The organism is Azoarcus sp. CIB (assembly GCF_001190925.1).
GTDB lineage: Bacteria > Pseudomonadota > Gammaproteobacteria > Burkholderiales > Rhodocyclaceae > Aromatoleum.
The window spans coordinates 3,303,146-3,530,378 of the sequence record NZ_CP011072.1; the positions used below are offsets into that span (position 1 = coordinate 3,303,146).

A 227,233-nucleotide genomic window follows, 5' to 3' on the forward strand; every position below is an offset into this window, starting at 1 on the left:
TGCCGCGGCCCGCGCCACCCTTGCCGCCGCTGTCGCCATCCTCGCGCACCAGCCGCCATGCAAACCACATTCCGAGCAGCGCGTTCGCGAGGGCGAGGCCAGCGACCACGGCAAGGCCGAGGGTGTTGAGGGGATAAGTGCGCAGGATCCACGCGAACACCGACGACAGGACGTTGAACGCGATCATCACCCAGAAGGCCGGATTGCGCGGCAGGAACAGGCGGGAGAGCTTCACGGCCGCCCCTTTAGACGACACGGTCGGGGGGCGTGCAGCCGGCAAAGAAGGCCTCGACATTCTCGAGCACGCGCATCCCCATGCCGACGCGCGTCTCGCGCGTGGCGCTGCCGAGGTGCGGCAAAAGGATGACGTTTTCGAGTGTGAGCAGGCCCTCGCTGACCTTGGGCTCGGCTTCGAACACGTCCAGCCCGGCGCCGGCGATCATGCCGTTGCGCAGCGCATCGACCAGAGCGGCCTCATCGACCACTTCGCCGCGCGCGGTGTTGATCAGGAAGGCGTCGTGGCCCATCAGCGCGAGGCGTTCGCGGTTGATCAGGTGGCGCGTCGCCGCGCCGCCCGGGCAATGCAGGGAGACGAAATCCGCCTCGACCAGGACTTCCTCGACCGAGTCGCACTGCCGCGCGTCGAGCCCCGCGAGCGTTTCCGCCGCCACGCGGCTGCGGTTGAAGAACACGATCTTCATGCCGAAGCCGTGCTGCGCGCGCATCGCGACCGCACGGGCGATGCGGCCCATGCCGATGAGGCCGAGCGTCTTGCCGCTCACCTTCGCGCCGATCATGTGCGTCGGGCGCCAGCCGGTCCAGTTGCCGCTGCGCACTTCGCGTTCGCCCTCCCCCGCACGCCGGGCGACCATCAGCATCAGCGTGATCGCGAGGTCGGCGGTGCAGTCGGTGAGGACGTCGGGGGTGTTCGTCACCGCGATCCCGCGGGCCCTGGCGGTGTCGATGTCGATGTGGCTGTAGCCGACGCCGTAGTTGGCGATCAGCCTGGCGCTCGGGGCCGTGCCGAGCGCGTCGGCGTCGATGCGGTCGGACACGGTGGCGAGCAGCGCGTCGCACGAGGCCAGCGCCGTGCGCATCTCTTCGCGCGTGAAAGGGTGATCGTCGGCATTGAGGCGCACGTCGAAGCGCTCGGCGAGCGCGCGCTCGACCTCGGCGGGCCAGCGGCGGGTAACGATGAGTCGGGGTCGGGTCATGTTGTTCATCCTGCGCGTTGTTCGCTGTGATCTCGGAACGATACCCGCAGGTCGCGTCCAAGGGGATCGGGCTCAACCCCAACGACACGGTCTTTCGTCCCCATGCGAGCACTCGCGGGAAACCTCCGACCCGCACGAGCACTCCAAAGGATGCGATCCACTGCGGATCGCCGCAGCGCACGGGAGTCCGCCACTTGAGCATCCTGCCCCCGATCTCGCCGCTCGGCCTCTCCGGCACGAGCGCCCTTCGTCCCGTTTCGACGAATTTCGCCGCGACGGCGGCCAGTTTGTCGCTGTTCTCGGGCTCTTCGACGATCGTCGATCTCTCGAGTTTCGGCCAGCTCCTGTCTGCCGTCGCGAACTTCGAAAACCGCCTCTCCGTGCTGCGCCCCGGATCGTCGAACAGCGGTATCGGGCAAAATTTCGGCACCGACTTCGGTAGTCTGGCGGCGGAAACGCAGTATTTCGTGGACAGCTTCAACAACCTGCAGGGCAGCCTCGGCGAACTGAACTTCCCGTTCGGCACCGTCCCGGCTTCCTCACCCGCGGCGCAACTGTCCGGGGATCTGCAGGCACGTGTAGACGAGGCTTTCGACAACGGCGAATCGGCATTCACGCAGTTGTCCGACCTCGGGATCGAATTGCGGCCATCGCTGCTTCCCGGCGTCGGGGGCGGCCTGAGCATCGACATGGAGGCGCTGCGCTCTGCCTTCGAGGCCGATCCCGAAGGCAGCTTCTCCCTGCTCGCGCGGGCGGCCGACGCATTCGCCACACTGGCGACGGAGTTTACGGCGTCGAGCGACGGCACGACCTCGCTGCTCGCGGCACAGCTCCAGTTCTCGTCCCTGCAGTTGACGCTCGGCCTGTTCGACGGCAGCAACGATGCCTCGCAAAGCGGCTTCCAGAACCTCAACGACCTCCTCACCCTCGCCTCGCTCGGCAACGGCGGACCGGAATCCCAGGCGCGCGTCGTAGCCGCGCTCAATGAATTCTCGCTCGTCTCATCGCTGCTGCGCTGATCGGCGACATGGCAGCGCAACATACCCAGAGCATCGCACTTCCAGCGCAACGCAATGATTATTATTGTCTATTTAACGCAGTGATCAGGATATAAAAATATTTTGGAGTGGAACATGTTGCATCGCACAAGCTCTTCCAATAGAGTCTGAACCGTCTCCTCCACCCTCCTCCTTTGGTGTGGATTTAGCCCGAGCCCGCAAACGCGCTCGGGCTTTTTTCTTTTCCGGCGTCCCTCGGCGATTTCGCGCCCCGGATGCGTTGCGCCGGCACTGCATAGGGAATTCTGATCGCCCGATAAAAACATTTGTACGGCAAACTTATTGCGTCGCAACATACGGTACCGTATGCTTTGAACCGTCTCCTCCACCCTCCTCCTTTGGTGTGGATTTAAGCCCGAGCCTCAACCGCTCGGGCTTTTTCTTTTTCTGCGCCCGCAGTGGCCTCAGGTCGCCTCAGGCCGTTCGCTGCGGCGCATTCAGCAGGGCCCAGATCTTGTCCACCATGGGGTTGCTGTTGTCCGCAGCACGATGCAGGCGGACCTCCAGCGAGCAGCTCCACTGCGCGGGACCGGCCTCCACCAGGCGCCCTTCCGTGAGTTCGCGGCCCACGCAACTCTCGGGCAGCCAGCCGAGCCCGTGCCCTTCGAGCACCATCGCCTTCAGCGCCTCCGACATGTGGGTGTCGAACGAGCGGTCGAAATGGCAGCGCTCGTTCGCGCCGAGCAGGATCATCTCGACAACGTGCCCGAGGTAGGTGCCTGACGAGTACGCGAGAAAGGGCACGACCGCCTCGGCCCGCCCGGGCAGCTTGTAGCGCGGCCGGCCGTCCGCGCGCGGCGCCGACAGGGGCAGCATGCGGTCGGTGGCGAGCGCGATGTAGGGAAAACGCACCGGGTCGAGCAGCATCGGCAGCTGCGGATGGTGATAGGCGATGAGGAGATCGGTGGCGCCTTCGATCAGCGCGCTCGCTCCTTCCGGCACATTCACCGCACCGACGCGCGCGACGACGTTGCCCAGCGCTTCCTTGAGCTGCCCAAGCCAGCGCGGGAAGAAGGTGAGCGACAGCGTGTGCGCGACCGAGAAACGCACGGTATCGACGTTTCCGGGCGACTGCCCGCGCAGCACGGTGCGCATGTCGTAGGTACGCCGCAGGATGTCCGCCGCAAAGCCGCGGAAGATCCGGCCTGCGGCCGTGAGGTGCACGCCCTGCGCGCGGCGATCGATCAGTTCGACGCCGAGCCAGTCTTCCAGCGCCTGGATGTGGCGGCTGAAGGTCGGCTGGGAGACGTTGCGGCGTTCGGCGGCGCGCGAGAACGCGCGTGCGTCGGTGAGCGTCAGGAAGTCCTCGATCCACTTTATCTGCATGTTCCACGCTCCTGCGGTGTTCGTCCGGCGGCATCCGCGAGTCGCCACCGCGCGCCCCCTATTCGGGTTCCTTGGGAATGTTATGCGTTTTTTGCATGGCGCGACACGCAATCCTTTGTGCGTCCGTAGCATCCATGCGTCGCACCACACATCGGAGGAAACATGTCGCAGACAACAGAACGCATCGAACACGATCTCCTGGGAGATCGCTCCCTGCCCGCCGACGCCTACTACGGGGTCCATACGCTGCGCGCGGTCGAGAATTTCCCGATCACCGGCACGCCGATTTCGATCTATCCCGACCTCGTGCGCGCGCTCGCCGCGATCAAGCAGGCCGCCGCACTGACCAACCGCGAACTCCGCCTGCTGGATGCCGAGCGCACCGACGCGATCGTCCGCGCCTGCGAGGAGATCCGTGCCGGGGCGCTGCACGAGCACTTCGTCGTGGACGTGATCCAGGGCGGCGCCGGGACCTCGACCAACATGAACGCGAACGAGGTGATCGCGAACCGTGCGCTGGAACTGCTGGGACACGCGAAGGGCGACTACGCCCGTCTGCACCCGAACGAGCACGTGAACATGAGCCAGAGCACCAACGACGTCTATCCGACGGCGCTGAAGCTCGCCGGCTACGAAGGCATCCTGAGCCTGATCGAGGCGATGGAGGTGCTGCGCGACGCGTTCCACGAGAAGGCGGTCGAATTCGCCGACGTGCTGAAGATGGGGCGCACCCAGCTGCAGGACGCGGTGCCGATGACGGTCGGCCAGGAGTTCTCGACCTACGTCGTGATGCTCGGCGAGGACATCGAGCGGCTGAAGGAGGCGGTGCTGCTGATCTGCGAGATCAACCTCGGCGCCACCGCGATCGGCACCGGCATCAACGCCCACCCCGACTACGCTGCTCTGGTGCGCGGCCACCTCGCGGAGATCACCGGCATCCCGGTGCTGACCGCGCCGAACCTGGTCGAGGCGACGCAGGACTGCGGCAGCTTCGTGCAGCTGTCGGGCGTGCTCAAGCGCGTGGCGGTGAAGCTCTCCAAGGTGTGCAACGATCTGCGCCTGCTGTCTTCGGGGCCGCGCGCGGGTTTCGGCGAGATCAACCTGCCGGCACGCCAGGCCGGCTCGTCGATCATGCCGGGCAAGGTGAATCCGGTGATTCCGGAAGTCGTGAACCAGATCGCCTACGAGGTGATCGGCAACGACCTGACGATCTCCTTCGCCGCGGAAGCCGGCCAGCTGCAGCTGAACGCCTTCGAGCCGATCATCGCCCACAGCCTGTTCAAGAGCGTCACCCATCTGCGCGCGGGCTGCCTGACGCTGGCCGAGCGCTGCGTCAGGGGCATCACCGTGAATCGCGAGTTCCTCCGCAGGAGCGTCGAGAATTCGATCGGCCTCGTGACCGCGCTGAACCCCTACATCGGCTACGCCAACGCGACCGGCATCGCGCAGGAGGCGCTGGTCGGCGGGTACAGCGTGTATGAACTGGTGCTCGACAAGGGGCTGCTCACGCGGGCTCAGCTCGACGAGATCCTGAGGCCCGAAGTGCTCACGCAGCCGCGCGCGCTGGTCGGGCTGGCCTGAGCCGACGACACACCCGCAAGACGATTGATACCGCACTGCACAATACAAGTCTTGTATAAGACACGACGTAAAATCCCAGCCACTGCGCAGCCATACGAAGATCTGATCGTCGAATAGAAAAATTTATTGCGCATTATTATTGCGTCGCACAAGCCGGTTCGCTAGTATTTGAACCGTCTCCTCCACCCTCCTCCTTTGGTGTGGATTTAGCCCGAGCCCGCAACCGAGCTCGGGCTTTTTCTTTTCCGGCCCCGGATTTTCGGCAAGCACGGCTGGAACACGATCGCCAAACACCGTCCCCGGAACATCGCGCGCCAAGTTCGGCGGCCCCACGTGCGTTCGGTCCGCTGACTGCCCGGGAGCGTGGCCGTCGCTACTGAGCATTCGCGTGCCTGATCGTGCGATAAAAAAATTTGTCGTACAAATTTATTGCGACGCACAAGCCGGTTCGTTAATATTTGAACCGTCTCCTCCACCCTCCTCCTTTGGTGTGGATTTAAGCCCGGACCGTCAAACGTCCGGGCTTTTTCTTTTTCGCCGGTCGATCGGCGTCGACAGGCCTGATCAACGACTTGCGGGGTCGGTCATTTGTCCCGTAAATCACCGCATGAGAACATCTCACAGGCTTATTATTGAACTACACACCTATTTTGTTTAGTATTTCAACTGTCTCCTCCACCCTTTCCTCCTTTGGTGTGGATTCAAGCCCGAGCCCCTCCAGAGCTCGGGCTTTTTTTCGGACCGGCCGACCGCTTCAGGCGGCCGTCAGGGCCTTTCCTTCGGCATCACTGGTTGCCTGCGGGCACCTCACCTCGGGGTAGTAGCACATGTAGCCGCTGGCGCAGTGGCTCGGCGCGTCGCGCAGGCCGACGGCGAAGTCGCGCACCTCGTGCTCCGGCTCGCCCGCCTCGATCCGCTCCAGCACGCGGGCGACAAGCTCGACGCTCTTGATCTTGCGTTCGCTCGCCCCCTCGCGGCCAGCGATCTTCACCGAGTGCACACCCGCCGCATGCATCGCCGGCATCGCGCAGATGCCGCAGGGTCCCCACGGATAGCCATTGGGTGCAACCGAGAAGCCGTTGCCGAAGCGGTACCAGAGCCAGCGCTTGTAATCGAGGTCGTTCTGTTCGAGGCGTCGCAGCGCGCGCTCCTGCGGCTGTCCGCCACCGGTGGCCTGATACTCGAACTGGTAGTTGTCGATGCAGATGGGGCCGCCCTTGTTCATCGGCAGATGGACGGTGTGGCAGGCGCCTTCCTCGAACACGCAGCCGTCGTTGAGGACGAAGGCTTCGACGTCAAGTTCGGGCAGCGCCTGTGTGATCGCGGCGATCTCTGCGACCGTGACGTCGCGCGGCAGGATGATGCGCTTGGCGCCGAGCGCGGCGAAGAAGCGTGCGGATTCGACGTTGCGACAGGTGGCGACGGAACTGACGTGGATGTCGAGGTCCGGCACGTTGGCGGCGAGCGAGGCGATCAGCGAGATGTCGGCGACGATGGCGGCCTTGCCGCCGATGCTGCGGAAACGGGCGGCGATCTCGGTGAGCGCGTCGAGGTGCTGTTCGCCGTACTGCTGCGCGTTGAGGACGAGGAAGACTTCGGCGTCGAGCGACATGGCCTTGTCGACGACACGTTCGAGGTCCGCGTAGCCGTTGAGGTTGCCGAAGACGCGGCGATTGACGCCGGAGGTGTTGAAGCGCTGGATCCAGTCGGGCGGTACGACGCCGCAGTAGAGCTCGCGGGCGCCGGCGCGCACGAGCGGTTCGACTTCGGCGGGGGTGCTGATGGGGGCGGTGATTTTCATGTCAGGCTCCCGAGAGGACGATGCGGCTGACCCAGCCGTTGTTCACGGCCTCGGCGACCGCGGTGGCCATGCCTTTCGCGTGACGGTAGTACATGGTGTTACCGCGCTGCGAGGTGTGGAGTTCGTGGGTGCCGGGTCGTGCGCCAACTTCGTTAAATCCGAGGCATTCGCGGCGGCACTTGTGACCGGGCGAGAACTTCTCCGGTGTGTCGAGCGACAGCGAGCCGAGCTTGCAGATGCGGCCCTTGGCGATGTAGCCGTACGGCGCGCGCACGCCGACCGGGAAATCGATGCCGGCGTACATGTCGGCGGCGCCGAAGGGTGGGAAGTCGAGTTCCAGGCGTCCGATGCCGAGGCCGTCGAGGATGTCTCGGAAGGGGCCGGCGCGCAGGCCGTTCGGATACATGCGCGCCCAGGTCGCCGAGGGCAGGCGCGGATCCTTCAGCATCTTGCCGAGGAGGCGTCCGGCGACCGGGCGCAGCGCCGGGAACTCGCGCTGCACGAGGCGCGCGACGCCCCAGTCGTTGATGGTGACTTCGGAGCCCGCTGGCAGGCGCGCGAGCGCGGCGCGCAGCGGGTCGAACAGGCCGTCGCAGGCGATCGGCGTGACAAGGCCGAAGGCGAGGCCCCAGCGCTCGCACAGCGCCACGGCGCGGTCGATGGATTCGACGCTCGGGAGCAGGTGTTCGCAGAACTCGCTGCCGAGGAAGAAGTGCGTGGGTTCGGCGTCGTCGGGCAGCGTGACGCAGTCGCGCGCTTCGCCGAGTTGGTCGAGGTAGTCGTCGCGCGTGAGGCGATCGTGCCGCGCGAAGGCGGCCAGTTCGCGTTCGTCGACCAGCGCAAAGCCGAGTTCGATCGGACGCGCGCCGCTGTCGGGCGCGGGAGTGTGCGGTGTGCTTGTCATGAATCGATCTCCGCGATTCTCTTGTGTTCCCGCCCCTGCCAGCTTGCGCGGGCGGCGAGGTGATCCGCGAGCCCTTGCGGGTCCGCGGCGGGGTATTGCATGAGATGACGGGCGAGGATTCCGGTGAAGCGCGCCGTCGCCATGCTCGCGCCGCCGGCCGTTTTCCCCGGTCCGGCAGGGGAACAGCCCCAGTCCGCAGCGCCTGACGTCTCGCCCTTGAGCAGCGACCACTGTCCGGGCGCGCAGCGCGCATCGCCGCTGACGGCGAGCACGCCGGGATACGCCGCGGGGAAGACTGGCGTGCCGCGCGCGGGGGCAGCCGCGACGAGCACGACGCTGCGGGCGATGGCGCGCTCGCAAGCGTCGCTCAGCACGGCACGATCTTCGAGCAGGCCGAGGCTGAGGTTGATGATCCGCGCGCCCTCGTCCGCACACCACTCGATCGCCGCGGCGACCATGGCCGGCGTCGGTGCGTGCCGGTGCGACGCGATGCGCGCGTCGATGAGGCGGGCCGCGGGTGCGGCCTCGAGCACGAGCGCGGCCACCGCTTCGCCGTGCGGCAGCGGGCGACCGCCTGCGGACTCGCAACCGACGCTTCCGTCGGCGGCGGGAATGAAGCTCGCCGCCCGATGCAGTGCGTGCGAGGGTACGCCGATGAAGCCGCCGTCGATGATGCCGACCGTCACGCTCATACGACCCTCAACAGCGGTGCGGCGGACCGGGCCGGCTCGGGCTCGACGAGCCGGCCGTCACGCAGCTCGACGACGCGATCGACCGCGCCGACGGACACAAGGTTGTGGGTGATGACGATGCGGGTGCGGCCGGCGAAGACGCGATCGACCGCGGCGATGATCGCCTGTGCGACCGGGAGATCCAGTCCGGAGGTCGTCTCGTCGAGGATCAGCACCGCCGGGTCCTGCAGGATCGCGCGGGCGAGCGCGATGCGCAGGCGCTCGCCGCGCGACAGCGCGGACGCCGACGCGCCGACCGGTTTGTCGAGGCCGCCCGCGTGGGCGAAGTTCGCGAGGCCGGCGAGGTCCAGCGCGCGCAGCAGCGCCGCCTCGTCGGCCTCCGGGGCGACGAAGCGCAGGTTGTCGCGTACCGTGCCGGGCATCAGGACCGGATCCTGATCGACGACGACGACCTCGCGGCGCAGCTCGACGAGGTCGAGCAGGTCGAGGCGCACGCCGTCGAGGAGGAGCCGCCCGGCCTGCGGGTCATAATGGCGTTGCAGCAGGTCGATCAGCGTCGACTTGCCCGCACCGGACGCGCCGACGAGGGCGAGCTTGGTGCCGGCCGGCACGTCAAGCGTCGCGCCCTCGAGCACTGCCTCGGCGCCATAGCCGAAGCGCACGGCGTCGAGCCGCAGTTCGCCGCGCACCGGGCGGACGAGCGCGACCGGTTGCGCCGGGGAGGCCACCGTCGGCTGCTCGGCGGCGAGCTCCTGGATGCGCTGCAGGCTGACCTTCGCGCGCTGCCAGCCCATGAACACGCCCGCCAGCGTCTGCAACGGCCCCGCGGCGCGCGTCGTGTAGGCGATGAAGGCGACGACGACGCCGACCGAGAGCTCCCCGCCCGCCGCCAGCGAGCCGCCGACGGCGAACACCAGCAGCACGCCGAGGCCCGACAGCACGCGCTGCAGGCCCCCCGCGCCGAGCGAGGCGAGTTGCGAGCGGCGCAGCGCGGCGAAGTAGTCGCCGTGGTGCGCGCGAAGGCCCGCTTCCTGGCGCCGCGCGGCATTGGAGGCCTGGATGAACTTCATTGCGCGCAGCGATTCGACGAAGAAACTCGACATCGCCGCGCTTTCCTTGCGCAAGGCCTGCGTGCTCTTTTCCAACCAGGGGCGCGAGAACATTAGCGCCGCGACCTGCAGCGGCACGAGCGCGAACACGAGCGAGGTGAGAAGCGGGCTCAGCGACAGCATCAGCACCAGCGCGACCGCCAGCGAGAATGCGCCGTTCAGCAGCGCCATCGGGGCGTCGAGGGCGAAGCGCTGCACCTCGGCGACGTCTCCGTCCAGCCGCGACAGGATCTCGCCGCCGCGGGTGCGCGCGTACCAGGTCGGCGCGAGCGTTTGCAGGTGCCGCCACACCTGCTCGCGCAGCCCGAAAAGGACGTGCGCGGAGAGCTTCAGGTAGGTGAGGCGGGACAGCGTCTCGACGAGCACGCCGCCGAGCATCAGGACGAGGAAGGCCGCGCAGAGCTGCAGCACGAGATCGACCTTGCCGCCGACGATGCCTTCGTCGACGAGGCGTTGCATGAGGTAGGGCGGCAGCAGCGCCGCGGCCGAGCCGATGCAGGAAAGGACGACGACGCCCGTGACCGACCCGGCACGTTCGCGCACCAGCGGCAGCGCCCAGCCGAGGGCCTGCAGGGGCAGGGAACGATCCGCGCGCAGCCCGATCACCGCCCTGCCCTCAGCGCTTCACCACGCGCATCCAGCCGATCGACTGGTCGGCGCCGCCGGGCATCGTGATCTCGCCCTTCTTCTCGAAGCTGTCCGCGTCGTAGATCGCGATCTTGTCGAGCGCGCCGCCGACGTAGAGCTCCTTGCCGTCGCCCGAGATGTTGATCGCATAGTAGGTCTGATCCAGATCCTTGCGCTTCAGGAGCTTGCCGGTGTCGGTGTCGACCTTGGTGAGCTGGTTCATCACGAGGAAGGCCTCGTTGCGCGCGACCGGGCTCACGACCGACGAGAACATCGCCGTCGTCGCGTTCTCGAACTCCTTCACCTTAAGCGTCTCGGCGTCGAGGTCGAATACCGCGATGCCGGCCTTGAAGGCTTCGGGCGAGTCGGGCGGGACGTCGGTCTTCGCGACGAAGTATGGCGTCGACAGCGCACGCGCCTGCTCGAAAGTGCCCCACATTGCGAGCACGTCCGGCTCGCCGATGCCGGGGCGGTTCCAGTGGCGCACCGGGAAGGTCTGCTCGAGCTTGCCGGTCCTGGTGTTGAAGAGGTACATGTCCCAGCCGAGCGCGATGAGGTGGTCGGGCTTGCCGGTCGCGGCCATCAGGCTGATGCGGCGCGGCGCCGGGAAGCTGCGGCGCGGCTTGGCGGTCATGCCGTCGGCGGTGTCGAAGACCGCGATGTAGGTGTCTTCGACCGTGTACTCGGAGCGCCCGAGCTGCACCGGCGCCTGATGCACGTACAGCTCCTTGCCGTCCTCGCTCACCGCGACCGCGAAGAAGGCCTTCACGCGGCGCTGCGGCGTGGAGAAATCGGCGCGGAACACCGGCTTGCCGGTGTCGAGATCGACGCCGACCACGCTTTCCATGCGGTTCGTCAGCACGTAGGCGATCTTGCCGTCCTTCGGCACCGCGATCGCGCCGGGAATGCCGTCGCCGGGCAGGTTGATCGTGCGGACGATCGCGCGCTTGGCCGGATCGACGATGTGCAGGTTGTTGGGCCGCGTGACGGTCAGCAGGTATTCGGCCGCGAGCACGGGCAGCGAGGCGGCAACGCAGCACAGGGCAACGAGCGCCTTCTTGATGGGTAGCGTCCTCATCGCTCAGTCTCCAGGGAACAGCGTCTGCAGTTCGCGCCAGTCGCGCAGGGCCGAGTTCTTGCCGTCGGTCCAGTCGCGCGCGGTGTTCAGGCTGTCGGCGAGCTGTGCCGGCCACCAGCAGGGGTCGGTGCAGCCATAGAGATCGGCTTCCATCGGCTGGCACAGGCTCGCCAATCCGCCGAAGGCATCGACTTCCCAGCCGGGGTCGAAGGTCGTGGTGCAACCGACGACACTGCTCATCAGCTGGACTTCCTCGCGGTGGCCGTCGCTGGCCGCCTGCTCGATCAGGTGCGCCTTGTGGTTCAGGGCTCGCAGTCGTTTCATTGCAGGGCACTCCTTTGTTCGATGGCGCCATTGAAGAACGCCGGATTGGCGAGCGCGATGTCGCCGAAGGCTTCGAGGCCGAACGCGGTCCATTCGCGGATCTGGTCGCAGTACTCGAAGGTCGGCTGGAAGGGGTCGCCGCTACGCGAATAGGATTCGTGGTAGCAGCCGCCGGCGCACAGGCTGCGCGCGGGGCACACTTGGCAGGCGCCGTGCGGGGCCTGCGCGCGGGTCATGAAATGCGACAATGACTCGCGCGCGATGCCGTTCTCGACGTCGCCGAAGGTCTCGAGCTCCGAGCCGGTGAAGCGGTGGCACAGTGATATCTTGCCGCTGGTGCCGACCGCCAGCAGGCCGACGCCGGCGCCGCAGGGCAGGACTTTGCGCGTGCCCATCCACAGGTCGGTCATCAGCTGCTGCATGTTGCCGAAGCCGTGGCGCTTGCCGCGCTTGGCCTCGGACACATACTCGCGGCCGAGCGCCTTGAACGCTTCGAACACGGTGTCGAGCTCCTCGCGCGACAGACCGACCGGCGAATCGGGGCCGGCGGTCGCGGGCGCGAAACCCACCTCGAAGAAGCCCAATTCGTCGTGCAGATGCTTGTAGATGCCTGCGACGTCGAGGTTGCCGGATGCGAGCGTGACGCGCGCACCGACCGGCTTCGACTTGTAGCGCTCGAGCAGCCGCTTCACGCGCATCGCGACCGTCTTGTAGGTGCCGCCGCCGGCGATCGTGCGGCGGTGGCGGTCGTGCTGCGCCTGGTCGCCGTCGATGCTGATGGTGATGCCGAAGCGGTGCGTATCGAGGAAGTCGATGATCTCGTCGGTGAGCAGCGTCGCGTTGGTCGTCAGCGAGAACTCGACGTCCTTGCCAGCGGCCACGGCCTTCTCCTCGGCGTAATCGACGAGATCGCGAATGACCGCGATGCGGGTCAGCGGCTCACCGCCGAAGAACACGATGCCGACGCGCTCGTTCTCGCTTGCCTCCTCCATCAGCAGGTCGATCGAGCGCGAGCCGGTCTGGTAGTCCATCACCGCGGAGTTCTTCGGCGAAGTCAGGTCTTCGCGGTAGCAGTAGCTGCAGCCGAGGTTGCAGCCGGTGGTGAGCGTCAGCACCAGCGTCTTCAGCGGCGAACGCTCGACGACGCGCGCCGGGATCTCGTAGTGCTTGGGCTGCGGCGCGACGATGCCGAGGTCGATGAAGTCGGAGAGGCTGTCGCACAGCTCCGCCGGCGTGTAGCGACCGTCGAAGCGCGACTGGATGTCGTCCGCACTGACCGCCGGCGCCGACTCGAACAACCCGAGCAGGTCGGATGCGGCCGGGTCGAGCTCGAAGATCGAGGTCGTCGGCACGTGCAGCAGCACCTGCCGGTCGCCCTTGCGAATCGCACGGTAGTTGTGGGGTTGTACCTGCAATGTTGTAGTCATTGTCTCTTCTCCTTTGCCCTCAGCGCAGCGGCGTCGGGTTCCAGCGCTGCACGGTGACGACCAGCTGGCCTTTCGCGTTGAGCGAGCGCCCGCCGTCCGCGACGGTCGCGACGACCGACAGGTTGCCGACGTTGTTGAGGCCGCGACGTGCCGGATTGGGACCGCCGAAGGACGGCAGGAACTGTCCGTGCGGCTCCATGTGGCCGGCGAATTTCAGGTCCTCGTCATGCTTCGCGCGCTCGTCGAAGGGCTCGGTGGACCACGTCGCCGGCACGCTGCCCAGACGCACGTCGTCGTCGGTGCCGGGTTTGCCGTCCGCGCCGTCGAGGAAGGCGACGGCGTCGAACTGCGCGGTCACCGGCGGATTCGTGCCGCCGCCGACGCGTGCGATGCCGAAGGCCGGCTCGACGCGCACCGAGTCGATCTGGCGATACACGGCAACGCTCTTGTCGGACTCGCGTCCGCCGACGGCGAGCTTGCGCAGGCCGGGCGCCGCGTCGGCTGCGACCTTCACGCGCAGCTTCAGCTGCTCCGCGGACTTGCCCAGCCACTCGACGACCTCGACGTCCGGCCCGAGATCGAGCTTCGCATCGAGGCCGGCGCCCGCGACCGTCACGGTCGCCGTCTCGCCCGCCCGCAGCATCTGCGGACTCACGGACACCAGCGCGTTCTTCGCCGCCTTGTCGGCGCGCACCGCCTCGAACGTGGCCCCGATCTCGTCGGCCTTACGCAGGAACCAGCGCCCGCTCATCCGGCCGCCGTCCTCGCTCAGCGCGAAGATCGACTGCGTCTGCTCGTTGCCGAGTTGCGCCGTGCCGCGCCATTCGTAGCCGGTATAGACGAGCGACTCGCCCTTGCCGCGCACGGTGTTGCCCGGCCCGAAGTGCAGCTCGTAGCCGACCTCGTAGCGGTCACTGCCCTTCGCGGTGACGGTCATCGTACCGGTATAAGCGCCCCAGCCCGGCCGCTCGCCGGCGACGATCCAGCGCCCGGTGGCCGGCCGGTGCTTCGCGCGGCTCCAGTCGCGCCACGCGTCGGTGTTCTTCGGATACATCTCCGCGAGTCGCCCCGGCATCTTGTCGCGCGCGATCTCCCACCAGTTGCGGTCGCGCCCGAGCGCCGAGTATTCCGCGCTGGGGAACTGGCCGAGATGGGTGTGCATCAGCTTCCTCCACTCGTTCTCGTCGCGCCGCTGCAGCGCGACGCGGCCGTAGCTGTGGCAGCGGCCGCACATCTGCGCCAGTTCCTCGTCGGGCGGCGCGTCCTGCATGTTCGGCCGGCGCTCGGTCAGGAAGCGGAACGCTGCGGCCTCGGACGGCGCAAGCCCCTGCCGGTCGGCGAGGTACTTCACCACCGCGCGGCGCTCGTCGGGCGTCAGCTCGACCTTGTGCCAGATGCCCATGCGCACGATGGTCATGTCCCAGCCCTCGGGGGTCTTGCGGACCTCGGGGATGCGCGTGAGCTTGCCGCCCTCGAGGTGACAGCTCGCGCACTTCTTGTCGATCACCTCGCGGCCGGGGTCCTGCGCCGCGACGGCGGGCGTCGTGCCCGCCATCCCCAGCACCAGCGCCACCGCGCCGGCGATGCGCAGACGTCTGCGCGTGTGTTTTTTGGTCTCAGCCTTCACTTGTGTCTCCACTCTCCGGTGAGGAAATGCGCCGCCCTGTCGACTGCGACGAGGCGGCGCGCCGCACTCACAAAGCCATGATCACGGACTTGGATTCGGTGTACAGATCGAGCACCGCGCGCCCCATCTCGCGCCCGATGCCGGACTGCTTGAAGCCACCGAAGGGCATCGCGTTGTCGAGGATGTTGTGGCAGTTCACCCACACCGTGCCGGCCTGGATCTTCGGGATCAGGCGATGAACGCGCGACAGGTCGTTCGACCAGATGCTCGCGGCGAGCCCGTAGGGGGTGTCATTCGCACGGCGTGCCACCTCGTCCAGATCGTCGTAGGGCATCGCGACAACGACCGGTCCGAAGATCTCCTCGCGCACCACCTTCATGTCGTCGCTCGTGTCGACCAGCACCGTCGGCTTCACGAAGTAGCCTGCGCCCTCGCCCGCCGCACCGCCGGTCGCGGCCCGCGCGCCCTCGGCAAAGCCGCTCTCGATGTAGCCGAGCACGCGCTTCTGCTGCGTGGCCGACACGAGCGGGCCGATCTGCGTCGTCGGGTCGATGCCTGCGCCGAGCTTCATGCCGGCAGCGATGCCGGAAAGCCCCTCGACCACCTCGTCGAAGCGGCTCTTGTGCACGAAGAGGCGCGAGCCGGCCGTGCACACCTGCCCCTGGTTGAAGAAGATCGCCTGCGCGGCGCCCGCCGCAGCCTGACTCACGTCGGCATCATCGAGCACGATCACCGGGCTCTTGCCGCCGAGCTCCAGCGACACGCGCGTCATGTTGTCGAGCGCGGCCTTGCCGACCAGCTTGCCGATCTCGGTCGAGCCGGTGAAGGCGACCTTCTCGACGCCCTTGTGCGACGCGAGCGCGGCGCCCGCCGTGTGGCCGAGGCCGGTCACAACGTTGAGCACCCCGGCCGGGTAACCCGCCTCCAGCGCCAGTTCCGCGAAACGCAGCGCCGAGAGCGGCGTCTCCTCGGCCGGCTTCAGCACCATCGTGCAGCCCGTCGCCAGTGCCGGCGCCACCTTCCATGCCGCCATCAGCAGCGGGAAATTCCACGGGATGATCGCGCCGACCACCCCCACCGGTTCGCGTCGGGTGAAACCGAAGAACTCGCGGTCGCGGATGATGGGCACCGACACGTCCATCGTCGAGCCTTCGATCTTGGTCGCCCAGCCCGCCATGTAGCGCAGGAAGTCGACCACCAGCGCGACGTCGACGTGGCGTGCCATCGTCACCGGCTTGCCGTTGTCGAGCGACTCGATCTCGGCCAGCTCCTGGGCGTTCGCTTCCACGAGATCGGCGAACTTCAGCAGCAGGCGCTCGCGATCGACCGGGCGCATCTTCGGCCAATCACCCGATTCGAAGGCGCGGCGCGCCGCTGCGACGGCGCGGTCGATGTCCGCTGCCCCGCCGGCCGGCACGCTGGCGAATTTCTCGCCGTTGGCCGGATCGATGACCGCCAGCGTCTCGCCGCTCGCCGCCTCGACCCACTCCGCACCGATCAGCATGCGCCGCGGGCGCTCCAGAAAGCGCCGAGTGCCGTCGCTCAGCAGTTGTCCGTGGTAACGCTCCATGTGTCTGTCTCCTCTGTTTCCGTTAGTTATTTATTGAATCTGTCAGTAACGAGTCACGTATCGCGTAGGGCGGATGAGCCGAAGGCGTTATCCGCCGCATGCTTGCGCCGAATGCCATACGGCGGAAGGCGCTCCGCTTTTCCGCCCTACTTCGATTGGGGGGCGGATCAGGCGTCCGGCCCATCGTCGATCAGCCCGGCACGCGCCACGGCAGTGGCCCGCGCCGCATCGACTGCGTCGGGATCCAGGTCGAGCTGCTGTGCGAGCCGCGACACCAGCCGTTCCTCGAGCCGCTCGAGGTCGCCGTCTGCATAGGCGACCTCCCACAGCATCGTCAGCACTTCGCGCCGCTCCGCGGCGTTGAAGCCCGAACGCACCGCTTCCGCGAACTCCCAGTCGTCGAGCACCTCGGCGAAGCGCTCGTCGGCGACCGCGACGAGCTGCTGCGCGGCCTCCTCGGGCAGCGCGAAGTGCTCGCGCAGCAGCCGCGTAATCGCAGTGTGCTCACGCTCGCTGGTACGGTGATCGATGTACATCGCTTCCAGCAGCAGCACCGCAACGGCGATGTGGCGGCGTTCGAACGGCCCGGTCTCCAGCCCTTCGGCCTGCAGTTCGCCGGACAGCAGGGCCATCAATTTGGTCAGCATGCGGGGGTCTCCGGTGTTGTTGTTTCTTATCGGGCAGGCGCAAGGCGCTCGACGCCGAGCTGTCCGGCAACGACCACCGCTCCGGTCGGGGCCGCCATCACCGCCGCAAGGTTCTGCCGGTCGGGGCGGATCTCGAGCTGCAGTGGTCCGCCACCGCTGCTGCGCAGCACCACGCCGCCGGCGCCGACGACGATCAGCCCGCCGTTCGCGAGCGCCAGCCCCGAGGTCAGCGACTGCTCGGTGCCGGTCTCGCGCACCTGCCAGCTGTTGCCGCCGTCGCGGCTCGCGATCACCTTGCCGCTCATCCCCAACAGCACGACCTCGCCGTCGCCGCGTTCGAGCCCGCTCCACAGCGATCCCGACACCCCGGTCGCGAGCTTCGTCCAGGTCGCCCCACGGTCGGTCGAACGGAACGCGAGTCCGGTTTCGGCGGCGAGGAAGAGCTTGCCGTCGCGCGTCGAGAAGATGTGGTTGAGGTGCAAGTCCGCGTCATGCCCGCTACCGACCGCCATCGGCGCCCAGTCGCGCCCGCCGTCGCTCGTCACGAAGGCTGCGCCGTAGGCCCCGACCGCGTAGCCGCGCTGCGCATCGGTGAAATGCACCGACAGCAGCACCGGCTTGTCGTCGAGCGTCGCCTGCAGCTGCCAGTTCGCGCCGCCGTCCGTCGTCACGAGGATCACGCCACCGTGCCCCACGGCCCAGCCGCGGCTGTCATCGACGAAATGCACCGCCGTCAGCAACAGGCTGACCGGCACCTCCGCCTGCTGCCAGGTCTTGCCTTCGTCGGTCGAGCGCACGATCGTGCCGTAGTCGCCCACCGCAACCAGCGCATTGCCCGCGCGCACCAGTCCCGTCACCGGCACCTTCGCCGCCAGCCGCGCCTTCATTGCCGGGGCGGGCACCTTGGCGGCATCCGCCGGGCCGGCCGCGAACACCGCCGCGCTCGTCGCCAGACACAGGCAGACCAGGGTCCGCCCGATTCGATTGCTTGTTTTCATCGGGTTCCCCTCAATGGGCCATCAGCGGCGCGCGCACCGGGCCACGCCGCGGGATCAGCACGTCGAGCGTCACGGCCAGCGCCGGCAGCAGCGTGATCGCCATAATCATGTTCATCATGAACATGAAGGTCAGCAGCATCCCCATGTCGGCCTGGAACTTCAGCGCCGAGAAGGACCAGGTGGCCACGCCGATCGACAGCGTCACCGCGGTGAACACGGTCGCCACACCGATCTCGCGCAGGGCCTGCTTGAACGCCGTGACGATGTCCTCGCCGTGCGCCAGATGCATCTGCAGCCGGTTGTAGATGTAGAACGCGTAATCGACGCCGATCCCCACCGCCAGGACCATCACCGGCAGCGTCGCCACCGTCAGGCCGATGTCCAGTTCCTTCATGAACCAGTAGCCGAGGAAGGTCGCGAGCGTCAGCGGCACGCAGCACGCCACCATCGCGCGCCAGTCGCGATACACCGCGAACACCAGCACGAGGATAGTGGCATACACATACAGCATCATCGGCAACTCGGAGTGCTCGACCACCTCGTTGGTCGCCGCCTGCACGCCGGCGTTGCCGCTGGCGAGCCGCACGGTCACGCCCGGGAACGGCTGGGTCTCGCGGAAATGCTTCACCGCAGCGACCACCTCCTTGATCGTCGACGCCTTGTGGTCGGCGAGGTACAGATTCACCGGCAGCAGCGTGCAATCCGCATTGAAGAGCCGCATGCCTTCCGGCACCTGACGCACCGCCTCACCCAGCGTCAGCTCCTCCTGCGGCAGCGCCGCCCACTTCGGGTTGCCCTCGTTCACCCCGGACGCCGCGAGCTTGGTCATGCCCGGCAGCGACTGCGCCGACAGCACGCCCGGCACGTTCGCCAGATACCAGCTCAGGCGGTCGAGATGGCTCATCACGTCGTGGCGATAGCAGCCGTCCGCGGGCGTCTCGACGACCACCGTCAGCATGTCCAGCCCCAGCGCGTAGCGGGCGACGACGGCCTCGACGTCCTGGTTGTAGCGCGAATCGTCGTGCAGCTCCGGCGCGCCCGGCAGCACATGGCCGACGTGCCGCCCCTGGCTCTGCCACACTGCAATGGCCATCAACGCGAGGCACACCAGCGTGCCGATCGCCGCATTGCGCGGATTCGCGATATGCACGCCGATGGACGCCATCATGCGATTGCGCAACCCTTCGACCTTGCTCGCCCGCAGCACGAAGGCGTCGTCGAAGCGGAAGTAGCTCGCCACCACCGGCAGCATGATCAGGTTCGTGACGATCTTGTACGCCACACCGACCGACGCGGTGATCGCCAGCTCGCGGATCATCGGAATCGGCACCAGCACCAGGGTCGCGAAACCGACGAAGGCCGTGATCAGCGCCAGCGTCCCCGGCACCAGCAGCCCGGTGAAGCTGCGGCTCGCCGCGGTGTAGCCGTCAGCGCCGTTGATGACTTCCTTCGCGATGTAGTTCACCTGCTGGATGCCGTGCGACACGCCGATCGCGAACACCAGGAAGGGCACCAGGATGGCCAGCGGATCCAGCCCGAAGCCCAGCAGCGTGATCGTGCCGAACTGCCACACCACCGATACCAGGGAGCAAACCAGCGGCAAGACGGTCAGCATCCACGAACGGGTGTACCAATAGACGGCCGCCGCAGTCAGCAGGAAGGCCAGCGCGAAGAACTCGATCACGCTGGTCGCCCCTTCCGAGATGTCGCCCATCTGCTTCGCGAAGCCGATGATGCGGATACGCACGTCGTCGTCGCTGAACGTATCGCGCACCTCGCGCTCCAGCCGCTGGCTGAACTCCGAGTAATCCAGCCGCGCGCCGGTCTGCGGATCGGGATCCGCCAGCTCGGCGACCACCATCGCCGACGACGAATCGTTTGCCACGAGGCTGCCGATGAAGCCGCCGACGATCGTGCGCTCGCGGATCGCGGTGATGTTCTCCGGCGTCAGCGCCTTCACCGTCACGTCGCCGCCGATCACGTCCTCGGCCTTCATCCCCTCCTCGGTGATCTGCACCGCGCGGGTATTCGGGGTCCACAGGGACGTCACCGTGCGCCGGTCGACGCCCTTCATGAAGAACAGCGCCTGCGTCACGTCGTACAGCTTGGTCAGTGCCTTCTCGTTCCAGATGTCGCCGTTCTTCGCCTCGACCGTCACGATGATGCGGTTCGCGCCGAACAGCACCTCGCGATACTGGTTGAAGGTCTGGATGTATTCGTGGTTTTGCGGCAACTGCTTGTCAAAGCCTGCGCTCATCTCGAGGCGCGACGCGAACAACGCCATCACCGCGGTAAAGCCGAGCAGCGCGAGCAGGATCGGCAGGCGGTGCCTGAAGCACACGCGCTGCATCGCCAGCACCAGTTTCTCGATCATGTTGGGGTATCCGTTATGCCGGCACCGCGGAAGTCGCGCCCCCGCGGCGCCGGCGCGTGCATCAGAACGAGTACGAAACGCTTGCCGAGAGGAAGTCCCGGTCACGCATCAGGTTGTTGGCGCCGCCGCCGTAGAAGGTCACCCACTGGATCGCCCCCTTCCACGCGTCGCGGTAGTTCGCGAACAGCGACAGCGTCAGCGCCTTGCGGCCCTCGACGAAGGGCAGCCCATTCGGCGTCGTGCCATCGACGTCGTGGTACCAGTCGATCTGCGGCGTCAGCGTCACGCCCGTGCCGGCGACGTTCGGGTAGTTCAGCGCCGCCTCCACCACGTAACCCCACGACGTCTTGTCCGGCAGCGCATAGTTCGGCAGGAAGTACGGCGTCACCCCACTCGTGTCGAGCCCCGGGTAATGCGCGACCGCCGCTTCGGCGAGGATGAAGCCGTCCGTCGCCCCCAACGCCTTCGCGAAGCCGCCCAGCGGGTCGTTATGCGAGAAGGTATAGAAGCCCGTGAGGTGGAACTGGTACTTCTCCTCCTCGACGAAGCCGGGATTGCTGCCGTGCTCGTAGATGCTGTACTTGCTCGACGGGCCGCCAAAAACGTTGCCGAAAGGCACCGTCGGATCGATGCCGACGCTGTCGTTGGGCCGGTACGACAGCTCCGCCCCGACCGCGATGTTCGCGAGCTTGGTGTTCGCCGAAATCGCGTACAGATCCTTGTCCTCGCCATAGGCGATGAAGTAGCCGGTGACCGCGCCTGCGCTGTTGCCCTTGAAGCCGAGGAAGGGCAGCTTGTCGTGGTAGCGCTGGTACGTGAAGGCGAACTCGGTGTCGATCTCCTCCGCGTTGTAGCGGAAGTTCACCCCGTACTGGCCCGTCTTCTTCGGCTTGTTGGTCCCCAGATAGGGCACCGCGATTCCCGCCGCGACCGCATCCGCATCCGGAATCCCGGGGTTGTCGCCGCATTGCCCCGTCGGCAGCCCTGCGCACGCGCCCGGCCCGGCGAAGTCCTCGATGATGCTCGTCGGCACGTACGCCACGCGCCGCCCCTTGCCCAGCACGTCGGCGGTCGAGAAGAAGGTCCCCACCGGGTCGAACTTGAAGCCGTTCCACCCGAATTGGTAATACGCCTCCGCCCCCAGGTTCTCGGTCAGGCCCATCGATGCCGACAACATCGGCGCCGGAATGAAGATCTCCTTCAACTGCGTGCCCGGCACATGGAACTTCTGCAGATCGATCGCATTGATCTGGTTCACGCCGCCGATGATGAAGATGTCCTCGCCCCAGGAGATCACCTGGTTGCCGAACTTCACCTTGCCGCGCCGCTCGCCGACGGTGAACTCCTTGGCGATCCACGCGTCGAGCAAGGTCATCTCGCCCGAAGCCTCGTCCGCGACCGACGTACGCCGCGTGTCGTCCGACTTCGTATCGACGAACCAGTTGAAGCGCGCCAGCGCGCTCCAGCCGCCCGGGTACTTCAGCGACAGGTCGTGGGTGCCCTTCAGCACCGCCGAGACGATGTCCCCCTTCTTGTAGTTCAGGTTGCCATCGTCGAAGTTCGTGTAGTTGAAATCGGCATTCGCATAGCCGGTGCCGTTGGCCAGGTTGTACACCTGCGACAGCTCGTTGTTCGTGCCGTTGTTGCAGCCGCCGCTGTCGTTACTCACCGTCTTGCAACCTGCCGACTGCAGGCGGCTCATCACGCCGTACGAGACGGTGCTGTCGAAGCTGCCCGAAATTCCCTCTTCCGAACCGAAGCGGAACGCATGGCTCGCCGGCGACCAGCATGCCGCCGCAACCGCAACTGCCAGAATCGAAGGCGCGAGCGTGCCCCGACGATCCGAAATCGTCCTTTTCTTCATGGAGATTCTCCCTGGGTGGAGGTGCGGGTCAGCGCTCGCCGCGGCGGCGCATTTCGTCCTGGGTGAAGTTCGCTGCCGTCACGCGGCCGTCCTTCGCCGCCGTCAGGTCCAGCACTTCACCTTCGGCGGTCCAGTTGTCGACCACGTAGCGGCGCGCCACCAGGTCGTACATCTGGGTCTCGTAGGCCATGCACGCGCCCACCTCCGGTGCCGCCCACAGGCTGCCTTCCTGCACGCGCCAGAGATTGCCCTTGGCGTCGTACATATCCACCTGCAGCAACGCCCAGGAATCCTCGTCGAAGTGGAACACCCGCTTCGCAAAGGAATGGCGCTTGTCCGCCTTCACCGTCGCCTCGACCACCCACACGCGGTGCGGCTCGTAGCGCATCAGGTCGCGATTGACATACTCGGGCCCGAGCATGTCCTTGAACTTCTGCTTCTTGTTGATCAGCTTGTAGGAGTTGTACGGCACGTACATCTCCTTCTTGCCCACCAGCTTGTAGTCGTAACGGTCCAGTGCGCCCGTGAACATGTTGATCTGGTCGACGAAGTACAGGTTGTCGAAGCCCGCGATCGGGTTGTCATAGGCAAAGGTCGGCGAGCGACGCACGCGGCGCTGACCGGGGAAGTAGATCCACGCATCCTGCGGCTTGTCGATGTAGGCGTGGATCAGGTAACCCTCGCCCGCGCGCGACGGCGGCGTCAGCACGTCGTACAGCAGCTTCGACTCGACCCCGCCCACGTCCGCCGGCCCGGTCACCTTCGGGTCGTTGAACGGGTACATCTCGTACGCCCACTGCTTGTTCTCGACGTAGCTGCCGTCCTTCTCCGGCATCAGCGCCGAGATCTGCGCACGGCGGCCGAGGCCCGTATAGCGCAGCTTGTAGTTCCACATCGCCTCCGCACCCGACTTCGGCACCGGGAAGGGCACCCCCGCCCCGAACACCTGCTCGAGCTGCCAGCCATCCGCTCCCAGCTTCGCCGCCGTCGCATTCTTCTTCGTCTGCGTCGCCACGAAATCCGGCACCGGACAGCTGCGCCGGCTCGGATAGACGTCCATGCGGTAACCCTTGTACGCCTTGATCAGCGCCAACTGGCCCGCCGACAGCTTGTCCGCGTACTTGTCGACGTTGGCCGCATCGATCGAGAACAGCGGCTTGTCGTCCTTGAACGGATCCAGGTGCCCCGGCTTCCAGCCGGCCGGCACCTGCGTCATCCCGCCGCTCCACGCCGGAATCGAGCCATCCTTGCTCGCAGCCACCTCCGCGCCGATCGGCGTCAGGCTCTTGCCCAGCGTTGCCGCTTCCGCCTCGCTCGCCGCCGCCCGCACTGCCCCGCTGCCCAGCCCCGCGGCAAGCGCGATGCAGATGAGCGCAAGGCGAGGGGATCTCCTCGTCCTGGTAGTCATGTTGTCGTCTCCTCACTTGATGTGATGTGCCGTTCGGTTCGGCATTTTTTTCCGGCTGTCCCCGGCCGCGTCCTCGCACGGCGGTACAACCGATGGAGGCGATTGTAGGAAGCGGTTTCCCGAAGCCGTTATCCGAAATTGGCAATCCGCGACGAGACGGCGGGGACGACTTCACGGCGGGACGTGCGACGCGGTTCCTTAGAAAAATTTCACTGTTCCGCGTGCGACTTTTGTATTAGCTTTAAAAAAATAATCAAAGCCATAACTACAAACGGCCCTTTCCGGTCAGGAGACAATCGGAAAATGGATGCTCACACTCTCGCCGGGCGCAACAGCATCGCGCGCACCGCGGGCGACGACGCGTATTCCGTCGTGCATCTCGACACACGCGACGCAGACGACCACGCAGCCTGCCTGCAACACTGGAGTCAGCGCTACGACCAGCTTTCGGCCGGCACCTTCACGGGGCGGTTCGACGAATTCTGGTTCGACAACGTGCAGGTCTTCCGCGAGCGAACGAATCAGGTCGTGCACGAAATCGGCACGTCCTGGGAAGGCTCGCGCACGATCGGCGTGCCGGTCGAGCTCGACGGCACCGGCTGGTACTGCGGCGAACCGTGCGAGCTCGACTCCATCATCACGCTCAAGGGCGGGGAAGACCTCGACTACCGCACCCCGCGCCTGCACGACATCGTCGCCGTGACGACGGACAGCGCAGCCTTCACCGATTACGCCCTGCGCGTCGAGCATCGCGACATAGAAGCCGAAATCGGCAAGCGTCGCATCATCGCGGCGACCGCCGACCAGGCTGCGACACTGCGCGCCTTCCTCCTGACGGTGCTCGCCAGCCTCGAAGCCACCCCGGACCTGCTCCGCCATCCGCAGATGCGCAAGGGTCTGGAACAGGCGATCTACGGCAGCATCGTCGCCGCCATCACGCCGCGCGAAGATACCCCGCGCCCGGCCACACCCTGTCGCACGCGACAGCTCATCGTCGACCGCGCGCGCGAATACATGCGCGCGCACATCGACGCACCGATCACCGTCCCCGACCTGTGCACCGAGCTGCGCGTCTCCCGCCGCACGCTGCAGTACAGCTTCCAGGACATCCTCAACCTGAACCCCGTCAGCTTCCTGCGTGCCTTGCGCCTCAATGGCGTGCGCCGCGAACTGAAGTCCGCCGACCCGGCCAGCCACCAGATCGCCGACATCGCCGCGCGCTGGGGCTTCTGGCACCTGTCGCACTTCGCGTCGGACTACCGCGCGATGTTCGGCGAACTGCCTTCGGACACCCTGCGCCAGGCCACGCCCCCCACCCACGCATGAACCGGTGAAACGCCCTCAGGCCACCTTGAAACGGCTTACGTCGGCAAGCAGGCTGCCCGCCAGGCTCTCCAACCGATCCGCCGTGCGGTGGCTTTCGACCGCAATCGCGCTGTTCTCCTCCGCCATGCGCGCGATCGTCTCCACGTTGCGCGCAATCTCCGTCGAGGCGACGCTCTGCTCGCGCAAAGCATCGGAAATCTCGGCCACCGTGTCCACCACGCGACCGGCCTCGTCGCGAATGCTCGACATCGCCGTCCCCGCCTGCTGGGCGCGCGTAACGCCCGCATTCACCTGCGTCACGCCCCCCTGCATACTCTCCACGGCATCGCGCGCATCGCGCTGAATCGCCCCGACCATCTGGGCGATCTCCTGCGTCGAATGCGTCGTGCGCTCGGCCAGCTTGCGCACCTCGTCCGCCACCACCGCAAAGCCCCGCCCCTGCTCGCCCGCGCGAGCGGCCTCGATCGCCGCGTTCAGCGCCAGGAGGTTGGTCTGGTCGGCGATCTCCTTGATCACATTCACAATCGCCGAAATCCGCTCCGAGCTGCGGTCGAGTTCGGTAATCGTATCGGCTGACCCGGACACCGCCCGCGCGATCTCCCCGATATCGGCAACCACCGACTCGACGATCTCGCCCCCTTCGCCCGACAGTTTGCCCGAGCGCTGTGCGAGCTCGTTGGCATTGCTCGCGTTGCTGGCGATATGGTCGATGCCCACCGTCATCTCTTCCACCGCCGCCGCCATGCTCGACGCCGCCTCGCTCTGCCGCTGCGACGCCGTGTCGATCTGGCGCGCCGACTCCACCATGCCGCGCGCAGTCTCCGCCACCTGGCCCGAATTGCTCTGGATGTTCGTGATCAGGCGACACATCGTCGATGCCATATCGTTGAAGCTGTCGGCGATCACGTGCAGCTCGTCGCGCGCCTGAAGCCTGATCGCCGTCGTCAGATCGCCAGCCGCCAGCCGATGGCTTCCCTCGGCGAGCCGCTTCACGCTGCCCATGATCGACAGATACACCCCGATGGACAGGTAGGCGATCGCGACCGCGACGACCACCAGCACGACGATGTTGAAATGCAGCACGCGCTGCGCCTCGACGATGCGCTGCCGCAACAGTTCGTCCAGCGTCGGCAGCAGGATCTCGTTCATCTGCCGGTAGCCCACCGTGATCGCCTCGGTCGTCATCCCGAAGTAGGCCGACGACGACGTGCTCTGCAGGTCGCCCGCCAGGATCTGGCGCACCACCCCGCTCACCGTCGCCAGCTTGCCGTTCATTTCCGCGAGCGACGACTCCAGCCGCTGTCCGAGATCCGGCCGCTGTGCGACGATCTTGCGGATATTGGTCTCGAGATCGCTCACCGCCTCGGTCACGTCACCCGCGAGCACGCTCACGCCGAGCTTGCCCGCATCGTCGATCGTGCCGCGCGCGAGCGCCGCCGCCCCCCTGGCGCGCAATTGGCCCGTGCGCTCCAGCAGGTAGGGCATGCGGATCACCGCCGTCGACATCAGGTAGTAGCTGTCCTGCTGCGGATCGAAGGTCAGGCCGTACTCGTCGGCGACCGCGATCTGAAAATCCAGCAGATTGTCGATCAGCCGCGTATGCGTCTGGAAATTCTCGGGCTGGCTCAGCTTCAGCCCCTCCTGCTTCAACGCACTCCAGCGCGAACGGATGTCGCTCCACCCGCTGTTGCGCACGGATTGCGGAAGCGCCGCCTCCAGCGTCTCGAGCGCACGATCGACCTCGACGGCCTTGTCGGCGCGCGTCGCCTTCGCACTCTCAAGCCCCCCGAGCATCGCCGACGACAGCCCGCGGTGCTGCTGCATCAGTTCGACCGCCCTGGAGATCGGTCGCGACAGCTCCGACGCCACGAGCTCGCGCTCCGTCCGCTCGATCGTCGCATTCAACTGGCGCGCCAAGGTCAGCATCAGGCTGGCAAAGGCCACCAGGATGATCAGGCCCAGCAGGCCGAACTTCACCGGGTAACTGCAGCGATTCATCAGCCCCACGGCAGGTGCAAAAAGTACTTTCACGATCCGCTCCACAAACAGGATCCGCACGCCTTCGGGCCGTCGCCGGAGATCCAATGCACAGGAGTCCGGCGCGGGGCATGCAGGCGATATAAGCGTATGGAGATTTACCGGAAAAGTACGTGATCCGCATCAAGAACACATCGGCATCCCATGCATTCGTCACAGAGCCGGAAATTCGCGTACCCCTCCCCGCCTCCGTCCGTCGCGCGCTCGGCACGTGGGGGGCAAAATCACCTATTGCTCCCCTCGCGGCAAGCGCCCAAAATAGCCGCCGGTATCATGCCGGCTGCACAGCAGCCTCCGGCTCTGCTGTCAGGACAAGCACATCATGCTATTCAATTCGGTCAATCAGCACTGCCTGGAGCGCATCGTCGAACTCGCGGAAACGCGGACGGTGGAAGCTGCGGAAGACATCTACGACGAACGCGGGATCAAGCTCTGGGCGAAGGGCAAGCCCGTTTCCGCCGACCTGCAGGAAAAGCTGCTGCGCCGCAAACTCGCGAAGCCGCTCGAAACGACCCTCGCCGTCGAGGGCGCCGTCGCATTCGGCGACGTCGCCAGCGCATGCATGGCACACATCGAACAGAATCCGCTGCTCGCCCGCATCGTCAACCGCGACGCGATCGGGCTCATCAACGGCATGCGCAACGTGCCGCTCCCGCAACCGCTGCGCCTTCTCCTCACCACCGCGCATGCCAAGGGCAGCGCCAGCTTCAAGCATGCACAGACCACCGTGATCATCTGCGCCGGAATCGCCGCGCGTCTGAATGCGACCGATCACGACGCCCAGCTCCTGCTGATGGCGGCCCTGGTGCACGACCTCGGCGAGATGTACATCAACCCCGACTACCTGAACAACAGTTACCGGCTCAAACCGGGAGAATGGAAGCACGTGGCCAGTCACCCGCGCGTCGGCCAACTCCTCATCGCCGAACTCACGACGCTGCCGGCCGCAGTCGGCCAGTGCGTCGCGCACCATCACGAACGCCTCGACGGCAGCGGCTACCCGAACCAGGTGGACCGCAGCGGGCACAGCCGGCTCGGTGCGTGGCTCGCGGTCGCCGATTCCGTCGGCGCCATCCTGTCCCGCGGCGACGACGGCGCCGCCCTGCGCGCCTCGTTGGCGCTGCGCATCGTTCCCGAAGAATTCGACCACGATTCAGTCGCGGTCATCACGCAAGCCTTGCGTAATGGCGACGACGTGTTCGGGACAACGCCGGAGGGGGGCTTCAACGCACGCGTCCAGGAAAGCTGCCGACGCATCAACGCCGCCATGGCGGAGGCCGAATCGCTGATTGCACAGGCCCCGACGCCCTTCGTGCGACATACGTCCACCAATGCGCTCGCCCTGCTCCACAACCTGCTCAAGTCGCTGCGCTCCACCGGGGTCATGGAGGCCGATTCGCTCGGCGTCGGCAACCTCGACGGCGAACTCATCGCCGAAATCAATCTCGTGATCCGCGAAATCGAATGGCGCATGCGCAACCTCGCGCGCAACCTGCACCTTCGCGCCGAAGCGCAGATGGAAGGGAGTCCCCTCGAACGAATCGCCCCGCTGATCCGCGCGCTCGACGGCAGCAGCATTCCCGCGACAACCTGACCGCAGTCCGGGTGTCGTCGCAACGAACTCCCGACCGAAGTCCAGGCAGGGTAAACTTTCACGAACAACATGCATCCGGGGGCGCGATGAAGGATTTCGAATCTCAGGCACGAGCATTCGGCGAGCAGATCGAAGCCGAAATTGCGGAAGGCCATCTCAGCTTCCCGACCTCCCTCGACGTCTCGTTACGCATCAAGCGGCTCGCCGACAGCCCCGCGTCCTCGCTCGAAGAGATCGCCGCGGCAGTCAAGACCGAGCCCGTTCTCAGCGCCAAGACGGTGCGCATGGCCAACGCCGTCGCACTCAACCCCCAGGCCACCCCCATCACCAACGTTGCCGATGCCGTGCGTCGCATCGGCCTCTCGTCGCTGCGCTGCCTTGCCTTTTCGGTCGCGGCCGAACAACTCGCACAGGATCACCGCTCGCCCAAAATGCGCACCATCGCCTCCGGGCTGTGGATGCACGCGGTCGATGTCGCGGCCTGGTCCTACGCCCTCGCCCGCGATCTGCGTGTCGTGAATCCCGACACCGCGATGTTCGCAGGCATGCTGGCCGACATCGGGCAGTTCCTGCTACTGGCCCGCGCTGCCGAGTATCCCGCCCTGGAAGACGATCTGCCGCGTTTTGCAGGCTTCGTGACCACCTGGAGCGAACCCGTCAGCGAGGCCGTGCTCGATGTGTTCGAACTGCCCGAATCGATCCTGGACGCGTTCGAGTGCAGCAATCCTTACGGCGGCTCCTGGCCCCCCGCGAACCTCGCGGACATCCTTTTCGTCGCGGAGCTTGCGGCCGAAACGCCCAATCCGTTCGACAAGCTCCTCGGGCTGGATCACCGCACCAGCCTTCTTGACGCAGCCACGCACGGCATCGACCAACAGGACCTGGACCATCTGCTCGAATCGGCCCGCGAAAACCGCCAGCTGATCCTGGCTGCGCTCTGCAGCTGACGCCCCCCATGCGCGTCACCCTCGTCCATCCCGCCGGTTTCAACTTCGTTCCCGGACAGCCCGATTTCTCGGTGCTGGCCAACCGCATGGCGCCGATCGGCGTCCTGTCGCTCGCCGCCTGGCTGGACAAACACGGTCACCAAACCGCCGTCCACGACTGCCTCGGCCCATTCGCACCGGCCGGCATCGACGCCAACGTCGACGTCATTCTCGCCACCAACCCCGAACTCGTCGGCTTCTCGGCGACGACCTCAGCATTCATGGACGCCGTCGACATGGCGGCGAGTATCCGGCGGCGGCGCCCGCACATCCGCATCGTGCTCGGCAACGTCCACGCCTCCTCGATCGGCGCGCCGCTGCTCGAACACTTCCCCGAGATCGACTACCTGTGCATCGGCGAGGGCGAAGGCCCCCTGCTCGACCTCGCCGACGGCAAGCCCCCCGCTGCGATCGACAATCTCGTGTGGCGCGACGGCCCGCGCATCGTCGCCAACCCGCGCCGGCCGCGCATCCTCGACCTCGACGAACTGCCCTTCCCCGCCTACGAAAAGCTCGCCGGCTTCCCCGCCGGCTACCACCTGCCGCTCTTCTCGTACGCGCAACGCCACGGCGCCACGATGATCACCTCGCGCGGCTGCCCCTACACCTGCTCGTTCTGCGACCGCACCGTGTTCGAGCGCCTCTACAAGGTCAACTCGGCCGCGTACATCTACGCGCACATGAAGCACCTGCGCGACAAGTTCGGCGTCCACCACATCAATTTCTACGACGACCTGTTCACCGCCAGCCGCAAGCGCGTCGACGAACTCTGCCGCCTGCTCATCGAAAAGCCGCTGGGCATGCAGTTCAACTGCGCCATCCGCACCGGCCACACCTCGGCAGAGATGCTTCACCAGCTCAAACGCGCCGGCGCGCTGATGGTCTCCCTCGGTATCGAATCGGCCGATCCGGCGATGATGGAACGCCACAAGGCCGGCGTCACCCTCGACGCAGTACGCGACACCGTCCGCAAGATCCACGCCGCGGGCCTGCGCGCCAAGGGCCTCTTCATCTTCGGCCTGCCCGGGGAGACCCCGCAGACGCTGCACGCGACCAGCGACTTCATCCTCTCGCTGGACCTCGACGAGATGAACATGACCAAGTTCAGCCCCATGTACGGCGCGCCGATCTGGGACGAATGCGCCGACGGCAGCAGCGGCGACTTCCGCGAAGACTGGCGCCTGATGAACTGCCTCAACTTCGTCTACCGCCCCGAAGGTTTCGCCTCGCGCGAAGAGATGGACGCCCTCTACAACTGGCACGTCCGCCGCTTCTACGACAGCAAGGGCTACCGCCGCCGCTTCGCCCGCCGCCTGTGGGAACACCGCTGGAGTCTTTGGCACCTGATCAGGAACCTCCCGCACGTGATCCAGGCAGCCCGCTACTTCAGCGCCAACCGCGCCCAGCTCGAAGCCGCCCGGCGCGACTTCCCCACGCACCCGCGCCAACCGGCGGGACTGAAGGCCCTGCTCGGCGCGGACCTGCAGGCCGACAAGGCGCGTTCCGCCGCCCCGATTGCCGTCGTGCGCAAGGAACCATCACCAACCGCCTGAGGCACGGCACGCGGTGCCGTCCAAGGATCGCACGGCCATGCTGCGCAGCAAGTTGTCATTGCCCCGCGCGGCGCATAAGATTGCCGGTCTGAACATCCCTCCAACGGCGTGCACACGCCCAGCCCGAGCAGGTCCCCGATGACCGAGGAAGCATTCGACCACGTCACCAGCCTGCAGATCCGGCTCACGGAACTCCGCAACGAGCACCGCGACCTCGATGACGCCATTTCGCGTCTGCAGGACTCCCCGCAGGAAGACGAACTGCTGCTGCGCCGCCTGAAGAAGCGCAAGCTCGCCCTCAAGGACCGCATTTCCGTCATCCAGCGCATGCTCGACCCCAACGAACTGGCGTAAGCCCCGCTCGCCCCGAGGACAGGAAACCGCACCGCCGATGACCCAACCCAAGACATTCGGACCTGAAACCCTCGCACTCCACGCGGGCCAGTCTCCCGACCCCGCCTTCGGCGCCCGCGCCGCCCCCATCTACTTCACCACCAGCTACGTCTTCCCCGACACCGACCACGCTGCGGCGCTGTTCAACCTTGAACGCCCCGGCCACGTCTATACGCGCATCTCCAACCCGACCAACGCGATGCTCGAAGAACGCATCGCCGCCCTCGAAGGCGGGGTTGGCGCGATCGCCGTCGCGAGCGGACAGGCCGCCCTGCACCTTGCGATCACCACGCTGATGGGCGCCGGTGGCCACATCGTAGCCTCGCACGCGCTGTACGGCGGCTCGCACAACCTGCTCGCTTACACGCTGCCGCGCTTCGGCATCACCACCACCTTCGTCGATCCGCACGATCCGGACGCCTGGCGCGCCGCCGTCCGTCCCGAGACGCGCCTCTTCTTCGGCGAATCGCTCGGCAATCCCGGCCTCGACGTGCTCGACATCCCCGCGGTCGCCGACATCGCGCACGCCCATCGCATCCCCCTGCTGGTCGACGCGACCCTCGTCACCCCCTGCCTGCAGCGCCCGCTCGCACTCGGCGCCGACCTCGTGCTGCACTCGGCGACCAAGTTCCTCGGCGGCCACGGCGTCGCGGTCGGCGGCCTGCTCGTCGACGGCGGGCGCTTCGACTGGGAAGCCTCCGGCCTCTTCCCGACGCTCACCGAACCCTACGACGGCTTCCACGGCATGGATTTCGCCGAGGAATCGCCCATCGCCGCTTTCCTGCTGCGCGCGCGGCGCGAGGGCCTGCGCGACTTCGGCGCCTGCCTGTCGCCGATGAACGCCTTCCAGATCCTGCAAGGCATGGAAACCCTGCCGCTGCGCATGCGCGCCCACGTCGCCAACGCGCGCAAGGTCGCGGAACACCTCGCGGCCCATCCGCTCGTCGCCCACGTCGCCTGGCCCGGCCTCGCCAGCCACCGTGACCACGCGCTCGCCGCCCGCCTGCTGCCCGACGGCGCCGGCTCGGTGTTGTCCTTCGAACTGAAAGGCGGCCGCGCCGCCGGCCGCGCCTTCATCGAAGGCCTGCGGGTGTTCTCCCATCTGGCCAACGTCGGCGACGCCAAGTCCCTCGTGATCCACCCGGCCAGCACCACCCATTTCCGCATGTCGGCGCAGGACCTCGCCGCCGCGGGCATCGGCGAGGGCACCGTGCGCCTGTCGGTCGGACTCGAAAGCGTCGATGACCTCATCGAAGACCTCAACCGCGGCCTCTACGCCGCCAGCCGTGTCGAGCAGGGTTAAGCCATGGAACTGAGCGTCAACGACACGCCCGCCTACCTCTACACCGGCGGCCGCCCCTTCGACCGACAGCAGCCTGTCGTCGTCCTGATCCACGGTGCCGGCCACGACCACAGCGTGTGGAACTACCAGGCCCGTCAGCTCGCACACCACGGCTTCGCCGTGCTCACCCCTGATCTCCCCGGCCACGGACGCTCGCAGGGCAGCGCGCTGCCCACCATCGAGGCCCTCGCGGACTGGGTCGAGGCCCTGCTCGACGCCGCGGGCGTCGTCCACGCCGCCCTCGCCGGCCACAGCATGGGTTCGCTCGTCGCCCTCCAGACGGCCGCGCAGGCGCCGGCGCGCATCTCGAAACTCATCCTGATCGGCAGCGTCGCACCGATGCCCGTCGCGCCACCGCTCCTCGAAGCCGCCGCAAACGCGCGCGCTGCCGCGCACGGGATGATCAACCAGTGGTCCTACACCCCCGCCTCGCAGCTCGGCGCGAGCCCCGTCCCCGGCGTTTCCCTCATCGGCCTCAACCAGCGCCTGATGGAACGCCAGCGCGAAGGCGTGCTCGCAAACGACCTCGCAGCATGCAATGCCTACCAGGGCGGCCTCGACGCCGCAGCGCGCATCGCCGTCCCGTGCGCGATGCTGTGCGGTGAACGCGACCAGATGACGCCCCGCAAGGCCGTCAAGCCCCTGCAGGAAGCGCTCGCCAAGGTTCCCGGCGGCGCGCGTATGATAGTGATCAAAGGCGCCGGTCATGCGATGATGGCCGAAGCGCCCGATGCGGTCGGCGATGCCATGCGAGGCTTCCTCACCAGCGCATAACACAACAACAGGGAAGCCCCGTTCGCTGCCGCACGACAAGACCCCCCAACAGGAGAGAGCCATGTCGCAGCAGAACGATACGGGTACGGCAGCGGAGGAACCAGTCTTTCCAACTGTCCGCGAAGTCGATGCGGGCGCCCCCCTGCGCTGGATCGGGCGCGGGATCGGCGACTTCCGTGCCTGTCCGATTCCCAGCCTGTTCTACGGCTTCTGCTTCGCGGCGATGGGCCTGCTCGTCACAATGGTGTTCGAGCACGCCTACGAATACACCGCCGCGATGACGTCAGGATTCCTGCTGCTCGGCCCCTTCCTCGCGATGGGCCTGTACGAGATCAGCCGCAGGCACGAAGAAGGACAGGCCTGCGCCCTGCTGCCGACGCTCACCGTGTGGCGGCGCAACGCCGGCAACATCGGCATCTTCGCGGTCGTCCTCGGCGTGGTCTTCCTCGTCTGGGCACGCGCTTCGCTGGTCATCTTCGCCCTCTTCTACACCAACGAACTCCCCAACCTCAGCGGCTTTCTCAACCAGCTCGTGACGCTCGAGAATCTCGAGTTCCTGCTCGTCTATTTCAGCGTCGGCCTGCTGTTCGCCTGCATCGTCTTCGCCGCGAGCGTGATCTCCGTCCCCCTCATGCTCGACCGCAACCAGGACGCCATATCCTCGATGCTCGCCAGCATCGGCGCACTCGCCCGCAACCCCGGCGCGATGATCGTGTGGGCCTCGCTCATAGTCATACTGACTATAATCGGATTCCTCAGCTTCCATCTCGGACTGGTGGTACTGATGCCCGTCGTCGGTCATGCCAGCTGGCACGCGTACCGCGACCTCGTCGCCCCCGTCGGCGACGCGCCGCCACCGACCGGCACCCCTTGAACAAGCCCCCTCGGACCACCGTCATGCACTCCGCTCAGGAACTTGTCGCCAACGTCATAACGCTCGCATCGCTGCCGACCGTATATCTGCGCATTCGCGATGAACTCGACGCGCCGACGGGGTCGGCCAGCAGCGTCGCCCATGCCATCAGCGCCGATCCCGCAATCGCCTCCAGCCTGCTGCGCCTTGCCAACAGCGCCTTCTACGGCTACGGCGGGAAGATCGACACCATCTCGCGCGCCGTGACGGTTCTCGGCATCCAGCAGGTGCACGACCTCGTGCTTGCCATATCGGTGAGCGGCGCCTTTTCCCTGTTCGCGCCCCGCCACCTCGACATGCCGCGCTTCTGGCGCGGAAGTGTCATGCGCGGCCTCGCTGCACGCGAAATCGGCCGAAACCAGGGCATGATCGGAGTCGAACGGCTGTTCGTCATCGGCATGCTGTCCGACATTGGCCATCTGGTGATGCACCAGACGGTGCCGGAACTCGCGCACGAAGCACGCACCATCGCGGCCGGCACCCGCGAACCGCTGCACGAAGCAGAACGCCGCATCGTCGGCTGCGACCACGCCGAAGTCGGCGCCGCGCTGATGGCACAGTGGCGCCTGCCGACGAGCTTCGTGGACATCATCGGTGCACAGACCGTGCCGCGCCTCGGCGGCGACTACGTCTACGAGGCAGCGATGGTGCACGTGGCCGCGCGCATTGCCGAAGCCGACCAGGAAAACGAATCGAGCACCGCCGCGGCAGAGCGCATGGACCCCACGATCTGGACCCTGCTCGAAATGGAACCGGTCAGCCTGCGCCGCATCCGTGAAAGCGCCGAACTCGACCTGGCGGGCTATACCGCGCTCTTCTTCCCGAACCTCGGCAACGAACGCGCACGCGCCTGAGCCGCCGCACGCCAGCGGTCCGGCTGCGGCACCTCGAACAACGCCCGGACAAATGGAAGGGCCGCCTCCACCGCTTCCTCCGCGAGCGCCGACAAACCCTCGCCCAGCTCGAAGCGGACAGCGCGCAGCCCCAGAATGAAGGCCGGGGGCGGTTCCGCCCCCTCGATGCGGCGGAACACGTCCAGCACCGCCGCAGGCGACAGCGCATGGGAAAAACTCGACACCGGCCCTTTCCCGTCGGCTTCGGCGAACTCGAAAGGCGCCTCCAGGCCGCAGGCGGCATCGATGAACAGCGCCACGTCGGCGCCGCGCAGCTCCAGCGCATGCTCGACCTGGAGCTGAAACTCGCACACCACCCGCGCACCCGCCGGCAGGTCGCCCTCGAGACCGTGCAATAACAACGGTCCCGCCGCATCGTCCCCGCGCGATTCGTTGCCGGTGACGAAAACGACCAGCCGGCCGGAATCAGTCACGCACCACCCGATCCACGACCTCCCCGCCGGCATCCGCCAGTTCCAGCACCAGCGGCATCTTGCCCAGCGCGTGGGTCGCACAGGACAGGCACGGATCGTAAGCCCGGATCGCCACCTCGATGTGGTTGAGCAAACCCTCCGTCAGCTTCCGCCCGTCCAGGTAGCGACGCGCGACCTCCCGCACCGCCGTGTTCATCGCCTGGTTGTTATGCGTCGTCGACACGATCAGGTTGCACATCGTGACGAGGTCGTCGTCACCGACCTGATAATGGTGGATCAGCGTTCCGCGCGGCGCCTCGATGATGCCGACCCCCTCGTTCCCGCGCTCGCCGTCCGCCAGCAGCGCGCCCTCCAGCAGGTCGCCGTCCCCCAGCAGATCGCGAATCACCTCCGCTGCATGCAGCATCTCGATCATCCGCGCCCAGTGATAGGCCAGCGTCGCCCTGACTGGTTCGCCCCTGCCGTGATCGATGAACTCGCGGCGCTCCGCCTCGGCCAGCGGAGTCGGAATGAAATCGCAGTTCTGCACCCGCGCGAGCGGCCCCACCTGGTACCACCCCTCGTCCGGCCCCAGCTGCTGCAGGTAAGGGAACTTCATGTAGCTCCAGGGCTTGACCTGCTCCCGGATGAGACTGCGGTAAGACTGGTCCGGCACCTTATCGACCAGGATCTTTCCGTCTGCATCGCGGAAGCGCAGCGCCCCGTGATACAGATCCATCGCCCCGTCGGCCCGCACCAGGCTCATCACGTTGGCGCGGAAGCGCCCGAACTCGTCGTACAGGGCGGGATCGGCCCGATGCAGCCGCTTCACCAGTTCGACCGCCGCGCGGCTCCACTCCACCATGTGGTCGATCTCCGCGCGCAGCGCGTCCCGGTCCTCCACCGCGAGATGCCGGTTCATCCCGCCGGGAACCGAGCCCGTACCGTGGATGCGCTTGCCGGCCGTCGCGCGGATCACCTCCTGCCCGAACTTGCGCAGCAGCACCCCCTGCCGCGCCACCTCCGGGTAAGCCGCGGCGACACCGACGATGTTGCGCTTGCCGACTTCGGACTCGAAGCCAAACAGCAGGTCCGGCGACGACAGGTGAAAGAAGTGCAGCGCATGCGATTGCAGGATCTGCCCGTAATGCATCAGGCGCCGCAGCTTCTCGGCCGAACGCGTGACCGGAATGCCCAACACGCGGTCCATCGCCTTCGACGCCGCAAGGTGATGGCTGACGGGACAGATGCCGCACAGGCGCTGCACCATCACCGGCACCTCCCAGTACGGGCGCCCCTGGATGAACACCTCGAAGCCGCGGAATTCCACGATATGGAGACGCGCCTCGCGAACATGGTCGTCGTCGTCGAGCAGCAGCGTCACCTTGCCGTGCCCTTCGACACGCGACACCGGGTCGATCACGACCCGGTGCAAATGCTCCCTGTCGGCAGCGGTTTCAAGCGACGAATCCATGCGAGACCTCAATCGAAACGCAACAAGGGATGCGCCAGGCGCGGCGTCCGACCGCCGATCAGGTCGGTCAGGAACTTCCAGATCGCTTCGCCCGACGGCGGACATCCCGGTATGAAGTAATCGACCCGCACCACCTCGTGAATCGGGTGAACCCGGTCGAGCAGCAGCGGCAGTTCGGGATCGTCCGGAACGCCCCCCTCCTCGATGCCGTCGCGCCCCACGTACACCTGCTGCAGGCAGTCGCCGAGATCGAGATGATTGCGCTGCGCCGGCAGACCGCCATTGATCGCGCACGCGCCGATCGCGACCAGCGTCTTGCAGTTGCGGCGGAACTCGCGCAGCACATGCACATTCTCGGCATTGCACACGCCCCCCTCGATCAGGCCGATGTCGCAGGGTCCGCAATGCTTGATGTCGGTCAGCGGCGAGCGGTCGAACTCCACGATCTTCGCCAACTCGAGCAGGCGCTCGTCCATGTCGAGGAAGGACATGTGGCAGCCGAAACATCCCGCCAGCGAGGTCGTCGCAACACGCACGCGGGGCATACCGATGCTGTCGCTCATTCGCCCTTCTCCATCGCAACGATGCTGATCGAGGCTTCGTCGTACTTGCGCTCGCCGATCGGCACCGCGAAGCCCACCCGCTTGTGCAAGATCACGCCGACCGGGCAGATGTTCGCAGCCCGGTCGCTCACGGCGAAGTCTGTATCGGCAAGCCGCCCCGACTCCGCATTCACGACCAGATGCTTACCAATGCCGCGACCGGTCAGCGCGAACACGCCCTTGTGATCCACATCCCGCGACGCCCGCACGCACAACTCACAGAAGATGCAGCGATTGAAATCCAGCAGCACGTCCGGATGCGACGCGTCCACCGGGCGGTCCGGGTAGAAATGCGCGAAGCGCGCGCTGCTCATGTCCAGCTCGTAGGCCAGTGCCTGCAACTGGCAGTTGCCGCTCTTCTCGCACGAAGGACAGAAATGGTTGCCCTCCACGAACAGCATCTGCAACAACGCGCGCCGTTCGCCGTTGATCTCCGGCGTGTTGCTTTCCACCTCCATTCCGTCCCGCGCCGGCAACGCGCAGGACGAAACGTGGCGCCCGCCGACCTTCACGATGCACAGCTTGCACGAGCCGTGCGGCGGAAAATCCGGGTGCCAGCACAGGTGAGGAATATAGTGCCCGGCCGCGCGTGCGGCCTGGAGTATCGTCTGGCCTTCCTCGAACGGCACCGGCCGCCCGTCGAACAGGAACTTCCCGCCCATCGCTAAACCTCCTCCCGCCAATCCAGGTGCGCAGCCGGATCGTCACGACCGGTCATGCGGCGCGCCGTTTCGAGCGCCGCATCGAGGTCGAACGCCGGCTTGAAGTCGAGCGACACGAGCCGCCGCTCGTAGGCCGGCCGGAACTTGATCAGCGTGTCGATCACCGGATTCGGTGCGCTCGACCCAAGCCCGCAATGGCTCGCATTCTTCAGCAGCCGGTCCAGCCATTCAATGTCGGCCAGATCCATCTTCGCCCCCTTCCCGCTCGCGAGCTTGTCCATGTAGCCCTTGAGCAAGGCCGTCCCGACGCGGCACGGCGTGCAGAATCCGCAACTCTCGTGCGCGAAGAAATGCACGAAATTGCGTGCCATCTCGAACGGGTCGCGGCGGCCATCGAAGACCATGAAGGCTCCAGCCGTCGGTACGTCCTCGAACGCGATACGCCGATGGAACTCGTGCCCCGCGATCGTCACGCCCGACGCGCCGCCCACCTGCACGACCTGCGGATCGTGCGCGCCGCAGTCCTCGAGCACGTGCTCGATCGTCACGCCGAAGGGATACTCATACACCCCGGGATACGCACAGTCTCCCGAGATCGAAAGAAGTTTCGTGCCCGTCGACTGCGGCGTGCCCGTTGCCGCGAACGCCGAACCGCCCTGCAGTGCGATCAGCGTGGTTTTCGCCAGCGTCTCGACGTTGTTCACCACCGTCGGACGTCCGAGATAGCCGTGCGTGACCGGGAACGGCGGCCTGATCCGCGGCGTGCCGCGCTTGCCTTCGAGCGATTCGAGCAAGGCCGTTTCCTCGCCGCACACGTAGGCCCCGGCGCCCAGATGGATGTCGATATCGAAGTCGAATCCCCCTTCGCCGAGGATCCGCGCTCCCAGAAGCCCCGCCGCGCGACGCAGCGCCAGTACCGCCCGCAGATGCTTCAGCAGATAGCGATACTCGCCCCGCAGGTACAGCAAGCCCTGCCGCGCGCCCGTCGCCCACGCCGCGAGGGTCATCCCCTCGAAGATGCGCTCCGCCTGGCTCGCGAGCAGCACGCGATCCTTGAACGTGCCCGGTTCGCCTTCGTCCGCGTTGCACACCACCACCTTGTCGGCACCCGGTGCATCGCGACAGGCCATCCATTTCACCGCTGTCGTGAAGCCCGCCCCGCCACGCCCGCGCAACCCGGAAATGCGCATTTCCTCGAGCCAGCCCTGCCGCCCGCGCGCCATTGCCGCCTGCAGCGCAGCACCGGGAACGAAGTCCTCCCCGAGCAACGCCCCCCGCCGGCGGATGTTGTCCTCGACGCAAAAATACTCTGCGGGCCACTCGGCCAAAGGCGTGCCGGCGCGCACCAGCGATGCGATGCGCTCGACTCGCGCCTCGTCGAGTCGCGTCACGGCAAGCCCATTGACCAGGATCGCCGGCCCCTGATCGCCCATACCCGTACATGACGTGGTGTCGACGCTCGCCGCCCCGCCTGCCGACACATCTCCCGGCGCCACCTCCAGCTGGCGGCAGAGGCTCTCCATCAGCCCGCGGCTGCCCAGCATCCGGTCGATGATGTTGTCGGAAAAAAGGATGCGGTAACGCCCGACAGGCTCCGCGTACAGGAAACTGTAGAACCCGGCCACACCTTCCACGCGTGAACGCGGCAAGTCGAGCAGGTCCGCAATCCGCGTCAGCGACGCCGCCGGCAAATGGCCGATTCCGTCCTGCGTTTCAATAAGAATCTGCAGCAGTTGCGAAGGTTCTCGCCGGTGGCGCTCGACCGCCTGTGCTGCTATCCGCTCGGCATCTTGCATGGGCAAACTCCGGAGCATGCTCTATGCAAGAAGTTTAGCAGCAAGTGATGCTGCAGTGCGTCGCAGGGAAGGACACAAATATTTCTGCCCCCGCCTGCGGGACGGCCATCGCCCGACGCATCCGGACACTGCGCCGAAACCCTTTGCGGGCGCGACTTTCAGCGCCGAGAGCCATCCAAATGAGCTACTAGATATAGTAATCACCCCGCACTTGACATACCGCAATAACTCTTAACGCCTTGTTTTTACGTGCTTTTATTTTTTTGCAAAATCGAACATGGCGAGCTATTCTTCACGCCGAAACACACACCATCGAACGGACTCACACACGGACTCAAAAAGACCATGAGCACGACGATCAATTCGCAGGCCAAAGGCAAGGCCGACGCCTCGACGCTCGCCCCGCAGGAAATCTCGGGCGAAGTTCTCATCGAAAAATATGCCAAGGACGACGAGCAGAGCGTCACCGAAGTCCGCGCGCGAGTAGCGCGGGCCCTCGCTGCCGTCGAGGCCGAAGAAAAGCGCGCCCACTGGGAAGCGAAGTTCCTCGAAGCCCAGGAAAAAGGCTTCGTCCCCGCAGGCCGCATCAACAGCGCCGCCGGCACCAAGCTGCAGGCAACCCTGATCAACTGCTTTGTCCAGCCGGTCGGCGATTCCGTCTCGGAAGCCGTCGACGGCCGCCCCGGCATCTACACCGCGCTTGCCCAAGCCGCCGAGACGATGCGCCGCGGCGGCGGCGTCGGCTACGACTTCTCCAGCATCCGTCCGAAGGGCGCCCTCGTGAAGGGCACCCTGTCCAACGCGTCCGGCCCCGTATCCTACATGCGCGTCTTCGACCGCTCGTGCGAAACGGTCGAGTCCGCCGGCGCGCGCCGCGGAGCCCAGATGGGCGTGCTGCGCTGCGATCACCCCGACATCGAGGAGTTCATCCACGCCAAGGACCACGGTGACCTGACGAACTTCAACATCTCCGTCGGCGTCACCGATGCCTTCATGGAGGCCGTTGACACCGACACCGATGTCGAGCTCGCGCACAAGGCAGAACCGATCGACGACCTCAAGGCCGCCGGCGCCTACCAGCGCGATGACGGCCTGTGGGTGTACCGCAAGCTGCGCGCGCGCGAGTTGTGGGACCAGATCATGCGATCGACCTACGACCATGCAGAGCCGGGCATCCTGTTCCTCGACCGCATGAACCAGGACAACAACCTGTACTACTGCGAAACCATCGAGGCAACCAACCCCTGCGCCGAGCAACCCCTCCCTCCCTACGGCTGCTGCGACCTCGGCTCGATCAACCTCACGCCCTTCGTGAAGAACGCCTTCACCGACAAAGCGGACTTCGACTACGCGGCTTTCGGCAAGGTCGTCGACGTCGCCATCCGCATGCTCGACAACGTGCTCGACGTCACGCACTGGCCGCTCGAGCAGCAGGAGAACGAGGCACAGTCCAAGCGCCGCGTCGGCCTCGGCTTCACCGGCCTCGGCGACGCCCTGATCATGCTCGGCAAGCGTTACGACAGCCCCGAGGCCCGCACCGTCGCCGCGAAGATCTCCGAATACATGCGTGATCGCGCCTACCTCGCTTCGGTCGAGCTGGCCAAAGAACGTGGCGCCTTCCCGCTGTTCAACGCCGATCTCTACCTGTCCGGCGGCAACTTCGCTTCGCGCCTGCCGTCCGAGGTCAAGGACAAGATCCGCAAGCACGGCCTGCGCAACTCGCACCTGCTGTCGATCGCCCCGACCGGCACGATCTCGCTCGCCTTCGCGGACAACGCGTCGAACGGCATCGAACCGCCCTTCTCCTACACCTACACCCGGCGCAAGCGCATGGCCGACGGCACCTACAAGGAATACGCCGTCGAAGACTACGCATGGCGCCTGTACAAGCACCTCGGCGGCAACGTCGCGAGCCTTCCGTCCTACTTCGTCACCGCGCTCGAAATCTCCGCGCAGGCCCACAAGGACATGGTCGCCGCGGTCGCACCGTTCGTCGACACCTCGATCTCCAAGACCGTAAACGTCCCCGAGGACTACCCCTACACCGAGTTCGAGGACCTCTACCTCTCCGCCTGGAAGGCCGGCCTCAAGGGACTTGCGACCTATCGTCCCAACTCCGTCTTGGGCTCCGTGCTCTCCGTGACCCCATCGTCCGAGCAGAAGCAGCCGCAAGACGTCGAGCTTTCCGGCCCGAACAAGCGTCTGTCGATCAACAGCCTGCCCGCCCCCGTCCTCTCCAGCCTGCGCTGGCCCGGCCGCCCCGAGCTGCCGGACGGCAACATGGCCTGGACCTACATGCTCGGCACTCCGACCGGCGACTTTGCCCTCTTCGTCGGCCAGGTCGGCAATAACGGCGGCTCCTTCCCGTTCGAAGTGTGGGTCAACGGCGCAGACCAGCCGCGCGGCCTCGGCGCCGTCGCCAAGACCTTGTCGATGGACATGCGCGCAAACGACCGCGGCTGGCTGAAGCTCAAGCTCGAAACCCTGGCCCGCACGATCGGCGAAAAATCCTTCGAGATGCCCTTCCCGCCGCACGGCGAGAAAACCATGTTCCCCGGCGTGGTCTCCGCTTTCGCCCAGGTGGTGCGCTACCGCTGCGAGAAGCTCGGTGCCCTCGAGGTGAATGACACCCCGACCCCGGTGCTCGACACCCTCTTCAGCCTGCAGGAACCCAAGACCGGCACCGACGGCACGCTGTCCTGGACCGTCGATATCGCCAACCCCGCCACTGCAGAAGACTTCGTCCTCGGTCTGAAGGAAATCACCCTGCCCGACGGCGTCACGCGCCCGTACTCGGTATGGCTGTCCGGCAACTATCCGCGCGCACTCGACGGCCTTACCCGCATCCTGTCGCTCGACATGCGCGTCATGGATCCGGCCTGGATCGGCATGAAGCTGCGCAAGCTGCTCAACTACCCCGAGCCGCTGGGCGACTTCATGGCCTTCGTCCCGGGCACCCGCCGCCAGCAGAACTACCCGAGCACCGTGGCCTACATGGCACAACTCATCATCCACCGCTATGCGATGCTCGGCGTGCTCGATGAGCAAGGCTATCCGGTACGCGAGATGGGCATTCTCGAAGCCCCGCGCGAGAACAGCGATCCGAAGGTCATGCAGGGCGGGCTCTGCTCCGAATGCGGCAACCACTCCGTGATCCGCAAGGACGGCTGCGACTTCTGCACCGCATGCGGCGCGGTCGGCACCTGCGGCTGACCGGCACCCAAGCGTCCTCGCGGAGGCTCAAAAAAAACGCGAACCACAAGGTTCGCGTTTTTTTGCCGCCGACCTATCCAACCCTGCCGGCACGTTCCCGCTCATGTCGCGATTTTGGCCACCGAGCCAGACCTCGACCCAGCCTGGTGCGGCTACGGCGCTGAAGCTGAAATTACGACTCCAAGTGCGGGCAAGGCCCGGAACAAGGCCGTGATCGTCTTCGCATCGGTAATCACGCCCTCCATCACCGCACGAATCGCCTCATCGACCGAGTACGTCAGGACTTCGAGGAATTCGCCATCATCGAGCGCGTCGCCTACGTGGGTCAGATCACGGGCCAGGAATATCTCGATGCGCTCATCCGAGTAACCGATACACGGGTGCATGACGCCGAGGTACAGCCAAGCACCGGCGTCGTAGCCCGTCTCCTCGCGCAACTCACGTCGGGCACAAGCAAGCAGGTCCTCACCCGCATCGATCTTGCCCGCGGGCAATTCGAGGAAAGCACGACGCAGGGGATAACGGAACTGCCGTTCAAACAGAAGGCGACCGTCAGGCAGAACTGCGACGACAACGACGGCCCCCGGGTGGGTGATGTATTCCCGGACCGATTCGCTGCCATCCGGAAGCGCAACCCGGTCCCGACGGACCTTCAACAGGACGCCGTCGTAGACCGGGAGGGATTCGAGTGGACTCTCTTCGAGCGGATCCGTCTCAGAGGGAGGCAAGGAGCGCATAGGCGCAGAGCGACATCAAGCCCTGTGGCAGCAGGCCGAGGACGGCGATCGCGAGACCATTCGCGGACAACAGGAAACGTACCTCGCCCTGAGCACGGATCGGCGTACTGTCGACCGGTTCGTCGAAGTACATGATCTTCACGACGCGCAGGTAGTAGAACGCGCCAATCACCGACATCATGACAGCCAGGACCGCCAGCCAGACATGGCCCGCGGCGACCACGGCCTGCAGCACCGAAAGCTTGGCGAAGAAACCGATGAAGAAGGGGATACCCGCCATCGAGAACATCACGATCATCATCAGCGCCGCAAACCACGAATTGCGCTTGTTCAAGCCCTTGAAGTCGTCGATGTTCTCGGCCTCGAAGCCTGCACGTGACAGCAGGATCACCATGCCGAACGATGCGAGGCTCATGATCACGTAGGACACCGCATAGAACATCGCCGAGCTGTAAGCGTTGAGCGCGAAGTTGCGATCACCGTCGACCACCCCCGCGAGCAGGCCGAGCAGCACGAAACCCATGTGCGAGATACCCGAGTAGGCAAGCATGCGCTTGATGTTCGTCTGGGCGATCGCTGCCAGATTGCCGAGCACGATCGAAAGCACCGAGAGGAACATCAGCATCGTCTGCCACTGGTCCGCCAGTTCGAACAGACCGTAGACCAGCAGGCGCATCGTGATCGCGAAGGCGGCGAGCTTGGGCGCAGCCGAAATCATCAGCGTCACGGCCGTCGGTGCGCCCTGATAGACGTCGGGCACCCACATGTGAAACGGGACCACGCCCAGCTTGAATGCGAGTCCGGCGACGATGAACACCAGACCGAACACCAGCACCGTCTTGTTGGCGGCCTGATGGTAGATCGACTGCGCAATGCCCGACAGCTCAAGGCTGCCCGTCGCGCCGTAGATCATCGACATGCCGTAGAGCAGGAGACCGGAGGCCAGCGCACCGAGCACGAAGTACTTCATCGCTGCCTCGGTCGCACGCGGCGAGTCGCGATCGAAGGCAACCATCCCGTACAGGGACAGAGACATCATCTCGAGGCCCATGTACAGCGACAGCATGTGATTCGCGCTGATCATCACCATCATGCCGAGGCTCATCAGGAGCGACAGCAGGTAATACTCGGGGCGATCCATCTTGCGGTCGGCAAGGTAACCGCGACCGTACAGCAGCGCGATCGCAACCGCCAGCAGCGAAAACACCTTGAGCAGACCGCCGAGCATGTCGCCGATGAACATGCCGCTGAAAGTCGCAACCACCTCGTTCGCCGCGTAGCCCTCGGCAAGGCTCATCAGTACCTCGGCGAGTCGAACACCAAACAGGGGTACCTCGGAGACCACCGCCGCAACGGCCGCGAGGAGGTTGGGACTCACGAGCACGCTGACCAGTGCAGCAAACACCAGCGTAAGTTGAGTGAGCCCGTAAGCGAGATCGCTGGCCACGCGCCGCGCAAAGGTGGAAGCCAACATGATCACCAGCGCCATCACGGCGACGAGAATCTCTGCCGCGGCGGGGTAAAAGTCGGGAATGACGAAATTCATCTTCTGACCAATCCGAAAAAGTGTCTCGCCCGCTCGCTCAGAGCTTGCTCACGGCAACATGCCGCAGGAGTTCATTAACCGACGCATGCATCACTTCCGTGAACGGGAAGGGATACAAGCCCATCGCCAGCACACACAGCGCAAGTATCCCGAGGAAGGCGAACTCGCGCGCACCGATGTCCTCGAGTTCGGCGACGTGGCTATTGCCGACGACGCCGAAGACGACGCGCTTGTACATCCAGAGCGTATAGGCGGCACCAAGGATCAGGGTCGTCGCGGCAGCGAAGGCAACCCAGAAGTTGAACTGGACCGCACCCAGCACAACCATGAACTCGCCGATGAAGCCGCTGGTACCAGGAAGACCGGCGTTCGCCATAGCAAACAGCATGAAGAAGGCGGCGAACTTCGGCATCGTCTTAACCACGCCGCCATAGTCGGCGATGTTGCGCGTATGCATCCGGTCGTAAAGCACGCCGATGCAAAGGAACATGGCACCCGAAACGAATCCGTGCGAAATCATCTGCACCAGCGCGCCTTCGAGACCCACGGCGTTGAACATGAAGAAACCGAGGGTCACGAAACCCATGTGCGAAATCGACGAGTACGCCACGAGCTTCTTCATGTCGGTCTGGACCAACGCGACGAAGCCGATATAGATCACGGCAATCAACGACAAAGTAATCATCATCGGCGCCATGGCCTGCGATGCGTCAGGCACGATCGGCAGGGAGAACCGCAGGAAACCGTAGGCACCCAGCTTCAGAGCAATCGCGGCCAGCACCACAGAGCCTCCCGTGGGCGCCTCGACGTGCGCATCCGGTAGCCAGGTATGCACCGGCCACATCGGCACCTTGACCGCAAAGGCGATCAGGAAGGCCCAGAAGATCAACTGCTGCGCATCCATCGCGAGCGGCAGCTTGTGCCAGTCGAGGATGCTGAAACTGCCGCCCGCCTGCATGAACAGGTACAACAGGGCGATCAGCATCAGCAGCGAACCGAACAGCGTATAGAGAAAGAACTTGAACGCGGCATAGACCCGGTTCGCACCACCCCAGATACCGATGACCAGGTAGAGCGGAATCAGCGACGCCTCGAAGAACACATAGAACAGGATGCCATCGAGCGCGGAGAAGATCCCGTTCATCAGCCCCGACATGATCAAGAACGCCGCCATGTACTGGGCGACCTTTTCCTGGATCACCTGCCAGCCCGCCATCACGACGATGATCGTGATGAACGCGTTGAGCAGCACGAACAGCACTGAAATACCGTCCACACCGAGGTGGTAGTTGATGTTGAAGCGCGGAATCCACGGAAGGAACTCGGCGAACTGCATCGAACTGCTGCTTGCGTCGAACTGAGTGAACAGTGGGATCGTCACCGCGAACCCGACAAGCGCAACCAGCATGGAAAGGGACCGCGCCAGCGGCGCGTTGCGGTCCGAACCGGTTGCTAGCACGAGCAACCCACCCAGGATCGGTATCCAGATCGCGAGGCTGAGGAATGGCATACCCGTCATCGTTACTTTCCGTTCAGTGCGCCGAAAACTGACGCGTGTTTATCGTTATTCACAGACCGACCTTTCGGTTCAAACCAGGTTGAACCAGAAGGTGAGGAGAATGAAGACCCCGATGATCATTGCGAAAGCGTACTGGTACAGGTGGCCCGTCTGGAACAGACGGCTGATCTGCGCGACCCAGCCCACCAGCCTAGCCGTTCCGTTGATTGCCACGCCGTCGATGATGGCCTGATCGCCGGCCTTCCAGAGCCCCTTGCCGATCAGCCGCGAACCGCCCGCAAACACGATCTCGTTGAAGCGATCGAAGAAGTACTTGTTTTCGAGCAGCGCATGCACCGGGCGGAACGTACGCTGGATCGCCGCCGGGATGTCGGGACGAACCAGATAGAAGAACCACGCCAGCACCACTCCACCCATCGCCAGCCAGAACGGCGCGGTCTGCAGCCCATGAAGAGCCATCGCGACCGGACCGTGGAATTGGGCTGCCAGTTCCGACAGACCGACGTGGTTGCTGCCGACGTGGATCACGCCCTTGAACCAGTCACCGAAGAGCATCGGCTCGATAGTGAAGAAACCGATAACCACGGACGGCACCGCGAGCAGCACCAGCGGTAGCGTCACCACCCACGGCGACTCGTGCGGCTTCTGTCCGGGGGCGAGACCGTGATGGTGATCAGCCGACACCTCTTCGTCGTCGTGGTCACCCTCGTGATCATGATGACCGTGGTTGTTCCCGAACCGTTCTTTCCCGTGGAACACGAGGAAGTACATACGGAACGAGTAGAACGCCGTCACGAATACACCCGCCAGCACGCAGAACAATGCATAGCCAGCGCCCGGGATCGTCGACGCGTGCACCGCTTCGATGATCGAATCCTTCGAGTAGAAACCCGCGAAGAATGGGAAGCCGATCAGCGCCAGCGAACCGAGCAGCGAGGTGATCCACGTGATCGGCATGTACTTCCACAGGCCACCCATGTTGCGCATGTCCTGATCGTGATGCATGCCGATGATCACCGAACCGGCACCGAGGAACAGCAGCGCCTTGAAAAACGCATGCGTCATCAGGTGGAACACGGCCGCCGAGTATGCCGACACGCCCAATGCGACGGTCATGTAGCCGAGCTGCGACAGGGTCGAATACGCGACAACGCGCTTGACGTCGTTCTGCACGATGCCGAGAAAGCCCATGAAGAGGGCCGTCGTTGCGCCGATGACGAGAACGAAGGACAAGGCCACGTCGGACAGTTCGAACAGCGGCGACATGCGCGCCACCATGAAAATGCCGGCCGTCACCATCGTCGCGGCGTGAATCAGCGCCGAGATCGGCGTCGGACCTTCCATCGAGTCAGGCAGCCACACATGCAGCGGAACCTGCGCCGACTTGCCCATCGCACCGATGAACAGACAGATGCAGATCGCAGTGATCAGCGGCCAGCCGGTACCGGCCATGTCCTGCGCGGCGAGCTCGCTCCCCTTCGCAAACACCTCCGCGTAGTCGAGGCTGCCAGCGTACGCTGCGATCAGGCCGATCCCCAGAAGGAAGCCGAAGTCGCCGACACGGTTGACGAGGAAGGCCTTGAGGTTCGCGTAGATCGCGGTCGGCCGCTCGTACCAGAAGCCGATCAGCAGATACGACACCAGGCCCACAGCTTCCCAACCGAAGAACAGCTGGAGGAAGTTGTTCGACATCACCAGCATCAGCATCGAGAAGGTGAACAGCGAGATGTAGCTGAAGAAGCGCTGGTAGCCGGGATCGTCATGCATGTAGCCGATGGTGTAGATATGCACCATCAGCGACACGAACGTGACCACGAGCATCATCATGACCGTGAGCGGATCGATCAAAAATCCGACTTCAAAGGTGAGGTTTCCGCTCTTCATCCACGTGTACAACGTGCCGTTGAACGTGTTGCCTGCCTGAACATCCTGGAAGATCACCACCGAGGCGGCCAACGCAACCGCAACGCCGAGGATCGTCACGATATGCGCGCCGGCACGACCGATGGCCTTGCCGAACAGACCCGCCAGAATCGCCCCAGCGAGAGGCGCAAGCGGTACCAGGAGATAGAGCTTTTGCATGTCCGTCATCGAGCCGCTTCCTTAACCCTTGAGGCTGTCCAGATCATCAACGTGAATCGTCCGCAGGTTGCGGAACAGCACGACCAAAATCGCGAGACCGATCGCAGACTCCGCCGCGGCCACGGTGAGGATGAAGAAAACAAAAATCTGTCCGGCCAGGTCGCCCAGATAGTGCGAGAAGGCGACGAAGTTCAGATTGACCGCGAGCAGCATCAGCTCGATCGCCATCAGCAGCACGATCAGGTTCTTCCGGTTCAGGAAGATCCCGACCACGCTGATCGCGAACAGGATCGCGCCCAGAATCAGATAGTGGGAAAGCGAAAGCATCTATAACCCCTTGATTGCACCAGTTCCCGCGAAACTGCCGCAGTTCTTATTCTTTCTCGGCGGGCATCGAAACGAGTTCGACGCGATCACCACGCTTGACGGCCACCTGATCCGACGGATGCACCTGACGCAGCCCCTTGCGCTTGCGCAGGGTCAGCGACACGGCAACGACCATCGCCACCAGCAACAGCAGCGAGGCAAGTTCGAACGGATAGACGTAATCGGTATACAGGAGACGCCCCAGTTCGCGCGTATTGCTGTAACCGGCCTGCGTTGCAGGCGGCTCTGGCATCGCCTCGAGACCGAAGTACCGGCCCCCAAGCACCAACGCCATTTCGATGGCCAGCAGGATTCCGATCAGCGCGCCAACCGGCAGGTAGCTCCAGAAGCCCTCGCGCAGCCGATCGAGGTTGATGTCAAGCATCATCACGACGAACAGGAAGAGCACCATGACCGCCCCGACGTACACCATGACAAGCACGATCGCGAGGAACTCCGCGGCCAGAAGCAGCCAGATGCCGCCGGCGGTTACGAAGGAAAGCACGAGGAACAGTGCGGCATGCACCGGGTTCCGTGACGTAATCACCCGAAGCGCGGCGAACACCATGATCGCCGACAGGATGTAGAAAACGAGGGTCTTGAAATCCATGTCCTTTGCGGCGCCCGCAGGCGCCCTCCCTTAGCGGTACTTCGAGTCTGCTTCGCGGTCGGCAGCGATCTGGGCTTCATGCCGGTCGCCGACGGCGAGCAGCATCTGCTTCGTGTAATACAGATCGCCCCGCTGCTCACCGTGGTACTCGAGCACGCGCGTCTCGACGATCGCATCCACCGGACAAGCCTCTTCGCAGAACCCACAGAAGATGCACTTCGTCAGATCGATGTCGTACCGGGTCGTACGACGCGAACCGTCGTCGCGCTGATCGGACTCGATGGTGATCGCCATTGCTGGGCAGATCGCCTCGCACAGCTTGCAGGCGATGCAGCGCTCCTCACCGTTGGGATAGCGTCGCAGAGCATGCAGACCACGAAAACGCGGGCTTTGCGGAGTCTTCTCCTCCGGAAACTGTATCGTGATCTTGCGCGCGAACAGGTGACGCCCCGTAAGCGCCAAGCCCTTGATCAGTTCCGTTAGGAACAGGCTACCGATGTAATCCTTGGCACCCATCTTTAGCCTCTCACTTCCAGATAGACAGCGGCGACATCATCCACACCGCCACCACAATCACCCAGACCAGGGTGATCGGAATAAACACCTTCCAACCCAACCGCATGATGTGGTCGTAGCGGAAGCGCGGGAATGTCGCACGTACCCACAGGAACACGAACAGGAAGAACGCGGTCTTCAGTGCCAGCCAGTGGAAACCGTCTGGAATCGCGCCGATCGGCGAAAGCCAGCCGCCCATGAAGAGCACCGCCGTCATCACCGACACGAGGAACATGTTCGCGTATTCGGCCAGGAAGAACAGCGCGAAGGCCATCCCGGAGTACTCGACCATATGCCCGGCAACCACTTCCGACTCACCCTCGACCACGTCGAACGGCGCACGGTTGGTTTCCGCAATTCCCGAAATCAGGAAAACAATGAACATCGGCAGAAGCGGGAGCCAGTTCCAGGACAGGAAAGACAACCCCATGTCATGGAATCTTCCTTGGCCCTGCGAATGCACGATGTCACTCAGGTTTAGGCTCGACGAGATCAGCAGCACACAGATCAGAGCGAAACCCATCGCCACTTCGTACGACACCATCTGGGCCGCCGCCCGCATGGAACCGAGGAACGGGTATTTCGAGTTCGATGCCCAGCCGGCGATGATGACGCCATACACTTCCATCGACGTGATCGCCAGCAGCAGCAACAGGCCGGCGTTCACGTTTGCGAGCACCATCCCCTCACTGAAGGGCACCACCGACCAGGCTGCCAGAGACGGGGCGATCGCGAGAATCGGCCCGAGGATGAAAAGCCCCTTGCTCGCACCCGACGGAATGATGATCTCCTTGAAGAGGAGTTTCATACCATCGGCAATCGGCTGCAGCAGCCCCTTCGGCCCGACACGGTTCGGGCCGATGCGGACCTGCATGTAGCCGATGACCTTGCGTTCCGCGAGCGTCAGATAGGCCACGCCGATCATGAGCGGCGCGATGATCGCTACGATCTTCGCGAGCGTCCAGACGGCAGGCCACGCGGGCCCGAAGAACTGCGACACGGGTTCCAGCAACGCTTCCATCAGACACGCTCCACGCTGATCTCGCCGCACATTGCGCCGAGGGCGGCGGTTGCCGCATTGGCCGCAGCAACACGCACGCAGTTCGCCGCGATCGAATCGTCCGCGACGATCAGGACCTCGGCCGCCCCCTGCCCCTGCTTCAGGCGCACGCCCGCGCCCGATTCAACGCCGATCGCGGCAAGGGTCGCCGCACTTGCGCGCGCCACTGGAGCCCTCGCGTCGCGCGTCTTCTGCAGCGACGTGGCGCGTCGCACCAGCGGATCGGCAGCGTAGATCGGCACATCGCTGACCCGTTCGAATCCGGCGCTAGCCTGTCCGGCGAACGTGAACTCGAGGCCATACAGACGATTACCGAGATCTGGACGGTTGCCATCTGCGAGCGCCTCCGCAGCGACAGCCTCCGAATCGTTCTGATCGAAGCCTTCGAACTCGAGGAGATTTCCTAGAACCCGCAGAACCTTCCAGCCGGGACGGGTATCGCCGAGGGGACGAGCGACTGCATTGAAGTTCTGCGCACGCCCTTCGCAGTTCACGAAGGTGCCCGAGGTCTCTGTGAACGGAGCGATCGGCAGCAGCACATCCGCTGCAGCAAGCAGGGACGGCGACTTGAAGGCCGATAGTGCGATCACCAACGGCGCAGTTTCCAGTACGGACTGCGCCAAAGCCGGGTTCGCAAAATCCATGTCCGGTTCGGCATTCAGCAGGAGATAGGCCTTGCGGGGTTGCTCCAGCATCTGCCGCGCATTGAGGCCACCAACCAGGGGCACTGCCTTGGCAAGATAACCGCCGACACTGTTGGCTGCCTCGCCGATCACCCCGAAAACACCTTCGGTCAGGCGCGCAATTTCCTCAGCGAGTTGCTGAATCTCGCAAGCATATTCGCTCTGCACCGCAAGGTTGCCGAGCCAGACAGCGACCTTGCGGCCGGATGCGAGACTCTGGGCGATCGCACGCGCCTCATCGGACACGGCGGAGGGCATGACCGCGGAAAGATGCTCGGCGACCTTTGCACCCTTCTCGGCCGCGAGAGCGGCAACCACCTGCAGGAGCACAGGGACGATAGCGGACGGGGCGGCCAGCACGCGGTTTTTCACCGGCAACAGCCACTCCTCGGCGCTCGCATTGATTGCACTGACATGCAGACCGCGCTTGGCCGCCTGCCGCACGCGCTGGGCGAGCAGCGGCGTATCCTTGCGCAGGAAGCTGCCGATCACTAGCAGGCGGTTGAGGCCGCCCACATCGTTGATGGGCATGCCCAGCCACGGTGCACCTTCGCGGAACCCGTCAGCGCGGAAATCGCTCTGACGCAGGCGGAAATCGACGCTGTCGGAACCGATGGCACGAGTGAGCTTCTGCAGAAGATACAGCTCTTCGACCGTTGCATGCGGCGAAGCCAGCGCGCCGATGGAATCCGGACCGTTCTGCTTGGCCGTCTTGCGCAGCCCGTTCGCCGCGAATTCAAGGGCCGTCTGCCAGTCCGCTTCCTTCCACACACCGTCCTGCTTGAGCATCGGGACGGTGAGACGATCTTCGCCGTTGAGACCTTCATACGAGAAACGGTCCTTGTCGGACAACCAGCACTCGTTGATGTCCTCGTTTTCGAACGGCAGCACGCGCTTGACCACATCGTGCTTCACCTGAACGATCAGGTTGGAGCCGAGCGAATCGTGCGGGCTCACCGAACGGCGACGCGCCAGCTCCCAGGTACGGGCCGAGAAGCGGAACGGCTTCGAGGTCAGCGCACCGACGGGGCAGAGATCGATGATGTTGCCGGACAACTCCGAGTCCACCGTCTTTTCGACGAACGGCATGATTTCGGCATGTTCGCCGCGGAATGCCTGGCCCAGTTCCATCTGCCCTGCGATTTCCGTCGTGAATCGCACGCAGCGCGTGCAGTTGATGCAGCGCGTCATATCGGTCGAAACGAGCGGACCGAGGTTCTTGTTCAGAACGACGCGCTTCTCTTCCTCGTAACGCGACTGGCTGCCGCCGTAGCCGACAGCCAGATCCTGCAACTGGCACTCGCCACCCTGGTCGCAGATCGGGCAATCCAGCGGGTGGTTGATGAGCAGAAACTCCATGACGCCCTTCTGGGCCTTCACCGCCTGCTCCGAACGTGTCCATACCTTCATCCCGTTCGTCACCGGAGTGGCGCACGCGGGAAGCGGCTTGGGTGCCTTCTCGACCTGCACGAGGCACATGCGGCAGCTCGCCGCGATCGAGAGCTTCTTGTGGTAACAGAAGTGCGGAACGAAAGCACCGGCCTTGGTGGCAGCATCCATGATGGTGCTGCCATCCTCGACCGTCACCTGCTTGCCGTCGATTTCAATCTCTAGCATCACGGTCTCACGTAGATTTGGCTGCCTTCATACTGGACTTCAGGCGGCACTAGACATTTCTTGTTTTCAATGTGGTACTCGAATTCGGAACCGAAGTGCTTGATGAAGCTCTGCACCGGCATCGACGCGGCATCACCGAGGGCGCAGATCGTGCGGCCCATGATGTTGCCGGTTACCGAATTGAGAAGGTCGAGGTCGTCCTTCCGCCCGAGTCCGTTTTCGATGCGATGGACGACGCGGTAAAGCCAGCCCGTACCTTCCCGGCACGGGGTGCACTGGCCGCAGGACTCCTCGAAGTAGAAGTACGACAGACGCTCGAGCGCCTTGACCATGCACGTCGTTTCATCCATCACGATGACGGCGCCAGAACCGAGCATCGACCCCGCTTTCGAGATCGAGTCATAGTCCATCGTGCAGTCCATCATCACGTTGCCCGGAAGGACAGGCGCCGACGAACCGCCGGGGATCACCGCCTTGAGCTTGCGCCCGCCGCGCATCCCACCCGCCATCTCGAGCAGCTCGGCGAACGGCGTACCCATGGCAATTTCGTAATTGCCGGGACGGCTCACATGACCGGATACCGAGAACAGCTTCGTGCCGCCGTTGTTCGGTTTGCCCAGGTTGAGGAAGGCTTCTCCGCCCATGTTGATGATGAACGGAACGGACGCGAAAGTTTCCGTGTTGTTGATCGTCGTCGGCTTTCCGTACAGGCCGTAGCTGGCAGGGAAAGGCGGCTTGAAGCGCGGCTGGCCCTTCTTGCCTTCGATCGACTCGAGCAGTGCGGTTTCCTCACCGCAGATATACGCGCCGTAGCCGTGATGGGCGAACAGCTCGAATGAGAAATCGGAACCGAGAATGTTCTGCCCGAGCAGGCCCGCCGCACGTGCCTCGGCAAGCGCTGCTTCGAAGCGCTCGTAGACCTCGAAGATCTCGCCGTGAATGTAGTTGTAGCCACGCTCGCAACCCATCGCATACGCAGCGATGGTCATCCCTTCGATGACCGTGTGCGGGTTGTAGCGCAGGATGTCACGATCCTTGAAGGTACCCGGCTCGCCTTCGTCCGAGTTGCACGCCAGATACTTTGCCCCAGGGAAGGAACGGGGCATGAAGCTCCACTTCAACCCGGTCGGGAAACCTGCGCCACCACGACCACGCAGGGAGGAGGCCTTCAGTTCCGCGATGATCGTCTCAGGCGGGATTTTTTCGCTGATGATCTTGCGCAGCGCGGAATAACCACCGCGTGCAACATAGTCCTGCAGCCCCCAGGTACGATCGCCGTCGACGCCGGCGAGAATCAGTCCGCTTGCGCTCATTTGTCTTCCAGCTCCGCGAGGATCTGATCGATCTTTTCCTTCGTCATCCAGCTGCACATGTGATGATTATTGACCAGCAGCACGGGGGCATCGCCGCAAGCACCCATGCACTCACCTTCCTTCAGCGTGAACTTCCCGTCGGGGGTCGTTTCGTTGAAGTCGATGCCGAGCTTTTCCTTAAGATAGTCGGCCGCATGGACACCACCGGATAGCGCACAGGGGAGATTCGTGCACACGGTGATCTTGTGACGCCCCACCGGCTCGAGGTCATACATGTTGTAGAAGCTCGCCACCTCATAGGCCGCAATAGCGGGCATGCCGAGATAGCTGGCAACGAACTCGATGACTTCCTTCGGCAGCCAGCCCTTTTCGACCTGCGCGATGCGCAGCGCCGACATCGCGGCCGACTGCTTCTGCTCGGGTGGATATTTCGCGATCTCGCGATCGATCTGTTGTAGCGATTCTTGACTCAGCATTTCGTACTCGTCTTCCCGGGTTGCCTGCCGACGTTTCAAGACCAAGCGTTCAGCGGTCGATTTCGCCGAACACGACATCCATGGTGCCAATGATCGCGACGACGTCGGCAATCATGTGCCCACGCGCCATTTCGTCCATCGCAGCAAGGTGCGCAAAGCCAGGCGCGCGCATCTTCAGACGGTAGGGCTTATTTGCGCCGTCGGATACTGCATACACGCCGAACTCGCCCTTAGGATGCTCGACCGCGGCATAAACCTCACCCGCCGGAACGTGCATACCTTCGGTGAAGAGCTTGAAGTGATGGATAAGCTCTTCCATGTTCGCCTTCATGCGCTCACGCGGCGGCGGTGCAACTTTGTGGTTATCGGCAATCACGGGGCCGGGGTTCTTGCGCAACCAGTCGATGCACTGCTTGATGATGCGATTGGACTGCCGCATCTCCTCCATCCGGACGAGGTAGCGGTCATAGCAGTCGCCGGTCTTTCCGACCGGCACATCGAATTCGACCTGGTCGTAGACCTCGTAAGGCTGCTTCTTGCGCAAATCCCAAGGCACGCCAGAACCGCGCAACATCACACCGGTGAAACCCCAAGCCTTCGCCTGCTCGGGCGTCACCACACCAATGCCGACGGTCCGCTGCTTCCAGATCCGGTTATCCGTCAGCAGCGTCTCGTAATCGTCGCAGTAGCCGGTGAAGCGGTTGGTAAAGTCTTCGAGGAAGTCCAGCATCGAGCCCTGACGGCTCTCGTTCAACTGGCGAACCGTGTTGGCGTTCTTGAACTTGCTGACCTCATACTGGGGCATGCGGTCAGGCAGATCACGATAGACGCCACCCGGGCGGTAATACGCCGCATGCATCCGCGCACCGGACACCGCTTCGTATACGTCCATGAGGTCTTCACGCTCGCGGAATGTGTACAGCACCATCGTCATGGCGCCGATGTCGAGTGCGTGCGTACCGATGCCCAGAAGGTGGTTCAGGATCCGCGTAACCTCGTCGAACATCACGCGAATGTACTGCGCGCGAATCGGCACCTCGATCCCGAGCAGACGCTCGATCGCCATGCAGTACGCATGCTCGTTGCACATCATGGACACGTAGTCGAGACGGTCCATGTAAGGCACTGACTGGATCCACGTGCGCGTTTCGGCAAGCTTTTCCGTCCCCCGGTGGAGCAACCCGATATGGGGATCGGCGCGCTCGACGACCTCGCCGTCCAGTTCGAGAACCAGACGCAGCACGCCGTGCGCAGACGGATGCTGAGGACCAAAGTTGATCGTGTAATTGCGAATCTCAGCCATGGCCGACATCCCCGTAATTCTCATCGCGCACAATGCGCGGAGTATTTTCGCGCGGCTCGATCGTAACCGGCTGATAGACAACCCGACCCTGGTCCGCGTCGTAGCGCATCTCGACGTACCCGGTGACCGGAAAATCCTTGCGGAATGGATGACCGACAAAACCGTAGTCGGTCAGAATCCGCCGCAGATCGGGGTGCCCCGAGAACATGATTCCGTACAGATCGAAGGTCTCGCGCTCATACCAGTTGGCGCTCGGCCAGATACCCACGACGGATTCGAGCACCGGAAAATCGTCGTCAGCCGCGAAGACTTTCACGCGCAGACGCCAGTTTTTCGCAACCGAAAGGAGATGGACGGCAACCGCAAAGCGCTTTCCACCCCAGGCACCATTCCCGTAAGTCGAATAATCGAGGCCGGACACATCGAGCAACTCTTCGAAGCACAGATCCGCGTAATCACGCAGAGTCTGAGCCACGCCGAGATAATCTTCCGGCGCAACGTCGATGGTCACCTCACCACGATCGACCACGATCGACCGTAACTTGTCACCCAGGACCTCTTGCAGGGCCTGGCTCAGACGCTCAAGCTTGGGACTCATAGATGAACCATCCGTCAGCGCGCGATGGTATTCGTGCGCTTGATCTTGTTTTGGAGCTGAATGATGCCGTAGAGCAGCGCTTCAGCCGTAGGTGGACAACCGGGGACGTACACATCGACCGGCACAATGCGGTCACAACCGCGCACGACCGAGTAGGAATAGTGGTAGTAGCCACCACCATTGGCGCACGACCCCATCGAGATGACCCAGCGAGGCTCGGCCATCTGCTCGTACACCTTGCGTAGCGCTGGCGCCATCTTGTTGCAGAGAGTCCCAGCCACAATCATCAGATCCGACTGCCGCGGACTGGGCCGAAACACGACACCAAAGCGGTCAAGGTCGTAGCGAGAACAACCCGCATGAATCATCTCGACCGCACAGCAAGCAAGACCGAAGGTCATCGGCCAGAGAGACCCCGTGCGAGTCCAGTTGATTACCGCATCGAGCGAAGTGGTTACAAACCCTTCGCGAAAGACGCCCTCAATACTCATGCATCACTCCCAGTCGAGCGCACCGTTTTTCCACTCAACGACATAACCGATGACCAGCACGGCAATGAAGACCATAACCGAGCCGAATACGAACCACGCGACTTGACCGGCCGCAATGAATTCCTGGAACACCGTCGCCCACGGAAAAAGAAAGGCGATTTCGAGATCGAAAAGAATGAAAAGGATCGCGATGAGGTAATAGCGCACATCGAACTTCATGCGCGCATCTTCGAATGCCTCGAAGCCACACTCATACGGGGACAGCTTCTCGCTGCCGGGACGATAGGGCGCAACGAGTCGCCCCAAGATGACGGGAACAAGGCCAAAACCAAGCCCCACGAGGATGAACATCAGAACAGGAAAGTAGTTTTCCAGCATTGCGTGACACCCCGTCTTAAATACAGATTGTTTTAGTTTTTTTTATTAACCCATTGCATGAAAACGCCCGCTTTCGCGGGCGATTCAGTGTTCTGGTGCCGACGGTGAGACTCGAACTCACACGGCTTTCGCCACCACCCCCTCAAGATGGCGTGTCTACCAATTTCACCACGTCGGCACGTTCGTTACAGCACAAAATTATACGGCCTTTCCCGTATCCCGCAAAGCCCCAAGGGGAACTTATTTCGGGATCGATTGCGCCTTCGAGTCGTCCGCCGCACCCGCGGGGACAGCCTCCCCGGCGGACGCCGGAGCGGTCACGGCAGCATCCTGCATGACACTGGAAGGCTTAACTGCCTTGCCGTTGCCAAGGTAGCTGAGCCCAAGACTCGTGAGAAAGAATACCGCTGCGAGTATTCCCGTAGTGCGACTAAGAAAATTCGCCGAACCGGAGGAACCGAACACGCTGCCCGACGCCCCGCTACCGAATGCAGCGCCCGCATCGGCCCCCTTGCCATGCTGCATCAGAACCAGCGCAATGATGCCAAGCCCGACCAGCACATGAATGGTCAGGACAATAGAAAATAAGTAATTACTCATAATATGACCTTGTTTTGAATCTCAACTGCCCTGCGCGGCCGTTGCCGCTCGACAGATTTCAAGAAAGGACTGCGCATCGAGCGAAGCCCCACCGATCAAGCCGCCATCTGCATCCGGCAAGCCGAACAGCCCGCTCGCCATCTCGGGCTTCACACTGCCGCCATAAAGGATGCGAATCCGCTCGGGCGCGGAAAGATGGCACGCCAGCCAACGCCTGACGAATCCCAGCACAGCCTGAACCTGCGCGACGGTCGCAGCGCGGCCGGTGCCGATCGCCCAGACCGGCTCGTAAGCCAGCACGATACGCTGCAGCGCTTCGGGCGACAGACTAGCTGCAAGCGCATCCAGTTGCCGCTCGAGCACCTGCTCCGTGACCCCGGACTGACGCTCGGTCAGAGTCTCGCCGATGCAGACAATAGGTACGATCCCACCTTCCAGCGCTACCGCAGCCTTGCGGGCAACCACCACATCGGACTCGCCATGCAGCGCCCTTCGCTCGGAATGGCCGACAATAACAAAGCGGACGCCCCAGTCGGCGAGCATCGTCACGCTTACATCGCCCGTGTAGGCGCCATCGGAGAATTCGCTCACATCCTGTGCCCCGAGCGCGACGTCGCTGCCCGCAAGGATTTCCCCGACCTGAGGAAGATATGGAAACGGCGCGCAGACTGCGCAGTCGACGCCCGCCGGCATGGCACCCAGAAGCTGGTCCAGAAGAGCACTGTTGCGCGCACGGTCGCCGTTCATCTTCCAGTTTCCGACGACTAGCTTTCGTTTCATGCACCGCGCCCCAGCGAAATTTTTCGATTGTAACTTCAGGCCTTGTCGAGGTAAAGGAAGGCTGGGGCGACACTGACCAACGGAGGCCACTGTAAGGCCTCCTCTTTACGCGGCATGCGCCCGGCCATTTCAATGCCTCAGGAAGGTCGTTCGCCAGATTCGGCGAGTGCAGGACGAGGTCCTGCCCGCACACCTAGCCGAAACGGCCGGTGATGTAGTCTTCGGTTTCCTTGCGCTTCGGATTGACGAAGATCTGGTTGGTTTCGCCGAACTCCATCAACTCGCCGAGATACATGTATGCCGTGTAGTCGGACACGCGGGCAGCCTGCTGCATGTTGTGAGTGACGATAAGGATCGTGACCTTGTCTCGCAGTTCGTGGATCAGCTCTTCGATACTGGCCGTCGCGATCGGATCGAGCGCCGAAGTTGGCTCGTCGAAGAGTAGCACTTCGGGCTGCGTAGCGAGGCAACGCGCAATGCACAGTCGCTGCTGCTGGCCACCCGATAGTGCTGTGGCCGGATCGTGCAGCCGATGCTCGACCTCCGACCACAAGGCTGCCCCGCGCAGCGCCTCGCGGACGCGGTCGTCGATCGCCGAACGATTGCGCTCACCCCGGATGCGCAGACCGTAGGCAACGTTCTCGTAGATCGATTTCGGGAACGGGTTGGGTTTCTGGAAGACCATGCCGATGCGCATGCGCACTTCGATGGGATCCACGGCCGGATCCAGCAGATTGGTGTTGTCCGGATGCAGCCGGATCGTCCCTTCGTAGCGATTGCCCGGATAGAGGTCGTGCATGCGGTTGAAACTCCGCAAGAGAGTTGACTTGCCACATCCGGACGGACCGATCAGGGCAGTCACGCGTTTCTCATGCACGGGCATGGAGATCGACTTGAGCGCCTTGTAATCGCCGTAATAGAAACTGAAATTCTCCACGGAAGCCTTCACGGGCACTCCGTTACCGGTCCGTGCAGTTGCCTCGGAGGGGTTAGGGTTCCGCGCCTCACCCGAGGCAACACCTGCCTGCACCGAAGTGTCCGCGGCGGCTTGTTCGCTCATTCGCATCGTAGCAACGCTTACCATTTGATGTCCTTGCGCACATGGTAACGAATCCAGATAGATACGGCATTCATTGCCAAAGTCATCAGGACGAGGATAAAACCGGCTGCCGCAGCGTTTTGCTGGAAAGCCTCTTCCGGACGCGAAGTCCAGTTGAACATCTGGATTGGCATCACGGTAAAACCCGACGTCAGCCACTCGAAGTTCACCCAGGGGAACTCCGGACCGACAGGCGACTCCGGGAGGAACGCGATGAAGGTCAGCGCTCCGATGGTGATGATGGGCGCCGTCTCACCTATCGCCCGAGACATGCCGATGATGACTCCGGTCATGATACCCGGCAGTGAATAGGGCACGATGTGGTCGCGGGTCACCTGCCAACGCGTGGCACCCAATCCGTAGGCCGCCTCGCGGATGTGTAAGGGAATCGAACGGATCGATTCGCGCGTCGATACGATGACCACGGGGAGAATGAGGAGCCCGAGCGTGAGGCCCGCAGAAAGGATGCTCTGCCCGAATCCGAAGGTGTACACGAACACGCCGAGCGCTAGCAGGCCATACACGATCGACGGCACACCTGCGAGGTTGGTCACATTGATCTCGATGATGTCGGTGAGCAGGTTCTTCGGCGCGTACTCTTCGAGGTAGATACCCGCGGCGACACCCAGCGGGACGGCCGAGACTGCCGTTACAAGCATTACGAGCAGCGACCCGACCCAGGCCGACAAGATTCCCGCCTGCCCGGCACGGCGCGACGGGAAGTTGGTGAAGAATTCGGGAGAAATGCGCTCCCAACCGGCCCAGGCCATCTGCGCAAACAGCGCAACGAAGGTCAGCACACCGATAAGCAGCGCAACGAAGCCGGCAACCGCGAACAGCAGTTCGCGGCGCTTGTTGCGCCGGATGATCTTTCTGATCAGGGGAATGTCTTCTGCTTTCATGCCATTCTTCTTAATAAGCTTCGCGGTATCGACGCCGCACGACGTGTCCGACAAGATTCAGGGCAAGCGTCATGAGCATCAGGCTCAGACCGGCCGCGAAGATCGACTGGTAGCCGATGGAACCGTGCGGCAGATCGCCCAGTGCAACCTGCACGATGTAGGCGGAGATCGTCTGTGCCGGCTCGAGCGGATTCAACGTAAAGTTGGGTTGCATGCCTGCCGCCACCGCCACGATCATGGTTTCTCCCACGGCACGCGAAATGCCCAGGATGTACGCGGACAGGATGCCCGACAAGGCCGCCGGGAAGACAACACGAAGCGCCGTCTGCAGCCGGGTTGCGCCCATGGCATACGAACCTTCGCGCATGCTCATCGGGACCGCGCGCATGGCGTCTTCGGCAAGGGAGCTCACGTACGGAATGATAGCGATACCCATGACGATGCCGGCCCCGAGCATGTTGAATCCCGACAGCTCCGGCATGAGCAGTTGAAGTATCGGAATGACTACCATCAGGGCAAAGTACCCGTACACGATGGTGGGAATGCCGCCGAGGAGTTCGAGAAAGGGCTTTACCAACTCACGAACCGCCGGGCGGGCGAATTCGGAAAGATAGATCGCGATCGTGGTTCCCAGCGGGATCGCCACGACCAAGGCTACGGCAGAGGTGGTCAGCGTACCCGCCAACAACGGCAGGATCCCGTAGCGCGGCTCGGCGAACAGCGGCGTCCACATCGTGTCCGTGAGAAAGTCCCAGATCGATACGGTGCCGAAGAAATTGACCGATTCGCTTACCAGCACCCAGATGATGCCGACCGTCGTGAGGACCGAGACGAACGCAGCCCCCAGAAGCAGGAGCTCGATTACGCGCTCCTTGAAGTTGCGCAGCGTCTTCTTCGCCAGGCGGTCGCTGACGGAGAGCGGACCGTAGGGCACGAGTGCGGCGGCACCGCCGGAATTGTTTTCTTGCATTGGACGCCTACAAACAACAAAAGGGTGCCCGGGCGGAACGCCCGGGCACCACAACCTTCAGATACGATCAGAGCTTGGCTTCGCGAGCCAGCAGCGAATCGATCGTTACACCGACTTCAGCTTCGCCACCGAAGACGGTGCCGAGCTTCTTCTTGTTGACGTGGTCCAAGGCGATCTCATATGCCTTGGCCGGGAGCGGAACGTATTTCACTTCGGTCGCGAGCTTGCTTGCATTTTTCAGATAGTAGGTCACGAAGTCGCGGACTTCAGCCTTTTCAAGGGATTTTTCCGCAACGTAGATGAAGATCGGACGCGAGAGCGGATTATACGAACCGTCAAGCACCGCCGCCGCACCGGGCAGAACTGGCTTGCCTTCCTTATTCACGATCGACACAGCCTTGAGCTTGCCCTGGTTTTCCGCGTAATAGGCATAACCGAAGTAGCCGATGGCGTTGATGTCGCGGGAGACACCCTGTACCAGCACGTTGTCGTCCTCGGAGGCCGTGTAGTCGCCGCGAGAGGCCTTCGCTTTGCCGACGACCGCTTCCGTGAAGTAATCGAAGGTACCCGAATCCGACCCGGCACCAAACAGCTTGAGCGGCGCATCAGGGAAGGACGGATCGATCTGTTTCCAGCTGGTGACGGCGCCCTGCGCGCCCGGCTCCCACATCTTCTTGAGCTGCTCGACCGACAACTGCTTGATGAAGGCATTCTTGGGGTTCGCGACGACGGTCAGGGCATCGAAAGCGACCGGCAGCTCGATGTACTTGATGCCGGCTTGCGAGCAGGCTTCCATTTCCTTCTTCAGAATGGGACGCGAGGCGTCAGCAATGTCGATTTCGCCGCGGCAGAACTTCTTGAAACCGCCTCCGGTTCCGGAGATGCCGACCGTCACCTTCACTTCACCTTTCTTGGAGGACTGGAAGTCCTCTGCGACTGCCTCGGTGACCGGGAACACCGTGCTCGAACCGTCGATCTTGACCAGGGACTGAGCATGCGCGGCCTGCGCTCCCAGCACGAGGACGGCGGCTGCGAGAGCAGTCTGCTTGAAACCCGACATAGTGAATCTCCAGTGAATGAACTCTATCATTGTCCGAACCGGATGCAGCGCGCGGAGCCGACAGGCCCGACAAATCGCATCTGCCACGCGGATGCATCCCGAAGTGCGCACACTTTAGTTGCAGCACATTTCAAGAATGTGACAGTTCATATACGGGGCTTAACAGTGGCCGTTCGTTGCTTTTTCGATGCAATCTGCGATCTCACGCGCAAGGCCTTCGACCTCGGCGCAGTCCTGCCCTTCCACCATGACCCGCAGCAGCGGTTCGGTACCCGACGGACGAAGCAGCACACGACCACGGCTTCCCAAGCGTGACTCGGCGTCCTTGGCGGCAGAGGCGATGCCCTGATGTGCCTGCCAGTCGAATCCGGCCGGAAGCTTCACGTTGATCAACTTCTGGGGATAGAAGACGAGATCCGCGCACGCTTCGGCAAGGCTCTTTCCCGTCTGCAGTAGGGCGGCTAGAACTTGCAGGGCGGAAATGATGCCATCTCCGGTGGTGTGCCGGTCGAGACAGATGATGTGGCCCGAGTTCTCTCCGCCCAGCTTCCAGCCCTTCTCCTGAAGCATCTCGAGCACGTAGCGGTCGCCGACCCTCGCCCGGGCGAAGGGGACGCCCAGCCTCCCGACCGCATGCTCGAAACCAAGATTGCTCATGAGGGTGCCCACGACGCCATCGAGACGTCCCCGCGCCCGTTGCGCAGATGCGATCACGTAGAGCAGCTTGTCGCCATCGTAGAGTTCGCCACGCGCGTCCACCATCATCACGCGATCGCCGTCGCCGTCGAGCGCGATACCGAGATCCGCCTTGTTGGCCAGTACCGCCGCACGCAGGTGCTCCGGCGAAGTAGCCCCGCAGCGCTCGTTGATGTTGAGCCCGTTGGGCTCTACGCCGACCGAAACCACTTCGGCCCCGAGTTCGTGAAATACGCTCGGTGCGATGTGGTACGCCGCTCCATTGGCACAATCGAGGACGATCCTGAGCTCTCGCAGATCCAGTTCGTTCGGGAAGGTGCTCTTGCAGAATTCCACGTAACGGCCTGCGGCATCGTCGATGCGCCTCGCCTTGCCGAGCCTGGCCGACTCCGCGCAGCCCATCGGCTGGTCCACGCGCGCCTCGATCTCCATCTCGACTGCGTCGGGCAGCTTACTTCCGTCGGCCGAAAAGAACTTGATGCCGTTATCGTAATAGGGGTTGTGCGAAGCGGAGATCACGACGCCAGCCTGCAAACGCAGGGCGCGCGTGAGGTAAGCCACGGCGGGCGTCGGAACCGGTCCAGCGAGCAACACATCGACTCCGGCGGCGGCAAAACCCGCCTCCAGGGCGGCCTCGAGCATATAGCCGGAAATACGGGTGTCCTTTCCGATCAGCACCGCCGGCCGATCACCGCGCGGCAATTGCTCCCGCCCGACGATCGTCACACCCGCTGCGTAGCCGAGCCGCATCACGAAATCAGGCGTGATCGCGGAGTCTCCGACCTTGCCGCGGACTCCGTCAGTACCGAAATATTTACGCGCCATGACTGCTTCCGATTACAAAACCCGGATTATCGCATTCTCAGCGTTCGCGACGACAGCTGTCGATCAGGACACGCCGAACCGTACCGCCTCCCAAACGGCAACTGCATCGCGCGTCTGCGCCACATCATGCACGCGGACAATACGTGCGCCGCGTTCGATGGCAATCAGGGCGGCAGCGACGCTTGCGACGGTCCGGTCTGCAACGGCACGCCCGGTAATGGCGCCCAACATCGACTTGCGCGACACACCGATGAGCAGCGGATAACCTGTCTCAAGGAAGCAGTCGAGCGCACGCATTAGGGAGAGATTGTGTTCCAGCGTCTTCCCGAAACCAAAGCCGGGATCAAGCAGGATGCGCCCTCTGGCAACCCCCTGAGCCTCCAGCGCGCGCACTTGTCGATCGAGAAAATCAATCACCTCGCCCACCACGTCGTTGTAGTGAGGGGCCTCCTGCATGCTGCGCGGTTCGCCCTGCATGTGCATCACGCACAAGGCGGCATCGGAATCGCTCACCGCCTCGATCGCCCCGGGCGCGCGGAATCCGTTGATGTCGTTGATCAGACTCGCACCCGCAGCCAGGGACGCACGCATGACCGCAGGCTTCACCGTGTCGATGGACACAGGAACCGGCCAGTCGGCAAGGCGCTCGACAACGGGAACGACGCGGTCGAGCTCCTCCTGCTCGGAGACGGAGTCGGACCCTGGGCGAGTCGATTCGCCACCGATGTCAAGGATATGCGCGCCGGCCGCGACTGCACTTTCGCAGCGCCGCAAGGCGGCATCGATGTCGTGGCCGAGCCCATCTCCGCTGAATGAGTCCGGCGTAGTGTTGATGATGGCCATGATGCGCGGGCGCTCGAGATCGATGTCGAACCGGCCGCACTTGAGAACCGCCATGAGCTCTTTCTCCTGAAAAAGAATCGGGCCGACTCTCGTCGGCCCAATTCGAGGTGCGTCAAGGCTTGATCGGATCAGGCGACGGGCGCAGCCGCCGTCGGTGCTGCACCAGGCGCATCGTCGTCGCGCGAGCTCCGGACCGCCTGCGACGTCGGCTTCGGCGCGCGCGGGGGCTGACCCATCATGATGTCTTGGATTTGATCCGCATCCAGGGTCTCCCACTCGAGGAGCGCCTTCGTCATCGTCTCGATCTTGTCGCTGTTTTCCTCGATCAGACGGCGCGCCAGAGCGTACTGCTGGTCGATGATGCGACGAATCTCCGCGTCCACCTTCTGCATCGTGGCTTCCGATACGTTACGGTGAGTGGTGACCTGCCTTCCGAGGAAGATCTCGCCTTCTTCCTCGCCATACACCATCGGGCCGAGGTTGTCCGACATACCCCACTGGGTCACCATCCGGCGCGCAAGATCGGTCGCGCGCTGGAAGTCGTTCGATGCCCCGGTCGTCATCTGCTTCATGAAGATCTCTTCGCAGATCCGGCCGCCGAACAACACGGCGATCATCTGCAACAAACGCTCGCGATCTTGGCTGTAGCGATCGGTCTCCGGCAGTTGCATCGTCACGCCCAAGGCGCGGCCACGCGGGATGATGGTGACCTTATGCACCGGGTCGGTCTTGTCGAGCAGCTTGGCGACCACTGCATGACCCGACTCGTGGTAGGCGGTGTTGCGGCGCTCTTCTTCGGGCATGACCATGGAGCGACGCTCCGAGCCCATCATGATCTTGTCCTTGGCGCGCTCGAAGTCGTCCATATCTACCAGACGCTTGCTCCCGCGTGCCGCGAAAAGTGCCGCCTCGTTGACGAGGTTTGCAAGGTCGGCGCCGGAGAAACCGGGTGTGCCGCGCGCTAGAACGACCGGCTCGACGTCCGGCGCGATCGGCACCTTGCGCATGTGCACCTTGAGGATCTGCTCGCGGCCGCGGATGTCCGGCAGCGGCACGACGACCTGGCGGTCGAAGCGCCCGGGACGAAGCAGCGCCGGGTCAAGCACGTCGGGACGGTTGGTGGCGGCGATCACGATCACGCCGGTCTGCCCTTCGAAACCGTCCATCTCGACCAGCAACTGGTTAAGCGTCTGTTCGCGCTCGTCGTTGCCGCCGCCCATGCCGGCGCCACGCTGGCGACCGACGGCATCGATCTCGTCGATGAAAATGATGCACGGAGCGTGTTTCTTGGCCTGCTCGAACATGTCGCGCACACGTGCTGCACCAACGCCGACAAACATTTCGACGAAGTCAGAACCGGAGATCGAGAAGAAGGGAACCTTAGCCTCGCCGGCGATGGCCTTCGCGAGCAGCGTCTTGCCCGTTCCGGGGGAACCGACCATCAGGACACCCTTCGGGATGTGTCCGCCGAGCTTCTGGAATTTGGACGGATCACGGAGGAAATCGACGAGTTCCGCCACCTCTTCCTTCGCCTCGTCACAGCCGGCGACGTCCGCGAAGCTCAGCGAATTCGCCGACTCGTCGAGCATGCGGGCCTTCGACTTGCCGAACGAGAACGCACCGCCGCGCCCGCCCCCCTGCATCTGGCGCATGAAGAACACCCATACGCCGATGAGCAGGAGCATCGGGAACCACGACACGAAGATGCTCATCAGGAAGGACTGCTCTTCCTCGGGCTTGCTTGCATTGACGGCAACACCGGCGCGGATCAGGTCCGACACCATCCAGATGTCCTGCACCCCGGGTGTATAGACCGTGATCTGACGGCCTTCCTGCGTAGTTGCACGCACGAGCCGACCGTCAACCGTCGCCTTCGCGATGCGCCCAGCCTTCGCCTCCTCGAGGAATTGGGAATATTCCATCGTGTTGGTCGAGACCTGTCGCGAATTGAACTGGTTGAACACCGTCATCAGGACGACGCCGATGACCATCCAGATCGCGAGATTCTTGAAGAGATTATTCAACTTCTTTCCTTATGAGCCCATGGGGGCAGCGAAACATTGACCCATTCTAGTGGCGAACGTTCCACTGCGTAAACCAATGGTCACGATCGAAACAGCCAATCGATGCGGCAGGTTCGGCTCAGTCGGGCTTGCGCCTCAGACCCAGGAGATAGACCTCGGCGCTGCGGTCTCGCGAGGCCTTCGGCTTGCGCACCTGAAGCGAGGCGAAATGGCGCTGGATCTCGCTACGGAACTCCATGAAGCCGGCGCCCTGAAACACCTTGATAAGAAAATTTCCGCCAGGTTTCAGATGCCGTGCCGCGAAATCGAGAGCCAGTTCGCCGAGATGGATGGAACGCGCCTGGTCCACCGTGTCGATACCCGACATATTGGGGGCCATGTCGGAAAGTACAAGGTCGACCGGCTCACCCGCGAGTCGGTTTTCGAGTTCGGCCAACACCGCATCTTCCTGAAAATCGCCCTGAATGAACTCCATGCCGAACAATGGCTCGACCGGAAGCAGGTCGAGCGCAAACACACGCCCGCCCCTGCCGACACGTTGCAGTGCGACCTGCGTCCAGGAGCCCGGAGCGGCTCCGAGGTCGACAACGACCATGCCGGGTCGCAGCAGATGGTCCTTGTCATCGATCTCCATCAGCTTGTACGCGGCACGCGAACGGTAGCCTTCGCTCTTCGCACGCTGCACGTAGGAGTCGTTCACGTGCTCGTGCATCCATGCCTTGCTGGTCTTGGTCCTAGTCATGGGAGTAGAATCCATGCCCCTGAAAGATTTGAGAAAACGATGATCGAACTATCCCCTGCCCGTCGCCGCGAATTGCGGGCCGCGGCCCACCATCTGAACCCGGTTGTCAGCGTCGCGGGCAACGGGCTCACGCCGACCGTGCTGGGCGAGATCGACCGTTCCCTGCAGGCACATGAGCTTATCAAGATCAAGGTTCATGGTACCGAGCGCAGCGACCGCGATGCGCTGATGCAGGCAATCTGTGAGGAACTCGGCGCTGCCCCGGTGCAGCACATTGGGACGATCCTGGTCGTGTGGCGCGAACGTCGCGAAGAGGAAGCGACCGCGTCGCCGAAGACCGCCTCTGCGGTAAACACGCCGCGAGCCGCCAAGGCCAAGTCGGCCCGCGCATTCGCTGCCACGGCGCGACGCACCGCGCTCATCAAGGCCGCCGCGGACAAGAAACGGCTGGCAGAAAAGCGCACCAGAAGCCCCGTTCGCAAGTCCGGGCCGCTCGGCAACAAGTGATCTCGGATTGCAGCAGGGGGCACATGCCACCCTTTACGGAATCGCATATCGGGCCGGGCATTGCTCCCGGCCCGTTTGCTTTCAGATGTAGAGTACTTCGATAATCTCGTATTCACGCACGCCGCCTGGAGCCTGCACCTCGGCGATGTCGCCGGCGTACTTGCCGATCAGCGCGCGGGCGATTGGAGAACTGATGGAAATCTTGTTCTCCTTGATGTCGGCCTCGTCGTCACCGACGATCTGGTAGGTGACCGCCTTCCCTGACTCCATGTCCTCAAGGTTCACGGTCGCGCCGAATACACAGCGCCCATCGGCATCGAGAAGGCGCGGATCGATAATCTGCGCGTTCGCGATCTTTCCCTCGACTTCCTTGATCCGGCCCTCGACGAAGCCCTGACGCTCCTTCGCCGCGTCGTATTCAGCGTTTTCGGAGAGATCGCCGTGCGAGCGCGCTTCGGCGATCGCCGCGATCACGCTCGGACGATCGACGGTCTTGAGGCGATGCAGTTCGATGCGGAGTTTTTCCGCACCATTCACGGTAAGGGGAGTCTTGTTCATGATTGCTTGTTCAGTTCCGCGTGCAGGGACTGGAGGCCGTAAACCTCGAGTCCTTCAAGGTGGCGCATGCCCATGCAGGCGGCGCGGGCACCCTCGATGGTCGTGAACACCGTGAGCTTCGCTGCCAGCGCGCTCGTACGGATGGACCGCGAGTCGACGATCGCCTGGCGCTTCTCCTCGACGGTGTTAATGACCATGCTCACTTCATTGTTCTTGATCATGTCCACGATGTGCGGACGTCCTTCGGTGACCTTGTTGACGACGTTCACGGGAATTCCCGCTGTTTCGATCGCCGAAGCCGTGCCCCGCGTAGCGACGATACGGAAACCGAGTTCATTCAGCTCACGCGCGACTTCGACGGCGCCACCGCGGTCGGTCGGCTTCACGCTGATGAATGCCGTACCCGATTGCGGCAGCCGCACGCCAGCGGCGAGCTGCGACTTCACGAACGCTTCCGCGAAACTGCGGCCGACCCCCATGACTTCGCCCGTGGATTTCATCTCTGGCCCGAGGATGGTATCCACGCCCGGGAACTTGACGAACGGGAACACCGCTTCCTTGACCGAGAAGTACGGCGGAACGATTTCGCCGGTGACACCCTGGCTGGCAAGGCTCTGCCCCGCCATGCAGCGGGCGGCGACCTTCGCGAGCTGCAGGCCGCAGGCTTTGGAGACGAAGGGCACGGTGCGTGACGCACGCGGGTTCACTTCGAGCACGTAGACGGTCGCGTCGTCGCCTTCCCCCTGGATGGCGAACTGGACGTTCATGAGGCCGCAGACGTTGAGCGCTCGCGCCATCGCCTCGGTCTGCCGACGCAGTTCGTCCTGCAGTCTGGCCGACAGCGTGTACGGTGGCAGTGAGCACGCCGAGTCGCCGGAGTGAACGCCAGCCTGTTCGATGTGCTCCATGATGCCGCCGATGATGATCTGCTCGCCGTCGGACAGCGCATCGACGTCCACCTCGGTGGCGTCGTTGAGGAAGCGATCGAGCAGCACCGGCGACTCGTTGGAGACCTTCACGGCCTCGCGCATGTAGCGCTCGAGATCCTTCTGCTCATGCACGATTTCCATCGCACGGCCGCCGAGCACGTAGCTGGGACGCACGACGAGCGGATAACCGATCTCCGCCGCGAGCCGCACGGCCGCCTCGGGGGTACGGGCGGTACGGTTCGGCGGTTGCTTGAGGCCGAGATCGTTGAGCAACTTCTGGAAGCGCTCGCGGTCCTCGGCCGCATCGATCATGTCCGGGCTCGTGCCGATGATGGGCACGCCGTTCTCTTCCAGGGCCTGCGCACGCTTGAGCGGCGTCTGGCCGCCGAACTGGACGATGACGCCGACGGGCTTCTCGATATGTACGATCTCGAGAATGTCCTCGAGCGTGATCGGTTCGAAGTACAGGCGATCGGAAGTATCGTAGTCGGTCGAGACGGTCTCGGGGTTGCAGTTGACCATGATGGTCTCGTAACCATCTTCGCGCAGGGCGAGCGCGGCGTGGACGCAGCAGTAGTCGAACTCGATGCCTTGGCCGATGCGGTTGGGGCCGCCGCCGAGGACCATGATCTTCTTCTTGTCGGTCGGACGCGCTTCGCACTCTTCCTCATAGGAGGAGTACATGTAGGCGGTCGAGGTCGCGAATTCGGCGGCGCAGGTGTCGACGCGCTTGAACACGGGTCGCACTCCGTTGGCGTGACGGTGCAGGCGCACGGCCGTTTCATCCACGCCGAGCAGTTTCGCAATGCGGCGATCGGAGAAGCCCTTGCGTTTGAGTCCACGCAGTTCGGGCGCCTGGATCGCCTTCAGCGAGCGACCGGTGATGGCCTTCTCCGTCAGGACGATATCCTCGATCTGCGCGAGGAACCAGGGATCGATCTTGGTCAGGTTGAACACCTGCTCCTGCGTATAGCCTTCACGGAAAGCCTGGCCAACGTACCAGATGCGCTGGGGACCGGGATTCGCGAGTTCGTGCTCGAGGTCGGCACGGTCGGCCTCGACCTCGTCGAGACCGTAGACCCCCACTTCCAGCCCGCGCAGGGCCTTCTGGAAGGACTCCTGGAAGGTACGGCCCATCGCCATGACTTCGCCGACCGACTTCATCTGCGTGGTGAGTCGGTCGTTCGCCTGCGGGAACTTCTCGAAGGCGAAACGCGGGATTTTGGTGACGACATAATCGATCGAGGGCTCGAACGAGGCCGGCGTCGCACCGCCGGTGATGTCATTCTTGAGCTCGTCGAGCGTGTAGCCGACGGCGAGCTTGGCCGCGACCTTGGCGATCGGAAAACCTGTGGCCTTCGATGCGAGCGCGGACGAGCGCGACACGCGCGGGTTCATCTCGATGACGATCATGCGACCGTCCTTGGGATTGATCGCGAACTGGACGTTCGAACCGCCCGTGTCGACGCCGATTTCGCGCAACACCGCGATCGAGGCGTTACGCAGGATCTGGTATTCCTTGTCGGTGAGCGTCTGCGACGGCGCGACAGTGATCGAGTCGCCGGTGTGCACGCCCATCGGGTCGAGGTTCTCGATGGAGCAGACGATGATGCAGTTGTCCGCGCGGTCGCGGACGACTTCCATCTCGTACTCTTTCCAGCCGAGCAGCGACTCTTCGATCAGCAGCTCGTTGGTCGGGCTCGCCTCAAGACCGCGCTTGCAGATCTCCTGGAACTCTTCCATGTTGTAGGCGATGCCACCGCCGGTGCCGCCGAGCGTGAAGCTCGGACGGATGATCGCCGGGAAGCCGATGCCGCCTTGAACCTGCAGCGCCTCTTCCATGCTGTGGGCGATGCCCGAGCGCGCCGAGCCGAGACCGATCTTGGTCATCGCGTCCTTGAACTTCAGGCGATCTTCGGCCTTGTCGATCGCCTCGCGCGAGGCGCCGATGAGCTCCACGCCGTACTTCTCCAGCACGCCATGCTTAGCGAGATCGAGCGCGCAGTTTAGCGCGGTCTGTCCGCCCATCGTCGGCAGCAGCGCACCCGGGCGCTCCTTTTCGATGATGCGCTCGACCACCTGCCAGGTGATCGGCTCGATGTAGGTGACGTCGGCCGTACCCGGGTCGGTCATGATCGTCGCCGGGTTCGAGTTCACCAGGATGACCTTGTAGCCCTCCTCGCGCAGCGCCTTGCAGGCTTGGGCGCCGGAATAGTCGAATTCGCACGCCTGCCCGATGATGATCGGGCCGGCGCCGATGATGAGAATGCTTTGGATGTCTGTGCGCTTAGGCATTGCCTAACCTCGGTCTTGCGTTGGGGAGCGGCAGCGCGAGCTGCCGCTTGCGAATCATTTGCGCGCTTCGAGCAGCTTGATGAAGCGGTCGAACAGGTAGGCGACGTCGTGCGGACCGGGGCTTGCCTCGGGGTGCCCCTGAAAGCAGAACGCTGGCACGTCCGTGCGCTCCATGCCCTGCAGACTGCCGTCGAACAGCGAGACGTGGGTCGGACGCAGGTTCGCCGGCAGCGTGTCGGCGTCGACCGCAAAGCCGTGGTTCTGGCTGGTGATGAGCACCTGTCCGGTATCGAGGTCCTTGACCGGGTGGTTCGCGCCGTGATGACCGAACTTCATCTTCACGGTCTTCGCGCCGGACGCGAGCGCCATGAGCTGATGGCCGAGGCAGATGCCGAAGGTCGGGATGCCGCGGGCGAGGAATTCACGGATGGCGGCGATCGCGTAGTCGCAGGGCTCGGGGTCGCCAGGGCCGTTCGACAGGAAGATGCCGTCCGGATTGAGGGCGAGAACTTCCGCTGCGGGTGTCTGCGCGGGCACGACGGTGAGCCTGCAGCCGCGGCTCGCCAGCATGCGCAGGATGTTGCGCTTGACGCCAAAGTCATAGGCGACGACGTGGAATCGGGTCTTCCGTTCGGCCTGATAACCCTCGCCGAGCGTCCATTCGCCTTCGGCCCACTCGACGGTGCGCTCTGCACTCACGACCTTTGCCAGATCCATGCCGGCAAGGCCGGGGAAGGCGCGCGCCTGGGCGATCGCAGCTTCCGCGTTGAGCGATGCGCCTTCGGCAGCGGTGACGATGCAACCAGCCTGGGCGCCCTTCTCGCGCAGCACGCGCGTCAGCTTGCGGGTATCCAAGCCGGCAATGGCGACCACGTTCTCGGCCTTGAGATAGGCGTCGAGGGTCTGGTCCATGCGGAAGTTGGACGGAAGGATGGGCAGGTCGCGAATGACGAGACCGGCGGCGTGTACCCGCCCGGACTCGACGTCCTCGCGGTTCACGCCGGTATTCCCGATGTGCGGATAAGTCAGCGTTACGATCTGGCGGCAGTAGCTCGGGTCGGTAAGGATTTCCTGATAACCGGACATCGAGGTGTTGAACACCACCTCACCAACCGTGCTGCCGGCCGCACCGATTCCCTTGCCGAAAAATACCGTCCCATCGGCGAGTGCTAGTAGGGCGGGCGGGGAAGCAGTCACGACAAACTCCTGAGTTCAGCCGAAAAGGCAGGGACAGGCGCAACGGGCCTGCCCGAACGTGAAAAAAACGGGACGAGCCGCTGATCGGCCAATCCCGCTTATCTAAACCGCTGAATTGTATCGTTTGGCGCCGCCCGAGGCAACGACGGCGAAGGACGACCGCGGCGACTCAACGCAGGGCGAGAACGTCCTGCATGTCGAACAAGCCGTTTTTTTGCCCGGCCAGGAAACGCGCCGCACGGACGGAGCCGAGCGCGTAGGGCATGCGGCTGCCGGATTTGTGCGTGATTTCGATGCGCTCGCCGATGCCGGCGAAGAGAACGGTATGGTCGCCCACGACATCGCCACCGCGGATCGTGGAAAACCCGATCGTCTCGGGCTTGCGCTCGCCCGTGACGCCTTCGCGCCCATAGATCGCGCACTCGTCGAGATTCCGCCCGAGTTCGCGGGCGACGACCTCGCCCATGCGCAGCGCCGTGCCGGATGGGGCGTCGACCTTGAAGCGATGATGCGCCTCGATGACTTCCACGTCGTAGCCTTCGTCAAGGATACGGGCGGCCACCTCAAGGAGCTTGAACACGGCATTGACGCCGACGGCCATATTCGGGGCGAACACCACGGGGACATCCTTGGCCACCGCGACGATGGTCTCCTTTTCCGCCGCAGAGAAGCCGGTCGTGCCGATCACCATCGCCTTGCCGAGTTCGCGCGCGATGTCGAGATGGACGAGCGTCCCTTCCGGACGTGTGAAATCGATCACGCAGTCGGCCGCGGCGATTGCGGCACGGACGTCGTCCGTCACCACGACGCCGCAGGCGCTGCCGACCAACTCACCGGCATCGCGGCCGACAAAGGGCGTACCCGCCCGGTCGAACGCTGCGGCGAGTACAACCTCGCCGTCATTCAGCACGGCCTCGATCAGCATCCGCCCCATGCGACCGGACGCGCCTGCAATTGCAATACGTAAGGGATTCATTCAGTCAGATCCTGTGAGCGCAGCAAGAGAACGTCTTACTACTGCTTGGCTGCGGGCGAGATCTCGATCACGCGGGAACGCTCGGTCTGCGCAGCCGCCGCCGCGGCCGGCGCGTCACCGGACTGCACGTCACCGGAAACCCGGTCGAGCTTGTCGCCATCAAAGAAGACGCTGAGCACGCGGTGCTGAGGTTCGCCGCGCCCGGGGCGGAAGGTATAGACGTAATCCCAGCGATCGGCATGGAAGACGTCGGTCACGAGGGGCGTACCGAGAGCGAAGCGAACCTGCTCACGCGTCATGCCTTTTTTGAGGCGCGCGACCATTTCCTGATCGACGTAGTTACCCTGGCGTACGTCGACGCGATGGGGATTCAACCCAGCGGTCAGGGAGGTAAGGGAACAACCGGCCACGAGGCCCGCGACGGCGACGACCGCCGGAAGAATCAATACGCGCATGAATGGGGATCTTGGTCGTTGGCGCCGAACGGCGTATCTTTTTCAGACAAAGGCGAAAAAATATATCATACGTAGCCAGCAGCCACGCTGCCGCGCGAACTGCAAGCCAACAGAGCGACTATGTCAGAGAATTCGCAGAACCTAAAAAATATAGGCCTCAAGGCCACCTACCCGCGCCTGAAGATCCTCGATCTCTTCCAGACTTCGGATCTGCGGCACCTCACTGCCGAGGATGTGTATCGACTGCTAATGGCGGAAGGCATGGATATCGGACTTGCCACCGTCTACCGCGTCCTGACGCAGTTCGAGCAGGCGGGTCTGCTGGAACGGCATTATTTCGAATCCGGCAAGGCCGTCTTCGAACTGAAGGAAAGCGGCCATCACGACCATCTGGTCTGCGTGCAATGCGGCAAGGTGGAAGAATTCTTTGACGCGGAAATCGAGCGGCGGCAGAACCAGATCGCGCAGGAGCGTGGTTTTGCGGTCCGCGAACACGCGCTGTACCTCTACGTCGATTGCCTCAGGAAGGATTGCCCGAATCGCAAGCTGGGAGGCTGACTCCCCTCGGACGAAACTCGCGGCGACTAGGGTGCTGCACTCACGCCGAGCATTTCCGCCGCATGGCGGCGGGTGGTGTCCGTGATGTTGACACCCCCGAGCATGCGGGCGATTTCTTCGACCCGGCCTTCGGTTTCGAGCGGCGTGACGGCACTGACGACCTCGTTACCGCGATTCGACTTGGCAATGTTCCATTGCCAGTCGGCACATGCAGCGACCTGAGGAAGATGGGTGACGCACAGCACCTGCCTTTCCCGACCCAGCCGATGCAGGAGCTTGCCGACAATTTCCGCCACGCCGCCACCGATGCCGACATCGACTTCGTCGAAGATCAGCGTCGGCGTCGCGGAATCGCGACTCGTCATGACCTGGATCGCCAGACCGATGCGCGACAGTTCGCCGCCCGAGGCGACCTTCGACAAGGGGCGCAAGGGCTGACTCGGATTGGCTGCCACGCGGAACTCGACGGTTTCGGCACCACGCACTGACGGCGAACAAGGCTCGAGCACTACTGCAAACTGGCCACCCGCCATCGCGAGCGTCTGCATCGCCTCGCTGACCTCATGCGACAGGCGCTCGGCAGCCGGCCGACGCGCCGCCGAGAGGCGTGAAGCCGCCTGCTCGTAGGCCGCCCTGACCTGCGCTTCCTGCTCGGCAAGATGGACGGGATCCGCCCGCGCGACCAGCTCGTCGAACTTCCGCACCCAGTCGTCGAGCAAGTCCGGCAAGCCCTCGGGATCGACGCGATATTTGCGCGCGAGATCGGTCACGGCGCCGATTCGGCGTTCGATCTCGGCCAGGCGCTGCGGATCGAGATCCAGCCGGTCGCGATAGCGGCGCAACGCGTGCAGCGCCTCGTCCGCCTGGATCGCTGCCCCGGAGAGCAGGTCCCGCACGTCGCCCAGCCCCGGATCAATGTCGGCCATCGCGTCGACGCGCACGCTGATGTGGCGTAGCAGGGACGCAACTGCCGCCTCCCCCTCGCCCAGCGCTGCCAACGCCTCGTCCGCCCCTTCCATGAGGCCCGCTGCATGCGCCAGCCGGGCGTGCTCCTGGTTGATCTCGGACCACTCGTCAGCATCGAAAGCCAGGTTGCGCAACTCGTCGATCTGCCACACGAGCAGTTCGCGTTCGCGCTCGGAGGCGGCCGAATCCTGCTCGGCCGTCCGTCGCAGCTCGACCACCCGCTGCCACCCGCGAAAGAGCTCTGCGACCTCGTTCGCAAGCGCGCCAGCACCGGCATGGGCATCGATCAACGCACGCTGGGCATCGCTCCTGAGCAGGGCGTGGTGCGCATGCTGGCCGTGGATGTCGGCCAGCCAGTCCCCCGCCTCGCGCAACTGCGCCTGCGTCACCGGCACGCCGTTGATCCACGCACGCGATCGCCCCCCAGTCTCGACGACGCGCCGCAGGATCACCATGCCCTCATCAGCCGGCAGATCCTGCGCGGCGAGCCAGTCCGACAGGCTGCCGTCTGCCGGAAGGTCGAATTCGGCGGCAATGTCGGCCTTGTCGCGACCGACACGCACCGCAGCGGCATCGGCACGACCGCCCAGTGCGAGGCCCAGTGCGTCCAGCAGGATGGACTTGCCCGCGCCCGTCTCCCCCGTAAGCGCCCCGAAGCCCGTCTGGAATTCGAGTTCGAGGCGATCGACGATCACGAAATCACGGATGGTCAGACGGCGGAGCATAGGCGTCGCAAGTGAAGACTCAATGGAGGGCGGCCCATCAGGGCAGTCGCGGCGTGGCGCTCCAGTGGAGCTTTCCGCGCAGCATGGCGAAGTAACTGTAGCCTTCGGGGTGCAGGAAGCGCACCACTTTGGGCGAACGCGTGATCCGGACGACGTCACCGGCACGCGCATCGAACCGTGTCTGGCCGTCGAAATGGATGCGCGCGTCGTGCGGAGAAAGCAGCTCGATCTCGATCCGGCAGCTGTCGGGCAGCGTAATCGGGCGGGCGGTAAGGGCGTGCGGACACAGAGGCACGAGGGCGATGCCGCCGACCGTGGGGTGCAGGATCGGCCCGTTGGCGGACAGGGCGTATGCGGTGGATCCGGTCGGAGTCGTGATGATCATGCCGTCCGAACGCTGCGTGTACACGTATTCGCCGTCGATCGACAGATCGAACTCGATCATGCGACCGAGATCGCCCTTGTTCACGACGACATCGTTGAACGCGAGCGTGTGAAACACCCGCTGCCCGCCGCGGACGACTTCGGCGTCGAGCATCGTGCGCGCCTCTTCGACATAGCGGCCATCGAGGATTTCGGCGAGTTTGCTCAAAGCCTCCTTGCGCGGGATGTCGGTCAGAAAGCCCAGCCTGCCCTGGTTGATGCCAACGAGCGGGACGGCATGCTCGGACAACCGGCGAGCGGTGTTCAGCATCGTTCCGTCGCCCCCGAGCACCACCGCGAGATCGGCCTGTGCACCGATCTCGTCATAGGTCACCGTGGCGAATTCGCCGACGAGCCCGATGGAACTTGCCGTACCCTGCTCGATCCATACGGCGAGCCCCCTTTCACGCAGGAAACTGGCGATCGAAAGGACCGCGCCAGCAACGTCCGGGCTCTGGTACTTGCCGATCAGGGCAATGGTATTAAAGCTGTGGCTCATGCCGCGGATTAAACCACAATCGCCGAGAACCTTGGCAGAGACACCGGTACTTCCATAGAATCGGGGAAATAACTTCTTACCGTCATGAAACCGCTCGACCCGCGCTCCCAGATCCTGCTCAAGACACTTATCGAACGCTACATCGTGGAAGGGCAGCCCGTGGGCTCTCGCGCGCTGTCGCGCTACTCGGGGCTCGAGCTGTCGCCCGCGACGGTACGCAACGTGATGAGCGACCTCGAGGAGATGGGCTTCATCGCGAGCCCCCACACTTCGGCCGGGCGCATTCCGACGGCACTTGGCTACCGCTTCTTCGTCGACTCGCTGCTGACCGTTCAGCCGCTGGAACAGGCGCAATTGCGCGAACTCAAGGGGCATCTTCAGCCCGACCAGCCCCAGCGCCTGATCAGCTCTGCGTCGCACCTGCTGTCCGAGCTGACACAGTTTGCAGGAGTCGTCGTTTCGCCGCATCGCGACCTGATCAAGATCCGCCAGATCGAATTCATCAGCGTGTCGGAAAACCGCATCCTGCTGATCATAGTCACCACGGCAGGCGACGTGCAGAACCGCATCATCCATACGCGGCGCTCGTACTCACCCTCCGAACTGGTCGAAGCGGCGAACTATCTGACCGAACACTGTGCCGGGCTGGGGTTCGATGACATTCGTACGCGCATCCGGGCCGAGCTGAAACAGTTGCGCAGCGACATGAGCGAACTGATGAATGCGGCGGTCGAAACCGGCAGCGCTGCGGCCGAGGACGACACCTCCCGCTACGTACTGTCGGGCGAGACGAACCTGCTCGACGTCGAGGACCTTTCGTCGAACATGGCGCGGTTGCGCGAGTTGTTCAAGCTGTTCGAGCAGAAGACCGGACTCATCCAGCTCCTCGACCTGTCCAACCGCGCCCAGGGGGTGCAGATCTTCATCGGTGACGAATCGGGACTGGCGCAACTCGACGGCTGCAGCGTCGTGACTGCGGGTTACGAGGTCAACGGCCGCATCGTCGGCTCGGTCGGCGTGATCGGACCGACACGCATGGCTTATGATCGTGTGATTCCCATCGTCGACATCACGGCTCGCCTACTCTCGAACGCGCTGTCGAACGCGAACTGAGCGACGCGCCGCAATCACACAAGGATCAGCATGGCCCGTTACTGGCCCGAACCCGCCTGGACGCATGGCACACCTGCACGCACGGGCGTGTTGCTCGTCAACCTGGGCTCCCCCGCTGCCCCCACCGCCGCAGCCGTCCGCCCATACCTCAAGCAGTTCCTGTCCGACCCGCGGGTTGTCGAGATCCCCGCCCCGGTCTGGTGGCCCATCCTCAACGGCATCATCCTGAACACCCGCCCGCGGAAGTCCGCCGCCAAATACGCGACGATCTGGATGGACGAAGGGTCACCGCTGAAGGTGCATACCGAGCGTCAGACGAAGCTGCTTGCAGGCTACCTTGGCCATCGCGATATCGTGGGCCTACAGGTCGAATGGGCGATGCGCTACGGTTCGCCCTCGGTGCCGGACGTGCTGAACCGCATGAAGGCTGACGGCTGCAACCGCATCCTGATCGTTCCGATGTATCCGCAATTTGCCGCCAGCACGACCGCAAGCGTGCTGGACGAAGTCGCGAACTGCTTCGTGCACTGGCGCAACCAGCCCGAAATCCGCTACGTGCGCAGTTTCCACGACCACCCGGGCTATATCGCGGCGCTCGCCCAGAGCGTGCGCGACCACTGGATGAAGAATGGCGAGGGCGACAAGCTGGTCATGAGCTTTCACGGCATCCCGCGGCGATCGCTCGACCTCGGCGACCCCTATCACTGCGAATGCCACGTGACGGCACGCCTGCTCGCCAGGGAACTCGGACTGACGGACGACCGTTGGCAACTGACCTTCCAGTCGCGCTTCGGCAAGGCCGAATGGCTCAAACCCTACACCCAGCCAACGCTCGAAGCGATGGCGCGCCAAGGCACGGAACGCGTCGACGTGATGTGTCCGGGCTTTCCGGCGGACTGTCTGGAGACGCTCGAGGAGATCGCAATGGAATGCCGCCATGCGTTCCTGTCGTGCGGCGGGAAGGAATTCCACTACATCCCGTGCCTGAACGAGCGTGACGACTGGATCACGGCGCTGACCGACATCGTGCGCGACAACCTCGGCAACTGGTTGACCCGCCCGCCCGCGGGGCCACAGGACCTCGCCGCCAGCGCCCAGCGCGCGCGCGTTGCCGGCGCGACGTGCTGACAATGGATCCGCGACACGAACTCGCGCTCGCCGACTCGGAGGACACCCGCATCCGGGCGCGGTTCCGGCATCACCGCGACTGACCGCGGCCCGCAGCGGGCCAGCGCGAGGGGCATGTACGGAAAGTGCCGCGACCGGCCTGAAGTTTTTCCGAAATCTGCCGTTAAAACCTGCGCTTGAGTGGGTCGCAGGGAACCGTCATGAAAATTGCATCGGCAGACATTCAGCTTCAGGCTTCGCACCTATCCTTCAGTCGCCGCGAGACCTCGGAGCGGCTCGAGATGTGGGTCGGCGAACGTCCCGCCAGCGCGGGGCGGAACAACGGCATCGGCGTCGCCGCAAGCGCGGGCGTGCGGCCCGAGGTGCAAATTTCCAGGGATGCCCTCGAGGCCCAGGAGGCCGAGGCTGCGGAGAACGATTCCGGGGAAGACGGCCTCGACCCGCGATTCCGCTTCCTCAAGCACCTGATCGAGGCACTGACGGGGCGCGCGATCCACACCCTGCAGTCAAGCGATTTCCACGCTGATCAGGCTGCAGCGGCAGTCATCGAGCAGCCGCCCGCCGAAGGCCGCCGCGCGGACGCCCCGCGACGCGCGGGATTCGGCATCGAGTACGACTTTCGCTCGGTGTCTCAGGAATACGAATACACGAGCTTCGAAGCCGCGGGCGTTGTCAGGACCACTGACGGCCAGGAAATCCGCTTCAATCTGGAACTGGAGATGGAACGCGCGTATGCCGAAACCTCGAACGTCCAGGTGCGTCTTGGCGATGCGCGCGTGAAGGACCCGCTGGTGCTCGATTTTGCCGGCACGTCCGCCCAGCTTTCAGACGTGCGTTTCGCCTTTGACCTCGATGCCGACGGCAAGACCGAAGACGTGCCGATGCTTGGCGGTGGTCGCGGCTACCTCGCCATTGACCGCAATCTGAACGGCCGCATCGACGACGGCGCCGAACTTTTCGGGCCGACAACCGGCGACGGCTTCGCCGAACTGGCAGCGCTCGATACCGACGGCAGCGGCTGGATCGACGAAGCCGACGCGAAATTTGCCGATCTCCGCATCTGGACCCCGACTGCCGACGGCGCCGGCAGCGTCGTGACGGCGTCGGAAGCCGCCGTCGGCGCACTCTACCTGGGGAGGGTCGCCACGCCGTTCGAGTTGCGCGGAGCAGCGAACGACACGCTTGGCGTGATGCGCTCCACCAGCATCTATCTGCGGGAGGACGGCACCACCGGTACCGTCAGCCAGGTCGACCTGAGCATATAGGCCTGCAGGAGCCGGGGCTTCAGTCCTCGACCAGCTGCAGGTCGAGCCCCGAGGCGGTGAACTTGCCAGCCATTGCCGGCTCGCCGTTTGCCGAGAGTTCGCGCAGCGCTTCACCGAGGCGCCGAACGGCGACCGTAGCCAGCATCGTGCGGAACAGCTCGCGCAACTCGTCGGTTGCGAGCGCCAACGCGGAAGGGTTGACCTCGAGATAGATCGTCGAATTCACCGAGGTGACCGTCGTCATGTGACGATGCTGGACGCTGTCGAGCCACGCGATCTCGCCGAACACCTCGCCCACGCCGCGGCGACTCACACGCCGGCCATCGACCGACACCTCCACCTCGCCATCGACGACAACGCCGAAGCGCTGGTCCGCATCGCCCTCGCGAATCAGCGTCGTTCCGCCATCGACGACGCGCCACGACGAAATGCGCAACACCTCCCACAGCTCGATGTCATCGAACTCGGTGAAGAAAGCCAGCTTGCGCAGCAGCGAGAAGCGGCTAGTGTCGGGCGGCACAAAGGTATCGTCGACCAGCTGATAGCGCACCGCCGAGAGCTCCTTGGCAAACTCTGCACCGTTCTTGTAGCGCGAATACAGGTCCTTTTCGAGCGCCTTGCGGATCACGCCATCGATCTGGTCGGGCAACTCGGGATTGAGCTGCGAGACCCGCGGCGGATCGACATTGATGATCTTGTAGATCAGCTGCGCCGGATTGCTCGCCCGGAAAGGCAGTCGTCCGGTGAGGAGATTGAACAGCACGACCCCGAGCGAATAAAGATCGGTCTTCTGATTGAGTTGATAGCCCTTGATCTGCTCCGGACTCATGTAGGCCGGCGAACCGACTCCCATGATGAAGGTCGAGTCCGACTCCACCTTCTTGCTGATGTTCAGCGCGAGACCGAAGTCCGTGATCTTCACGTTGTCCTGATCATCGACGAGGATGTTCGCCGGCTTGATGTCGCGATGGACGATGCCCTGCCGATAGGCGTAGTCGAGCGCCATGCAGCACTTGAACACGATCCCGATCGCCCGGTGCACCGGCAGCATGCGCTCGAAGCTGCAATAGCGCTCGAGCGATTCTCCCGGGAAATACTCCATGACGACGTAGGACTGCTCGGCTTCGATCACGACGTCGTGCACGTGGATGATGTGCGGATGATCGAGGCGCGTCGAAACCGCCCTTTCCGCCTTGAGCAACTTCAGCAGGCGCCGGTTCCACTTCGACTCGTCCTTCGACTTGTCGTTGAAACGGATCAGCTTGACGGCGACCGGCACCGGCCAATCGGCGGACTCCGCCATATAGACGACCGCCGTCGCACCGCGGCCCACCTCCTTCACGATGCGGTACTTCCCGATTGTCAGCGGCATCTCGCTCATGTGTGATCCGGACCCAGCCTCTCGCGCGACTTTCAAGTCGCTGTGCGGACTTTAATCCTGACATATGCAGGCGCACACCGGCAACCCGACAAATTTTTGTAACCATCCCCTTGAAACGGGAACACCCGACCCAATCTCACGCCCGTCGAACGAACACAGGGAGTTCCACCCCATGCAGGAAAACAAGCCCTCCGCCGAGGCCCCCGAAGAGCTGCTGCAGGCCACCGCAGAACAATCCGGCAACGCCCCCCAGAACGAAACGACCGCCGAGCCCATGGGCGACACGATGCCCAGCCTCGAGGAGTCGCTGCGCGTGGCCGAGCTGAAGGCCGCCGAGCATCACGATGCCTGGCTGCGAGCCAAAGCCGATAGCGAAAATATCCGGCGGCGTGCGCAGGAAGACATCGCCAAGGCGTCGAAGTTCGCGGCGGAAAAGTTCGCAAATGCCATGCTGCCGGTCAAGGACAGCCTTGAAGCCGCCCTGGCGACGGAAAACCAGACGATCGAAAGTCTTCGCGAAGGTGTCGAGTTGACCCTGAAACAGCTCACCGCCGCCTTCCAGAACGCCGGCGTGACCGACGAGAACCCCGTCGGAAGTAAGTTCGACCCCAACCGCCACCAGGCCATCGCAATGGTCGAGGGCGACGGCGAACCGAACACCGTGGTGAGCGTGCTGCAGAAGGGCTACCTGCTGCACGAGCGCGTGCTGCGTCCGGCAATGGTAACCGTCTCCAAGAGCAAGAGTGCCTGAGTTCGGGACACCACTTGAAATCGACGACGACACCCCTAACTAACTGACAGCGCAATCCGGCAAGCCGAGGCCCCGAGCGGAGCAAACCGCCCGCCTCCCCGGCTTCCCCCTCACCCGAAAGGAACTGACATGGGCAAGATCATCGGCATCGACCTGGGCACCACCAACAGCTGCGTTTCCGTAATGGAAGGCGGCAAGCCCAAGGTCATCGAAAACTCCGAAGGCGCGCGCACGACGCCATCGATCGTCGCGTATGCGGAGGACGGCGAAATCCTGACCGGCGCACCGGCCAAACGTCAGGCGGTCACGAACGCCAGGAACACCCTGTTCGCGGTGAAGCGCCTGATCGGCCGCCGCTTCGAGGAAAAGGAAGTGCAGAAGGACATCGACCTGATGCCCTTCACGATCGCCAAAGCCGACAACGGCGACGCTTGGGTCGAAGTGCGCGGCAAGAAGATCGCCCCGCCGCAGGTCTCCGCCGAAGTGCTGCGCAAGATGAAGAAGACCGCCGAAGACTACCTCGGCGAGGAAGTCACCGAAGCCGTCATCACCGTACCGGCCTACTTCAATGACAGCCAGCGCCAGGCGACCAAGGACGCCGGCCGCATCGCCGGCCTCGAAGTCAAGCGCATCATCAACGAGCCGACCGCCGCAGCGCTCGCGTTCGGCATGGACAAGAAGCCGGGCGACTCGAAGATTGCCGTGTATGACCTCGGCGGCGGCACCTTCGACATCTCGATCATCGAGATCGCCGACATCGACGGCGAACACCAGTTCGAAGTGCTCGCGACCAACGGCGACACCTTCCTCGGCGGCGAGGACTTCGACCAGCGCCTGATCGACTACATCGTCACCGAGTTCAAGAAGGAACAGGGCGTCGACCTCAAGAACGACGTGCTCGCGCTGCAGCGCCTGAAGGAGGCGGCCGAAAAGGCCAAGATCGAGCTTTCGTCGTCGCAGCAGACCGAGGTGAACCTGCCCTACGTCACTGCCGACGCGACCGGTCCGAAGCACCTTGCGATCAAGATCACTCGCGCGAAGTTCGAGTCGCTGGTGGACGACCTCGTCGAGCGTACCATCGAACCGTGCCGCATCGCACTCAAGGACGCGGGCATGAAGGTCTCCGACATCGACGACGTGATCCTCGTCGGCGGCATGACGCGCATGCCCAAGGTGCAGGAGAAGGTCAAGGAATTCTTCGGCAAGGATCCGCGCAAGGACGTGAACCCGGACGAGGCCGTCGCGGTCGGCGCCTCAATCCAGGGCGGCGTGCTGCAGGGCGAAGTCAAGGACGTGCTGCTGCTCGACGTCACCCCGCTGTCGCTCGGCATCGAAACCCTGGGCGGTGTCATGACCAAGCTGATCCAGAAGAACACGACGATCCCCACCAAGGCCTCGCAGGTGTTCTCGACCGCGGACGATAACCAGAACGCCGTGACGATCCACGTCCTGCAGGGCGAGCGCGAAATGGCCGCCGGCAACAAGAGCCTCGGCCAGTTCAACCTGTCCGACATCCCGCCGGCGCCGCGCGGCATGCCGCAGATCGAGGTCACGTTCGACATCGACGCAAACGGCATCCTGCACGTATCGGCCAAGGACAAGGCCACCGGCAAGGAGAACAAGATCAAGATCCAGGCCAATTCGGGCCTCTCGGACGACGAGATCCAGCGCATGGTGCAAGACGCCGCTGCGCACGCCGAAGAGGACAAGAAGGCCCACGAACTGGTCGACACGCGCAACCAATGCGACGCGCTGGTGCATTCGGTGAAGAAGTCGCTCACCGAGTACGGCGACAAGATCGATGCCGACGAGAAGGGAAAGATCGAAGCCGCGATCAAGGAGGCCGAGGAGTCGCTGAAGAGCAACGACAAGGCCACGATCGAAGCCAAGACCCAAGCCCTCGCGATGGCCAGTCAGAAGCTCGGCGAACAGATGTACGCGCAGACCCAGGGCGCCGAAGCCGGCGCAGCGGGTGCCGCAGGCGGCGCGTCGGGCGGATCGAAGGCGGCCGACGCCGACGTCGTGGACGCCGAGTTCACCGAAGTCAAAGACAAGAAGTGATCGCTCGCCGGGCGGCGAGATGATGGCCGAGCCGACGCCGGAGCAGCATTTCCGGCAGGCTCGGCCTTTGCATGACAGGGAGGCCCGTGCGGCCACCCCAGCCTGAGCGACAGGAAATGGCAACGAAACGGGATTACTACGACGTACTGGGTGTCAATCGCGACGCCTCGGACGACGAAATCAAGAAGGCCTACCGCAAGCTGGCCATGAAGCACCATCCGGACCGCAATCCGGAAAGCAAGGACGCCGAGGACAAGTTCAAGGAGGCCAAGGAAGCCTACGAGATCCTCTCCGACGCACAGAAGCGCGGCGCCTACGACCGCTACGGCCACGCCGGCGTCGATCCATCGGCCGGCGCGGGACCCGGCGGCCAGGGCTTCGACGGTTTTTCCGACGCGTTTTCGGACATCTTCGGGGACATCTTCGGCGGAAGCGGCGGACGCGGCCGCTCGAATGTCTATCGTGGCGCAGACCTGCGCTATAACCTCGAGATCTCGCTGGAAGAAGCCGCACGCGGCGCGGAAAAGACAATCCGCATTCCGACCGTGGAAGAGTGCGACACCTGCCACGGCAGCGGCGCAAAGCCCGGCACCCAGCCCAAGCCCTGCCCCACCTGCGGCGGCGCGGGCCAGGTGCGCATCCAGCAGGGTTTCTTCTCGATCCAGCAGACCTGCCCGAAGTGCCACGGCACCGGTCGCATCATCCCCGACCCCTGCCGCGACTGCGGCGGCGCCGGTCGCGTGAAGCGCCAGAAGACGCTTGAAGTGAAGATTCCCGCGGGCATCGACGAAGGCATGCGCCTGCGCCATGCGGGCCACGGCGAGCCCGGCGTCAATGGCGGCCCCCCGGGCGACCTCTACGTCGAGATCCACATCCGGCAGCACTCGGTGTTCCAGCGCGACCACGACGACCTGCACTGCGAGATGCCGATCAGCTTCACGACCGCCGCGCTGGGCGGAGAGATCGAAATTCCGACGCTCGAGGGCATGGCACGCCTCAAGATCCCCGCCGAGACGCAGAGCGGGCGAGTCTTCCGCCTGCGCGGTAAAGGCATCCGCAACGTGCGCTCGCAGGCGCACGGCGACCTGATGTGCCACGTCGTCGTCGAGACCCCGGTAAACCTTACCGAGCGTCAGAAGGAACTGCTGCGGGAATTCGAGGAAGTGTCACGCGGCGATGCCGATCGCCACAACCCCAAGGCCAAGTCCTGGATGGACAAGGTGAAGGAGTTCTTCGGCGGCTGACGCCGCCCACGGATCGCTCGCGCGGCGGGAAACCGCGGCGCAAGCGATCCGAACCCGCTTGCCGCCATCCGTTTGCACCCCGCATAGCGGGGCGCAAAACCATCAAGCGCCTACGCGCGCCGCCACAGAGTCCCCTGCGGCGTATCCTCGAGCGCGATGCCACGTGCCAGCAAGTCAGCACGAATGCGGTCCGCCTCGGCAAAATTTCTCGCCTTCTTGGCCTGGATGCGCTGCTCGATCAGTGCCTCGATCTCAACCGCCTCGTCACCCCCCGTTTCCGAAGTGCTGCTCTGGAGGAAGGCAAGAGGATCGCGTCCGAGCAGGCCGAGCACCCCACCCAAGCCCTTCAGCTGTGCCGCCATGGCCGCGGAGCCGCTGCGGTTCGCTTCGTTCGCGAGATCGAACAGCACGGCGACCGCCTCGGCGGTATTGAAGTCGTCGTCCATCGCTTCGCGAAAACGCCGCGCGTGCGCCTCCTCCCAGTCGACCGGTGCATCCGCTGGCACGACGTTGCGCAGCGCCGTGTACAAGCGCGTGAGGGCCTGACGGGCATCCTCGAGATGCGCGTCCGAATAATTGAGCGGACTGCGATAGTGGGCGCGCAAAATGAAGAAGCGCACCACCTCGGCGTCGTACTTCTTCAGCACATCGCGAATCGTGAAGAAATTGCCGAGCGACTTCGACATCTTCTCGTCATCGACGCGGACAAAGCCGTTGTGCATCCAGTAGTTCACGAAGGTGTGCCCGTGGGCACCCTCCGACTGCGCGATTTCGTTTTCGTGGTGCGGAAACTGCAGGTCCTGCCCGCCGCCGTGGATGTCGAAATGCTCGCCGAGCAGGTCCGAACTCATCGCGGAGCATTCGATGTGCCAGCCGGGGCGCCCCTCGCCCCACGGAGACGCCCACTTCACCTCCGTCGGCTCTTCGGTGCGTGCATGCTTCCACAGCACGAAATCGAGCGGATCGTGCTTCTCGCCCGCAATCTCCACACGCTCGCCGGCGCGCAGCTCGTCCACCGACTTGCCCGACAGCTTGCCGTAACCGTCGAACTTGCGCACCGAGTAGCATACGTCGCGATTCTCGGCGACGTATGCGAGTCCCTTATGGTGCAGCCGCTCGATCAGGGATTGCATCTGCCCCACATACTCCGTCGCACGCGGCTCATGGTCGGGCCGCATCACGCCGAGCGCGTCGGCATCCTCGTGCATCGCGGCGATGAACCGGTCGGTCAGCGAACGGATCGATTCGCCGTTCTCACCAGCACGACGAATGATTTTGTCATCAATATCCGTGATGTTCCTGACATACACGAGATCGAGCCCGCTCGCCCGCAGCCAGCGCGCGACCAAATCGAACACGACCATCACACGAGCATGACCGAGGTGGCAAAAATCATACACAGTCATGCCACAAACATACATCCGAACCTTTCCAGGCTCGATCGGAACGAAGATTTCTTTCTTTCGCGTCAGTGTGTTGTGGATCTGAAGCATGGCATTTTCCGCAAGGCGGCACAGAAAGACAGCATTCGACGGGACGGTATTCCGCGCAAGAGCGAAGCGCAATGCGGAAAGCGTCGGGGAGGGCCGCCACGTTCGCGCCGGCACTGCTACCCCGCCGTGATGCGACTCCCGTTATTTGATAGAATGTCGCGTTAAGTCCGCGTGGATCAACGGAAACCGAGCGATTCTAACACAATGAACATGCGTCCCAATTCAGCCCTGGCCGTGATGGCCCTCATCGTCGGCCTCGGCGTGGCTCCGCTGCTGCATGCGGCCGACAACGTCGCCCAGATTCAAACGCTCGTGAATCAGGGCCAGCATGCGCAGGCGCTGGCAATGGCCGACCGGGTGCTCGCAGGCAATGCCAAGGAACCGCAGGCGCGTTTCCTCAAGGGAATCGCCCTTACTGAGCTCAACCGCCAGGACGAAGCCGTCGCGGTATTCCAGAAGCTCACCGAGGATTTCCCAGAACTGCCCGAGCCCTACAACAACCTCGCCGTCCTGTACGCTCAACAGCGCCAGTACGACAAGGCGCGCTCAGCCCTCGAAATGGCGATCCGCACCCACCCGAGCTATGCGACCGCACACGAGAACCTCGGCGACGTCTACGCACGCCTCGCGAGTCAGGCCTACGACAAGGCCCTGCAACTGGACTCGGCGAACACGGGTGCACAGTCCAAGCTCGCGTTGATCCGCGAAATGATGTCCTCCGGTTCGCGAACGCGAGTTGCGGGGCAGACCGCACCGCCACGCACTGCCGCCGTGGCGCCGACTGCGGCACCCGCCCCGGCACCGGCCGCAGCCGCCGTCGCTGCATCTCCGGCAGCCTCCGCCACGCCAGTGCCATCCACTGCTGCGGCTGCCCCCACGGCCAAGCCGGCAGCAGCTGTTGCAGCACCGGCCGCCGCGGCTGCACCGACAGTCCCAGCCGCATCGCCCGCACCTGCAGCCGCCGCAGCGCAAACTGCCCGAGCGGCAACACCGGAACCCGCGGCAGCCGACGCCAGTGCCGAACGCGAAGCGCTGCAGACCGTCGAAGCGTGGGCCAAGGCGTGGTCGCGCAAGGACGTGAAGGCTTACCTTGGCTTCTACGACAAGGAGTTCCGTACCCCGGGCGGCGTGCCCCGCAAGGTGTGGGAAGACGAGCGCGAGCAGCGCGTCGGCAAACCGGGCCGCATTGCCGTCGAGATCGCGAAACCTGACACGAAGGTCGATGGCGAAGTGGCAACGGTACGTTTCCGTCAGAACTACGAGTCAGCCGGCTTCAGCTCCAGCTCGACCAAGACGCTCGAACTCGTCAAACGTAACGGTTCGTGGCGCATCCGCCAGGAGCGCGTCGGAGGATGACGGGCGTAACAATCGGACGAATAGGATTCGTCCGAATGCTATTAACACTGGCCGCGGCAACCCTGCCGCTGGCCGCCGCCGCCGCCCCCGTTCCACGCGGCATCTCGGATTCCGGGCCGGATGCATCGCTCGACTACGTCTTCACCGAGATCGAAGCGAACCGACTAGACGCGGCACTCGAACGCACCGAGGAAGTACTGCGCGCCTACCCCAATTTCCGGCTTGCCCACTTGATCAAGGGCGACCTGTTGCTGGCCCGCTCCAAACCGATCTCGACGTTCGGCAACGCGCCCGCGCCCGCCGAACGGGTCACTGAACTGCGTGACGAGGCCATCGCGCGTCTGCGCGCCTATCGCGAGCGGCCCGCCGCGGCGAGCTACATCCCGCGCTACCTCCTGCAGATGGGACCGGACCAGCGCTTCGCGGTCGTCGTCGATACCAAGCGCGCACGCCTGTACGTATACGCCAACGAGGGCGGAAAGCCGCGCTTCGTCGCAGACTACTACATCAGTCACGGCAAGGCCGGCACGGACAAGCGCGTCGAGGGCGACAACAAGACTCCGCTCGGCGTGTATGAAGTGACCTCCTTCATCGAGCAGGCCAAGCTGCCGGATCTATACGGCAGCGGCGCCTTCCCGATCAATTACCCCAACGAGTGGGATCGACGGCTCGGCCGCACCGGACACGGAATCTGGCTGCACGGAACGCCGAGCAACACCTACGCCCGCCCGCCGCTTTCTTCCGAGGGCTGTGTCACGCTCGCGAATCAGGACTTTCTCAAGCTTTCGAACTTCGTCGAGCCCGGGCTTACGCCGGTGATCATCAGCAACGAGATCGAATGGCTGTCGCTGGACGACTGGCAGGCCGAACGCCGCAACCTGCAGCTTGCGATCGAAGACTGGCGCCGGGACTGGGAAAAAACCGGCGAAGTGGGCCGTTACCTCTCGCACTATTCGAAGGAATTCCGCAGCGACACCCAGAATCTCGCGGAATGGTCGGAGCAGAAGCGCAAGGTCGCGGCGAGCCGCCAATGGATTAAGGTGCGCCTCGACAAATTGAGCATGTTCCGGAATCCGGGGCGAGACGACATCGTGGTCGTGACCTTCGAGCAGGACTATCGCAGCGACGACCTGTCCGACCGAGTCCGCAAGCGCCAGTACTGGCTCAAGGAAGGCGGTCGCTGGAAGATCGTCTATGAAGGCAAGGCCTGACGGCCATCACACAATTTCACTCCCGAACGGAAGGTCGACATGAAGCGCTTTTTCGCAAGCCTGTTCCTTTTCATCTGGTGCGCCGTCGCACAGGCCGCCAATCCCGTTGTCGAAATGCGCACCAACCAGGGGACGATCCTCCTCGAACTGTTTGCGGACAAGGCGCCCAAATCGGTAGAGAACTTCCTTGAGTACGCGAAGAGCGGGCACTACAACGGCACGATCTTCCACCGCGTCATCGACGGTTTCATGATCCAGGGCGGTGGCTTCGACGGATCGCTGAGCCAGAAGCCCACGCGCGCACCGATCGAGAATGAAGCCAAGAACGGGCTGCGCAACGAAACGGGGACGCTTGCCATGGCACGGACCTCCGACCCCCATTCCGCGACCGCGCAGTTCTTCGTCAACCTCGCTGACAACAGCTTCCTCGATTACCCGTCGCGCGACGGCTGGGGCTATGCCGTGTTCGGCAAGGTCACGAGCGGCATGGACGTCGTGCAGAAGATCGGCAAGATGCGCACCGGGCTCGTTCGCGGCATGCGCGATGTCCCTGCGGAACCGATGATCATCGAGTCGGTCCGCCTCGTCGAGGCCGCCAAGACCGGCCAAACCAAGTAACGATCCCCAAGGAGCCCCACATGGCAGTCAAGCTTCATACGAATCACGGCACGATTACCCTCGAACTCGACGCCGACAAGGCACCGGAAACGGTCAAGAACTTCCTCGACTACGTCAGCGCCGGCCATTACGACAACACGATCTTCCATCGCGTGATCAAGAACTTCATGATCCAGGGCGGCGGTTTCGAGCCCGGCATGAAGCAGAAGCCTACCGGCGAGCAGATCAAGAACGAGGCCGACAACGGCCTGAAGAACCTGACGGGCACGATCGCGATGGCCCGCACCCAGGCGCCCCACTCCGCCACGGCCCAGTTCTTCATCAACGTCGTCGATAACGATTTCCTCAATTTCCGCTCGCAGGATATGCAAGGCTGGGGCTACTGCGTATTCGGCCGGGTCACCGAAGGCATGGACGTCGTGAACAGCATCCGCTCAGTCCCTACGGGTTCGAGCGGCTTCCACCAGGACGTGCCGGTCGAGGACGTCCTCATCGAACGCGCCGAAATCGTCTGATTTCGCCGGGCCGATCCGTCTCAGAATTCCGAACGCGCATGTCGGCCCTATTCATCGCGGATCTGCACCTCGCGGACCAGTGCCCGGACAACACCCGCGCGTTCCTCGCCCTGCTTGCAGGGCAGGCGCGCGAGGTGGGCGCGCTGTACATCCTCGGGGATCTGTTCGAGTACTGGGCCGGTGACGATGATCGCGATTCTCCGCTGACTCGCGAGATCGGGGAGGCCCTTGCGACACTTGCGTCACGGGGTACGCAGATCGGCTTTGTTGCCGGAAATCGCGACTTCCTCGTCGGAGAGCACTTTGCCCGCGATGCCGGGCTGATCATCCTCGCGGATCCGACGGTAGTCGATCTCGATGGCCGGCGGGTGCTGCTCACCCACGGCGACAGCCTGTGCACCGACGACCATGCCTACCAGGCTTTCCGGCAACAGGTCCGCGACCCGCAGTGGCAAAGAGCATTTCTTGCCCGCCCCCTCGAAGAACGCAAGCGGGTAATCGAGGGCCTACGCCGGCACAGCGAAACGGCCAAGCAGGAAAAGGCCGTGGACATCATGGATGTTAACGCGGCAGCCGTGGATGCCCTGCTGCGAGCCCACGATTACCCGACACTCATTCACGGCCACACGCACCGGCCAGCACGCCATCTACATCAGGTGGATGGCCGGGCCTGCGAGCGCTGGGTCCTCTCCGACTGGCGCGGAACGGCGAGTTGGCTGCTTTGGGACGGAACGGACTTCCGCCCCGGCCCTTGAGGAAATTCCGCGGGCCACAAGGCGAGTGCCAAGCACCCGCCGCCGCGACGGCTGTCAGCCCGCCAAGCCGCGCGCGAGATCCGCGCGCAAGTCCTCGACCGCCTCCAGGCCGACAGCGATCCGCAGCAATCCCTCGGTAATGCCTGCCGCAGCACGCGCTTCGGCACTGATGCGCCCATGCGTCGTGGACGCCGGATGGGTGATGGTGGTCTTCGCATCGCCAAGGTTCGCGGTGATCGAGATCATGCGGGTCGAATCCACGACCCGCCATGCGCCCTCACGCCCTCCGGCGACCTCGAAACTGACAATCGCGCCGCCGGACTTCTGCTGCCGCATCGCGAGTTCGTGCTGCGGATGGGAGGCCAAGCCGGGGTAATACACCCTCTCGACTCCTGCTTGCTGCTCGAGCCAGTGCGCTAGTTCGAGCGCGGCCGCCGACTGTGCATCCATGCGAATGCGCAGGGTTTCCAGCCCCTTCAGAATCACCCACGCATTGAAGGGCGAAATCGACGGTCCTGCCGTGCGCAGGAATTTCAGCACTTCGTCGACGATGACTTTCTTGCCGGCGACTGCACCGCCCAGCACCCTGCCCTGGCCATCGAGGTATTTCGTCGCGGAATGCACGACGACGTCGGCCCCCAGTTCGAGCGGGCGCTGCAGCGCAGGCGTGCAGAAACAATTGTCGACAGCGAAAATCGCACCGCAGGAATGCGCGATGTCTGCCACCGCGGCGATGTCGATGACCTCGGTAAGGGGGTTCGACGGCGTCTCGATGAAAAAGAGCCGCGTGCGCGCCTTGATCGCAGCGCGATAGGCATCCGAGTCGGTCGCGGGCACGAAGGTCGTCTCGATGCCGAACTTCGCGAGAATCGTCCCGAAGAGCTGTTGCGTCGCCCCGAAGAGACCCATCGACGCAACCACGTGGTCACCGGCCTGCAGGGTCGCCATCGCAAGCGACAGGATCGCGGACATGCCCGAGGCGGTAGCGACGCAGGCTTCGGCACCTTCGAGGGCGGCAAGACGCTGCTGCATCGCCGTCACGGTCGGATTCGTGAAGCGCGCGTAGACGTTGCCTTCATCCGCGCCCGAGAACCGGGCTGCGGCCTGCGCGGCGCTCTCGAAGACGAAGCTCGACGTCAGATAGAGGGCTTCGCTGTGTTCATTGAACTGGCTGCGCGCTATGCCCGCGCGCACCGCCAGGGTGTCGAACTCGTAGTCGCTCATTTCTGCTCAACTGTCCTGGTTGGCAACCAGGTTCAGGTCGAGTTGTCCGCCTTCGCCGTCGTCGCCCGATTTGTTCTCGGCACGCTGGTTCTCGACGCCGTTCAGGTATTCGGGCGTGATGTCGCCGGTTATGTAGGAGCCGTCGAAACAGGACGTCTCGAAGAACTTGATCGCGGGATTGACCGCCCGTACGGCAGCCTTGAGATCGCTGATATCCTGATAAATCAGTCCGTCCGCTCCAATGACGCGACAGATCTCTTCCTCGCTGCGATCGGCCGCGATAAGCTCGGCTCGGGTCGGCATGTCGATGCCGTATACGTTCGCATAGCGAACCGGCGGCGCCGCAGAAGCGAGGTACACCTTCACCGCGCCGGCGTCGCGGGCCATGGTGACGATCTCGCGGCTCGTGGTACCGCGGACGATCGAGTCGTCGACCAGCAGCACCTTCTTTCCCCTGAATTCCTGCGGGATGGTGTTGAGCTTCTGGCGCACCGACTTACGCCGGGTCGCCTGGCCGGGCATGATGAAGGTGCGCCCGATGTAGCGGTTCTTCACGAAGCCTTCGCGGTACGGGAGGTTCAACCGGTGCGCCATCTCCATCGCAGCAGGACGGCTGGAATCGGGGATGGGGATCACGACATCGATCTCCGCGTGGGGCACGACGCGCTTGAGCTTGTCGGCGAGGAATTCGCCCATCTTCACGCGTGACTCGTATACCGACACTCCGTCGATCACCGAGTCCGGGCGCGCGAGGTACACGAACTCGAACATGCACGGCGCTTCGACGGTCTTTTCCGCACACTGGCGGCTGCGGAAATTTCCCTGTGTGTCAATGAGGATCGCCTCGCCCGGCGCCACGTCGCGCAGCGTCTTGAAGCCAAGCACGTCCATCGCAACCGACTCGGACGCCACGACCCACTCATGGCCGCCGTCGACATCATTGCGCCCGACAACCAGCGGACGAATACCGAACGGATCGCGGAACGCGAGCAGGCCGAAGCCAGCAATCATCACGACGACGGCGTAAGCACCACGGCAGCGGCGATGCACACCCGCCACGGCGCGGAACACGGCATCCTCGTCGAGCTTGAAGCCCTTGGCAGCGGCCTGCAGTTCGTGCGCGAGCACGTTCAGCAGCACCTCCGAATCGGAATTGGTGTTGATGTGGCGGAGGTCCGAGAGGAACATCTCGCGCTTCAGTTCCTCGGAATTCGTCAGGTTGCCGTTATGGGCGAGCAGCAGGCCGAAGGGCGAATTGACGTAGAAAGGCTGCGCTTCGGCAGGATTGCACGCCGACCCCGCAGTCGGATAGCGGACATGGCCGATACCCCAATTGCCCACCAGATTGCGCATGTTGCGCGTGCGGAACACGTCGCGCACGAGCCCCGGCCCCTTGTGCATCAGGAAGCGCCCCCCCTCCGACGTCGCGATGCCTGCCGCATCCTGTCCGCGGTGCTGCAGCACCTGCAGGCCGTCATAGAGCAACTGATTGACCGGGGATTTTGCAACGACCCCAATGATTCCGCACATGGAATAGCACCTATCTGAATCGAATCTTTGTAGCCACCACATCGGGCAGCCACGGTTTGGCAGCGATGACCGCCGTCTCCAGCGGAGGAGCAAACATTGCGTTGGACCACCACGGCTCACGCGCAATCCCGATCAAGCCGCCCAACAGCACCACCGCGAGGGCGATCGCAATGCCGCGGGCAACACCGAATAATGCGCCGAACACCCGGTCGGCCGTGCCCAGCCCAACCACCTTGAGCAGTTCGCGAAGCAGGAAGCGCAACAGGGCAGCCAGCATCAGGACCACGACGAAGATCAGCGCGAACCCGGCGATCTGGCGCCAGGCGGGTTCGACGATCATGCCGCCGAACAGCACCGCTGCATCGCCTGCGTAGCGCCAGGCCGCAAAGAGCGCGACCGCCCACGCGAGCAGCGCTATCACCTCGCTGACCAATCCGCGCCACATGCCGACAGCCGCCGACAAAGCGAGAACGCCGAGGAATACGTAATCGAATACCGTCATCGCAGTGATCTGCGCATGCTCATCTCGGCACGACCGAGCCGCTCATTCCGCTCGCCCGGATCCGCTGGGCGGACTTTTCGGCGTCGTCGCGCCCGCCGAACGGCCCGACCCGCACGCGCGTCATCGCGCCGATTTTTTCAGTGTAGACCGCGAAGCCCCGCCTTTTCAGGTCTGCCGCAATCGACGCAGCCTTCCCACCATCGCCGAAGGCACCGATCTGGACGACAAAGCCGCTTCCAGCCACCGGGGGAGAAAGCACCGCCTGCTTGCCTTCGAGAATTGCCTGGGCGCGAGCACTATCGGTTAGAGCATCCTTCGCCGCCGGCGGCGCCGGCTTCACGGGTTCGACCGCGGCACTTGCCGAACCGGGGACCCGTGGCACATCGGGTGTCGCGGGCGCCGGAGCCGGACGCTGCGGAGGCGGCACATTTGCGCCGGCTTCCTGCCTCGGCGCCTCGGATGAGCCTGGAGTGGGCGGCTGCTCCTCGGGCGGAGGCGCGAGTTGCGGATCGGGATCGCGCACCGGGCGACTGGCAATGCGGCGCGAGAGGGTGTTGTCCGCCTCGCGGTCGGGGATCGTGATCTGGATATCCTGCGCCGGGGCGCTCGGCTCCTGATCCATCACCATGGGGAGGATGATCGCGGCGAGCAGCGCCAGCGCGGCCGCCCCAACCAAACGACGCCTGGCGCGCTTCTTGAGTTCGACGTTGTCGCTATCGGTCACGCGGAGCCTCAATGACGAGCGGCGCGGACGGTGGCCAGCACATCCGCGACCGTCAGGAACGAGCCAAAGGCTACGATTCTATCACCCTCGCCTGCAGATTTCCGGGCAGCCGCATAACCCTCCGCGGGGCTCTCGAAACGCTGGATATCGCCTCGCACGCCCACACTGCGGAGGCGCTGTTCGAGACGCTCTGCGCTGAGCCCGCGGGCTCCGGGAAGACTGACGAGCATCCAGTGATCGACGCGATCCTGGATCAGCTTCACGACACCTTCTACGTCCTTGTCCGCGAGCATGCCCAGGACTGCCCACGTTTCAGGGAAGAACCCCATGTTGGACAGGTTCTCGGACAGCACCCCTGCCGCCTGCGGGTTATGCGCGACGTCGAGCACCACCGAGGGTCGTCCCGGCAGAACCTGAAAGCGCCCGGGCAGCTCGACGAGCATCAGCCCCTGGCGGACCGCCTGCATTGACACGGGAATCCGCTGTCGCAGGGTTTCCAGCGTCATCAGCACCGCCGACGCGTTCAGGAGCTGGTTGGCCCCGCGCAACGCGGGGTAGGCAAGCCCCCCACGACGCGCACCGCCCTTGCTCCACCATGTCCATTGAGTGCGGTCGCCGCTGAATCCGAAATCCTCGCCAACCAGCTTCAGGTCGGCGCCGATCGCGCGTGCATGGCCGACCAGCGTGGCGGGGACCATAGGATCGGAACAGATTGCTGGACGCCCCGCACGGAAAATGCCGGCCTTCTCGAAGCCAATCTTCTCCCGCGTGTCGCCCAGCCAGTCCATATGGTCCATCGCGATGCCGGTCACGATGGCGCAGTCGGGGTCAATCGCATTTACCGCGTCGAGGCGCCCGCCGAGGCCGACTTCGAGGATCACGACGTCGAGCGGCGCACCGCAAAATGCCCACCAGGCGGCGAGCGTTCCGTGCTCGAAGTAGGTCAGCAGGGTTTCGCCGCGCGCCTCCTCGACGGCACGAAAGGCGCCTACCAAGGTCTGGTCATCAACCTCGCGTCCGTCGATGCGCACGCGCTCGTTGTAGCGCAGCAGATGCGGGGACGTGTAGCAGCCGACGCGATACCCGGCGGCGAGCAGAATCGCCTCGAGCATGGCGCAGGTCGAGCCCTTACCGTTGGTACCCCCAACGGTGATCACCACAGCATCGCTGCGCACGTCGAGCGCATCGCGCACGCGGGAGACGCGATCCAGGCCAAGCTGGATCTGGACCGTATGGCGGCTTTCGAGCAGCTCGAGCCAGCCGCTCAGGGATTCAGGAAAATGCATGAAGTGGAACGGAAATCAGACGCCGATGGCGGGCTGGCGCGTCAGCAGGGTGAGGAGTTCGGCGACCTTCGAGCGCATCTCGCGCCGATCGACGATCATGTCGATCGCGCCCTTCTCGAGCAGGAACTCGGAGCGCTGGAAACCCTCCGGCAGGGTTTCGCGCACGGTCTGCTCGATCACGCGCGGGCCAGCGAAACCGATCAGCGCGCCCGGCTCGGCGATCACGACGTCGCCCATGAAGGCAAAGCTCGCCGACACGCCCCCCATCGTGGGGTCGGTGAGGATGGTGAGGAACGGCAGCTTGCGCTCAGCGAGCTGAGTGATCGCGGCGGTGGTCTTGGCCATTTGCATCAGCGAGAAGAGCCCCTCCTGCATGCGGGCACCGCCCGTGGCGGTGATGCAGATGAAGGGAAGACGCTGCTCCAGGGCCGCCTTGGCGCCGCGCACGAAACGTTCGCCCACGACAGACCCCATTGATCCGCCGAGGAAATCGAACTCGAAGCAGGCGACCACGACCGGCACCGTCAGGATGGAACCCTGCATCACGACCATCGCATCAGCTTCGCCGGTATCGTCGTTCGCTGCCGAAAGCCGCTCGGTGTAGCGCCGCGAGTCCTTGAATTTCAGCGGATCGACCGGCACGACTTCGCTACCGATCTCGAAGCGCGCTTCCGCGTCAAGCAGTTGATCGAGCCGCGCCCGCGCGCGCAGGCGCTGGTGGTGACCGCACTTCGGACACACGCTCTGGTTGCTTTCGAGATCGGAACGGTAGAGCACAGCCTCGCATGCCGGGCACTTGCTCCAAAGGCCTTCCGGAATCGACTTGCGCGCAGCGCTTTCGGCGCGCTTGATCTTCGGCGGCAGCAGTTTCTGAAGCCAACTCATCGCGGAGCTCCTTGGATCTGGTCGAGCGCAGCACGCACGCCCTCAACGAAGTTCTTTACCCGGGCTACCGCCTGATCGCGCGGACTGTTTTCGATCTCTTCGATGATGCGGCTGCCGATCACGACCGCGTCGGCCACCTCGCCGATACGGCGGGCCGATTCGGCGTCGCGGATGCCGAAGCCGACGCCGACCGGCATGCCGACGCCCTGACGAATCTGCGGCATGCGCGCAGCGACATCGTCGAAATCGAGGGCCCCCGAACCAGTCACCCCTTTGAGCGAAACGTAGTAGATATAGCCGCTGCCGATCATCGCGACCTCACGGATGCGCTGTTCGGTGGAAGTCGGCGCCAGCAGGAAGATGGGGTCCATACCGCCCGCCTTGAGCGTGCGCGCAAACGCTTCGCATTCCTCGGGCGGGTAATCCACGACGAGAACCCCGTCCACGCCGGCAGCGCCGGCAGCGGCGACGAACCGTTCGACGCCCATGGCTTCGATCGGGTTCGCATAGCCCATCAGGACGACCGGCGTATCGGAATTCGTCGCACGGAAGTCGGCCACCAGCGCGAACACCTTGCGCAGGCTCATCCCGTTGACGAGTGCGCGCTCGGACGCCCGCTGAATGGTCGGGCCATCCGCCATCGGGTCGGAGAACGGCACGCCCAGTTCTATGATGTCCGCCCCGCCATCGACGAGCGCATGCATCAGCGGCACGGTGAGTTCGGGAGCGGGGTCGCCCGCAGTGATGAAGGGGATCAGAGCCCGCCGCCCTGAGGCCTGCAGGCTCTGAAAAACTGACTGGATTCTGGACATATGCGGTATCGGGATGCGCGGGCCCGTCAAGGCCCGCGGAGTCAGAACTGGATGCCGGACTTTTCGGCGACGGTGTGCATGTCCTTGTCGCCGCGCCCGGAGAGATTGACTAGCAGGATCTTGTCGCGCGGCAGGGTCGGCGCCAGCTTCGCGGCATACGCGAGGGCGTGGGACGACTCGAGCGCGGGGATGATGCCTTCGAGATGACACAGATTATGGAAAGCGGCCAGCGCCTCCTCATCGGTGACGCCGACATACTCCGCACGGTCGCTGTCCTTGAGCCAGGCGTGCTCGGGCCCTACGCCCGGATAGTCGAGGCCGGCCGAAATAGAATGGGTTTCGATGATCTGGCCGTCGTCGCTCTGGAGCAGGTAGGTGCGGTTCCCGTGCAGCACGCCGGGTGTGCCGCCGGTGAGGCTGGCCGCGTGACGCCCGGACTCCAACCCCTCGCCGTACGCTTCCACGCCGATCAGCCTAACGCCCGCAACGTCGATGTAGGGATGGAAGATGCCCATCGCGTTCGATCCACCGCCGACGCACGCAATCACATAATCGGGCTGGCGACCGGCCATCTCGGGCATCTGCACGAGGCATTCCTTGCCGATGACTGACTGGAAGTCGCGCACCATCATCGGGTACGGATGCGGCCCCGCCACCGTGCCGATGATATAGAAGGTGTTATGGATGTTCGTGACCCAGTCGCGCATCGCTTCGTTAAGGGCGTCCTTCAGCGTCTTGGAGCCCGATTCGACCGGAACGACCTTCGCCCCCAGGAGCTTCATGCGGTACACGTTGGCGGCCTGGCGTTTCATGTCCTCGGCGCCCATATACACCACGCACTCCATCCCGTAGCGCGCAGCCACCGTCGCCGTTGCGACCCCATGCTGACCGGCGCCGGTCTCCGCGATCACGCGCGGCTTGCCCATGTATCGCGCAACGAGCGCCTGGCCGATGCAGTTGTTCACCTTGTGCGCGCCGGTGTGATTCAGATCCTCGCGTTTGAGGTAGATCTGCGCGCCGCCGAGCGAATCCGACATGCGCTTCGCGTGGTAGATCGGGCTCGGCCGGCCAACGTAGTGCTTGAGCTCATATTCGAACTCGGCCATGAAGGCCGGGTTGTTCCTGCACGCCTCGTAGGCGGCCTTGAGCTCGTCCAGCGCAGGAATCAGCGTCTCGGCCACGAACACGCCGCCGTACGGCCCGAAATGACCGCGCGAATCAGGAAACCGGTATGACTTGTCAACCGTCTGCATTGCGTACTCCAGCGACGAACGCGGCAATCCGTGCCGCGTCCTTGATACCCTTGCCCGACTCCACGCCACTGGATACATCGACAGCCCACGGCCTTACGCGGCGGACTGCCTCGGCGACGTTATCGGGATCCAACCCACCGGAAAGGATCAGCGGCCGCCCAAGGCGCTCGGGAATCAGGGACCAATCGAAGATCTTGCCGCCGCCGCCGTAGCCTTCGACAAACGCGTCGAGCAGCAATCCGGAAGCGGACGGGTGGGAAGCCGAGAATTCTACCAGATCGACTCCGGGTCGCACGCGCGCTGCCTTGATCCAGGGGCGACCGAAGCCTGCACACAGGGCTTCCGTTTCCTCGCCGTGAAACTGCAGGAGCTGCAACGGCACCTGCGCGACCGCCTGCTGCACGTAGGCTGGATCGGGATTCACGAAAAGACCCACCGTCGTGACGAACGGCGGCACCAGCGCGGCCAGCTCCGCCGCACGCTCGAACGCGACGAAACGCGGGCTGGGCGGATAGAAGACCAGTCCGATTGCATCCGCGCCAGCCTCGACGGCGGCATGCACGTCCTCGGCGCGGGTCAGGCCGCAGATCTTAATTCGGGTTCTGGACACTCAGACGAAAGGGATACGCGGGAGCGCGATGATACGCCCTTCGTCTGGCAGCGGCCAGTGCGAGGGGTACTCGACACCTGCGAGATACAAACCGTCGGGAGTGAAGGTCATCGCCGCGCGGCTGCGGTCGCGCGAGTGCAGCACTTCGGACATCCACTCTGGCGGGTAACAACCCTTGCCGACGTAGACCAGCGAGCCGATCAGGTTGCGCACCATATGGTGCAGGAAGGCATTCGCCCAGAAATCGAAGACGATGTAATCCCCGTCGCGCCTCACCTGCGCCTCGTGCATGAGTTTGATCGGCGATTTAGCCTGGCACCCGGCGGCACGGAAGGCCGAAAAATCCTGCCAGCCGAGGATGGAACGGGCGGCCTCGTCCATCGCCGCTTCATCGAGCGGCGGGTGAAACCATCCCACGCGACCGGCCAGGAGCGCCGGCCGCACGGCCGAGTTGTAAAGGATGTAGCGGTAGCGGCGCGAAACGGCACAAAAGCGCGCATGGAAATCGTCACCGACTTCCACCGCCCAACGGACTGCGACCGGCGCCCTCATCCGGGCATTGGTACCGCGGACCCAGCCATGCAGCGAACGCACGGATTGGGTGTCGAAATGCACCACCTGCGCCGTTGCATGGACGCCGGCATCGGTCCGCCCAGCACAGTGCAGTCGCACCGGGTGACCGGCCATGCCCGAGAGGGCTGCCTCGAGGTGGTCCTGAACGGTCTGCCCGTGGGACTGGCTCTGCCAGCCCTGAAAAGCGTCGCCTGCATATTCGACGCCAAGAGCAATTCTCATCGTGTTACTCCGAACCACAACGCCGCTACGCCCAGCACCACGAGCAGAGCCGCCAGATCCCACCATGCAAAGGCTTCGCGGGTAAACACGATCCTGTCGGTGCCGTTGCCGTTGATGCCGTCATCCTCGAGCCAGTCGCGCCACGCAGCCGCTGGTGCCGATTCCACGTAGCGCAGAACGAGCATCAGGCGCACCGCCAACCTCTCGGTAGGGAGGCCGAGCCATCCCAGGGGGCGCAGCAGGGCATGCAGACCGCCGACGAGACGTGATACGGGAAGTCCCTCCAGCAGCAGCGCCACGCACAACACGACCGCAACCAGCCGCCCCACATGCTCGGCAGCCAACATCAGCCCTTCGCGGCTCGGACTGAGCTCGGGAAGCGCCGAAAAGAGCGCCTCGCCCGGAGTGAATCCGGCGAACAGCGCGAGTATCGCGAGGATCAGAAAACGCACGCGCCGCAACAACTTCAGGCTACGTGTAGGCGCAAACCACCATCCGGCAAGCGCGCACAATCCTGCCGCAACCGACAGGACCATAGGCGACATAACCTGCAGGACAACGACGCACGCCATCCACAACGCAATCACGAATCCGGAATGCATGAAAATGAACGGGCCGCCCGGCGGCGGCCCCTTGGAATGCGCGGACTGCAACCCCGACCGTTAACCGATTCGCTCAGCCAGGCGCGCCGCCGCCTCCCGCTGCTCCGCCGAGCCCTCGCGCAACACTTCCTGAATGAGTTCGCGAGCACCTTCGGTATCGCCCATTTCCTCGTAGGCGCGGGCCAGCTCAAGCTTCGTATTGACCTCTTCGATCACATCCGCACCGGGAGCCGGAGCGTCTGAAGACCCGTCGCTCGCGGATAGCGCCGTATCACCAATGCCCGCGAATTCGGCCGCTCCGGTCTCCGGCGTCAAAGGCACTGCGGAAGTTGCCTCGAGGTTCAGATCGATACTCGCGAGATCGAGCGCGGGAGGAGTCGCAGCCGGCTGGTTTGCACCCCCATCGAGGTTGAAATCGAAATCCAGCAGACTGCTGTCGAAAGACGTCTTTTCGAGATCATCCGCCGCTGCAATGCCGCTCGCGGCCGGTGTGCGATCTTGCGAAATCATGGTCTGATCGAGGCTGACTTCGCCTGCCGCCGACACAGGGGCGGCATTGAAATCCGGCGCAAGATCGAACTCGAGAGCCTGATCAGCGGCCGCAAAATCCATCCCCTGACCTATCACGGTCGCGAGCATCGGATCGGCAGCAGGCGTCGAAATCGGCTCCGCCTCGACCGCCTGCCCGGTTACCGCGCCGACATCAAGATCGAAGGAGGCTGCCGCTTCGAGGGGGTGGGCCGCGATCTCTGCGGGCAGAGCAGCGTCGATTTGCGGCATGGGAGCCTCCGCCGCAGCGGCAGCACCCAAATCGAGGCCGGCATCGAGATCGAAGTCGAGCGCTCCGGCGTCGACCTCCGGCAAAGCTTCGATTCCGGCATCCACTGGCATTTCGGTCGACAGCGACCCGCGAGCCGCAGACCCCGCCACCGCGAACGATGCATCGGGAGCGCCCCCGGAATCGCCTGCATGGGTGGCCACCGCCGCTAGACCCGCCGCGACCGCAGCCCCCGCAGCGAAACCTGCGGTCGGGATGCCGCTGGCGACCGAGGCACGATACAGCGGATTCTCTGGATCGAGGCGACGCCCCATTTCGGCCGCCTTCTCCCAATCACCGCCTTCACCACCGGTCCGCGAATAGAGGTCCGTCGCGGTGTTCTCGAACGCCTTCAGGTTCTTGCGCTGGGCGTAGATCTCCAGCAGCTTGACGTAGATCGCCATCCTCGATGTGTCGGTCTTCAAGGCATCGAGCAGGATCTCTTCGGCCTGCGCATCGCGCCCGTAAGCCATATACACATCGGCCTCGGCGACAGGGTCGACGCCCTCGTCGGTGTCAATCGCCGAAAGGCCGGACTGGCTGAAATCCGTGTGCAGTACGCTGCTCTCACCCGTATTGACACTCTGACCGCCCGTTGCCCCGAACACCGAATTGGTCGGCGGCGGGAAAGCGCTCGCGACGGATTCAAGCCCGTGTTCCGTATCCTGCTTGCGCCGCTGCCGCGCCTTGATGCCGACATACGCGAGGAGGAGCGCGAGAATGCCGCCGCCTCCGGCCAGGACCATCGAATCACCGAGCAGGCTTTGAACGACGCCCGGTTCCTCGACCGGCGCCGGCGCCGGTGCAGGTGCTTGTGCCGGGGCCGACTTGGGCGCCGGGACGGGAGCAGGTGCCTGCTCCTGCACCGGGGCCGCCGCCTTCTGCGTCTCAGCCTCAATGGGCTGCTGCGCGGGGGCCGAAGGCGCTGCAGAGGGCTCCTGAGCCGGAGCCGACGGTGCTGCGGTCGCCTGTTGCTGCAACTGCGCCATGCTTTCGCTACGCAGGTTCAGCAATTCCTGCATCTGCTTGACACTGGCCTCCAGCGCAGCGACGCGCTGGTTCGCCTCTTCGAGTGCCTTGTCACGTGCGACGAGCTCCTCCTCGAGCGCCTGAAGGCGAGCGAGGCGGGCCTTGTCGGCGCCTTTCGCGGCGCCCTGCTCGGACGGGGCTCCGGAAACCTTAACCTGATCGCCTGCCGTCGGTCGTGCAGGTTCGTCGACTTTCGGCACAATCGTGCCTGCATCGCCGCGCGACGGCGCGGATTCGGGCGCCGCGGGCCGTGCGGCCACGGCTCCGGCGAGCTTTCTGCGATAGGCGGCAAAGTCCGCTGATTGGGCCTGAACCTCGCGACGCGCTTGACCGGGATCGATCTCGCGAACGCGCACATCGGACGGAACGGTCACGATCGATCCGGTGCGCAGGCGGTTGATGTTATTCCCTTCGAAGGCGTCGGGATTCTCGCGAAACAGGGCGATGAGCATCTGATCGAGGCTGGCGCCTTCGGGCCGGTTCGCCTCGGCGATACGATGAAGCGTATCGCCCTTCCTGATCTCATGGTGCTCGCCGCCAGTCCTGGCCGCCTGGCCTGCAGCCGGCGCCTGGCCTGCAGCCGGCGCCTGGTTTGCGGCCGGCGCCCTGCGCTGAGTCGACGCGGCCGGAGCTGCAAGCGGTGCAGCGACCGGAGCCGCTCCGCGCCCGGCGGCGGAAGCCGGGGCGCCTGCCGGCACGGGATCGAGCAGGAAGGTGTATTCGCGCATTAACCGTCCGGACGCCCAGTTCAGTTCGATCAGGAGATCGACGAACGGGTCGTTGAACGGCCTGTCGCTGGTGATCTTGACAACGGAACGGCTGCCCCTGCGCTCCACCGCGAAGCGCAGCCCCGATATTGCAGCGGTATATTGAAGACTTGCCTGACGGAATGCTTCGGGCGGAGCGACGCGCGCCGAAAGCGACTGTAGCTCCTCATTACTCGCATTCAGCTCGACCTCTGCCCTGAGCGGCTGTCCGATGCCGCTGAAAACATGGATCGAACCGAGTCCGGCTGCATTGCTGCCTAGTGGGAGCATGGCGATCGCCGTCGCGATCAGGGAAGCCTTGATCGATGTCTTCATCATTGCCTTATCATCCGCACCCTAGTCTGGGTACCAAACTGCGTGGAATATGGACGTCGCGGACGCGGCCGGGCATCCGTCATGCCCCGGCAATCTAACATTTTGTTTAAGTTTTGGCAGCAATTCTTTAATTGCCAAGACTATTTTCCAAGCCGCGAATACCAGCATCCTGCCTTGAGGACCAACGCATAGGACATGGGAAACGGCGATGCGAACGCCGTTTCCTCATGTCATGACGATCAGCGATCGAGAAGGATCCGCAGCATGCGGCGCAGGGGTTCGGCAGCCCCCCACAGCAGCTGGTCGCCGACGGTGAAGGCGCCGAGGTATTCGGGCCCCATCGCCATCTTGTGCAGACGGCCGACGGGGACCGTCAGGGTGCCGGTGACGGCCGCCGGGGTCAGTTCGCGCTCCGAGATCTCACGCTCGTTGGGCACGACTTTTACCCAGTCGTTGGCCTGCGCGATGATGTCGCTGACCTCGTCGAGCGGCACGTCCTTGCGCAGCTTGATCGTGAGGCCCTGCGAGTGGCAGCGCATCGCGCCGATGCGTACGCACAGACCATCAATCGGAATGCTGCCAGGGCTGCGGAAGGCGGGCCGGCCGAGGATCTTGTTGCATTCGGCGCCCCCCTTCCACTCCTCCTTCGACTGGCCGTTGTCGACCGGCACGTCGATCCACGGGATCAGGCTGCCGGCGAGCGCCGTGCCGCGGAAATTCTTGACGGGAAAATCCCCCGAACGCATGGTCGCGGCGACCTTGCGGTCAATGTCGAGGATCGCGGACGCAGGATCGGCCAGTTCCGTCTTGACCGCATCGTGCAGCGCACCCATCTGGGCGAGCAGCTCGCGCATGTTTTGCGCGCCAGCGCCGGAGGCAGCCTGATAGGTCATGGCCGACACCCATTCCACCAGGTCATTCTGGAACAGGCCACCGAGGCCCATCAGCATCAGGGAGACGGTACAGTTGCCCCCGATCCAGTCGCGGCCGCCCTTCACGAGCGAATCCTTGATCACGTTCATATTGACCGGATCCAGGATGATCACCGCGTTGTCTTCCATGCGCAGGGCGCTTGCGGCGTCGATCCAGTGCCCCTTCCAGCCGGAGGCACGCAGCTTCGGATAGACGGACTTGGTGTAGTCGCCGCCCTGGCAGGTGATCACAATGTCCATCTGCTTGAGCATGTCGATGTTCGACGCATCCTGCAGCGGCAGTGCAGCTTCCTTGCCGCCGAAAGCGGGCGGCTTGCCACCGGCTGCGGACGTCGAGAAATACACCGGCTCGATGTGGGCAAAGTCGCCCTCCTCGACCATGCGCTGCATCAGCACGGAACCAACCATGCCACGCCAACCGACCAGACCAACCTTGTTCATTTGCTATACCTCGAATTGCCAAAAATCTCAGAGCGCGGCCAGAACGGCATCGCCCATCTGCTTCGTGCCCACCTTCGTCGTACCCGGCTCGTAGATGTCGCCGGTGCGATACCCCTGAGCGAGAACCGTCTTCACGGCCGTCTCGACGCGCGCAGCGGCGGCCTCGTTATTGAACGTATAGCGCAGCATCATCGCCGCCGACAGGATCGTCGCAAGCGGGTTCGCCACGCCCTTGCCGGCGATGTCCGGGGCCGAGCCGTGCGAGGGTTCGTAGAGCCCCTTGTTGTTCGCGTCCAGCGAGGCCGACGGTAGCATGCCGATCGACCCGGTGAGCATCGACGCCTCGTCCGACAGGATGTCGCCGAACATGTTGCCGGTGACCATCACATCGAACTGCTTGGGCGCACGGACGAGCTGCATCGCGGCGTTGTCCACGAGCATGTGGGTGAGCTCGACGTCGGGATACTCGGGCGAGAGCTCGGTCATCACGTCGCGCCACAGCTGCGTGGTTTCCAGCACGTTCATCTTGTCGACCGAGCACAGGCGCTTGTTGCGCTTGCGGGCGGCCTCGAAGGCGACGCGGCCGATGCGGCGGATCTCGGACTCGGTGTAGTGCATCGTGTTGAAGCCGTAGCGCTCGCCATTACGGTTCTCGATGCCGCGCGGCTGACCGAAGTAGATGTCGCCGGTGAGTTCGCGCACGATCAGGATATCCAGGCCCGACACGATCTCGGGCTTGAGCGTGGAGGCATTCGCAAGTTCGGGATACAGGATCGCCGGACGCAGATTGGCGAACAGGCAAAGATCCTTGCGGATGCCCAGCAGGCCGCGCTCCGGGCGCTGTTCGCGCGGCAGGCTGTCCCACTTCGGGCCGCCGACGGCACCGAGCAGCACGGCATCGGCCTCGCGCGCGAGCTTGCGCGTCGCTTCCGGATACGGATCGCCGGTCGCATCGACCGCGGCGCCGCCCAGCAGGGCCTCTTCCAGTTCGAATTTCAGGTCCAGCGCTTCGATCACGCGGACGGCTTCGGCCATGATTTCCGGACCGATCCCGTCGCCCGGCAGAACACAAATCTTCATCAGCAGGTTTCTCCTGGTGCCCTTGCAGCGCTGCTCAGGCGAAATAATAGGGGTGCTCGGCGCGGCGCTTTTCCTCGAAAGCGCGGATCTTGTCGGCGTGGCGCAGCGTCAGGCCGATGTCGTCCCAACCATTCAGCAGGCACTCCTTGCGGAACGCATCCACGTCGAACCTGACGGTCGTGCCGTCTGGGCGGGCGACGGTCTGCGCCGCCAGATCGACGACTAGGCGGTAGCCTTCGGCCGCCTCGCACTGACGGAAGAGCTCGTCGACCTGCGCGGCCGGCAGCACGATGGGCAACACGCCGTTCTTGAAGCTGTTGTTGAAGAAGATGTCGGCGAAGCTCGTGCCGATCAGCACGCGGAAGCCGTAGTCCTCGAGAGCCCAGGGCGCGTGCTCGCGCGAGCTGCCACAACCGAAGTTGTCACGGGTGAGCAGGATCTGCGCCCCCTGGTAGCGCGCCTTGTTCAGCACGAAATCGGGATTCATCGGTCGGCCGCTGCAATCCTGCCCCGGCTCGCCGTGATCGAGGTAACGCCATTCGTCGAAGAGGTTCGGACCGAAGCCGCTGCGTTTGATCGACTTCAGGAACTGCTTGGGGATGATCGCGTCGGTGTCGACGTTCGCACGATCGAGCGGTACGGCCAGCGCGTCGAGTGTGGTAAACGGTTTCATTCTTTCACTACCCTCTGGATGGCCCGGCCATCCCAGTCAATATCGGTCGTCGGCGCGCCCTCGCGCCGGATGAATTCAGGAAAGCTCGCGAACATCCACGAAGCGCCCGGCCACCGCCGCGGCGGCTGCCATCGCGGGGCTGACGAGATGCGTACGGCCGCCCGCGCCCTGGCGCCCTTCGAAATTGCGGTTCGAGGTCGAGGCGCAATGCTCGCCCGGCTCGAGACGGTCCGCGTTCATCGCAAGGCACATTGAGCACCCCGGCTCGCGCCACTCGAAGCCCGCCTCGATGAAGATCTTATCGAGGCCTTCAGTTTCAGCCTGGCGCTTCACGAGGCCCGAACCGGGCACGACCAGGACGCGCTTGACGCTCGCCGCCTTCTTGCGCCCCTTGGCGACCGCTGCGGCTTCGCGCAGGTCTTCGATGCGCGAGTTCGTGCACGACCCGATGAACACCTGATCCACCGGGATCTCGCTGATCGGCGTATTCGGTGCGAGGCCCATGTACTTGAGCGCGCGCTCGACGCCTTCGCGCTTGACCGGATCGGCGATCTTCGCCGGATCCGGCACGCAGCCGGCCACGGTCTCGACCATCTCGGGCGAGGTGCCCCAGGTGACCTGCGGCAGGATTTCCGAGGCGGAAATTTCGATGACGCGATCGAAACGCGCCCCCTCATCGGACTTCAGCGTCCGCCAATAGGCTGCCGCCTTGTCCAGGAGCTCGCCCTTGGGCGCGAAGGTCTTGTCGCGGAGGTAGTCGATCGTGATGTCGTCGACACCGATCAAACCGGCACGCGCGCCCGCCTCGATCGCCATGTTGCACAGGGTCATGCGACCTTCCATCGTCAGCGCGCGGATCGCGCTGCCGCCGAACTCGATCGCGTAACCCGTTCCGCCTGCAGTCCCAATGCGCCCGATCACGGCGAGCGCGATGTCCTTCGCGTAAACGCCACGCCCGAGCTTGCCGTCGACCTTCACCAGCATGGTCTTCGATTTCTTCTGCAGCAGGCACTGCGTCGCCATCACGTGCTCGACCTCCGACGTACCGATGCCATGCGCCAGACAGGCGAACGCGCCGTGCGTGGAGGTGTGCGAATCACCGCAAACGACGGTCATGCCGGGCAGCGTGACGCCATTCTCGGGCCCGATCACATGAACGATGCCCTGGCGTGAGTCCTTAAACGGAAAATAGGCCAGCGCACCGACCTCGCGGATGTTCGCGTCCAGCGTCTCGACCTGCTGGCGCGAGACCGGATCCTCGATGCCCCTTTCCCAGTGATCGGTCGGCGTATTGTGATCGGCGGTCGCGACGATCGAACTCACGCGCCACGGCTTGCGCCCGGCGAGCTTGAGGCCTTCGAAGGCCTGCGGGCTGGTTACCTCGTGTACCAGGTGGCGGTCGATATAAATAAGCGCAGTACCGTCGGCCTCCTGATGGACGACATGACTGGACCACAACTTTTCGTACAGCGTCTGGGCTTCCATCCAATAAATCCCGCGGAAAGACAAGGAAAGGGTCTTTGATTATTTCACACGCGTCGCCAACTGGATAGGCAGCGCCCCGCTCAACGGCGCGCCTGCTCGTAGAGCGGCATGACCCGCTGGGCGTATTCTCCGAGATCCTTGCGCCTCGTGTCGTGCCCGGGGTGAGTCGAAAGCCACTGCGGCGGGCCGCCGTTCGAGCGCGAGCCCATCTTATCCCAGAGGCTGACGGCGGCCCGCGGGTCGTAGCCCGCACGTGCCGCAAGCTCGACGCCGATGCGATCAGCCTCGGTTTCATGCAGACGCGAATTCGGCAGCTCGAAGGTCACCTTGCCGACCATGCCCATCAGATCCGTACCGAGCTGTCCGACGCCGAGGATCGCGCCCGCCACGGACGCCCCCACGCTGGTCACCATTGCCTTCGAAATCTGCTCGCGCGAATGCTCCCGCAGGGCGTGCGCGATCTCGTGGCCCATCACCGCAGCGAGTTCGTCATCGGTGAGTTTCAGCTGATCGATGAGGCCGGAGTAAACTGCCATTTTGCCCCCCGCCATGCACCAGGCATTGAGCTCATCGGAGCGGATCACATTGACCTCCCATTGCCACTGCGCTGCATCCCGGCGGAACACGACGGACTGGGGAATCAGGCGACTGGAGATTGCGCGCACGCGCGCGAGCTGCGCCGGATCGCGGTTGAGCACGCCCTTCTGGCGCGCCTCGCCGATCACTTGCTGATACTGTTTACCCGAGGCCTGCTCGATCTCAGCCGCCGACACCATCATCATCTGGCCACGATCGACGCCCACGGCACCACCCCCGGTCGTCTGCACCGTCTGGCAGCCAGACGTGAGCCACACAGCCGCCGCAACCAACACCATCGTCCCAAATCGACGCCTCATCCAACCCCTCCTTTCGTCATCGACTCCGCACCGCTGCGCCAGCCCAGTACCAGCCAGGCGAGGCCTGCCAGTGCGAACAGCGAACCCAGAGTATAGGTCCACGCCGGCCCCACGGTTTCCCACGTAAATCCGCTCACAAGCCCGCCTAGCATCCCGCCCGCACCGAAGGAAATGCTTCCGTAGAGGGCCTGCCCGTGCGACTGCAGCTTGCCGCGAAACCACTGGTTCACCGCCGCGATCGCCGCCGCATGGTAGGCGCCGAAGGTTGCTCCGTGCAGCAGCTGGGCGAACACCAGCACCGCAAGCGACCCGACGCCCCAGCCGATCGCAGCGAAACGCACGACGGCGCACGCAAACGCGAAGACCAGGATCGCACGCATCGAATACCGGCGCAGCAGCCGCGGCATGACCATGAAGACCACGATCTCCGCGACCACGCCCAGCGACCACATCCAGCCGACCACCGACTTGTCGTAACCGTGATCGACGAGGAATATCGAATAGAACACGTATAGCGCGCCATGCGCCGCTGACATCAGGAAACAGGCCACCAGGAGCGCCCGAACCTCGGGGCGCCGGAGCGTCTCATGCAGACTTGCGCTCTCGCGATGGGCGAGCGGTCGCGCGGCCTCGGGCAATGCCGCCGCGCACAAGGCGATCGCCGCGAGGATTGCCGCAGTGACCCACAGCACCGAATCGAGCGGGAGGAAATCGAGCATGTGTCCGAGCCCGAGCACCGCGGCGATGAACCCGACCGATCCCCACACGCGGATATTGGCGTATTGCCCCGAATGCGCGCCCAGATGGGCGAACGTCAGGCTCTCGACCAGCGGCAGAGCGGCACTCCAGAAGAAAGCCATCAGGGCCATGGCCAGGAACAACCCTTCGAAACGCGTCGTGAAGAAGAAGACGCAAAAGCCGACGAGGCTCGCCCACGCCGACAAGCGGATGATGGTGAGCCGCTGGCCAAAGTGCTCCGCAAGCCAGCCCCACATGTTCGGAGCAAGCACGCGCATCACCTGCATCAACGACATCAACAGCGCGATGTCGGTCGCCGACAGCGCGATCGACTGCAGGTAGAGCGTGAAATAGGGCGAAAAGGCGCCGACGAACGCGAAATAGGAGAAGTAGTAGGCGGAGAGTCGCCAGTAAGGGACCACTGCGACGCCCGGGTGCAATTCAGGCCCGTGCGGCCCTATGACCGGCGACGGCCACGTTACTCGACACCGAAAATCCCGCTCCGCTCACGCACGCGGTGGCGAGACGCGCTGCACACCCTGCGGCGCCAACCGTGCGATCCTGGGCGTTTCGGTCGTCACATCCCCGCATTGTGCGCGATGGCGCAACGCATGATCCATCAGGACGATCGCGAGCATCGCCTCGGCGATCGGGGTTGCACGGATACCGACACAGGGGTCATGCCGCCCGTGCGTATTCACGATCACGGGATTGCCCTGCTTGTCGATCGAGCGGCGATCGAGACGGATGCTGGAGGTCGGCTTCACCGCCATGCTCACGATGATGTCTTGACCGCTGGAAATGCCGCCGAGGACGCCGCCCGCGTTGTTCGTCAGGTAGCCCTCTGGCGTCATCTCGTCGGAATGCTCGGTGCCGTGCTGCGTCACGCATTCGAAGCCGGCGCCGATCTCGACACCCTTCACGGCATTGATACCCATCATCGCATAGGCAATGTCGGCGTCGAGCCGGTCATAGACGGGTTCGCCCCAGCCCACCGGAACGCCCGTAGCGACGACGTCGATACGCGCGCCGACGGAATCGCCGGACTTGCGCAACTCGTCCATGTAGGCCTCAAGTTGCGGAACGATTCCGGCGTTGGGCGCGAAGAACGGGTTACGCGAAACCTCGTCCCAGCTTTCGAAGGGGATCGGGATGGGGCCGAGCTGCGACATGAAGCCGCGGATCACGATACCGTAGCGCTCTTGCAGCCATTTCCGCGCGATCGCGCCGGCAGCCACCCGCACCGCCGTCTCGCGCGCAGACGAACGACCGCCCCCGCGATAGTCGCGAATCCCGTATTTCTGCCAGTACTCGTAGTCGGCATGTCCGGGGCGGAACGTCTCGGAGATGTTGCCGTAGTCGCGCGAGCGTTGATCCTGGTTGCGGATCAGGAGCGCGATCGGCGTACCGGTCGTCACCCCCTCGAACACTCCCGACAGGATCTCCACCTCGTCCGGCTCACGGCGCTGGGTCACATGCCGCGAGGTACCCGGCTTGCGACGATCGAGCTCGACCTGGATCTCTTCGGCCGAAATCGGCAGCCCCGGCGGACACCCATCCACGACGCAGCCGATCGCGGGGCCGTGGGACTCACCGAAGGAGGTGACACAAAAAAGCTTGCCTAGGGTGTTTCCGGACATCGCAATCTCGACCAGAACGTGAATCGGAAGGAGCTCTGCAGTTTAGCACAGCGCCGGCTGGCCCCTTCCGCAGGAGACCGGGCGACGCGCCCGGACCGGCATCAATGGAAGAACTTCTCGAGACGCTCGAATATCTCGTGTTCGGTACCGTGACGGCGCACCGAACGCACATCGACCAGCTTCTCGACCTGCAGCACCATCTGCTCAAGGCGCTGATCCTCGAACACCAGCAGCCAGATGCGACTGCGGCTCGTGTCCGACATCGGCATGCACAGGATGCCCTCGACGTTGAATGCCCTGCGGGCAAACAGATTGCAGATGTGGCTCATCACGCCAGGATGGTTATTCACTTCGAGCTCCAGCACCACCTTGGCGAAACCACGTTGCGGCAAGGGTTCGGCGACTTGTTCGATCATGCTCAACCTCCGATCATTTCAGTATTGGCAGCGCCGGGCGGCACCATCGGGTAAACGAATTCCTCGCGGCTGATCGAAGCATGGATCAAACACGGTCCGCGGCCTTGCAGCGCTTGCGCGAGCGTCGCACGCGGATTCGGCGAACTATCCAGATCCACTGCCGCAATGCCGAAGCCCTCGGCGATCTTCAGAAAATCGGGTTCGCCGCGATACTTCGACGCAAACACGCGCTTGCCGTAGAACAGGTTCTGCTGCTGGTACACCAGACCAAGCGAGTTGTTGTTCATCAGCACGATCTTGACGTTCAACCCCTCCTCGGCGAGCGTCGCAAGCTCCTGGATGTTCATCTTGAAGCTGCCGTCTCCGGTAAAGCACACCACGGTACGATCGGGTTCGGAAAGCGCGGCGCCGATCGCCGCCGGCACCCCGAACCCCATCGTCCCGAGGCCGCCCGAAGTAAGCCACTGGCGAGGCCTCCGGAACGGATACGCCTGGGCGACCCACATCTGGTGCTGCCCCACGTCGGTCGCGATGACGGCTTCGTCATCGAGCGCGGCGGCGACCGCATGCACGAGACCGTAGTGGGTGCGCGGATCGTCACGTCCCGGCATCACCATCGGAAAGCGTGACTTCAAGCTATCCACGTGTAATAGCCAGCGCTTGCGCAGATTGTGCTTCACGCGCGGCAACAAGGCCTCCAGCACGGTCGCGACATCGCCGTTGATCGCAACGTGAGCAGCCTTGATCTTGTGCAGCTCGGCCGGATCGATATCGATATGGACGACCTGCGCATTGGGACAGAACTGCGCCGCCTTGCCGATCGCCCGATCGTCGAAGCGCGCGCCGACGCAGATCAACAGATCCGACTCCTCGAGAGTGAAGTTCGTGTAGCGCGCGGCGTGCATACCGAGCATGCCGATGGACAAGGGATGATCGACCGGCATCGTGCCCAGCGCCATCAGCGTCATCGTCGTCGGCAGTCCGGCCTGCTCCGCCAGCGTGACGGCCAGCCGCGAGGCCCCCGAATGCACGACGCCCCCACCCAGATACAGCACCGGACGCTCCGCCTCGTCGATCATCTTCGCCGCCGACTCGATCGCGACCATGTCCAGCGCGGGCACCGGATCCGGCACGGCGAGGTCGGGGTAGGCCTCGAAACTCACCAGCTGATTCTGCACGTCCTTCGGAACGTCCACGAGAACCGGCCCGGGGCGACCAGACATCGCGATGCGGAACGCCTGCGGGATGACCTCGAGCAGTTCCGCCGCGGAGCGGACTAGAAAGTTGTGCTTTGTGATCGGCACGGTCATGCCGTAGATATCGACTTCCTGGAACGCATCCGTGCCGATCATCGACAGCGGCACCTGACCGGTGATCGCAACCATCGGGATCGAATCGAGTCGCGCATCGGCGATCGCCGTCACCAGATTCGTCGCGCCCGGACCGCTGGACGCGAAACACACTTCAGGGCGCCCGGACACCCGCGCCATACCTTGCGCCATAAAGCCCGCCCCCTGTTCGTGGCGAGCGAGGACATGGCGAATGATGTCGCTGCCCGACAAGGCATCGTACAGAGGCAGGATCGCCCCTCCGGGAATCCCTGCAATGGTACGAATACCCTGCCGTTCAAGCAGGCGCACGATCAACTCGGCGCCGGTCATCTGCATCATCTTGCGCTCCTTCGGTTCAGTGTCGGGCATCAAAACCGGCGGCGCAAAAACAAAACCCCCGCCGGGCTTGCGCGCCGGCGGGGGTTGGAATCTGTTGCTTGCCTTGTGTCCTTACCCTCGAGACGCGTGATCGCCTACGCGTACTACTACGCGTACGGGCAGAACTACTACGACGAGGGCGCGAACCATACGGGTCATCGGGACAACAACAAACAGTTAATGGACGAATCTAAACACAGGCACAAGCGAAACACAAGCACCCGTCCTCACGCCTGCCCGTCCCGCAGGAGCCGCCGCAGGATCTTGCCGACATTCGTCTTCGGCAACTCCTCGCGGAACTCGACCAGATGCGGCACCTTGTATGCCGTCAGATTCGTCCGGCAGTGCGCAACGATGTCCTCCTTCGTCAAGGCTGGATCCTTGCGCACCACAAACACTTTCACCGCCTCGCCAGTCCGCTCGTCCGGAACCCCGACGGCGGCCACCTCCAGCACCCCCGGATGACCGGCGATGACATCCTCGACCTCGTTCGGAAAAACATTGAAACCGGAGACGAGGATCATGTCCTTCTTGCGATCGACGATACGGACGAAACCGCGCTCGTCGATGGTCGCCACGTCGCCGGTACGCAGAAAACCGTCCGGCGTGAACGCATTGGCCGTCTCCTCCGGCCGCTGCCAGTAGCCCCGCGTGACCTGCGGGCCGCGCACACACAGCTCGCCCGGCTGCCCCAGCGGCACCTCCTCCCCGCTGTCGCCGCGAACGCTTACCTCCGTCGACGAGACCGGCAACCCGATCGAATGGTTGAACTGCGGCAAGTCGAGCGGATTGATCGTCACCGCCGGCGACGTCTCCGTCAGACCGTAAGCCTCCACAAGCGGGCGCCCGGTGACGCGACGCCACTTTTCCGCCACGGCCTGCTGCACGGCCATGCCGCCCCCCAGCGTTATGTGCAGGGACGAGAAATCGAGCTTGCTGAAGTCCTCGTTGTTCAGAAGCGCGTTGAACAGGGTGTTCACACCCGTGATCGCCGTAAACCGGTATTTCGCGAGTTCCTTGACGAACCCCGGAATATCCCGCGGATTGGTGATCAGCACGTTCATCGCACCGACCTTGAAGAAGGTCAGGCAGTTCGCGGTCAGCGAGAAGATATGGTAGAGAGGCAAGGCGGTGATGATGATCTCCCCTTCCTTGCGCAGGTAGGGCTTGATCCAGGCATGCGCCTGCTGCAGGTTCGCGATGATGTTGCCATGCGTCAGAACCGCGCCCTTCGCCACCCCCGTCGTGCCGCCCGTGTATTGGAGATAGGCGATGTCATCATGGCCGATCTCCACCGCCTGCAACGGATGCCGTCCGCCCGTCGCCAGCGCCTCGGAAAACCGCACGCAGCCAGGGATTTTCCACGACGGCACCAACTTCTTCACGTGGCGCACGACGAAGTCGACCAGCATGCCCTTCGGGAAACCGAGCAACTCGCCGAGGCTGGTCACCACCACGTTCGTTACCTTCAAGCGCTGCAGGACATCCTCCAGCGTACGCGCGAAGTTCTCAACGATGACGATCGTATCCACCCCAGAGTCCCGGAGCTGGTGCTCGAGTTCTCGCGCCGTGTAGAGGGGGTTTACGTTTACGACCGTATAGCCGGCACGCAGGGCGCCGAACATCGCGATCGGATACTGCAGGAGATTGGGCATCATCAGCGCCACGCGGGCCCCGCGCGGCAACTTCAGTTCGCCCTGCAGGTAACCCGCGAATTGCGCAGAAAGCCGGTCCAGCGCCGCATACGTGATGGATTTCCCCATATTCACGTAGGCGATGCGGTCGGCGAACTGGCGCACCCCCTGAGAAAATACATCGGCGAGCGACGCAAACTCGTTTACGTCGATTTCCGCCGGAATTCCGGGGGGATAGCTCTTCAGCCAGATCTTTTCCACAGCACTCCTCCAACAGTTGGAATTGACGCCGAATCAGCAACTCCCGGCGGTGCCCTCCCGAGGCAGTCCCGGCAACGCGTCGTCTGCGCCGCCGGTTTCCAGCTGCATGCCTTCGTCTCATCGGCCGAAGGTCGTATTGTGCCTTGCCCCTCGCACTTCCCGGCGCGAGGATGGAACTTCGGCAGGACCAGCCTGCCTTGCCTCAGGCCTCTTCGCCCGGCTCTTGCGGCCAGTTCCGGATGTAATTCTTGAGCATGCGATTCTCGAAACTTTGCTCCTCGAGCACCGCCTTGGCCACGTCATGGAAGGAAACGACGCCGAGTAGCGTCGTCCCGTCCATCACCGGTAGGTAACGCTGACGATGCTCCACCATGAGACGCCGAAGCTCGTCCATTTCCATGTTCGGCGATGCCGCGATGGGACCGGACAACATCGCCTCCTCGATCGCCATCTTCCCCCATTCGGCGCCACCCTTATGCACCGCAACCAACACTTCGCGGAAGGTCAGCATGCCGACCATCTGGCCGTGCGAAAAGACCACGAGCGAACCGACATCCTGCTCGGTCATGATATCGACCGCCTCGGCAAGGCGCTTGTTCGGCGCTATGGTGTAGAGCACCTTGCCCTTAATCGCAAGAATCTCGCTCACCAGCATGCCAATCCCCTTTCCAAATTCATATCAACTGACCCAAGTGCATGATATTGCATAGTCCCGATCAGGAAAAGACCAAGCGAACGCACAATCGAACCGCCGCCGAAGGCCTCAGCGCTCGAGTTCGCCCAGCTTGTCCTTGCGGGCAGCCCACTCGTCAGCATCCGACAGCGGCTCCTTGCGCTCAACAATCGGCTTCCACCCCTTCGCGAGCTCGGCATTGAGGGCGATGAAATGGCGCTGCCCCTCGGGCACGTCGTCCTCGGCGTAAATGGCCTCGACCGGACATTCGGCCACGCACAAGGTGCAGTCGATGCACTCCGTCGGATCGATCACGAGAAAATTCGCCCCCTCGCGGAAGCAGTCCACGGGGCACACATCCACACAGTCCGTGTACTTGCAGCGGATGCAGGCTTCTGTCACTACGTAGGCCATCGTCGTTAACTCCAGTTGGTCAAGTCGGCACGTACCGCCCGCGCGCGTCGGCTTCTTCGACAATATAGCCGAGACCCTCGCCGTTTTGACACAAGGACGGGCAAACCCCGATCGCACAGGCAGCGAAAAAGGGCGAAACGCTTGACGTGCGTGGCAGCTTGGCATAACTTTTCGGGACACTCCGAAGTGGCAGCCCTCTCCTGCCATTGTCCGCCAGGGCCGTACCGGCCCGACTCCCAATCCGAATGACAGCAAGACCTTGATGCGAGGAATCATGAGCGAGCATATCCATTACGTCACCGACGGCAACTTCGAGGCCGAGGTGCTTCAGGCACAAACCCCGGTGCTGGTCGATTACTGGGCCGAATGGTGCGGTCCGTGCAAGATGATCGCCCCGATCCTCGACGACATTGCCAAAGAATATGCAGGCAAGCTCAAGGTCGCCAAACTCAATATCGACGAGAACCAGGAAACGCCGGCAAAATTCGGCATCCGGGGCATCCCGACGCTGATGCTCTTCAAGGGCGGCAATGTCGAAGCGACCAAGGTTGGAGCTCTTTCGAAGTCACAACTGACGGCTTTCATTGACAGCAATCTCTGACCGGGGCTAAAGTCCCGGGCTGCTTGCGCGGCGCCACCGCTCCCGAAGCCGGCCTTCCGGCGCCGCAGCAAGACCTTTCCGCAGCACCCTCCCCTCCATTGGTTTCATCCACCTGCGCCCCGTCGCGCCCTCTCGCCATGCAATTATCGGAGCTCAAGTCTCTCCACGTCAGCCAGCTGCTGGAAATGGCCATCGAAAACGAAATCGATGGCGCCAACCGCTTGCGCAAGCAGGAACTGGTCTTCGCCCTGCTCAAGAACCGCGCAAAAAAAGGCGAGCCGATCTATGGTGATGGCGCACTCGAAGTCCTGCCCGATGGATTCGGTTTCCTGCGCTCACCCGACATCTCGTACCTGGCGGGGACTGACGACATCTACGTGTCACCGTCACAGATCCGCCGCTTCAACCTGCACACGGGTGACACCATCGAGGGCGAGATCCGTACCCCGAAGGATGGCGAGCGCTATTTCGCCTTGGTGAAACTCGACAAGATCAACGGCCAGGCCCCCGAAGCCTGCAAACACAAGATCCTGTTCGAGAACCTCACCCCTCTGCACCCGAACGAGTGCCTCAAGCTCGAGCGTGACATCCGTGGCGAGGAGAACATCACCAGCCGCATCATCGACATGATCGCGCCGATCGGCAAGGGGCAGCGCGGTCTGCTGGTAGCGCCGCCGAAAAGCGGCAAGACCGTGATGCTGCAGCACATTGCCCACGCCATCGCGGCCAACCACCCGGACGTCGCCCTCATTGTCCTTCTGATCGACGAGCGTCCTGAAGAAGTCACCGAAATGCAGCGCTCGGTCAAGGGCGAAGTGGTGGCATCCACCTTCGACGAACCCGCTTCGCGCCATGTGCAGGTCGCCGAGATGGTCATTGAAAAGGCCAAGCGGCTCACCGAACACAAGAAGGATGTCGTAATCCTGCTCGATTCGCTCACGCGCCTCGCGCGGGCCTACAACACCGTGGTGCCGGCCTCCGGCAAGGTGCTGACCGGCGGTGTCGACGCCAACGCCCTGCAGAAGCCCAAGCGCTTCTTCGGCGCAGCGCGGAATATCGAGGAAGGTGGCTCACTGACCATCATCGCGACAGCACTGATCGACACCGGAAGCCGGATGGACGAGGTGATCTATGAGGAATTCAAGGGCACCGGCAACATGGAATTGCATCTCGATCGCCGCATGGCCGAGAAGCGCGTGTATCCGGCCATCAACGTCAACCGCTCCGGGACCCGCCGCGAGGAGCTGCTCATGAAGGCGGACGTGCTGCAGAAAGTTTGGGTATTGCGCAAGCTGCTGTACGGCATGGATGACATCGATGCGATGGAATTCCTGATGGACAAGGTCAAGGCGACCAAAAGCAACGCGGAGTTCTTCGACGCGATGCGCCGCGGCTGATCCGGACGGCCAGCATGAAAAAAAACGCCACCTTATCGGTGGCGTTTTTGTTTTCCCGACCGCGGCGCAAGGCCACGAGGGGCGCAACGCGTTTACTTGTAGTCGTAGAAGCCCTTGCCGGACTTGCGGCCGAGATAGCCGGCCTCGACCATCTCGACGAGCAGCGGCGCAGGGCGGTACTTCGAGTCTTTGAATCCTTCGAACAGGACCTGCATCACCGCCAGCTCCACGTCGAGCCCGATCATGTCGGCCAGGGCCAGCGGCCCGATCGGGTGATTGCATCCGAGCTTCATCGCCTCGTCGATCTCCGCAGCCGTGGCAAGACCTTCACCCAGCACAAAGATCGCCTCGTTGATCATCGGGCACAGCAGGCGATTGACGACGAACCCCGGGCTGTTGCGCACTTTGACGGGGGTCTTGCCGATCGCCTTCGCTACCGTCTCGACAGCCGCATAGGTCGTGTCGGACGTCTGCAGGCCGCGAATCAGTTCGACCAGCGCCATCATGGGCACCGGATTGAAGAAATGCATGCCGATGACCTTGTCGGCGCGCTTGGTCGAGGCAGCGAGCTTGGTGATGGGGATCGACGAGGTATTCGACGCCAGCACCGCATCGGCTTTCACCGCCGCATCGAGCTGCGCAAAGATCTTCAGCTTCAGCTCGAGATTTTCGGTCGCAGCCTCGATCACCAGATCGCAATCCGCAAGCGCCCCGACGTCGCTGGCCGTCGCGATACGCGCAAGGGCTTCCGCTTTCTGCACCTCGGTCATCTTCTCCTTCTTGATCAGACGATCGAGGCTCGCGGCCAGCGTGGCCAGACCGCGTTGCACGGCTGCCTCGGCGACATCCATCATCACCACCTCGAACCCGGCTACCGCAAATGCCTGCGTGATGCCATTACCCATCGTGCCGGCGCCTACGACGCCGATCTTCTTTAGACTCATCGATCCCGCTCCCTTGGTAAGTAACACTCCGGTCCATCGCGGCCGGCACCATACTGATGCGTATGGGACTATAGCGTAATGTCGGGGTGCGGGCCAGCAGGGTCTGTCCGCGGCCGCGCCCCGGCTACGCAAGGATGCACCCCTTGCGACGGTCCGGCTTCGGAAAATGGATGGAGGGACAAAAAAAATGGGAGCCCGTAGGCTCCCATTTCATTTGTTGGCGGAGTGGACGGGGCTCGAACCCGCGACCCCCGGCGTGACAGGCCGGTATTCTAACCAACTGAACTACCACTCCGCGCTGACCAGTTGCCGACTTTACTTGCCGACTGCAATTCGTCTGCTCGACGCCTTGCTTGATCTGGCGTCCCCACGGGGATTCGAACCCCGGTTATCGCCGTGAAAGGGCGGTGTCCTAGGCCTCTAGACGATGGGGACAACGTCTTGTTGCTTCGTTGGTGGAGGTAAGCGGGATCGAACCGCTGACCTCTTGCATGCCATGCAAGCGCTCTCCCAGCTGAGCTATACCCCCAACAGAGCTGCGCATTCTAGCTTCTGGCGCTACCAACCGCAAGCACTTTACTACGGTTACTTATACTGCAAGCAGACTATCGTCTGCAGTGTTGTTGGCGGAGTGGACGGGGCTCGAACCCGCGACCCCCGGCGTGACAGGCCGGTATTCTAACCAACTGAACTACCACTCCGCGCTGAGCTTTTGCCCGGCCTTACCGACCGGCTTGCGAGCCGCCATTATAACTCAACGCCTCGCTTTATCTGGCGTCCCCACGGGGATTCGAACCCCGGTTATCGCCGTGAAAGGGCGGTGTCCTAGGCCTCTAGACGATGGGGACTTCAATACTTTCGACTGGTGGAGGTAAGCGGGATCGAACCGCTGACCTCTTGCATGCCATGCAAGCGCTCTCCCAGCTGAGCTATACCCCCGACGGCGAAAGAGCGCGCATTATAGGGTGCCACCCGCAGGCTGTAAACCCCGAACTTATACTTTTTCGGAGTATCAGACGACCTTCCCCGGATTCATCAGTGCGTGCGGGTCGAGAGCCCGTTTCACCGCCCGCATCAGGTCGAGTTCGACATCGGACTTGTAATGGGCGTTCTCGTCGCGCTTCAGCTGACCAATGCCATGCTCGGCCGAAATCGACCCATTCAGTGCGACGACCAGGTCATGAACGATGCGATTGACCTCGCCGGTCCGGGCCACGAACGCGGCGTTGTCGACGGCAACCGGCCTGGAAAGGTTGTAGTGCAGATTCCCGTCGCCGATGTGGCCAAACGTGACGATGCGCAGATCGGGCCATATCGCCGTCAGCGCCGCCCGAGCCCGCTGCAGGAATTCGTGGATGCTGCTGACAGGCACGGAGATATCGTGCTTGATGCTGATCCCCTCGATCTTCTGCGCCTCGGAAATGTTCTCGCGCAAGGCCCACAACGCACGGGCCTGAGTGAGACTGGAAGCGATTGCACCATCGACGACCAGACCGCTTTCGATCGCCCCGTCGATCACGCGCACGAGCATGTCATCCACAGCAAAGCCATCGAGTACGTCCGCAAGTTCGACTAGAACGTGCCAGTCGCGAGCACCGGCAAGCGGTGCGCGCGTCCCGGGAATGTGGCGCAGCACGAGTTCGAGAGCAGAGCGACCGACGAGCTCAAAGGCATTGACACGATCCCCGCAACGATCGCGCAGCAGGGCCAGCAGGGCGACCGCGGCCCGTGGATCGGGAACGACGACCCAGGCGGTTGCGGTTGCGCGCGGACGCGGAAACAGCTTGAGGGCCGCTGCAGTGACAATACCCAGAGTTCCCTCGGCGCCGATGAAAAGTTGCTTGAGATCGTAGCCGGTGTTGTCCTTGCGCAAGGCGCGCAGCCCGTCCCAGACGCGTCCGTCGGGTAGCACAACCTCGACACCGAGCACCAGCTCGCGCATATTCCCGTAACGCAAGACCTGCACGCCGCCGGCATTCGTCGAGATGTTGCCGCCGACGAGGCAGCTTCCCTCCGACGCTAATGACAGCGGGAACAGCCTGCTGGCCGCGTCGGCGGCTTGCTGGACGGCCGCAAGCGTACACCCCGCTTCTGCGACGAGCGCATTGTTCGCTGCGTCGACCGTCCGGATGCGGTTCATGCGTGCCATGCTGATCACGACCGAGCCACCGTCGGCGAGCGGCGTCGCTCCGCCACACAGCCCCGTATTGCCCCCCTGCGGCACCATGGGAACATCTGCGGACGCACAGATGCGCACGACGTCAGCAGCTTCTCGCGTGTTACCGGGCTTCACGACGGCAATCGCCCGGCCCGTGTAGCGCCCGCGCCAGTCCGTCAGATAAGGAGCCATGGCTACGACATCGTTAATCACATGCAGCGCTCCGACCGCGCCGGCCAGCGCAGCGACCACATCGTTCATGACGCACGTCCCGTGACCGTACGCCCAAGCACGTAGCGCAGAGCCGGCAACATACCGGTGACCGCTGCCTCGCCTTCCGCGATCGCCTCTCGTGCACGGTGGAAGTCCATCGTGCCGATGTGCGCGAGCCGTGGAGAAATCTGCACCTCGGCAGGTTCGCCCGCCAGGCGGCTGCGTGCGATGCGCACCTGCATGATGTTGATGCTGGACGTAAGCACGGTCATCAGGGACGGGAGGGATACATCGGCACCGGCCGCTTGGGCACCACGTACATTGCCGTTTCCGTTCGTCGGGAGGCCGAGACGCGCGAAGAGCCGCTCCGTCCAGCCCTCGGAGGTCTCTTCGACCTGCTCCACCGGGGTGGCGCGCCACGCCTTGCCGATCATGTCAGAACCCAGATCGACCGCAATCACGACGTCGGCCCCCATCGCACGACACAACGACACGGGCACAGGATTCACGAGCCCACCATCGACGAGAAGGCGGCCGTCGCGCACGATGGGCGTGAGCAGTCCGGGCAGCGCGATCGACGCCCGCACGGCCTGCGCGACGCTACCCTCGCGCAGCCATATCTCGCGCCCCGTTTCCAGCTCGGTCGCAACGCACGCGAACCTGCGATCGAGCTGCGAGAAATCGCGATCGACGAAGTTGCGCTCGAAAAACTGGATGAGTTTCTCACCCTTGATGAGGCCACCGCGCAGGCTCACGTCGAGCAGGGAGACGACGTCCTGCCACTTGAGCGCTTCGGCCCATTGGGTAAGCTTCTCGAGATCGCCGGACGCCATGGCGGCACCGACGAAGGCGCCGATGGAACAGCCGCAGATGATCTGCGGCTCGATCCCCTCGCGGGCAAGCACGCGCAGCACCCCAAGGTGCGCCCAGCCGCGTGCCGCGCCACTGCCGAGCGCCAATCCGATGACGGGGCCGGACTTGCCTGGATTCTGCGGCGTCGGCTCGAACATCGGCGGAGCCTCCTGTCAGGCTAGCGGCTCGGCGTACAGGTCGTGCACGTCGCAGTCGGTGATGCGCACCCGGGCGAACTCGCCGGGCTCAAGCCCCTCGCCATTCGGGATGATGACAAGGCCGTCGATCTCGGGCGCATCCCCGGGGGACCGGGCGACCGCGCCGTCCTCCTCGATGTCGTCCACAAGAACGGTCATCTCACGGCCGATCCAGCGCTCGAGACGCTGGGTCGAGATGTCTTCCTGGAACTCCATCAGGCGCATGCGGCGTTCCTCGCGCACTTCGTCGGGGACCGGGTCCGGCAGTTGGTTCGCCTCGGCGCCCTCGACGGGGGAATACGCGAACGCACCGACGCGATCGAGCTTCGCCTCCTCGAGGAACTGCAACAGCAGCTCGAAGTCTTCGTCGGTCTCGCCGGGAAACCCGGTGATGAAGGTGGAGCGGATCGTCAGGTCCGGACAGATGTTGCGCCAGGAGCGGATGCGTTCGAGCACGTTCTCGGCGTTCGCCGGACGCCGCATGGCCTTGAGGATGCGCGGACTGGCGTGCTGGAACGGGATGTCCAGATAGGGAAGGATCTTGCCTTCGGCCATCAGCGGGATGAGCTCGTCCACGCTGGGGTACGGATAGACGTAATGCATGCGGACCCATACGCCGAGTTCGCCCAGCGCTTTCGCGAGGTCGAGCAGGCGCGTCTTGATGGGGCGCCCGTTCCAGAAGCCTGTGCGGTACTTGGTGTCAACGCCATATGCGCTGGTGTCCTGCGAGATAACCAGAAGCTCCTTCACGCCCGCATCCACCAAGGACTCGGCTTCGCGCATCACTTCGTGGATCGGGCGCGACACGAGGTCACCGCGCAGCGACGGAATGATGCAGAAGGTGCAGCGGTGGTTGCAGCCCTCGGAGATCTTCAGGTACGCGTAATGGTTCGGCGTGAGGCGGATACCCTGCGGCGGCACGAGGTCGGTGAAGGGGTCGTGCGGCTTGGGCAGGTGCTGGTGAACCGCCTTCATGACCGCATCGGTCGCGTGCGGACCGGTGACGGCAAGAACTTGCGGATGCGCCGCCATCACGACATCGTCCTTGGCGCCGAGGCAACCGGTGACGATGACCTTACCGTTCTCGGCAAGCGCCTCGCCGATCGCGTCGAGCGACTCCTCGACGGCGGCATCGATGAAGCCGCAGGTATTGACGACCACGAGATCGGCGTCGTCATAACTACCGGAAATTTCGTAGCCCTCGCCCCGCAAGCGCGTGAGGATGTGTTCGGAGTCGACAGTCGCCTTGGGACAGCCGAGGGAGACGAAACCGACTCGCGGTACGCCTGGGGTCTTGTTCTGGGTCATGCTCTCAGGGGGGAGGTGCTCTGACCGGAGTCCGGAATGACCCCGGCCGGAATGTTATTTCTGGCTCGAACGGCCGCTTTTCGCTGCAGGCGCTTCCGGCTTCGTTTCCTTGGCAGCGTGCGGTGCGGCCTGCTCTTCCTTGGTGGCCGGGGCGTAGTTCGGGAATGGGAAACCGGTGAAGATGCTGCGCGTCTGGTTCTCGATCTGCTCCTGCATTTGCGAGAACATCTTCTTGCTCTGATCGACGTAGGTGCCCATCACGCTCTGCAGCGCGGGCCCCTGGAAATTGAGGAACTGGGCCCACAGGTCCTGGCTGATCGGGCTGTTCTCGCCGTAGATCGCCTGTGTCTGCTCCTGCAGCTTGGCCTGCATTTCGGTGAAGGCCTTGATGTTGTTCTCGAGGTACTTACCCATCATCCCCTGCGTCGCATTTCCGTAGAAACGGATCATGTGCGCGAGCAGGTCGCTGGTGAACATGGGGGCTCCGCCCGCCTCTTCCTCGAGAATGATCTGGAGGAGGATACTGCGCGTGAGATCCTCGCCGGTCTTGGCATCGACGACCTGAAACTCCTCCCGCCCCAGTACGAGTTCCTTCACATCGGCCAGCGTGATGTAGGAACTGGTCCGGGTATCGTACAGACGGCGGTTGGGATACTTCTTGATAAGACGCGACTGCTCAGCCATCAATACCTCTCCTCGTCGGCGGTCAATTCCGCTCTCCACGTTCGACAAAATTATACCGCGGTGCAGAAATAAAAACCCCGCCGTTCGGCGGGGTCTCGCAGCGATCCGCGGACGCGGAATACTGCATCAGCACATGTGCAGGCCGCCGTTGATATTGATGGTCGCGCCGGTCACATAGCCGGCCAGTTCGGACGCGAGGTAGGTACACAGCGCACCGATTTCCTCGGGCTTGCCGAGACGCTTCATCGGCACCGTGTCGATGATGCCCTGACGGATGTCCTCGCGGATCGCCATGACCATTTCGGTACCGATGTAGCCCGGGGCGATGGCATTGACGGTGACACCCTTGGTTGCCAGTTCGGCGGCGAGCGCCTTGGTGAAACCCAGCACGCCGGCCTTCGCCGTGGAGTAGTTGGTCTGCCCCGCCTGCCCCTTGACGCCATTCACCGAGGAGATGTTGATGATGCGCCCCCAGCCGCGCTCGGCCATCTTGGGCGAAACGTGATGGGTGACGTTGAACAGGCTGTTGAGGTTGGTGTTGATCACCGCATCCCACTGGCCCTTCTCCATCTTGGGGAAGAACTTGTCGCGGGTGATGCCGGCGTTGTTCACCAGGACGTCGATCGCGCCGACTTCGGCTTCGATCTTGGCGACCATTGCCTTGCAGGATTCGTAATCGGACACGTCACCTTCGGCAGCGATGAACTCGAAGCCGACTTCCTTCTGCTTGGCGAGCCACTCATCCTTCTGCGGGAAACCCGGCAGACAGTTGGCGACAACCTTCAGGCCGTCCTTGGCCAGGGCCTGGCAGATTGCGGTGCCCAAACCGCCCATGGCGCCGGTAACGAGTGCGACTTTCTGAGTCATGGTGCAATCCTCTTGCAGATTGGTGATGGGAGGCGCGTCCAGTCGCGCGACAGTCGTCCGCAACGCACCTCCTCTGACAACCGTGCGGCAGTGCATACCGCAAAGCGGGTAAATTATAGGGACTTTTCTAAGAGATTGCTGCACTGCAAAAGGAAAAATAAAACGGCGCGCTCCTTGCGGAAACGCGCCGTTGCGGACCCGGATACGGTCCCGGTCAGAACATATGCTGGCCGCCGTTGATGGAAATATTGGCGCCGGTCACGAACGCAGCCTCCTCGGACGAGAGGTAGGCCACCAGTCCGGCGATTTCCTCGGGCTTGCCCAGTCGTGACACCGGAATCTGCGGCAGGATCTTGGATTCAAGGATTTCCTGCGGGATTGCCATCACCATCTTGGTACCGATGTATCCCGGCGAGATAGTGTTGACGGTCACCCCACTACGCGCAACTTCCAGCGCCAGCGCCTTGGTGAAGCCATGCATCCCCGCCTTCGCAGCGGAGTAGTTGGTCTGGCCAAATGCACCTTTCTGGCCATTGACCGACGAAACGTTGATGACGCGCCCCCACTTGCGCTCGACCATGCCGTCCATGACCTGCTTGGTCATGTTGAACACGCTGTCGAGGTTCGTGGAGACGACGGCATCCCAGTCGGCCTTCGTCATTTTCTTGAAGGTCATGTCGCGGGTGATCCCGGCGTTATTCACCAGCACATCCACGGGCCCCACTTCCCGCGTGACGGTTTCGACGCAGGTCTTGCATGAATCGAAATCCGACACGTCACAGGGATAGGCCTTGAAGCCATAGCCCATGTTGTTCATGGTCTGCAGCCAGTCAGCGGCCTTGGTGTTGCCCGGGGAATGCGTCGTCACGACCCTGTAGCCCAGCGCAGCGAGCTTGATGCAGACCGCCTCGCCCAGGCCACCCATGCCACCGGTCACTAGTGCAACTCTTGCCATAAACTTCCTCCTCTCCCGTTGGTCGTTTAACGAAGGGTTTCCAGTCACTTCCGGCAGCGCCCCCCCCCCGTGTCTGCTGCCGCTGGATGATTCTTGTTCCGCGCCGGTTCGTGCACGTCAGGCCTTTTCCTTGACGTAACGACCGGGCGCGGGCTCGATCGGCGCGTACTTCGCATTGCCAAGCCGGCCGCGCGCTGCAACCTGTTTGCCCCCATACGGCCTGAGCCATTCGATCCAGTGCAGCCACCAGCTGCCCTTCTGCTCGGCGGCTCCGTCCAGCCATTCTTCCGGATCGGCCGCGCCGGAGGCGTTCACCCAGTAGCTGCGGCGGTTCTTCGACGCCGCATTGATCGCACCGGCGATGTGCCCGCTCGCACCGAGCACGAAGGTCGCTTCTCCTCCCAGCAGTCCGCGCGAAAGGTAGGCGCCCTTCCACGGAACGATGTGATCCTCCCGCGTCGCGAGCAGATATGCGGGCACGTCAACCTTGCCCAGATCGACCTTTGCACCAAGCATCTTGAGCTTGCCCGGCATGCGCAGGTTATTTTCCAGATACATGTTACGCAAATACCACGTCAGGAACGGCCCGGGCAGGTTCGTGCTGTCGGAATTCCAGTACAGCAGGTCGAACGCCTGCGGCTTGTTGCCTTTCAGGTAGTTGCCGACGACGTATTGCCAGATAAGGTCGTTGGCACGCAGCGCCGAAAAGACGTTCGCCAACTCCTGCCCGGGAAGCAGCCCCCCTTTGCCGATTGCAGCTTCGCGAGCCGTCACGCTCGCCTCGTCAACCAAGCAGCCGAGTTCGCCCGCATCCGCGAAATCGAGCAGCGTCGTCATGAGCGTGAGGCTCGCCACGGGATCTTCGCCACGCGCACGCGCAACACCCAGCGCCGACGTCAATATCGTGCCACCAACGCAGAATCCGAGCACGTTCGGTTTCTTCACGCGCGTGACGGCGCGCACGACTTCCAGCGCCTTGAGCGGCCCCTTCTCCAGGTAATCGTCCCAAGTCGCCGTCGACTCTGCCGCCGTGGGGTTCTTCCACGACACGAGGAAGACCGTGAAGCCTTGCTCCACCGTGAAACGCACGAGGGAGTTGTCGGGCTGGAGGTCCAGGATGTAGAACTTGTTGATGCAGGGCGGAACGATCAGCAGCGGCACCTGGGCGACCTTGTCGGTCAGGGGGGCGTACTGGATGAGCTGCATCAGCTCGTTTTCGTAGATGACGGCACCGGGCGAAACGGCGATATTGCGTCCGACCTCGAAAGCTCCGTCGTCGGTCATCGACACCCGGCCCTTTTCGAGATCGGCAATCAGGTTCTTGATTCCACGCGTGATGCTCTCGCCTTCGGTTTCAAGAGCGGCCTTGACGAATTCGGGATTCGTGGCTGCGAAATTGGACGGCGCTAGCGCATCGACGTATTGCCGCGTCAGGAACTGCAGACGCGACTTGGCGCGGCCGTCGGACATCGGCAGTTCGTCCGAGACCTGGCTGAGGAAGCTGGCATTCAGCAGGTAGGCCTGGCGGATGTAGTCGAAGACCGGGCTGTCGCTCCATTCCGGAGCCGAGAATCGGCGATCTCCCGGCGGAGGGGCGATGACGGGAGCGGCCTTCTCGCCCGGCTTCAGTTGCAGCATCGTCGACCACAGCGCAACGTGACGCGCAGCGAAATCCTGCTGCAGGCGCGCGAATGCTTCGGTTTCCGGCAGGGCGACACCCGGCGCGGCCTCGCCACTGCTGTCCTGCATGACTGCATGCTGGCGCGCAATGGTCTGAAAGAAGTTCTGCGCCATCGCCTGGCCGAACTGCAGCATTCCCGTGATCGCGGGGTTGCCCTGGTTGTTGTCGGATTCGGACATCAGCCCCTCCTGAGGCGCAGGTTCGGACGCATGCGGAATTCGCTGGTCACCTAGATTCTCCCTGGACCGCGCACGGTCCCCGGCGCCGCACCCGCACTGTCGCAGGTAGAATCGGCGCCATGTACATTATCGCAATTGCCTGGCTGTACGTCGTGCTGATCGCGGCGATCTCGGACACGACGGTCGTCGGCGGCGTGCTCACCTTCGTGTTCTGGGGCGTCGGCCCGCTGGCCCTTTTCCTCTGGCTTGCGGGAACCCCGGCCCGCCGCCGCGCGGCAGCCCGCCGCGAACACATGAACGACGCACCGTCGAACGATAGAACCGATTCGAATATCGATCAATAGCGAGACAGGCCGGCCCTCAATCGGAGAGCCACACCAGCGAAGCCAACCGTCCCGTCACCCCGTCGCGACGGTATGAGAACCAGCGCAAGGGGTCGGAGTAAGTACAAACGTCACCGCCGTACACCCGCTCGACCCCGATCGAGCGCAGACGCCGGCGCGCAAGCTCGAACAGATCCGCATACCACTTCCCGTGCAACCCCGCCGGATCGAACGCACACGCAGCGTCTGCGTCGGCCGCAATGAAGCGCTCCCGAACCTCGCTGCCGACCTCGAAGGCATCCGGCCCGATGGCGGGGCCCATCCACGCCATGATGCGAGCGGGCTCTGCATCCATGCGTGCGACCGTCGCATCGAGAATGCCCGACGCGAGCCCCCGCCAGCCGGCGTGGGCAGCGGCCACGACCGAGCCGTCGTCATCGCAGAACAGCACCGGCAGGCAGTCCGCCGTCATCACGACACATACCGCACCGGCCTCGCGCGCAAACGAAGCGTCGGCACGCGGCGGAGCGCCGTCGGCGATCGCGTTTGCAGCATCGCATACGTCGGTGCCGTGAATCTGGTCCAGCCAGCATGGCTCCGAGGGCACGACTGCGCGCAGGATGGTCCGGTTGCGGGCGACCGCGATCGTTGAATCTCCGACATGGCAGCCGAGATTCATGCTTGTCCAGGGTCCGTCGCTGACGCCGCCGTGGCGCGTCGTGACCAGCGCGCGCACACGCTCGGGAGCTGGCCAGTCGGGTTCGAACCAGTCTGGACTCATGCCGGCGTCTCCGCGCGGATGACTGCAAGCAGGCCGTCGAAATCTTCGGGCAATGGCGACTCCCAAGCCATCTCCTCGCCGCTGGCCGGGTGCACGAGACCCAGACGGAAGGCGTGCAGAGCCTGCCGCGGGAAAGCATCGAGTATCGCGCAGCCGCAGCGCCGCCGCCCGTAGGTCACATCGCCGACCAGCGGATGACCGATGTGCGCCATGTGGACGCGGATCTGGTGTGTGCGTCCGGTCTCGAGCCGGCACTCGACGAGGGTCGCGCGGGCGAAGTGTTCGCGCACGGAATAGCGCGTCACGGCGACACGCCCGGCCGAATGTACGGCCATCTTCGTGCGCTGCGACGGATGCCGGCCGATGGACGCGTCGACGACGCCGGGACCGGTGACCATTCCGTGCACGAGCGCGAGATAGTGACGCTTGACGGTACGCGCCTGGAGCTGGCGCACAAGGTCGGTCTGCGCCTCGAGGGTCCGTGCGACGACCATCAGGCCGCTGGTATCCTTGTCGAGGCGATGCACGATACCGGCACGCGGGATGCAGGCAAGCTCTGGAGCGTGGTGCAGCAGGGCATTGAGGAGCGTCCCGCTCCAGTTGCCGCTACCGGGGTGCACGACGAGGCCGACCGGCTTGTCGATCACGAGGATGTGGGCGTCCTCGTAGGCAATGTTGAGCGGGATGTCCTCGGGTGCCTCGGCGACCTCCTCGGGCGCTGGCGCCGCGTCGACTTCGAGGACTTCGCCGCCCCAGACCTTGAACTTCGCATCATGAAGGCCGCCGTTGAGGCTGACGCGCCCAGACTTGAGCCAACCTTGCAGGCGGCTTCGCGAGTGCGCAGGAAACAGGCGCGCGAGGGCCTGATCGAGCCGCAGGCCGGCACAGTCGCCCGGTATCGTCAGCCGGTGGTGCGAAGCAGCCTCGTCCAGTGGGCTATAATTATCCGGTTCATTCACGCGAGTTTTTTCGATGGCCAGGTTCACCCTTGGAAGTTTAGCGGTTATCGGTGCATTGCTGCTCGGCGGATGCGGCCTGTTGCCGGAACAGATCGACGAGACTGCAGGCTGGAATGCCCAGAAGCTGTACTCCGAAGCGAAGAACTACATGGCCGAGGGCTCCTACGAGCAGGCCATCAAGCTCTTCGAGAAACTCGAGGCACGCTTCCCGTACGGCCGTTACGCCCAGCAGGCACAGATCGAAGTTGCGTACGCCCATTACAAGTCGTACGAGCCGGCTTTGGCCATCGCGGCGGCGGATCGCTTCATCAAGCTGCATCCGAACCATCCCAATGCGGATTACATGTACTACCTGAAGGGCCTCGCGACGTTCAATGAGGACCTCGGCCTGCTTGCCGGACTGTCGAACCAGGATCTTTCGGAGCGCGACCCGAAGGCCGCGCAGGAGTCCTTCGACACCTTCGGGCAGCTCGTGAACCGCTTTCCGAACAGCCGCTACGCCGAAGATGCAAGGCAGCGCATGCAGTACCTCGTGAACTCGCTCGCCCAGCATGAGGTGCATGTCGCACGCTATTACTACAAGCGCGGCGCCTACGTGGCCACCATCAACCGGGCGCAAACCACGATCAAGACCTACCCGAACGCCCCGGCGACGGAAGAGGCGCTGTTCATGCTGGTCAAGAGCTACGACGCGCTGGGCATGAGCGACCTGCGCGACGACGCCGAACGCGTGATGCGCAAAAACTTCCCCAACAGCGTGTATTACGCGGGAGGCCCGAAGGACGGCCGTCCGTGGTGGCAGCTCTGGTAAGCCAGCGCCGCCGCAGTTTTCGGACGGGCGCAAGGCCCGTCCGGTAACAGCCTCCAGTTACTTGCGGCCGTAGGTATCCTCGAACCGCACGATGTCGTCTTCGCCAAGATAGCTCCCTGACTGGACCTCGATCATCTCGAGCATCAACTTTCCCGGATTCTCGAGACGGTGGGTGACCCCCAGCGGGATGTAGGTTGACTGGTTTTCGGTGAGCAGGAAGGTTTCATCGCCGCGCGTGACCTTCGCAGTGCCGCGCACGACGATCCAGTGCTCGGCACGGTGATGGTGCATCTGCAGGCTGAGCGACGCGCCCGGCTTGACTTCGATATGCTTGACCTGGAAACGCTGACCGTTGTCGATCGAGTCGTAGCAACCCCACGGACGGTGGATCTTGCGATGCGCGTAGACCTGGCTGCGGTTGTCCGCCTTGAGACGCGAGACGATCTTCTTGACGTCCTGCGTGCGGTCCTTGTGCGCGACCATCACGGCATCAGGGGTTTCGACGACGACTAACCCGTCCACCCCAACGCATGCAACCATGCGACTCGTCGCATGAACGAGGCAATCCGTAGTGCCCTCGAAAACGACGTCGCCGCGCGCAGCATTGCCGGCGTCGTCCTTCTCCGCAAGCGCCCAAAGCGCATCCCAAGCGCCGACATCGGACCAACCGACGGACATCGGCACGACACGCGGCGCAATACCCAGTTCCGGCGTGGCGGCAAGTTTTTCCATCACCGCATAGTCAATCGAGTCGGACGGACACGCCTCGAAAGCGCCCCGCCCGATCCGCACGAAATCGATGTCGCGCACTGCACCGTCCAGACTCGCCTCACAGGCGGCCAGCATCACCGGATTGAAGTGGCGGATCGCTTTCAGCCATATGCTGGCGCGCACCATGAACAGGCCGCTGTTCCAGAGATAGGCGCCGCTGGCGACATACTCCGCCGCCGTGTTTGCATCGGGCTTCTCGACAAAGGCGACAACCTCGCAGACGCCCGGATTGCACTCGCTGCCGGAGCGGATGTAGCCGTAACCGGTTTCCGCACGCTCCGGGACGATGCCGAAGGTGACCATCGCGCCCCCCTGCGCCGCCTCCAGCCCGATCGAGACGGCACGATGGAAGGCTTCACGGTCGCGGACGACATGGTCGGCCGGCATGACCAGGAGCACGCCGTCGCCGTTTTCGCCCGCCACCGATAGGGCAGCCAGCGTCAGCGCAGGCGCGGTGTTGCGGCCGATCGGCTCGAGCAGGATGCGGCAGGCCGAATGCCCGATCGCGCGCATCTGCTCGGCCGTGATGAAGCGGTAGTCCTCGTTGCACACGACGATCGGATCGGCGGCGACAGGAAGGCTCCCCGAAAAGCCGTCGAGCCGGCTCGCGGTCTGCTGGAGCATGGTGTCGTCACCGATCAGCGCCAGCAGTTGCTTCGGATACTGTTCGCGCGAGAGCGGCCACAATCGGGTACCGGAACCGCCGGAAAGGATTACGGGGTGAAGATTCATGCTGGTTCGCCGTCAAAGTTCAGGGGGCACAAACCGGGTGAATACGGAGCGTTCACGCCTCCCCGGTCGGCATGCCCGAAGGATACGTCAAAAACGTCGATTTCCGACTGGGACAGCTTGCGAGGAACGTAAGCGAATCCTGCAAGAAGCGCATGATCATTGCCCCGCCGGGATCGGGAGCCTGTCGCTCATCCGTACGGCCGCTCCGCGGATCCCGACCGTCAGCTGCGCAGCACGAGCAGGAGAGCCGACAAGGTCACAGCCGACAGCATCGTGGACAGGAATACGGCCGAAGCGGAACTCGCCAAACATGCCTGATAGCGTTGCGCGAAAAGATAGGGGGTGACGCCGGTCGGCAAGGCTGCAAGGGTCACGGCGACGATCACCCACAGGTCGGGAACCTCGAACACCCGGGTCGCAAGCACCCAGACCAACCCGGGATGAACGATGGTCTTCAGCAGCACAAGCATCAGGGGCTCGCGCAGGTTGCCGCCGGGCTTATAGCGCGTGAGCGATGCGCCCAAAGCAAACAGCGCGCACGGCGCGGCCGCACTGCCGAGGCTCTTCGCGACGGCGTCCACCGGTCCGGGAAGCGCCATGCCCAGCGAGGCGAGCACCAGTCCGGCACTCAGGCCCCAGATGATTGGCGTCGCGGCAATACTGCGCACGAGGCCGAGCAGAAGCCGGGCGGGTGACTGTCCACCGCCACGCGCCGTCTCGATCAGCGCCGTCGTCGGCGGCAACATCACGAGACTGTGCACTGCAATCAACACGAACAGCGGCAGAGCCGCCGACGGGCCATAGGCAGTCACGACCAGCGGGATGCCGAGCATGGCGGTATTCGAGAAGCTCGCCCCCAGCCCCAGCACGCCCTGTTCGGCAAGCTGTCGGCCGAACAGCAACCGGCCGGCAAGCATCGCCAGACCGTATGCCGCGAACGCACCGATGAAATACGATAGCAGATAGCCCCACGGCAAGGCTTCCGGCAGATCCGTCTGCGCGATTGCGCGGAACAGCATCAGCGGCAAGGCGAAGTTGAACACGAACACGGACAGGCCGCGATTCGCCGCGTCATCGAACACCCCCAGGCGCGCCGCAACATAGCCAAGCCCAAGCGTGCCGAACACCGGCAGGATGATTTCAAGCACGACTTCCATCGAACGGCTCGCAGGAGGCACGACGGACGCGAGTCCGCGCGGCCATTGCCAAAACCAGCAAGAATGCCACAAGTGTCCGTGGCGCTCGCCCCCGCAGCGCGACGAGCGCAAGCGGAGTACCATTGGCATATTCGTGCTCCGAAGCCTGTCAGAGATGATCCTGAAGTCCGCCGTTGCCTGCAGCACCCTCGTTGCCACCCTGCTTTCGCTGCCCGCGGCAGCCGACGCATCATTCGAACGCTGCATCGGCGATCTGCGCTCGGAAGCGCAGACACACGGCATCAAGGCGGAAACCTTCGATGCACTCACGCGGACGCTCGAACCCGATCGTTCCGTCCTCGGCCTGCTCGATTACCAACCGGAATTCCGCACGCCGATCTGGGATTACCTGGCAGGACTTGTGGACGACGAACGCATCGCCGACGGCCGGGCGATGATGGAACAATGGGCTGCCACGCTGCAAAAGGTCGAAGCGCAATATGGCATCGACCGGGAGATGATCGTGGCCGTGTGGGGCGTCGAGAGCAACTTCGGTCGCAATTTCGGTAAGCGCCCGCTGCTCACTTCGCTCTCCACCTTGTCCTGCTTCGGTCGGCGGCAGAGTTTCTTCCGTGGCGAATTCTTCGCCACCCTGAAGATCATCGAGAACGGCGACGTGGACGCAGCGCGGCTGACCGGCTCGTGGGCAGGCGCGTTCGGGCACACGCAGTTCATGCCTTCCACCTTCGCCCGGGTCGCGGTCGACTTCGATGGCGACGGCCGGCGCGATCTCATCGACAGCATTCCCGACGCCTTCGCCTCGACGGCGAACTTCCTCGCCAAGGCCGGCTGGGTCAGCGGACAGCCGTGGGGCCATGAGGTGACGCTGCCGGCCGGGTTCGACCTCGCGCTCGCGGGCAGGCACAACAAGCGCTCGATTGCGGAATGGGCGCGACTGGGTGTGCAGCGTATCGACGGCGTTCCGCTCGAAGCCTCGAGCACTGCGGCGGCCGTCCTGCTGCCCGCGGGTGAAGGCGGCCCTGCGTTCCTCGTGCAGCGGAACTTCGACGCACTGTACTCGTACAACACCGCCGAAACCTATGCGCTTGCGATCGCCCACCTGTCCGACCGGCTGCGCGGAGGCGGACCCTTCGTCAAACCATGGCCGACGGACGATCCCGGCCTGTCGCGGGCCGAGCGCCGCGAGGTGCAGGCCCTGCTGACACGCCTCGGGTATCCGGTCGGAGAGATCGACGGGTTGATCGGGAAGACCAGCCGCGAAGCCATCCAGGATGTCCAGAAGACGAACGGACTGGAACCGGACGGCCGGGCCGGCCGCTACATGCTGAACGTGCTGCGCCGCCTCGCCGGAACGGCACAGGGCGAGGGGAGCTGAGGCCGACCGGGGTTCGCGCGCCATGGACGCCGATCTCCCTGCAACCCTGGAGCAATGCGCTTGGGCCATCGCGAGTGCCGACGCCCTTCTCGTCACGGCCGGCGCCGGCATGGGTGTCGATTCCGGCCTGCCCGACTTCCGCGGCAACGCGGGCTTCTGGAAGGCCTACCCGGCACTTGCACACAGCGGCACATCGTTCACCGAAATCGCCAACCCCTCCGCTTTCCGTGCGGATCCTGCACGCGCCTGGGGATTCTACGGACACCGGCTGCGGCTCTACCGGGAAACCGTTCCGCATGAAGGCTTCCGCCTTCTGCGCGATTTTGCAGAGGACATGCCCTGGGGCGCATTCGTCCTGACGAGCAATGTGGACGGGCAGTTCCAGAAGGCCGGATTCAAGCCCTCCCGCGTCGCGGAAATCCATGGATCGATCCATCATCTGCAGTGCCTGCAGCCGTGCCGCGACGCAATCTGGGAAGCCACCGGGTTCGAACCCCGCGTGAACGAGGCGGAATGCCGCCTCCACTCGGAACCGCCCCGCTGCCCCCACTGCGGCGGGATAGCGCGCCCGAACATCCTGATGTTCGGCGACTGGGACTGGATAGACGCCCGCAGCGCCGCACAGCAGGAAGCACTGGCAGCCTGGCTCGAACGCGTCAGCCGCCTCGTCGTCATCGAGATCGGCGCGGGCGTCGACATCCCCACGATCCGCCGCTTCAGCGAGCGCGCGGGTGGAACCCTCGTGCGCATCAACCCCCGCGCACCCGAGATTCCCGGCCGCAAGGGCCTGTCGATCCCGTCGGGCGGTCTTGCCGCGTTGAGCGAGATCCACCGACACTGGAAGGTCCTGCGCCGCTGACGGTTACAGCGCGGCGTCGCCGACCTCCGCGCATCGGAGCGGCACGATGCCCGTCGGCTCCGGAGTGCCCCGAAGGAGGCCGTCGCTTTCCGGCGACACGAATTCGCATTTCAAATCAATATACTGGACGATCGACGCGAATCAAGTCGTCAGGAACCGACAGTTTCTTGGCGCACTGCAACATCCCCTCCGCGCCGCATTTTCCATTGCACCAAGAAACCATTGATGTGAAAGGGTATTAGCTCCGCTGGCATGGAAACTGCCACAGGGACTGGCGGCAAGCGCCGTTCCCCGTCTTCACAGGAGCTTCAAAATGGTTGATTCCCTCGTCAAAGGCGTCGCACGGTTCCATCGCAGCTACTTCCGGAAGAATCGGTCGAAGTTCGTCGAACTCGTGCGCGAAGGGCAAAACCCCGACACGCTGTTCATAACCTGCGCCGACTCCCGCATCGTGCCTCATGCCCTCACCCAGTCGGCCCCGGGCGACCTGTTCGTGATGCGCAATGTCGGCAACATGATTCCCCCGCACCGTCCGGGACAGGAATGCAGCTCCACAGGCGCTGGCATCGAATACGCGGTATCCGTCCTCGGAGTCTCGGAAATCGTCGTCTGCGGTCACTCGCACTGCGGTGCGTGCGCAGCCCTGTACCAGACCGAGCACCCGGACGAGCTGGCGCTCACGCGCAAATGGCTCGCACAGGGAAGCCGAGTGCGCGATCTCGTCCTGGCGCAGCGGGCTCATGGAGCCCCTTCCGCCCGTTCCCGCTTCGGCGGCCGCGAGGAGCGCGAGCACGTCATGCGCGCCACCGAAAAGGCCATGGTCGTCCAACATCTTGCAAACCTGATGACGTACCCGGCAGTTGCCCGCCGCGTCGCCGACGGCAGTCTGACTCTCCACGGCTGGTACTACGTTATCGAACGAGGGGTCGTCGAAGCATACGACCCCGAGCAACTCGCCTTCGCACCTGTTGTCCGCCCCGGTCTTCCGGCCCGACCGCGTACGACAGCCCTGCTTGCGGCGTCATGAGCCATCGCGCCGCGCGCCCACTGATTCAGGAGGTCAGCTTGAAAACACTCATATCCGGATTCACCACCAACAACATCTTCGCCGGCTTCATCGTCGCGGTCGTTGCCCTTCCGCTATGCATCGCCTTCGCGATTGCGTCGGGAGCAAACCCCATGGCCGGGATCGTCTCGGGTGTCGCTGGCGGCCTCATCGCCGGCCTGTTCGGCAGCTCCCGATTCCAGGTTTCCGGCCCTGCAGCCGCCTTCATCACCATCATCTACGGCTTGATCGCCGAACACGGTCTGGAAGTTCTCCTTGCAGCGACCTTCCTCGCCGGCCTGGTCGTCATCGCCATCGGCCTGCTCCGTCTCGGCAAAGCAATGGAGCTGATGCCGCACTCGGTCATCGTCGGCTTCACCACGGGCATCGGCGTCCTGATTCTGCTCGGTCAGATTCCGGCCGGGCTCGGGATCGAGGCCACGGGGCATGACATCATCCAAAAACTCACCTACACAGCCACCCATCTGCGCGACGGCAACCCATGGGAACTGGTGGTCATGATCGCGACGGTCGTCGCTGCGCTGCTGTGGGGCCGGACGCGCATGGCGAAATGGTTGCCTGCGCCCGTGGTCGCGCTGCTCGCGGGCACCTCGCTGTCGCTGTCGCTGGCCAGCGCCGGCCACCCCGTACGCACCATCGGCGCACTGTATGAAATCTCGGTCGGCAGCGTTGGCATCTCTTCAGTTTTCCTCACCGCACTGACAACCCATCTGGACAAGATCATCCCGGCCGCGTTCACTCTGGGTATCCTGATCGCCGTCGAATCGCTGCTCTCGTCCAAGGCACTGGACGCGATGACGAACACCCGTCACAACCCGGACCGCGAATTGTTCGGTCTCGGCCTGGCGAACCTGGTCGTCCCCTTCATCGGCGGACTCCCGACCTCGGGCGTGATCGTGCGCGGCAGCACCAACGTCATGAGCGGCGCCACGGAAAGAACGGCTGCCATCCTGCACGCAGTATTCCTCGCCGCCTTCGTCGCCCTCCTCTATGGCGCCATCAGCCTGCTGCCCATGGCCTCGCTCGCCGCAGTCCTGCTGCTCACTGCGCGCCGCCTCATCGAGATGCACGAAATCCGCACCATCGCGAGGATCGACGCCCGCGAGGGCATGCTCACGGTGCTGACGGTGCTATTGACCGTCACCATCGACCTCACAGTCTCGGTTCCGGTGGGGATCGCCCTGATGCTCATCCTCGCGCTGCGCGGCATGCTGAGCGACCATCGAGTCGACGTGCACGACGTACGCGGACAAGCGGTGCTGACGGTCAGTCACGGCATCAGCTTCCTGACGAGTTCCAACGTGGCGGGTGAAATCGCCACGCGCCTTGCTGACGGCAAGGTGAGGACGCTGAACCTGTGCGAGATGTCCTACCTCGACGCGACCGGCGCACTGATGCTCGCCGACCTGCTCAACCGCCATCCGCACGTGAAGGCATGGGTCGCTGAACCGACCAACGCTGACAAGCTGCATCGCGCAGGCGTCGCCCGCCAGCGCATCGCGCTGGTCGGCAACCGCGTCGTGAATCTTCCTGAGGTATTCCAGCGCATCCAGGCATCCGGCGCCTAAGCGCCCAGAACGATCGCCCCGGACGCTCGTTGCACAAAGGACGCCACAGGCGTCCCTTTTTTTGTTCCGGCGCCCCCGAAGGCTACTCTCGACTCCGGCGAGACCGCATGGCGGGTGTCTATACTGGAAACGGGTCGCCACCGAACGCGACCCGAGACCACCGAATAGACGTTCGGGAGGAGGGGGCGATCATGTCAGCCATCAATTACCATTCCGGCCACGGCGCGCCGCCGGACCTTTCCACCGAAGACCGTCGCACACACGAGATCGATCCGAACGCAGCACCGAAACGGCGGATCAACGACACCTGGTTCAACAGGGTACGCTGGCCTGCCTTTCTCGTTGCCTGGGTTGCGATGGGTCTCGCGGTCTTCGCATACCTGTTCGACGTCATGTAACGGCACACGGGAAGCGCCTCGAACGCCTGTGCGCGAAGAAACCGACACCGAAAGGGTCTAAAAAGCAAAAAGGCCAATCTTTCGACTGGCCTTTTTGCTTGAATCTGTGGCGCGCCCGGAGAGATTCGAACTCCCTACCCCTTGGTTCGTAGCCAAGTACTCTATCCAGATGAGCTACGGGCGCTTTTTGAAGAAGCAAGATTATAGCAGACTTTAATCTTGCGTCAACAACGTTTTCTAACTCTTTATACTGCTTGGCGGAGAGGGTGGGATTCGAACCCACGGTAGGCTCGCACCTACGCCTGATTTCGAGTCAGGTACATTCGACCACTCTGCCACCTCTCCGACTCCCGCTAGGGCTAGCCTTGCGGGAGGCCGAATTATACGCAGAAAATTCCGCGGGGCAACAACAACACAAAAATTTTTGTGCGCGCGCTGGGCGGCGTCAGGCAGGGATCTTCGCACCGGCCTCCTGAAACTCCTCATACGCCCGCACCGCCTCCGCCGCACACATATACAAGGTTCGGACAAGGCAGGAAAGTATCACGTTCAGGACAATGGAATTGTGGCGGCATTGCCCATTTCGTCGGTCTCCATCAGAATCATGCGGTTATGTTCAACGGTACGACCGCTTGCGCGCATTTCTGATCACCATCGCCGCACTCTTCGTCGCCGGCTGCGAGCCGGGCGCGACGCCGAAACTCACCGATCTCCACCAGGTCTCCGATTATCGGAGCGCAGGCGAGTTGCGCGTGGCGACCCGGGTCGATCCGGCCTCCTATCGCACCACGGGCGACGGGAGAGCATCCGGCTTTGATCACGACCTGCTGCAAAAGCTGGGCGAGCGTCTAGGCGTTCCGGTCCGCTTCGTACTGTTTCCCGACGCGACACGAACGCTGGAGGCCGTGCTCCGGGGGCAGGTGCATCTCGCAGCAGCGGGGGTCGGCCGCAACGACAAGTTGCCGCTCAACTGGACCAGTCCGCTACGAGAAATCGACTACGTCGTCGTCGGACGCACCGACAATCCGGAGTTCATCGAAGAGCGCGCGCTGGGGGGGCGCACGGTATCGGTACGCCATGGTTCGCTCGCGGCCGACTACCTGAACCAGGCCCGCAAGCGGGTTCCGGACATGAACCTCCATTTCCCGGCAAACGCGGCCGACGAGCACCTGCTCGACGAACTGGCGCAAGGCCGTCTGGACCTCGTCGCCACGGACCGCGTTCATTTTGCACTGGCCGCACAGACCTCTCCGAACCTGGCGGTGGTCGTCGACCTGCCCGTCAGCTCGACAGTCGGCTGGGCACTCCCCCCCGATGCGAAGGGCGGACTGGCCACCGAGATCGAGGATTTTCTCGCCGCCGCGCGCACCGACGACACGCTCGCGCGCCTGTCCGACCGCTACTTCGGCCACATACGCCGCCTCGACGATACCGCGGTCACGACCTTCCTTGCCCGCATCCGGGCCCGCCTTCCGCGCTATCGGCCGCATTTTCATGAAGCCCAGGCTCTGACCGGCATAGACTGGCGCTTTCTCGCCGCACTCGCGTATCAGGAGTCGCACTGGGATCCGCTCGCGACCTCGTGGTCGGGAGTGAGGGGAATGATGATGCTGACCTCGGAAACGGCGGACCGCCTGGGCGTGCGCGACCGCCTCGACCCGCGCGAGAGCATTCTCGGAGGCGCGCGCTATTTCGCGTTGCTCAGGGAGCAACTTCCGGACGACGTGTCCGAACCGGACCGTTCCTGGATGGCTGCTGCCGCCTACAACCTGGGGATGGGGCACATGAACGGCGCCCGGACGATCGCCCAGCGGATGGGCAAGAACAACACCAGCTGGCTGGACATGAAGGCGGTGCTGCCCCTGATGTCGAGACCCGAATACGCCAGCCGCCTGAAGGCCGGCGCGGCCAGGGGTGGCGAAGCGGTGATCATGGCGGAGAACATCCGCAACTACCACGACATCCTGCTGCGCCTCGAACGCGCCTACATCCCGCCTCTTCAGCCCGCGGGACTGAAGCTCGGGGCGGCCGTGAAAACGCCGCCCCCGAGCGACGGTTAGCCGCGCGGTTCGAGCACCTCGATACCACCCATGTAGGGCACGAGCGCCTTCGGAACGACGACCGAACCGTCGGCCTGCTGGTAGTTTTCCAGCACCGCGACCAGGGTCCGGCCGACCGCAAGGCCGGAGCCGTTGAGCGTATGCACGAGCTCGTTCTTGCCCTGCGCATTTCTGAACCGCGCCTGCATGCGACGCGCCTGGAAGGCCTCGAAGCAGGAGCAGGACGAGATCTCGCGGTAGGCGTTCTGCGCCGGCAGCCACACTTCGAGGTCGTAGGTCTTCGCCGACGAAAAGCCCATGTCGCCCGTGCATAGGACGATCTTGCGATAGGGCAGTTCGAGCTTGCGCAGGATAGCCTCCGCGTGGCCGGTCAGCTCCTCGAGTGCCGCCCAGGAATTGTCCGGATGCTCGATCCTGACCAGCTCGACCTTGTCGAACTGGTGCTGGCGAATCATCCCGCGCGTGTCGCGCCCGTAGCTGCCCGCCTCGGAGCGGAAGCAGGGGGTGTGGCTGACGAACTTGAGCGGCAACGCGTCCGCTGCCAGCAGTTCGCCGCGCACGATGTTGGTGACCGGCACCTCGGCCGTCGGAATCAGGTAGAAACGCCCGTCGTCCCACGGCACAGCAAACAGGTCCGCCTCGAACTTCGGCAGCTGGCCGGTGCCGAACATGCTTTCGGCATTGACCAGGTAGGGCACATAGACTTCGGTGTAGCCGTGCTCGCGCGTATGCACGTCGAGCATCATCTGCGCCAGCGCGCGATGCATGCGGGCCACGCCCCCGCGCATGAGCGCAAAGCGCGACCCGGTGATCTTGACCGCGGTCTCGAAATCCAGGCCGCCCAGCCCGCCACCGACGTCGACGTGATCGTTGACCTCGAAGGCGAATTCACGTGGCGTCCCCCAGCGGCTCACCTCGACGTTCGCGGTCTCGTCCTTGCCGACCGGCACACTCGCATGCGGCAGGTTCGGCAGCCCGGCGAGAAGCGCGTCGATGCGCGCCAAGAGCACGGCGAGCGCCTGTTCGTTGGCCTTGAGTTCGTCGCCGATTCCGGCCACCTCAGCCATCACCGCCGAAGCGTCCTCACCCTTGCCCTTCAGGATGCCGATCTGCTTGGAAAGCGAATTGCGCTGCGCCTGGAGCTCCTGCGTACGGGTCTGCAGATTCTTGCGCTCGTTCTCGAGCGACTGGAACTCCACGGAGTCGAAACTCATGCCACGCGCGGCCAGTGCGCTGGTAACGACGTCGATCTGGTTGCGTAGCAGTTGGATGTCAAGCATGGCTTTTCCGAAAGTCTTTCAATTCAATGATTAGGCGATGAATACTGCGACGGGACTTCGTGATCCGTCGCCAACTCGTTCTGTCTCATGACATTTTAGGGCAAAACTACCCAGATGCCGCAACGCACAATTATATTATTGCAATCAACACCTTACCGAAACATTTAGAGCAAACTCGTCCTTGAATTCGGCACATCGTGGCTTATAGTGAATATTCAAAGGAACGCCGCACAGACGGCGCACGCCACATATAAGGAGATACGTATGCTGTCTATCCGGGACTGCCTTGACTACTGCGATTTGACCGATGACGAAGTTGCATTGATTGCCGAGCACGAGGGGATTCCCGATGGAGCCGCTGCACAGATCGTCTGCGGCATGGTCCAGACCCCCGAAGGCGTTTTAGTACTTACAGGCTATATGCAGGATCTGATCGACCGGGCCACCGAGCGCGGCGACCTTAGGCAGGCCGAGCGCGCAAAGAGCGTTCAGGCACGTTTCATGGCCGACCATCCCTTGTCCCACTGAGGCCCAGGGAACGCCTTATTCCTTCTTGCTGCGCACACCGGGCCTCGGGTCCGGCACCGCTGCCGCGTCAAGTTCGCGCAAATGGTCGAGCTTGGCTGCGATACGTGCTTCCATCCCGTAAGGCGTAGGACGATACCAGCCCGGCGGCACCATCCCGTCGGGCAGGTAGGTCTCGCCCGCCGCATAGGCTTCCGGCTCGTCGTGGGCATAACGGTAGGTCTTGCCGTACCCCAGTTCTTTCATGAGCCGTGTCGGCGCGTTGCGCAGGTGCAGCGGCACGGGGCGCGACACGTCGTTCCCCACGTATTGCCGCGCAGCGTTGTAGGCCTTGTACACCGCGTTCGATTTCGCGGCGCAGGCAAGGAATATCACCGCCTGCGCGAGCGCCAGTTCGCCTTCGGGCGACCCCAGCCGCTCGTAGGTCGTGCAGGCGTTCAGTGCAATTTCGAGCGCACGCGGATCGGCAAGACCGATGTCCTCGACGGCCATGCGTACGAGCCGGCGACCGAGGTATAGCGCGTCCGCGCCACCGTCGAGCATCCGGCACAGCCAGTACAGGGCTGCGTCCGGATTGGAGCCGCGCACCGACTTGTGCAGGGCCGAAATCTGGTCGTAGAAGGCTTCGCCCCCCTTGTCGAAGCGCCTGAGCTTGCTCGACAAGGCGTCGTCGACGAATTCCGGGGTGACCGGATTCACGCCCGCCGTCTCGGCAGCAACCTGCACCTGCTCGATCAGGTTCATTAGCCGCCGCGCATCGCCGTCGGCAAAGCCGATCATGCGTTCGCGCGCAGTCTCCTCGAAGACAAGGTCCGGGCATGCCGTCGCCCTTCCCCGCTCGAACAATCCGCCCATGGCCTCGTCGTCGAGCGGCTCCAGCACATACACCGCCGCACGCGACAGCAAGGCCGAGTTGACCTCGAAGGAGGGATTTTCCGTCGTCGCGCCGATGAAGGTGACGAGTCCCTGTTCAACAAATGGCAGGAAGGCATCCTGCTGAGCCTTGTTGAAGCGATGCACCTCATCGACGAAGAGGATCGTGTGACGGCCTCGCGCCTTGGCGGCCTGCGCCTGACTGACTGCCTCCCGGATATCCTTGACGCCCGAGAACACCGCCGACAGGGCAACGAAATCGGCATCGAAGGCCTGCGCCATCAGCCGCGCGAGCGTGGTCTTGCCGACACCGGGCGGTCCCCACAGGATCATCGAATGCAGCTTGCCGGATTCAAACGCGAGCCGCAGCGGCTTTCCCTGGCCCACGAGATGGCGCTGGCCGGCAATCTCGTCGAGCCGTTTCGGTCGCATCCGCTCGGCCAGCGGCACGCGCGGCGGCTCCACCGAATCGAAGAGATCAGCCATCGCCGGCGAGTCTCAGTCGCCGATCACGTCGGCGCCGGGCGGCGGAACGAACCGGAACTGCGCGGGGTCGGGGCGCGCACCGGCAACCAGCGAGCGGAACTCGATCAGCGTCGTCTGTCCGAAGTTGTCCTTCAGCTCCATGCGCTTGAGATTTCCGCCGGCAAAGCCCATGCGCATCGACTCAAAGCTGCTGTCGGCCTGCCTGGGTTTCGCGTGCACCCATTCCAGCCCGTCCGACGATCCGGCCTCGGCGAGCTCGAAATTGCGCTCGATTGCGTCGTCACCGGCAAGGATCGCCGCCGGCGTGCTGCCCAGCGCATCGCCGAGGCGTTTCACCGTGACCTGATTCAGGTCGCGGTCCCAGGACCACAGTTTGTCGCCGTCACTGACGAGCAACTGCGGATATGGCTTGTCGTAGGTCCATCGGAACTTGCCCGGACGCGCGAACATGAAACTGCCGCTCGCACGCTGCGGCTTGCGCCCCGAGGCCGCAAAAACCGTCTGCTCGAACTCGCCCTGCGCGCTGCGCGCGGTATCGACAAACTGGCGCAACTGCGCAATTCCGCCGGCCGACGCGACGCCCGTCGCGCAAACAAACGCGAACGCCGCGCCAAGGCGCAGCCCCGCCCTGAAGACAACTCCGGTAAGACTCACTCGCCCTCCTTGGCCGGCACGATCACTTCGCGGTTGCCGTTCGTTCCCATCGCCGACACCAGCCCGGCACGCTCCATCTGTTCGATCAGACGGGCCGCACGGTTGTAGCCGATGCGCAGATGACGCTGCACCAGAGAAATCGACGGACGCCGGGTCTTGATGACCACCTCCACTGCCTGGTCGTACAAGGGATCGGCCTCGCCATCCCCCTCGCCGCCTCCGCTCCCCCCGAGAGCCGCATCGAGATCGTCCTCGGGCGCCGACAGGATGCCCTCGACGTAGTCGGGCGGCCCGCTGCGCTTGAGGTAGTCGACGACCTTGTGCACCTCCTCGTCGGCGACGAAGGCACCGTGCACACGCACGGGCAGGCCCGTGCCCGGGGCCAGGTACAGCATGTCACCCATGCCCAACAGCGTTTCCGCCCCCATCTGGTCGAGAATGGTGCGCGAATCGATCTTGCTCGACACCTGGAAGGCGATGCGCGTCGGCACGTTGGCCTTGATCAGGCCGGTGATGACGTCGACCGACGGACGCTGCGTCGCGAGGATCAGGTGGATGCCGGCCGCGCGCGCCTTCTGTGCGAGCCGCGCGATCAGCTCCTCGACCTTCTTGCCGACCACCATCATCATGTCCGCGAGCTCGTCGACGATCACGACGATGTGCGGCAACTGTTCGAGCGGCTCGGGGTTGTCCGGATTGATAGCGAACGGGTTGGTCAGAGGTTTTTCGGCTTTTTCCGCTTCGATCACGGCCTTGTTGAAGCCGGCCAGGTTGCGCACGCCGACTGCCGCCATCAGCTTGTAGCGCTTGTCCATCTCCACCACGCACCAGTTGAGCGCGTTGGCGGCGTGCTTCATGTCCGTGACGACCGGCGCGAGCAGATGCGGGATACCCTCGTAGATCGACAGCTCCAGCATCTTCGGGTCGACCATGATCAGTCGGACCCTCTCGGGCCCCGCCTTGTACAGCAACGACAGGATCATCGCGTTGATCCCGACCGATTTGCCGGAACCGGTCGTGCCCGCAACCAGCAGGTGCGGCATCTTGCCGAGGTCCGCGACCGCCGGCTGGCCGCCGATGTCCTTGCCGAGCGCCACCGTCAGCGGCGAATGCATGTCGTGATAGGCCTTGGAGCCGAGGATCTCCGACAGGCGCACGGTCTGGCGCTTCATGTTCGGCAGCTCGAGCGCCATGCAGGACTTGCCCGGCACCGTCTCGACGACGCGGATCGACACGAGCGACAGCGCACGCGCGAGATCCTTGCCGAGATTCACGACCTGACTGCCCTTCACGCCCGTCGCCGGTTCGATCTCGTAGCGCGTCACAACCGGCCCCGGATAGGCCGCCAGCACCTTCACCTCGACGCCGAAGTCGCCGAGCTTGGTCTCGATGAGGCGCGAGGTGAATTCCAGCACCTCGGCCGCAGGCGGCTCAACTTCGCCCGAAGGCTGGTCGAGCAGACTCAGTGGCGGTATCGCACCGGCCGACGCCGGCAGATCGGCAAACAGCGACTGCTGCCGCTCCTGCCGGAGCTCCTTCTCGACGCGCTCGGATTTCGGCACTTCGGCGACCGCGGGCTCGATGCGCAATTGCGGAGCAGGCGTCGCGACCGTCTTGCGGCGCTTCGTCTCGACGACCGCCTCGCGCTTCTGCGCGACCTGCTGCCCGGCCTTGCGGTCCTGCCATCCTTGCCACGCGGCCTGCGCGCCCAGCCACGCGCGCTCCAGCGAGAGCCCGACACGCTCGATCACCGAAAGCCACGAAATGCCTGAAAAAAGGCTCAAACCGGACGCGAACAGCGCCAGCAACATCAGCGTTCCGCCGGTGAAGCCTAGATAGCGCTGCACCAACTGGCCCATCTCGACGCCCGCAAGACCGCCCGGCGCCAGCGGCACGCTCGCGCCGTGCGAGTAGAACCGCAGCGATTCGAGCGCGCTGCTCGACAGCAGCACGACGAAGAATCCGGTCAGGACGAAGAAGAAGGAGCGTCGGTCGAGCCGCAGGTCATGGCGCAGCCGCCGGAAGCCCCATACGAGGGCATAGCCCAGGAACACGACCCACCACCACGCGGACAGACCGAACAGGTAGTAGAGCAGGTCGGCCAGCCAGGCACCGAAACGCCCGCCGGGATTGCTGACGCGTGTGACTTCTGCGGCGTGAGACCAGCCGGGGTCGGATTTGCTGTAGCCGAGCAGGACCAGCCCGACATACAACGACATCACGCCGAGGATCAGCCAGCGCGCTTCCTGTAGCAAGAGGGAAATCCGTTCCGGCAACGGCTGGGAACGGGAAGACTGACGGGACGACATCGGCGCGGGAACGGGCCCAGGGAAATCGACAATTCGCGATTATATGCGATCAGCCATCCCGACCGAGGAAGCTGTTGCGAAGCGATACAGGCGCGCCCGCGCCCCGCCTCAGACGTCGTTCAGGCGGTCGCGCAGGACGATGCCGTGATCGGTTTCCTCGATGAGCCCCTGCGCCCCGAGGTCCTTCATGACGCGGCTCACCATTTCGCGTGAGGCGCCGATCATCTTCGCGATGTCCTGCTTGGTGATCTTGCGCACAACAACCGCCGCGCCATCGACTTCTTCCGACATCTCCAGCAGCAGTCGCGCGACCCGCCCATACACATCCATCAGCGCGAGCGACTCGATCTTGCGGTCGGCATTGCGCAGACGGTCGGCCAGGTTGCACATGATGCGCCAGGCCACCTCGAAGTTGTCCTGCATGATGCGCCGGAAATCATGCTTGGCGATCAGCACCAGGTCAGCCGGCGTCACCGCGACGACCGACGCCGATCGCGGTTGCTCGCCGAAAATCCCCATCTCCCCGAAGAGTTCGCCCTGCCCCAGGATGCTGAGGATCACCTCGCGCCCGTCCTCGTCGCTGACGATCACCTTGAGGCTACCGGTGAGCACGAAATACACGAAGTCGCTGCGATCGCCCGCATGCAGCACTCCCTGGCCGCGGGGAATGCGCCGCATCACTGCCGAGTGCGCCACCGCCAGCAAGGTCTCGTCGGACAACCCCTGGAACAGGGGAAACGTCCTCAATGCGGCCGTGGAAACTGCAGTAGCCTGTGTCATGGAACCTCCGGAAACGGCAGTGCAATGAGTATCGGCGCAAGGAAGGCCGACTGTGTGACATGTTCGGCGCATTATAAGCCGATTGATGCAGGCCGAATCCATAGCAGGACGGCCATGCCGATCGAAAGCGGACTGGCGATTATTCGAACCTATGGGCGCCATTGGATCGAACGTCGATGCCCCTCGGCTATAATTTCGCGATTGCCAACCCGAAAGAAGACATCGCCATGACGACCAAGCACGCACGTCTGCTCATCCTCGGTTCCGGCCCCGCCGGTTACACTGCTGCCGTCTATGCTGCACGCGCGAACCTGAATCCGGTCCTCATCACCGGACTCGCTCAGGGCGGTCAATTGATGACCACCACCGAGGTCGACAACTGGCCTGCCGATGCCGACGGCGTCATGGGTCCGGCGCTGATGGAGCGCTTCCAGAAGCATGCGGAGCGCTTCAACACCGAGATGATCTTCGATCACATCCACACCGTGAAGCTCGCCGAAAAGCCTTTCCGGCTCATCGGTGACGCCGGCGAATACACCTGCGACGCGCTGATCATCGCGACCGGCGCCACGGCCAGGTACCTCGGCCTGCCGTCCGAGGAGAAATTCTCCGGCCGCGGCGTATCCGCCTGCGCGACCTGCGACGGCTTCTTCTACAAGAACCAGGACGTGGCGGTCATCGGCGGCGGAAATACTGCCGTCGAGGAGGCGCTGTACCTCGCGAACATCGCGAAAAAGGTCACCGTCGTACATCGCCGCGAGAAGTTCCGCGCCGAGAAGATCCTCATCGACAAGATGATGGAGAAGGTTGCGGCCGGCAAGATCGAGCTGGCGCTCAATTCGACGCTCGACGAAGTGCTCGGCGACAACACCGGCGTGACGGGCATGCGCGTGAAGGACATCAACACCGGCGCAACGAAGGACGTCGCGCTGCAGGGGGTGTTCATCGCAATCGGCCACAAGCCTAACACCGACATCTTCGAAGGCCAGCTGGAGATGGAAGGCGGCTACATCGTCACCAAGGGCGGTCGCGAGGGCGATGCCACCTCAACGAGCGTGCGCGGCGTGTTCGCCGCAGGCGACGTGCAGGACCACATCTACCGCCAGGCGGTGACTTCGGCCGGCACCGGCTGCATGGCCGCCCTCGACGCGGAACGCTACCTCGACGCCCTCGGCAGCTGACCCCGTGCCGCGCCCGCCCCGCCCGGCCTCGTCCCGCCCGGCCGATCGGAGCGGGCGATCGAAAAGTCCGTTCGACGGACTGGCTCCGCTGCGGGGCAAGCTGCGCGAGGAGCGGGTGCTCGGCCGCCGGATCGAGCGCCCCGCCACCGGTAGCGATGCGGACAGAACCCCGACCGCCGACGCGAGCGACGCGGACAACGATCTGTTCCGAGCCGCGCTGCCGGATGTCAAGCCGCTACCGCCGTCGGCACGCAGGGCCGAGCTCGAAACACCGAAACCCCCACCCGTTCGCCGCCCGCAGGCACCGGAAGCCGAAGACGCATCGCCTGCGGCACCACCGCGGCAGCGGACGCCCCGCGACGACGGTGAGTTCTTCCGCTTCGCGATGGAAGACGTCCGCCCGATCGATCACGGCAACCGCGCAGAGGTCGGCGTGGATCGCCGCCGCGCGCGGCATCACGAAACGCACGCGCCGGCAGTGCCCGGCGCTCCGGGGCACGATTTCCTGCTGCTGCCCGCGGACGCGGACAGCGCCGACCCGACCGATCTCTTTCACTATGCGGCACGTGGCGTCAAACCGGTCGACACGCGCAATCGCGCCGAAGTCGAAGCCCCCCGCCCTCAGCCCCACCCGCTGAAGCACGTCGAGGACGAGCGCGCAGCGCTGCGCGAATCGATGGAAGCGCCGATGACGCTGGAAGACAGGCTGGAAACGGGCGAAGAGGCGGCTTTCCTGCGGCCGGGGCTACCGCGCCGCGTGCTCACCGACCTGCGCCGCGGCCGCTGGGTGCTGCAGGCCCAACTGGACCTCCACGGCTGCAATCGCGACGAGGCGCGCGAGGAGCTCGGGCACTTTCTCGCCGCGAGCCTGCAGCAGGGCCGGCGCTGCGTGCGGGTGATCCACGGCAAGGGCCACGGCTCGCCGGGCAAGCAGTCCATCCTGAAACACCTGTCGCGCGGCTGGCTCGCGCAACGCGAGGAGATTCTGGCGTTCTGCCAGGCGGGCCCGCACGACGGCGGCTCGGGGGCCCTGCTGGTGCTGCTCAGGGCGGGCAACGCCACCCGCCCCTGATACGGACGCCGCTCAGATCGCGGCTTCGTTGGTCTCGCCGGTGCGGATGCGCACGACCTGCTCGACCGGCATCACGAAGATTTTGCCGTCGCCGATCTTGCCGGTGTGGGCCGCCTTGATGATGGCATCGACCGCCTGATCGACCAGGTCGTCGCCGATGACGATCTCGACCTTGATCTTCGGCAGGAAGTCCACGACATACTCGGCCCCCCGATACAGCTCGGTATGCCCCTTCTGCCGGCCGAACCCCTTCACCTCGGACACCGTCAAGCCGGCAATGCCGACCTCGGAGAGCGCCTCACGGACTTCGTCGAGCTTGAACGGCTTGATGATGGCTTCAATCTTCTTCATTTCGATCTCCTCGGCGGGATGTCGCCACGCGGCCCACCGCCCGCGGCACGGTCAATATTCGTCTTGATAGCGCGATGTTATCGGATAACGCCAGTCTCTGCCGAATCCTCTCTTGGTGACGCGGATCCCGACCGGCGCCTGGCGCCGCTTGTATTCATTGCGCTTGAGCATCGCCACCGTGCGACGCACCTCCGCCTCCGGATAACCGGCCGCGATGATGTCCCGCGGCGATTCGTCGCGTTCCATGTAGGCCTCAATGATCGCATCGAGGACCTCGTAGGGAGGGAGGGAATCCTGGTCCTTCTGGTCCGGCTTGAGCTCCGCCGAGGGCGGACGCGTGATGATGTTTTCCGGAATCACCGGGCCGACGGTATTGCGCCAGCGCGCGAGCCGGAACACGAAGGTCTTGTAGAGATCCTTGAGCACCGCGAAGCCGCCCGCCATGTCGCCGTAGAGCGTCGCGTAGCCGGTTGCCATCTCGCTCTTGTTGCCGGTCGTGAGCACGATCGCGCCGGTCTTGTTCGACAGCGCCATGAGGATCATGCCGCGGATGCGGCTCTGCAGGTTCTCCTCGGTCGTGTCGGCCGGCAGGCCCCGGAACTGGTCCGCAAGCATTCCGGCGAAGGTACTCATCGCCGGCTCGATCGGAATCTCGTCATAGCGGACACCGAGGTTCGCCACGAGCTCGCGCGAATCATCAAGGCTCATCTGCGCGGTGTAGGGCGACTGCATCATCACGGCCCGCACCTTTTCGGCGCCAAGGGCATCGACCGCGATGCACAGCGTCAGCGCCGAGTCGATGCCGCCGGAGAGCCCGATCAGGGCGCCCGGGAAGCCGTTTTTGCCCAGATAGTCACGTACACCGATTTTGAGCGCTTCATACACCTCGGCTTCGATCGGCCGCGCTGCGATCTGCTCGCCATCGGCCCAGCGCCCGTCATGCAGGCGGACGATGTCGAGGCGTTCGTCGAATGCCGACGCCTGCCATGCGAGCGAACCGTCCGCATTGAGCGCAAACGAGGCGCCGTCGAACACGAGTTCGTCCTGTCCACCCACCATATTGCAGTAAACCACCGGCAAGCCGGTGCCGCCGACCCGCTCGCGCAACACCTCGTAGCGGCGCTGCAGCTTGTTCATGTGGTAGGGCGACGCATTGAGGCCCAGCAGTACCTGCGCCCCTTCAGCGCGCGCGAGTTCGGCCGGGCCGGATTCCCACAGGTCCGCGCAGATGTTCACGCCGAGCTTGACGCCCTTCAGTTCGAACACGCAGGCGGCCCGCCCGTGGTCGAAATAGCGCTCCTCGTCGAACACTTCGTAGTTCGGCAGGCGATGCTTGTGATAGGTGGTCAGGATCCGCCCGTCGCGGATCACCGAAGCCGCGTTGTAGCGCTTGGCCTGCCGCGCTTCCGGATGGCCGAGCACGAGCGTGATGCCCTGCGTATGCTCGGCGATGCGCGCCACCTCGCACGCGCACGCGCGGTAGAAATCCGGGCGCAGCAGCAGGTCTTCGGGCGGATAGCCCGACAGCGCGAGTTCCGGGGTCAGAACGAGGTCGGCACCGAGCGTGCGGGCTTGATCGAGGGCGCGGATGATCCGGTCGGCGTTCGCCTTCAGGTCGCCCACCGTGCAATTCAGCTGGGCAACGGCGATGGAGAGCGATTGAGCATGCTGTTTCATGGGCGCAACTATACCGCGTCGGCCGGCATCCCGGCAGCCGGACGCCCCAGCGAACGGCCGCCCCGACACAGGAAACCTTCTGTTACGCTTGACTGCGCGCGCCCCGGGCGATGCCCGACAGGGCGGAACTAGAATGCAATTATCAAGTTCTCCTTCGGGTCATTCGATGCTCGCCCGCTTCGCGCTCCTCGCCGCGCTTCTCGCGCTCGCCGCCTGTTCGACCACGCCGCCGACGCCCTCCACGGGCGCCGAGCCGGACGTCCTCGAAACGCCGGCAAGCGTCGACAACCCGCAACTCGAATTCAGCCTCGCAAGCGGCACCTATCGCTGCGACATGGGGCGACGCGTCGACGTTCAGCGCCCCACTGGCGACGCCAGCCTGATCCAGATCGGATGGAGCGGCAAACGCTACCAGCTTGCGCGCAATCCCTCGCACTCGGGTCTCCCGCGCTTCGAGGACGATCGTAGCGGGCTGGTGTGGATCGATCTGCCGTGGAAGAGCATCCTCCTCGACCGCGACACCAACAAGCCGCTGGCCAGCGACTGCAAGCTCGGGTAGGACGTCCGACACCCCGAAAATGCAGATGGCCCGCTCTCGGGCGGGCCATCTGCATCCTGCGGACGCTATCGGGCTTACTTGCCGGCGGCTGCCAGACCGTCGAGGATTTCCTTCTTGGCGTCTTCGACCGAACCCCAGCCCAGCACCTTGACCCACTTGCCCGGCTCAAGATCCTTGTAGTGCTCGAAGAAGTGCACGGTCTGCTTCATCAGCAGCTCGGGCAGATCGTCGGTGGTCTGGACCTTGTCGTACAGCGGGGTGAGCTTCGACACGGGCACCGCGACGACCTTCGCGTCCTGGCCGCCGTCGTCTTCCATCTTCAGCACGCCCACTGGGCGGCAACGGATGACCACGCCAGGCATCAGCGGGAAAGGCGTCACGACCAGCACGTCGACCGGGTCGCCGTCACCGGCGATGGTGTGCGGAACGTAGCCGTAGTTGATCGGATAACGCATCGAGGTGCCCATGAAGCGGTCGACGAACACGGCGCCGCTGTCCTTGTCCACCTCGAACTTGATCGGATCGGCCTGCGCCGGAATCTCGATAATGACGTTGATGTCGTTCGGCACGTCCTTTCCGGCCTTCACCTGATCGAAACCCATACTTCCCTCCCGTGAAAATTTTATGGGCGAATTATATGTGGAAATGCCCTGCGTCGTCGGCCGCTTGAAACATTCGGCGACCAGATCGGGCAGCCGGTGACCGCGGGCATTCCCCCCGCCACGCTATAATCGCGCGCCCTGATTGCATGAACGCCCCCACTCCGGATGCACGCAACACCTCCCACGGCCTCGCCACCATCGCGCCGCCCGAAGCTTGGGCTGCGAGCGGTCCATTGGGGATGGCTGACTGTGGTCGCCGGCGCACACGCCGCCGGACTGGCCGCGCTCTCGGGCCTGGGCGGAGATGCGCATCTGGTACCGCAACCGGCGGAAACGACGGCAATCAGCGTTCGCCTGCTTGCGCCTGCTGATGCCCGGCCCCGGCCCGACACGGCCATCGCGTCACCCGATCCGCACGATACTCGCGCCACGCATGTGGCCGTTCCCGCGCGGCAGCAGCTCGCCCCGCCGCCCGCGCAAACCCGAGGACGCCGGAAGGAACCTCCTGCCGGCCACCCGCCTCCCGCGGACGCGTCCGCACCAGCCGTCGGGCGCACGACGCCAGAAACGCACGCGCCGCAGACGCATGAAGAACCGCGGCAACCGGGCGGACATCCGAGCCCCCCCGCTACACCCGCACCCCCGGCGCCCGCAAGTGTCGCGGGAGTCACGCCGGCGTCTGCCGCGACCACGTCGGGGACAGGAGTGTCGTTCCACCCATCGAGATACGACGCCGCCTACCTCGACAACCCCGCTCCGCAGTATCCGAAGTTGTCCCGACGCCGCGGCGAACAGGGGAAGGTCACATTGCGCGTGCGCGTTCGCGCCGACGGACGTGCAGAAACTGCAGAAATCGCCCAAAGCAGCGGACATCCGCGACTGGACGACGCAGCGCTCGAAACCGTGCGGTCATGGCGGTTCGTGCCGGCACGCCAGGGCGAAACGCCCATCGACAGTTCGCTTCTGGTGCCCATCGTCTTCCGCCTCGACGACTGACTCCAGCCAAGCCTCGTCAGGCAGGGCAACCGAAGCCGGCGTCCTCCACCGCTGCGCGCATCGCCTCCACGGACACTTTCGCCGGATCGTACCGGACCACGGCCTGGGCGGCTTCGAGCGACACCTGGGCATCGCTCACGCCGGGCAGCGCCTTGAGGACGGTTGTCACGTTGCGCACGCACCCGCCGCAACTCATGTCCTCGACCTTGATCGTCACTTCCACCATTTCAGTTTCTCCCGAGAAATCGCTTCAGCGGTCCGGCGCCCAGCGCCGCAACAGCAGCGAATTGGTGATCACCGAAACCGAACTCATTGCCATCGCCGCCGCGGCAATCACGGGATTGAGCAACCCCAATGCCGCCAGCGGAATGCCCAGCACGTTGTAGACAAAGGCGAAGAACAGATTCTGCCGGATCTTCGACAGCGTCGCCCGCGACAGCTCGATCGCGTCGGCAACCCCGTGCAGACTGTTCCTCACCAGCGTAATGTCCGCGGCCTCGACCGCGACATCCGAACCGACGCCGATCGCGAACGACACGTCGGCCGCCGCCAAGGCCGGCGCGTCATTGATGCCGTCGCCGACCATTCCGACTCGTCCGTGGCCGGCGAGCGCCTTGACGGCTGCGGCCTTGTCGCCCGGCATTACACCCGCGCGCCAGTCCTCGATGCCCGTCTGGGCCGCGATCGCCGCAGCCGTGGCCGGGTGATCGCCAGTCAGCATCACCACCCGCAGGCCGTGCGCCTTGAGTCGAGCCACCGCGGCGGCAGAATCGCCGCGAACACGGTCCGCCACGCCGATAACGCCAGCAAACACGCCGTCAACGGCAACGGCCACGAGGGTCTTGCCCCCCGCCGCAATCCGCTCGCAGGCGGCAGCGTCCACCGCGACCTGCCGCTCGTCGAGAAAAGCCGGCGTGCCGACGACCACGTCGCGCCCGTCGACACGACCCGCAAGCCCCTTGCCCGCCACGGCCATGACGTCCGTTGAGGCCGGCAGTGACACGCCCGATTCGCGTACGGCGCGGACGATCGCTGCGGCGATCGGGTGAGCGCTCGTCGCCTCGAGGGCGCCCGCGACCGCGAGCAACTCCTCGCGACTCCGGCCGGCGGCGGGAATCACCTCACTCACCTCCGGCGAGCCTTCGGTCAGCGTGCCGGTCTTGTCGACCGCGAGCACGCGGATTTTTTCGGCCAGCTCAAGCGCCTCGGCATTCTTGACGAGCATGCCCGCGCGCGCGCCCTGCCCCGTTCCGACCATGATCGCAGTCGGCGTGGCCAGCCCGAGCGCACAGGGACACGCGATCACCAGCACCGCGACCGAACTGATCAATGCCTGCGCAAAATCCCCTGCCAGCCACCACCATCCGACGAAAGTGAGCGCGGCGATCGCCACGACGACCGGTACGAACACGGCCGCGATGCGGTCCGCGAGCCGCTGCACCGGCGCTTTCGAGCCCTGGGCCTGCTCGACCATGCGGATGATTCCCGCCAGCAGCGTGTGCGCGCCGACCCCGGTCGCCCGACAACGCAAGACCCCCTGTCCATTCAGGGTCGCGGCAAAGATCTTGTCGCCAGGGCGCTTGTCGACCGGCATGCTTTCTCCGGTCAGCATCGCCTCGTTGATCGCAGACTCGCCGACCTCGACCTCGCCATCCACTGGAATGGCGTCGCCGGGGCGCACAAGGAACCGGTCGTCAGGCTGCAGGGTCTCGACGGGAACGGAAACGATCTCGCCGTCGCGCTCGACAAACGCAAGTTTCGGCTGCAGGCGCAACAGGGCGTCGAGCGCCACCGTCGTGCGCGCCTTCGCACGCGCCTCGAGCAACTTGCCGAGCAGGATCAGGGTGATGATCGTCGCCGATGCCTCGAAATACACATGCAGGTCGTGACGACCGAGCAGCGTCACCACCGTGCTGTAGATCCACGCCATCGACGTGCCAAGCACCACCAGTACATCCATATTGGCGCCGCCGCCGCGCAGAGCGGACCACGCACCGCGGTAGAAGCGTGCGCCGACCCAGAACTGTACCGGCGTGGCGAGCAGCAACTGGATCCAGCGGGGGACGAGTTCATGCGCACCTGCCGATTGTCCGCCGAACATCAGGGGCATCTGCACCAACAGCGGCAAGGTGAGCAGGGCCGCGATCCAGAAGCGCTGCATCTCGCGCTTCCACGCCTGCGCCTGCTGCAGGCGCTGTTGCTCGCGCGCGGCAACCCCCGTCTCGACACCCGCGAAACCCGCGCGGCGCACTGCCTCGCGAATGGCTTCCGGCACGACGAGGCCTGGCTGGTAACGCAACGTCGCGCGCTCGGTCGCGAAATTCACCGTCGCATCCACGCCCGGAAGCCGTTTGAGAACCTTCTCCAGCCGGGTCGCGCACGCAACGCAGGTCATGCCAGTGATGCCCAGTTCCATCGTGGCCTGCGGCACATCGAAACCTGCCTTGCGGATCGCCGCGATCACCTGCTCGGGGCCGCTCGCGGGATCCGTGACGCGCACATGCGCCTTTTCCGCAGCAAGATTGACCGAAGCATCGACACCGGGCAGCCGGTTCAGCACCTTCTCGATCCGCGCCGCACACGCGGCACAGGTCATTCCGGAAACCGGCAGTTCAAGGGTCGGACTTTTCATTGTCGTTTCGGGAGCACTCATCTTCACCACTCCATTCGGCCTATCCGGGATCCGCGCATTCGGATCGCCGATTGCGAAACGGAACGCTTGATGGCAGTCTAGACCCCGTACCCAAGTACGGAGTCAACCCCATGAACGACCTCACGATCGGTGCGTTGGCGAAATCGGCCGGAGTCGGCGTCGAGACAGTGCGCTATTACCAGCGCCGCGGCCTGCTGTCGCCGAACGGCGCACACAAGGGCGCGTTTCGCGTTTACGGCAACGACGAACTCGCCCGCCTGCGTTTCATCCGCCGCGCCCAGTCGCTCGGCTTCAGCCTCGACGAGATCGCCGACCTGCTTGCGCTCGACGAAGAAACAGACCGCGAGCGGGCACGTGCGTTCGCCCAGTCCAAGATCGCGGACGTCGAGTCCCGCATCCGCCAACTGACCGAGATGCGCAGCGCCCTGCAGGGACTCGTAACCTGTTGCGAGCATACCGAGGCACCCGCCCCCTGCCCGATTCTCCACGCGCTCGCGAACACCCCCGAGCCGCCGCCCGTGCCGCGGGGTAGAGCTCGCGCCCGGTCCGCCGAGCAGGCGCCCTGACGGCGCTCAGACCTCGCACACGACACCGCGCCAGAGGGCGCCGCCGAGGCTGGGCGCATGAAACAACCCAAACACGCCGAACCCCAGCACCAGCATCCCGGCAACGAATCGCACGCGGCGATTGCGCGTGATATCGCGAAAGCGCTTGAACACCATGCCCGCGAGCATCAGGTTCGGCAGCGTGCCGAGCCCGAAAGCCAGCATCAGCCCCGCCCCGCGCCCGGCCGAACCGGTCACCAGCGCCGTCGTCAGCACGCTGTAGACGAGGCCGCAGGGCAGGAAGCCCCACAACAGCCCCAGCGGCAGGGCTTGCCCGACCGAACGGGCGGGAATGAAGCGTGCGGTAAAGGGCTGCACGCGCTTCCACAGCACCAGGCCCACCCGCTCCACCGGCGCGAGCAGCTGGGTGAAGCCGGTCAGGTACAGGCCCAGGGCGACGAGCATCAGGTTCGCCAGCACATACAGGCCCATCTGCACCGGCAGGATGTCCGAGAACAGCATGCCGACCGTGCCGAGGGCACCGAGCGCCCCGCCCAGCATCGTGTAGGTCGCGATCCGCCCGAGGTTGTAGGCGAGATGCACCGGCCACTGGCGCCCGGTCCGGCCCGGCATGTTCACGGTGAGCGCGCCGACGATGCCGCCGCACATGCTGACGCAGTGCGTGCCTCCCAGAAGGCCGATCAGGAAGGCTGCGATGTAACCGGTTTCAGGCATGGCGATAGTCGGCAAGACGGGAGAAGCCCGGGGGCGCGACGCAAAAAAACAAAGCGGGCGCCCGAGGACGCCCGCACTGTATCACCTTCTCCCGGCCCGTACAGCCCGCGGCCGCTGGCGGCCGGAGCGGCTCAGATGACCTTCGAATAGCGCGCGCGCTCGCGGTCGGAGCGCAGGTAGCGGTCGAACACCATCGCGATGCCGCGCACCAGCAGCCGCCCCGCGGGCAGCACGCTGATCCACTTGTCGCTGACCTTCAGCAGGCCGGCCTCTTCCATCGCCTTGAGATCCTCGAGTTCGTCGGCGAAGTATTCGTCGAACTTGATCAGGTGCGCGATCTCTATCGAGTCGATCGACAGTTCGAAGTGGCACATCAGGGCCTGGATGATCGACCGGCGCAGCAGATCGTCGGCAGTAAGCTCGATGCCGCGCAGCACGGGCAGCTCGTCGCGATCGAGGGCGTCGTAGTACTCGTCGAGCGTCTTCACGTTCTGTGCGTACACCGGGCCGATCTTGCCGATCGCCGAGACCCCGAACGCCATCAGGTCGCACTCGGCCTGCGTTGAATAGCCTTGGAAATTCCGGTGCAGACGCCCTTGGCGCTGGGCGATCGTCAGCTCGTCGTCCGGCTTCGCGAAGTGGTCCATGCCGATATAGACGTAGCCCGCCTCGGTCAGGCGGCGGATCGCCAACTGCAGGATCTGCAGCTTGGTGTCCGACGTCGGCATGTCGTTGATCGCGATGCGACGCTGCGGCTTGAACAGGCCCGGCAGGTGCGCGTAGCTGTACAGGGAGATGCGATCGGGCGACAGCTCCAGCACCTGTTCGAGCGTCCGATTGAAGCTGATGATGTTCTGGCGCGGCAGGCCGTAGATCAGGTCCATGCTGATCGACTTGAAGCCGGTGGCACGAGCTGCGTCGATCACGAGCTTGGTCTCGTCGTAGCTCTGGATGCGGTTGACCGCCTCCTGCACCTCTTCGTTGAAGTCCTGTACACCGACGCTCATGCGGTTGAAGCCGAGGTCGGCAAGCAGCTTCACGGTGTCGAAATCAACCTTGCGCGGATCGACCTCGATCGAGTACTCGCCGTTCGGCACGAGCGTGAAGCGCTTACGCACCGAATCCATGAGCTCGCGCAGCTCGTCGTGCGACAGGAAGGTCGGCGTGCCGCCGCCGAGGTGCAGCTGCGTCACCTGATGGCTCCCACCCAGTGCGGCAGCCTGCATCTCGATTTCCTTGTCGAGATATTTCAGGTACTTGGCGGAGCGCGCATGATCCTTGGTGATGATCTTGTTGCAGGCGCAGTAGTAGCAGATCGTGTTACAGAACGGGATGTGGAAGTATAATGAGAGCGGCTTACTCACGCCCCCGACGCCGCGTTGCGCCAGCCAGTCCCGCAATGCACGGGCATCGAACGCTTCGACGAAGCGATCGGCCGTGGGGTAGGACGTGTAGCGAGGCCCGTTGATGTCGAACCGACGAATCAACTGCTGGTCGAAAACAAGATCTTTCTGACTGGTCATGGTTGTATCGCTTGAGTGCATTCCGTACGATCTCAAAAAGCCGCAGTTTCGTGGTTGACGTGGATCAACGGTCCATTCCGCCGGGCGCCTGCCACTTCTCGGTCGACGTAGAAGGAACAATATTATCGTGCAAATGAAGGCGACGGTGCCGATTACAGTGGCGAGTCTGAAGGTCGCATGCTCCCAGTGCAACCTGGTCGAGTTGTGCCTGCCGTTCGGGATGTCGGAATCGGAAATCGACCGCCTCGACGAACTCGTCGGCGCGCGTCGCAAGATCAAGCGGCAGCAGAATCTGTATCGCGCGGGCGATCCCTTCGAAGCGATCTACGCGATCCGCGCCGGCTCGTTCAAGACCGACGTGCTGCTCGAGGACGGTCGCGAACAGGTCACCGGCTTCCAGATGACCGGCGAAATGCTGGGCCTCGACGGCATCAGCACCGAAACCCATTCGTGCAACGCGATCGCGTTGGAGGACAGCGAAGTCTGCGTGATCGCGTACAGCAAGCTCGAAGAGCTGTCGCGGGTGGTCGAGGGGCTGCAACTGCAGTTCCACAAGGTGATGAGCCGCGAAATCGTGCGTGACCATGGCGTGATGACCCTCCTCGGCTCCATGCGCGCAGAAGAGCGCCTGGCGGCCTTCCTGCTCAACATGTCCCAGCGATTCACGGCGCGCGGCTTCTCTCCGGCGGAGTTCCACCTCCGCATGACCCGCGAGGAGATCGGTTCCTATCTGGGCCTGAAGCTTGAAACGGTGTCTCGCGCCTTTTCGAAGTTCCAGGACGACGGCCTGATCGCGGTGCAGCAGAAGCACATCCGCATCCTGGACATCATCGGCCTGAAGCGGCTGATCCAGCACCCGTCGCCACGCCCCTGAGGGGGGATTTCCCCCTTCGTACGGCCGATCGCCCACGTCGTGGGCTATTGACGCCGCCGCGCGGTCATCGTTCCCGACAGGGCGGCAATATCCTCCTCGGAAAGCAGACCGCGAGCGATCGGCAGCAGATCGCCCTCCTCGCGCTGGATGTGCCGACGGTAGGCGTCGGCAAACGCCTCGACATCTGCAGGCGACAGATCGGCGTTTTCGCCGCCGGCGATGCGCTCGAGCCGTGCCCGCATCCGCGCCCAGCCGGCAAAGAGCTTCTGGTGATCGGCCAGGATCCAGTCGATGAGCGTGCCGAGTTCGGTACGCCGGGCGTCATCGGCACGCGCCCGCAGGACGGGAAAGAGATCGTCCTCTTCGTCCTGATGGTGCTTCACGGCAGCGATGTCGAAGTAGCGCATCACGTTGACTGCCGCCTGCTGCGCCTGCTTGTCCGGGCCATGCTCGGGCAGCCAGGCGGCGAGCCGCGCGAGGGTTGCAAGTTGCGCCTGCAGGCGCTCGTGGCAGGCTTCGAGCATCTCTAGAGGCGTCTCGAAACCCGGGGACGAAGGGATCAGCGAATCGGTCATCGGAACACTCCGGCAAACGCGATGAATCCTGCCGGGTTCTTGCTCAGAGCCACCGACACGATCCATGAAAAGGTTAGCAGGGCCGCGAGCAGCGCCAGCACTCGGACGCGCATGGTGCGCCCCCAGCGCAGCGCGGTCGCGCCGAGAAGAATATAGACGACAAGCGCGACGACCTTTGCGGTGACCCACGGCGCAACGAAGGGGTACTGGCCGCTCATGGTCGCAAGCGTGATCGCGCTGCCGAGAAACACGGTGTCGATGAGGTGCGGCAGGGTGCGCGTGACGCGGTGATCCAGCAGCGGACTGCGCCGCATCATCCAGACGCCCTGCAGCACGAATCCGCTGATGCTCAGGGCCGCGCACAGGATGTGCAGGTGCTTGACCGACAGATACATCGCACTCAGCCCGGGCGTCCATCGCTGCGCGGACGCCAGTAGATCGGCAGGTAGCGCGACGCCCACGCGCCGAACACGCCCAGCCAGCCGAGTACGGCCAGCAGCATGACGAACGCCGTCCAGCCCGCAGGGACGAGTTCCGCGACAATGCGCACGACGACGACCGCTTCGAGGCCGAGGAACAGCACCCAGGTCAGGCGATCCGCAGCGAGCTTGCGCCCCGAGTGCCCGAGAGTCACCCGCGACACCATCGCCATCAGGACGGACCCGAAGAATCCGACGCCCAGCGCATGCAGCGGCGCCATGCCCAGCACGCTATAGCCCAGCAGGGACGCAGCCCCCTGGATGGCGAAGAGCGTCAGCGCGATTCCGAGCCAGAGAAATCCGATGTGCAACATCCCCAGCAGCGGCACTTTCATGGCGGGCACCGGCCTCCACTGCCGCGACAGCCACAGGGCCGCAAAGGCGGCGGGAGCGTCGACGATCCAGCGCAGCGACAGCAATCCCGCCACGTCGAGCGCAGCATGCAGGACGCTTCCGCCGACGACCAGCACCAGTACCCACAGGGGGCGCACCATCACGTAGGCCGGGATCACGCTGCTCGAAAAGAACGGCACCATACGGTGACACACGCCGAAGAACACCGGCAGCAGCGAGCAGAACACGGCGATCTCGATCGCGATGCGCGCCCAGATCGGGTTGCCGCTCAGCGCAAAGCCGAGCCAGGCGAGGACGGCGACCATCCCGGCGATCATCGCATAGCACACGAGGCGGGCATGCAGCGCCTCGAGATCGCCGTGATGCGCGACCTGCCACAGGATGCGCTGCACCCCGCCCCATCCGAGAAATACCAGCACCAAGCCCGGGACGGCGACACCGGGCACGACCATGCCGACTATGGCCAGCGCCCACCCTGCCGCCAGCAGACGCCAGGACCAGAGCCAGCGACCTGCCGCAATCTCGTCATAGCCCTGCCAGCGCGGCATGGCGGTGAGGAGGAAGCCGAACATGAAAAACGGAAACACGCCGCTCGTCACGAGCAGGGCGTGCATCCACCCCGGCGGGAGAACCCAGCCGATCGCCGGCAGCAGTCCCACGCGAGCGCCGAGCTCCGCTGCCCACATCGCAAAGCTCACAAGAAGCATCACGGCGCCGGACAGGAACATTGTCCGGTGCGGTGCGACAAACAGCACGAATGAGGTCGAAACCGGCTTCGCGTGCGCTTGCATCTTGTCTCCTGTTGCCCCCAGCGGAGACAGTCTGCGGGACGCCGGATCGCGGCCCGTGTCGGGTTGCGGGTTAAAATGCACGGGTTTCTCCACGGAGTCCGAGATGCCCAACCGTCCAGTCGATATTCCCACCGCACTGCGCCAGGTTTCTTTCTTCAGCGAACTGACCGCAGAGGAGATCGACCGTGTTGCCCGCTTCACCCGCGAACGCCACCTCGAGAAGAGCGAAATCCTGTTCCAGCGCGGCGATCCCGTGCATGGCTTCTACTACGTCGTCTCGGGTCAGATGAAGCTCGCGGTCTCGTCGGCGCAGGGCAATGAAAAGGTGGTCGAGATCATCAGCCCGATGCACACCTTCGGCGAGGCCGTGTTGTTCCTCAACCGTCCCTACCCGGTTTTCGCCGAAGCCCTCACGTCGACGCATCTGCTGCACATCGGCCAGGCGGTGGTGTCCGAGCTCATCGACCAGGATCCTGGATTTGCCCGCAAACTCCTCGCCGGCATGGCAATCCGCCTGCACGGCATGATCCAGGATGTCGAAACCTATTCCCTGCGCTCGAGCATGCAGCGCGTGATCGGCTATCTGCTGCAACAGGTCGACAGCGAAAGCGGGGTCGCCTGCGACATCGCCCTGCCGACCAGCAAGCAGGTCATCGCCTCGCGGCTCAATCTGACGCCCGAAACGCTGTCGCGTATCTTTCACGACCTGTCCGAAGCGGGACTCATCACGGTACACGGCAAACACATCTCCCTGCTGGACCCCGCCCGCCTGGCCCGCCACCAAGGCTGACCGGCACCCGTTGGCGGGGTGTGTCGAGGGATTCTCGGTGTGCAGGCCCCGGGTGACCTTGACAGGGGTCAATCGGGCGGAGCCACCCGCAGCCGACTATGGATTCAACCGCAGCCCCGAGGGCGGATCAGCGCTCGAGGACGTACTGACCGGGCGCCTTTGCAAGTTCTGGAAATGCCGCGGACGCGGCCGGGCGGGCCTCGACGAGCTCGCCGCAACGCGGCTTGAGCCAGTCCATCCAGTCGTTCCACCAGCTGCCGCCATGCTCTTCAGCGTGCTTGCGCCAGTCGTCCGCCTTGTCCGTGCGGCGGGCTGCCGCAGCCCAGTACTTGCGCTTCGGCGGATTCACCGGCGGGTTGACGATGCCGAGGATGTGGCCCGAGCTCGACAGCACGAAACGACGCGGCCCCGTGACGAGGTTGTTGATGCGATACGCCTGCTCCCATGGCGCGATGTGATCGTCTTCGGCAGCCACCGCATACAGCGGCTGAACGATGCGCGACAGATCGATGGGCTGACCGGATATCGTCAGCCCATCGACCTCGATCAGGCGATTCTCGAGATAGAGTTCGCGCAGGTACCACGAATGCATCGCATAGGGCATGCGCGTGGCGTCCATGTTCCAGTACAGCACATCGAAAGGTGCAGGCGCCTCGCCATACAGCCAGCCATGCACGACGTAGTGCCAGATCAGGCTGTTGGAGCGGAGCAGACGGAAGGCGGAAGCCATTTCCTTACCTTCGAGGAAGCCCTTGCGGGCCATGTTCTCCGACAGGAAGCGGACGCTCGCACCATCAATGAACACCTCGATGTCGCCCGGACGATGGAAGTCGACCAGGGTCGTGAACAGGGTCCAGTCCGCCACCGGCACCTCATCGGCCCCGAATCGGCGGTTCGCCCATGCCATGTACATCGCCAGGGCGGTGCCGCCGATGCAGTACCCGACTGCATGCACCTTCGGCGCACCAGTGAAGTTGCGTGCCGTTTCGACGATGGCGTGGACACCTTCCTCGAGATAGCTGTCGAAGGCGACATCGCGCATCGACGGATCGGGGTTCTTCCAGCTCGTGATGAATACGTCCAGGCCCTGATCCAGCAGGTAGCGGACCATGCTCTTCTTCGGCGTGAGATCGAGGATGTAGAACTTGTTGATCCACGGCGTAACGATCACGACCGGCTCCGCGTGCACCTTAGGCTGCGTCGGCGCGTAGTGGATCACCTCGAGCAGATGGTTGCGGAAGACAACCGAGCCCTCGGTCGTGCCGAGTGTCACCCCCACCTTGAAATCGCCCGGACTGCTCAGGCGGATCTCGCCTGCCTCGAGGTCGGCGAGCATGTTGCGCACGCCGCTGGCGAGACTCTCACCCTTCGTCTCGATGGCCTTGCGGATGGCGACCGGATTCGTCCAGAGGAAGTTGGTCGGAGCAACTGCGTTAAGCCACTTCCGCCACCAGAATGCGGCACGGCGGCGCTCCTTGCTCGAGAGTCCGGGCGTATCGAAGAGCATGTCCTGCATGTGGTGCGTGAATGCGAGGTACCACTCCTTCGTCAGGTCCCACGTCGCCGAGTCGGTCCACACGGGATCGGCAAAGCGCTCGTCGTCGGCATTGGGAACGACCGGATCCTTGCTGGCCAAGCCCATCGCACGACAGGCGGAATGCCATTGCAGGCGCCACAGGTCGCTCGAGAGCTCCGCCATGCGCTCCGCGAGTTCCTGGGGATGGGAAAGCCACGCGAGCTGCGCATGCACGATGGGTGCCGCCATACCCAGCGGATCGAGACTTCCTTCGACGCTGTCGTGGATCTCTCGCATCGCCCGCCGCACGGACCGCGGAGGGTCGCCCGCCGCGCGCTTCCTGGTTGTCGTTCCGTTTTTCATAGCCGACGCTCCCGCACTCGCGATGACAATCAAGTCAGACTATAACAGTGCCCCGCAAGCGGAACCGTGACATGCGGCCAGCCCAGCCGCTCATCGACCGCATCTGCCAGTGCCGCTGTGGCTTCCTGTTCGCCGTGCACGACAAACGTATGGCGCGGCGGCCGCACGAAATTCGACAGCCATGCCAACAAGGCCGGCTGGTCGGCATGGGCGGACAGGCCGCCTATCGTGTGGATCGCCGCCCGCACCGGCACCCGCACGCCGAACAGCGTGACCGCACGGGCACCGTCGACCAGGCGCCGGCCCAACGTACCGGCCGCCTGGAAACCGCAGATCACGATGCTGCACTCGCTGCGGTCTATGTTGTAGCGCAAGTGATGCTTGATGCGGCCGGCCTCGCACATGCCGCTGGCCGAGATGATCACCAGTCCCGAGCGCTCGTTGTTCAGCGCCTTCGACTCCTCCACATCCTGCACGAACCTCAGGCGCATGCGCTCGCTGTGGGCACGAATCCATGCCAGCAACTCGCGCGTCTCGTCGTCCCAGAGTTCGTCGTAGCGCAGCGTGAGTTCGGTTACCGCTGACGCCATGGGCGAATCGACGACGACATCCAGCGCATCCAACTTGCCCTGACGCACGAGGCTTGCGAGCACGAACAGCATTTCCTGGGTGCGGCCGACGGCGAATGCCGGAATGATGACGTTCCCCTTCCTGCGCTCCAGCGTGTCCCGCAGGACGGCGACCAGTTCCTTTTCGGTTTCGGCCATCGCACGGTGAGCGCGATTGCCGTAGGTCGACTCGACGACGAGGAAGTCGGCCTCGGGCACGGGGGTGGGGTCGCGAAGCACCGGCCGGCCCGGCTGCCCGAGATCGCCGCTGAACACCACCTTGCGCACAGCGCCACCCGATTCGATGTCGAGTTCGATCACCGCCGACCCGAGGATATGCCCGGCGTCATGGAAACGGCAGCGGACGCCGGGGTGCGGATGGAGTTCTTCGCCATACGACACCTTGCGCAGGCTCGCCAGGCTCGCGCGCGCCTGGTTGACCGTATACAGCGGCCCCGCCTCGTAGCCGCGACGCAGATTCCGCTCACGCTTGCCCCGGTTGATCCACTCCGCCTCCTTTTCCATGATGTGCGCCGAATCGAGCAGCATCACGCCCAACAGGTCCACGGTCGCCGCCGTGGCGTAGATCTTTCCCTTGTAACCGAGCGATACCAGCCGCGGGACGAGACCGGAGTGATCCAGATGGGCATGCGTCAGGAGCACGAAATCGATTCCGCGCAGATCGAAATCGAGCGCCCGCAGGTTCTTGCGATCCGCGTCCCGCCCCCCCTGGAACAGGCCGCAGTCGACGAGAAAAGTGCCGCCGTCGTAGTGCAGGCGCGCACAAGAGCCGGTAACTTCCCCGGCAGCGCCGAAAAATGTCAGTTCCATGGTGCCTCCCTCATGACCATTGACTGCCTGACGCGACAGCGACGAAGTTTGACGGGAATCGACAGCCTGACAGCATTACCGTCGCTTTCGCACAAGCGGGCTCGCTATAATCGACCTGTCCTTGCAAAACATTGGGAGATGCACGATATGTTCAAGCACATACTGGTTCCCACCGATGGCTCTCCGCTTTCCGAGAACACGGTGGGCCGTGCCGTGTCCTTCGCGAAGGACGCCGGTGCGCGCATCACGTTCTTCTACGCACAACCTGACTTTCCCATGCCGATATACGGGGAAGGAGCGCTGATCGATCCCACCACGCCGGAACAGTTCAGCAAGGCTGCCGCCGACGAAGCGAAACGCATCCTCGACGCGGCAAAGATCGCCGCGGACGCGGCAGGCGTCGCCTCCGACACCGACACGATCGTCAACGAGGTGCCTTATGAAGCGGTCATTGACGCCGCCGAGCGCCACGGCTGCGACCTGATCTTCATGGCGTCGCACGGGCGCCGCGGCATCGCCGGCCTGCTCTTGGGAAGCGAGACGCAGAAGGTTCTCACCCACAGCAAGATCCCCGTACTCGTTTACCGCTGATCCGCGGCCGATCGCTTGCTCCATGCGCATCGGGCAGCGGAGGATCGCGGCCCGATGACGATATTACGCTTTCCGGTTGATCTCCGCGGCGCTGCGCTGAAAGAACAGCGTCAGCAGACTGGACGCTGCGCCAACCAGCCAGAAGCCGAAGAAACCGATCGAGTATGTGGCCGTGAGCGAGTAATGCACGGGTTCGCCGAAGAGGTAGAGCTCCTGCGGATCGATCACCGTGAAGAAGACTGCCTCGGCAAGACCGGCCACCAGAAAGGACGGCCACAGCACCTGAATCCATTTCAGCATTGCATTCCCCTGCGTGGCGACGGTCAGGACTTGGCGGGAACGATACGGATCACGGCATCGGCGGGAATGTTCGCCGACCCGTTCATGCGCCAGCTGCGCGATTCGTCCTCCACCTGCAGCAGCCACCGTCCGGCAGACAGCGGCGCAAGCGGTGCCGCAAACACGCCGTCACGGCGTTTCAGCACGACCACCTGATCCATTCCGCCGCGCGTCGGATGGGAAATCGTCAGCACCACCGTAGGCGGTAGCGGAGCGTTGGCCGCGGCAGAAAGATCGAGCGTCACCTCCTCCGCGCGCAGCCTGACGTCCGCCAGCAATCCCAGCTCGGCGGCCCTCTGCGAGCGTGCGATCGTCTTTTCGATCGCCTTTCCCTCTTGGTAATAGTCGTCTACGACCAGACCATCCCAGGTGCTCACGGCAAGCCACAGGGTAATCATCCCTGCGACCACGGATACCGCGGGAATGGCGATCAGGAACCAGGGCCATCCCTGTCTGTACCAAGGTTCCACGGTCTTGTGCATGTTTGCACTGCGCATGCGTTTGCTCCTGTTAGCGCGGAAGAAGGAACGTCGTGCGTTCGCGGACGGCGACACTGGAGTCGCCCGGAACGCCGATTTCGAAAACGATCTCGTGGCTGCCGGGCGTCGCCGCCTCGGGCGGGACCTGCACCTGTACCGTCACCGACTCGGTCATCGCCGGCTTGATCTCGAACTGCTGCGGCCCTTCCAGGCGGATTCCCTCGAGACCGGACACACGCACCACGACCGGGCGCGTGACTTCCTGCATGTTCATGATGCGCAACTGATAGACGTTCTCGATCAGCCCGCCCGCGACTTCACGCCCCAGCGTTGCACGATCACGGATCACGTCCACACGCAGGTCCGAGCGCGTTGCCAGACTCCAGACCGTCGCCAGCAGGATCAGGACCAGAACGCCGCCGTAGATCAGCGTACGGGGACGCAGCACGTGCCGCACGATCTCGGACTGGCCCCAATGACGGCGGAGCGCGTTCTCGGTCGAATAACGGATCAGCCCGCGCGGATAACCCATCTTGTCCATCACCTGATCGCAACCGTCGATGCAGGCGCCGCAGCCGATGCACTCGTACTGGAGCCCCTCGCGGATGTCGATGCCGGTGGGGCACACCTGCACACAGATGCTGCAGTCGATGCAATCCCCCATCCCGACGCTGCGCGGCGCCACGCCCTTGCGGCGGGCTCCGCGCGGCTCCCCCCGCTCCTCGTCATAAGTCACGACCAGCGTATCCGGGTCGAACATGACGCTCTGGAAACGCGCATACGGGCACATGTACTTGCACACCTGCTCGCGCAACACGCCCGCGAACAGATAGGTGAAGCCGCCGTAAAACAGGATCCAGAAGATCTCCCACGACCCGAAGCCGAACGTCCCGGCAGACTGCAGCAGCTCCTCGACCGGCGTGAAATAGGCGACGAGTGTGAAACCGGTCCACAGCGAAAACGCCCCCCACGCCGCGAACTTGGCCGCGCGCAGCCCGAATTTCCGCGCATCCATCGGCGCCGCCTCGAGCTTGCGGCGCTTGTTGTGATCGCCCTCGATCTTCTCCTCGATCCACATGAAGATTTCGGTGTAGACCGTTTGCGGACAGGCGTATCCGCACCACAGACGTCCAGCAATCGCGGTGAAGAAGAACAGGGCGTAGGCGGAGATGATGAGCAGGATCGCCAGATAGAACACGTCCTGCGGCCAGAAGACCCAGCCGAACACGTAGAACTTGCGTTCGGTGAGGTGGAACAGAACCGCTTGCCTGTCGTTCCAGGTCAGCCACGGCAGGCCGTAATAGAGTATCTGGGTCAGCCACACGAGGGCCCAACGCCAGTTTGCAAAGACGCCCTTCACCGACCGGACATGAATCTTCTGCCTGGCCGCATACAGATCGTCGCCTTGCTCTTCCCGAAGCTGCGATTTAGGGACCACGCGCACCCGTACCGGATCGCTCATTATCGCTATATCCGTATTTTCTGATTTACTGATGAGAATTTTCCCCGGGGCGAACCCCGGGGACTAAGCAGCAATACAGCAATTCAGATTTTCGACTTACTTGCCGGCCGGTTGGTTCGAGAGGCCATACACATACGACGCCAGCAGATGGACCTTGGCCTCGCCGAGGAACTCCCCGAATCCGGGCATGCGGTTGGTTCGCCCGTTTTGCACCGTCTCCGTCATGACCGCTTCCGTCGAACCGTACAACCAGTCGCCGTCGGTGAGGTTCGGAGCGCCCATCGCCTGGGTTCCCTTCGCCTCGGGGCCGTGGCAGGCGACGCAGTTCTGCTGGAACAGCTCCGCCCCGCGCTGGGCGCGCAGCGAATCATGGGCGAGACCCGACAGCGAACGCACGTAGTTCACGACGTCCTTGACCCCCTCAGGCCCCAGCACCGGCCCGAACGGCGGCATCATGCCCATGCGCCCGCCGGTGATCGTGGTCTTGATCGTCTCGGCCTCGCCCCCCCAGTTCCACGCCTTGTCGGTCAGGTTCGGGAAGCCCTTCGCACCGCGGGCGTCCGCGCCGTGGCACTGGGCGCAATAGGTCACGAACAGGCGCTTGCCGGCGCCGCGCGCTTCCTCGTCGGTCGCGACCGCGGCGACGTCCATGCCTTGGTACTTGGCGAAGATCGGGGCGTAACGCTCTTCGGCCACCCGCATTTCGGTCTCGTACTGACCGACGGCACTCCAGCCCAGCGCACCCTTCGTATTGCCGAAGCCCGGATACATCACCAGATACACCACCGCGAAGATCAGCGTGATCCAGAAGAGGTATAACCACCAGCGCGGCAGCGGGTTGTTGTACTCGGCGAGGTTCTCGTCCCACACGTGGCCGTGGAGCTCGACCGGCCCGGTTTCCCGCTTGTTGTTCGACATGAGCACGAACAGACAGAACAGCAGGCTCAGGCCCACCAGGCCCATCACGTACGCGTTCCAGAAGCCGCTAATAAAGTCAGCCATTTTTATCCTTCCTTGCTGTGCCGTCCCCCGGAGAGGGCCGGCGCATCATCATCGGTGAAGGGAAGTCGCGCCGCCTCCTCGAAGCCTGCCCGTGCGCTCCTGCTGTATGCCCATACGCAGATGGCGACGAAACAGGCCAGACCGAGCACGGTGACCAGGGACCGGAGATCGTTGATATCCACGGCGCTTCTCCTTTTTCTTACTTGAAATTCGACAGAGCGATGCCCAACCCCTGGAGGTAGGCAACGATGGCGTCCATTTCCGACTTGCCTTCGAGCGCGGCCCGCGCACCGGCGATTTCCTCGGCGGTGTATGGGTGTCCCAGCGTCTGCAGCGCGCGCATCTTGTCCTCGATGTCGTCGGCCTTGACCGGACGCTGCAGCCACGGGAACGCGGGCATGTTCGATTCCGGCACGACGTCGCGCGGATTGACCAGGTGCACGCGGTGCCATTCGTCCGAATAACGGCCACCGACACGCGCGAGGTCCGGCCCCGTGCGCTTCGAACCCCACTGGAACGGACGGTCGTAGATGTACTCACCCGCGACCGAGTAGTGACCGTAACGCTCGGTTTCCGCACGGAAGGGACGGATCATCTGCGAGTGGCAGTTGTAGCAACCTTCGCGCACGTAGATATCGCGCCCCACCAGACGCAGCGGTTCATACGGCTTGACGTTGAGCGGCTTGCCGGTGCGGTCGATCGCGGTCGTCGTGGTCTTCTGGAAGAACAGCGGAACGATCTCGACGAGGCCGCCGACGCTGACCGTCAGAAGGGTCAGCACGATCAGCCAGCCGACGCTGCGCTCGATGAATTCGTGTTTCGATTGAGCCATGTCCTGTCTCTCCGATTAAGCGTGAGCGGCAGCAGGGGCGACCACGGGCGCCTCATACGCCTTCTCGCCCGCCATCGTCTTGACCATGTTGTAAAACATGATGAGCATGCCGCTGAAGAACATCACACCGCCCGCCAGGCGGATCGCCCAGAACGGATAGCTCGCCTTCACGCTCTCGACGAAGGAGTACGTCAGCGTGCCGTCCGGGTTGGTGGCGCGCCACATCAGACCCTGCATCACACCGGCGATCCACATCGACGCGATATACAGCACGATGCCGATCGTCGCGATCCAGAAGTGGGTGTTGATCAGCCCGACCGAGTACATCTGGGTCTTGCCGTACATGCGCGGGATCAGGTAGTACATCGAACCGATCGAGATCATTGCGACCCAGCCGAGCGCACCCGAATGCACGTGACCGACGGTCCAGTCCGTGTAGTGCGACAGGGCATTGACCGTCTTGATCGACATCATCGGACCTTCGAAGGTCGACATGCCGTAGAAGGACAGCGCGGTGATCAGGAACTTCAGGATCGGGTCGGTGCGCAGCTTGTGCCACGCACCCGACAGCGTCATCACGCCGTTGATCATGCCGCCCCAGGACGGCGCCAGCAGGATCAGCGAGAAGATCATCCCCACCGATTGAGTCCAATCCGGCAGCGCGGTGTAATGCAGGTGGTGCGGACCCGCCCACATGTAGGTGAAGATCAGCGCCCAGAAGTGCACCACCGACAGGCGATAGGAATAGACCGGACGCTCGGCCTGCTTCGGCACGAAGTAGTACATCATGCCGAGGAAGCCCGCGGTCAGGAAGAAGCCCACCGCGTTGTGGCCATACCACCACTGGATCATCGCGTCCTGCACGCCGGCATAGGCGGAGTAGGACTTCGTCAGGCTGACCGGCAGCGCGGCGCTATTGACGATGTGGAGCAGCGCAACCGTGAGGATGAAGCCGCCGAAGAACCAGTTCGCAACGTAGATGTGGCTGGTCTTGCGCTTCGCGATCGTGCCGAAGAACACGATCGCGTAGGACACCCACACGACGGCAATCAGGATATCGATCGGCCACTCGAGCTCGGCGTACTCCTTACCGGACGTGAAGCCCAGCGGCAGGGAAATCGCCGCCAGCACGATCACCAGTTGCCAGCCCCAGAACGTGAAGGTCGCCAGCCCGGGCGCAAACAGCGGCGTGTGGCATGTCCGCTGCACGACGAAATACGAGGTCGCGAAGAGTGCACAGCCGCCGAAGGCAAAGATCACGGCGTTAGTGTGGAGCGGGCGCAGCCTGCCGAAATGCAGCCACTCGCCCAGATTGAGCTCGGGCCAGACAAGCTGTGCCGCGACGATCACCCCCACCAGCATGCCCACCACGCCCCATACGACGGTCATGATGGAGAACTGGCGGACGACGTTGTAGTTATAAGTCGCCTGCGATTGCATGGAACTCCCCTTGAGATGAAGAAAACTTCAGCACCAGTCCGGGAGAGCATGTGCAACGGCTCGCCACGGACTCGTGACAACGGCCGACATTCTATTGCACTGCAGTAGTGGGTGAAAATACCCAATTACAAAAAATACCTGTTGTCAGCATGGTTTTAATTACTTCATCATAACCCATGCGATCGGGCAAAAAAAAAGGGTGCGCATCAAGCGCACCCCCAACCCCAACAGAGAGACAAAAATTCCTTACCAGATTGGCGCGATCGAATCGCGACGCACCAATCTCGAAAACCGTAAGAAAAGTATGCCAATCCTCGTTCTCCGGGGCGTTGACGTAGGTCAACAAACCCCTCGCGATACGCGGAGGAGACGTTTCCCTGCCGCGAAAATCACTGCTTTCTGACCTGCGAGGGAGTGTCATCGGACTGTCCCGGTTTCGGACCTTCGGGCAGGTCGCGGTCGTCCATCAGCATGCGATAGGCGGGACCTTCCATGTCATCGTACTGCCCCGAGCGCAGCGACCACCAGAAGATCACGCCGATCACGAACACCAGCACCACCGAGAGCGGCACGAGGATGTAAAGACTTTCCATGGACGGTCAATTTACCCGGCGATAACCCTGTAGACGTAGGGCATTTAGCACGACGAGCAGCGAACTTCCTGCCATGCCTATCCCCGCCATCCAGGGCGTGACCAGTCCCGCCATCGCGAGCGGGATGGACGTGAAGTTGTAGGCGAAGGACCACCACAGGTTCTGCCGGATGACCTTCAGGGTGCGCCGGGCGAGGTCCACGCCCCGCCCCAGACCGGCGAGGTTCTCGCTCAGCAGCACGATGTCGCCCTGGTTGCGGGCGAGCTCGGTTCCTCCCCCCATCGCAACCGAAACATGGGCTTGGGCGAGAACCGGCGCATCATTGACCCCATCACCGACCATCGCCACGACCGCCGACGGATCACGCTGCAGCGCGGCAATGAAGTCACGCTTGCCCTGCGGCGTCATCCCGCCATGCGCGTCATCCAGCCCCAAGCGCGCCGCAATCGACCCCGCGACCGAGTGTGCGTCACCACTCAACACACTCGTGCGGATTCCCTCGGCCGCCAGCTTCGCGGTCAGCTGACCGGCCTCCGGGCGCGGAACGTCGGCCAGGCGGAAGAGCCCCAGCCAGCGCCCCCGCCCGCCCAGCGCTATGACGGAGCCCCCACGTTCGGACAGATCTTCGAGGCTCGACGGCAGATCGCAGCCCAGATGCCCGGCCACGAAGTCGGGACGTCCCAGCCAGTACGATTCGCCATCCACCGTCCCCGTGACCCCCAGCCCCGTTTCCGACGCGAGGTTCCGGACCACGGGGAGTTCCGCATCGTCGCTCGAGCGGCGCAAGGCCCGCGCGACCGGATGCTCGGACGACTGCTCGAGCGCGCCAGCGATCGCCCGCAACTGCCGGACATCGAGATCGGCGAGCGGCAACGTTTCCTCAAGAGTCAGGCGACCCAGCGTCAGGGTGCCCGTCTTGTCGAAGACGAAATGGTTCGCGTTCGCCAGCGTCTCGATCGCGTGACCGCGGGTCACGAGCACGCCCATGCGCGCCAGCGCGTCGGTCGCGACGGTGAGCGCAACCGGCGTCGCGAGCGACAACGCGCACGGACATGCCACCACCAGCACCGACACGAACACCCACAGGGCCCGCGACGGATCCACGAAGTACCAAGCGACGCCAGTGATGCTCGCAAGGACCAGCAATGCAATGATGAAAACAACGGCAACCTTGTCGGACTGCCGGGCAATCTCCGGCTTCTCGCTCGCCGCGCGCTCCATCAGGCGCCGGATCGCCGCCAGCCGGGTCGAATCGCCCGTCTGCTCCACCCGGACTGCAAGCGGGCTGGAGATGTTGATACTCCCGCCCGTCACCTCGCTGCCGACCGACTTGGGCACCGGCAGGCTCTCTCCGGTGAGCAGGGCTTCGTTGGCATCGCTCTGCCCGTCGATCACGACGCCGTCGGCCGGAACGACCTCCCCCGGACGAACGCGCAGGACGTCGCCCGCCACGAGCTGCGAGACGGGGACCCGTTCGCCGGTCAGGGACGGCCAGCCCGGAAGCCGTTCGGCGAAGGCCGGCAGTACCTTGCCGAGTTCCTCCACACCGCGTACCGCCTTCTGCCGCGCAATCATTTCGAGGTAGCGCCCGCAGAGCAGGAAGAACACGAACATCGTCACCGAGTCGAAATACACCTCGCCCCGCGCCGTCAACGTTGCCCACACGCTTGCGACGAACGCACTGCCCACCCCCAGCGCGACGGGCACGTCCATGCCCAGGCGGCGCAGCCTGATGTCGCGCAGTGCGCGCCGGAAGAACGGCGCGGCGGAATACAGGACCACCGGCAGCGTCAGCACGAGGCTTGCCCAGCGCATCAGCAGTTCGATGTCGGGCGTCAGGTCGCCGTCACCGGCGAGGTACGCCGGGAAGGCGTACATCATCACCTGCATCATGCCGAAGCCGGCAACGAACACGCGCCACAGCATCGAGCGACGTTCGCGTTGCGCGATCTGCTCGGAACGCTCCGCGTCGTAGGGATAGGCGCGGTAACCGATCGCCTGGATGGCTGCGAGGATGTCCGACAGGCGCGTGCGGCGCTCGTCCCAGCGCACCCGCGCGCGACGCGTGGCGTAATTGATGTCGACCCGCGACACGCCCGGCTGGCGCGAGACATGCTGCTCATTCAGCCAGACACACGCGGCGCAGGTGATCCCCTCGAGGATCAGCGACGCCTCCCGCTCGTGTTCGCCGACGGGCTCGACGAAGCTCTTCTGGAAGTCCGGATGGTCGAACAGGCCGAGCTCCTGCAATTCCGCCGGCAGGGCCTCCTTTTGCGGCTCCGGCATCGCGTCGCGGTGCCGGTAGTAATCGGTGAGCCCGTTATCGACGATGGAGCGCGCGACCGCCTCGCAGCCCACGCAGCACATCCGCCTCTCGACGCCGTCGATCGCAACGTAGTGACGGGTCTGCGGCGGGACGGGCAGTCCGCAGTGGTAGCACTCGTCGGCAGGAGATGAAGCGGGAACGGCGGTTTCGGGCGAAGTCATCGGAACGTGCGGAAGGAAGCCGGACAAGAGGCCGCTGCAGCGCAGCATGAAACAGGGAGGAACGCACTTTTAGCACACTTCCCCGATCCCGACCAACGCCCCGTCCGGAGGCCCGGAAAACCGCAGGGGGCGGCCACCATCGGCACGCCCCCAGCCCGGACCCGCAATCCGGAACGCCGACTTACTTCGCGGTCATCCGGATCGCGCCGTCCAGACGGATCGTCTCGCCGTTCAGGTAGGCGTTTTCCACGATGTGGCGAACGAGCGCCGCGTACTCGGACGGACGCCCCATGCGCGACGGGAACGGGACGGTCTTGCCGAGGGAATCCTGCACTTCCTGCGGCATCCCCATCAGCATCGGCGTCTCCATGATGCCCGGCGCGATCGTCATGACCCGGATGCCGAAGCGGGCGAGCTCGCGCGCGACCGGCAGCGTGAGTCCGACGACCCCCGCCTTCGACGCGGCATAGGCGGCCTGGCCGATCTGGCCGTCGTAGGCGGCGACCGAGGCGGTGCTGACGATCACGCCGCGTTCGCCCTCTTCGTTCGGGGCCGCCTTGCTCATCACGTCCGCCGCCAGCCGCATCATGTTGAAGCTGCCGATCAGGTTGACGGTGATGGTGCGGGCAAAGGACTCGAGCCGATGTGGAGCCTCGCGGCCCACGATCTTTTCCGCCGGAGCGATGCCGGCGCAGTTGACGAGCCCGTGCAGCCCGCCGAATTCGGACACGGCACGCTCGATCGCCGCCCGACCGCTGTCCTCGCTCGTCACATCGGTCTGCGCAAACATGACGTTCGCGCCGAGTTCCTTCGCGAGCGCTTCTCCACCCTCGCGGTTCACGTCGGCAAGCACCACCCTGCCGCCCGCCGCAGCGAGCATGCGCGCCGTTGCCGCACCAAGACCGGAGCCGCCCCCGGTCACCACGAATACGCTGTTTTCGATCTTCATGCCGAACTCCTCTCCATCGCCGTCCACATGCGGCGACACGGAGGCGCAAAATAATTGCAGTTGACGTCAACGTCAACTACAGCCGCCGGTCGCGCTATCTCTCTTCTCCCAGAAATCTGTACAGGGAAACGAGGATTCCCGCAGTCGCACCCCAGATAAAGTACTCGCCGTAGGGCATCGCATAGTACTCGCGCATCCTTCCCTGGTACTCCGCCTTATGCTTCTGGTGCCTGGCCGGATCGAGAAAATGCGACAAGGGCACCTCGAAGGCCTCGGCGACCTCGAAACTGTCGAGCGTCAGATCGAACGGCGGGTGCACCAGCCCGACGACCGGCGTGATGCGAAACCCCGTGCCGGTGCGGTATTCCGGCAGTTCCCCGAGCAACTCGATGCGATCGGGATCGAGTCCGATCTCCTCTTCCGTCTCCCGCAGCGCCGTCATCACTGCCGAAACGTCGGCCTCCTCCACCCTTCCGCCGGGGAAACTGATCTGCCCGGGATGATGATGCAGATGGTCGGTGCGGCGCGTCAGCAGCACGGTCAGCGCCTGCTCGCGCGCAACGACCGGCACCAGCACCGCCGCCGGTCGCAGGTTCTGCCCCGACGGGCTGCCATCGTCGTGCACGGGTTCGATCGCACGCGCATCCGTGAACTGCCGCCGCAACCACTCGGCATCGCGGAGTGCCCCCGAACGCGAGCCTTCCTTCTCGGTCACACCCACCTCTCAAAACCGTTTGCGCAGCGTCATACGATCGCCTTCCCGCTGCATGTCCATGCGACTGAGGAAGCTCATCCCGAGCAGTACGAACGGAAGATCGTTCTCGTGAATCAACCCGTCGACGCCGTGCAGCGTGACGTCGCCGACGCGTACCGTATCCAGCCTCACCTTCCATACCCTCGCTGGGCCGCTCGCCGTCTGGCTCACGCCCCCCACGCCCTTGCGAAAGTCGATCCCTGCACGGCGCGCATCCGACGCACCCATCGAGACCATGCTCGCCCCCGTATCCACGAGGAAACGCACCGATGCGCCATTGATGCTGCCACTGGAAAAATGATGGCCGCGCACGTCCGCGACGAGACTGACCGCCGCGGCGCCCCCCTGCTCACCCGGACCGCCGCGGACCGGGCCTGCGCCCAGCGCCACTTTTTGCCTTTTCCCGCCGATCTCGACGATTGCCGCAGCTTCGGCCACCTCGACCAGACGCAGTCCGTCACGAGTCTGCTCACCCACCGCAAGCGTGCGCGGCGCACCGCCGTCCACGACCAGCACCGCCTTTCTGCCGAAAAGTCCGACCAGCTCCACATCCGCTGCGAGCGCCGCGTGCGGCGCCCCAACGGCGACGACCATGAACGGAATCCGAAACATCGCGACCAATCCGACCATCATTCACCTACCGGATGAAAAACCCACCTGCGCGCGCAAATACACGCACGCCTCGATCGATCAGCGTACCTTTTCGCCTCCCTCCTGCCAAATCGCGACGCTTCACGCCGCCTTGCCGGCCAGACGCGCCCCCCGCAACGGCACGCACACCTTGACGACGAACAGCTTGTCGCGCGTCGAGATGCGCAGAGTCCCCTCGGCATCGAAATACAGGCCAAGTCGCTCCTCGATGTTGGCCAGCGCAATCTTGTTGCCGGACGGAACCGGCGAGTCGCCGCCGCATACCGAATTGGTGACCTCGATGACGAGTTCACTCGCCCCGGTACGGATCGAAACATGCACATCGCCACCCTCCGCGAACGGCTCCACGCCATAACGCACTGCATTCTCGAGCAGCGGCTGCAGGACCAGGATCGGGACATTCACCGACACAGGCGCGCCGTCGCGATCCCAATGCACCCGCAGGCGCTCTCCCAGACGCAGCTGTTCGATCTGCAGATAGGCCTCGGCGAGGCGGATCTCGTCGGCGAGCGGAACAAGGGAACGACTGTCTTTCAGCAGCGCACGGAAGAGATCCGACATATCGAGCAGCACCTGCTCCGCGAGGCGGGGATCCTGTCTCACCAGCGATACCGCCGTATTCAGACTGTTGAACAGGAAATGCGGCCGGATGCGTGACTGCAACGCGATCAGGCGCGCCTTGGCCAGGGCTGGCGACAGAACCCGCTGACGCCAGTTGAAATACCCCAGGGTCAGAGCGGCAAGCAACCCGGCGATCGCCGCAGACTTCAGTACCGCCCCCCATGGCACCACGCCCGTCCAGGCATGGAACGCGAGATCCAGCCCGCCGGCCACGATGGCAGCGACCGCCACCACAGCGCCCACGCCGCGCCGGTACGGAAATCGTGCCAGGAGCGGCGAGAGCAGGAACAACGACAAAACAACCGCCAGCAGGGACAATTCAAACGGCAGCGCCACCGCCCCAACCCCCTTCAGGGCCTCCATCACATCCGGGGAGTGGGCCACGAGCGTTACGAGATTGGCGGCCTCAGCGATGACGAGGATGCGCAACAGCACGCCCAGGTTGCGAAAGTCCGGAAGAGTCACGATGTCGTGCGATGGTGCGTTGTCCAACGAAATCCAGCTCCCGTATTGAGAAAACCGCTTGCCGCCACAGGCGTCGCGGGGTGGCGTCTGCGCCCCCTCAGCCTCTTCCGTACCGTCGGCGGAGAGTGCATCGTGGCGGTCATCCGCCACTCGTGCGCCGAAAGCACACGCTCATCGGGCGCCGCTTCTGCTTTGCCCGGACTTTGACTAGCCTCTATCCAGGATGCAGTTCCGACCATACCATCCACGTACCCCCTCATGATATGGACACGATCGTGAACTCGAAACAACCCGCACAGCAGCCGATGCGCAACGGCTTCACCCTGATCGAAGTGATGATCGTCGTCGCGATCATCGGGATTCTGGCCGCCGTTGCCTACCCCGCCTACACGTCCTACCTCGTGCGGGCGAACCGCAGCGTCGCCACCGCGCATCTGCTCGACATTGCAACGCGGCAGCAGCAGTACCGTCTCGACGCGCGAACGTTCGGCTCCCTGAGCGACATCGGCATGGGCACGCCGCCGGCAGAAGTCAGCAAACACTATGCAGTAAGCCCGGTGGGGGCGCCGTCCGCAACAGCGTTCACTGTTCAAGCAGCACCGACCGGCTCGCAGGCATCTCAGGACACCAAGTGCGGCACCCTGAGCATCAACCAGGCCGGCACCAAGTCGGTCTCCGGCTCCGGAAGCGCTGCGGACTGTTGGGGCGGTCGCTAATCATGAACACGACGAACGTGCGTGACCGCCTGAACGCGCAGGCCCGCTCTGCGGGCTTTTCCCTCGTCGAGCTGATGATCGTGATAGCGATAGCCGCAATTCTCGCAGCGATCGCTTACCCCTCGTTCCAGGAGCTGCTCGCTTCGCAGCGCGTTCGTGCCGCGTCGTCGGCACTCTACGACTCGATGCTCGTCGCCCGCAGCGAGGCACTGAAGAGCAACGCGAATGCCAGCTTCGCGCTTTCGGGGAGCGACCTCGCAAAGGGTTGGACGATTCAGGTCGGCGGTCAGGACGTGCATTCGCAATCGGCGCTCGCGGGACTGAGCTTCAATCCGGAGAACCCCACGATCGTCTACGGCACTACCGGCCGGCTGATCAGCGGTGCGAATACCGCGATAACCGTTTCAACTACCGGAACGAACATAAAACGCTGCATCCGCCTCGATACCACCGGCAGACCGCGACTGACCGAGGGAGCATGTTCATGACCCACCATCGTTGTGGTAAGCCGAGTCAGGCGCAAAAGGGCTTCAGTCTGCTCGAGGTACTGGTTTCGATCGTGATCCTGGCGATCGGCCTCCTCGGACTCGCGGGACTCCAGACCAAGGCGAACGAAATCGAGATGGAAGCCTATCAGCGCTCAGTCGCGCTGATGCTCGTGCAGGACATGGCGGATCGGATCTCCGCGGGACGCCTGTACGTGGATGCCTTTAAGGCAAAGAGCCTGGTCGTTTACGGTGGCGATGGCCAGCTCGACGTCTGCCCGGACACCGCTGACGTCGACGCGCAGCTCTGCGAATGGGGCAACGCGATGAACGGTGCAGGCGAAAAGAAGGGAGCCGCCAACATCGGCGCTCCGATCGGCATGCGCGGCTGCCTGATCTCGGTTCCCCCCACAGATGATGCGCTCGGCGAATTCTTCGTGGTCGGCGTCTGGCAAGGTCTGATGCCCACCGCTTCGCCCCCGGCCAACACCCCTGGCGCGCAATGCGATCCCGACGCCGACTTTGGCGGCGCCGGATTGCGGCGGGCAGTTGTGACCCGCGTCCTCATTCCGAAACAAGTTGCCGGGTAAGCCAACATGCACGCACCTGGATTGCTCACACAGCCCCGCATCCGCGTTTCCTGCTCGCGCGAACGCGGCATATCGCTGATCGAAATGATGATTGCCATGACCTTGGGGTTATTGGTGATCGGCGCGATGACGACCATCTTCGTCAACAACAGCCAGTCCCGGCGCGAACTGGATAAGGCCGCGCAGCAGCTGGAGAACGGCCGCTACGCGATCCAGATCCTGCGGGACGAAATCTCGATGGCGGGTTATTACGATGCCATCGCCAGCCTTCCCGACACCCTCAATTCCACGACTACCAGCGCCTGCTCGGGCGATGTGGATGTCTGGAAGGGGTCGATGGATATCGCGGTGCAGGGATTTACCCCCGATACTTTCCCTTGCTCGATTTCCGCGAAGGGCGGAACGGAACTGCTTTTTGTCCAGCGCGCCTCCACCGCGGTTACTGCGCCGGATGCACTCAACGCCAGCAACGGCTATCTCCAGGTTTCCCTGTGCGGCGACGAATACGTCAGTGCGGTTGCCGACAAGCCATTCCGGCTCAAGGCGGGCTCTGGAACCTTCGACCTTCAGCAGATCGACTGCAAATCGACGAATCGGGCGCCGATCCGCCAGTACCTGCGCAGGGCTTTCTTCATCGCCGGCAACAATGTCACCGGCGACGCGATTCCCACATTGAAACGCGCCGATTTCCGTGCCCAGGCGCTCGGAACCACCAATCCGGACGTCCAGGCCTTGGTCGAAGGCATCGAGGACATGCATTTCGAGTATGCAATCGACACCAGCGGCGACGGCTCGCCGGATACCTTCGCCGACAATCCGGCCGGGGCCCAACTCCAGAATATTGTAGGCGTCCGCCTGTGGCTGCTCGCCCGCGCACTCGAGCCCTCTCCCGGTTACGACGCCAGCACCAAGACGTTCACGCTAGGCTCCAAGGGCCCCGTCCAGTTCGCCGACAATTACAAACGGCACGTCTTCAGCACATATGTCGAACTGATCCATCCCGTGGGGCGGAGAACAAAATGAAGCATCCCCGATCACGCGCACCGCAGCAGGGTGCAGTCCTTTTCGTCGGCCTGATCATGCTCATACTGATCACGCTGCTGGCCGTCTCCGCGATCCGCCTTGCGAACACCAACCTCCTCGTTGTTGGCAACGAGCAGTTCCAGAAGGAGGCGGAGGACGCCGCGAATTACCACCTCGATCTGGCGCTGAATTCGAACGAATTTACCGCCCGCAATGTTGCCCGGAACGTCGCGCTTCCAGCGTTTTCAGGCGCCACCGCCACCCCGGAAACGAGCTACAAGGTCACGGTGCCGCCACCGAAGTGCAAACGTTTCCGGCACATCAAGCAAAGCGAGTTGACGGCAAAGCGGACGGTAACAGTCGATCAAGTGGTAGACGGCGTGGAAACGAAGGTGGAAAAGGTCGAGGAATACGTACCGACAGACAATGTTGCCTGTTTCGGCGGAAAACCCACAGACATACTGATCATCGAGCCCACGACCAACCTCTCGGGCAACTCACTTTGCGCCACTTCGCTGTGGGAAATGACCGCTGACGTCGAACTTCCAAACGCAAGTGCCAAGGCTCAGGTAGTCCAAGGCGTCGAAATGCGCATCGACTATGCGGAAGCGCAGACTGCATGCAAATGAATCGCGATAGCAGAACAAAACGGAGCTCCAAAATGAACAAGCGACTGCGCGTTGCCTTGGCGATTACCCTGATGGGAAGCAGCCTCGCACGACCTGTGGCGGCCGAAGACATCGACATTTACACGATGGCCCAGACTACCCAGGCGGCGCCCAATGTTCTTCTGTTTATCGACAACTCGGCGAACTGGTCGGCGATGGATCAGGCATGGGACAAGACGGAAGTCAGCGCAAAATGCAACGGCGACGCGACTTGCCTCAAATATGTCGAACTTGTGTTCGGCAGTAACACCAGACTGGCGCAAGGGCAAGTCGAAGTACGGGCACTCAAGGCGGTCATAGAAGAACTCGCCTGCAATTCCGGGGCGCCGTTCAACGTGAATCTGGGCCTGATGCTTTATACCTCGGGCACGGCAGACGGCACCAACGTCGTGTCGGGATATATCCGCCGGGCAGTCCAATCCCTTGCGCCGCTCTCGGAAGGCTGCACCAACCTCAAGAACGACTTCACCCTCATCGACAGCAAGATCCAGTCCGACGAGTTCAAGGGGCCGTCGTCGACCGACTATGGCACAGCGATGTTCGAGGTGTTCAAGTATTTCGGCGGGTATGCGAACACCAATGGCGTGACCGCTACCGCATCCGGCAGCCCCACAGGCGCCAAAGGCTTCGGCACCCAGCGTTACACCGACAAAGATGCAAAAGTCAGCGGTTCCCTGACCCTCAAGGATATGGAGGACTCCACTGCCTTCACCACGGGAACACGGGACACGTATCTGAGCCCGATTCACAAGGATTCGTGCGGCAACAACTACCTCGTCGTAATCGGCAATCAGTTCCCGAACCAGGAATTCGGGTCGAACACGACCGCAAATCCTGCGACCAACCAGGTAATGGGCTATCTGGGACTCAAGCCGAACCAACTTTTCTCGAGCACCAACAAGGCCGACATCCGGTTCGCGGACGAATGGGCGCAGTTCCTCGCGCGCACCGACGTCAGTCCCGTGACGGGCCATCAGCCGGTAAAGACGTTCACGATCAACGTCTTCAACAAGAAGGAAGACCTCGCGCAGACGGCCCTGCTCAACAGCATGGCGCGCAATGGCGGCTCGGGGGTCGGCGGCGCCTTCAAGGTGAATGGCGACCTCAAGGCGCTGGTCGATGGTCTGAAGACCATCTTCATGCAGATCAACGCGGTCAACAGTTCGTTCGCATCGGCCTCGCTGCCGATCAGTGTCAACACACAGGGCACCTATCTCAACCAGGTGTTCATCGGTATGTTCCGGCCGGACACGAAATCCCGCCCGCGCTGGGCGGGCAACCTGAAGCAGTACCAGTTCGCACTCCAGAAGACCGTTATCGACGACGTGACGACCCGCTCGCTTTTTATCGCCGATGCGGATGGTGTGTCAGCGATCGATAATGCCAACACCGGCTTCCTGCAGGCTTGCGCTCGAAGCTTCTGGACCACGAATTCGGGCGAATACTGGAAGACCGTGACGGAATCCCCGACGCCCGACTATGACATCCCCGACGGAAGCTGCGTCGGATCCGAGTTCAACGACAAGCCCGATGGACGCGTGGTCGAACGCGGCGGCGTAGCGCAGCAACTGCGGGAACTCGCCACCCCGGCGGACAGGAAGATCGAGACCTGCGCGGCGGCGCCGGTCAATTGCACCTCCAGCACGGCTTTCACGGTCTCGACTGACGACGAAAGGTGGATCCGCGGGGACAACGTAGGCGACGGCTATAACACGGCCACGACGACCGTAAATGAACAATACCAACGCGACGCCAGCGTCATTCGACCCACTATCCACGGTGCCGTCATCCATTCCCGTCCGCTGGCGATCAACTATGGAAGCAGTGGAACAAACGATATCGTCGTCTTTTACGGTACCGACGACGGCTTGCTCCGCGCAGTCGACGGCAACAAGACCGAATCCGTGTCACGCAGCGGCACCGAACTTTGGGCGTTCCTCGCTCCCGAGTTCAAGGCGCGTCTCAAGCGGAATCGAGACAACTTCCCGCTGCTCACCTTCAAGGACGACCCCACCGCTCCCAAGGATTACTTCTTCGACGGTTCGATCGGCGCTTACATCGGCCCTGAAAAGGCGGACGGAACCGGCGCACGAGTGACCTATATCTACCCCTCGATGCGGCGTGGCGGCACGATGATCTACGCGTTCAATGCCACGCAGCATCCAGCGACTTCCGCACCAGTGCCACTGTGGCGCTTCGGCTGCGACCAGACCGGCGAGTGTTACGGCACCGACGCGGAAAAACTCGGGCAAACCTGGTCCGCGCCGCGCGTGGTTCGCGTAAAGGGCCAGTCGAAGCTCTACACTGTGTTCGGTGCCGGCTACGACGCATGCGAGGACAAGGAACCCAGGGATTGCACTAACGCAAAGACGGGCAGCGGCATCTTCGTGCTCGACGCCGCCACCGGTGACCGGCTGAGGTACATTGATTTCGGGGCGGATGCCGGTCGCGTCGTGGCGGACCTTGTCCCCGCCGACACCAATGACGACGGGTATTCCGACGTGATCTATGCGAGCGACACCTCGGGTAACGTCTGGCGCATCAACCTGACAGACCCGGCCAAATCCGGAACGCAGAGTCAGTCTGACTGGACCGTCACGCATGTGGCCAGGGTCGGTGACTGGACCACTGCGAATACCCGCAACCGCAAGTTCCTCTACGCCCCGGATGTCGTGCGAGTGGGCTCCTACAACATCGTCCTCATTGGCTCGGGCAATCGCGAAAAACCGCTCAGCACCTCTGCCGCAGCCAAAGTCAAGAACCGGTTCTACGGGCTCTGGGACGAGTATGGCGTATCGTCGGGTTTCGTCACGATCGACGACCGCAAGGACTGCGATGCCGCAGGAGACACCGTGATGACGAGTACCTCCTGCCAACTCATGAACACGAGCACTACGACGCTCGATTACAACCCGGTGTTCTCCTCGATCATTACCCGCCCGCGCGGTTGGGTCATCGACTTGGACGACACGAGCGATATCGGGCCCAACGAGCAGATCGTGACCACGCCGGCAACGATCGGCGGCATGGTCAACTTCAGTACCTTTCAGGCTAAGAACAACGACCTGTGCTCCTCGCTCGGCACGGCGCGGGGTTACGCTGCGTGCTTCCTGCACGGCGGCGCGACATGTGACGCCCCCCCGCCGGAAGGGACGATTCGTTCTGCCACCTTCGTTGGCGGTGGCATGGCACCGTCACCTGTCGTAGGCACTGTCGAAATGACCAGCTCTGATGGGTCCAAGGAGATCGTGCCCTTCATCATCGGGGGCCCACCCAACGGAGACTGCAAGTCAGCGATTTGCGGAGACGATGTAAAGATTCCGATCCGGAAGGACCGCACCAAAGTCTATCGCTACAAGAAAATCGACTGATCACTTTCAGGCGAAGCTGAGCGCGGGCCGCAATGATACGGCCCACGCTTTTTTTGTATCCTGCGGGAATTGAAATGCGGGCCAGCCGGTAGTACCCATTTACCCAAATGCGCAAGCGGGCCTCCTCTCAGCAAGTAGCGCGTGCAATGCGCGGCCTGCCAACGCGATTGATGATGATCTTGCGCGCGATTCCTTCGCTGCACACCGTCAAGGTGCCCGCCTGCCACGCACCGGTCGTCAGTTGTTGCGTACGACCGGTGGCAACGTAGGATACGTAGCGGCCAACACTGTCGTCGCCGGAAATACTGATCTGCCTGGCCCTCGGCTCACCGATCCTCAGCAGCGGCTCATCAGGGTCCCGCGTGCCGTTGTCGTTGCCGTCTTCGAACATGATCCAGCCCCGGTTCCATTCGACCGTGTCGGGACAATCCTGCCCGTCTTCGCTCGGACACAGGATGACCCGGTGGCGCCTCTTGAGCGCCTCCGACCGGGTCTGGATTACCGCGGAGAACAGATCGCTCGACGCGTCTCCCACGCGCGTTTCGGCCAGCAGCCGCGCAAACGACGGTACCGCGATCGCGGATAGCACTCCGACGATAGCCACTACCACCGCGAGCTCCACGAGCGAATATCCCCTTGACGCGCCCGTCCCGCATGGCAGCTGCAGATTACGCTGCGCCCGTTTCCGCTTGTGCCAGGCATCGCTCATCCCTGCATCCCAACCCATTGCGTCCCTCCCTAAGTGGAAATGGCAACAATTCTATTGTCATTTTCTGCAAAAATGCCAATGGACTTGCGTATAGGGCAATCGGGCGAATTCGAGCAGGGCAGGAAGCACGCAGCGCATCCCGCCAATCCCGCCGCCGAAATCCGTCCGACGTCCGCGTGGCGGGATACGCTGCGCTACTCCCGCCCTACTGGTCTGACCAGTCGTCGACGAGATTCATTTGAGGGAGACTGGGATCGTGTCTCGTGGCACTGGGCTTGCCCGACGAGATGTCGATGCGGCGTGACAGGCGAGGCGCCCAGCCGCCGCGTCGCGAGGGGGTCAGGCGAAGACGTCGATCGTTCCGCCGATGGTTGCACCCGGCGTCGGGCCTGCGGAAGTGGGAAGAGCCTGCAGGAGTTGCGCCGCATTGAGCGTCTGCAACTCCATCGCTTTCTTGAGGACCAGGACGGAAGCCTGGGCCTTGAGGGAGGTTGATGCGTTGGCGGAGGCGATGGATGCGATGGTGGTGATGTCCATGATGCCTCCGCCTGTGGCGGTATCAGTCGCGGAAGTTGCCGAACTGCAGCGGGAAATCGACGATTTCCTTTTTGACCAGCGCGATGGCGTCCTGCAACACGTCGCGCTTGGCGCCGGAAACGCGCACCACGTCGCCCTGGATCGCCGCCTGGACCTTCATCTTGCTGTCCTTGAGGAGCTTGACGATCTTCTTGGCCAGATCCTGCTCGACGCCGACCCGGACCTTCACCTCCTGCTTGACCTTGTTGCCCGAGATCTTCTGCACGTCGCCGTAGTCGAGGCAACGCACGTCGACGCTCTTCTTGGTCATCTCGGGCAGAAGGATGGTCTTCATCTGGTCGAGTTGGAAGTCGGTGTCGCCGAACATCGTGATCAGCTTGTCGCCGAGTTCGAGCTTCGCGCTGGTGCCCTTGAAGTCATGGCGCCCGGCGATCTTGCTGTTGGCGACGTCGAGGGCGTTCTTCAGCGAGGGCTGATCGACCTCGGACATGATGTCGAAAGACGGCATGTTCGGCTCCCTGCGCGGCGATCAGCCGAAGTGGCAGACGTAGTGGTAGGGCTCGCCGGTCACTTCGATATCGAAGCTCGAATTGCCCGGAACGTTGAAGGACTCGCCGGCCCCCCAGGTCTTCCACTCAGTTTCGCCCTTCAGTCGCACGCGGCAGCTGCCGCCAACGCCTTCCATGATCTCGGGCGCGCCGGTGTTGAACGTCAGCGTCGCGGGCAGGATCACGCCGACCGACTTGCGGGTGCCGTCGGCGAAGGTGATGCCGTGCGAGATGCACTTGCCGTCGAAATAGACGCTGGCCTTGGTCGTGACGGCTACGCCGTCGATCTTTTCGGTAATGCTCATGAAACGAGGCTTCCTTATTCGATACCCATGAATTTCTGGATGAAGCTCTTGGCGATGAATCCGATGAAACCGAGGCCGAGGGCGACGAACAGCCAGATCGTCCCGTAGCGCCCTGCCTTCGACTGTTTCGCGAGGTTGCCGATGATGAACAACATGTACACGATCAGCGCGGAAACGAGGATCTTGAGCGACCAGTCCTCGAATTCCGCTACCGTCAGCCCGAATATGATCGGGTCACCCTCCATCCAGACTGCTCCTTAAGCGCGCTTGTTGCGGGCGTTGGCCGCAATGCGCATGCGCAGCGCGTTGAGGCGGATGAAGCCGTGCGCGTCCTTCTGATTGTAGGCGCCCTGGTCGTCCTCGAAGGTCGCGATCGTCGGATCGAACAGCGAATCGGTCTTCGAGTCGCGGCCGGTGACGATGACGTTGCCCTTGTAGAGCTTGAGGCGGACCCAGCCGTTGACGGTCTGCTGGGTGTGGTCGATGAGCGCCTGCATGGCCTGGCGCTCGGGGCTCCACCAGTAGCCGTTGTAGATCATGCTTGCGTAACGGGCGAGCAGGTCGTCCTTGAGATGGGCGACTTCGCGGTCGAGCGTGATCGATTCGATGGCACGGTGCGCGCGCAGGAGGATGGTTCCGCCCGGGGTTTCGTAGCAGCCGCGCGACTTCATGCCGACATAGCGGTTCTCGACGAGGTCGAGGCGGCCGATGCCGTGCTTGCCGCCGAGCTTGTTCAGTTCGGCCAGCAGTTCATGCGCCTTCATGCGCGTGCCGTTGATCGCGACGAGATCGCCCTTCTCGAACTCGAGGTCGACGTACTCGGCGGCGTCCGGTGCGGCTTCGGGCGACACGGTCCAGCGCCACATCGACTCTTCCGCTTCGGCCGCCGGGTTCTCGAGATGACGGCCTTCGAAGGAGATGTGCAGCAGGTTGGCGTCCATCGAGTACGGCGAGCCGCCCTGCTTGTGCTTCATCTCGATGGGAATGCCGTGCTTCTCCGCGTAGGCGAGCAGCTTCTCGCGCGAAAGCAGATCCCATTCGCGCCACGGGGCGATGACCTTCACGCCGGGCATGAGCGCGTAGTAGCCGAGCTCGAAACGGACTTGGTCGTTGCCTTTGCCGGTTGCGCCGTGCGACACGGCGTCGGCGTTGGTGGCGCGGGCGATCTCGATCTGGCGCTTGGCGATCAGCGGACGGGCGATCGACGTACCGAGGAGATATTCGCCCTCATAGACGGTGTTGCAGCGGAACATCGGGAAGACGAAGTCGCGCACGAATTCTTCGCGCAGGTCGTCGATGAAGATGTTTTCCGGCTTGATGCCGAACTTCAGTGCCTTCTGGCGGGCGGGCTCGAGTTCCTCGCCCTGCCCGAGGTCGGCCGTGAAGGTGACCACTTCGCACTTGTAGGTGTCCTGCAGCCACTTGAGGATGACTGAGGTATCGAGTCCGCCCGAATAGGCGAGGACAACTTTATTGACGTCGCTCATGTGGATTTCCGCTCTTTCCTTACCGCTTGACTGAAGGCCGCGTTGCCGCGACCGCTTTTCGCTCCGGGGTCGGCGAAACGTTCGCACCCCGGTCAACTGCTGTTCCTCAGGCTCGCCCTGCACGCGCAGCTGCCGCCGCGCGCGCAGGGCAAAGTCGTCAGCTTTCGACCTTGCCGAGCACGAGGTACTCCATCAACGCCTTCTGCACGTGCAGCCGGTTTTCCGCCTCGTCCCACACGACGGACTGCGGGCCATCGATCACCTCGGCAGTGACCTCCTCGCCGCGGTGTGCCGGCAGGCAGTGCATGAACAGGGCGCCCGGATTGGCCGCTGCCATCATGTCGGCATCGACGCACCAGTCGGCGAAGGCTTTCATGCGCGCATCGTTCTCGGCTTCGTACCCCATCGACGTCCATACGTCCGTGGTCACGAGATCGGCACCGCGGCACGCTTCCATCGGGTCGGCGAACAGCTCGAAGTGCCCGGTGCCGGCAAGGCCGGCACGCGCCGGATCGATCGCGTAGCCCGGCGGCGTCGACACGCGGACCTTGAAGTCGAGGACCTCGGCGGCCTGCAGCCAGGTGTAGGACATGTTATTGGCATCGCCCACCCAGGCGACGGTCTTGCCCTGGATCGAGCCGCGATGCTCGATCAAGGTGAAGATGTCGGCCAGGATCTGGCAGGGGTGGTATTCGTTGGTCAGCCCGTTGATCACGGGCACCCGTGAATTCGCCGCGAAGCGGTCGATGATGTCCTGCTCGAAGGTGCGGATCATCACGACGTCGCTCATGCGCGAGATGACCTGCGCCGCGTCTTCGACGGGCTCGCCGCGGCCGAGCTGCGAGTCGCGCGTATTCAGGTAGATCGCCGACCCGCCGAGCTGCTGCATGCCCGCTTCGAAGGACAGGCGCGTGCGGGTGCTGGCCTTTTCGAAGATCATGACGAGCGTGCGGTCGAACAGCGGGTGATACGGCTCGTAGCGCTTGAACTTGTCCTTGATCCAGCGCACGCGGCCGAACAGGTAGTCGTATTCCTCGCGCGTGAAATCCCTGAACTGCAGATAGTGCCGCGGCGTGTTCATCCCGGGCCTCCTTATTGCGCGAGGAACTTGCGCACCAGCGGCGCAAGCGCCGACACGAGGGCCCCGGCGTCCTGCTCGGTGAACACGAGCGCGGGCAGCAGCCGGATGACGCGATCGGCCGTGACGTTGATCAGCAGTCCTGCATCGAGCGCCTGGCGCACGAGGTCGCCGCAGGGGCGATCGAGCTCGATGCCGATCATCAGGCCGCGGCCGCGGATGTCCACGACCCCGGCCACGCCGGCCAGCGCTTCGCGCATGCCGTTGCAGATGGCAGCACCGACGCGGACGGCGTTGTCCCGCAGCGCCTTGTCCTCGATCTCGTCGAGCGTCGCAAGGCCCGCCGCACACGCGAGCGGATTGCCGCCGAAGGTCGAGCCGTGGTTTCCGGGCGCAAACAGGCCGGCCGCGCGACCCGCAGTGACACATGCGCCGATCGGCACGCCCGAACCGAGGCCTTTTGCCAAGGTCATGATGTCGGGCTTGACACCCGATTGCTGGAAACCGAACCAGTGGCCGGTGCGACCGAGGCCGCATTGCACTTCGTCGCAGATCAGCAGCCAGCCACGCTCGTCGCATATCGCGCGCAGCTCGCGCTGGAAGGTGTCGTCGGCGATGTTGATGCCGCCCTCGCCCTGGACCATCTCGAGCATGACGGCCACGACGTTGTGGTTATGCTCGCCCACCGCGCGAATCGCGGCGATGTCCTTGTACGGGACGCGCACGAAGCCCGTCACGAGCGGCTCGAAACCCGCCTGAGTCTTTCGATTGCCGGTTGCCGAGAGCGTGGCGAGCGTGCGGCCATGGAAAGCGTTTTCCATGACGATGATCTCGGGATGGTCGACGTTCTTCTTGTGGCCGTAGAAGCGCGCGAGCTTGATGGCGGCCTCGTTGGCTTCGCAACCGGAATTGCAGAAGAACACTTCGTCCATGCCGGACAGGGCGGCGATGCGGTCGGCCAGTTCCTCCTGTAGCGGGATGCGGTACAGGTTGGACGTATGGAGCACGCTCGCCGCCTGCTCGGAAATGGCGCGCACGAGCCGCGGGTGGTTGTGGCCGAGCGTGGACACGGCAATGCCCGAGAGTGCATCCAGGTAGCGCTTGCCGGTCTCATCGAAGAGCCAGACGCCCTCGCCATGCGTGAAAGCAACGGGCAATCTGGCGTAGGTGTTCATGAGATGCGACATGGGGGACCCCGTTCAGGATGTAGCAGAAACGCACACGGCGGCACATGCCGCCGTGAAAAGATTGAAGGCTGATGTTAAGCCAAAACCGCAGGCGTTGTATAGGTTCTGGAGCGACAGACGCGGGCGCTGACGACCATCCGCCCTCGTGTCGGGTGAGCGCGAAGCGGGACTGGCGGCGAGCCTGTCCGGGTATCGATCTGCGGCTCGCGGCAGCATCCGCATTCCGGGATCATCTGTCGCATCGCGGGATAAAGCAGCGGGTTTTCTGCTAAAATCCGCCCCGTCTTTCGCGGTGCCAGCAGTTCCGGCCGCAGCCGGCGCACCATTCCCCGGAAATTCCCGCAGCCGCCGAGTCTCGCCCTATGAGCCAATCGATCGAAAGCTTCGTCATCATTGGAGTCACGCGCGAAGGGAAGACCTTCCGCCCAAGCGACTGGGCCGATCGGCTGTGCGGGATCATGTCGGCCTTCGGCGCCGACAACCGGATGATGTACTCGCCCCATGTGCGCCCAGGATGCACACTCAAGGGCCACAAGGCCGTGCTGGTGGATGCCCGGCTGTACGACATCGAACCGCTCGCCTACAAGTTCCTGATCAACTTTGCGAAAGACAACGACCTGGTCATGGACAACATCGACGACGAGCACATGAAGATCTGAAGAAGGCGCGCGACTGCAAGCGCGCAACGAATGAAGCGGAAATAAAAAACGGCGACCTCGGTCGCCGTTTTCTTTATCGCAAGAACGCGAGGATCAGACTGCCATCGCCTTGATCGCTGCGGACAGGCGGCTCTTGTGGCGAGCGGCCTTGTTCTTGTGAATGATCTTCTTGTCGGCGATGCTGTCGATGGTGCTCGTCGAGGTGCGGAACACCGCTTGAGCAGCAGCCTTGTCGCCACCGACGACGGCCTTTTGCACAGCCTTGATCGCGGTACGCAGACGAGAACGGAGGCTGCCATTGTGAGCGCGGGCCACGACCGCCTGACGGGCGCGCTTGCGGGCTTGTGCCGAGTTGGCCATATCTATGTTCTTCCGTTGAGTGGTTCTTGAAAACGCGCGAGTTTAACCATTCGATCGGCTGGGCGCAAGTGCACCGGCGGGCAACAGCGGCTATCATCGCGTCTTTTGCCACGGCAGCCACCGATGAACCTGTTGCGCGCCCTTGCCACCGTCAGCAGCATGACCTTGCTGTCGCGGATCCTCGGCTTCGTCCGGGATTTCGTGATTGCGCGCACCTTCGGCGCCGGCATGGCGACCGACGCCTTTTTCGTCGCGTTCCGGCTGCCCAACCTGCTGCGACGCATGTTCGCGGAGGGGGCATTCTCGCAGGCCTTCGTGCCCATTCTCGCCGAATACAAGAACCGCCAGGGCCCCGAGGAGACGCACCAACTGGTCAGCCGCGTGGCCACCGCCCTCGCGCTGGCCGTGACGGCAGTGGCTGCGATCGGCATCGTCGCCGCGCCGCTGATCATCTGGGTGTCCGCGCCGGGTTTCGCGGATGAGCCCGACAAGTTCGCGCTGACGGTCGAACTGACCCGCATCACCTTCCCCTACATCCTGTTCATGGCGCTGGTGGCGCTCGCCGGCGGCGTGCTGAACTCCTGGAGCCGCTTTGCCATTCCCGCGTTCACGCCCGTCTTGCTGAACCTCTCCTTCATCGGCATGGCGCTGTTTGCCGCCCCGTGGTTCGACCCGCCGGTCCTCGCGCTGGCCTGGGCGGTGTTCATCGGCGGCATCCTGCAACTGGCGCTGCAACTGCGCCCGCTCGCGCGCATCGGTCTCCTGCCGCGCTTCGACCTCAACCTGTCCGACCCGGGAGTGCGCCGCATCGGCAAGTTGATGCTACCGGCAATGCTGGGCGTGTCGGTGAGCCAGGTGTCGCTGATCATCAACACCATCTTCGCGTCCTTCCTCGAAAGCGGCAGCGTGTCGTGGCTGTATTACGCCGATCGCCTGATGGAGTTTCCGGCGGGCCTGCTCGGCGCGGCACTGGGGACGATCCTGCTGCCCAGTCTGTCGAAACTGCACGCGGACGAGCAGCCGGATGCCTTCTCGTCGCTGCTCGACTGGGGACTGCGCCTGACGCTGATGCTCACGCTGCCGGCCGCGCTGGCGCTGGCGCTGCTGGCCGTGCCACTGCTGTCGACGCTGTTCCAGCACGGCGCCTTCACGGCAACGGACGTGCAGCAGACGCGCCTTGCGCTGGTCGCCTACAGCGTGGGGCTGAGCGGCCTGATCCTGGTGAAGATCCTCGCGCCCGGTTTCTATGCCCGCCAGGACATCCGCACGCCGGTGAAGATCGCGCTGATCACGCTGGCCGCGACGCAATTGATGAACCTTGCGTTCATCGTGCCGCTCAAGCATGCGGGCCTCGCGCTGTCGATCGGGCTCGCCTCGCTGCTGAACGCGGCGCTGCTGTACCGGGGATTGCGCCGCCGCGGAGTCTATCGGCCGCAGCCGCGCTGGGGGATTTTCACGCTGCGCCTGCTGGTCGCGCTGGCAGTCCTGGGGGTCGTGCTGTGGTTCGGCATGGGCGACGAGACGTGGTGGTACGCGCAGCATGCGACGACGCGCGTACTGCACCTGTCTGCGGTCGTGCTGGGGGGTATTGCGGCGTACTTCGTGACGCTGTTCGCGCTGGGGATCCGCCTGCGGGACTTCCGCCGGCGCGCGGCCTGACAGCCGCGCGGGCGCCCTACGTCGCGGTCGCGGCGCCACGGACACCGTCGGGGGCACTACAATGAAGCGATTGTTTCTCCCGATCGACATGGAAGGAGCTCCCTGGCATGAAACTCAGCAGCCAAAACTTCGCCGACGGTGCGCGCATCCCCGGCGAATTCTCGTTCTGCATTCCTGCCACCGAGGGGCACGTGCGCCTGGGTGGCAATCGCAATCCGCATCTGGCCTGGAGCGGCGTGCCGGCGGGAACGCGGTCCTTCGTACTGATCTGCCACGACCCTGACGTGCCGAGCAAGGGCGACGACGTCAACCAGGAAGGTCGCGCCGTGCCGGCGAGCCTGCCACGCGTGGACTTCTTCCACTGGATCGTCATCGACCTGCCGGCGGACCTGCGGGAAATTGCGGCCGGCAGTTTTTCGGATGGCGTGACGCCGGGCGGGAAGAGCGGACCGGAGGGGCCGCTCGGCTCGCGTCAGGGCATCAACGATTACACGGCGTGGTTTGCCGGGGACGAAACGATGCGCGGGAACTACCACGGCTACGACGGCCCCTGCCCGCCGTGGAACGACGAACTCGTGCACCACTACGTGTTCACGCTGTACGCGCTGAACAAGGAATGCTGCAGCCTCGACGGCCAGTTCGGCGGGGCCCAGGTGCGCAACGCGATCGCCGGCCACGTGCTTGCCGAAGCGAAGCTCGCCGGCACCTACACGCTGAATCCGTCGCTACTCGGTTGAAGCGGCGCAAGGGGGCGAATCAGTATCCGGCCGCCGTCCCTTCGCGCCGCGGGTCGGCGACGCCGCTCCAGACGGCACCCTCGCGGACGATCACACCAGCGCCGCTGGGGAGTTCCCGCATCACCGGCTCGTGTCCGAACGCTGTCAGCCGCGCAGCGAGCGCGCGACCGTCCGCGCTGTCCTCCACTTCCGTCGGACCGTTGCGACTGCCGACATGCGGCCGGATGAGCAGCCGGTCCGGGGGCAATTTCCAGTCGATCAGACCGACGAGGCTCTCGGCAACGTAGTTGATAATCTGGCTGCCGCCGGGCGATCCGGCGACCGCAAAGAGGCGTCCCGTCCTATCGAAGACCAGGGTGGGCGCCATCGAGCTGCGCGGTCGCTTGCCGGGACCGACCCGGTTCGGGTGCGCGCCGCGTTCGTCGCCCGGCGTGAACGAAAAATCAGTGAGTTGGTTGTTGAGCAGGAATCCCCGCACCAAGCGACGGCTGCCGAACGCGTCCTCGATCGATGCCGTCAGCGATACCGCGTTGCCGTAGGCATCGACGATCGAAAGATGCGTCGTCGCCGGTAATTCGGCGCTGCGCCAAGTGATCGCCTGCGCGGCAGGGGTCGGCATGCCCGGGGCCGCGCGGCCGATACTGCCCGACAGCCGAATCTGCTCTGCGCGCCGCCCGAGGTAATCCCGATCGAGCAGGCGCTCCGGCCTCACCATCATCGCATCGGGGTCGCCGTACCACGCATCGCGATCGGCGAATGCGAGCCGCCCGGCCTCACTGAAGAGATGCGCCGCGAAGGCGGAATCAGAGGGGATGTCGGCGAGCCGGAAACGTTCGAGGAGGCCGAGCATCGCAAGCACCGTAGCTCCACCCGAGCTAGGGGGCGGCATTCCGCACACGCGGTGAGCACGGTAGGACGCGCACAGTGGCGTACGCTCGATCGCACGGTAAGCGGCGAGATCGTCGAGCGAGAGCTTGCCCGGGTTCGGCGACGCATTCGCCGCAGCAACGATGTCGCGTGCGATAGCGCCGCGGTAGAACGCATCGACGCCCTCCTCCGCGACTTGCTGCAAGATGGCCGCGAGTTCAGGATTGTGCAAGGTCGTGCCGACGGCGAGCGGGCCGACGGCCGCATTGAAAAAGAGCGCCCGCGATGCCGGATCCTGAGCGAGGTAGCGATCCCGCACCATCAGCCCGTGGAGCAGCGGCGAGACCGGGAAACCCTCCCCGGCGAGCCGGATCGCCGGGGCGAAAAGCGTGGCCCATTTCAGCTTGCCATGGCGCGCGTGCACCTGCTCGAAGAGGCGCAGCAGTCCTGGCACCCCGACCGAGCGCCCGCCTACGACAGCGTCGTAGAACGCCATCTTCTCGCCATCCGACTTCAGGAACAGCCGCTCATCGACAGCCATCGGCGCCGTTTCGCGGCCATCCCATGCGGCGACTCGTGCGGTGCGTGCATCGAAATGCAGCAGGAAGCCCCCGCCGCCGATGCCGGAAAACTGCGGCTCGACGACGTTGAGGACGAGCGCGGCGGCGATCGCGGCATCAACGGCGGCCCCGCCCTGGCGCAGGATCGCGATTGCGGCATCGGTCGCGTGGCGGTTCGCGGTGACGGCGACGGCGTGAGGCGCCTGGACGGCCGGTTTCGGATCGAATCCGAAGGCGGATCCGGTGATGGCCGGCGTATGTGCGGCAGCGGGGAGCGGCGCGACATTGGCGATCACGCAGACCAACAGACAGACAGACACTCGAAGCATGGTGGTCTTCATCGACACCTCCTCGGCGCCCCGGCCCGGCCGGATTGGAATCCCTCAGTCGCCCGGCGCCACGAGAACGTAACCCCTCGTCCGGTTCCCGTTGTCGGAATCCGGCGTGTTCATAGCCGAGTATAGGTCGGCAGCCTTGACCCACACGGGAGGATATTTGTAGCGGGAAACGTCAAGGATCAGGAACCGGTCGGTGTCCGCATCGTAGGCCGCGAGGGGCGAGATGTGCCCGCCGCTCTCCTGGCCGATCGTTCGACGAAAGTAATTGACGATCACGTACCGGCCCGGCGTACCGAGATAACGGACCGCGAGCGTACGAAAATCGTCGAGGCCGCCGTCGATGGCGTGGCGAACCTCGGTCTTGACGCCATACGTTCCGAGGAGCCCCCCGATCTGGTCGAGGGTCATCCCGATCTTCGCCAGGACCTCGCGCGGCAGGACGGCCTCGGTGCGCTCGTTGAAGAAATTCTCCTGATCGAAGGCCGTGAAGGGCTCGATACCCGCCGCGGTCGGAGCGGGCACGTCGAGGGCGTTGAGCACCATCACGATAGTCGCGACGCCGCAGTAGGTCTGCGTCCTCTGCGACACGAACTGCATGCTTAGCGGCCAGTACGCCTGCCTCGCCTCGCTGTCGACCAGGAGGCGGGCGCCTTGTTCGCTGCCGAGGCTGACGAGGTTCGCCGCCAGCGGCAGCGTCCGGCCGACGGCGCCGAAGGGGATCGCCAGGCCAACAACGAGCAGGAGAGTCTTGAGCGACGTGAGCTTCATCTTCGGCATGATCATGTCCTCCTGGGCAAGTGATAATCAGGGACGGTAAGGCTCCAGCCGGCGCGGAATGGCCGAGATCGCAAAGCGCCGATAATCCGGCAAGCCGCCCGCAAAGGCCGGAAAGACTTCCCCCTCGATCAGGGGACGCAGGTAGCGCCGCCCCGCGTCGGTGACGTGGAGCCCGTCAGCACGGATGAAATGGGCGGGAACCCGGCGTTCGAGGTTGGCGATTGCGGCCACGTCCCGGAACACGATCTCCCAGCGATAGGGGTCGTCTGACAGGCGCCGGATCGCCGGCATGGCGCAATCGCGCCCGGCGAGGGCGGCTTCGACGGCGGCGCGCCCGACGGCACGCGCCTGGGCCTGGTCGACGGCGGAAACGAGGTGCCCCGCGGCGCGCTGCAGGTAATCGGGGATAGCCCAGTGGTGCTTGTGACCGAGACGCGCGTGGATCAGCCGCGCAATGCACTGGCCGGCGCCACCGAGCTGCACATGCCCCTTGCGGTCGTGGTCCTGTTCCATCACAAGCGTGCCGTCGGCACGACGGATCCCCTCCGACACGGTGACGGCGCAGTAGCCGAGGCGCCTTACGGTGGCGTCGACGACGGCAAGAAACGCGTCTTCGTCGAACGGCACTTCCGGCATCAGGATGATGTGCGGCGGTTCGTCCGCCGTGCGCGCGGCGAGCGCGGTTGCGGCGGCGATCCAGCCGGCGTTGCGCCCCATCACCTCGAGCACGAAGACGCGCCCGGTGCTGCTCGCCATCGATGCGATGTCGATGCCGGCTTCCAGCATCGACACCGCCGCATATTTGGCGGCCGAGCCGAAACCGGGCGAGGAGTCGGTGCCTTCGAGGTCGTTGTCGACCGTCTTGGGCACGCCCACGCACACCAGTGGATAGCCCCGCGCGCGGGCCGCGGCAGAGATCTTGGCGACGGTGTCCATCGATCCGTTTCCGCCGTTATAGAGGAATTGGCCGATGCCGTGGGCGGCGAAGACCGCGAACAGGCGGTCGTACTGGGCCGGGTTCCGGTCGGGCGGGTCGAGGTCGAAGCGGCACGAGCCGAAAGCCCCGCCCGGCATGTGCGCAAGCGCTTCGAGATCGTCGGAGCTGAGCGCGGCCGTGTCGATCAGATCCTCGTTGAGGGCACCGAGAATGCCGTGGCGCGCAGCGAACACCGTCCCGATGGCGTCGTCGCGTTCGCGGGCCGCCGCGATGACCGCCGCCGCCGAGGCGTTGATGACCGCGGTGACACCCCCCGATTGCGCATAGAGTAGATTGGTCCTGGCCATCGCGCTCTCGTGTGATGCAAAAGAAAACGCGGCGAGGAACGGGATGGCTCCCGCCGCTCGCCGCGTATGTACCGGAGAGGTCCGCTTACTTCAGCGCTTCGAACGCGCGCGCGGTGATCGCGTCGACCGCGCCGAGACCGGCGATCTTGCGGACCTTCGGGGCGGAAGCAGCACCGGAGGTGGCCCACTTGGTGTAGTACTCGACCAGCGGCTTGGTCTGGGCGTGATAGACCTCGAGACGCTTCTTCACCGTTTCCTCGCGGTCGTCGTCGCGCTGAATGAGCTCCTCGCCGGTCACGTCGTCCTTGCCGGCGACCTTGGGCGGGTTGTACTTGACGTGGTAGGTGCGGCCCGAAGCGACGTGCACGCGGCGGCCGCTCATGCGCTCGACGATCTCGCTGTCGGGTACGTCGATTTCGAGGACGAAGTCGATCGGCACGCCGGCCTCCTTCATCGCGTCAGCCTGCGGAATCGTGCGCGGAAAGCCGTCGAACATGTAGCCGGACTTGCAGTCGTCCTGCTGCAGGCGATCCTTCACCAGGCCAATGATGATGTCGTCGGAAACCAGGCCGCCCGCATCCATCACCTTCTTGGCTTCGACGCCCAGCGGGGTGCCGGCCTTGACCGCGGCACGCAGCATGTCGCCGGTGGAAATCTGGGGAATGCCGAACTTATCCTTGATGAAGTTCGCCTGAGTGCCCTTGCCTGCTCCCGGGGGTCCCAACAGAATCAAACGCATGAATCCTCTCCTCCCTGTCATGCCGCGCCAGTCCGGCCGCATGGTTCCCAAAAAATGAAGCCCGAAACTTACTCGACTCGACCCGCGCGGTCAAACGCCGCCCGGACCCGCTCAAGGTCTTCCACGGTATCGACGCCCGCAGCCGGCGCGCGTTCGACCGAAAGTACCCGAATGCGGTAGCCGTGCCACAGCGCGCGCAGCTGCTCGAGCGCTTCCCAGTTTTCCAGCGGCGACGGCGCGAGGCCAGCGTAGCGGCGCAGGAAGTCCACGCGATAGGCGTAGATGCCGACGTGGCGCTGCACCGGCAGGCCAGCGGGGATGAGGTCGCGCGACTTCGCGAAGTCATCGCGCGCCCAGGGAATCGGGGCACGCGAGAAGTACAAGGCCTGATCGCGCGCATCGCACACGACCTTGACGACGTTCGGATTGAAGAACTCGGCGGCATCGTGCAGCGGATGCGCGGCCGTCGCGATCGCGGCTTCCTGGGTGTCAGCGAGCGCGCCGGCGACGTCGGCGATCAACGCGGGGTCGATCAGCGGCTCGTCACCCTGGACATTGACAACGATCTCGTCATCGCCCCAGCCGAGCGCGGCAACGACCTCGGCCAGGCGGTCGGTGCCGCTGGGGTGATCGGCACGCGTCATCAGCACGTCGCCGCCGGCAGCGTTCACGGCATCGACGACGCGCGCATCGTCGGTCGCGACCCACGCGGACAGCGGCCCCGCCTTGCGGGCCTGCTCGAGCACGCGCACCACCATCGGTTTGCCGCCGATGTCCGCGAGCGGCTTGCCCGGCAGGCGCGTCGACGCGTAGCGCGCCGGGATGACGACGTGGAAGCCCGCCATGCTCAGCGGCGCAGCGCGTCGACTTCTTCGGCGGGAAGCTGGCGCGCCTCTTCCTCGAGCATCACCGGAATGCCGTCGCGGATCGGGAACGCGAGACGGTCGGCCTTGCAAACGAGCTCCTGCTTGTCCTTGACGAAGTCGAGGGGGCCCTTGCAGACGGGGCACACGAGGATTTCAAGCAGTCTGGCGTCCATGCGACAGTTTCTCCAGGATATGTTCGGCAGCGCCCGCCGGGATTTGAGCCCTTACCGGGAATTCCCAGGTATCGGCAGGCGCGAAAGCCGAGCATTTTACCGCATCCTTGCTGGTCAGGACTTTCGCCTCGCCGGGCGCGAACGCGAGATCGGCGGCGGTGAACGGGTGATGATCGGGAAACGGATGGGGCACGACGTCCAGCCCCATCGCGCGCAACTGGTCGAAGAAACGCTCGGGACGACCGATGCCCGCGACCGCATGCACGCGGCGCCCGCGGAATGCGTCGGGCCGGCATTGTTTCGCGGCATCGTGCAAGGAAATGAAGGTATCGCCTTCGAGCCGCATCAGAAACACCGGCGCGTCGCCGATCGTCTGTTTCAGGCCGGCGGAGAGCGAGCCGTGCGCGATCACGAGGTCGACGTCGCGCAGCCGGGAAACCGGCTCGCGCAGCGGGCCGGCGGGCAGCAGCCAGCCATTGCCCAGCGTGCGTTCGTCCACGACCACGACTTCGATGTCGCGCGCGAGACGGTAATGCTGGAGCCCGTCGTCGGACACGATGACGTTGCATTCGGGGTGTTCGGCGAGCAGCGCGCGCGCGGCGGCCGGGCGGTCCGCGCCGACGGCGACAGGACAGCCGGTCAGGCGCGCGAGGAGGACGGGTTCATCGCCGTACAGCGCGGGATCGCCGTCGGCCGGGACGACGGCAACTCCGCCGACCCTGCCGCCATAGCCGCGACTGACCACGCCGGGCACCCAACCTGCGGCACGCAGCTGGCGCACGAGCCAGTCCACGACCGGCGTCTTGCCGCTTCCACCGACGGCGATGTTGCCGACGACGATGACGGGAACGGGCAGGTGTTCGACACGCCACGGGTCACTGCGGTAACGACCGCGCCGCGCCGCGGCGAGCGCTCCAAACAGCGCCGACAGGGGGCAAAGCAGGAACGCAACCGGCGACCGGCGTTGCCACCAGCCAGGACTGCTGCGCGCCATGGATCAGCGGCGCCACAGCCGCGACTGCGGCGTGGGCGACGCCCCGGCGGCGAAATGGCTCACGGAGCGGACTGGGTAGCGAAGGTGATGTGCGGCAGGCCGGCACGCTGCGCCGCCTGCATCACATCGATGACGCTCTGGTGGGCGGCCTTGGCGTCGGCCGTGATGACGATTACCGGGTCCGCACCGCCGGCGGGCGCGGCGCGACCGAGCGCCGCGGCGATCGCATTGATGCTCTTGTCGCCGACCGGCTGGCGGTTGACCAGCACGTCGCCGGCCGCGTTCACGGCGACGACGATCTCGTTCGGTGTCACTTCCGCCGCTTTGGTGTCGGCCGTGGGCAGGTTGATCTCCAGCCCCGACACCTTGGAATAGGTCGTCGTCAGGACGAGGAAGATGATGAGAACCAGCAGGACATCGATCAGCGGGATCAGGTTGATGTCCGGGGCTTCGTGCTTGCGTCCGCGCTGGAAGTTCATGCGCTGCATTCCCGCTCAGGGGCGACGGTCGCCGTGCACGACCTCGACCAGCTTGATCGCCTGCTGCTCCATGTCGACGACGAAGCCATCGACAACCGCGCGGTAATGGCGCCAGAAGATGATCGAGGGGATTGCGATGGTCAGGCCCAGGCCAGTGGCGTAAAGGGCGGTCGAGATGCCCTGTGCGAGCTGCTGCGGGTTGGTCGTGGCCCCGCCTTGGGCAGCGAAAATGTCGATCATGCCGACGATGGTGCCGAACAAGCCCATCAGCGGGGCGATCGACGCGATGGTGCCGAGCGCATTGAGGAAGCGCTCGAGTTCGTGCGCGACGGCGCGACCGGTTTCCTCGATCGCCTCCTTCATGACTTCGCGCGAGCTGCTGACGTTGCGCAGACCCGCGGCAAGCACACGCCCGAGCGGGGAATGGGCGGCGACGCGATTGGCCATCTCGGACGTGGCGCCCTTCTGGCGCAGGTCGGCGAGAACCTTGTCGAGCAACCCGTCGGGCACGATGCGCGAACGGCGCAGGGTCATACCCCGTTCGATGATGAGGGCGACGGCAACGATGGATACCAGCAGGAGGGGCCAGACGGGCCAGCCCGCGGACTGGATGAGCGCGAACACGCAGGAACTCCGGAGCTCGAAAAAAGAAGAACTCTAACCCCGGGCAGCCAACACGGCAAGGGCGCAATCCTTTGTCATGGAGACGGCAAGAATCCACAAAACCTGTGGATAAGTTTGTGGATTCTTCGCGAATTAATCGCCAAATAGCTGGCGCAACAAGCGTTTTCTTACTTCGCTGAAAAATTAAGCAACAATTTTTTCATTTAAAAACAGTAACTTGAAAATATCCTTAAATACTTCAGGGGTTCGTAAAGTCACCATTGACAGAACGGAGCCCTTGTGGATTCCGCTACAATCCCGCCCATGCAGAACATCGTAGCCCTCCCCCTCGGCGACCCCGACGACACGAACGGCGCCGGCCGGGCGATCAGCGTTTCCGCGCTCAACCGGGTGGCCCGCGAGACGCTTGAAGCCCGCTTCCCGCTGCTGTGGGTGAGCGGCGAGATTTCCAACCTCACGCGGGCGCCGTCGGGCCACCTGTATTTCACGCTGAAGGACGCCCAGGCGCAGGTTCGCTGCACGATGTGGCGCAATCGCGCCCAGTTGCTGCCGTTCCGCCCCGAGAACGGGATGCGCGTGGACGCCCGTTCGCTCGTGACGCTGTACGAGGCACGCGGCGATTTCCAGCTCAGTGTCGAGGCCTTGCGCCAGACCGGACAGGGGAACCTGTTCGAGGCCTTCCTGCGCCTCAAGGAGAAGCTCGCGGCGGAAGGTCTGTTCGATCCGGCCGCGAAGCGCGAGCTACCGCCCTACCCGCGCCGCATCGGCGTCGTGACTTCGCCCGCGGCCGCGGCATGGAAGGACGTACTGGCGGCGTTGCAGCGGCGTGCGCCGCATCTGGAGGTCGTCCTATACCCTTCGCCGGTGCAGGGCGCGGACGCCGGCGCAAGGCTCGCGGAAGCCGTGCGGACGGCCCATGCACGTGCTGCGGAAGACGGCATCGACCTGCTGCTGCTGGTGCGCGGAGGCGGCAGCATCGAGGACTTGTGGGCTTTCAACGACGAGGGGCTGGCGCGGGCGATCCGCGCGTGCACGGTGCCGGTGGTGAGCGGTGTGGGTCACGAGAGCGATTTCACGATCGCCGATTTCGCCGCCGACGTGCGCGCGGCGACGCCCACCGGCGCCGCCGAACTGGCGAGCGCGGGCTACCACGCCGCGCGCGCCCGAGTGGGTGAAATCGAGCGATCCCTGTCGGCCCGGATGGAGCGGCGTCTACACGGGCTGGCCCAGCGGCTGGACCGGGCGGCGTTGCGGCTGGTGCATCCGCGCGAGCGGCTGGGGCTCGCGTGCGAACGCAGCGAACGGCTCGCCGCCCGCCTGGGTGTGGCGATGACGCGCCGCCTGGAGCGCCTCGAAGGGGCACGCCGCGTCCTGGAACTGCGCCTCGTCGCCCGCAAGCCCGACCTGCGCCGGGAGATGGAACGCTGCGTCCGCGCGGCGCAACGGCTGGGCACAGCGGGCGAGCAACTGGTGCAGCGTCGCGCGGAGCGGCTCGCCGCGTTGGCGACCCACCTGCAGCACCTGGCGCCGCAGGCGGTGCTGGCGCGCGGCTACAGCATCACGCGCGATGCAGAGGGCCGCATCCTGCGGACCGCCGACGAGACGGCGGCAGGAAAGGAAATTTCGGTGGAACTCGCAATCGGGCGCCTGCGTGCTATCGTGAATAGCACGGAAGCATGAGGGGCGCGCCTGCGCGCGCCGCGAGATTTCCCCGCGGACAGGCAGCATGGCCCGCAGGATTGCCAGCGGGGTTAAATCCCGACTAGAATAGTCAGGCTTTGACCCCGACAACCCTGAAACAAAACAGGAAGGAGAACAAATGGAACATACCCTGCCCCCCCTGCCCTACGCCAAGGACGCCCTGGCTCCGCACATCTCGGCCGAGACCATGGAGTTCCACTACGGCAAGCATCACCAGGCCTATGTGACCAACCTGAACAACCTGATCAAGGGCACCGAGTACGAGAACCTCGACCTCGAGGCGATCATCAAGAAGGCCCCCGCCGGCGGCGTGTATAACAACTCCGCCCAGGTGTGGAACCATACCTTCTTCTGGAACGGCATGAAGCCGAACGGCGGCGGCGAGCCGACCGGCGCGCTGGCCGACGCGATCAAGGCCAAGTGGGGCAGCTTCGAGGACTTCAAGAAGGCCTTCACGACCTCGGCCGTGGGCAACTTCGGTTCGGGCTGGACTTGGCTGGTGAAGAAGGCCGACGGCAGCGTCGACATCGTCAATATGGGCGCGGCCGGCACCCCGCTGACGACCGGCGACAAGGCCCTTCTCTGTATCGACGTGTGGGAACACGCCTACTACATCGACTATCGCAACCGTCGCCCGGACTTCGTCGCGACCTTCCTGAACAGCCTCGCCAACTGGGACTTCGCCGCGAAAAACTTCGCCGCCTGATCCCCGTGCGACACTCGCCGACCTCCCGCGAGGTCGGCCGCGCGGCCTCCCCCATGCAGAGCATGGGCGGAGGCCGCGCCGTTTCTGAATATACTTTCCAGATTTTCTTGGTTCAGCTTATAAGCGCGCGACGGTAGATTTTCTCCATCGAATTCCATTCAAGGGAGAAAACACCATGACGACCAGCCTCATCCGCCGCAGCCTGCTGGCGCTCGCACTCACCGCCGGTCTGATCGGCACCGCGCAGGCGGAGACGACGCTCCTGAACGTGTCCTACGACCCGACGCGCGAGCTGTACCAGGCTTTCAACCCCGAATTCGCGAAGCACTGGAAGGCGAAGACCGGCCAGGACGTGACGATCAAGCAGTCGCACGGCGGCTCGGGCAAGCAGGCACGGGCGGTGATCGACGGGCTGGAGGCGGATGTCGTGACGCTGGCGCTGGCCTACGACATCGACGTGATCGCGGCGAAGACGAACAAGTTCCCCGCCGACTGGCAGAAGCGCCTGTCGCACAACAGCTCGCCCTACACGTCGACGATCGTGTTCCTCGTGCGCAAGGGCAATCCGAAAGGCATCAAGGACTGGGGCGACCTGGTGAAGCCGGGCGTGGAGGTGATCACGCCGAATCCGAAGACCTCGGGCGGCGCGCGCTGGAACTATCTCGCGGCGTGGGGCTACGCGCTGCAGCAGCCGGGCGGCAACGAAACGAAGGCGAAGGCGTTCGTGACCGAGCTGTTCAAGCACGTGCCGGTGCTCGATTCGGGCGCGCGCGGCGCGACCAACACCTTCGTCCAGCGCGGCATCGGCGACGTGCTGCTGGCGTGGGAGAACGAGGCCTTCCTGTCGGTGAATGAGCTGGGCCCGGACAAGTTCGAGATCGTGGTGCCGTCGGTGTCGATCCTCGCTGAGCCGCCGGTCACCGTGGTCGACGGAGTCGCGGCGAAACGCGGCACGGCGGAGGTGGCGAAGGCCTACGTGGAATATTTGTACTCGCCGGTCGGACAGAAGATCGCGGCACAGCATTACTACCGCCCGGTGAAGCCGGAGCTGGCCGACGCTAAGGACGTGGCGCGCTTTCCGAAGCTGAAGACCTTCACGATCGACGGCCTGTTCGGCGGCTGGGCGAAGACGCAGAAGGCGCACTTCGACGACGGCGGCGTGTTCGACCAGATCTTCACGCGCTGATCCGCTCATCACGACGCACGGAGAGCCGCGCATGCGACACACGACGCTGATCGTGCCGGGTTTCCACGGCAGCGGTCCGGACCACTGGCAGACGTGGCTGGAACAGCGCCTGCCGGACGCGCGGCGCGTACGCGGCGTCGACTGGGAGGCGCCGGTGCTGGCGCGCTGGGCGGCAGCGGTACGGCGCGAGATCGACGAGTCGGCGCACGCGGTGTGGATCGTCGCCCACAGCTTCGGCTGCCTGGCGAGCGTGGTCGCGGCGGCCGACCGGCCCGAACGGGTGGCCGGGGCGCTGCTCGTCGCGCCGGCCGATCCGGCCCGCTTCGACCCACTCGGACTGCAGGACGAAACCGCCGGGCCGATCGACGACCTCGGGCAGTGGCTGCCGCAGGGGCAGCTCGGCTTTCCCTGCGCCGTGATCGCCAGTACCAACGACCCCTGGGTGCGGCTGACGGTCGCGGCCTACTGGGCCGACCGCTGGGGGGCGCGCTTCATCAATATAGGCGCTGCCGGACACATCAACGTCGACGCCGGCTTCGGCGCCTGGCCCTACTGCCGCGACTTGCTCGACGGCATGCAGCAGGTCCACGAGGATCTGCCGCTGGGGGCGATCTCCGGCCGGCGCGAATCGCACAAGGGCCGGCGCAGCGCACTCGCGCGCCTGCGCCATCACACGCGCAGTTCGCTCGAGCTGCGGCCCGGCGATCCGGATTAAGTCCTCCCACCCTCACGACCCAGGCAGCAGCGGCGCCCGCCCACGGACGGACTACGGTCCGGCCGACGGCGGGCGCCGTGCCGTACGCGCTTATCGCATCCGACGATAAGCGCCCGTTATCTTCCCCGCTGCAATACATCCGAATTTTTCTTGGTTCGTCAGCGCGCCGCCGCCGCGTAGATTTTGTGCATAGGACGGCGGCAGCGCATGAGGCGCGGGCCGCGGACGTCGCACATTGCCCAGGGAGAATTCCAATGCATCCATCTCGAATCGCACGCGCCGGCCTCCTCGCACTGTCTCTGCTTGCGGCAACCGGTGCCGCACAGGCGGAGAGTCTGAAGGTGGGCTACCTGCCGGTCACCGGCCACGCCAAGTTCTTCGTCGCCAAGGAATACGGCCTGTTCAAACAGGAGGGGCTGGACGTCGAGCTGATCGAGTTCCAGAACTCGGCCGACGGGCTCAATGCCGTTACCGCCGGCAAGCTCGACGTCGGTGCCTTCGGCACCACTGCGCCGCTCGCGCACTACGCGAAGGGGGCGGACCTGAAGGTCATCGGCGGCATCATGGGGCTGGACGCGGCGCTGGTCGTGACGCCCGAAAAGGCGGCGTCGATCCGCAACATCGGCGACCTGCGCGGCAAGAAGGTGGCGACGGTGCGGCTGGCGACGGGCGATGCGGTGCTGCGCGGCGCGCTGCACGACGAGAAGATCGACTGGAAGAACGACCTGAAGATCTTCGAGCTGAAGAATCCGCCTGCGGTGATCGAGGCGGTGAAATCCGGCCAGGTCGACGCCGGTGTGGTGTGGGGGCCGCACGATATCCGTGCCGAGCGGCAGGGGCTGAAGATCGTCGTACGTTCGTCCGAGCTGCAACCGGGGCATCCGTGCTGCCGCATCGTCGTGACCTCGGACAAGCTCAAGCAGGGCGACACGCACGTGCGCTTCCTGCGCGCGATCCTGAAGGCGGAGAAGTTCGCGGCGGAGCGCAGGAAGGAAACCATCGACGCGATCCAGAAGTACGTGAAACTCGATCGCGACGTGCTGGAGCAGGGCTACTACTCGCCCCATCTGGACCAGTCGACCGACCCCAACGTGGAGGGCACGCAGAAGTTCTGGACGACGCTGGTGAGCTCGGAAGTGGTAGACGGCACGCGCCCGCTGGCGCCGATCTTCGAGCTGACGCCCTACCGCAAGGCGCTCGACAGCCTCGCGAAGGAGAGCCCGCGCGACGCGTTCTGGCAGACCCGCCTGAAGAGCGAAGCGACGAGGAACCGGCTATGAGCGGCGCGACGACTGCGGCCCTGCGCGTGGAGCGGCTGCGTTTCGGCTACGGCGGGACGACGGTGCTCGACGGCATCGACCTCGCGGTGGAGGAAGGCCGCTTCCTCGCCCTGCTCGGCCCCAGCGGTTCGGGCAAGAGCACGCTGCTGCGCCTGATCGCGGGCCTGGAAAGGCCCGAACGCGGGCGCGTGCTCGCCGGCGACCGGCCAGTCGCCGGGCCGGGCGTCGAGCGGGCGGTGGTGTTCCAGAACTATGCGCTGTTTCCGTGGATGCGCGTGGTCGACAACGTTGCCGAGGGCGTGCGCAAGGCGAGGCCGGGGATTGCCCGCACGGCGGCGCGCGTGCGGGCAGCCGATTACCTCAAGCGCGTGGGTCTGCCGGGCGTCGCGGAGAGCTACCCGTTCGAGCTGTCCGGCGGCATGCAGCAACGGGCGGCGATCGCCCGCGCGCTGGCGCTGGAGTCGCCTTTCCTGCTGATGGACGAGCCCTTCGGGGCGCTGGATCCGGTCAACCGGGCACGCCTGCAGGATCTGCTGGTCGAGCTGTGGCAGGGGCGCACGCCGCGGCCGACCGTGGTGTTCGTGACGCACGACGTCGACGAGGCGCTGCTGCTCGCCGACCGCGTCGCGGTGCTGGGGGCCTCGCCAGGGCGGGTCATCGCGGATTTCGCCGTGCCCTTCGAGCGTCCGCGCTCGCGCGCGGCGCTGTTCGGCGACCACCGCTTCCACGCACTGCGCGAATCGATCGCCGAGGCGCTCGACGCGGACACGCTGGCCCGCCTCGCGGCGGCCTGAACCGTCATCTGGAGAACCGTTCATGATTTCCGAAACTTCGACGCTCGACGCCGTGTCGGTGCCCGCGGACACATGGGACGACGCCGACGCGGCGTCCGCGCGGTCAGCCCGACTCGCCTTCGCGTGGGAACCCTGGCTGCTGTGGCTGGCGTTGCTCGCCGCGTGGCAGGGCATCGCGAGCCTGATCGCCGGACAGGGCAATCCGCTGCTGCCGCCCCCCGTGGTGGTGCTCGACGCGCTGTCGCAGTCGCTGCCGGAGCTGATCACGGGGACGTGGTCGTCGCTGCTGATCCTGCTGCCCGGCTTCGCGCTCGCGGTCGTCGGTGGCGTCGGCCTGGGTCTCGTCGCGGGCACGTCGCCGCGACTGGGGCGGGCGCTCTTCCCCTTCGCGAAGGTGGCGGCGCCGGTGCCGCCGACCGTCTACATCCCCTACGCGATCGCGGTGCTGCCGACCTTCCACCTGTCGGCGACCTTCGTCGTGTTCGTCGGCGCCTTCTGGCCGGTGTTCCAGAACACGGTCGCCGGCGCGCACGCCGTCGAGGGGCGGCATCGCGACAACGCCGCCGTGCTGGGTTTTTCCCGCCTCGAATACCTGCGCAAAGTGGTCTTTCCCGCGAGCCTGCCGCACATCTTCTCGGGGATGGCCGTGGGGCTGGGTTTCGGCTTCATCCTGCTGACGGTCGCCGAGCTCTTCGGCGCGAACACGGGCCTCGGTCGCTTCGTCCAATACTACGCAGACTTCGCCGACTACCCGCGCATGGTGGCAGGCATCCTGTACACCGGCGTCGTGACCTGGGCAGCGATGACCGTGCTCGAGCGGGTCCGGGCGCGCGCGCTGTTCTGGCTGCGCTGAGGCGACGGCGATGAGCACGTTTCTGCGCAAACATGATTTTCGGGGGACTGCCGTCATGCCCGAAACACCCCGCCCCGACGACGAGGAAGACAAGGAGCGCTACGTCGCGCGCCAGCTGTGGTGGGCGCTCGCCGGCCTGCTGCTGTTCGCGCTGACCCTGCTGTTCGGCTGGGGCGGCGCACACGCGGCGGGGGGACGCTACGCATCGGACGCGCCCCTCTTCGCACCGACTGCGGACCTCGCCACCGCGCTCGCCGACGCGCGCCGCGCGGGGCGCAAGGGGGTCGCGGTGCTGTACGAGATGGACGGCTGCGGCGAGTGCGCACGCGTGAAGGGCACGACCTTCCGCGATCCCTCGCTGCAGCGCGAGTTGCGTGCCCACTTCGTGCCGGTCAGCCTGCGCGCGGACGAGCCGGTGGCGCTGCGCGACTTCGACGGCGGTGTGACGACGCAGGCCGCGTTCGCCAACGCACAGCGCGTGTTCGCGCTGCCGACCGTGGTGTTCTACGACCTCGACGGCTTCGCCGTGGCACGCCAGCCCGGCAGCCGCTGGCCGGCCGCCGAGTGGCTGCGGCTGGCGCGCTACGTGCGCGACGGCGGCTACGAAGACGCGCCGTTCCAGCCGCGCACGGCGGCATCCGGACACTGACCGGCATGCGCCGCGCCGCAAGCGGCGCGTGCGTGGAAAAAATTCCCCAAAGAACGCATTACGCCACGGGCGCGGCGCCCGTGCGCGCGTTCGTCCCCTTCTCATTCCCAATTCCATTCGACGCAAACAGGAGGTTTTCCGATGCAGGGATTGATGATGCAGCTGCCGCTGCTGATTTCCGGCCTGATCGCCCATGCCGACCGCAATCACGGCGATACCACGATCGTCAGCCGGCTTGCCGAAGACCCGCAGGGCCCGCTGCACCGGACGACCTGGCGTGAAACCCACCGCCGGGCCCGCCAGCTGGCCAATGCCCTCGCGCACCTGGGCGTGCGCCAGGGCGGCCGCGTGGCGACGCTCGCGTGGAACACGCATCGTCACCTCGAGCTGTACTACGCCGTGGCCGGCAGCGGCGCGGTGTGCCATACGGTGAATCCGCGCCTCTTCGACGAACAGATCGCCTGGATCCTCGCGCATGCCGACGCGCAGGTGCTGTTCTTCGACGCCACCTTCGCAGACATCGTCGCACGCATCGCACACAAGCTGCCGCAGGTGACGCACTTCGTGCAGATGACCGGCCGCGAATACTTGCCCGCGAACTTTCCGCGCGAGTTGCTCGCCTACGAGGATCTCGTGCATCGCCACTCGGAACACTACGCGTGGCCGCAGCTCGACGAGAACGCGGCATCCAGCCTGTGCTACACGTCGGGCACGACCGGCAACCCGAAGGGCGTGCTGTACAGCCACCGCTCGACGGTGCTGCACGCCTACGCCTGCGCCCTGCCCGACAGTTTCGGCATCTCCGCCCGCGACACGGTGATGCCGGTGGTGCCGATGTACCACGTCAATGCCTGGGGCCTGCCCTACATCGCGGCACTCACGGGCGCACGCCTCGTGCTGCCGGGACCGCTGCTGGACGGCGCCTCGCTGCACCGGCTGATCGTCGATGAGGGCGTGAGCTTCTCGAACGGGGTGCCGACGGTGTGGGCCGGCCTGCTGCAGCATCTCGCACAGCAGGGCGGCGGGCTCGGACGTCTGCGTCGTCTGGCGGTTGGCGGCTCGGCCTGTCCGCCCGCGATGGCGGAGTCCTTCGCCCGTCACGGCGTGGAAGTGCTACGGACGTGGGGCATGACCGAGCTGTCGCCGATCGGCACCGTGAATGTGCCACGCGCCGACGAGGCGACGCTCGCGCCCGAACGGCGAGAGGCGCAAGGACTCACGCAGGGGCGGCCGCTGCCGGGAGTGGAACTGGCGATCCTCGACGACGACGGCCAGCCGTTGCCGCACGACGGCGAATCCTTCGGCGAACTGGTGGCGCGCGCGCCGTGGGCACTGCGCCAGTATTACGGGCGCGAGGAAGGCGACGGCTTCACCGCCGACGGCTGGTTCCGCACCGGCGACGTCGCGACCATCGACGCGGGCGGCTACATGCAGATCACCGACCGCGCCAAGGACGTGATCAAGTCCGGCGGGGAGTGGATCAGTTCGATCGAGCTGGAGAACATTCTCGCCGCGCATCCGGCCGTCGCCGAAGCGGCGGCGGTCGCCGTGCCGCATCCGAAGTGGGACGAGCGGCCGCTGATGGCGGTGGTGCTGAAGCCGGGCGCCGGACTCGACCGCAATGCGATGCGCGCCTTCTACGACGGCAAGATCGCGCACTGGTGGCTCCCCGACGACCTCGTCGTGGTGGACGAGATTCCGCACACCGCCACCGGCAAGATCAACAAGCTCGCGCTGCGCGAGCGCTTCCGCACCTACCGCTGGCAATCGCAGGCAGTCGCCGTAACTCCGCCACGGTAACCGCCTACGGCCCGCATCCCGGGCCGCACGGGCAGCCGGGACGCGGGCAACCAGCCGGTCAAAGGCGAGATTGCCACAAGTTGGCACCGTATCCGCTCCGACGGGGTGCAGCGGGGGGCCACCAAGCGCATGGAGAGACGAACGAGCCGAAAAAACACGCCAGACGCCCTTAGCAGGAATTCGAATAACAAGCCCGTTTTTTATTATTTAACGAGCACAAGCGGCGCGCATAGACTTGATTCATGAAATGCATATGGAGCGCCAAGATATGAGCGCCAGCCGGACCTTCCGGGTGCTGCCGGGTTTCCACCTGACGCTCGGCTACACCGTCGCCTACCTCTCGCTGATCGTGCTGCTGCCGCTCGCCGCGGTATTCCTCAAGAGCGCCAGCCTCAGCGCCGCGGAATTCTGGCACGTGATCAGCGCCCCGCGCGTCGTCGCGACCTACCGGCTGTCCTTCGGCGTGTCGCTTGCTGCCGCCACGATCAATGCTGTGTTCGGCCTGATGCTGGCATGGTCGCTGGTGCGCTACAGTTTTCCGGGCAAACGTTTCATCGACGCTCTCATCGATCTGCCCTTCGCGCTGCCCACGGCGGTCGCCGGCATCGCGCTCACTGCGCTGTACGCCAAGAACGGCTGGATCGGGCAGTACCTCGATCCGCTGGGGATCCAAGTGGCGTTCAAGCCATTGGGCGTGCTGGTCGCGTTGGTGTTCATCGGCTTGCCCTTCGTCGTGCGCACCGTGCAGCCCATCCTCGAGGACCTCGATACCGAACTGGAGGAAGCCGCCGCCAGCCTGGGCGCCCAGCGCTGGCAGATCTTCCGCCACGTGATCCTGCCGGTGCTGCTGCCCGCGCTGCTGACGGGCTTCGCGCTGGCCTTCGCGCGCGCCGTGGGCGAGTACGGCTCGGTCATCTTCATCGCCGGAAACATCCCGATGGTGTCCGAGATCACGCCGTTGATGATCATCACCAAGCTGGAGCAATACGACTATGCCGGCGCCACCGCGATCGCCGTCGTGATGCTGGTGCTGTCCTTCGCGTTGCTGCTCCTGATCAACGGCCTGCAGGCCTGGACCGCGAAACGTACCGGGAGGGACCGCTGATGTCTGCCGCAACGACACTCGACTGGACTGCGGCCCCGCGGGGCGACGCCGCGATGCGCTTCGAATCCCGCGAGGCCACGCGCGAGGTGCCGTGGGTCAAATGGACCATTCTCGGCATTTCGCTTACCTTCTTCGCGGTGTTCCTGCTGATGCCGCTGGTCGCGGTCTTCGTCGAAGCGCTGCGCAAAGGCTGGGAAACATACTGGAGCGCGCTGATCCATGAAGATGCGCTGTGGGCGATCAAGCTCACGCTCACCGCGGCCGCGATCTCCGTGCCGCTCAACCTGGTGTTCGGCGTTTGCGCCGCGTGGGCGATCGCGAAGTTCGAGTTCCGCGGCAAGCATCTCCTCATCACGCTGATCGACCTGCCCTTCTCCGTGTCGCCCGTGATCGCCGGCCTGATCTATGTGCTGATCTTCGGCGCGCAAGGATGGGTTGGCCCCTGGCTCGCGGAGCATGACATCAGGATCATCTTCGCCGTGCCCGGCATCGTGCTCGCGACCGTGTTTGTGACCTTCCCCTTCGTCGCGCGCGAGCTGATTCCGCTGATGCAGGCGCAGGGCCGCGAGGAGGAGGAAGCCGCGATCGTGCTCGGCGCGAACGGCTGGCAGACCTTCTGGTATGTGACGCTGCCGAACATCAAGTGGGGCCTGCTATACGGGGTGATCCTGTGCAATGCCCGCGCGATGGGCGAGTTCGGCGCCGTGTCGGTGGTTTCCGGGCACATCCGCGGCCAGACCAACACGCTGCCGCTGCACGTGGAGATTCTTTACAACGAATACCAGTTCGCCGCCGCCTTCGCGGTGGCCTCGCTGCTGGCCCTGCTCGCCCTCGTGACCCTGGCGGCCAAGACCTGGGTAGAGCACCGCGCCAGCGGCGGGAATCAATCACGAGAAGCCCATCAGGACGCTGCATCATGAGCATTCAGGTCAGGAACATCTGCAAGACCTTCGGCAACTTCCTCGCGCTGGACGACGTCTCGCTCGACTTTCCCACCGGCGAGCTCGTCGCCTTGCTCGGGCCGTCGGGCTGCGGCAAGACGACGCTCCTCCGCGTCATCGCCGGCCTGGAACAGGCGGACGCCGGACAGGTGCTGCTGGACGGGGCCGACGCCTCGCGCACGCATGTGCGCGAACGCCAGGTCGGATTCGTGTTCCAGCACTACGCGCTGTTCCGCCACATGAACGTGTTCGACAACGTCGCCTTCGGCATGCGCATGAAGCCGCGCGACCAGCGCCCGTCGGAGAAGGCGATCCGCGCGAAAGTCGAGGAGCTGCTCGCCCTCGTGCAGCTCGAATGGCTCGCCGACCGCTTCCCCTCGCAACTTTCGGGGGGACAGCGCCAGCGCATCGCGCTCGCCCGCGCGCTTGCGGTGGAGCCGCGTGTGCTGCTGCTCGACGAACCCTTCGGGGCACTCGACGCGAAGGTGCGCAAGGAACTTCGCCGCTGGCTGAGGAAGCTGCACGACGAGCTGCACATCACGTCGATCTTCGTCACGCACGACCAGGAGGAAGCGCTGGAAGTGGCCGACCGCGTCGTGCTCATGGACCGCGGCCACGTCGAACAGATCGGCACGCCGGAGGAGGTCTACCGCCAGCCCGCCACACCCTTCGTTTACGGCTTCCTCGGGTCGGTGAACTTCTTCCACGGCCGCGTCGACGGTGGCAATCTGCGTGTCGGCGAGGACGTGCTTCCGCATGCGCAGCAGGATTTCGACACCGGCTCGGAAGTCATCGCATTCGCACGCCCGCACGAACTGGACCTCGTTCCGGACGCGCATGCCGACACCGGCGTCGCGGCGCGCATCACGCGCATCCAGGCCTTCGGCGTCAGCGTGCGCGTCGAGCTCGACGGACTGAACGGCGCCACCGGCCAGCATTTTGAAGTCGAACTGACGCAGCAGCGCGTCACCGAACTCGCCCTCTCCGAGGGACAGACCGTGCGTCTGCTACCCTCGCGCCTGAAAGTCTTCCAGCGCAACGACGCCATCGGAGCAAGCGCATGAATTTCCAGCAGCTACGCATCATCCGCGAGACGGTGCGCCGCAACTTCAATCTCACCGAGGTCGCCAACGCCTTATTCACGTCGCAGTCGGGCGTCTCCAAGCACATCAAGGATCTCGAGGACGAACTCGGCGTCGAGCTCTTCGTGCGCAAGGGCAAGCGCCTGCTCGGCCTCACCGACCCGGGCCGCGAGCTCGTCGTGATGGTCGAGCGCATGCTGCTCGACGCCGGCAACATCAAGCGCCTGGCCGAGCAGTACAGCAACCGCGACGAAGGCCGCCTGACCGTCGTGACCACGCACACACAGGCGCGCTACGCGCTGCCCCAGGTCGTGACCGAGTTCAAGAAGGCTTACCCCAAGGTGCTTCTCAAGCTCCATCAGGGCAGCCCCGAGGAGATCGTGTCGATGCTGCTGGACGGGCAGGCCGATATCGGCATCGCGACCGAGGCGATCGCGGATGTAGCCGAACTGGCGTCCTTCCCCTATTACTCTTGGCATCACTCGGTGATCGTGCCCGCCGGTCATCCGCTCGACAGCGCAACACCGCTTACGCTGGAGGCGATCGCGGAATACCCGCTGATCACTTACCACGAAGGCTTCACCGGTCGCTCCATCATCGACCGCGCGTTTGCCACCGCGGGTCTGTTGCCGGATTTCGCGATGTCCGCAATGGATGCAGATGTCATCAAAACCTACGTCGAGCTGGGGCTGGGCGTCGGCATCGTCGCGTCGATGGCCTTCCAGGCGGGCCGCGAGGGCGAACTCCGCCAGCTCGACAGCAGCCACCTGTTTCCCGCCAACACAACGCGCATCGCGGTACGGCGCGGGCACTACCTGCGCGGCTTCGCCTACCGCTTCATCGAGATGTGTTCGCCGACGCTCACCGAAGCGACGGTACGCAACAGCGTCACCCCGGCGGGCAACGGCCACGCCGAAGAATGAGGCAGCGCGCCGCGCGCCGGCGCCTGCTATTCTCCGATTTCCGGACCAAGGAGCCTTCATATGTCGAACTGGTATACCGATAACGCCGAATCCATCGGCAAGACGCCGCTGATCAAACTGAACCGCATCATCGACGGCGCCCCCGCGACGGTGCTGGGCAAGATCGAAGGTCGCAACCCTGCCTATTCCGTGAAGTGCCGCATCGGCGCGGCGATGATCTGGGACGCCGAGAAGCGCGGCCTGCTCGGCCCGGGCAAGGAAATCGTCGAGCCCACCAGCGGCAACACCGGCATCGCGCTCGCCTTCGTCGCCGCCGCGCGCGGCATTCCCATCACGCTGACGATGCCCGACACGATGAGCGTCGAACGGCGCAAGCTTCTGGTTGCCTACGGCGCCAAGCTGGTTCTTACCGAAGGCGCCAAGGGCATGAACGGCGCGATCGCGAAGGCCGAGGAGATCGCTGCGTCCGACCCGAACAAGTACGTGCTGCTGCAACAGTTCACGAACCCCGCGAACCCGGCGATCCACGAAGCGACGACCGGCCCCGAGATCTGGAACGACACCGACGGCAAGATCGACATCCTCGTATCGGGCGTCGGCACCGGCGGCACCATCACCGGCGTGTCGCGCTACATCAAGCAGACCCAGGGCAAGGCGATCCTGTCGGTCGCCGTCGAGCCGAGCGCAAGCCCGGTGCTCACGCAGACGCGCGCGGGCGAGCCGCTGAAGCCTTCGCCGCACAAGATCCAGGGCATCGGCGCCGGCTTCGTGCCGAAAGTGCTGGACCTGTCGCTGATCGACGCGGTCGAGACCGTCAGCAACGAGGACGCCATCCTCTACGCCCGTCGCCTCGCGCGCGAGGAAGGCATCCTGTCGGGCATCTCCTGCGGCGCGGCTGTGGCCGTCGCTGCACGCCTCGCACAGCGGCCCGAGAACGCAGGCAAGACCATCGTCGTGATCCTGCCGGATTCCGGCGAGCGCTACCTCAGCTCCATCCTGTTCGAAGGCCTGTTCGACGCGACCGGCGCGGCGCTTTGAGCGACGCAGTTTCGACGACCGACGCGGGGGCACAGGCCCCCGCGGCACAGGCTGCGGAAACCCTGCCCATCCTGTACCGCGACGATTTCCTCGTCGCCGTGCACAAGCCCTCCGGGCTGCTCGTCCATCGCTCCGTCCTCGACGTGCATGAAGAGCGCTTCGCGGTGCAGATCCTGCGCGACCAGATCGGCCGCCACGTGCACCCCGTGCATCGACTCGACAAGGGCACCTCGGGCGTACTGCTGTTCGCACTCGACCGCGAAACGGCAGCCCTGGTGTCGTCGGCCTTCGAACGACAGGCGGTGCGCAAGACCTACCTCGCCGTCGTGCGCGGCCATTCCCCCCCGGAAGGCGTCATCGACCACCCGCTGACGCGCCGTTTCGACGACGCCGAGCGCCGCCCCGAGACCGCGGCGGACGCCCCCGCACAGGACGCCGTAACGCGCTATCGCCGCCTCGCCACCACCGAACTGCCCTACCAGGTCGATCGCTACCCGACCAGCCGCTACGCACTCGTCGAACTCAGCCCCGCCACCGGCCGGCGCCACCAGATCCGCCGCCACCTGAAGCACATCTCCCACCCCATCATCGGCGATGCAACCTTCGGCAAGGGACGGCACAACCGCCTGTTCGCGCAGCTCTTCGGCGTCTCGCGCCTGCTGCTCGCGTGCACCCGCATGCAGCTCGCCCATCCGCGCAGCGGGGACGCGCTCGATCTGAGTGCGCCCCTCGCAGAAGACTTCGCCCGCGTACTCGACGCACTGGGCTGGACCGATCCGGCGAGGGCTGCGTAGCAGACGCAGGAAACGCCCGGCAACACCCCCGTGTGCGCGGAGTCTTCTTGCCGTCACCGATTCGTTGCACAATGAATCTCCACGACTACCAACACGACACCGGCTCCAGCTCATGAATCCCCTGCTCCAGGTCCGCGCCCAGGGTCAGCAAGTCTGGCTCGACAACCTCTCCCGCACCCTGCTCAACGAAGGCCAGCTCGCGAAGATGATCGCCGAGGACGGCGTCGACGGCATCACGACGAACCCGGCGATCTTCCACAAGGCCATCGCGGGGGGGCGCTATTACGAGGACGACCTCGCGGCGCTGAAGAAGCAGCCCCTTGATGCCGAAGCGCGCTACGAAGGACTCGTGATCCCCGACGTGCAGCGCGCCTGCGACCTGCTGCGCCCCACCTGGGAGCGCAGCGGCGGCAACGCCGGCTACGTGAGCCTCGAGGTGTCGCCCGCCCTCGCCCACGATGCCGCCGGCACGGTCGCCGCCGGCGTCCGCCTGAAGCAGGCCGTCGCACGCGACAACCTGCTGATCAAGGTGCCGGCGACCGTCGCCGGGCTCGACGCGATCGAACTGCTGATCGGCCGCGGCGTGAGCGTCAACGTAACGCTACTGTTCTCCCTCGCCCACGTCGATGCCGTTGCCGATGCCTATGTCCGGGGACTGCAGCGGCTGCGTCAGGCCGGCGGCGACGTGCGCAAGGTGATGTCGGTCGCGAGCCTGTTCCTGTCCCGCGTCGACACCCTCATCGACAAGCAACTCGACGAGCTCGGCGGCGAGGCATTGGCCCTGCGCGGCAAGGCTGCCGTGGCGATGGCGAAGCTTGCCTACCAGCGCTATCGCGAGCGCTTCCACGGCATGGCGTTCGCGGAACTGCGCGGACTGGGCGCACGCCCGCAGTACATGCTGTGGGCGAGCACCGGCACCAAGAACCCGGCCTACAACGACCTGCTCTACGTCGAGCCGCTGATCGGACCGGAAACCGTGAATACCCTGCCCGACGCCACGCTCGCTGCGCTGCGCGACCACGGCAAGGTCGCAGCGACGCTCGCCGACGACGTCGGCGCCGCACGCTCGGCCTTCGACGCGCTGAACGACCTGGGCCTGGACATGACGGCGGCCGGGGAGCGTCTGCAACGCGAGGGCCTCGCGCAGTTCGAGGACGCGTTCGCGCAGCTGCTGCAACTCACCGCCTGACGCACGCGCGACGGACAGCACAACACAAGACAAAGCCCGGCGGAGGTCATCCCTCCCGCCGGGCTTTTCGTTTCCTGCGCCGGCCAGTGTTCAGGCGGTCGCGACCTGCTTCGCCATCATCGTCATGCGGCTCAACCAGCGCTGGTCGCCGGCGCTGCCGAGTAGTTCCTTCATGTCGAGGATCAACACGATCTGGCCGTTCGACAGCGTCGTCACCCCGGCGACGCCCTTCGGGCGGAAGTCGTCGAGCGACTTGATCACCGCATCCTCGCGGCCCGCGAAGCTGTCGATACCGAGAATGAAGGACATCTCCGCCGTCTGCATGAGCACGCCGTAGTAGGGCGCACGCTCCAGCGGCCAGCCCAGCAGCCCCGCCAGCGGCATGATCGGCAGGACCTCGCCGCGCACCACCATCGTCGCGCGCCCGCCGACCTCCTGCACCTCCTTCGCCTCGATCGGCAGGATCTCGCGCACCATCGACAGCGGCACGGCGAAGGGCTGATCGCCCAGGCGCACGAGCAACACCGGCAGGATCGCCAGCGTCAGCGGCAGGCTGATCACGAAGGTCGTACCCTTGCCGAGTTGCGACTGGATCTCGATGTTGCCGTTGAGCTTCTGTATGTTGGTGCGCACCACGTCCATGCCGACACCGCGGCCCGACACGTCCGACACCTGCGCCGCCATCGAGAAGCCCGGCAGGAAGACCAGGTTGAAGCTCTGACGCTCGTCCATCGAGTTGGACTCTTCGTCGGTGATGAGCCCCTTCTCGACCGCCTTGGCGCGCAGACGCTCGGCGTTCATGCCGCGCCCGTCGTCGGCGACCAGGATCACGATGTGGTCGCCTTCCTGGCGCGCCTCCAGGCGCACGATGGATTTTTCCGGCTTGCCGGCCGCGATCCGCCCGGCCGCATCCTCGACGCCATGGTCGACTGCGTTGCGGATCAGATGGATGATCGGGTCGGCGAGATCCTCGATCATGGTCTTGTCGATCTCGGTTTCCTCGCCGGCCAGCACCAGCTCCACGTCCTTGCCCATGTTGCGGGCGAGGTCGCGCGCGATGCGCGGATACTTCTGGAACAGGCGCCCGATCGGCTGCATGCGCGTCTTCATGACGGCGTTCTGCAGATCGGACACGAGCAGGTCGAGCTGGCTGACCGCAATATCCAGCGAATGCAGCGTCTCAGTGTCGTTGCGGCCGGAGAGGATGTCGCTGCGCAGCGCGTTCAGGCGGTTCTTCGTCAGGCCGATCTCGCCAGAGAGGTTGAGTACCTGGTCGAGGCGCGTGGTATCGACACGGATCGAGTTGTCGCGCTGCTTCTCGCCCTCGCGGCGGCCCGTGCTGACCTGCGAACCGGGTTTGTCGCTCGCCCGGCGACCCACCGCTGCCTTGATGACTTCCTCGGGCGGGAGCGTCGGGGCGGCCGGAACGACCGCCGCCACCGGCCCGGCTTCACGCACCGGCTGCACCACGCGCGCCACGCCGGTGACGACACCGTGCAGCAGCTCCCAGTCGGGGGCGCCGCCAGCCGCAGCCTGGCTAGCCGCCGCCGCTGCGGGGATCTCCGCGCTGCCGGCGACCAGCTCGCCCGCGATCGCCTGCCTGAGGCGCGCGATCAGGTCCGGATCGGCCGCAGTCGGCTGCATGCCCTGCTCGAGGCTCGCGAACATTTCGCGCACCGTCGCCGTCGCCGCCATGATCGCGTCCATGATCTCCGGCGTCACGACGAGTTCGCCATTGCGCAGGTTGTCGAACAGGTTTTCCGTCAGGTGGCACAGCGTGACCAGTTCGGTCGCGTTGAGAAAACCGGCCCCCCCCTTGATCGTGTGGAAACCGCGGAAGATCTCGTTGAGCAGGGCGCGGTCGTCGGGCGAGCGCTCCAGATCCACGAGCTTGTTGTCGACCCCGGAGAGCAGGTCTCCCGCCTCGATCAGGAAATCCTGAAGAAGGTCTTCCATTCCGGCGAAGTCACTCATCACGTTCTCGCTTACTTGTTGCGGGCCGGTGGCCCCGTTCATTCGCCGGCCCAGTCATCCGGGGTACCCGGCCCGGCGGAACCGGGCATCGACCGTTCAGAAGCCCAGGCTATCCAGCAGGTCGTCCACCTGCTCCTGTGTCGTCACCACGTCGTCGCGACCCTCGGTGCTGACGACCGGGCCGTTCATCAGCCCACTGTGCTTGTCGCCCCGCTTTTCCGCCGGCGTCACCTCGAGCAGCACCTGCAGGAGTTCCGTCTCCAGCTTCTGCGCGAGGTCGACGACCTTCTTGATCACCTGGCCGGTCAGATCCTGGAAATCCTGCGCCATCATGATTTCCATCAGCTGCGCGTTGGTCGCACGGCTTCCCTCGACCACATCGCCGAGGAAGCTGCGCGTTTCCCCGGACAGCGCCTTGAACTCCTCGACCGACAACTGGTTCGCGAACAGCTTGTCCCAGCGGGCCTGCAGCTCGGCAGCACCCGACTGGATACGGCCCTGGATCGGCTGGGCGATGTCGGTCGCATTGAGCACGCGGCTCGC

General features: G+C 64.3%; 213 protein-coding genes and 9 tRNA genes (2 of these 222 cut by a window edge). 69 read left to right on the forward strand and 153 right to left on the reverse strand.

The window, feature by feature from the left end; translation table 11 throughout:
- Both AzCIB_RS14625 and AzCIB_RS14630 read right to left on the reverse strand, forming a co-directional pair.
- Window positions 1–235: the 5' portion of a hypothetical protein gene (locus AzCIB_RS14625; protein WP_050416572.1), read on the reverse strand. The gene continues 5 nt to the left of window position 1, outside the view; only the first 235 of its 240 coding nucleotides appear in the window; it begins with the start codon at window positions 233–235; its stop codon lies beyond the left edge, outside the window.
- A 10-nt stretch (window positions 236–245) separates the two neighbouring features.
- The gene (locus AzCIB_RS14630) at window positions 246–1,214 is read right to left on the reverse strand and encodes a 2-hydroxyacid dehydrogenase (RefSeq protein WP_050418383.1); all 969 of its coding nucleotides are present in this window, start codon (window positions 1,212–1,214) and stop codon (window positions 246–248) included.
- Window positions 1,215–1,408: 194 nt separating this feature from the next.
- Here AzCIB_RS14630 and AzCIB_RS14635 point away from each other — a divergent pair, with 194 nt between their 5' ends.
- Window positions 1,409–2,233 carry a hypothetical protein gene (locus AzCIB_RS14635; protein WP_050416573.1) on the forward strand — a complete coding sequence of 275 codons (825 nt, stop codon included), beginning with the start codon at window positions 1,409–1,411 and terminating at the stop codon, window positions 2,231–2,233.
- Between the two features lie 453 nt (window positions 2,234–2,686).
- Here the strand turns inward: AzCIB_RS14635 and AzCIB_RS14640 are convergent, their stop codons facing one another.
- Window positions 2,687–3,598, reverse strand: a complete 912-nt coding sequence (locus tag AzCIB_RS14640) for a LysR family transcriptional regulator (RefSeq protein WP_050416574.1) — start codon at window positions 3,596–3,598, stop codon at window positions 2,687–2,689.
- A gap of 162 nt (window positions 3,599–3,760) precedes the next feature.
- On the opposite strand from AzCIB_RS14640, the gene aspA reads away from it, so the two are divergent.
- Complete coding sequence (gene aspA / locus AzCIB_RS14645) at window positions 3,761–5,179, forward strand: aspartate ammonia-lyase (protein ID WP_050416575.1); 1,419 nt, start codon at window positions 3,761–3,763, stop codon at window positions 5,177–5,179.
- Window positions 5,180–5,933: 754 nt separating this feature from the next.
- Here the strand turns inward: aspA and AzCIB_RS14650 are convergent.
- The 14 genes from AzCIB_RS14650 to AzCIB_RS14715 form a co-directional block, all read right to left on the reverse strand.
- On the reverse strand, window positions 5,934–6,980 hold the full coding sequence (locus tag AzCIB_RS14650) for a U32 family peptidase (protein WP_050416576.1): 1,047 nt from the start codon (window positions 6,978–6,980) through the stop codon (window positions 5,934–5,936).
- Window position 6,981: 1 nt separating this feature from the next.
- The gene (locus AzCIB_RS14655; protein WP_050416577.1) at window positions 6,982–7,884 is read right to left on the reverse strand and encodes a hypothetical protein; all 903 of its coding nucleotides are present in this window, start codon (window positions 7,882–7,884) and stop codon (window positions 6,982–6,984) included.
- Window positions 7,881–8,576, reverse strand: coding sequence for a subtilisin-like serine protease QhpE (qhpE, locus tag AzCIB_RS14660; protein ID WP_050416578.1), 696 nt, complete (start codon window positions 8,574–8,576; stop codon window positions 7,881–7,883). Before qhpE ends, AzCIB_RS14655 begins: the two co-directional genes overlap by 4 nt.
- Window positions 8,573–10,291: an ABC transporter ATP-binding protein gene (locus tag AzCIB_RS14665; RefSeq protein WP_050416579.1), complete on the reverse strand. Its 1,719-nt coding sequence runs from the start codon at window positions 10,289–10,291 to the stop codon at window positions 8,573–8,575. The genes qhpE and AzCIB_RS14665 overlap by 4 nt, the downstream gene beginning before the upstream one ends.
- Before the next feature lie 10 nt (window positions 10,292–10,301).
- Window positions 10,302–11,390 carry a quinohemoprotein amine dehydrogenase subunit beta gene (gene peaD, locus AzCIB_RS14670; RefSeq protein WP_050416580.1) on the reverse strand — a complete coding sequence of 363 codons (1,089 nt, stop codon included), beginning with the start codon at window positions 11,388–11,390 and terminating at the stop codon, window positions 10,302–10,304.
- A gap of 3 nt (window positions 11,391–11,393) precedes the next feature.
- Complete coding sequence (gene qhpC, locus AzCIB_RS14675; protein WP_050416581.1) at window positions 11,394–11,714, reverse strand: quinohemoprotein amine dehydrogenase subunit gamma; 321 nt, start codon at window positions 11,712–11,714, stop codon at window positions 11,394–11,396.
- Window positions 11,711–13,141 carry a quinohemoprotein amine dehydrogenase maturation protein gene (gene peaB / locus AzCIB_RS14680; RefSeq protein ID WP_050416582.1) on the reverse strand — a complete coding sequence of 477 codons (1,431 nt, stop codon included), beginning with the start codon at window positions 13,139–13,141 and terminating at the stop codon, window positions 11,711–11,713. The genes qhpC and peaB overlap by 4 nt, the downstream gene beginning before the upstream one ends.
- A gap of 19 nt (window positions 13,142–13,160) precedes the next feature.
- Window positions 13,161–14,768, reverse strand: coding sequence for a quinohemoprotein amine dehydrogenase subunit alpha (peaA, locus tag AzCIB_RS14685; RefSeq protein ID WP_050416583.1), 1,608 nt, complete (start codon window positions 14,766–14,768; stop codon window positions 13,161–13,163).
- 67 nt (window positions 14,769–14,835) lie between these two features.
- Window positions 14,836–16,338, reverse strand: a complete 1,503-nt coding sequence (locus AzCIB_RS14690) for an aldehyde dehydrogenase family protein (RefSeq protein WP_050416584.1) — start codon at window positions 16,336–16,338, stop codon at window positions 14,836–14,838.
- A 167-nt stretch (window positions 16,339–16,505) separates the two neighbouring features.
- Window positions 16,506–16,985, reverse strand: coding sequence for a tellurite resistance TerB family protein (locus AzCIB_RS14695; RefSeq protein WP_050416585.1), 480 nt, complete (start codon window positions 16,983–16,985; stop codon window positions 16,506–16,508).
- A gap of 26 nt (window positions 16,986–17,011) precedes the next feature.
- On the reverse strand, window positions 17,012–17,983 hold the full coding sequence (locus AzCIB_RS14700) for a WD40/YVTN/BNR-like repeat-containing protein (RefSeq protein WP_050416586.1): 972 nt from the start codon (window positions 17,981–17,983) through the stop codon (window positions 17,012–17,014).
- A 10-nt stretch (window positions 17,984–17,993) separates the two neighbouring features.
- The gene (locus AzCIB_RS14705; protein WP_050416587.1) at window positions 17,994–20,357 is read right to left on the reverse strand and encodes an efflux RND transporter permease subunit; all 2,364 of its coding nucleotides are present in this window, start codon (window positions 20,355–20,357) and stop codon (window positions 17,994–17,996) included.
- Between the two features lie 61 nt (window positions 20,358–20,418).
- Window positions 20,419–22,221, reverse strand: a complete 1,803-nt coding sequence (locus AzCIB_RS14710) for a DUF1302 domain-containing protein (RefSeq protein ID WP_050416588.1) — start codon at window positions 22,219–22,221, stop codon at window positions 20,419–20,421.
- Between the two features lie 28 nt (window positions 22,222–22,249).
- Window positions 22,250–23,629, reverse strand: a complete 1,380-nt coding sequence (locus tag AzCIB_RS14715) for a DUF1329 domain-containing protein (protein WP_050416589.1) — start codon at window positions 23,627–23,629, stop codon at window positions 22,250–22,252.
- Between the two features lie 303 nt (window positions 23,630–23,932).
- Here AzCIB_RS14715 and AzCIB_RS14720 point away from each other — a divergent pair, with 303 nt between their 5' ends.
- Window positions 23,933–24,955 carry a helix-turn-helix domain-containing protein gene (locus AzCIB_RS14720; RefSeq protein ID WP_083447033.1) on the forward strand — a complete coding sequence of 341 codons (1,023 nt, stop codon included), beginning with the start codon at window positions 23,933–23,935 and terminating at the stop codon, window positions 24,953–24,955.
- A 15-nt stretch (window positions 24,956–24,970) separates the two neighbouring features.
- On the opposite strand, the gene AzCIB_RS14725 is transcribed toward AzCIB_RS14720, so the two are convergent.
- Window positions 24,971–26,986, reverse strand: coding sequence for a methyl-accepting chemotaxis protein (locus tag AzCIB_RS14725; RefSeq protein ID WP_050418385.1), 2,016 nt, complete (start codon window positions 26,984–26,986; stop codon window positions 24,971–24,973).
- 328 nt (window positions 26,987–27,314) lie between these two features.
- Between AzCIB_RS14725 and AzCIB_RS14730 the strand changes: the two genes are divergently transcribed.
- From AzCIB_RS14730 to AzCIB_RS14765, 8 genes are all read left to right on the forward strand, one after another.
- Window positions 27,315–28,586 carry an HD-GYP domain-containing protein gene (locus tag AzCIB_RS14730; RefSeq protein ID WP_050416590.1) on the forward strand — a complete coding sequence of 424 codons (1,272 nt, stop codon included), beginning with the start codon at window positions 27,315–27,317 and terminating at the stop codon, window positions 28,584–28,586.
- Window positions 28,587–28,672: 86 nt separating this feature from the next.
- Complete coding sequence (locus AzCIB_RS14735) at window positions 28,673–29,533, forward strand: HDOD domain-containing protein (protein WP_050416591.1); 861 nt, start codon at window positions 28,673–28,675, stop codon at window positions 29,531–29,533.
- A gap of 8 nt (window positions 29,534–29,541) precedes the next feature.
- Complete coding sequence (locus AzCIB_RS14740; RefSeq protein WP_050416592.1) at window positions 29,542–31,125, forward strand: B12-binding domain-containing radical SAM protein; 1,584 nt, start codon at window positions 29,542–29,544, stop codon at window positions 31,123–31,125.
- Window positions 31,126–31,263: 138 nt separating this feature from the next.
- Window positions 31,264–31,479 carry a DUF465 domain-containing protein gene (locus AzCIB_RS14745; RefSeq protein WP_050416593.1) on the forward strand — a complete coding sequence of 72 codons (216 nt, stop codon included), beginning with the start codon at window positions 31,264–31,266 and terminating at the stop codon, window positions 31,477–31,479.
- A 37-nt stretch (window positions 31,480–31,516) separates the two neighbouring features.
- Window positions 31,517–32,821: an O-acetylhomoserine aminocarboxypropyltransferase gene (locus tag AzCIB_RS14750; protein ID WP_050416594.1), complete on the forward strand. Its 1,305-nt coding sequence runs from the start codon at window positions 31,517–31,519 to the stop codon at window positions 32,819–32,821.
- Between the two features lie 3 nt (window positions 32,822–32,824).
- Window positions 32,825–33,634, forward strand: coding sequence for an alpha/beta fold hydrolase (locus AzCIB_RS14755; RefSeq protein ID WP_050416595.1), 810 nt, complete (start codon window positions 32,825–32,827; stop codon window positions 33,632–33,634).
- Window positions 33,635–33,695: 61 nt separating this feature from the next.
- Window positions 33,696–34,508 (forward strand): DUF2189 domain-containing protein, encoded by an 813-nt coding sequence (locus AzCIB_RS14760; RefSeq protein ID WP_050416596.1) that lies wholly within the window; start codon window positions 33,696–33,698, stop codon window positions 34,506–34,508.
- Between the two features lie 23 nt (window positions 34,509–34,531).
- The gene (locus tag AzCIB_RS14765) at window positions 34,532–35,401 is read left to right on the forward strand and encodes an HDOD domain-containing protein (protein ID WP_050416597.1); all 870 of its coding nucleotides are present in this window, start codon (window positions 34,532–34,534) and stop codon (window positions 35,399–35,401) included.
- Here the strand turns inward: AzCIB_RS14765 and AzCIB_RS14770 are convergent.
- Genes AzCIB_RS14770 through AzCIB_RS14790 form a run of 5 tightly spaced genes read right to left on the reverse strand, consistent with a single transcriptional unit; the run spans window position 35,350 to window position 40,387 of the window.
- Entirely contained in the window at window positions 35,350–35,874 is a 525-nt protein-coding gene (locus tag AzCIB_RS14770; protein WP_050416598.1) for a hydrogenase maturation protease, read from the reverse strand. The two genes, AzCIB_RS14765 and AzCIB_RS14770, sit on opposite strands and share 52 nt — an antisense overlap.
- Complete coding sequence (locus AzCIB_RS14775; protein ID WP_050416599.1) at window positions 35,867–37,327, reverse strand: Ni/Fe hydrogenase subunit alpha; 1,461 nt, start codon at window positions 37,325–37,327, stop codon at window positions 35,867–35,869. Before AzCIB_RS14775 ends, AzCIB_RS14770 begins: the two co-directional genes overlap by 8 nt.
- Window positions 37,328–37,335: 8 nt before the next feature.
- Complete coding sequence (locus AzCIB_RS14780) at window positions 37,336–37,890, reverse strand: NADH-quinone oxidoreductase subunit B family protein (RefSeq protein WP_050416600.1); 555 nt, start codon at window positions 37,888–37,890, stop codon at window positions 37,336–37,338.
- On the reverse strand, window positions 37,887–38,591 hold the full coding sequence (locus AzCIB_RS14785) for a 2Fe-2S iron-sulfur cluster-binding protein (RefSeq protein WP_050416601.1): 705 nt from the start codon (window positions 38,589–38,591) through the stop codon (window positions 37,887–37,889). Before AzCIB_RS14785 ends, AzCIB_RS14780 begins: the two co-directional genes overlap by 4 nt.
- Before the next feature lie 2 nt (window positions 38,592–38,593).
- The gene (locus tag AzCIB_RS14790) at window positions 38,594–40,387 is read right to left on the reverse strand and encodes an NAD(P)H-dependent oxidoreductase subunit E (RefSeq protein WP_050416602.1); all 1,794 of its coding nucleotides are present in this window, start codon (window positions 40,385–40,387) and stop codon (window positions 38,594–38,596) included.
- Window positions 40,388–40,732: 345 nt separating this feature from the next.
- Between AzCIB_RS14790 and AzCIB_RS14795 the strand changes: the two genes are divergently transcribed.
- Window positions 40,733–43,600 carry an adenosylcobalamin-dependent ribonucleoside-diphosphate reductase gene (locus AzCIB_RS14795; protein ID WP_050416603.1) on the forward strand — a complete coding sequence of 956 codons (2,868 nt, stop codon included), beginning with the start codon at window positions 40,733–40,735 and terminating at the stop codon, window positions 43,598–43,600.
- Window positions 43,601–43,752: 152 nt separating this feature from the next.
- On the opposite strand, the gene AzCIB_RS14800 is transcribed toward AzCIB_RS14795, so the two are convergent.
- The 26 genes from AzCIB_RS14800 to AzCIB_RS14925 form a co-directional block, all read right to left on the reverse strand.
- Window positions 43,753–44,337 carry an NUDIX domain-containing protein gene (locus tag AzCIB_RS14800; protein ID WP_050416604.1) on the reverse strand — a complete coding sequence of 195 codons (585 nt, stop codon included), beginning with the start codon at window positions 44,335–44,337 and terminating at the stop codon, window positions 43,753–43,755.
- Complete coding sequence (nuoN, locus tag AzCIB_RS14805; protein WP_050416605.1) at window positions 44,315–45,883, reverse strand: NADH-quinone oxidoreductase subunit NuoN; 1,569 nt, start codon at window positions 45,881–45,883, stop codon at window positions 44,315–44,317. The genes AzCIB_RS14800 and nuoN overlap by 23 nt, the downstream gene beginning before the upstream one ends.
- Window positions 45,884–45,920: 37 nt before the next feature.
- Window positions 45,921–47,402: an NADH-quinone oxidoreductase subunit M gene (locus AzCIB_RS14810; protein ID WP_050416606.1), complete on the reverse strand. Its 1,482-nt coding sequence runs from the start codon at window positions 47,400–47,402 to the stop codon at window positions 45,921–45,923.
- Between the two features lie 69 nt (window positions 47,403–47,471).
- Complete coding sequence (gene nuoL / locus AzCIB_RS14815; protein ID WP_050416607.1) at window positions 47,472–49,493, reverse strand: NADH-quinone oxidoreductase subunit L; 2,022 nt, start codon at window positions 49,491–49,493, stop codon at window positions 47,472–47,474.
- A 12-nt stretch (window positions 49,494–49,505) separates the two neighbouring features.
- Entirely contained in the window at window positions 49,506–49,811 is a 306-nt protein-coding gene (gene nuoK, locus AzCIB_RS14820) for an NADH-quinone oxidoreductase subunit NuoK (RefSeq protein WP_018992227.1), read from the reverse strand.
- Window positions 49,812–49,857: 46 nt separating this feature from the next.
- Window positions 49,858–50,460, reverse strand: a complete 603-nt coding sequence (locus tag AzCIB_RS14825; RefSeq protein WP_050416608.1) for an NADH-quinone oxidoreductase subunit J — start codon at window positions 50,458–50,460, stop codon at window positions 49,858–49,860.
- Window positions 50,461–50,490: 30 nt separating this feature from the next.
- On the reverse strand, window positions 50,491–50,976 hold the full coding sequence (gene nuoI / locus AzCIB_RS14830) for an NADH-quinone oxidoreductase subunit NuoI (RefSeq protein ID WP_050416609.1): 486 nt from the start codon (window positions 50,974–50,976) through the stop codon (window positions 50,491–50,493).
- A 10-nt stretch (window positions 50,977–50,986) separates the two neighbouring features.
- On the reverse strand, window positions 50,987–52,036 hold the full coding sequence (gene nuoH / locus AzCIB_RS14835) for an NADH-quinone oxidoreductase subunit NuoH (protein ID WP_050416610.1): 1,050 nt from the start codon (window positions 52,034–52,036) through the stop codon (window positions 50,987–50,989).
- Window positions 52,036–54,375: an NADH-quinone oxidoreductase subunit NuoG gene (nuoG, locus tag AzCIB_RS14840; protein ID WP_050416611.1), complete on the reverse strand. Its 2,340-nt coding sequence runs from the start codon at window positions 54,373–54,375 to the stop codon at window positions 52,036–52,038. Before nuoG ends, nuoH begins: the two co-directional genes overlap by 1 nt.
- Window positions 54,375–55,688 carry an NADH-quinone oxidoreductase subunit NuoF gene (gene nuoF / locus AzCIB_RS14845; RefSeq protein WP_198149713.1) on the reverse strand — a complete coding sequence of 438 codons (1,314 nt, stop codon included), beginning with the start codon at window positions 55,686–55,688 and terminating at the stop codon, window positions 54,375–54,377. Before nuoF ends, nuoG begins: the two co-directional genes overlap by 1 nt.
- Window positions 55,685–56,164, reverse strand: a complete 480-nt coding sequence (nuoE, locus tag AzCIB_RS14850; protein ID WP_050416612.1) for an NADH-quinone oxidoreductase subunit NuoE — start codon at window positions 56,162–56,164, stop codon at window positions 55,685–55,687. Before nuoE ends, nuoF begins: the two co-directional genes overlap by 4 nt.
- A 49-nt stretch (window positions 56,165–56,213) precedes the next feature.
- Window positions 56,214–57,467, reverse strand: coding sequence for an NADH-quinone oxidoreductase subunit D (locus tag AzCIB_RS14855; RefSeq protein WP_050418387.1), 1,254 nt, complete (start codon window positions 57,465–57,467; stop codon window positions 56,214–56,216).
- Window positions 57,460–58,065 (reverse strand): NADH-quinone oxidoreductase subunit C, encoded by a 606-nt coding sequence (locus tag AzCIB_RS14860; RefSeq protein ID WP_050416613.1) that lies wholly within the window; start codon window positions 58,063–58,065, stop codon window positions 57,460–57,462. Before AzCIB_RS14860 ends, AzCIB_RS14855 begins: the two co-directional genes overlap by 8 nt.
- 14 nt (window positions 58,066–58,079) lie before the next feature.
- Complete coding sequence (locus AzCIB_RS24255) at window positions 58,080–58,556, reverse strand: NuoB/complex I 20 kDa subunit family protein (RefSeq protein WP_018992218.1); 477 nt, start codon at window positions 58,554–58,556, stop codon at window positions 58,080–58,082.
- 3 nt (window positions 58,557–58,559) lie between these two features.
- Entirely contained in the window at window positions 58,560–58,934 is a 375-nt protein-coding gene (ndhC, locus tag AzCIB_RS24260) for an NADH-quinone oxidoreductase subunit A (protein WP_050416614.1), read from the reverse strand.
- Between the two features lie 93 nt (window positions 58,935–59,027).
- Window positions 59,028–59,112 (reverse strand) — tRNA-Leu (locus AzCIB_RS14875).
- Window positions 59,113–59,174: 62 nt separating this feature from the next.
- Window positions 59,175–59,534, reverse strand: coding sequence for a preprotein translocase subunit SecG (secG, locus tag AzCIB_RS14880; RefSeq protein WP_050416615.1), 360 nt, complete (start codon window positions 59,532–59,534; stop codon window positions 59,175–59,177).
- Window positions 59,535–59,555: 21 nt separating this feature from the next.
- Window positions 59,556–60,314, reverse strand: coding sequence for a triose-phosphate isomerase (gene tpiA, locus AzCIB_RS14885; RefSeq protein WP_050416616.1), 759 nt, complete (start codon window positions 60,312–60,314; stop codon window positions 59,556–59,558).
- Between the two features lie 193 nt (window positions 60,315–60,507).
- A complete protein-coding gene (gene pstB / locus AzCIB_RS14890; protein ID WP_232299231.1) occupies window positions 60,508–61,374 on the reverse strand; it encodes a phosphate ABC transporter ATP-binding protein PstB in 867 nt (288 codons plus the stop codon).
- A gap of 17 nt (window positions 61,375–61,391) precedes the next feature.
- Window positions 61,392–62,315: a phosphate ABC transporter permease PstA gene (pstA, locus tag AzCIB_RS14895; protein ID WP_050416618.1), complete on the reverse strand. Its 924-nt coding sequence runs from the start codon at window positions 62,313–62,315 to the stop codon at window positions 61,392–61,394.
- A gap of 10 nt (window positions 62,316–62,325) precedes the next feature.
- Window positions 62,326–63,285: a phosphate ABC transporter permease subunit PstC gene (pstC, locus tag AzCIB_RS14900; RefSeq protein WP_050416619.1), complete on the reverse strand. Its 960-nt coding sequence runs from the start codon at window positions 63,283–63,285 to the stop codon at window positions 62,326–62,328.
- Between the two features lie 67 nt (window positions 63,286–63,352).
- Complete coding sequence (locus AzCIB_RS14905) at window positions 63,353–64,345, reverse strand: PstS family phosphate ABC transporter substrate-binding protein (RefSeq protein ID WP_050416620.1); 993 nt, start codon at window positions 64,343–64,345, stop codon at window positions 63,353–63,355.
- Between the two features lie 159 nt (window positions 64,346–64,504).
- Window positions 64,505–65,866: a phosphoglucosamine mutase gene (glmM, locus tag AzCIB_RS14910; RefSeq protein WP_050416621.1), complete on the reverse strand. Its 1,362-nt coding sequence runs from the start codon at window positions 65,864–65,866 to the stop codon at window positions 64,505–64,507.
- Between the two features lie 63 nt (window positions 65,867–65,929).
- A complete protein-coding gene (folP, locus tag AzCIB_RS14915) occupies window positions 65,930–66,763 on the reverse strand; it encodes a dihydropteroate synthase (protein WP_050416622.1) in 834 nt (277 codons plus the stop codon).
- A gap of 74 nt (window positions 66,764–66,837) precedes the next feature.
- Window positions 66,838–68,733: an ATP-dependent zinc metalloprotease FtsH gene (ftsH, locus tag AzCIB_RS14920; protein ID WP_050416623.1), complete on the reverse strand. Its 1,896-nt coding sequence runs from the start codon at window positions 68,731–68,733 to the stop codon at window positions 66,838–66,840.
- Window positions 68,734–68,851: 118 nt separating this feature from the next.
- The gene (locus AzCIB_RS14925) at window positions 68,852–69,475 is read right to left on the reverse strand and encodes an RlmE family RNA methyltransferase (RefSeq protein WP_050416624.1); all 624 of its coding nucleotides are present in this window, start codon (window positions 69,473–69,475) and stop codon (window positions 68,852–68,854) included.
- A 39-nt stretch (window positions 69,476–69,514) separates the two neighbouring features.
- On the opposite strand from AzCIB_RS14925, the gene AzCIB_RS14930 reads away from it, so the two are divergent.
- Window positions 69,515–69,982 carry a YhbY family RNA-binding protein gene (locus tag AzCIB_RS14930; protein ID WP_050416625.1) on the forward strand — a complete coding sequence of 156 codons (468 nt, stop codon included), beginning with the start codon at window positions 69,515–69,517 and terminating at the stop codon, window positions 69,980–69,982.
- Between the two features lie 81 nt (window positions 69,983–70,063).
- On the opposite strand, the gene greA is transcribed toward AzCIB_RS14930, so the two are convergent.
- The 5 genes from greA to AzCIB_RS14955 all read right to left on the reverse strand — a co-directional run bounded on the left by greA (window position 70,064) and on the right by AzCIB_RS14955 (window position 76,392).
- Window positions 70,064–70,540: a transcription elongation factor GreA gene (gene greA, locus AzCIB_RS14935; RefSeq protein WP_050416626.1), complete on the reverse strand. Its 477-nt coding sequence runs from the start codon at window positions 70,538–70,540 to the stop codon at window positions 70,064–70,066.
- Window positions 70,537–73,764, reverse strand: coding sequence for a carbamoyl-phosphate synthase large subunit (carB, locus tag AzCIB_RS14940; RefSeq protein ID WP_050416627.1), 3,228 nt, complete (start codon window positions 73,762–73,764; stop codon window positions 70,537–70,539). The genes greA and carB overlap by 4 nt, the downstream gene beginning before the upstream one ends.
- Before the next feature lie 54 nt (window positions 73,765–73,818).
- Entirely contained in the window at window positions 73,819–74,961 is a 1,143-nt protein-coding gene (gene carA, locus AzCIB_RS14945) for a glutamine-hydrolyzing carbamoyl-phosphate synthase small subunit (protein WP_050416628.1), read from the reverse strand.
- Window positions 74,962–75,130: 169 nt separating this feature from the next.
- Entirely contained in the window at window positions 75,131–75,937 is an 807-nt protein-coding gene (gene dapB, locus AzCIB_RS14950) for a 4-hydroxy-tetrahydrodipicolinate reductase (RefSeq protein ID WP_050416629.1), read from the reverse strand.
- 38 nt (window positions 75,938–75,975) lie between these two features.
- Window positions 75,976–76,392 (reverse strand): outer membrane protein assembly factor BamE, encoded by a 417-nt coding sequence (locus AzCIB_RS14955; protein WP_050416630.1) that lies wholly within the window; start codon window positions 76,390–76,392, stop codon window positions 75,976–75,978.
- Between the two features lie 120 nt (window positions 76,393–76,512).
- Here AzCIB_RS14955 and fur point away from each other — a divergent pair, with 120 nt between their 5' ends.
- Window positions 76,513–76,950: a ferric iron uptake transcriptional regulator gene (fur, locus tag AzCIB_RS14960; RefSeq protein WP_018992200.1), complete on the forward strand. Its 438-nt coding sequence runs from the start codon at window positions 76,513–76,515 to the stop codon at window positions 76,948–76,950.
- Between the two features lie 26 nt (window positions 76,951–76,976).
- Here the strand turns inward: fur and recN are convergent, their stop codons facing one another.
- The gene (recN, locus tag AzCIB_RS14965) at window positions 76,977–78,641 is read right to left on the reverse strand and encodes a DNA repair protein RecN (protein WP_050416631.1); all 1,665 of its coding nucleotides are present in this window, start codon (window positions 78,639–78,641) and stop codon (window positions 76,977–76,979) included.
- A gap of 37 nt (window positions 78,642–78,678) precedes the next feature.
- A complete protein-coding gene (locus tag AzCIB_RS14970; protein ID WP_050416632.1) occupies window positions 78,679–79,563 on the reverse strand; it encodes an NAD kinase in 885 nt (294 codons plus the stop codon).
- Window positions 79,564–79,647: 84 nt separating this feature from the next.
- Between AzCIB_RS14970 and hrcA the strand changes: the two genes are divergently transcribed.
- The 3 genes from hrcA to AzCIB_RS14985 all read left to right on the forward strand — a co-directional run bounded on the left by hrcA (window position 79,648) and on the right by AzCIB_RS14985 (window position 83,069).
- Window positions 79,648–80,676 carry a heat-inducible transcriptional repressor HrcA gene (gene hrcA / locus AzCIB_RS14975; protein ID WP_050416633.1) on the forward strand — a complete coding sequence of 343 codons (1,029 nt, stop codon included), beginning with the start codon at window positions 79,648–79,650 and terminating at the stop codon, window positions 80,674–80,676.
- 30 nt (window positions 80,677–80,706) lie between these two features.
- Entirely contained in the window at window positions 80,707–81,804 is a 1,098-nt protein-coding gene (gene hemH, locus AzCIB_RS14980; protein ID WP_050416634.1) for a ferrochelatase, read from the forward strand.
- A 200-nt stretch (window positions 81,805–82,004) separates the two neighbouring features.
- A complete protein-coding gene (locus tag AzCIB_RS14985) occupies window positions 82,005–83,069 on the forward strand; it encodes an SPM autocatalytic domain-containing protein (RefSeq protein WP_050416635.1) in 1,065 nt (354 codons plus the stop codon).
- Between the two features lie 19 nt (window positions 83,070–83,088).
- Here the strand turns inward: AzCIB_RS14985 and AzCIB_RS14990 are convergent, their stop codons facing one another.
- A complete protein-coding gene (locus AzCIB_RS14990) occupies window positions 83,089–84,450 on the reverse strand; it encodes a serine/threonine protein kinase (protein WP_050416636.1) in 1,362 nt (453 codons plus the stop codon).
- 172 nt (window positions 84,451–84,622) lie between these two features.
- On the opposite strand from AzCIB_RS14990, the gene grpE reads away from it, so the two are divergent.
- From grpE to dnaJ, 3 genes are all read left to right on the forward strand, one after another.
- A complete protein-coding gene (gene grpE / locus AzCIB_RS14995; RefSeq protein WP_050416637.1) occupies window positions 84,623–85,201 on the forward strand; it encodes a nucleotide exchange factor GrpE in 579 nt (192 codons plus the stop codon).
- A gap of 129 nt (window positions 85,202–85,330) precedes the next feature.
- Window positions 85,331–87,262, forward strand: a complete 1,932-nt coding sequence (gene dnaK / locus AzCIB_RS15000) for a molecular chaperone DnaK (protein ID WP_050416638.1) — start codon at window positions 85,331–85,333, stop codon at window positions 87,260–87,262.
- Between the two features lie 116 nt (window positions 87,263–87,378).
- Window positions 87,379–88,506 (forward strand): molecular chaperone DnaJ, encoded by a 1,128-nt coding sequence (gene dnaJ / locus AzCIB_RS15005; RefSeq protein ID WP_050416639.1) that lies wholly within the window; start codon window positions 87,379–87,381, stop codon window positions 88,504–88,506.
- A 110-nt stretch (window positions 88,507–88,616) separates the two neighbouring features.
- On the opposite strand, the gene cysS is transcribed toward dnaJ, so the two are convergent.
- Complete coding sequence (gene cysS / locus AzCIB_RS15010) at window positions 88,617–89,999, reverse strand: cysteine--tRNA ligase (protein WP_050416640.1); 1,383 nt, start codon at window positions 89,997–89,999, stop codon at window positions 88,617–88,619.
- 210 nt (window positions 90,000–90,209) lie between these two features.
- Between cysS and AzCIB_RS15015 the strand changes: the two genes are divergently transcribed.
- Genes AzCIB_RS15015 through AzCIB_RS15035 form a run of 5 tightly spaced genes read left to right on the forward strand, consistent with a single transcriptional unit; the run spans window position 90,210 to window position 94,454 of the window.
- On the forward strand, window positions 90,210–91,355 hold the full coding sequence (locus AzCIB_RS15015; RefSeq protein WP_232299232.1) for a nuclear transport factor 2 family protein: 1,146 nt from the start codon (window positions 90,210–90,212) through the stop codon (window positions 91,353–91,355).
- A gap of 35 nt (window positions 91,356–91,390) precedes the next feature.
- On the forward strand, window positions 91,391–92,566 hold the full coding sequence (locus AzCIB_RS15020) for a L,D-transpeptidase family protein (protein WP_232299233.1): 1,176 nt from the start codon (window positions 91,391–91,393) through the stop codon (window positions 92,564–92,566).
- Window positions 92,567–92,605: 39 nt separating this feature from the next.
- Entirely contained in the window at window positions 92,606–93,184 is a 579-nt protein-coding gene (locus AzCIB_RS15025; protein ID WP_050416643.1) for a peptidylprolyl isomerase, read from the forward strand.
- 20 nt (window positions 93,185–93,204) lie between these two features.
- Window positions 93,205–93,699, forward strand: a complete 495-nt coding sequence (locus tag AzCIB_RS15030; RefSeq protein WP_050416644.1) for a peptidylprolyl isomerase — start codon at window positions 93,205–93,207, stop codon at window positions 93,697–93,699.
- Between the two features lie 38 nt (window positions 93,700–93,737).
- On the forward strand, window positions 93,738–94,454 hold the full coding sequence (locus AzCIB_RS15035) for a UDP-2,3-diacylglucosamine diphosphatase (RefSeq protein ID WP_050416645.1): 717 nt from the start codon (window positions 93,738–93,740) through the stop codon (window positions 94,452–94,454).
- Window positions 94,455–94,508: 54 nt separating this feature from the next.
- On the opposite strand, the gene AzCIB_RS15040 is transcribed toward AzCIB_RS15035, so the two are convergent.
- The 24 genes from AzCIB_RS15040 to fdxA form a co-directional block, all read right to left on the reverse strand.
- Entirely contained in the window at window positions 94,509–95,678 is a 1,170-nt protein-coding gene (locus tag AzCIB_RS15040; protein ID WP_050416646.1) for an O-succinylhomoserine sulfhydrylase, read from the reverse strand.
- 6 nt (window positions 95,679–95,684) lie between these two features.
- Entirely contained in the window at window positions 95,685–97,208 is a 1,524-nt protein-coding gene (gene purF / locus AzCIB_RS15045; protein WP_050416647.1) for an amidophosphoribosyltransferase, read from the reverse strand.
- Between the two features lie 10 nt (window positions 97,209–97,218).
- Window positions 97,219–97,710, reverse strand: coding sequence for a CvpA family protein (locus AzCIB_RS15050; protein ID WP_050416648.1), 492 nt, complete (start codon window positions 97,708–97,710; stop codon window positions 97,219–97,221).
- Between the two features lie 19 nt (window positions 97,711–97,729).
- Window positions 97,730–98,434: an SPOR domain-containing protein gene (locus AzCIB_RS15055; RefSeq protein WP_050416649.1), complete on the reverse strand. Its 705-nt coding sequence runs from the start codon at window positions 98,432–98,434 to the stop codon at window positions 97,730–97,732.
- 8 nt (window positions 98,435–98,442) lie between these two features.
- The gene (folC, locus tag AzCIB_RS15060) at window positions 98,443–99,720 is read right to left on the reverse strand and encodes a bifunctional tetrahydrofolate synthase/dihydrofolate synthase (protein WP_050416650.1); all 1,278 of its coding nucleotides are present in this window, start codon (window positions 99,718–99,720) and stop codon (window positions 98,443–98,445) included.
- A 15-nt stretch (window positions 99,721–99,735) separates the two neighbouring features.
- The gene (gene accD, locus AzCIB_RS15065; protein ID WP_050416651.1) at window positions 99,736–100,605 is read right to left on the reverse strand and encodes an acetyl-CoA carboxylase, carboxyltransferase subunit beta; all 870 of its coding nucleotides are present in this window, start codon (window positions 100,603–100,605) and stop codon (window positions 99,736–99,738) included.
- Window positions 100,602–101,417, reverse strand: a complete 816-nt coding sequence (trpA, locus tag AzCIB_RS15070; RefSeq protein WP_050416652.1) for a tryptophan synthase subunit alpha — start codon at window positions 101,415–101,417, stop codon at window positions 100,602–100,604. Before trpA ends, accD begins: the two co-directional genes overlap by 4 nt.
- A gap of 41 nt (window positions 101,418–101,458) precedes the next feature.
- On the reverse strand, window positions 101,459–102,670 hold the full coding sequence (trpB, locus tag AzCIB_RS15075; RefSeq protein ID WP_050416653.1) for a tryptophan synthase subunit beta: 1,212 nt from the start codon (window positions 102,668–102,670) through the stop codon (window positions 101,459–101,461).
- Window positions 102,657–103,280 carry a phosphoribosylanthranilate isomerase gene (locus tag AzCIB_RS15080; RefSeq protein WP_050416654.1) on the reverse strand — a complete coding sequence of 208 codons (624 nt, stop codon included), beginning with the start codon at window positions 103,278–103,280 and terminating at the stop codon, window positions 102,657–102,659. The genes trpB and AzCIB_RS15080 overlap by 14 nt, the downstream gene beginning before the upstream one ends.
- Window positions 103,281–104,075, reverse strand: a complete 795-nt coding sequence (truA, locus tag AzCIB_RS15085) for a tRNA pseudouridine(38-40) synthase TruA (protein ID WP_050416655.1) — start codon at window positions 104,073–104,075, stop codon at window positions 103,281–103,283. It abuts the gene before it with no gap.
- Window positions 104,072–104,728: an energy-coupling factor transporter transmembrane component T gene (locus tag AzCIB_RS15090; RefSeq protein ID WP_232299234.1), complete on the reverse strand. Its 657-nt coding sequence runs from the start codon at window positions 104,726–104,728 to the stop codon at window positions 104,072–104,074. The genes truA and AzCIB_RS15090 overlap by 4 nt, the downstream gene beginning before the upstream one ends.
- A 9-nt stretch (window positions 104,729–104,737) precedes the next feature.
- Entirely contained in the window at window positions 104,738–107,608 is a 2,871-nt protein-coding gene (locus AzCIB_RS15095) for a motility hub landmark protein FimV (protein ID WP_050416656.1), read from the reverse strand.
- A gap of 236 nt (window positions 107,609–107,844) precedes the next feature.
- Window positions 107,845–108,978: an aspartate-semialdehyde dehydrogenase gene (gene asd, locus AzCIB_RS15100; protein ID WP_050416657.1), complete on the reverse strand. Its 1,134-nt coding sequence runs from the start codon at window positions 108,976–108,978 to the stop codon at window positions 107,845–107,847.
- 27 nt (window positions 108,979–109,005) lie between these two features.
- On the reverse strand, window positions 109,006–110,058 hold the full coding sequence (gene leuB, locus AzCIB_RS15105; protein ID WP_050416658.1) for a 3-isopropylmalate dehydrogenase: 1,053 nt from the start codon (window positions 110,056–110,058) through the stop codon (window positions 109,006–109,008).
- A 34-nt stretch (window positions 110,059–110,092) separates the two neighbouring features.
- Window positions 110,093–110,731: a 3-isopropylmalate dehydratase small subunit gene (gene leuD / locus AzCIB_RS15110; RefSeq protein WP_050416659.1), complete on the reverse strand. Its 639-nt coding sequence runs from the start codon at window positions 110,729–110,731 to the stop codon at window positions 110,093–110,095.
- Between the two features lie 75 nt (window positions 110,732–110,806).
- A complete protein-coding gene (leuC, locus tag AzCIB_RS15115) occupies window positions 110,807–112,216 on the reverse strand; it encodes a 3-isopropylmalate dehydratase large subunit (RefSeq protein ID WP_050416660.1) in 1,410 nt (469 codons plus the stop codon).
- Between the two features lie 80 nt (window positions 112,217–112,296).
- Window positions 112,297–113,112 (reverse strand): M48 family metallopeptidase, encoded by an 816-nt coding sequence (locus tag AzCIB_RS15120; protein ID WP_050416661.1) that lies wholly within the window; start codon window positions 113,110–113,112, stop codon window positions 112,297–112,299.
- Window positions 113,109–114,272 (reverse strand): MFS transporter, encoded by a 1,164-nt coding sequence (locus AzCIB_RS15125; protein WP_050416662.1) that lies wholly within the window; start codon window positions 114,270–114,272, stop codon window positions 113,109–113,111. Before AzCIB_RS15125 ends, AzCIB_RS15120 begins: the two co-directional genes overlap by 4 nt.
- Before the next feature lie 84 nt (window positions 114,273–114,356).
- Window positions 114,357–115,490, reverse strand: a complete 1,134-nt coding sequence (gene aroC, locus AzCIB_RS15130) for a chorismate synthase (protein WP_050416663.1) — start codon at window positions 115,488–115,490, stop codon at window positions 114,357–114,359.
- 101 nt (window positions 115,491–115,591) lie between these two features.
- Complete coding sequence (gene ilvN, locus AzCIB_RS15135) at window positions 115,592–115,906, reverse strand: acetolactate synthase small subunit (RefSeq protein ID WP_050416664.1); 315 nt, start codon at window positions 115,904–115,906, stop codon at window positions 115,592–115,594.
- 2 nt (window positions 115,907–115,908) lie between these two features.
- Window positions 115,909–117,576 (reverse strand): acetolactate synthase large subunit, encoded by a 1,668-nt coding sequence (ilvB, locus tag AzCIB_RS15140; RefSeq protein ID WP_050418389.1) that lies wholly within the window; start codon window positions 117,574–117,576, stop codon window positions 115,909–115,911.
- A gap of 266 nt (window positions 117,577–117,842) precedes the next feature.
- A complete protein-coding gene (locus AzCIB_RS15145; RefSeq protein WP_050416665.1) occupies window positions 117,843–119,510 on the reverse strand; it encodes a long-chain-fatty-acid--CoA ligase in 1,668 nt (555 codons plus the stop codon).
- A gap of 202 nt (window positions 119,511–119,712) precedes the next feature.
- Window positions 119,713–120,165: a CBS domain-containing protein gene (locus tag AzCIB_RS15150; protein WP_050416666.1), complete on the reverse strand. Its 453-nt coding sequence runs from the start codon at window positions 120,163–120,165 to the stop codon at window positions 119,713–119,715.
- 108 nt (window positions 120,166–120,273) lie between these two features.
- Entirely contained in the window at window positions 120,274–120,597 is a 324-nt protein-coding gene (fdxA, locus tag AzCIB_RS15155; RefSeq protein WP_050416667.1) for a ferredoxin FdxA, read from the reverse strand.
- A 274-nt stretch (window positions 120,598–120,871) separates the two neighbouring features.
- Here fdxA and trxA point away from each other — a divergent pair, with 274 nt between their 5' ends.
- Window positions 120,872–121,198, forward strand: a complete 327-nt coding sequence (trxA, locus tag AzCIB_RS15160) for a thioredoxin TrxA (RefSeq protein ID WP_050416668.1) — start codon at window positions 120,872–120,874, stop codon at window positions 121,196–121,198.
- A 137-nt stretch (window positions 121,199–121,335) separates the two neighbouring features.
- Entirely contained in the window at window positions 121,336–122,595 is a 1,260-nt protein-coding gene (gene rho, locus AzCIB_RS15165) for a transcription termination factor Rho (RefSeq protein WP_050416669.1), read from the forward strand.
- Between the two features lie 92 nt (window positions 122,596–122,687).
- Here rho and AzCIB_RS15170 read toward each other — a convergent pair whose 3' ends face one another.
- The 14 genes from AzCIB_RS15170 to phaC form a co-directional block, all read right to left on the reverse strand.
- Window positions 122,688–123,539, reverse strand: a complete 852-nt coding sequence (locus AzCIB_RS15170; protein WP_050416670.1) for a 3-hydroxybutyryl-CoA dehydrogenase — start codon at window positions 123,537–123,539, stop codon at window positions 122,688–122,690.
- 218 nt (window positions 123,540–123,757) lie between these two features.
- Window positions 123,758–123,834: transfer RNA gene (locus AzCIB_RS15175), tRNA-Asp, on the reverse strand.
- Between the two features lie 64 nt (window positions 123,835–123,898).
- Window positions 123,899–123,974 (reverse strand) — tRNA-Glu (locus tag AzCIB_RS15180).
- Window positions 123,975–123,992: 18 nt separating this feature from the next.
- Window positions 123,993–124,068, reverse strand: a tRNA-Ala gene (locus AzCIB_RS15185).
- A 95-nt stretch (window positions 124,069–124,163) separates the two neighbouring features.
- Window positions 124,164–124,240 (reverse strand) — tRNA-Asp (locus tag AzCIB_RS15190).
- A gap of 71 nt (window positions 124,241–124,311) precedes the next feature.
- A tRNA-Glu gene (locus AzCIB_RS15195) sits at window positions 124,312–124,387 on the reverse strand.
- 15 nt (window positions 124,388–124,402) lie between these two features.
- Window positions 124,403–124,478, reverse strand: a tRNA-Ala gene (locus tag AzCIB_RS15200).
- 73 nt (window positions 124,479–124,551) lie between these two features.
- Window positions 124,552–125,958, reverse strand: coding sequence for an FAD-binding oxidoreductase (locus AzCIB_RS15205; RefSeq protein WP_050416671.1), 1,407 nt, complete (start codon window positions 125,956–125,958; stop codon window positions 124,552–124,554).
- The gene (gene rssA, locus AzCIB_RS15210) at window positions 125,955–126,920 is read right to left on the reverse strand and encodes a patatin-like phospholipase RssA (protein WP_050416672.1); all 966 of its coding nucleotides are present in this window, start codon (window positions 126,918–126,920) and stop codon (window positions 125,955–125,957) included. Before rssA ends, AzCIB_RS15205 begins: the two co-directional genes overlap by 4 nt.
- Before the next feature lie 15 nt (window positions 126,921–126,935).
- Window positions 126,936–128,267, reverse strand: coding sequence for a 30S ribosomal protein S12 methylthiotransferase RimO (rimO, locus tag AzCIB_RS15215; RefSeq protein ID WP_050416673.1), 1,332 nt, complete (start codon window positions 128,265–128,267; stop codon window positions 126,936–126,938).
- Window positions 128,268–128,321: 54 nt separating this feature from the next.
- Window positions 128,322–128,951: a polyhydroxyalkanoate synthesis repressor PhaR gene (phaR, locus tag AzCIB_RS15220; RefSeq protein ID WP_050416674.1), complete on the reverse strand. Its 630-nt coding sequence runs from the start codon at window positions 128,949–128,951 to the stop codon at window positions 128,322–128,324.
- Window positions 128,952–129,077: 126 nt separating this feature from the next.
- Window positions 129,078–129,818, reverse strand: a complete 741-nt coding sequence (locus tag AzCIB_RS15225) for a beta-ketoacyl-ACP reductase (RefSeq protein ID WP_050416675.1) — start codon at window positions 129,816–129,818, stop codon at window positions 129,078–129,080.
- A 214-nt stretch (window positions 129,819–130,032) separates the two neighbouring features.
- A complete protein-coding gene (gene phbB, locus AzCIB_RS15230; protein WP_050416676.1) occupies window positions 130,033–130,773 on the reverse strand; it encodes an acetoacetyl-CoA reductase in 741 nt (246 codons plus the stop codon).
- A 117-nt stretch (window positions 130,774–130,890) separates the two neighbouring features.
- Window positions 130,891–132,633 carry a class I poly(R)-hydroxyalkanoic acid synthase gene (gene phaC / locus AzCIB_RS15235; protein WP_050416677.1) on the reverse strand — a complete coding sequence of 581 codons (1,743 nt, stop codon included), beginning with the start codon at window positions 132,631–132,633 and terminating at the stop codon, window positions 130,891–130,893.
- A 119-nt stretch (window positions 132,634–132,752) separates the two neighbouring features.
- On the opposite strand from phaC, the gene AzCIB_RS15240 reads away from it, so the two are divergent.
- Entirely contained in the window at window positions 132,753–132,977 is a 225-nt protein-coding gene (locus AzCIB_RS15240) for a hypothetical protein (RefSeq protein WP_050416678.1), read from the forward strand.
- A gap of 16 nt (window positions 132,978–132,993) precedes the next feature.
- Here the strand turns inward: AzCIB_RS15240 and pgeF are convergent, their stop codons facing one another.
- Together pgeF and rluD are read right to left on the reverse strand one after the other, a co-directional pair.
- Window positions 132,994–133,737: a peptidoglycan editing factor PgeF gene (gene pgeF, locus AzCIB_RS15245; protein WP_050416679.1), complete on the reverse strand. Its 744-nt coding sequence runs from the start codon at window positions 133,735–133,737 to the stop codon at window positions 132,994–132,996.
- Window positions 133,734–134,696 (reverse strand): 23S rRNA pseudouridine(1911/1915/1917) synthase RluD, encoded by a 963-nt coding sequence (rluD, locus tag AzCIB_RS15250; RefSeq protein WP_232299235.1) that lies wholly within the window; start codon window positions 134,694–134,696, stop codon window positions 133,734–133,736. The genes pgeF and rluD overlap by 4 nt, the downstream gene beginning before the upstream one ends.
- Before the next feature lie 13 nt (window positions 134,697–134,709).
- On the opposite strand from rluD, the gene AzCIB_RS15255 reads away from it, so the two are divergent.
- The gene (locus AzCIB_RS15255; RefSeq protein WP_050416681.1) at window positions 134,710–135,507 is read left to right on the forward strand and encodes an outer membrane protein assembly factor BamD; all 798 of its coding nucleotides are present in this window, start codon (window positions 134,710–134,712) and stop codon (window positions 135,505–135,507) included.
- Between the two features lie 57 nt (window positions 135,508–135,564).
- On the opposite strand, the gene AzCIB_RS15260 is transcribed toward AzCIB_RS15255, so the two are convergent.
- Entirely contained in the window at window positions 135,565–137,010 is a 1,446-nt protein-coding gene (locus tag AzCIB_RS15260) for a mannose-1-phosphate guanylyltransferase/mannose-6-phosphate isomerase (protein ID WP_050416682.1), read from the reverse strand.
- 221 nt (window positions 137,011–137,231) lie between these two features.
- Complete coding sequence (locus AzCIB_RS15265) at window positions 137,232–138,167, reverse strand: AEC family transporter (RefSeq protein WP_050416683.1); 936 nt, start codon at window positions 138,165–138,167, stop codon at window positions 137,232–137,234.
- A gap of 154 nt (window positions 138,168–138,321) precedes the next feature.
- Here AzCIB_RS15265 and AzCIB_RS15270 point away from each other — a divergent pair, with 154 nt between their 5' ends.
- The 5 genes from AzCIB_RS15270 to AzCIB_RS15290 all read left to right on the forward strand — a co-directional run bounded on the left by AzCIB_RS15270 (window position 138,322) and on the right by AzCIB_RS15290 (window position 143,433).
- Window positions 138,322–139,542, forward strand: a complete 1,221-nt coding sequence (locus tag AzCIB_RS15270; protein WP_050416684.1) for a lytic murein transglycosylase — start codon at window positions 138,322–138,324, stop codon at window positions 139,540–139,542.
- Window positions 139,543–139,564: 22 nt separating this feature from the next.
- A complete protein-coding gene (locus AzCIB_RS15275) occupies window positions 139,565–140,401 on the forward strand; it encodes an SIR2 family NAD-dependent protein deacylase (RefSeq protein ID WP_050416685.1) in 837 nt (278 codons plus the stop codon).
- Window positions 140,402–140,714: 313 nt separating this feature from the next.
- Entirely contained in the window at window positions 140,715–141,428 is a 714-nt protein-coding gene (locus tag AzCIB_RS15280; protein ID WP_050416686.1) for a carbonic anhydrase, read from the forward strand.
- A gap of 38 nt (window positions 141,429–141,466) precedes the next feature.
- Window positions 141,467–143,035, forward strand: coding sequence for a SulP family inorganic anion transporter (locus tag AzCIB_RS15285; protein WP_198149537.1), 1,569 nt, complete (start codon window positions 141,467–141,469; stop codon window positions 143,033–143,035).
- A 191-nt stretch (window positions 143,036–143,226) separates the two neighbouring features.
- Entirely contained in the window at window positions 143,227–143,433 is a 207-nt protein-coding gene (locus AzCIB_RS15290; protein WP_050416688.1) for a hypothetical protein, read from the forward strand.
- A 107-nt stretch (window positions 143,434–143,540) separates the two neighbouring features.
- Here the strand turns inward: AzCIB_RS15290 and AzCIB_RS15295 are convergent.
- Together AzCIB_RS15295 and AzCIB_RS15300 are read right to left on the reverse strand one after the other, a co-directional pair.
- Window positions 143,541–143,617: transfer RNA gene (locus AzCIB_RS15295), tRNA-Arg, on the reverse strand.
- A 71-nt stretch (window positions 143,618–143,688) separates the two neighbouring features.
- Window positions 143,689–143,778, reverse strand: a tRNA-Ser gene (locus tag AzCIB_RS15300).
- A gap of 287 nt (window positions 143,779–144,065) precedes the next feature.
- On the opposite strand from AzCIB_RS15300, the gene mltF reads away from it, so the two are divergent.
- Entirely contained in the window at window positions 144,066–145,493 is a 1,428-nt protein-coding gene (mltF, locus tag AzCIB_RS15305; protein ID WP_050416689.1) for a membrane-bound lytic murein transglycosylase MltF, read from the forward strand.
- On the opposite strand, the gene serS is transcribed toward mltF, so the two are convergent.
- The gene (serS, locus tag AzCIB_RS15310; protein ID WP_050416690.1) at window positions 145,490–146,773 is read right to left on the reverse strand and encodes a serine--tRNA ligase; all 1,284 of its coding nucleotides are present in this window, start codon (window positions 146,771–146,773) and stop codon (window positions 145,490–145,492) included. The two genes, mltF and serS, sit on opposite strands and share 4 nt — an antisense overlap.
- Before the next feature lie 264 nt (window positions 146,774–147,037).
- Here serS and AzCIB_RS15315 point away from each other — a divergent pair, with 264 nt between their 5' ends.
- Complete coding sequence (locus AzCIB_RS15315; RefSeq protein ID WP_050416691.1) at window positions 147,038–147,301, forward strand: hypothetical protein; 264 nt, start codon at window positions 147,038–147,040, stop codon at window positions 147,299–147,301.
- A gap of 15 nt (window positions 147,302–147,316) precedes the next feature.
- Here the strand turns inward: AzCIB_RS15315 and AzCIB_RS15320 are convergent, their stop codons facing one another.
- The 4 genes from AzCIB_RS15320 to AzCIB_RS15335 form a co-directional block, all read right to left on the reverse strand.
- Window positions 147,317–148,657, reverse strand: a complete 1,341-nt coding sequence (locus AzCIB_RS15320) for a replication-associated recombination protein A (protein ID WP_050416692.1) — start codon at window positions 148,655–148,657, stop codon at window positions 147,317–147,319.
- 12 nt (window positions 148,658–148,669) lie between these two features.
- Complete coding sequence (gene lolA / locus AzCIB_RS15325) at window positions 148,670–149,311, reverse strand: outer membrane lipoprotein periplasmic chaperone LolA (protein ID WP_050416693.1); 642 nt, start codon at window positions 149,309–149,311, stop codon at window positions 148,670–148,672.
- On the reverse strand, window positions 149,308–151,620 hold the full coding sequence (locus tag AzCIB_RS15330) for a DNA translocase FtsK (protein ID WP_050416694.1): 2,313 nt from the start codon (window positions 151,618–151,620) through the stop codon (window positions 149,308–149,310). Before AzCIB_RS15330 ends, lolA begins: the two co-directional genes overlap by 4 nt.
- Window positions 151,621–151,728: 108 nt before the next feature.
- Window positions 151,729–152,400: a Crp/Fnr family transcriptional regulator gene (locus AzCIB_RS15335; protein ID WP_050416695.1), complete on the reverse strand. Its 672-nt coding sequence runs from the start codon at window positions 152,398–152,400 to the stop codon at window positions 151,729–151,731.
- Between the two features lie 227 nt (window positions 152,401–152,627).
- On the opposite strand from AzCIB_RS15335, the gene trxB reads away from it, so the two are divergent.
- Together trxB and AzCIB_RS23870 are read left to right on the forward strand one after the other, a co-directional pair.
- A complete protein-coding gene (gene trxB, locus AzCIB_RS15340) occupies window positions 152,628–153,581 on the forward strand; it encodes a thioredoxin-disulfide reductase (protein ID WP_050418390.1) in 954 nt (317 codons plus the stop codon).
- A 4-nt stretch (window positions 153,582–153,585) separates the two neighbouring features.
- Entirely contained in the window at window positions 153,586–154,653 is a 1,068-nt protein-coding gene (locus tag AzCIB_RS23870; RefSeq protein ID WP_232299236.1) for a Smr/MutS family protein, read from the forward strand.
- Between the two features lie 12 nt (window positions 154,654–154,665).
- On the opposite strand, the gene AzCIB_RS15350 is transcribed toward AzCIB_RS23870, so the two are convergent.
- Together AzCIB_RS15350 and AzCIB_RS15355 are read right to left on the reverse strand one after the other, a co-directional pair.
- Window positions 154,666–155,004, reverse strand: coding sequence for a P-II family nitrogen regulator (locus AzCIB_RS15350; protein ID WP_018991238.1), 339 nt, complete (start codon window positions 155,002–155,004; stop codon window positions 154,666–154,668).
- A 51-nt stretch (window positions 155,005–155,055) separates the two neighbouring features.
- A complete protein-coding gene (locus tag AzCIB_RS15355) occupies window positions 155,056–156,681 on the reverse strand; it encodes an NAD+ synthase (RefSeq protein WP_050416696.1) in 1,626 nt (541 codons plus the stop codon).
- Window positions 156,682–156,847: 166 nt separating this feature from the next.
- On the opposite strand from AzCIB_RS15355, the gene AzCIB_RS15360 reads away from it, so the two are divergent.
- A complete protein-coding gene (locus AzCIB_RS15360; RefSeq protein WP_050416697.1) occupies window positions 156,848–157,240 on the forward strand; it encodes an MliC family protein in 393 nt (130 codons plus the stop codon).
- Window positions 157,241–157,314: 74 nt separating this feature from the next.
- On the opposite strand, the gene ppa is transcribed toward AzCIB_RS15360, so the two are convergent.
- Window positions 157,315–157,842: an inorganic diphosphatase gene (gene ppa / locus AzCIB_RS15365; RefSeq protein WP_050416698.1), complete on the reverse strand. Its 528-nt coding sequence runs from the start codon at window positions 157,840–157,842 to the stop codon at window positions 157,315–157,317.
- Window positions 157,843–158,547: 705 nt separating this feature from the next.
- Here ppa and AzCIB_RS24715 point away from each other — a divergent pair.
- Entirely contained in the window at window positions 158,548–158,838 is a 291-nt protein-coding gene (locus AzCIB_RS24715) for an energy transducer TonB (protein WP_050416699.1), read from the forward strand.
- Between the two features lie 16 nt (window positions 158,839–158,854).
- On the opposite strand, the gene AzCIB_RS15375 is transcribed toward AzCIB_RS24715, so the two are convergent.
- The gene (locus tag AzCIB_RS15375; protein WP_050416700.1) at window positions 158,855–159,064 is read right to left on the reverse strand and encodes a heavy-metal-associated domain-containing protein; all 210 of its coding nucleotides are present in this window, start codon (window positions 159,062–159,064) and stop codon (window positions 158,855–158,857) included.
- A 24-nt stretch (window positions 159,065–159,088) separates the two neighbouring features.
- Window positions 159,089–161,470 (reverse strand): heavy metal translocating P-type ATPase, encoded by a 2,382-nt coding sequence (locus AzCIB_RS15380; RefSeq protein ID WP_050416701.1) that lies wholly within the window; start codon window positions 161,468–161,470, stop codon window positions 159,089–159,091.
- 131 nt (window positions 161,471–161,601) lie between these two features.
- Between AzCIB_RS15380 and AzCIB_RS15385 the strand changes: the two genes are divergently transcribed.
- Window positions 161,602–162,057, forward strand: coding sequence for a MerR family transcriptional regulator (locus AzCIB_RS15385; protein ID WP_050416702.1), 456 nt, complete (start codon window positions 161,602–161,604; stop codon window positions 162,055–162,057).
- A 6-nt stretch (window positions 162,058–162,063) separates the two neighbouring features.
- On the opposite strand, the gene AzCIB_RS15390 is transcribed toward AzCIB_RS15385, so the two are convergent.
- Both AzCIB_RS15390 and hemN read right to left on the reverse strand, forming a co-directional pair.
- Window positions 162,064–162,771, reverse strand: a complete 708-nt coding sequence (locus AzCIB_RS15390) for a sulfite exporter TauE/SafE family protein (RefSeq protein ID WP_050416703.1) — start codon at window positions 162,769–162,771, stop codon at window positions 162,064–162,066.
- A 131-nt stretch (window positions 162,772–162,902) separates the two neighbouring features.
- The gene (gene hemN, locus AzCIB_RS15395) at window positions 162,903–164,294 is read right to left on the reverse strand and encodes an oxygen-independent coproporphyrinogen III oxidase (RefSeq protein ID WP_050416704.1); all 1,392 of its coding nucleotides are present in this window, start codon (window positions 164,292–164,294) and stop codon (window positions 162,903–162,905) included.
- A gap of 133 nt (window positions 164,295–164,427) precedes the next feature.
- Here hemN and fnr point away from each other — a divergent pair, with 133 nt between their 5' ends.
- Window positions 164,428–165,168 carry a fumarate/nitrate reduction transcriptional regulator Fnr gene (gene fnr, locus AzCIB_RS15400; RefSeq protein ID WP_050416705.1) on the forward strand — a complete coding sequence of 247 codons (741 nt, stop codon included), beginning with the start codon at window positions 164,428–164,430 and terminating at the stop codon, window positions 165,166–165,168.
- Between the two features lie 44 nt (window positions 165,169–165,212).
- Here the strand turns inward: fnr and AzCIB_RS15405 are convergent, their stop codons facing one another.
- The 3 genes from AzCIB_RS15405 to AzCIB_RS15415 are packed head-to-tail and all read right to left on the reverse strand — an operon-like array spanning window position 165,213 to window position 167,367.
- A complete protein-coding gene (locus tag AzCIB_RS15405; protein ID WP_050416706.1) occupies window positions 165,213–165,743 on the reverse strand; it encodes a hemerythrin domain-containing protein in 531 nt (176 codons plus the stop codon).
- The gene (locus AzCIB_RS15410) at window positions 165,740–166,138 is read right to left on the reverse strand and encodes a SirB2 family protein (protein ID WP_050416707.1); all 399 of its coding nucleotides are present in this window, start codon (window positions 166,136–166,138) and stop codon (window positions 165,740–165,742) included. The genes AzCIB_RS15405 and AzCIB_RS15410 overlap by 4 nt, the downstream gene beginning before the upstream one ends.
- A 5-nt stretch (window positions 166,139–166,143) precedes the next feature.
- The gene (locus tag AzCIB_RS15415) at window positions 166,144–167,367 is read right to left on the reverse strand and encodes an NnrS family protein (RefSeq protein ID WP_050416708.1); all 1,224 of its coding nucleotides are present in this window, start codon (window positions 167,365–167,367) and stop codon (window positions 166,144–166,146) included.
- Between the two features lie 103 nt (window positions 167,368–167,470).
- Between AzCIB_RS15415 and AzCIB_RS15420 the strand changes: the two genes are divergently transcribed.
- Window positions 167,471–168,157: a Crp/Fnr family transcriptional regulator gene (locus AzCIB_RS15420; protein ID WP_050416709.1), complete on the forward strand. Its 687-nt coding sequence runs from the start codon at window positions 167,471–167,473 to the stop codon at window positions 168,155–168,157.
- A 127-nt stretch (window positions 168,158–168,284) separates the two neighbouring features.
- Here AzCIB_RS15420 and AzCIB_RS15425 read toward each other — a convergent pair whose 3' ends face one another.
- The gene (locus tag AzCIB_RS15425; protein WP_050416710.1) at window positions 168,285–169,970 is read right to left on the reverse strand and encodes a PHA/PHB synthase family protein; all 1,686 of its coding nucleotides are present in this window, start codon (window positions 169,968–169,970) and stop codon (window positions 168,285–168,287) included.
- Between the two features lie 95 nt (window positions 169,971–170,065).
- Window positions 170,066–171,475 carry an MBL fold metallo-hydrolase RNA specificity domain-containing protein gene (locus AzCIB_RS15430; protein WP_050416711.1) on the reverse strand — a complete coding sequence of 470 codons (1,410 nt, stop codon included), beginning with the start codon at window positions 171,473–171,475 and terminating at the stop codon, window positions 170,066–170,068.
- A gap of 147 nt (window positions 171,476–171,622) precedes the next feature.
- Here AzCIB_RS15430 and AzCIB_RS15435 point away from each other — a divergent pair, with 147 nt between their 5' ends.
- The gene (locus tag AzCIB_RS15435) at window positions 171,623–172,066 is read left to right on the forward strand and encodes a universal stress protein (protein ID WP_050416712.1); all 444 of its coding nucleotides are present in this window, start codon (window positions 171,623–171,625) and stop codon (window positions 172,064–172,066) included.
- A gap of 63 nt (window positions 172,067–172,129) precedes the next feature.
- On the opposite strand, the gene AzCIB_RS15440 is transcribed toward AzCIB_RS15435, so the two are convergent.
- The 14 genes from AzCIB_RS15440 to AzCIB_RS15500 form a co-directional block, all read right to left on the reverse strand.
- Entirely contained in the window at window positions 172,130–172,366 is a 237-nt protein-coding gene (locus AzCIB_RS15440; RefSeq protein ID WP_050416713.1) for a hypothetical protein, read from the reverse strand.
- Between the two features lie 23 nt (window positions 172,367–172,389).
- Window positions 172,390–172,902 (reverse strand): FixH family protein, encoded by a 513-nt coding sequence (locus AzCIB_RS15445; RefSeq protein ID WP_050416714.1) that lies wholly within the window; start codon window positions 172,900–172,902, stop codon window positions 172,390–172,392.
- Between the two features lie 13 nt (window positions 172,903–172,915).
- Window positions 172,916–174,346 (reverse strand): cytochrome c oxidase accessory protein CcoG, encoded by a 1,431-nt coding sequence (gene ccoG / locus AzCIB_RS15450; RefSeq protein WP_050416715.1) that lies wholly within the window; start codon window positions 174,344–174,346, stop codon window positions 172,916–172,918.
- Between the two features lie 96 nt (window positions 174,347–174,442).
- Window positions 174,443–175,348 (reverse strand): cytochrome-c oxidase, cbb3-type subunit III, encoded by a 906-nt coding sequence (ccoP, locus tag AzCIB_RS15455; RefSeq protein ID WP_050416716.1) that lies wholly within the window; start codon window positions 175,346–175,348, stop codon window positions 174,443–174,445.
- A gap of 2 nt (window positions 175,349–175,350) precedes the next feature.
- Complete coding sequence (locus tag AzCIB_RS15460) at window positions 175,351–175,530, reverse strand: CcoQ/FixQ family Cbb3-type cytochrome c oxidase assembly chaperone (protein ID WP_050416717.1); 180 nt, start codon at window positions 175,528–175,530, stop codon at window positions 175,351–175,353.
- Between the two features lie 17 nt (window positions 175,531–175,547).
- On the reverse strand, window positions 175,548–176,180 hold the full coding sequence (gene ccoO, locus AzCIB_RS15465) for a cytochrome-c oxidase, cbb3-type subunit II (protein ID WP_050416718.1): 633 nt from the start codon (window positions 176,178–176,180) through the stop codon (window positions 175,548–175,550).
- Between the two features lie 15 nt (window positions 176,181–176,195).
- Window positions 176,196–177,620, reverse strand: coding sequence for a cytochrome-c oxidase, cbb3-type subunit I (gene ccoN / locus AzCIB_RS15470; protein WP_050416719.1), 1,425 nt, complete (start codon window positions 177,618–177,620; stop codon window positions 176,196–176,198).
- A 91-nt stretch (window positions 177,621–177,711) separates the two neighbouring features.
- Window positions 177,712–177,963, reverse strand: a complete 252-nt coding sequence (locus AzCIB_RS24265; RefSeq protein ID WP_157058505.1) for a hypothetical protein — start codon at window positions 177,961–177,963, stop codon at window positions 177,712–177,714.
- A gap of 46 nt (window positions 177,964–178,009) precedes the next feature.
- Window positions 178,010–178,213: a cbb3-type cytochrome oxidase assembly protein CcoS gene (gene ccoS / locus AzCIB_RS15475; protein ID WP_050416720.1), complete on the reverse strand. Its 204-nt coding sequence runs from the start codon at window positions 178,211–178,213 to the stop codon at window positions 178,010–178,012.
- 6 nt (window positions 178,214–178,219) lie between these two features.
- The gene (locus AzCIB_RS15480; RefSeq protein ID WP_050418392.1) at window positions 178,220–180,700 is read right to left on the reverse strand and encodes a heavy metal translocating P-type ATPase; all 2,481 of its coding nucleotides are present in this window, start codon (window positions 180,698–180,700) and stop codon (window positions 178,220–178,222) included.
- Between the two features lie 181 nt (window positions 180,701–180,881).
- Window positions 180,882–181,649 carry a 3-hydroxyacyl-CoA dehydrogenase gene (locus AzCIB_RS15485; RefSeq protein WP_050416721.1) on the reverse strand — a complete coding sequence of 256 codons (768 nt, stop codon included), beginning with the start codon at window positions 181,647–181,649 and terminating at the stop codon, window positions 180,882–180,884.
- Between the two features lie 94 nt (window positions 181,650–181,743).
- Entirely contained in the window at window positions 181,744–182,283 is a 540-nt protein-coding gene (locus AzCIB_RS15490; RefSeq protein ID WP_232299444.1) for a CoA pyrophosphatase, read from the reverse strand.
- 90 nt (window positions 182,284–182,373) lie between these two features.
- A complete protein-coding gene (locus AzCIB_RS15495) occupies window positions 182,374–183,036 on the reverse strand; it encodes a retropepsin-like aspartic protease family protein (protein WP_050416723.1) in 663 nt (220 codons plus the stop codon).
- 99 nt (window positions 183,037–183,135) lie between these two features.
- A complete protein-coding gene (locus tag AzCIB_RS15500) occupies window positions 183,136–184,290 on the reverse strand; it encodes a sensor histidine kinase (protein WP_232299238.1) in 1,155 nt (384 codons plus the stop codon).
- 113 nt (window positions 184,291–184,403) lie between these two features.
- Between AzCIB_RS15500 and AzCIB_RS15505 the strand changes: the two genes are divergently transcribed.
- The 6 genes from AzCIB_RS15505 to AzCIB_RS15530 are packed head-to-tail and all read left to right on the forward strand — an operon-like array spanning window position 184,404 to window position 190,993.
- Window positions 184,404–184,856 carry a type IV pilin protein gene (locus tag AzCIB_RS15505; RefSeq protein WP_050416725.1) on the forward strand — a complete coding sequence of 151 codons (453 nt, stop codon included), beginning with the start codon at window positions 184,404–184,406 and terminating at the stop codon, window positions 184,854–184,856.
- Window positions 184,857–184,858: 2 nt separating this feature from the next.
- A complete protein-coding gene (locus tag AzCIB_RS24910; RefSeq protein ID WP_050416726.1) occupies window positions 184,859–185,344 on the forward strand; it encodes a GspH/FimT family pseudopilin in 486 nt (161 codons plus the stop codon).
- Window positions 185,335–185,931 carry a type IV pilus modification protein PilV gene (gene pilV / locus AzCIB_RS15515; protein ID WP_232299239.1) on the forward strand — a complete coding sequence of 199 codons (597 nt, stop codon included), beginning with the start codon at window positions 185,335–185,337 and terminating at the stop codon, window positions 185,929–185,931. Before AzCIB_RS24910 ends, pilV begins: the two co-directional genes overlap by 10 nt.
- A 6-nt stretch (window positions 185,932–185,937) precedes the next feature.
- On the forward strand, window positions 185,938–186,954 hold the full coding sequence (locus tag AzCIB_RS15520; RefSeq protein ID WP_083447036.1) for a PilW family protein: 1,017 nt from the start codon (window positions 185,938–185,940) through the stop codon (window positions 186,952–186,954).
- On the forward strand, window positions 186,951–187,583 hold the full coding sequence (locus AzCIB_RS15525) for a hypothetical protein (protein WP_050416728.1): 633 nt from the start codon (window positions 186,951–186,953) through the stop codon (window positions 187,581–187,583). Before AzCIB_RS15520 ends, AzCIB_RS15525 begins: the two co-directional genes overlap by 4 nt.
- Before the next feature lie 32 nt (window positions 187,584–187,615).
- Window positions 187,616–190,993: a pilus assembly protein gene (locus AzCIB_RS15530; protein ID WP_050416729.1), complete on the forward strand. Its 3,378-nt coding sequence runs from the start codon at window positions 187,616–187,618 to the stop codon at window positions 190,991–190,993.
- Between the two features lie 127 nt (window positions 190,994–191,120).
- On the opposite strand, the gene AzCIB_RS15535 is transcribed toward AzCIB_RS15530, so the two are convergent.
- The 8 genes from AzCIB_RS15535 to AzCIB_RS15570 form a co-directional block, all read right to left on the reverse strand.
- Window positions 191,121–191,702, reverse strand: a complete 582-nt coding sequence (locus AzCIB_RS15535; protein WP_198149539.1) for a GspH/FimT family pseudopilin — start codon at window positions 191,700–191,702, stop codon at window positions 191,121–191,123.
- 339 nt (window positions 191,703–192,041) lie between these two features.
- On the reverse strand, window positions 192,042–192,239 hold the full coding sequence (locus AzCIB_RS15540; RefSeq protein ID WP_050416731.1) for a YjfB family protein: 198 nt from the start codon (window positions 192,237–192,239) through the stop codon (window positions 192,042–192,044).
- 22 nt (window positions 192,240–192,261) lie between these two features.
- Window positions 192,262–192,747 carry a YajQ family cyclic di-GMP-binding protein gene (locus AzCIB_RS15545; RefSeq protein WP_050416732.1) on the reverse strand — a complete coding sequence of 162 codons (486 nt, stop codon included), beginning with the start codon at window positions 192,745–192,747 and terminating at the stop codon, window positions 192,262–192,264.
- A 21-nt stretch (window positions 192,748–192,768) separates the two neighbouring features.
- Window positions 192,769–193,092: a pyrimidine/purine nucleoside phosphorylase gene (gene ppnP / locus AzCIB_RS15550; protein ID WP_050416733.1), complete on the reverse strand. Its 324-nt coding sequence runs from the start codon at window positions 193,090–193,092 to the stop codon at window positions 192,769–192,771.
- Window positions 193,093–193,106: 14 nt separating this feature from the next.
- Window positions 193,107–193,337, reverse strand: a complete 231-nt coding sequence (locus AzCIB_RS15555; RefSeq protein ID WP_050416734.1) for a DUF2788 domain-containing protein — start codon at window positions 193,335–193,337, stop codon at window positions 193,107–193,109.
- A 12-nt stretch (window positions 193,338–193,349) separates the two neighbouring features.
- Entirely contained in the window at window positions 193,350–194,579 is a 1,230-nt protein-coding gene (locus AzCIB_RS15560) for an argininosuccinate synthase (RefSeq protein ID WP_050416735.1), read from the reverse strand.
- A gap of 157 nt (window positions 194,580–194,736) precedes the next feature.
- On the reverse strand, window positions 194,737–195,660 hold the full coding sequence (gene argF, locus AzCIB_RS15565; RefSeq protein ID WP_050416736.1) for an ornithine carbamoyltransferase: 924 nt from the start codon (window positions 195,658–195,660) through the stop codon (window positions 194,737–194,739).
- A gap of 11 nt (window positions 195,661–195,671) precedes the next feature.
- Entirely contained in the window at window positions 195,672–196,844 is a 1,173-nt protein-coding gene (locus AzCIB_RS15570) for an aspartate aminotransferase family protein (RefSeq protein WP_050416737.1), read from the reverse strand.
- Window positions 196,845–197,206: 362 nt separating this feature from the next.
- Here AzCIB_RS15570 and AzCIB_RS15575 point away from each other — a divergent pair, with 362 nt between their 5' ends.
- A complete protein-coding gene (locus AzCIB_RS15575; protein ID WP_050416738.1) occupies window positions 197,207–197,503 on the forward strand; it encodes a DUF3579 domain-containing protein in 297 nt (98 codons plus the stop codon).
- 93 nt (window positions 197,504–197,596) lie between these two features.
- On the opposite strand, the gene rpsT is transcribed toward AzCIB_RS15575, so the two are convergent.
- Complete coding sequence (gene rpsT / locus AzCIB_RS15580) at window positions 197,597–197,863, reverse strand: 30S ribosomal protein S20 (protein WP_050416739.1); 267 nt, start codon at window positions 197,861–197,863, stop codon at window positions 197,597–197,599.
- A 123-nt stretch (window positions 197,864–197,986) separates the two neighbouring features.
- Between rpsT and murJ the strand changes: the two genes are divergently transcribed.
- Both murJ and AzCIB_RS15590 read left to right on the forward strand, forming a co-directional pair.
- Window positions 197,987–199,522: a murein biosynthesis integral membrane protein MurJ gene (gene murJ / locus AzCIB_RS15585; protein WP_050416740.1), complete on the forward strand. Its 1,536-nt coding sequence runs from the start codon at window positions 197,987–197,989 to the stop codon at window positions 199,520–199,522.
- Between the two features lie 107 nt (window positions 199,523–199,629).
- On the forward strand, window positions 199,630–200,259 hold the full coding sequence (locus AzCIB_RS15590) for a YbhB/YbcL family Raf kinase inhibitor-like protein (RefSeq protein ID WP_050416741.1): 630 nt from the start codon (window positions 199,630–199,632) through the stop codon (window positions 200,257–200,259).
- 19 nt (window positions 200,260–200,278) lie between these two features.
- Here the strand turns inward: AzCIB_RS15590 and ggt are convergent, their stop codons facing one another.
- The 9 genes from ggt to AzCIB_RS15635 form a co-directional block, all read right to left on the reverse strand.
- Entirely contained in the window at window positions 200,279–202,027 is a 1,749-nt protein-coding gene (ggt, locus tag AzCIB_RS15595; protein ID WP_232299240.1) for a gamma-glutamyltransferase, read from the reverse strand.
- 42 nt (window positions 202,028–202,069) lie between these two features.
- Window positions 202,070–202,801, reverse strand: a complete 732-nt coding sequence (locus AzCIB_RS15600; RefSeq protein ID WP_198149540.1) for a phytochelatin synthase family protein — start codon at window positions 202,799–202,801, stop codon at window positions 202,070–202,072.
- 27 nt (window positions 202,802–202,828) lie between these two features.
- Window positions 202,829–204,085: a 6-phosphofructokinase gene (locus AzCIB_RS15605; RefSeq protein ID WP_050416742.1), complete on the reverse strand. Its 1,257-nt coding sequence runs from the start codon at window positions 204,083–204,085 to the stop codon at window positions 202,829–202,831.
- 85 nt (window positions 204,086–204,170) lie between these two features.
- Entirely contained in the window at window positions 204,171–204,824 is a 654-nt protein-coding gene (adk, locus tag AzCIB_RS15610) for an adenylate kinase (protein ID WP_050416743.1), read from the reverse strand.
- Between the two features lie 68 nt (window positions 204,825–204,892).
- Window positions 204,893–205,669 (reverse strand): 3-deoxy-manno-octulosonate cytidylyltransferase, encoded by a 777-nt coding sequence (gene kdsB / locus AzCIB_RS15615; RefSeq protein ID WP_050416744.1) that lies wholly within the window; start codon window positions 205,667–205,669, stop codon window positions 204,893–204,895.
- A 2-nt stretch (window positions 205,670–205,671) separates the two neighbouring features.
- Entirely contained in the window at window positions 205,672–205,863 is a 192-nt protein-coding gene (locus AzCIB_RS15620) for a Trm112 family protein (RefSeq protein ID WP_018991185.1), read from the reverse strand.
- Complete coding sequence (gene lpxK / locus AzCIB_RS15625) at window positions 205,844–206,857, reverse strand: tetraacyldisaccharide 4'-kinase (protein ID WP_050416745.1); 1,014 nt, start codon at window positions 206,855–206,857, stop codon at window positions 205,844–205,846. The genes AzCIB_RS15620 and lpxK overlap by 20 nt, the downstream gene beginning before the upstream one ends.
- A gap of 59 nt (window positions 206,858–206,916) precedes the next feature.
- A complete protein-coding gene (locus tag AzCIB_RS15630) occupies window positions 206,917–207,336 on the reverse strand; it encodes an ExbD/TolR family protein (protein WP_050418396.1) in 420 nt (139 codons plus the stop codon).
- Between the two features lie 15 nt (window positions 207,337–207,351).
- A complete protein-coding gene (locus AzCIB_RS15635; protein ID WP_050416746.1) occupies window positions 207,352–207,960 on the reverse strand; it encodes a MotA/TolQ/ExbB proton channel family protein in 609 nt (202 codons plus the stop codon).
- A gap of 303 nt (window positions 207,961–208,263) precedes the next feature.
- Between AzCIB_RS15635 and xseA the strand changes: the two genes are divergently transcribed.
- From xseA to tal, 16 genes are all read left to right on the forward strand, one after another.
- Window positions 208,264–209,640 (forward strand): exodeoxyribonuclease VII large subunit, encoded by a 1,377-nt coding sequence (xseA, locus tag AzCIB_RS15640; protein ID WP_198149715.1) that lies wholly within the window; start codon window positions 208,264–208,266, stop codon window positions 209,638–209,640.
- 139 nt (window positions 209,641–209,779) lie between these two features.
- Window positions 209,780–210,367: a superoxide dismutase gene (locus AzCIB_RS15645; RefSeq protein ID WP_050416747.1), complete on the forward strand. Its 588-nt coding sequence runs from the start codon at window positions 209,780–209,782 to the stop codon at window positions 210,365–210,367.
- Window positions 210,368–210,542: 175 nt separating this feature from the next.
- Entirely contained in the window at window positions 210,543–211,553 is a 1,011-nt protein-coding gene (locus AzCIB_RS15650; protein ID WP_050416748.1) for a sulfate ABC transporter substrate-binding protein, read from the forward strand.
- Window positions 211,554–211,584: 31 nt separating this feature from the next.
- Window positions 211,585–212,268 carry an RBBP9/YdeN family alpha/beta hydrolase gene (locus tag AzCIB_RS15655; protein ID WP_050416749.1) on the forward strand — a complete coding sequence of 228 codons (684 nt, stop codon included), beginning with the start codon at window positions 211,585–211,587 and terminating at the stop codon, window positions 212,266–212,268.
- Window positions 212,269–212,522: 254 nt separating this feature from the next.
- A complete protein-coding gene (locus AzCIB_RS15660; protein ID WP_050416750.1) occupies window positions 212,523–213,548 on the forward strand; it encodes an ABC transporter substrate-binding protein in 1,026 nt (341 codons plus the stop codon).
- Window positions 213,545–214,342, forward strand: coding sequence for an ABC transporter ATP-binding protein (locus tag AzCIB_RS15665; protein WP_050416751.1), 798 nt, complete (start codon window positions 213,545–213,547; stop codon window positions 214,340–214,342). Before AzCIB_RS15660 ends, AzCIB_RS15665 begins: the two co-directional genes overlap by 4 nt.
- A gap of 22 nt (window positions 214,343–214,364) precedes the next feature.
- On the forward strand, window positions 214,365–215,195 hold the full coding sequence (locus tag AzCIB_RS15670) for an ABC transporter permease (protein ID WP_050416752.1): 831 nt from the start codon (window positions 214,365–214,367) through the stop codon (window positions 215,193–215,195).
- A gap of 55 nt (window positions 215,196–215,250) precedes the next feature.
- Complete coding sequence (locus AzCIB_RS15675; RefSeq protein ID WP_198149541.1) at window positions 215,251–215,844, forward strand: thioredoxin family protein; 594 nt, start codon at window positions 215,251–215,253, stop codon at window positions 215,842–215,844.
- A 141-nt stretch (window positions 215,845–215,985) separates the two neighbouring features.
- Window positions 215,986–217,644, forward strand: coding sequence for a long-chain-fatty-acid--CoA ligase (locus AzCIB_RS15680; RefSeq protein ID WP_050416754.1), 1,659 nt, complete (start codon window positions 215,986–215,988; stop codon window positions 217,642–217,644).
- 268 nt (window positions 217,645–217,912) lie between these two features.
- Window positions 217,913–218,749, forward strand: a complete 837-nt coding sequence (gene cysT, locus AzCIB_RS15685) for a sulfate ABC transporter permease subunit CysT (RefSeq protein WP_050418398.1) — start codon at window positions 217,913–217,915, stop codon at window positions 218,747–218,749.
- Window positions 218,749–219,669: a sulfate ABC transporter permease subunit CysW gene (cysW, locus tag AzCIB_RS15690; protein WP_050416755.1), complete on the forward strand. Its 921-nt coding sequence runs from the start codon at window positions 218,749–218,751 to the stop codon at window positions 219,667–219,669. The genes cysT and cysW overlap by 1 nt, the downstream gene beginning before the upstream one ends.
- Window positions 219,666–220,754, forward strand: coding sequence for a sulfate/molybdate ABC transporter ATP-binding protein (locus AzCIB_RS15695; protein ID WP_050416756.1), 1,089 nt, complete (start codon window positions 219,666–219,668; stop codon window positions 220,752–220,754). Before cysW ends, AzCIB_RS15695 begins: the two co-directional genes overlap by 4 nt.
- Window positions 220,751–221,695 carry a CysB family HTH-type transcriptional regulator gene (locus AzCIB_RS15700; RefSeq protein ID WP_050416757.1) on the forward strand — a complete coding sequence of 315 codons (945 nt, stop codon included), beginning with the start codon at window positions 220,751–220,753 and terminating at the stop codon, window positions 221,693–221,695. The genes AzCIB_RS15695 and AzCIB_RS15700 overlap by 4 nt, the downstream gene beginning before the upstream one ends.
- 60 nt (window positions 221,696–221,755) lie before the next feature.
- On the forward strand, window positions 221,756–222,733 hold the full coding sequence (gene cysK / locus AzCIB_RS15705; RefSeq protein WP_050416758.1) for a cysteine synthase A: 978 nt from the start codon (window positions 221,756–221,758) through the stop codon (window positions 222,731–222,733).
- Window positions 222,730–223,527 carry a pseudouridine synthase gene (locus AzCIB_RS15710; protein WP_232299241.1) on the forward strand — a complete coding sequence of 266 codons (798 nt, stop codon included), beginning with the start codon at window positions 222,730–222,732 and terminating at the stop codon, window positions 223,525–223,527. Before cysK ends, AzCIB_RS15710 begins: the two co-directional genes overlap by 4 nt.
- Window positions 223,528–223,639: 112 nt before the next feature.
- Window positions 223,640–224,716, forward strand: coding sequence for a transaldolase (gene tal / locus AzCIB_RS15715; protein WP_050416759.1), 1,077 nt, complete (start codon window positions 223,640–223,642; stop codon window positions 224,714–224,716).
- A gap of 90 nt (window positions 224,717–224,806) precedes the next feature.
- Here the strand turns inward: tal and AzCIB_RS15720 are convergent, their stop codons facing one another.
- Window positions 224,807–226,690 carry a chemotaxis protein CheA gene (locus AzCIB_RS15720; RefSeq protein WP_198149542.1) on the reverse strand — a complete coding sequence of 628 codons (1,884 nt, stop codon included), beginning with the start codon at window positions 226,688–226,690 and terminating at the stop codon, window positions 224,807–224,809.
- Between the two features lie 96 nt (window positions 226,691–226,786).
- Window positions 226,787–227,233 carry the 3' portion of a protein phosphatase CheZ gene (gene cheZ, locus AzCIB_RS15725; protein WP_050416760.1) on the reverse strand. It continues 426 nt past the right edge of the window, so the window shows 447 of its 873 coding nt (coding positions 427–873); the start codon falls outside the window, past its right edge; it ends in the stop codon at window positions 226,787–226,789.

Bases quoted from the DNA above. Each gene is read 5' to 3' on its own strand.
- nuoG (WP_050416611.1), bottom strand. From the start codon at position 54,375: ATGCTAGAGATTGAAATCGACGGCAAGCAGGTGACGGTCGAGGATGGC.
- ndhC (WP_050416614.1), bottom strand. From the start codon at position 58,934: ATGCTGGAAAACTACTTTCCTGTTCTGATGTTCATCCTCGTGGGGCTT.
- hrcA (WP_050416633.1), top strand. From the start codon at position 79,648: ATGAAACCGCTCGACCCGCGCTCCCAGATCCTGCTCAAGACACTTATC.
- nuoE (WP_050416612.1), bottom strand. From the start codon at position 56,164: ATGCTGAGTCAAGAATCGCTACAACAGATCGATCGCGAGATCGCGAAA.
- AzCIB_RS14730 (WP_050416590.1), top strand. From the start codon at position 27,315: ATGCTATTCAATTCGGTCAATCAGCACTGCCTGGAGCGCATCGTCGAA.
- AzCIB_RS15535 (WP_198149539.1), bottom strand. From the start codon at position 191,702: ATGAGCGATGCCTGGCACAAGCGGAAACGGGCGCAGCGTAATCTGCAG.
- AzCIB_RS14655 (WP_050416577.1), bottom strand. From the start codon at position 7,884: ATGACAAGCACACCGCACACTCCCGCGCCCGACAGCGGCGCGCGTCCG.
- leuC (WP_050416660.1), bottom strand. From the start codon at position 112,216: ATGGAAGCCCAGACGCTGTACGAAAAGTTGTGGTCCAGTCATGTCGTC.
- AzCIB_RS15505 (WP_050416725.1), top strand. From the start codon at position 184,404: ATGGACACGATCGTGAACTCGAAACAACCCGCACAGCAGCCGATGCGC.
- AzCIB_RS15525 (WP_050416728.1), top strand. From the start codon at position 186,951: ATGAAGCATCCCCGATCACGCGCACCGCAGCAGGGTGCAGTCCTTTTC.
- nuoH (WP_050416610.1), bottom strand. From the start codon at position 52,036: ATGGAAGCGTTGCTGGAACCCGTGTCGCAGTTCTTCGGGCCCGCGTGG.
- aspA (WP_050416575.1), top strand. From the start codon at position 3,761: ATGTCGCAGACAACAGAACGCATCGAACACGATCTCCTGGGAGATCGC.
- AzCIB_RS15320 (WP_050416692.1), bottom strand. From the start codon at position 148,657: ATGGCTGATCTCTTCGATTCGGTGGAGCCGCCGCGCGTGCCGCTGGCC.
- tal (WP_050416759.1), top strand. From the start codon at position 223,640: ATGAATCCCCTGCTCCAGGTCCGCGCCCAGGGTCAGCAAGTCTGGCTC.
- rimO (WP_050416673.1), bottom strand. From the start codon at position 128,267: ATGACCCAGAACAAGACCCCAGGCGTACCGCGAGTCGGTTTCGTCTCC.
- AzCIB_RS15630 (WP_050418396.1), bottom strand. From the start codon at position 207,336: ATGAACTTCCAGCGCGGACGCAAGCACGAAGCCCCGGACATCAACCTG.
- AzCIB_RS15560 (WP_050416735.1), bottom strand. From the start codon at position 194,579: ATGAGCGACGTCAATAAAGTTGTCCTCGCCTATTCGGGCGGACTCGAT.
- AzCIB_RS15415 (WP_050416708.1), bottom strand. From the start codon at position 167,367: ATGCAAGCGCACGCGAAGCCGGTTTCGACCTCATTCGTGCTGTTTGTC.
- asd (WP_050416657.1), bottom strand. From the start codon at position 108,978: ATGAACAAGGTTGGTCTGGTCGGTTGGCGTGGCATGGTTGGTTCCGTG.
- AzCIB_RS14780 (WP_050416600.1), bottom strand. From the start codon at position 37,890: ATGAGCGACAGCATCGGTATGCCCCGCGTGCGTGTTGCGACGACCTCG.
- AzCIB_RS14745 (WP_050416593.1), top strand. From the start codon at position 31,264: ATGACCGAGGAAGCATTCGACCACGTCACCAGCCTGCAGATCCGGCTC.
- argF (WP_050416736.1), bottom strand. From the start codon at position 195,660: ATGAACACGCCGCGGCACTATCTGCAGTTCAGGGATTTCACGCGCGAG.
- AzCIB_RS14860 (WP_050416613.1), bottom strand. From the start codon at position 58,065: ATGAGTCCCAAGCTTGAGCGTCTGAGCCAGGCCCTGCAAGAGGTCCTG.
- AzCIB_RS14695 (WP_050416585.1), bottom strand. From the start codon at position 16,985: ATGCTGACCAAATTGATGGCCCTGCTGTCCGGCGAACTGCAGGCCGAA.
- AzCIB_RS15430 (WP_050416711.1), bottom strand. From the start codon at position 171,475: ATGGAACTGACATTTTTCGGCGCTGCCGGGGAAGTTACCGGCTCTTGT.
- AzCIB_RS14705 (WP_050416587.1), bottom strand. From the start codon at position 20,357: ATGATCGAGAAACTGGTGCTGGCGATGCAGCGCGTGTGCTTCAGGCAC.
- AzCIB_RS15675 (WP_198149541.1), top strand. From the start codon at position 215,251: ATGCCCGAAACACCCCGCCCCGACGACGAGGAAGACAAGGAGCGCTAC.
- recN (WP_050416631.1), bottom strand. From the start codon at position 78,641: ATGCTCCGCCGTCTGACCATCCGTGATTTCGTGATCGTCGATCGCCTC.
- AzCIB_RS14720 (WP_083447033.1), top strand. From the start codon at position 23,933: ATGGATGCTCACACTCTCGCCGGGCGCAACAGCATCGCGCGCACCGCG.
- nuoK (WP_018992227.1), bottom strand. From the start codon at position 49,811: ATGCTTTCGCTTTCCCACTATCTGATTCTGGGCGCGATCCTGTTCGCG.
- nuoL (WP_050416607.1), bottom strand. From the start codon at position 49,493: ATGACGGACATGCAAAAGCTCTATCTCCTGGTACCGCTTGCGCCTCTC.
- AzCIB_RS14715 (WP_050416589.1), bottom strand. From the start codon at position 23,629: ATGACTACCAGGACGAGGAGATCCCCTCGCCTTGCGCTCATCTGCATC.
- AzCIB_RS15620 (WP_018991185.1), bottom strand. From the start codon at position 205,863: ATGGACGCCAGACTGCTTGAAATCCTCGTGTGCCCCGTCTGCAAGGGC.
- AzCIB_RS15700 (WP_050416757.1), top strand. From the start codon at position 220,751: ATGAATTTCCAGCAGCTACGCATCATCCGCGAGACGGTGCGCCGCAAC.
- AzCIB_RS15095 (WP_050416656.1), bottom strand. From the start codon at position 107,608: ATGATGAAGACATCGATCAAGGCTTCCCTGATCGCGACGGCGATCGCC.
- leuD (WP_050416659.1), bottom strand. From the start codon at position 110,731: ATGAAACCGTTTACCACACTCGACGCGCTGGCCGTACCGCTCGATCGT.
- AzCIB_RS15605 (WP_050416742.1), bottom strand. From the start codon at position 204,085: ATGGCCAGGACCAATCTACTCTATGCGCAATCGGGGGGTGTCACCGCG.
- AzCIB_RS14755 (WP_050416595.1), top strand. From the start codon at position 32,825: ATGGAACTGAGCGTCAACGACACGCCCGCCTACCTCTACACCGGCGGC.
- AzCIB_RS14905 (WP_050416620.1), bottom strand. From the start codon at position 64,345: ATGTCGGGTTTCAAGCAGACTGCTCTCGCAGCCGCCGTCCTCGTGCTG.
- accD (WP_050416651.1), bottom strand. From the start codon at position 100,605: ATGAGTTGGCTTCAGAAACTGCTGCCGCCGAAGATCAAGCGCGCCGAA.
- ppa (WP_050416698.1), bottom strand. From the start codon at position 157,842: ATGGGTTTCGATCAGGTGAAGGCCGGAAAGGACGTGCCGAACGACATC.
- AzCIB_RS15680 (WP_050416754.1), top strand. From the start codon at position 215,986: ATGCAGGGATTGATGATGCAGCTGCCGCTGCTGATTTCCGGCCTGATC.
- rho (WP_050416669.1), top strand. From the start codon at position 121,336: ATGCAATTATCGGAGCTCAAGTCTCTCCACGTCAGCCAGCTGCTGGAA.
- rpsT (WP_050416739.1), bottom strand. From the start codon at position 197,863: ATGGCCAACTCGGCACAAGCCCGCAAGCGCGCCCGTCAGGCGGTCGTG.
- AzCIB_RS15280 (WP_050416686.1), top strand. From the start codon at position 140,715: ATGGTTGATTCCCTCGTCAAAGGCGTCGCACGGTTCCATCGCAGCTAC.
- purF (WP_050416647.1), bottom strand. From the start codon at position 97,208: ATGTGCGGAATCATTGGGGTCGTTGCAAAATCCCCGGTCAATCAGTTG.
- AzCIB_RS15260 (WP_050416682.1), bottom strand. From the start codon at position 137,010: ATGAATCTTCACCCCGTAATCCTTTCCGGCGGTTCCGGTACCCGATTG.
- trxB (WP_050418390.1), top strand. From the start codon at position 152,628: ATGACGACCAAGCACGCACGTCTGCTCATCCTCGGTTCCGGCCCCGCC.
- AzCIB_RS15035 (WP_050416645.1), top strand. From the start codon at position 93,738: ATGTCGGCCCTATTCATCGCGGATCTGCACCTCGCGGACCAGTGCCCG.
- pstB (WP_232299231.1), bottom strand. From the start codon at position 61,374: ATGAGCGAACAAGCCGCCGCGGACACTTCGGTGCAGGCAGGTGTTGCC.
- AzCIB_RS15170 (WP_050416670.1), bottom strand. From the start codon at position 123,539: ATGAGTCTAAAGAAGATCGGCGTCGTAGGCGCCGGCACGATGGGTAAT.
- adk (WP_050416743.1), bottom strand. From the start codon at position 204,824: ATGCGTTTGATTCTGTTGGGACCCCCGGGAGCAGGCAAGGGCACTCAG.
- phbB (WP_050416676.1), bottom strand. From the start codon at position 130,773: ATGGCAAGAGTTGCACTAGTGACCGGTGGCATGGGTGGCCTGGGCGAG.
- AzCIB_RS15120 (WP_050416661.1), bottom strand. From the start codon at position 113,112: ATGAGGCGTCGATTTGGGACGATGGTGTTGGTTGCGGCGGCTGTGTGG.
- AzCIB_RS15720 (WP_198149542.1), bottom strand. From the start codon at position 226,690: ATGAGTGACTTCGCCGGAATGGAAGACCTTCTTCAGGATTTCCTGATC.
- AzCIB_RS14990 (WP_050416636.1), bottom strand. From the start codon at position 84,450: ATGAGCGAGATGCCGCTGACAATCGGGAAGTACCGCATCGTGAAGGAG.
- AzCIB_RS14710 (WP_050416588.1), bottom strand. From the start codon at position 22,221: ATGAAGAAAAGGACGATTTCGGATCGTCGGGGCACGCTCGCGCCTTCG.
- AzCIB_RS14735 (WP_050416591.1), top strand. From the start codon at position 28,673: ATGAAGGATTTCGAATCTCAGGCACGAGCATTCGGCGAGCAGATCGAA.
- AzCIB_RS14740 (WP_050416592.1), top strand. From the start codon at position 29,542: ATGCGCGTCACCCTCGTCCATCCCGCCGGTTTCAACTTCGTTCCCGGA.
- AzCIB_RS15425 (WP_050416710.1), bottom strand. From the start codon at position 169,970: ATGCGAGAGATCCACGACAGCGTCGAAGGAAGTCTCGATCCGCTGGGT.
- peaD (WP_050416580.1), bottom strand. From the start codon at position 11,390: ATGAGGACGCTACCCATCAAGAAGGCGCTCGTTGCCCTGTGCTGCGTT.
- AzCIB_RS14765 (WP_050416597.1), top strand. From the start codon at position 34,532: ATGCACTCCGCTCAGGAACTTGTCGCCAACGTCATAACGCTCGCATCG.
- AzCIB_RS15575 (WP_050416738.1), top strand. From the start codon at position 197,207: ATGAGCCAATCGATCGAAAGCTTCGTCATCATTGGAGTCACGCGCGAA.
- pstA (WP_050416618.1), bottom strand. From the start codon at position 62,315: ATGAAAGCAGAAGACATTCCCCTGATCAGAAAGATCATCCGGCGCAAC.
- AzCIB_RS15410 (WP_050416707.1), bottom strand. From the start codon at position 166,138: ATGTATCTGTCGGTCAAGCACCTGCACATCCTGTGCGCGGCCCTGAGC.
- nuoF (WP_198149713.1), bottom strand. From the start codon at position 55,688: ATGAGCGCAAGCGGACTGATTCTCGCCGGCGTCGACGGCGATCGTACC.
- ilvB (WP_050418389.1), bottom strand. From the start codon at position 117,576: ATGATGCAGATGACCGGCGCCGAGTTGATCGTGCGCCTGCTTGAACGG.
- phaR (WP_050416674.1), bottom strand. From the start codon at position 128,951: ATGGCTGAGCAGTCGCGTCTTATCAAGAAGTATCCCAACCGCCGTCTG.
- AzCIB_RS15540 (WP_050416731.1), bottom strand. From the start codon at position 192,239: ATGGACATCACCACCATCGCATCCATCGCCTCCGCCAACGCATCAACC.
- serS (WP_050416690.1), bottom strand. From the start codon at position 146,773: ATGCTTGACATCCAACTGCTACGCAACCAGATCGACGTCGTTACCAGC.
- AzCIB_RS15270 (WP_050416684.1), top strand. From the start codon at position 138,322: ATGATCCTGAAGTCCGCCGTTGCCTGCAGCACCCTCGTTGCCACCCTG.
- rssA (WP_050416672.1), bottom strand. From the start codon at position 126,920: ATGTTCGAGCCGACGCCGCAGAATCCAGGCAAGTCCGGCCCCGTCATC.
- dnaJ (WP_050416639.1), top strand. From the start codon at position 87,379: ATGGCAACGAAACGGGATTACTACGACGTACTGGGTGTCAATCGCGAC.
- AzCIB_RS15385 (WP_050416702.1), top strand. From the start codon at position 161,602: ATGAACGACCTCACGATCGGTGCGTTGGCGAAATCGGCCGGAGTCGGC.
- AzCIB_RS15030 (WP_050416644.1), top strand. From the start codon at position 93,205: ATGGCAGTCAAGCTTCATACGAATCACGGCACGATTACCCTCGAACTC.
- carB (WP_050416627.1), bottom strand. From the start codon at position 73,764: ATGCCTAAGCGCACAGACATCCAAAGCATTCTCATCATCGGCGCCGGC.
- AzCIB_RS14825 (WP_050416608.1), bottom strand. From the start codon at position 50,460: ATGGATTTCAAGACCCTCGTTTTCTACATCCTGTCGGCGATCATGGTG.
- AzCIB_RS15375 (WP_050416700.1), bottom strand. From the start codon at position 159,064: ATGGTGGAAGTGACGATCAAGGTCGAGGACATGAGTTGCGGCGGGTGC.
- AzCIB_RS15650 (WP_050416748.1), top strand. From the start codon at position 210,543: ATGACGACCAGCCTCATCCGCCGCAGCCTGCTGGCGCTCGCACTCACC.
- peaB (WP_050416582.1), bottom strand. From the start codon at position 13,141: ATGACTACAACATTGCAGGTACAACCCCACAACTACCGTGCGATTCGC.
- AzCIB_RS15265 (WP_050416683.1), bottom strand. From the start codon at position 138,167: ATGGAAGTCGTGCTTGAAATCATCCTGCCGGTGTTCGGCACGCTTGGG.
- tpiA (WP_050416616.1), bottom strand. From the start codon at position 60,314: ATGAAACGAAAGCTAGTCGTCGGAAACTGGAAGATGAACGGCGACCGT.
- AzCIB_RS15025 (WP_050416643.1), top strand. From the start codon at position 92,606: ATGAAGCGCTTTTTCGCAAGCCTGTTCCTTTTCATCTGGTGCGCCGTC.
- ccoG (WP_050416715.1), bottom strand. From the start codon at position 174,346: ATGAGCGATCCGGTACGGGTGCGCGTGGTCCCTAAATCGCAGCTTCGG.
- trxA (WP_050416668.1), top strand. From the start codon at position 120,872: ATGAGCGAGCATATCCATTACGTCACCGACGGCAACTTCGAGGCCGAG.
- xseA (WP_198149715.1), top strand. From the start codon at position 208,264: ATGCAGAACATCGTAGCCCTCCCCCTCGGCGACCCCGACGACACGAAC.
- AzCIB_RS15330 (WP_050416694.1), bottom strand. From the start codon at position 151,620: ATGTCGTCCCGTCAGTCTTCCCGTTCCCAGCCGTTGCCGGAACGGATT.
- ccoN (WP_050416719.1), bottom strand. From the start codon at position 177,620: ATGCAATCGCAGGCGACTTATAACTACAACGTCGTCCGCCAGTTCTCC.
- AzCIB_RS15695 (WP_050416756.1), top strand. From the start codon at position 219,666: ATGAGCATTCAGGTCAGGAACATCTGCAAGACCTTCGGCAACTTCCTC.
- AzCIB_RS15150 (WP_050416666.1), bottom strand. From the start codon at position 120,165: ATGCTGGTGAGCGAGATTCTTGCGATTAAGGGCAAGGTGCTCTACACC.
- lpxK (WP_050416745.1), bottom strand. From the start codon at position 206,857: ATGGCGCGCAGCAGTCCTGGCTGGTGGCAACGCCGGTCGCCGGTTGCG.
- AzCIB_RS15405 (WP_050416706.1), bottom strand. From the start codon at position 165,743: ATGACCGATTCGCTGATCCCTTCGTCCCCGGGTTTCGAGACGCCTCTA.
- AzCIB_RS15255 (WP_050416681.1), top strand. From the start codon at position 134,710: ATGGCCAGGTTCACCCTTGGAAGTTTAGCGGTTATCGGTGCATTGCTG.
- AzCIB_RS14630 (WP_050418383.1), bottom strand. From the start codon at position 1,214: ATGACCCGACCCCGACTCATCGTTACCCGCCGCTGGCCCGCCGAGGTC.
- AzCIB_RS15335 (WP_050416695.1), bottom strand. From the start codon at position 152,400: ATGACACAGGCTACTGCAGTTTCCACGGCCGCATTGAGGACGTTTCCC.
- AzCIB_RS14955 (WP_050416630.1), bottom strand. From the start codon at position 76,392: ATGCGCGTATTGATTCTTCCGGCGGTCGTCGCCGTCGCGGGCCTCGTG.
- hemN (WP_050416704.1), bottom strand. From the start codon at position 164,294: ATGACCAGTCAGAAAGATCTTGTTTTCGACCAGCAGTTGATTCGTCGG.
- AzCIB_RS15480 (WP_050418392.1), bottom strand. From the start codon at position 180,700: ATGACTTCGCCCGAAACCGCCGTTCCCGCTTCATCTCCTGCCGACGAG.
- AzCIB_RS15020 (WP_232299233.1), top strand. From the start codon at position 91,391: ATGCTATTAACACTGGCCGCGGCAACCCTGCCGCTGGCCGCCGCCGCC.
- AzCIB_RS14640 (WP_050416574.1), bottom strand. From the start codon at position 3,598: ATGCAGATAAAGTGGATCGAGGACTTCCTGACGCTCACCGACGCACGC.
- fdxA (WP_050416667.1), bottom strand. From the start codon at position 120,597: ATGGCCTACGTAGTGACAGAAGCCTGCATCCGCTGCAAGTACACGGAC.
- AzCIB_RS15360 (WP_050416697.1), top strand. From the start codon at position 156,848: ATGCTCGCCCGCTTCGCGCTCCTCGCCGCGCTTCTCGCGCTCGCCGCC.
- AzCIB_RS15520 (WP_083447036.1), top strand. From the start codon at position 185,938: ATGCACGCACCTGGATTGCTCACACAGCCCCGCATCCGCGTTTCCTGC.
- trpB (WP_050416653.1), bottom strand. From the start codon at position 102,670: ATGCAGACGGTTGACAAGTCATACCGGTTTCCTGATTCGCGCGGTCAT.
- pilV (WP_232299239.1), top strand. From the start codon at position 185,335: ATGTTCATGACCCACCATCGTTGTGGTAAGCCGAGTCAGGCGCAAAAG.
- AzCIB_RS15590 (WP_050416741.1), top strand. From the start codon at position 199,630: ATGAAACTCAGCAGCCAAAACTTCGCCGACGGTGCGCGCATCCCCGGC.
- ggt (WP_232299240.1), bottom strand. From the start codon at position 202,027: ATGAAGACCACCATGCTTCGAGTGTCTGTCTGTCTGTTGGTCTGCGTG.
- AzCIB_RS14985 (WP_050416635.1), top strand. From the start codon at position 82,005: ATGAAAATTGCATCGGCAGACATTCAGCTTCAGGCTTCGCACCTATCC.
- qhpC (WP_050416581.1), bottom strand. From the start codon at position 11,714: ATGAAACGACTGCGAGCCCTGAACCACAAGGCGCACCTGATCGAGCAG.
- AzCIB_RS14930 (WP_050416625.1), top strand. From the start codon at position 69,515: ATGATCGAACTATCCCCTGCCCGTCGCCGCGAATTGCGGGCCGCGGCC.
- folC (WP_050416650.1), bottom strand. From the start codon at position 99,720: ATGCATTTTCCTGAATCCCTGAGCGGCTGGCTCGAGCTGCTCGAAAGC.
- AzCIB_RS15660 (WP_050416750.1), top strand. From the start codon at position 212,523: ATGCATCCATCTCGAATCGCACGCGCCGGCCTCCTCGCACTGTCTCTG.
- fnr (WP_050416705.1), top strand. From the start codon at position 164,428: ATGAAGGCGACGGTGCCGATTACAGTGGCGAGTCTGAAGGTCGCATGC.
- AzCIB_RS14650 (WP_050416576.1), bottom strand. From the start codon at position 6,980: ATGAAAATCACCGCCCCCATCAGCACCCCCGCCGAAGTCGAACCGCTC.
- AzCIB_RS14760 (WP_050416596.1), top strand. From the start codon at position 33,696: ATGTCGCAGCAGAACGATACGGGTACGGCAGCGGAGGAACCAGTCTTT.
- AzCIB_RS14790 (WP_050416602.1), bottom strand. From the start codon at position 40,387: ATGCAAGATGCCGAGCGGATAGCAGCACAGGCGGTCGAGCGCCACCGG.
- AzCIB_RS24910 (WP_050416726.1), top strand. From the start codon at position 184,859: ATGAACACGACGAACGTGCGTGACCGCCTGAACGCGCAGGCCCGCTCT.
- AzCIB_RS14855 (WP_050418387.1), bottom strand. From the start codon at position 57,467: ATGGCTGAGATTCGCAATTACACGATCAACTTTGGTCCTCAGCATCCG.
- aroC (WP_050416663.1), bottom strand. From the start codon at position 115,490: ATGTCCGGAAACACCCTAGGCAAGCTTTTTTGTGTCACCTCCTTCGGT.
- AzCIB_RS14700 (WP_050416586.1), bottom strand. From the start codon at position 17,983: ATGAAAACAAGCAATCGAATCGGGCGGACCCTGGTCTGCCTGTGTCTG.
- AzCIB_RS15015 (WP_232299232.1), top strand. From the start codon at position 90,210: ATGCGTCCCAATTCAGCCCTGGCCGTGATGGCCCTCATCGTCGGCCTC.
- AzCIB_RS15670 (WP_050416752.1), top strand. From the start codon at position 214,365: ATGATTTCCGAAACTTCGACGCTCGACGCCGTGTCGGTGCCCGCGGAC.
- AzCIB_RS15485 (WP_050416721.1), bottom strand. From the start codon at position 181,649: ATGAAGATCGAAAACAGCGTATTCGTGGTGACCGGGGGCGGCTCCGGT.
- AzCIB_RS14690 (WP_050416584.1), bottom strand. From the start codon at position 16,338: ATGGAGCGTTACCACGGACAACTGCTGAGCGACGGCACTCGGCGCTTT.
- AzCIB_RS14800 (WP_050416604.1), bottom strand. From the start codon at position 44,337: ATGCGCTCCTTGCCTCCCTCTGAGACGGATCCGCTCGAAGAGAGTCCA.
- AzCIB_RS15665 (WP_050416751.1), top strand. From the start codon at position 213,545: ATGAGCGGCGCGACGACTGCGGCCCTGCGCGTGGAGCGGCTGCGTTTC.
- AzCIB_RS24255 (WP_018992218.1), bottom strand. From the start codon at position 58,556: ATGAGTATTGAGGGCGTCTTTCGCGAAGGGTTTGTAACCACTTCGCTC.
- AzCIB_RS15275 (WP_050416685.1), top strand. From the start codon at position 139,565: ATGGACGCCGATCTCCCTGCAACCCTGGAGCAATGCGCTTGGGCCATC.
- fur (WP_018992200.1), top strand. From the start codon at position 76,513: ATGTCAGAGAATTCGCAGAACCTAAAAAATATAGGCCTCAAGGCCACC.
- cysT (WP_050418398.1), top strand. From the start codon at position 217,913: ATGAGCGCCAGCCGGACCTTCCGGGTGCTGCCGGGTTTCCACCTGACG.
- AzCIB_RS15205 (WP_050416671.1), bottom strand. From the start codon at position 125,958: ATGAACGATGTGGTCGCTGCGCTGGCCGGCGCGGTCGGAGCGCTGCAT.
- glmM (WP_050416621.1), bottom strand. From the start codon at position 65,866: ATGGCGCGTAAATATTTCGGTACTGACGGAGTCCGCGGCAAGGTCGGA.
- AzCIB_RS14925 (WP_050416624.1), bottom strand. From the start codon at position 69,475: ATGACTAGGACCAAGACCAGCAAGGCATGGATGCACGAGCACGTGAAC.
- folP (WP_050416622.1), bottom strand. From the start codon at position 66,763: ATGGCGGTTCTCAAGTGCGGCCGGTTCGACATCGATCTCGAGCGCCCG.
- AzCIB_RS15570 (WP_050416737.1), bottom strand. From the start codon at position 196,844: ATGTCGCATCTCATGAACACCTACGCCAGATTGCCCGTTGCTTTCACG.
- AzCIB_RS15440 (WP_050416713.1), bottom strand. From the start codon at position 172,366: ATGCTGAAATGGATTCAGGTGCTGTGGCCGTCCTTTCTGGTGGCCGGT.
- AzCIB_RS14810 (WP_050416606.1), bottom strand. From the start codon at position 47,402: ATGACGGGTATGCCATTCCTCAGCCTCGCGATCTGGATACCGATCCTG.
- AzCIB_RS15495 (WP_050416723.1), bottom strand. From the start codon at position 183,036: ATGATGGTCGGATTGGTCGCGATGTTTCGGATTCCGTTCATGGTCGTC.
- nuoN (WP_050416605.1), bottom strand. From the start codon at position 45,883: ATGAATTTCGTCATTCCCGACTTTTACCCCGCCGCGGCAGAGATTCTC.
- pgeF (WP_050416679.1), bottom strand. From the start codon at position 133,737: ATGAGTCCAGACTGGTTCGAACCCGACTGGCCAGCTCCCGAGCGTGTG.
- AzCIB_RS15545 (WP_050416732.1), bottom strand. From the start codon at position 192,747: ATGCCGTCTTTCGACATCATGTCCGAGGTCGATCAGCCCTCGCTGAAG.
- AzCIB_RS15040 (WP_050416646.1), bottom strand. From the start codon at position 95,678: ATGAGCGACTACGAGTTCGACACCCTGGCGGTGCGCGCGGGCATAGCG.
- ilvN (WP_050416664.1), bottom strand. From the start codon at position 115,906: ATGATCGAACAAGTCGCCGAACCCTTGCCGCAACGTGGTTTCGCCAAG.
- hemH (WP_050416634.1), top strand. From the start codon at position 80,707: ATGGCCCGTTACTGGCCCGAACCCGCCTGGACGCATGGCACACCTGCA.
- grpE (WP_050416637.1), top strand. From the start codon at position 84,623: ATGCAGGAAAACAAGCCCTCCGCCGAGGCCCCCGAAGAGCTGCTGCAG.
- AzCIB_RS15600 (WP_198149540.1), bottom strand. From the start codon at position 202,801: ATGCCGAAGATGAAGCTCACGTCGCTCAAGACTCTCCTGCTCGTTGTT.
- dnaK (WP_050416638.1), top strand. From the start codon at position 85,331: ATGGGCAAGATCATCGGCATCGACCTGGGCACCACCAACAGCTGCGTT.
- cysS (WP_050416640.1), bottom strand. From the start codon at position 89,999: ATGCTTCAGATCCACAACACACTGACGCGAAAGAAAGAAATCTTCGTT.
- ppnP (WP_050416733.1), bottom strand. From the start codon at position 193,092: ATGAGCATTACCGAAAAGATCGACGGCGTAGCCGTCACGACCAAGGCC.
- AzCIB_RS15420 (WP_050416709.1), top strand. From the start codon at position 167,471: ATGCCCAACCGTCCAGTCGATATTCCCACCGCACTGCGCCAGGTTTCT.
- dapB (WP_050416629.1), bottom strand. From the start codon at position 75,937: ATGAATCCCTTACGTATTGCAATTGCAGGCGCGTCCGGTCGCATGGGG.
- AzCIB_RS15355 (WP_050416696.1), bottom strand. From the start codon at position 156,681: ATGAAACAGCATGCTCAATCGCTCTCCATCGCCGTTGCCCAGCTGAAT.
- pstC (WP_050416619.1), bottom strand. From the start codon at position 63,285: ATGCAAGAAAACAATTCCGGCGGTGCCGCCGCACTCGTGCCCTACGGT.
- murJ (WP_050416740.1), top strand. From the start codon at position 197,987: ATGAACCTGTTGCGCGCCCTTGCCACCGTCAGCAGCATGACCTTGCTG.
- AzCIB_RS14970 (WP_050416632.1), bottom strand. From the start codon at position 79,563: ATGAGCCACAGCTTTAATACCATTGCCCTGATCGGCAAGTACCAGAGC.
- AzCIB_RS15225 (WP_050416675.1), bottom strand. From the start codon at position 129,818: ATGACTCAGAAAGTCGCACTCGTTACCGGCGCCATGGGCGGTTTGGGC.
- AzCIB_RS15290 (WP_050416688.1), top strand. From the start codon at position 143,227: ATGTCAGCCATCAATTACCATTCCGGCCACGGCGCGCCGCCGGACCTT.
- secG (WP_050416615.1), bottom strand. From the start codon at position 59,534: ATGAGTAATTACTTATTTTCTATTGTCCTGACCATTCATGTGCTGGTC.
- cysW (WP_050416755.1), top strand. From the start codon at position 218,749: ATGTCTGCCGCAACGACACTCGACTGGACTGCGGCCCCGCGGGGCGAC.
- qhpE (WP_050416578.1), bottom strand. From the start codon at position 8,576: ATGAGCGTGACGGTCGGCATCATCGACGGCGGCTTCATCGGCGTACCC.
- AzCIB_RS15315 (WP_050416691.1), top strand. From the start codon at position 147,038: ATGCTGTCTATCCGGGACTGCCTTGACTACTGCGATTTGACCGATGAC.
- AzCIB_RS15050 (WP_050416648.1), bottom strand. From the start codon at position 97,710: ATGACGGTATTCGATTACGTATTCCTCGGCGTTCTCGCTTTGTCGGCG.
- AzCIB_RS14775 (WP_050416599.1), bottom strand. From the start codon at position 37,327: ATGGATTCGTCGCTTGAAACCGCTGCCGACAGGGAGCATTTGCACCGG.
- truA (WP_050416655.1), bottom strand. From the start codon at position 104,075: ATGAGAATTGCTCTTGGCGTCGAATATGCAGGCGACGCTTTTCAGGGC.
- nuoI (WP_050416609.1), bottom strand. From the start codon at position 50,976: ATGGGTGCCAAGGATTACATCGGTAGCCTGTTCCTAACGGAACTGATC.
- AzCIB_RS14795 (WP_050416603.1), top strand. From the start codon at position 40,733: ATGAGCACGACGATCAATTCGCAGGCCAAAGGCAAGGCCGACGCCTCG.
- ccoS (WP_050416720.1), bottom strand. From the start codon at position 178,213: ATGGAAAGTCTTTACATCCTCGTGCCGCTCTCGGTGGTGCTGGTGTTC.
- AzCIB_RS15435 (WP_050416712.1), top strand. From the start codon at position 171,623: ATGTTCAAGCACATACTGGTTCCCACCGATGGCTCTCCGCTTTCCGAG.
- AzCIB_RS15555 (WP_050416734.1), bottom strand. From the start codon at position 193,337: ATGGAGGGTGACCCGATCATATTCGGGCTGACGGTAGCGGAATTCGAG.
- AzCIB_RS15380 (WP_050416701.1), bottom strand. From the start codon at position 161,470: ATGAAAAGTCCGACCCTTGAACTGCCGGTTTCCGGAATGACCTGTGCC.
- greA (WP_050416626.1), bottom strand. From the start codon at position 70,540: ATGAACAAGACTCCCCTTACCGTGAATGGTGCGGAAAAACTCCGCATC.
- leuB (WP_050416658.1), bottom strand. From the start codon at position 110,058: ATGAAGATTTGTGTTCTGCCGGGCGACGGGATCGGTCCGGAAATCATG.
- ccoO (WP_050416718.1), bottom strand. From the start codon at position 176,180: ATGGCTCAATCGAAACACGAATTCATCGAGCGCAGCGTCGGCTGGCTG.
- AzCIB_RS15655 (WP_050416749.1), top strand. From the start codon at position 211,585: ATGCGACACACGACGCTGATCGTGCCGGGTTTCCACGGCAGCGGTCCG.
- cysK (WP_050416758.1), top strand. From the start codon at position 221,756: ATGTCGAACTGGTATACCGATAACGCCGAATCCATCGGCAAGACGCCG.
- AzCIB_RS15390 (WP_050416703.1), bottom strand. From the start codon at position 162,771: ATGCCTGAAACCGGTTACATCGCAGCCTTCCTGATCGGCCTTCTGGGA.
- trpA (WP_050416652.1), bottom strand. From the start codon at position 101,417: ATGTCCAGAATCCAGTCAGTTTTTCAGAGCCTGCAGGCCTCAGGGCGG.
- AzCIB_RS15645 (WP_050416747.1), top strand. From the start codon at position 209,780: ATGGAACATACCCTGCCCCCCCTGCCCTACGCCAAGGACGCCCTGGCT.
- AzCIB_RS15445 (WP_050416714.1), bottom strand. From the start codon at position 172,902: ATGCGCAGTGCAAACATGCACAAGACCGTGGAACCTTGGTACAGACAG.
- ccoP (WP_050416716.1), bottom strand. From the start codon at position 175,348: ATGGCTGACTTTATTAGCGGCTTCTGGAACGCGTACGTGATGGGCCTG.
- AzCIB_RS15350 (WP_018991238.1), bottom strand. From the start codon at position 155,004: ATGAAGAAGATTGAAGCCATCATCAAGCCGTTCAAGCTCGACGAAGTC.
- AzCIB_RS14785 (WP_050416601.1), bottom strand. From the start codon at position 38,591: ATGGGCGGGAAGTTCCTGTTCGACGGGCGGCCGGTGCCGTTCGAGGAA.
- phaC (WP_050416677.1), bottom strand. From the start codon at position 132,633: ATGTCCGAATCCGACAACAACCAGGGCAACCCCGCGATCACGGGAATG.
- AzCIB_RS14750 (WP_050416594.1), top strand. From the start codon at position 31,517: ATGACCCAACCCAAGACATTCGGACCTGAAACCCTCGCACTCCACGCG.
- AzCIB_RS15240 (WP_050416678.1), top strand. From the start codon at position 132,753: ATGTACATTATCGCAATTGCCTGGCTGTACGTCGTGCTGATCGCGGCG.
- AzCIB_RS15530 (WP_050416729.1), top strand. From the start codon at position 187,616: ATGAACAAGCGACTGCGCGTTGCCTTGGCGATTACCCTGATGGGAAGC.
- kdsB (WP_050416744.1), bottom strand. From the start codon at position 205,669: ATGGCGGGCTTCCACGTCGTCATCCCGGCGCGCTACGCGTCGACGCGC.